The organism is Flavobacterium potami, from assembly GCF_020026915.1.
Classification (GTDB): domain Bacteria; phylum Bacteroidota; class Bacteroidia; order Flavobacteriales; family Flavobacteriaceae; genus Flavobacterium; species Flavobacterium potami.
Window position 1 is genome coordinate 403,700 of sequence record NZ_JAINUY010000001.1, and the last position, 230,686, is coordinate 634,385.

205 protein-coding genes, 3 tRNA genes and 1 other RNA gene (2 of these 209 cut by a window edge) are annotated in these 230,686 nt (G+C 33.6%); 100 read left to right on the plus strand and 109 right to left on the minus strand.

Annotated elements, in window-relative coordinates:
* The 3 genes from K6T82_RS01770 to K6T82_RS01780 form a co-directional block, all read left to right on the plus strand.
* Nucleotides 1-643: the 3' portion of a WG repeat-containing protein gene (locus K6T82_RS01770; protein WP_223704296.1), read on the plus strand. The gene continues 332 nt to the left of window position 1, outside the view; only the last 643 of its 975 coding nucleotides appear in the window; its start codon lies off the left edge, out of view; its stop codon occupies nt 641-643.
* Between the two features lie 82 nt (nt 644-725).
* Nucleotides 726-1,103: a hypothetical protein gene (locus tag K6T82_RS01775; protein ID WP_223704297.1), complete on the plus strand. Its 378-nt coding sequence runs from the start codon at nt 726-728 to the stop codon at nt 1,101-1,103.
* Between the two features lie 2 nt (nt 1,104-1,105).
* On the plus strand, nt 1,106-1,468 hold the full coding sequence (locus K6T82_RS01780; RefSeq protein WP_223704298.1) for a VOC family protein: 363 nt from the start codon (nt 1,106-1,108) through the stop codon (nt 1,466-1,468).
* A gap of 2 nt (nt 1,469-1,470) precedes the next feature.
* On the opposite strand, the gene K6T82_RS01785 is transcribed toward K6T82_RS01780, so the two are convergent.
* From K6T82_RS01785 to truA, 43 genes are all read right to left on the minus strand, one after another.
* On the minus strand, nt 1,471-2,154 hold the full coding sequence (locus K6T82_RS01785) for a 2'-5' RNA ligase family protein (RefSeq protein WP_223704299.1): 684 nt from the start codon (nt 2,152-2,154) through the stop codon (nt 1,471-1,473).
* A 6-nt stretch (nt 2,155-2,160) separates the two neighbouring features.
* Nucleotides 2,161-2,529, minus strand: coding sequence for an iron chaperone (locus K6T82_RS01790; protein WP_223704300.1), 369 nt, complete (start codon nt 2,527-2,529; stop codon nt 2,161-2,163).
* 264 nt (nt 2,530-2,793) lie between these two features.
* Nucleotides 2,794-3,261 carry an SRPBCC family protein gene (locus K6T82_RS01795; protein WP_223704301.1) on the minus strand — a complete coding sequence of 156 codons (468 nt, stop codon included), beginning with the start codon at nt 3,259-3,261 and terminating at the stop codon, nt 2,794-2,796.
* Between the two features lie 101 nt (nt 3,262-3,362).
* A complete protein-coding gene (locus K6T82_RS01800; protein ID WP_223704302.1) occupies nt 3,363-4,037 on the minus strand; it encodes a porin family protein in 675 nt (224 codons plus the stop codon).
* 56 nt (nt 4,038-4,093) lie between these two features.
* Nucleotides 4,094-4,675, minus strand: a complete 582-nt coding sequence (locus K6T82_RS01805) for an LOG family protein (RefSeq protein ID WP_223704303.1) — start codon at nt 4,673-4,675, stop codon at nt 4,094-4,096.
* A gap of 108 nt (nt 4,676-4,783) precedes the next feature.
* Nucleotides 4,784-5,305: a GNAT family N-acetyltransferase gene (locus K6T82_RS01810; protein ID WP_223704304.1), complete on the minus strand. Its 522-nt coding sequence runs from the start codon at nt 5,303-5,305 to the stop codon at nt 4,784-4,786.
* Nucleotides 5,306-5,398: 93 nt separating this feature from the next.
* The gene (locus K6T82_RS01815; protein ID WP_223704305.1) at nt 5,399-6,523 is read right to left on the minus strand and encodes a lactonase family protein; all 1,125 of its coding nucleotides are present in this window, start codon (nt 6,521-6,523) and stop codon (nt 5,399-5,401) included.
* Between the two features lie 75 nt (nt 6,524-6,598).
* Entirely contained in the window at nt 6,599-7,702 is a 1,104-nt protein-coding gene (locus K6T82_RS01820) for an MBL fold metallo-hydrolase (RefSeq protein ID WP_223704306.1), read from the minus strand.
* Nucleotides 7,703-7,706: 4 nt separating this feature from the next.
* On the minus strand, nt 7,707-8,126 hold the full coding sequence (locus K6T82_RS01825; protein WP_223704307.1) for a DUF1801 domain-containing protein: 420 nt from the start codon (nt 8,124-8,126) through the stop codon (nt 7,707-7,709).
* 6 nt (nt 8,127-8,132) lie between these two features.
* The gene (locus tag K6T82_RS01830; protein ID WP_223704308.1) at nt 8,133-9,173 is read right to left on the minus strand and encodes a serine hydrolase domain-containing protein; all 1,041 of its coding nucleotides are present in this window, start codon (nt 9,171-9,173) and stop codon (nt 8,133-8,135) included.
* A 143-nt stretch (nt 9,174-9,316) separates the two neighbouring features.
* A complete protein-coding gene (locus K6T82_RS01835) occupies nt 9,317-9,685 on the minus strand; it encodes a nuclear transport factor 2 family protein (RefSeq protein ID WP_223704309.1) in 369 nt (122 codons plus the stop codon).
* Between the two features lie 79 nt (nt 9,686-9,764).
* Complete coding sequence (locus tag K6T82_RS01840; protein WP_223704310.1) at nt 9,765-9,977, minus strand: ArsR family transcriptional regulator; 213 nt, start codon at nt 9,975-9,977, stop codon at nt 9,765-9,767.
* 1 nt (nt 9,978) lies between these two features.
* Nucleotides 9,979-10,395 carry a hypothetical protein gene (locus tag K6T82_RS01845; RefSeq protein ID WP_223704311.1) on the minus strand — a complete coding sequence of 139 codons (417 nt, stop codon included), beginning with the start codon at nt 10,393-10,395 and terminating at the stop codon, nt 9,979-9,981.
* Nucleotides 10,396-10,440: 45 nt separating this feature from the next.
* Nucleotides 10,441-11,355, minus strand: a complete 915-nt coding sequence (locus K6T82_RS01850; protein WP_223704312.1) for a helix-turn-helix domain-containing protein — start codon at nt 11,353-11,355, stop codon at nt 10,441-10,443.
* 12 nt (nt 11,356-11,367) lie between these two features.
* Nucleotides 11,368-12,264, minus strand: coding sequence for an NmrA family NAD(P)-binding protein (locus K6T82_RS01855; RefSeq protein WP_223704313.1), 897 nt, complete (start codon nt 12,262-12,264; stop codon nt 11,368-11,370).
* 103 nt (nt 12,265-12,367) lie between these two features.
* Entirely contained in the window at nt 12,368-12,853 is a 486-nt protein-coding gene (locus K6T82_RS01860; RefSeq protein ID WP_223704314.1) for an SRPBCC family protein, read from the minus strand.
* A gap of 134 nt (nt 12,854-12,987) precedes the next feature.
* Nucleotides 12,988-13,581 carry an NAD(P)H-dependent oxidoreductase gene (locus tag K6T82_RS01865; protein ID WP_223704315.1) on the minus strand — a complete coding sequence of 198 codons (594 nt, stop codon included), beginning with the start codon at nt 13,579-13,581 and terminating at the stop codon, nt 12,988-12,990.
* A gap of 57 nt (nt 13,582-13,638) precedes the next feature.
* Complete coding sequence (locus tag K6T82_RS01870; protein WP_057116634.1) at nt 13,639-13,845, minus strand: helix-turn-helix domain-containing protein; 207 nt, start codon at nt 13,843-13,845, stop codon at nt 13,639-13,641.
* A gap of 11 nt (nt 13,846-13,856) precedes the next feature.
* The gene (locus K6T82_RS01875) at nt 13,857-14,399 is read right to left on the minus strand and encodes a DUF2975 domain-containing protein (protein WP_223704316.1); all 543 of its coding nucleotides are present in this window, start codon (nt 14,397-14,399) and stop codon (nt 13,857-13,859) included.
* 140 nt (nt 14,400-14,539) lie between these two features.
* Nucleotides 14,540-15,532 (minus strand): ankyrin repeat domain-containing protein, encoded by a 993-nt coding sequence (locus K6T82_RS01880; RefSeq protein WP_223704317.1) that lies wholly within the window; start codon nt 15,530-15,532, stop codon nt 14,540-14,542.
* Between the two features lie 246 nt (nt 15,533-15,778).
* A complete protein-coding gene (locus K6T82_RS01885; protein ID WP_223704318.1) occupies nt 15,779-16,168 on the minus strand; it encodes a DUF1801 domain-containing protein in 390 nt (129 codons plus the stop codon).
* 11 nt (nt 16,169-16,179) lie between these two features.
* Nucleotides 16,180-16,809, minus strand: coding sequence for a hypothetical protein (locus K6T82_RS01890; protein ID WP_223704319.1), 630 nt, complete (start codon nt 16,807-16,809; stop codon nt 16,180-16,182).
* Nucleotides 16,810-16,828: 19 nt separating this feature from the next.
* Nucleotides 16,829-17,263 (minus strand): GNAT family N-acetyltransferase, encoded by a 435-nt coding sequence (locus tag K6T82_RS01895; protein WP_223704320.1) that lies wholly within the window; start codon nt 17,261-17,263, stop codon nt 16,829-16,831.
* 12 nt (nt 17,264-17,275) lie between these two features.
* On the minus strand, nt 17,276-17,719 hold the full coding sequence (locus tag K6T82_RS01900; protein WP_223704321.1) for a hypothetical protein: 444 nt from the start codon (nt 17,717-17,719) through the stop codon (nt 17,276-17,278).
* A 51-nt stretch (nt 17,720-17,770) separates the two neighbouring features.
* Nucleotides 17,771-18,418 carry a suppressor of fused domain protein gene (locus K6T82_RS01905; protein ID WP_223704322.1) on the minus strand — a complete coding sequence of 216 codons (648 nt, stop codon included), beginning with the start codon at nt 18,416-18,418 and terminating at the stop codon, nt 17,771-17,773.
* 112 nt (nt 18,419-18,530) lie between these two features.
* On the minus strand, nt 18,531-19,022 hold the full coding sequence (locus tag K6T82_RS01910) for a TPM domain-containing protein (protein WP_223704323.1): 492 nt from the start codon (nt 19,020-19,022) through the stop codon (nt 18,531-18,533).
* A gap of 143 nt (nt 19,023-19,165) precedes the next feature.
* Entirely contained in the window at nt 19,166-19,915 is a 750-nt protein-coding gene (locus tag K6T82_RS01915) for a DUF2314 domain-containing protein (protein ID WP_223704324.1), read from the minus strand.
* An 86-nt stretch (nt 19,916-20,001) separates the two neighbouring features.
* Nucleotides 20,002-20,964 carry a DUF6620 family protein gene (locus tag K6T82_RS01920; RefSeq protein WP_223704325.1) on the minus strand — a complete coding sequence of 321 codons (963 nt, stop codon included), beginning with the start codon at nt 20,962-20,964 and terminating at the stop codon, nt 20,002-20,004.
* Between the two features lie 24 nt (nt 20,965-20,988).
* A complete protein-coding gene (locus tag K6T82_RS01925) occupies nt 20,989-21,924 on the minus strand; it encodes a hypothetical protein (protein ID WP_223704326.1) in 936 nt (311 codons plus the stop codon).
* Nucleotides 21,925-21,934: 10 nt separating this feature from the next.
* Nucleotides 21,935-22,177, minus strand: a complete 243-nt coding sequence (locus K6T82_RS01930) for a hypothetical protein (RefSeq protein WP_223704327.1) — start codon at nt 22,175-22,177, stop codon at nt 21,935-21,937.
* On the minus strand, nt 22,177-23,130 hold the full coding sequence (locus tag K6T82_RS01935) for an SPFH domain-containing protein (protein WP_223704328.1): 954 nt from the start codon (nt 23,128-23,130) through the stop codon (nt 22,177-22,179). Before K6T82_RS01935 ends, K6T82_RS01930 begins: the two co-directional genes overlap by 1 nt.
* Nucleotides 23,131-23,342: 212 nt before the next feature.
* A complete protein-coding gene (locus K6T82_RS01940) occupies nt 23,343-23,726 on the minus strand; it encodes a DUF5367 family protein (RefSeq protein WP_223704329.1) in 384 nt (127 codons plus the stop codon).
* Entirely contained in the window at nt 23,723-24,565 is an 843-nt protein-coding gene (locus tag K6T82_RS01945) for a Rossmann-fold NAD(P)-binding domain-containing protein (RefSeq protein ID WP_223704330.1), read from the minus strand. The genes K6T82_RS01940 and K6T82_RS01945 overlap by 4 nt, the downstream gene beginning before the upstream one ends.
* Nucleotides 24,566-24,636: 71 nt before the next feature.
* A complete protein-coding gene (locus K6T82_RS01950) occupies nt 24,637-25,515 on the minus strand; it encodes a helix-turn-helix domain-containing protein (RefSeq protein WP_223704331.1) in 879 nt (292 codons plus the stop codon).
* A 362-nt stretch (nt 25,516-25,877) separates the two neighbouring features.
* Complete coding sequence (lpdA, locus tag K6T82_RS01955; protein WP_223704332.1) at nt 25,878-27,266, minus strand: dihydrolipoyl dehydrogenase; 1,389 nt, start codon at nt 27,264-27,266, stop codon at nt 25,878-25,880.
* A 556-nt stretch (nt 27,267-27,822) separates the two neighbouring features.
* Nucleotides 27,823-28,407, minus strand: a complete 585-nt coding sequence (locus K6T82_RS01960) for an NUMOD4 domain-containing protein (RefSeq protein ID WP_184161009.1) — start codon at nt 28,405-28,407, stop codon at nt 27,823-27,825.
* A gap of 225 nt (nt 28,408-28,632) precedes the next feature.
* Complete coding sequence (locus tag K6T82_RS01965; protein ID WP_223704333.1) at nt 28,633-29,397, minus strand: LytR/AlgR family response regulator transcription factor; 765 nt, start codon at nt 29,395-29,397, stop codon at nt 28,633-28,635.
* 149 nt (nt 29,398-29,546) lie between these two features.
* Complete coding sequence (locus K6T82_RS01970; protein ID WP_223704334.1) at nt 29,547-30,866, minus strand: RagB/SusD family nutrient uptake outer membrane protein; 1,320 nt, start codon at nt 30,864-30,866, stop codon at nt 29,547-29,549.
* 12 nt (nt 30,867-30,878) lie between these two features.
* The gene (locus tag K6T82_RS01975) at nt 30,879-34,220 is read right to left on the minus strand and encodes a SusC/RagA family TonB-linked outer membrane protein (protein WP_223704335.1); all 3,342 of its coding nucleotides are present in this window, start codon (nt 34,218-34,220) and stop codon (nt 30,879-30,881) included.
* A gap of 15 nt (nt 34,221-34,235) precedes the next feature.
* Nucleotides 34,236-36,833 carry a zinc-dependent metalloprotease gene (locus K6T82_RS01980; RefSeq protein ID WP_223704336.1) on the minus strand — a complete coding sequence of 866 codons (2,598 nt, stop codon included), beginning with the start codon at nt 36,831-36,833 and terminating at the stop codon, nt 34,236-34,238.
* 86 nt (nt 36,834-36,919) lie between these two features.
* Complete coding sequence (locus K6T82_RS01985; protein ID WP_223704337.1) at nt 36,920-38,491, minus strand: histidine kinase; 1,572 nt, start codon at nt 38,489-38,491, stop codon at nt 36,920-36,922.
* Between the two features lie 16 nt (nt 38,492-38,507).
* Entirely contained in the window at nt 38,508-40,262 is a 1,755-nt protein-coding gene (locus tag K6T82_RS01990; RefSeq protein ID WP_223704338.1) for an ABC transporter ATP-binding protein, read from the minus strand.
* 80 nt (nt 40,263-40,342) lie between these two features.
* On the minus strand, nt 40,343-41,077 hold the full coding sequence (truA, locus tag K6T82_RS01995) for a tRNA pseudouridine(38-40) synthase TruA (RefSeq protein ID WP_223704339.1): 735 nt from the start codon (nt 41,075-41,077) through the stop codon (nt 40,343-40,345).
* Between the two features lie 253 nt (nt 41,078-41,330).
* On the opposite strand from truA, the gene K6T82_RS02000 reads away from it, so the two are divergent.
* Nucleotides 41,331-41,825: a metallophosphoesterase family protein gene (locus K6T82_RS02000; protein WP_223704340.1), complete on the plus strand. Its 495-nt coding sequence runs from the start codon at nt 41,331-41,333 to the stop codon at nt 41,823-41,825.
* Between the two features lie 3 nt (nt 41,826-41,828).
* On the opposite strand, the gene K6T82_RS02005 is transcribed toward K6T82_RS02000, so the two are convergent.
* The 3 genes from K6T82_RS02005 to K6T82_RS02015 all read right to left on the minus strand — a co-directional run bounded on the left by K6T82_RS02005 (nt 41,829) and on the right by K6T82_RS02015 (nt 43,945).
* The gene (locus tag K6T82_RS02005) at nt 41,829-42,740 is read right to left on the minus strand and encodes a sensor histidine kinase (RefSeq protein WP_223704341.1); all 912 of its coding nucleotides are present in this window, start codon (nt 42,738-42,740) and stop codon (nt 41,829-41,831) included.
* Between the two features lie 10 nt (nt 42,741-42,750).
* Nucleotides 42,751-43,410: a response regulator gene (locus tag K6T82_RS02010; protein WP_223704342.1), complete on the minus strand. Its 660-nt coding sequence runs from the start codon at nt 43,408-43,410 to the stop codon at nt 42,751-42,753.
* A gap of 124 nt (nt 43,411-43,534) precedes the next feature.
* Nucleotides 43,535-43,945, minus strand: coding sequence for a DUF4293 domain-containing protein (locus K6T82_RS02015; RefSeq protein ID WP_223704343.1), 411 nt, complete (start codon nt 43,943-43,945; stop codon nt 43,535-43,537).
* 182 nt (nt 43,946-44,127) lie between these two features.
* Here K6T82_RS02015 and rho point away from each other — a divergent pair, with 182 nt between their 5' ends.
* Nucleotides 44,128-45,996 carry a transcription termination factor Rho gene (rho, locus tag K6T82_RS02020; protein ID WP_223704344.1) on the plus strand — a complete coding sequence of 623 codons (1,869 nt, stop codon included), beginning with the start codon at nt 44,128-44,130 and terminating at the stop codon, nt 45,994-45,996.
* A gap of 209 nt (nt 45,997-46,205) precedes the next feature.
* On the opposite strand, the gene K6T82_RS02025 is transcribed toward rho, so the two are convergent.
* The 4 genes from K6T82_RS02025 to K6T82_RS02040 form a co-directional block, all read right to left on the minus strand.
* Complete coding sequence (locus tag K6T82_RS02025; protein WP_223704345.1) at nt 46,206-47,222, minus strand: M28 family peptidase; 1,017 nt, start codon at nt 47,220-47,222, stop codon at nt 46,206-46,208.
* 7 nt (nt 47,223-47,229) lie between these two features.
* On the minus strand, nt 47,230-48,231 hold the full coding sequence (locus K6T82_RS02030; protein ID WP_223704346.1) for a DUF3667 domain-containing protein: 1,002 nt from the start codon (nt 48,229-48,231) through the stop codon (nt 47,230-47,232).
* A gap of 45 nt (nt 48,232-48,276) precedes the next feature.
* On the minus strand, nt 48,277-49,050 hold the full coding sequence (locus K6T82_RS02035) for a dienelactone hydrolase family protein (protein WP_223704347.1): 774 nt from the start codon (nt 49,048-49,050) through the stop codon (nt 48,277-48,279).
* 108 nt (nt 49,051-49,158) lie between these two features.
* Complete coding sequence (locus K6T82_RS02040; RefSeq protein ID WP_129745654.1) at nt 49,159-49,611, minus strand: Lrp/AsnC family transcriptional regulator; 453 nt, start codon at nt 49,609-49,611, stop codon at nt 49,159-49,161.
* Nucleotides 49,612-49,836: 225 nt separating this feature from the next.
* Between K6T82_RS02040 and rocD the strand changes: the two genes are divergently transcribed.
* The 6 genes from rocD (at nt 49,837) to K6T82_RS02070 (ending at nt 55,675) form a co-directional block, all read left to right on the plus strand.
* Nucleotides 49,837-51,090 carry an ornithine--oxo-acid transaminase gene (rocD, locus tag K6T82_RS02045; RefSeq protein WP_223704348.1) on the plus strand — a complete coding sequence of 418 codons (1,254 nt, stop codon included), beginning with the start codon at nt 49,837-49,839 and terminating at the stop codon, nt 51,088-51,090.
* A gap of 163 nt (nt 51,091-51,253) precedes the next feature.
* The gene (locus K6T82_RS02050; RefSeq protein ID WP_223704349.1) at nt 51,254-53,062 is read left to right on the plus strand and encodes a type VI secretion system Vgr family protein; all 1,809 of its coding nucleotides are present in this window, start codon (nt 51,254-51,256) and stop codon (nt 53,060-53,062) included.
* 4 nt (nt 53,063-53,066) lie between these two features.
* The gene (locus tag K6T82_RS02055) at nt 53,067-54,047 is read left to right on the plus strand and encodes a hypothetical protein (RefSeq protein ID WP_223704350.1); all 981 of its coding nucleotides are present in this window, start codon (nt 53,067-53,069) and stop codon (nt 54,045-54,047) included.
* Nucleotides 54,044-54,577, plus strand: a complete 534-nt coding sequence (locus tag K6T82_RS02060; protein WP_223704351.1) for a hypothetical protein — start codon at nt 54,044-54,046, stop codon at nt 54,575-54,577. Before K6T82_RS02055 ends, K6T82_RS02060 begins: the two co-directional genes overlap by 4 nt.
* Nucleotides 54,578-54,948: 371 nt before the next feature.
* The gene (locus K6T82_RS02065) at nt 54,949-55,293 is read left to right on the plus strand and encodes a hypothetical protein (protein WP_223704352.1); all 345 of its coding nucleotides are present in this window, start codon (nt 54,949-54,951) and stop codon (nt 55,291-55,293) included.
* 139 nt (nt 55,294-55,432) lie between these two features.
* The gene (locus K6T82_RS02070; RefSeq protein ID WP_223704353.1) at nt 55,433-55,675 is read left to right on the plus strand and encodes a hypothetical protein; all 243 of its coding nucleotides are present in this window, start codon (nt 55,433-55,435) and stop codon (nt 55,673-55,675) included.
* Between the two features lie 288 nt (nt 55,676-55,963).
* Here K6T82_RS02070 and K6T82_RS02075 read toward each other — a convergent pair whose 3' ends face one another.
* The 7 genes from K6T82_RS02075 to K6T82_RS02105 all read right to left on the minus strand — a co-directional run bounded on the left by K6T82_RS02075 (nt 55,964) and on the right by K6T82_RS02105 (nt 67,362).
* Nucleotides 55,964-57,580, minus strand: coding sequence for a sulfatase-like hydrolase/transferase (locus K6T82_RS02075; RefSeq protein WP_223704354.1), 1,617 nt, complete (start codon nt 57,578-57,580; stop codon nt 55,964-55,966).
* 64 nt (nt 57,581-57,644) lie between these two features.
* On the minus strand, nt 57,645-57,797 hold the full coding sequence (locus K6T82_RS02080; RefSeq protein ID WP_223704355.1) for a hypothetical protein: 153 nt from the start codon (nt 57,795-57,797) through the stop codon (nt 57,645-57,647).
* A gap of 10 nt (nt 57,798-57,807) precedes the next feature.
* A complete protein-coding gene (locus K6T82_RS02085) occupies nt 57,808-58,866 on the minus strand; it encodes a sterol desaturase family protein (protein ID WP_223704356.1) in 1,059 nt (352 codons plus the stop codon).
* A gap of 238 nt (nt 58,867-59,104) precedes the next feature.
* Nucleotides 59,105-61,021, minus strand: coding sequence for an arylsulfatase (locus K6T82_RS02090; protein WP_223704357.1), 1,917 nt, complete (start codon nt 61,019-61,021; stop codon nt 59,105-59,107).
* A 196-nt stretch (nt 61,022-61,217) separates the two neighbouring features.
* Complete coding sequence (locus tag K6T82_RS02095) at nt 61,218-62,690, minus strand: RagB/SusD family nutrient uptake outer membrane protein (protein ID WP_223704358.1); 1,473 nt, start codon at nt 62,688-62,690, stop codon at nt 61,218-61,220.
* Between the two features lie 18 nt (nt 62,691-62,708).
* Nucleotides 62,709-65,831, minus strand: a complete 3,123-nt coding sequence (locus K6T82_RS02100) for a SusC/RagA family TonB-linked outer membrane protein (protein ID WP_223704359.1) — start codon at nt 65,829-65,831, stop codon at nt 62,709-62,711.
* 883 nt (nt 65,832-66,714) lie between these two features.
* A complete protein-coding gene (locus K6T82_RS02105; protein ID WP_338083345.1) occupies nt 66,715-67,362 on the minus strand; it encodes a cytochrome c biogenesis protein in 648 nt (215 codons plus the stop codon).
* A gap of 387 nt (nt 67,363-67,749) precedes the next feature.
* On the opposite strand from K6T82_RS02105, the gene K6T82_RS02110 reads away from it, so the two are divergent.
* The 14 genes from K6T82_RS02110 (at nt 67,750) to moaA (ending at nt 80,939) form a co-directional block, all read left to right on the plus strand.
* Entirely contained in the window at nt 67,750-69,342 is a 1,593-nt protein-coding gene (locus K6T82_RS02110; RefSeq protein WP_223704360.1) for a magnesium transporter MgtE N-terminal domain-containing protein, read from the plus strand.
* Nucleotides 69,343-69,369: 27 nt separating this feature from the next.
* The gene (locus K6T82_RS02115; protein WP_223704361.1) at nt 69,370-70,419 is read left to right on the plus strand and encodes an MFS transporter; all 1,050 of its coding nucleotides are present in this window, start codon (nt 69,370-69,372) and stop codon (nt 70,417-70,419) included.
* Nucleotides 70,420-70,516: 97 nt separating this feature from the next.
* Nucleotides 70,517-72,733, plus strand: a complete 2,217-nt coding sequence (locus K6T82_RS02120; RefSeq protein WP_223704362.1) for a molybdopterin oxidoreductase family protein — start codon at nt 70,517-70,519, stop codon at nt 72,731-72,733.
* A gap of 18 nt (nt 72,734-72,751) precedes the next feature.
* Nucleotides 72,752-73,321 (plus strand): 4Fe-4S dicluster domain-containing protein, encoded by a 570-nt coding sequence (locus tag K6T82_RS02125; RefSeq protein ID WP_223704363.1) that lies wholly within the window; start codon nt 72,752-72,754, stop codon nt 73,319-73,321.
* A 10-nt stretch (nt 73,322-73,331) separates the two neighbouring features.
* Nucleotides 73,332-73,850 carry a QcrA and Rieske domain-containing protein gene (locus K6T82_RS02130; RefSeq protein ID WP_223704364.1) on the plus strand — a complete coding sequence of 173 codons (519 nt, stop codon included), beginning with the start codon at nt 73,332-73,334 and terminating at the stop codon, nt 73,848-73,850.
* Between the two features lie 15 nt (nt 73,851-73,865).
* A complete protein-coding gene (locus tag K6T82_RS02135; protein ID WP_223704365.1) occupies nt 73,866-74,114 on the plus strand; it encodes a DUF6755 family protein in 249 nt (82 codons plus the stop codon).
* 152 nt (nt 74,115-74,266) lie between these two features.
* A complete protein-coding gene (locus K6T82_RS02140) occupies nt 74,267-75,439 on the plus strand; it encodes a molybdopterin molybdotransferase MoeA (RefSeq protein WP_223704366.1) in 1,173 nt (390 codons plus the stop codon).
* Nucleotides 75,440-75,767: 328 nt separating this feature from the next.
* Nucleotides 75,768-76,337: a molybdenum cofactor guanylyltransferase gene (locus K6T82_RS02145; RefSeq protein WP_223704367.1), complete on the plus strand. Its 570-nt coding sequence runs from the start codon at nt 75,768-75,770 to the stop codon at nt 76,335-76,337.
* Nucleotides 76,338-76,343: 6 nt separating this feature from the next.
* Nucleotides 76,344-77,132: a uroporphyrinogen-III C-methyltransferase gene (cobA, locus tag K6T82_RS02150; protein WP_223704368.1), complete on the plus strand. Its 789-nt coding sequence runs from the start codon at nt 76,344-76,346 to the stop codon at nt 77,130-77,132.
* Between the two features lie 2 nt (nt 77,133-77,134).
* Entirely contained in the window at nt 77,135-77,374 is a 240-nt protein-coding gene (locus K6T82_RS02155) for a MoaD/ThiS family protein (RefSeq protein ID WP_223704369.1), read from the plus strand.
* A 9-nt stretch (nt 77,375-77,383) separates the two neighbouring features.
* Nucleotides 77,384-78,457, plus strand: coding sequence for a HesA/MoeB/ThiF family protein (locus tag K6T82_RS02160; RefSeq protein WP_223704370.1), 1,074 nt, complete (start codon nt 77,384-77,386; stop codon nt 78,455-78,457).
* A gap of 132 nt (nt 78,458-78,589) precedes the next feature.
* On the plus strand, nt 78,590-79,021 hold the full coding sequence (locus tag K6T82_RS02165) for a molybdenum cofactor biosynthesis protein MoaE (protein WP_223704371.1): 432 nt from the start codon (nt 78,590-78,592) through the stop codon (nt 79,019-79,021).
* A gap of 9 nt (nt 79,022-79,030) precedes the next feature.
* Nucleotides 79,031-79,945, plus strand: a complete 915-nt coding sequence (gene moaCB, locus K6T82_RS02170; RefSeq protein ID WP_223704372.1) for a bifunctional molybdenum cofactor biosynthesis protein MoaC/MoaB — start codon at nt 79,031-79,033, stop codon at nt 79,943-79,945.
* Nucleotides 79,932-80,939, plus strand: coding sequence for a GTP 3',8-cyclase MoaA (gene moaA / locus K6T82_RS02175; protein WP_223704373.1), 1,008 nt, complete (start codon nt 79,932-79,934; stop codon nt 80,937-80,939). The genes moaCB and moaA overlap by 14 nt, the downstream gene beginning before the upstream one ends.
* A 198-nt stretch (nt 80,940-81,137) precedes the next feature.
* Here moaA and K6T82_RS02180 read toward each other — a convergent pair whose 3' ends face one another.
* From K6T82_RS02180 to K6T82_RS02190, 3 genes are all read right to left on the minus strand, one after another.
* Nucleotides 81,138-81,815 carry a hypothetical protein gene (locus tag K6T82_RS02180; RefSeq protein ID WP_223704374.1) on the minus strand — a complete coding sequence of 226 codons (678 nt, stop codon included), beginning with the start codon at nt 81,813-81,815 and terminating at the stop codon, nt 81,138-81,140.
* 147 nt (nt 81,816-81,962) lie between these two features.
* A complete protein-coding gene (locus K6T82_RS02185; RefSeq protein ID WP_223704375.1) occupies nt 81,963-83,393 on the minus strand; it encodes a rubredoxin in 1,431 nt (476 codons plus the stop codon).
* Between the two features lie 215 nt (nt 83,394-83,608).
* Nucleotides 83,609-87,124, minus strand: a complete 3,516-nt coding sequence (locus K6T82_RS02190) for a nitrate reductase (RefSeq protein WP_223704376.1) — start codon at nt 87,122-87,124, stop codon at nt 83,609-83,611.
* Nucleotides 87,125-87,279: 155 nt separating this feature from the next.
* Between K6T82_RS02190 and K6T82_RS02195 the strand changes: the two genes are divergently transcribed.
* The gene (locus K6T82_RS02195) at nt 87,280-87,984 is read left to right on the plus strand and encodes a Crp/Fnr family transcriptional regulator (RefSeq protein WP_223704377.1); all 705 of its coding nucleotides are present in this window, start codon (nt 87,280-87,282) and stop codon (nt 87,982-87,984) included.
* A gap of 78 nt (nt 87,985-88,062) precedes the next feature.
* On the opposite strand, the gene K6T82_RS02200 is transcribed toward K6T82_RS02195, so the two are convergent.
* The 11 genes from K6T82_RS02200 to nirB form a co-directional block, all read right to left on the minus strand.
* Nucleotides 88,063-88,686 carry a class I SAM-dependent methyltransferase gene (locus K6T82_RS02200; RefSeq protein ID WP_223704378.1) on the minus strand — a complete coding sequence of 208 codons (624 nt, stop codon included), beginning with the start codon at nt 88,684-88,686 and terminating at the stop codon, nt 88,063-88,065.
* 5 nt (nt 88,687-88,691) lie between these two features.
* Nucleotides 88,692-89,405, minus strand: a complete 714-nt coding sequence (locus tag K6T82_RS02205; protein ID WP_223704379.1) for an exonuclease/endonuclease/phosphatase family protein — start codon at nt 89,403-89,405, stop codon at nt 88,692-88,694.
* A gap of 23 nt (nt 89,406-89,428) precedes the next feature.
* A complete protein-coding gene (locus tag K6T82_RS02210; protein ID WP_223704380.1) occupies nt 89,429-89,800 on the minus strand; it encodes a hypothetical protein in 372 nt (123 codons plus the stop codon).
* Between the two features lie 110 nt (nt 89,801-89,910).
* Nucleotides 89,911-90,276 carry a hypothetical protein gene (locus K6T82_RS02215; RefSeq protein ID WP_223704381.1) on the minus strand — a complete coding sequence of 122 codons (366 nt, stop codon included), beginning with the start codon at nt 90,274-90,276 and terminating at the stop codon, nt 89,911-89,913.
* Nucleotides 90,277-90,414: 138 nt separating this feature from the next.
* Nucleotides 90,415-91,692 (minus strand): alginate export family protein, encoded by a 1,278-nt coding sequence (locus K6T82_RS02220; RefSeq protein ID WP_223704382.1) that lies wholly within the window; start codon nt 91,690-91,692, stop codon nt 90,415-90,417.
* Between the two features lie 94 nt (nt 91,693-91,786).
* On the minus strand, nt 91,787-93,274 hold the full coding sequence (locus K6T82_RS02225; RefSeq protein WP_223704383.1) for an MFS transporter: 1,488 nt from the start codon (nt 93,272-93,274) through the stop codon (nt 91,787-91,789).
* Between the two features lie 96 nt (nt 93,275-93,370).
* Nucleotides 93,371-94,030: a response regulator transcription factor gene (locus tag K6T82_RS02230; RefSeq protein WP_223704384.1), complete on the minus strand. Its 660-nt coding sequence runs from the start codon at nt 94,028-94,030 to the stop codon at nt 93,371-93,373.
* A 603-nt stretch (nt 94,031-94,633) separates the two neighbouring features.
* Nucleotides 94,634-96,445: a PAS domain-containing sensor histidine kinase gene (locus tag K6T82_RS02235; protein WP_223704385.1), complete on the minus strand. Its 1,812-nt coding sequence runs from the start codon at nt 96,443-96,445 to the stop codon at nt 94,634-94,636.
* A 10-nt stretch (nt 96,446-96,455) separates the two neighbouring features.
* Entirely contained in the window at nt 96,456-97,040 is a 585-nt protein-coding gene (locus K6T82_RS02240; RefSeq protein WP_223704386.1) for a DUF4202 domain-containing protein, read from the minus strand.
* Between the two features lie 216 nt (nt 97,041-97,256).
* Entirely contained in the window at nt 97,257-97,634 is a 378-nt protein-coding gene (gene nirD / locus K6T82_RS02245) for a nitrite reductase small subunit NirD (protein WP_223704387.1), read from the minus strand.
* A 287-nt stretch (nt 97,635-97,921) separates the two neighbouring features.
* Complete coding sequence (gene nirB, locus K6T82_RS02250; protein WP_223704388.1) at nt 97,922-100,435, minus strand: nitrite reductase large subunit NirB; 2,514 nt, start codon at nt 100,433-100,435, stop codon at nt 97,922-97,924.
* A gap of 269 nt (nt 100,436-100,704) precedes the next feature.
* Here nirB and K6T82_RS02255 point away from each other — a divergent pair, with 269 nt between their 5' ends.
* Nucleotides 100,705-101,478 carry an META domain-containing protein gene (locus K6T82_RS02255; RefSeq protein ID WP_223704389.1) on the plus strand — a complete coding sequence of 258 codons (774 nt, stop codon included), beginning with the start codon at nt 100,705-100,707 and terminating at the stop codon, nt 101,476-101,478.
* A 167-nt stretch (nt 101,479-101,645) separates the two neighbouring features.
* Here the strand turns inward: K6T82_RS02255 and K6T82_RS02260 are convergent, their stop codons facing one another.
* Together K6T82_RS02260 and K6T82_RS02265 are read right to left on the minus strand one after the other, a co-directional pair.
* Entirely contained in the window at nt 101,646-102,938 is a 1,293-nt protein-coding gene (locus K6T82_RS02260; protein ID WP_223704390.1) for a DUF2130 domain-containing protein, read from the minus strand.
* Nucleotides 102,939-103,237: 299 nt separating this feature from the next.
* Nucleotides 103,238-104,119: a LysR family transcriptional regulator gene (locus K6T82_RS02265; protein WP_223704391.1), complete on the minus strand. Its 882-nt coding sequence runs from the start codon at nt 104,117-104,119 to the stop codon at nt 103,238-103,240.
* 361 nt (nt 104,120-104,480) lie between these two features.
* Between K6T82_RS02265 and K6T82_RS02270 the strand changes: the two genes are divergently transcribed.
* On the plus strand, nt 104,481-105,188 hold the full coding sequence (locus K6T82_RS02270; protein WP_223704392.1) for a class I SAM-dependent methyltransferase: 708 nt from the start codon (nt 104,481-104,483) through the stop codon (nt 105,186-105,188).
* 87 nt (nt 105,189-105,275) lie between these two features.
* Here K6T82_RS02270 and K6T82_RS02275 read toward each other — a convergent pair whose 3' ends face one another.
* From K6T82_RS02275 to K6T82_RS02290, 4 genes are all read right to left on the minus strand, one after another.
* Nucleotides 105,276-105,740 carry a DUF3291 domain-containing protein gene (locus K6T82_RS02275; RefSeq protein WP_223704393.1) on the minus strand — a complete coding sequence of 155 codons (465 nt, stop codon included), beginning with the start codon at nt 105,738-105,740 and terminating at the stop codon, nt 105,276-105,278.
* A gap of 121 nt (nt 105,741-105,861) precedes the next feature.
* Complete coding sequence (locus K6T82_RS02280) at nt 105,862-106,140, minus strand: putative quinol monooxygenase (protein WP_223704394.1); 279 nt, start codon at nt 106,138-106,140, stop codon at nt 105,862-105,864.
* Between the two features lie 2 nt (nt 106,141-106,142).
* Nucleotides 106,143-106,748, minus strand: a complete 606-nt coding sequence (locus K6T82_RS02285) for an NAD(P)H-dependent oxidoreductase (RefSeq protein WP_223704395.1) — start codon at nt 106,746-106,748, stop codon at nt 106,143-106,145.
* 297 nt (nt 106,749-107,045) lie between these two features.
* Complete coding sequence (locus K6T82_RS02290) at nt 107,046-108,032, minus strand: aldo/keto reductase (protein WP_223704396.1); 987 nt, start codon at nt 108,030-108,032, stop codon at nt 107,046-107,048.
* A 116-nt stretch (nt 108,033-108,148) separates the two neighbouring features.
* On the opposite strand from K6T82_RS02290, the gene K6T82_RS02295 reads away from it, so the two are divergent.
* Nucleotides 108,149-108,994, plus strand: coding sequence for an AraC family transcriptional regulator (locus K6T82_RS02295; protein WP_223704397.1), 846 nt, complete (start codon nt 108,149-108,151; stop codon nt 108,992-108,994).
* Nucleotides 108,995-109,218: 224 nt separating this feature from the next.
* Here K6T82_RS02295 and K6T82_RS02300 read toward each other — a convergent pair whose 3' ends face one another.
* The 3 genes from K6T82_RS02300 to K6T82_RS02310 all read right to left on the minus strand — a co-directional run bounded on the left by K6T82_RS02300 (nt 109,219) and on the right by K6T82_RS02310 (nt 112,308).
* Nucleotides 109,219-110,280: an SMI1/KNR4 family protein gene (locus K6T82_RS02300; RefSeq protein WP_223704398.1), complete on the minus strand. Its 1,062-nt coding sequence runs from the start codon at nt 110,278-110,280 to the stop codon at nt 109,219-109,221.
* Between the two features lie 17 nt (nt 110,281-110,297).
* On the minus strand, nt 110,298-111,059 hold the full coding sequence (locus tag K6T82_RS02305) for a C40 family peptidase (RefSeq protein WP_223704399.1): 762 nt from the start codon (nt 111,057-111,059) through the stop codon (nt 110,298-110,300).
* 70 nt (nt 111,060-111,129) lie between these two features.
* The gene (locus K6T82_RS02310) at nt 111,130-112,308 is read right to left on the minus strand and encodes an acetyl-CoA C-acyltransferase (RefSeq protein WP_223704400.1); all 1,179 of its coding nucleotides are present in this window, start codon (nt 112,306-112,308) and stop codon (nt 111,130-111,132) included.
* A gap of 240 nt (nt 112,309-112,548) precedes the next feature.
* On the opposite strand from K6T82_RS02310, the gene K6T82_RS02315 reads away from it, so the two are divergent.
* From K6T82_RS02315 to K6T82_RS02325, 3 genes are all read left to right on the plus strand, one after another.
* Nucleotides 112,549-112,632: transfer RNA gene (locus K6T82_RS02315), tRNA-Ser, on the plus strand.
* Between the two features lie 14 nt (nt 112,633-112,646).
* A tRNA-Pro gene (locus K6T82_RS02320) sits at nt 112,647-112,721 on the plus strand.
* 30 nt (nt 112,722-112,751) lie between these two features.
* Nucleotides 112,752-112,825: transfer RNA gene (locus K6T82_RS02325), tRNA-Arg, on the plus strand.
* A 185-nt stretch (nt 112,826-113,010) separates the two neighbouring features.
* Here K6T82_RS02325 and K6T82_RS02330 read toward each other — a convergent pair.
* From K6T82_RS02330 to K6T82_RS02340, 3 genes are all read right to left on the minus strand, one after another.
* Nucleotides 113,011-113,793, minus strand: a complete 783-nt coding sequence (locus K6T82_RS02330; RefSeq protein WP_223704401.1) for a 4'-phosphopantetheinyl transferase family protein — start codon at nt 113,791-113,793, stop codon at nt 113,011-113,013.
* On the minus strand, nt 113,780-117,790 hold the full coding sequence (locus K6T82_RS02335; RefSeq protein WP_223704402.1) for a non-ribosomal peptide synthetase: 4,011 nt from the start codon (nt 117,788-117,790) through the stop codon (nt 113,780-113,782). Before K6T82_RS02335 ends, K6T82_RS02330 begins: the two co-directional genes overlap by 14 nt.
* Nucleotides 117,791-117,871: 81 nt before the next feature.
* Nucleotides 117,872-123,196: a polyketide synthase gene (locus K6T82_RS02340; RefSeq protein ID WP_223704403.1), complete on the minus strand. Its 5,325-nt coding sequence runs from the start codon at nt 123,194-123,196 to the stop codon at nt 117,872-117,874.
* A 917-nt stretch (nt 123,197-124,113) separates the two neighbouring features.
* On the opposite strand from K6T82_RS02340, the gene K6T82_RS24620 reads away from it, so the two are divergent.
* The 5 genes from K6T82_RS24620 to K6T82_RS02365 all read left to right on the plus strand — a co-directional run bounded on the left by K6T82_RS24620 (nt 124,114) and on the right by K6T82_RS02365 (nt 128,775).
* The gene (locus tag K6T82_RS24620) at nt 124,114-124,635 is read left to right on the plus strand and encodes a T9SS type A sorting domain-containing protein (protein ID WP_223704404.1); all 522 of its coding nucleotides are present in this window, start codon (nt 124,114-124,116) and stop codon (nt 124,633-124,635) included.
* Between the two features lie 13 nt (nt 124,636-124,648).
* On the plus strand, nt 124,649-125,377 hold the full coding sequence (locus K6T82_RS02350) for a hypothetical protein (protein WP_223704405.1): 729 nt from the start codon (nt 124,649-124,651) through the stop codon (nt 125,375-125,377).
* Nucleotides 125,374-127,563: a hypothetical protein gene (locus tag K6T82_RS02355; protein WP_223704406.1), complete on the plus strand. Its 2,190-nt coding sequence runs from the start codon at nt 125,374-125,376 to the stop codon at nt 127,561-127,563. The genes K6T82_RS02350 and K6T82_RS02355 overlap by 4 nt, the downstream gene beginning before the upstream one ends.
* Before the next feature lie 706 nt (nt 127,564-128,269).
* Nucleotides 128,270-128,500 carry a helix-turn-helix transcriptional regulator gene (locus K6T82_RS02360; protein ID WP_144219045.1) on the plus strand — a complete coding sequence of 77 codons (231 nt, stop codon included), beginning with the start codon at nt 128,270-128,272 and terminating at the stop codon, nt 128,498-128,500.
* A 71-nt stretch (nt 128,501-128,571) separates the two neighbouring features.
* Nucleotides 128,572-128,775 carry a helix-turn-helix domain-containing protein gene (locus tag K6T82_RS02365; RefSeq protein WP_184162524.1) on the plus strand — a complete coding sequence of 68 codons (204 nt, stop codon included), beginning with the start codon at nt 128,572-128,574 and terminating at the stop codon, nt 128,773-128,775.
* A gap of 92 nt (nt 128,776-128,867) precedes the next feature.
* Here K6T82_RS02365 and K6T82_RS02370 read toward each other — a convergent pair whose 3' ends face one another.
* Nucleotides 128,868-129,335, minus strand: a complete 468-nt coding sequence (locus tag K6T82_RS02370; protein WP_223704407.1) for a UpxY family transcription antiterminator — start codon at nt 129,333-129,335, stop codon at nt 128,868-128,870.
* 617 nt (nt 129,336-129,952) lie between these two features.
* Between K6T82_RS02370 and K6T82_RS02375 the strand changes: the two genes are divergently transcribed.
* The 24 genes from K6T82_RS02375 (at nt 129,953) to K6T82_RS02490 (ending at nt 155,172) form a co-directional block, all read left to right on the plus strand.
* Nucleotides 129,953-130,387 carry an adenylyltransferase/cytidyltransferase family protein gene (locus K6T82_RS02375; RefSeq protein ID WP_223704408.1) on the plus strand — a complete coding sequence of 145 codons (435 nt, stop codon included), beginning with the start codon at nt 129,953-129,955 and terminating at the stop codon, nt 130,385-130,387.
* Nucleotides 130,377-131,378, plus strand: a complete 1,002-nt coding sequence (locus tag K6T82_RS02380; protein ID WP_223704409.1) for a mannose-1-phosphate guanylyltransferase — start codon at nt 130,377-130,379, stop codon at nt 131,376-131,378. Before K6T82_RS02375 ends, K6T82_RS02380 begins: the two co-directional genes overlap by 11 nt.
* A 24-nt stretch (nt 131,379-131,402) precedes the next feature.
* Nucleotides 131,403-132,353 carry a GDP-L-fucose synthase family protein gene (locus K6T82_RS02385; RefSeq protein ID WP_223704989.1) on the plus strand — a complete coding sequence of 317 codons (951 nt, stop codon included), beginning with the start codon at nt 131,403-131,405 and terminating at the stop codon, nt 132,351-132,353.
* Between the two features lie 102 nt (nt 132,354-132,455).
* The gene (gene gmd, locus K6T82_RS02390) at nt 132,456-133,580 is read left to right on the plus strand and encodes a GDP-mannose 4,6-dehydratase (protein ID WP_223704410.1); all 1,125 of its coding nucleotides are present in this window, start codon (nt 132,456-132,458) and stop codon (nt 133,578-133,580) included.
* A gap of 60 nt (nt 133,581-133,640) precedes the next feature.
* Entirely contained in the window at nt 133,641-135,053 is a 1,413-nt protein-coding gene (locus K6T82_RS02395; protein ID WP_223704411.1) for a UDP-glucose 6-dehydrogenase, read from the plus strand.
* Nucleotides 135,054-135,083: 30 nt separating this feature from the next.
* Nucleotides 135,084-136,400: an MATE family efflux transporter gene (locus K6T82_RS02400; RefSeq protein ID WP_223704412.1), complete on the plus strand. Its 1,317-nt coding sequence runs from the start codon at nt 135,084-135,086 to the stop codon at nt 136,398-136,400.
* Nucleotides 136,401-136,446: 46 nt separating this feature from the next.
* A complete protein-coding gene (locus tag K6T82_RS02405; protein ID WP_223704413.1) occupies nt 136,447-137,427 on the plus strand; it encodes a glycosyltransferase family 2 protein in 981 nt (326 codons plus the stop codon).
* A gap of 97 nt (nt 137,428-137,524) precedes the next feature.
* Nucleotides 137,525-138,496 (plus strand): hypothetical protein, encoded by a 972-nt coding sequence (locus tag K6T82_RS02410; protein WP_223704414.1) that lies wholly within the window; start codon nt 137,525-137,527, stop codon nt 138,494-138,496.
* 21 nt (nt 138,497-138,517) lie between these two features.
* Nucleotides 138,518-139,597: a glycosyltransferase gene (locus tag K6T82_RS02415; RefSeq protein ID WP_223704415.1), complete on the plus strand. Its 1,080-nt coding sequence runs from the start codon at nt 138,518-138,520 to the stop codon at nt 139,595-139,597.
* Nucleotides 139,594-140,835 (plus strand): glycosyltransferase family 4 protein, encoded by a 1,242-nt coding sequence (locus K6T82_RS02420; protein WP_223704416.1) that lies wholly within the window; start codon nt 139,594-139,596, stop codon nt 140,833-140,835. Before K6T82_RS02415 ends, K6T82_RS02420 begins: the two co-directional genes overlap by 4 nt.
* Nucleotides 140,836-140,842: 7 nt before the next feature.
* A complete protein-coding gene (locus K6T82_RS02425; protein ID WP_223704417.1) occupies nt 140,843-142,138 on the plus strand; it encodes a hypothetical protein in 1,296 nt (431 codons plus the stop codon).
* Nucleotides 142,138-143,310 carry a glycosyltransferase gene (locus tag K6T82_RS02430; protein ID WP_223704418.1) on the plus strand — a complete coding sequence of 391 codons (1,173 nt, stop codon included), beginning with the start codon at nt 142,138-142,140 and terminating at the stop codon, nt 143,308-143,310. Before K6T82_RS02425 ends, K6T82_RS02430 begins: the two co-directional genes overlap by 1 nt.
* Nucleotides 143,307-144,380: a glycosyltransferase gene (locus K6T82_RS02435; protein WP_223704419.1), complete on the plus strand. Its 1,074-nt coding sequence runs from the start codon at nt 143,307-143,309 to the stop codon at nt 144,378-144,380. The genes K6T82_RS02430 and K6T82_RS02435 overlap by 4 nt, the downstream gene beginning before the upstream one ends.
* A 4-nt stretch (nt 144,381-144,384) precedes the next feature.
* Nucleotides 144,385-145,488 carry a glycosyltransferase family 4 protein gene (locus K6T82_RS02440; RefSeq protein WP_223704420.1) on the plus strand — a complete coding sequence of 368 codons (1,104 nt, stop codon included), beginning with the start codon at nt 144,385-144,387 and terminating at the stop codon, nt 145,486-145,488.
* Complete coding sequence (locus K6T82_RS02445) at nt 145,481-146,041, plus strand: DapH/DapD/GlmU-related protein (RefSeq protein ID WP_223704421.1); 561 nt, start codon at nt 145,481-145,483, stop codon at nt 146,039-146,041. The genes K6T82_RS02440 and K6T82_RS02445 overlap by 8 nt, the downstream gene beginning before the upstream one ends.
* Nucleotides 146,034-146,858 carry a glycosyltransferase family 2 protein gene (locus K6T82_RS02450; protein ID WP_223704422.1) on the plus strand — a complete coding sequence of 275 codons (825 nt, stop codon included), beginning with the start codon at nt 146,034-146,036 and terminating at the stop codon, nt 146,856-146,858. Before K6T82_RS02445 ends, K6T82_RS02450 begins: the two co-directional genes overlap by 8 nt.
* Nucleotides 146,859-146,860: 2 nt before the next feature.
* Nucleotides 146,861-147,805 carry a UDP-glucuronic acid decarboxylase family protein gene (locus K6T82_RS02455; RefSeq protein ID WP_223704423.1) on the plus strand — a complete coding sequence of 315 codons (945 nt, stop codon included), beginning with the start codon at nt 146,861-146,863 and terminating at the stop codon, nt 147,803-147,805.
* Nucleotides 147,806-148,002: 197 nt separating this feature from the next.
* Entirely contained in the window at nt 148,003-148,749 is a 747-nt protein-coding gene (locus tag K6T82_RS02460) for a glycosyltransferase family 2 protein (protein WP_223704424.1), read from the plus strand.
* A 42-nt stretch (nt 148,750-148,791) separates the two neighbouring features.
* Nucleotides 148,792-149,559, plus strand: coding sequence for a polysaccharide biosynthesis/export family protein (locus K6T82_RS02465; protein ID WP_223704425.1), 768 nt, complete (start codon nt 148,792-148,794; stop codon nt 149,557-149,559).
* A gap of 86 nt (nt 149,560-149,645) precedes the next feature.
* Nucleotides 149,646-151,985: a GumC family protein gene (locus tag K6T82_RS02470; RefSeq protein ID WP_223704426.1), complete on the plus strand. Its 2,340-nt coding sequence runs from the start codon at nt 149,646-149,648 to the stop codon at nt 151,983-151,985.
* Between the two features lie 59 nt (nt 151,986-152,044).
* On the plus strand, nt 152,045-152,461 hold the full coding sequence (locus K6T82_RS02475) for a VanZ family protein (protein WP_223704427.1): 417 nt from the start codon (nt 152,045-152,047) through the stop codon (nt 152,459-152,461).
* On the plus strand, nt 152,445-153,845 hold the full coding sequence (locus tag K6T82_RS02480; protein ID WP_223704428.1) for an exopolysaccharide biosynthesis polyprenyl glycosylphosphotransferase: 1,401 nt from the start codon (nt 152,445-152,447) through the stop codon (nt 153,843-153,845). Before K6T82_RS02475 ends, K6T82_RS02480 begins: the two co-directional genes overlap by 17 nt.
* A gap of 69 nt (nt 153,846-153,914) precedes the next feature.
* Nucleotides 153,915-154,118 (plus strand): hypothetical protein, encoded by a 204-nt coding sequence (locus tag K6T82_RS02485; protein ID WP_223704429.1) that lies wholly within the window; start codon nt 153,915-153,917, stop codon nt 154,116-154,118.
* Between the two features lie 658 nt (nt 154,119-154,776).
* Nucleotides 154,777-155,172: a hypothetical protein gene (locus K6T82_RS02490; RefSeq protein ID WP_223704430.1), complete on the plus strand. Its 396-nt coding sequence runs from the start codon at nt 154,777-154,779 to the stop codon at nt 155,170-155,172.
* Between the two features lies 1 nt (nt 155,173).
* Here K6T82_RS02490 and K6T82_RS02495 read toward each other — a convergent pair whose 3' ends face one another.
* Complete coding sequence (locus tag K6T82_RS02495) at nt 155,174-155,947, minus strand: ThuA domain-containing protein (RefSeq protein WP_223704431.1); 774 nt, start codon at nt 155,945-155,947, stop codon at nt 155,174-155,176.
* Between the two features lie 282 nt (nt 155,948-156,229).
* Here K6T82_RS02495 and K6T82_RS02500 point away from each other — a divergent pair, with 282 nt between their 5' ends.
* Nucleotides 156,230-157,051, plus strand: coding sequence for a phospholipase A (locus tag K6T82_RS02500; RefSeq protein WP_223704432.1), 822 nt, complete (start codon nt 156,230-156,232; stop codon nt 157,049-157,051).
* Between the two features lie 2 nt (nt 157,052-157,053).
* On the opposite strand, the gene K6T82_RS02505 is transcribed toward K6T82_RS02500, so the two are convergent.
* Both K6T82_RS02505 and K6T82_RS02510 read right to left on the minus strand, forming a co-directional pair.
* Nucleotides 157,054-157,251, minus strand: coding sequence for a hypothetical protein (locus tag K6T82_RS02505; RefSeq protein ID WP_223704433.1), 198 nt, complete (start codon nt 157,249-157,251; stop codon nt 157,054-157,056).
* Nucleotides 157,252-157,293: 42 nt separating this feature from the next.
* Nucleotides 157,294-157,563 carry a hypothetical protein gene (locus K6T82_RS02510; RefSeq protein ID WP_223704434.1) on the minus strand — a complete coding sequence of 90 codons (270 nt, stop codon included), beginning with the start codon at nt 157,561-157,563 and terminating at the stop codon, nt 157,294-157,296.
* Nucleotides 157,564-157,686: 123 nt separating this feature from the next.
* Between K6T82_RS02510 and K6T82_RS02515 the strand changes: the two genes are divergently transcribed.
* Together K6T82_RS02515 and K6T82_RS02520 are read left to right on the plus strand one after the other, a co-directional pair.
* Nucleotides 157,687-158,019, plus strand: a complete 333-nt coding sequence (locus tag K6T82_RS02515; protein WP_223704435.1) for a helix-turn-helix domain-containing protein — start codon at nt 157,687-157,689, stop codon at nt 158,017-158,019.
* 172 nt (nt 158,020-158,191) lie between these two features.
* Nucleotides 158,192-159,295 carry a fatty acid desaturase family protein gene (locus K6T82_RS02520; protein WP_223704436.1) on the plus strand — a complete coding sequence of 368 codons (1,104 nt, stop codon included), beginning with the start codon at nt 158,192-158,194 and terminating at the stop codon, nt 159,293-159,295.
* A 36-nt stretch (nt 159,296-159,331) separates the two neighbouring features.
* Here the strand turns inward: K6T82_RS02520 and K6T82_RS02525 are convergent, their stop codons facing one another.
* On the minus strand, nt 159,332-159,853 hold the full coding sequence (locus K6T82_RS02525) for a hypothetical protein (RefSeq protein WP_223704437.1): 522 nt from the start codon (nt 159,851-159,853) through the stop codon (nt 159,332-159,334).
* Between the two features lie 207 nt (nt 159,854-160,060).
* On the opposite strand from K6T82_RS02525, the gene K6T82_RS02530 reads away from it, so the two are divergent.
* On the plus strand, nt 160,061-160,708 hold the full coding sequence (locus K6T82_RS02530) for a M15 family metallopeptidase (RefSeq protein ID WP_223704438.1): 648 nt from the start codon (nt 160,061-160,063) through the stop codon (nt 160,706-160,708).
* Here the strand turns inward: K6T82_RS02530 and K6T82_RS02535 are convergent, their stop codons facing one another.
* From K6T82_RS02535 to tsaD, 8 genes are all read right to left on the minus strand, one after another.
* Nucleotides 160,709-161,281 carry a hypothetical protein gene (locus tag K6T82_RS02535; protein ID WP_223704439.1) on the minus strand — a complete coding sequence of 191 codons (573 nt, stop codon included), beginning with the start codon at nt 161,279-161,281 and terminating at the stop codon, nt 160,709-160,711.
* A 2-nt stretch (nt 161,282-161,283) separates the two neighbouring features.
* Nucleotides 161,284-162,462: a THUMP-like domain-containing protein gene (locus K6T82_RS02540; protein WP_223704440.1), complete on the minus strand. Its 1,179-nt coding sequence runs from the start codon at nt 162,460-162,462 to the stop codon at nt 161,284-161,286.
* A gap of 2 nt (nt 162,463-162,464) precedes the next feature.
* Entirely contained in the window at nt 162,465-163,556 is a 1,092-nt protein-coding gene (locus K6T82_RS02545; RefSeq protein WP_223704441.1) for an AI-2E family transporter, read from the minus strand.
* A gap of 107 nt (nt 163,557-163,663) precedes the next feature.
* Nucleotides 163,664-164,623: a zinc metalloprotease gene (locus tag K6T82_RS02550; protein WP_223704442.1), complete on the minus strand. Its 960-nt coding sequence runs from the start codon at nt 164,621-164,623 to the stop codon at nt 163,664-163,666.
* Between the two features lie 289 nt (nt 164,624-164,912).
* Nucleotides 164,913-165,410, minus strand: a complete 498-nt coding sequence (locus K6T82_RS02555; protein ID WP_223704443.1) for a TrmH family RNA methyltransferase — start codon at nt 165,408-165,410, stop codon at nt 164,913-164,915.
* Nucleotides 165,411-165,601: 191 nt separating this feature from the next.
* On the minus strand, nt 165,602-166,240 hold the full coding sequence (locus tag K6T82_RS02560; protein WP_223704444.1) for a DUF4159 domain-containing protein: 639 nt from the start codon (nt 166,238-166,240) through the stop codon (nt 165,602-165,604).
* Nucleotides 166,241-166,357: 117 nt separating this feature from the next.
* Entirely contained in the window at nt 166,358-167,062 is a 705-nt protein-coding gene (locus K6T82_RS02565; RefSeq protein ID WP_223704445.1) for a 16S rRNA (uracil(1498)-N(3))-methyltransferase, read from the minus strand.
* 2 nt (nt 167,063-167,064) lie between these two features.
* Nucleotides 167,065-168,087, minus strand: a complete 1,023-nt coding sequence (gene tsaD, locus K6T82_RS02570; RefSeq protein WP_223704446.1) for a tRNA (adenosine(37)-N6)-threonylcarbamoyltransferase complex transferase subunit TsaD — start codon at nt 168,085-168,087, stop codon at nt 167,065-167,067.
* A 193-nt stretch (nt 168,088-168,280) separates the two neighbouring features.
* Between tsaD and K6T82_RS02575 the strand changes: the two genes are divergently transcribed.
* From K6T82_RS02575 to K6T82_RS02595, 5 genes are all read left to right on the plus strand, one after another.
* Complete coding sequence (locus K6T82_RS02575) at nt 168,281-172,819, plus strand: translocation/assembly module TamB domain-containing protein (protein WP_223704447.1); 4,539 nt, start codon at nt 168,281-168,283, stop codon at nt 172,817-172,819.
* Nucleotides 172,820-173,128: 309 nt separating this feature from the next.
* Nucleotides 173,129-174,115 carry a 6-phosphofructokinase gene (gene pfkA / locus K6T82_RS02580; protein ID WP_223704448.1) on the plus strand — a complete coding sequence of 329 codons (987 nt, stop codon included), beginning with the start codon at nt 173,129-173,131 and terminating at the stop codon, nt 174,113-174,115.
* 93 nt (nt 174,116-174,208) lie between these two features.
* The gene (gene gap, locus K6T82_RS02585) at nt 174,209-175,213 is read left to right on the plus strand and encodes a type I glyceraldehyde-3-phosphate dehydrogenase (RefSeq protein ID WP_223704449.1); all 1,005 of its coding nucleotides are present in this window, start codon (nt 174,209-174,211) and stop codon (nt 175,211-175,213) included.
* Between the two features lie 128 nt (nt 175,214-175,341).
* A complete protein-coding gene (locus tag K6T82_RS02590) occupies nt 175,342-176,193 on the plus strand; it encodes an N-acetylglucosamine kinase (RefSeq protein WP_223704450.1) in 852 nt (283 codons plus the stop codon).
* Nucleotides 176,194-176,203: 10 nt separating this feature from the next.
* Nucleotides 176,204-176,578, plus strand: a complete 375-nt coding sequence (locus K6T82_RS02595) for a methylglyoxal synthase (protein ID WP_044048067.1) — start codon at nt 176,204-176,206, stop codon at nt 176,576-176,578.
* Here K6T82_RS02595 and K6T82_RS02600 read toward each other — a convergent pair.
* A complete protein-coding gene (locus K6T82_RS02600) occupies nt 176,559-176,939 on the minus strand; it encodes a RidA family protein (protein WP_109194182.1) in 381 nt (126 codons plus the stop codon). The genes K6T82_RS02595 and K6T82_RS02600 overlap by 20 nt on opposite strands.
* A 115-nt stretch (nt 176,940-177,054) precedes the next feature.
* Complete coding sequence (locus tag K6T82_RS02605) at nt 177,055-179,754, minus strand: putative LPS assembly protein LptD (RefSeq protein ID WP_223704451.1); 2,700 nt, start codon at nt 179,752-179,754, stop codon at nt 177,055-177,057.
* A gap of 82 nt (nt 179,755-179,836) precedes the next feature.
* On the opposite strand from K6T82_RS02605, the gene K6T82_RS02610 reads away from it, so the two are divergent.
* From K6T82_RS02610 to K6T82_RS02645, 8 genes are all read left to right on the plus strand, one after another.
* The gene (locus K6T82_RS02610) at nt 179,837-180,961 is read left to right on the plus strand and encodes an N-acetylmuramoyl-L-alanine amidase family protein (protein ID WP_223704452.1); all 1,125 of its coding nucleotides are present in this window, start codon (nt 179,837-179,839) and stop codon (nt 180,959-180,961) included.
* A gap of 50 nt (nt 180,962-181,011) precedes the next feature.
* Nucleotides 181,012-181,977, plus strand: coding sequence for an MlaD family protein (locus K6T82_RS02615; RefSeq protein ID WP_223704453.1), 966 nt, complete (start codon nt 181,012-181,014; stop codon nt 181,975-181,977).
* Between the two features lie 6 nt (nt 181,978-181,983).
* A complete protein-coding gene (locus K6T82_RS02620; RefSeq protein ID WP_223704454.1) occupies nt 181,984-183,318 on the plus strand; it encodes a 4Fe-4S dicluster domain-containing protein in 1,335 nt (444 codons plus the stop codon).
* A 121-nt stretch (nt 183,319-183,439) separates the two neighbouring features.
* Nucleotides 183,440-184,231, plus strand: coding sequence for a (Fe-S)-binding protein (locus K6T82_RS02625; protein ID WP_223704455.1), 792 nt, complete (start codon nt 183,440-183,442; stop codon nt 184,229-184,231).
* A gap of 109 nt (nt 184,232-184,340) precedes the next feature.
* Nucleotides 184,341-184,823, plus strand: a complete 483-nt coding sequence (locus K6T82_RS02630; RefSeq protein WP_057116491.1) for a hypothetical protein — start codon at nt 184,341-184,343, stop codon at nt 184,821-184,823.
* 124 nt (nt 184,824-184,947) lie between these two features.
* Nucleotides 184,948-185,595 (plus strand): hypothetical protein, encoded by a 648-nt coding sequence (locus K6T82_RS02635; protein ID WP_223704456.1) that lies wholly within the window; start codon nt 184,948-184,950, stop codon nt 185,593-185,595.
* Between the two features lie 242 nt (nt 185,596-185,837).
* Complete coding sequence (bshA, locus tag K6T82_RS02640; RefSeq protein WP_223704457.1) at nt 185,838-186,983, plus strand: N-acetyl-alpha-D-glucosaminyl L-malate synthase BshA; 1,146 nt, start codon at nt 185,838-185,840, stop codon at nt 186,981-186,983.
* A 15-nt stretch (nt 186,984-186,998) separates the two neighbouring features.
* On the plus strand, nt 186,999-187,421 hold the full coding sequence (locus K6T82_RS02645) for a protease complex subunit PrcB family protein (RefSeq protein ID WP_223704458.1): 423 nt from the start codon (nt 186,999-187,001) through the stop codon (nt 187,419-187,421).
* Nucleotides 187,422-187,596: 175 nt separating this feature from the next.
* On the opposite strand, the gene K6T82_RS02650 is transcribed toward K6T82_RS02645, so the two are convergent.
* Nucleotides 187,597-188,094 (minus strand): hypothetical protein, encoded by a 498-nt coding sequence (locus K6T82_RS02650; RefSeq protein WP_223704459.1) that lies wholly within the window; start codon nt 188,092-188,094, stop codon nt 187,597-187,599.
* Between the two features lie 122 nt (nt 188,095-188,216).
* Complete coding sequence (locus K6T82_RS02655; protein WP_223704460.1) at nt 188,217-189,038, minus strand: UDP-2,3-diacylglucosamine diphosphatase; 822 nt, start codon at nt 189,036-189,038, stop codon at nt 188,217-188,219.
* 188 nt (nt 189,039-189,226) lie between these two features.
* Here K6T82_RS02655 and aroC point away from each other — a divergent pair, with 188 nt between their 5' ends.
* The 3 genes from aroC (at nt 189,227) to K6T82_RS02670 (ending at nt 193,912) form a co-directional block, all read left to right on the plus strand.
* The gene (gene aroC / locus K6T82_RS02660) at nt 189,227-190,285 is read left to right on the plus strand and encodes a chorismate synthase (RefSeq protein ID WP_223704461.1); all 1,059 of its coding nucleotides are present in this window, start codon (nt 189,227-189,229) and stop codon (nt 190,283-190,285) included.
* Nucleotides 190,286-190,337: 52 nt separating this feature from the next.
* Nucleotides 190,338-191,600, plus strand: a complete 1,263-nt coding sequence (locus K6T82_RS02665) for a dicarboxylate/amino acid:cation symporter (protein ID WP_223704462.1) — start codon at nt 190,338-190,340, stop codon at nt 191,598-191,600.
* Between the two features lie 128 nt (nt 191,601-191,728).
* Nucleotides 191,729-193,912, plus strand: coding sequence for a response regulator (locus K6T82_RS02670; protein ID WP_223704463.1), 2,184 nt, complete (start codon nt 191,729-191,731; stop codon nt 193,910-193,912).
* Here K6T82_RS02670 and K6T82_RS02675 read toward each other — a convergent pair.
* Both K6T82_RS02675 and K6T82_RS02680 read right to left on the minus strand, forming a co-directional pair.
* Nucleotides 193,909-195,156: a DEAD/DEAH box helicase gene (locus K6T82_RS02675; RefSeq protein ID WP_223704464.1), complete on the minus strand. Its 1,248-nt coding sequence runs from the start codon at nt 195,154-195,156 to the stop codon at nt 193,909-193,911. The genes K6T82_RS02670 and K6T82_RS02675 overlap by 4 nt on opposite strands.
* Before the next feature lie 136 nt (nt 195,157-195,292).
* Nucleotides 195,293-196,330, minus strand: a complete 1,038-nt coding sequence (locus K6T82_RS02680) for a formimidoylglutamase (RefSeq protein ID WP_223704465.1) — start codon at nt 196,328-196,330, stop codon at nt 195,293-195,295.
* Nucleotides 196,331-196,428: 98 nt separating this feature from the next.
* On the opposite strand from K6T82_RS02680, the gene K6T82_RS02685 reads away from it, so the two are divergent.
* The gene (locus tag K6T82_RS02685; protein WP_223704466.1) at nt 196,429-197,307 is read left to right on the plus strand and encodes a hypothetical protein; all 879 of its coding nucleotides are present in this window, start codon (nt 196,429-196,431) and stop codon (nt 197,305-197,307) included.
* A 221-nt stretch (nt 197,308-197,528) separates the two neighbouring features.
* On the opposite strand, the gene hutI is transcribed toward K6T82_RS02685, so the two are convergent.
* Together hutI and K6T82_RS02695 are read right to left on the minus strand one after the other, a co-directional pair.
* Nucleotides 197,529-198,767 carry an imidazolonepropionase gene (gene hutI, locus K6T82_RS02690; RefSeq protein WP_223704467.1) on the minus strand — a complete coding sequence of 413 codons (1,239 nt, stop codon included), beginning with the start codon at nt 198,765-198,767 and terminating at the stop codon, nt 197,529-197,531.
* A gap of 92 nt (nt 198,768-198,859) precedes the next feature.
* Nucleotides 198,860-199,909 carry a glutaminyl-peptide cyclotransferase gene (locus tag K6T82_RS02695; protein WP_223704468.1) on the minus strand — a complete coding sequence of 350 codons (1,050 nt, stop codon included), beginning with the start codon at nt 199,907-199,909 and terminating at the stop codon, nt 198,860-198,862.
* An 88-nt stretch (nt 199,910-199,997) separates the two neighbouring features.
* Between K6T82_RS02695 and ffs the strand changes: the two genes are divergently transcribed.
* From ffs to K6T82_RS02715, 4 genes are all read left to right on the plus strand, one after another.
* An RNA gene (gene ffs / locus K6T82_RS02700) (signal recognition particle sRNA small type) lies at nt 199,998-200,095 on the plus strand.
* 164 nt (nt 200,096-200,259) lie between these two features.
* A complete protein-coding gene (locus K6T82_RS02705) occupies nt 200,260-201,063 on the plus strand; it encodes an SDR family oxidoreductase (protein WP_223704469.1) in 804 nt (267 codons plus the stop codon).
* A gap of 177 nt (nt 201,064-201,240) precedes the next feature.
* The gene (gene fsa, locus K6T82_RS02710; RefSeq protein WP_223704470.1) at nt 201,241-201,897 is read left to right on the plus strand and encodes a fructose-6-phosphate aldolase; all 657 of its coding nucleotides are present in this window, start codon (nt 201,241-201,243) and stop codon (nt 201,895-201,897) included.
* Nucleotides 201,898-201,987: 90 nt separating this feature from the next.
* Nucleotides 201,988-202,485: a hypothetical protein gene (locus tag K6T82_RS02715; RefSeq protein WP_223704471.1), complete on the plus strand. Its 498-nt coding sequence runs from the start codon at nt 201,988-201,990 to the stop codon at nt 202,483-202,485.
* Between the two features lie 119 nt (nt 202,486-202,604).
* Here the strand turns inward: K6T82_RS02715 and K6T82_RS02720 are convergent, their stop codons facing one another.
* From K6T82_RS02720 to K6T82_RS02730, 3 genes are all read right to left on the minus strand, one after another.
* Nucleotides 202,605-204,074, minus strand: coding sequence for an MFS transporter (locus K6T82_RS02720; protein ID WP_223704472.1), 1,470 nt, complete (start codon nt 204,072-204,074; stop codon nt 202,605-202,607).
* A 172-nt stretch (nt 204,075-204,246) separates the two neighbouring features.
* Nucleotides 204,247-204,948 carry a LytR/AlgR family response regulator transcription factor gene (locus tag K6T82_RS02725; protein ID WP_223704473.1) on the minus strand — a complete coding sequence of 234 codons (702 nt, stop codon included), beginning with the start codon at nt 204,946-204,948 and terminating at the stop codon, nt 204,247-204,249.
* A complete protein-coding gene (locus K6T82_RS02730) occupies nt 204,938-205,990 on the minus strand; it encodes a sensor histidine kinase (protein ID WP_223704474.1) in 1,053 nt (350 codons plus the stop codon). Before K6T82_RS02730 ends, K6T82_RS02725 begins: the two co-directional genes overlap by 11 nt.
* 275 nt (nt 205,991-206,265) lie before the next feature.
* Between K6T82_RS02730 and K6T82_RS02735 the strand changes: the two genes are divergently transcribed.
* The 8 genes from K6T82_RS02735 to K6T82_RS02770 all read left to right on the plus strand — a co-directional run bounded on the left by K6T82_RS02735 (nt 206,266) and on the right by K6T82_RS02770 (nt 224,374).
* Nucleotides 206,266-209,313, plus strand: coding sequence for a SusC/RagA family TonB-linked outer membrane protein (locus K6T82_RS02735; protein ID WP_223704475.1), 3,048 nt, complete (start codon nt 206,266-206,268; stop codon nt 209,311-209,313).
* A 10-nt stretch (nt 209,314-209,323) separates the two neighbouring features.
* Nucleotides 209,324-210,901, plus strand: a complete 1,578-nt coding sequence (locus K6T82_RS02740) for a RagB/SusD family nutrient uptake outer membrane protein (protein WP_223704476.1) — start codon at nt 209,324-209,326, stop codon at nt 210,899-210,901.
* A gap of 103 nt (nt 210,902-211,004) precedes the next feature.
* Nucleotides 211,005-212,942 carry a glucosamine-6-phosphate deaminase gene (nagB, locus tag K6T82_RS02745; RefSeq protein WP_223704477.1) on the plus strand — a complete coding sequence of 646 codons (1,938 nt, stop codon included), beginning with the start codon at nt 211,005-211,007 and terminating at the stop codon, nt 212,940-212,942.
* A 149-nt stretch (nt 212,943-213,091) separates the two neighbouring features.
* Nucleotides 213,092-215,158 carry a beta-N-acetylhexosaminidase gene (locus K6T82_RS02750; RefSeq protein WP_223704478.1) on the plus strand — a complete coding sequence of 689 codons (2,067 nt, stop codon included), beginning with the start codon at nt 213,092-213,094 and terminating at the stop codon, nt 215,156-215,158.
* A 468-nt stretch (nt 215,159-215,626) separates the two neighbouring features.
* A complete protein-coding gene (chiA, locus tag K6T82_RS02755) occupies nt 215,627-220,351 on the plus strand; it encodes a T9SS-translocated chitinase ChiA (protein WP_223704479.1) in 4,725 nt (1,574 codons plus the stop codon).
* A 545-nt stretch (nt 220,352-220,896) separates the two neighbouring features.
* A complete protein-coding gene (locus tag K6T82_RS02760; RefSeq protein ID WP_223704480.1) occupies nt 220,897-221,595 on the plus strand; it encodes a DUF3592 domain-containing protein in 699 nt (232 codons plus the stop codon).
* Between the two features lie 93 nt (nt 221,596-221,688).
* Complete coding sequence (locus K6T82_RS02765) at nt 221,689-222,462, plus strand: TlpA family protein disulfide reductase (RefSeq protein ID WP_223704481.1); 774 nt, start codon at nt 221,689-221,691, stop codon at nt 222,460-222,462.
* 292 nt (nt 222,463-222,754) lie between these two features.
* Complete coding sequence (locus K6T82_RS02770) at nt 222,755-224,374, plus strand: ABC-F family ATP-binding cassette domain-containing protein (protein WP_223704482.1); 1,620 nt, start codon at nt 222,755-222,757, stop codon at nt 224,372-224,374.
* Nucleotides 224,375-224,517: 143 nt separating this feature from the next.
* Here K6T82_RS02770 and K6T82_RS02775 read toward each other — a convergent pair whose 3' ends face one another.
* A complete protein-coding gene (locus K6T82_RS02775) occupies nt 224,518-224,691 on the minus strand; it encodes a hypothetical protein (protein WP_223704483.1) in 174 nt (57 codons plus the stop codon).
* Between the two features lie 511 nt (nt 224,692-225,202).
* On the minus strand, nt 225,203-225,919 hold the full coding sequence (locus K6T82_RS02780; protein ID WP_223704484.1) for a hypothetical protein: 717 nt from the start codon (nt 225,917-225,919) through the stop codon (nt 225,203-225,205).
* A gap of 165 nt (nt 225,920-226,084) precedes the next feature.
* Between K6T82_RS02780 and pyrR the strand changes: the two genes are divergently transcribed.
* The 6 genes from pyrR to K6T82_RS02810 all read left to right on the plus strand — a co-directional run.
* Nucleotides 226,085-226,624, plus strand: coding sequence for a bifunctional pyr operon transcriptional regulator/uracil phosphoribosyltransferase PyrR (gene pyrR / locus K6T82_RS02785; RefSeq protein WP_144219125.1), 540 nt, complete (start codon nt 226,085-226,087; stop codon nt 226,622-226,624).
* A gap of 156 nt (nt 226,625-226,780) precedes the next feature.
* Complete coding sequence (locus tag K6T82_RS02790) at nt 226,781-227,707, plus strand: aspartate carbamoyltransferase catalytic subunit (protein ID WP_029273654.1); 927 nt, start codon at nt 226,781-226,783, stop codon at nt 227,705-227,707.
* Between the two features lie 256 nt (nt 227,708-227,963).
* The gene (locus K6T82_RS02795) at nt 227,964-228,296 is read left to right on the plus strand and encodes a ribonuclease Z (RefSeq protein ID WP_223704485.1); all 333 of its coding nucleotides are present in this window, start codon (nt 227,964-227,966) and stop codon (nt 228,294-228,296) included.
* Between the two features lie 97 nt (nt 228,297-228,393).
* Complete coding sequence (locus tag K6T82_RS02800; protein WP_223704486.1) at nt 228,394-229,299, plus strand: ribonuclease Z; 906 nt, start codon at nt 228,394-228,396, stop codon at nt 229,297-229,299.
* 88 nt (nt 229,300-229,387) lie between these two features.
* Complete coding sequence (gene pdxH, locus K6T82_RS02805; protein ID WP_223704487.1) at nt 229,388-230,032, plus strand: pyridoxamine 5'-phosphate oxidase; 645 nt, start codon at nt 229,388-229,390, stop codon at nt 230,030-230,032.
* Between the two features lie 173 nt (nt 230,033-230,205).
* Nucleotides 230,206-230,686 carry the 5' portion of a CAP domain-containing protein gene (locus K6T82_RS02810; protein ID WP_223704488.1) on the plus strand. It continues 23 nt past the right edge of the window, so only the first 481 of its 504 coding nucleotides appear in the window; it begins with the start codon at nt 230,206-230,208; the stop codon falls past the right edge of the window.

A 230,686-nucleotide genomic window follows, 5' to 3' on the forward strand; every position in this document is an offset into this window, starting at 1 on the left:
AGGAATAGAGGTTATTCCTTTGATATATGAAAAAGCGAGTATGTTTTCTGAGAAATTAGCCGATGTTAAATTAGATGGCAAATGCGGATTTATAGACACGAAGGGAAAGATAATAATTGATCTACAATATGATGGAGTTTCTCCGTTTAGAGAAGGAATTGCAAGTGTTAGAAACGATTGGAAATATGCATACATAAACCTTCAGGGAAAAGAAATTACACCTTTTAAATATGATCAAGGCTTTTTTTGCGTGGATGGAATGATAAAGGTTAAAATAGATAATAAATTTGGGTTTATCAATAAAAATGGAGAGGAAGTAGTGCCTGTTAAATATGATGATGCCAATGGTTTTGAAGAAGGATTGGCAGTTGTAAGTCTAAACAAAAAATTTGGTTTTGTAGATAAGAAAGGTAATGAAGTAGTACCATTAATTTATGATCGTACCTATCCTTTTTCTTCTGGTCTTGCGCCTGTTCAAATTGATAAAAAGTATGGCTTTGTAGATAAAACAGGTAAAGTTGTTATTCCAATAAAATATGCTAGTGCAGCAGGATTTATAAACGGAAAAGCAATGGTGGGCCTTAATGGGAATTACTTTTTTATTGATCAAAAAGGGAATTGTTTAGATAATGATTGTAAATAAATCTAGTTAAGATTGAATTATGAGAATTAAGTTTTTGACGTTTATCTTATCTGTTTTCTTTTGCATTAGTTGTAAAAATAATGTGGATCATCCATTTGTTCCATCAAAAAAGATAGAACAAAAAATAGTCAAGAAAGTAGAAAGAGAAAACTTCGAAGAATTCAATAAAAAATTTCATTCGGATTCTCTTTTTCAGGTTTCAAGAGTTGATTTTCCAATTGAAGGAAAACATATTTATGGATTTGAACAATACAATTGGACAAGGAAGAATTGGCAATTTCAAGCTGTTCCTGTTGCTGAACAGGTAGAAATTGGAGAATATCAGCATTCTTTAGTAAAGACAGATACTTTAATCACAGAAAGATTCTGGATTCCTGACAGCGGTTTTGAAGTCGAAAGACAGTTTAAATTGATTGGAAATAAATGGTTTTTAATTTATTATAATGACATAAATTTATAGTTATGGAAAAGAGCATAAAATCAATCCGACCATTTATTGGTTCTCAAAATTTTGAAATTTCAAGAAGTTTTTATCGTGATTTAGGTTTTGAAGAAACCGTTTTAGACTCAAAAATGTCTGTTTTTAAAACGGATGAAATTGCTTTTTATCTACAGGATGCCTACGTAAAAGACTGGATTGACAATACTATGATTTTTGTAGAAGTTGATGATGTTGAATCTTATTATAGTAAACTTTCAGCTTTAAATCTTCCAGAAAAGTATGAAGGTTCAAAATTAAGTTCGATACAATATTTAGATTGGGGAAGCGAATGTTTCTTGCACGATCCGTCCGGAATTTTATGGCATTTTGGAAAGTTCAAATAAATTTACCTCAAACCAAAATCACCCAAAACTTTCGTTGTCTCTTTACGCTGATACCAATCATTGTAAACCAATTCTATGTTTTTAACGTCAAATTCGCCAAAATCGTAATCGCGAAATTTCTCTGCAACTTCGATTAATCTCTTCGGATCATGAAGTTTTTCCTGAAAACGCATTACTGTAGAATGTGCCGTAAATATAGAATAGCGACTATCCATACTTTGCTGCAATCCTGATTTTTTGAAGTTCTCGCGAAGTTTGTTTCTTAAATTATTCAAAGTTTCATCACTCGGAAATCCCTGGATAAGTAAAGCAGATGGAGAAGCTGTAATGCCTTTAAAATGAATTTTAATTTTCTCTACTTCAACAAGACTTCTACAAATAATTTCGATGTATTCTTTTGGTGCAATCTGATTTAGAGTAAATTGATCCGAGCAAGAAATAATCGACATGATGGTAATGTGAATGTCTGAATCGGGATAAAAATACTGTTCAGGTTCAATTTTTTTTAATTCGCTGATGAAAGCCTGGATATTGGCTTTTACTTCTTCATTTGGGCGAATTAGAAGCGTGATTCCGAAACGGGAATCAGATTCGTTTTTTAGTTCAGAATCTATCGAATATTTTCCTGCCGAAATTGCTTCAGCCGAAGTTTTATAAAGTTGGTTGTAATGTTCGGTTAGATTCATTTTTGTTTATTTCTTTTTTACTTTTTCAAGGTTTTCTTTTACTCTAAATTTTACGATCTCCGCAATTAAATCATACGGAATTTCATTTTTAAATGGAAACTGAATTGAGCCTTTTCCTGTTTTATATTTAGAAAGTTGCGGAGCAAAAGCTTCGTTTCCCGTTGGAAGTGCATATAGGCCAATATGATTTTTAAAAGCCGCAAAATAAACCACAATTCCATTTTGCTCAAAAGCGGGCATCGAATAACTGATTTTCTCTTTAGCATCTGGCGCAGCATTCTGAATCGTCATTCTGACTTTTTCTAAAATTTCCTGAACTTCATTTGGAAATCCACCAATGTATTCGTCTATATTTTCGGGTTTTTTAACTTCCATAGTTTTTTTTTGTTTCAGGTTTCAGGTTTCAAGTTTTCTTTCTTTGAGTTTTTTTTACCGCAAAGTGCGCAAAGTTTTTTTATTACAAGTCTCAGCAGAATCTATATTTTAAGTTCGCAAAGCTTTGTATTGATAAAACTTTATAAGACAAAACTTTGTGAACTTTTCATTTTTAATGAATCTCAAAAAAAACTTAGCGAACTTTGCGTAAACCTTTGCGACCTTTGCGGTTAAATAACCACAAAAAATGCGGTTAAATAACCATTAAGCTAGCCCTTTCGGAAAACGATCCAAAACCAAATTCAATAGTAAATTATGTTCTAAATACGCCTTTGCTCCAGCTAGAACCAAAGTAAAACCTTCGGTCGAGTTACGAACTTGATCTATTATTTTGTCTGTATCGCCCTGAAAACCAGAATTGGTAATGCTTACAAAAGTTTCATGCTCATTTAACGGACTAAAAACCCATTCTACCAAAGTAACCTCGTCAGGATTTCCCCATTCGATCACAATCTTTTTGTTTTCTTGTAAAACTAGCGTTTTAACAGAAAGAGAAAAACCATACATCTCCCAGGTCCATTCCGTTTTTTGGTTTTCTTCTAAATTTCCTGATCCTTTAGTAAACCAAAATTTACTTGTAATTTTAGGATCAATAAAAGCCTGAAAAACTTCTGAAACAGGTTTCCTAATCAGCATTTCGGCCTTTGCATATTTGTTGTTTTCTGTTTTCATATGTTTTTAGATTAGATGTGGTTTGTTAGAAGCAAGATGGTAAATTCTTTAATTTTCCAAGCCCTAATTTATGAAATTAGTATTTTACGGACTCCCAAAATTTAATTAAATGTATAACCAACCAAGACATTTAATGAATTAGTTTTTATCGCGCCACCATTCATTACTTCGGTTTTTGAGATATCAGATACTCCTAAGTTATCTCTGATCTCTACATACACTTGATGATTTTCATTTACCTTGAACTCTTTTCCAATTCCAGCAGTAAAGCCAAAATCCATTGATTTCTTATATTTTGTGTCTTCTTCATCATAATCGGTTTCGCCAGGAATATTTACATGTGTTTTTATGCCCGATTTTAGCAAATAGCCAAGATATGGTCCCGCATTTACATAAAAACTTTTATCCTTAGAGAAGTTGTATTTTAAAAGAACCGGAAGCACGAGATAATTTAAATATACAGTACTTTTTACAGAATAGGTTCCAGGTGAAATTGAACTTTCTGGGTCAAGAATTTCAATGTTGTTTTTGCTTTTTTGAGTTTTTCTTTCGTAGTTAAGATCTGTTTTTATAGATAAATTGTCTTGGATTTTATATTGAAACGAAACGCCAAAAACATAAGCTAAACCCGAATTAAGGTCAGCATAAGAGTCGAAACCCCAAAGCGTTGAGTAGTTTGCTCCTCCTTGTAATCCAAATTTAATTTTTGATTCTTGTGCAGTTGTTTTAAAACTAATTAAAGAAATGGTAAAAAGTAATACAGTAATTTTTTTCATGTAATGTTTAGGTTGTTTTTAGGGAATATATGTAATTCTTTTTTCTCGCAAATTAATTAAATCTCTTCCTTCTCAATCCATTTTCCTACGGTTGGAGCAACATAATTTTTCATTTGATGTAATAGATCTTCAATAGTATCGCTAACCAAAAGCATTTCTCTATTGACTTCTTTCAACAAACCTTTTTCGGTCATTGTTTTTAGTAATTCAATAAGCGAATCGTAAAAACCATTTACATTCAAAATTGCGATTGGTTTTTTATGAAGTCCTAATTGTGCCCAAGTCAGCATTTCGAAAAGTTCTTCGAGAGTTCCAAAACCTCCAGGAAGTGCAATTACACCATCACATAAATCGTTCATTTTAGTTTTTCTTTCGTGCATGCTTTCTACCAAAATTAATTCAGTCAAACCTAAGTGCGCAATTTCTTTCGATCTTAAAAAGTTCGGAAGTACTCCAATTACTTTTCCGCCGGCATTTAAAGCTCCGTCAGCAACAGCGCCCATTAAACCGACATTTGCACCGCCATAAACCACTTCTATATTTTGTTCCGCAAGAGTTTTTCCTAACGCTGCAGCTTGTTCTTCATAAATTTTTTCGGTGCCATAACTTGAAGCACAGAATACTGTTATTCTTTTCATTATTGTTGTAATGTTAAATGTTAAAAGTTAGATGTTAAAAGTTAGATGTAAAATGTGGTTTTACTGTGAACTGATACTGAGAACTGATACTGAAAACCGCGACTAACTTTATTTCTTCAATTCATATTCAAAATACGGCATTTCTGCGCCATTAACCGTAAATTTCAACTCATTAATTTTTTCTGCTCCGAGTTTTAAAACGGCTTTTTGCGAACGAAAATTTTCTGATCCAATATGAAAAAGTACCGAATCAACGTGCTGAAAAGCATAGTCAATCATTAATTTTTTGTTTGATTTATTGTAAGGACCGCCCCAATATTTTCGTGATATAAAAGTGTAACCAATTGCAACGCTTGATTGTTCAGGATTATAGTCATAAAAACTAGTTGTTCCCATAATTTCATTGGTTTGTTTGTCGAGGATTAAAAAAGGATTTTTTGTCATTATGATGTCAAAAAAAGTTTTAAAACCTTCTTTTTCATAACGATTTTTTACAGGATTCTGTTCCCAGATTAAAGGATCAGAAGCGGCCTGAAAAAGAGCTTCAAAATGTTTTTCTTCTAGCGGAATTAATTTTGTGAGTTCGTTTTCTAGAAAATCGGGTTTTAATTTGAAGTTTGATGTATTCATTTTTTTGGTTTTTTGATAATTGATACATTTTGTGCAGCTTCTTACGAAGATTCATCGTTCCTCAGAATGACAAAAATAAAAGTAATTTAGAGGTTAAATTCTTTTAATTTGAACACAAGAAACATTTTCCATTTTAATTTGCGTTCCTGTTTTCTTTAATAATCCGGTTTTAGAATCTCTTTTAAAAACCACGACATTTCCTGTTTGTACATTCGAAGCGACTAAAAATTTACCGCTTTCATCAATTGCAAAAATTCTAGGATGTTTTCCTAAAGTCGATTGATAGCCAATGTTTTTCAGTAGCCCATTTGCATCGATAGAGAAAATGGCAGTATTGTTTTCTTTTCCTCGATTTGTTGCATAAAGAAATTTTCCGTCGGGAGAAATGTGAATGTCGGAGCTTTCAAAACCGTCTTTTATTTTATCTGAATGTGTTGCGATACGTTGGATTTTATTTAAAACACCGTTTTCATATTGATAAACGCTTATTTGTCCTGCCATTTCTTCAATACAATAACCGAATTTTTGATTTGGATGAAAGGTAAAATGTCTTGGGCCAGCCTCTAAATCGGTTTTTGTAAATGGATTTCGAGTTTCCACTAAAGGCATTTTCTGATTTTCATCAAAAGCATAACATCTAATTTTATCTGCTCCTAAGTCGGGTAAAAACAAGTAATCGTTTTGTGGTGAAAATACCGCCGAATGCACGTGCGAGCGTGTTTGCCTCTCTTTATGAGTACTTCCGTCCATGTACTGAAAATTCTGCGCAATAGAATCGATTTTTCCATTTTCTAAAAGAGGAAAAACGGAGACACTTCCTTCAGTATAATTAGCATCAACCAGCCATTTGCCGTTTTTGTGAACAGCAACATAAACCGGATTTTCTCCACCACTTCTTTGACTATTCAAAAAAGTCAACGTTTTTGCTGTTGTATTAAATTCAAAACTGCTTACACTTCCGGCATTTGGCGTTTTGGTATCCGTACAAGAATAAACAAATTTTCCATTAGGAGAAACCGTTAAATAGGAAGGATTCACAACATTTTTGACCGAAGTAAATTTGATCAATTTTCCGTTTAAAGTATCCAGCTGATAAACCTGAATCGCCTCAGCCGTTTTATCACGATTATAAGATCCCAAAAAGACATAAGTGTTTTGAGAAAATAGGTTGATGGTTAATAGAAATGCAATTGCGAAATAATGAATTTTTTGTTTCACGGTTTTTTTGGGTTGTTTCAAGTTTCAGGTTTCAGGTTTCAGGTTTTCAGTCTCGGTTTCATTAACAATTAACAATTAACGAATTCCTTTCCACCACTGTTTAAATTCTTGGTTGTCATTTTTTAATTCGACCACTTCACCAATCATTGGCGTGATTAATGGAATCGGATTTTCAGACAAACTGTTTAGCTCTGTAACTTTATTCAGAGGCTCATCCCAGGAATGCAGAGATAAAGCAAATTTCGAAGAATGAACTGGAAAAACTCTTTTTGCTTTTAGGTCTTTCATTGCTTTGATCACATCTTCTGGCATATTATGAATGTATTTCCACTTCTGATTGTATTGTCCGTTGTCAATCAAAGCAATGTCAAATGGTCCGTATTTTTCTCCAATTTCAGCAAAATGCGAATCGTAACCGCTGTCTCCGCCCAAATACATTTTAAAATCTTTGGTTTCCAGAATAAATGAAGTCCAAAGTGTATTGCATCTTTTGAAACTTCTTCCAGAAAAATGCCTTGAAGGAGCGGTATGAAGTGTCAGATTTTCATCTAATTCAATTGTAGAAAACCAATCTTTTTCGATAATACTTTCAGAAGGAAAACCCCAAAATTCAAAATGAGAACCAACACCAAGTGCAGTAATAATTTTTTTGGTTTTTGGTTTTAATTTTAAAATCGTATCGTAGTCCAAATGATCGTAATGATCGTGAGTAATCAATAAATAATCAATTTCTGGAAGATCTTCAACCGTATAAATGTCAGATCCTTTAAATGATTTGGTGGTGCCCGGAATAGGTGAGGCGTTGCCGCTAAAAACGGGATCAATCAAAAAACGTTTTCCTTCCAATTGAATAAAATAAGAAGAATGTCCAAACCAAACTAAAACATCTTGATCAAGAGTAAGTTCTTTTAAATTGGTTTTTACAGACGGAATCAAATCAGTAGGCATTTTTCGATCTACTTTTTTAAAGAAGAATTCAAACAAAACACCCGCCATACTTTCTCCCTCGGCAAGATCTGGCGTAAAACTTTGATTTTCGAATTTTCCGTTTTTATATTGAGGCGAATTCTGGATTTGAGCTAGTCTTTGGCCAGAGGGCGCTTTTCCAAATTTTGGATGCTGTAGAAATCTGTAAATTGCTAGAGCTATTAAGAATAATAGAATTAAAAATAGTGCCATTTTATTATTGGGGATATAATTTTAGAGTGTATTCAATAGAAAGCAAGATTATCTTTTTTAAGATTTCTATATCAATATCAGCTAATTTTTTGATGTAAATACAAGCTTTAGAAGAAGTATGTTTTCCTAGTTTTGATAGTAATTCTTCTCTTTTTTCTTCTGGCAAGTAGAAATAAACGGTCATAGCAGTTTTTCTTGGCGAAAATCCAGCCAATGGCGCATCGCCTTCATGTCCGCTGTCATATTTATAATGATAACTTCCAAACCCAATAATGCTTGGTCCCCACATTTTAGGCTCAAAACCTGTGGTTTCTTGTATTACTTTAAGCAGTTCAAAAGCATCATTTCTTTTAGCATCATTTTCGACAGCGTTAATAAAATCAGTAACACTGTTTTCGGTTTCTGTGGTCTTATTGGTGGCCATTTTGGTTTATTTTTTATTTAATAAATCACTTTTGAAAAGGATGTTCTTTATTTTAAATTCAGTTGCATAAAACAAGTTCGAATCTTCGGGCATCTGATTTTCTAAAACAATCAAACTCACATCACTTTTAGGAAAGTATAAATTTACAGCAGAAAATCCGTTTCCAAGACCAGTATGTCCAAAATATTTTACGGGTTCTTTTTCAATAATTCTTAAACCGTAACCATATCCTTCTTTCTCTTTTCCGAAGAAGTTGTGTTGATTCTTAATAGTATAAGATATCATTAATTGGTATAATTCAGGTTTTAGAATTTTTCCTTTATGAAGATTATTGTTCCAGATTAAAAGATCATTTACAGTAGAAACAAGACCGCCAGAAGGTACTTTGTACGGACTTATTAAATTGTTCTCTGCTTTATCAAAATTATTATTCTTGCTCATGTATCCTGTAACTAAATTTTGATCAAGATCTTTTGAATAACAAAATGTATGATTCATTTTAAGCTTTTTAAACAGATTATTTGCTAGTTCTGAATAGCTTTTTTGAGAAACAGCTTCAAGAATCTGACCTAATATAGGATAACCTTCATTGCCGTACTTAAAATCGCTTCCGGGTTTAAAAAGTAAAGGTTTTTGTAGATCCGTGATTCCATGTGAATGATTCAACAACTGATGGACCGTTATCGTATCTGCCCATGGTTGTTTTAAATTTGGGAGGTATTTTTTAATGGGAGTATGGAGGTCAATTGTGCCTTTCTCTACTTCTTGTAAAACCAAAGAGGCAGTAATTTGTCGGGTAATTGACATGATTTCAAATTGACTATCTAAATTTAAAGGTTTTTTGGTTTCAAAATTGGCAAATCCTTTTGCTTTTGAATAGACTGTTTTTCCATTTTTTGCAATCAAAACTACACCGTTAAATTGCGGATTAGCATCTTGAATTATGCTATCAATACTTTTTTGATAATTGTTTTTTTTCTGCGCTGAAGAATTAGGAATTGTAAAGATGAAAAGAGATAGAAGGAAAAATTTAGAGATTAAGTTCATTTATGGTTATTTGGTAGTTTGTTTTTGGTTTCAGGTTTCAAGTTTCAAGTTTCAAGTTTCAAGTTTCAAGTTTCAAGTTTCAAGTTTCAGGTTTCAGGTTTCAGGTTTGCAGAGAACTTGAAACCTGAAACCTGAAACCAAACTTAAAACATCCCATTTTCATTAATATTATTTTTCGGTATAGGCTGGCCTAGATCCCAAAGTTCTACGATTTTTTCTGATTCAAATTTAAGGATATGAACGACAGCAAAACCGATATCAGATGGAGTTTGTTTAAGATGCGAATGCACGGCAACCAAATCTCCATCTCGCAAAATGTGATGAATTTTAAAAACCTTATTCGGATTTGTTCTGGCTGACTCTTCCATGGCAAGCATCAAAGTTTCGGCATCGCCTTTAAAATGCGCATTATGATGCTTGAAATTCTTTCCAACATACAATCGAAAAGCTTCGTGAGGATGCCCTTTAGCTGCCAGTTTCAGGAAGTTTTTAGCGATTTCTTTCTTAGTCATGATTCAAAATTTAAAAACGAACTAAGTTAAGAAATTAAGCGCTATGATATTTGTAGAAAAAGTAAAGAAATTTATAAAATTAAATAGTTTCAGATTTAATTTTTGTTAGGTCTAATCCCATTTTGGCAAACTCTTTTTCGCCCAGTTCGGTAATGTAGAAATGTTTATCTGAAGGAGCATTTTTAGCAATCCATTCTTTTTCGATAAAGGATTCTAAAAGAAGTTCACCAAGCTTTCCTCCAAGATGTTCGTAACATTTTTTTGCCGGTTTTACAGAAGGGGAATTGCTCATTTTAGATTTTGTTTTTTACGGCCAATCTAGATGCAAAATAAGCCGTAGGAATGTAGGCAAAAATCAGATCAACAAAGCCAAACCAAATTGGAGAAGGCAAAGTGAACATGGTTACGATACCGCCAAACAAGAAGAAAGCTCCGATTCCAAAAGCTAATTTTGTTTTGTGTTTAATCGCGATTAAAGCTGTAGTGAGTGCACCGGCAAAAGTTCCGATGGCGTGTGCTAAAAAAGGGAAAAGAAAATGCTTTGGCTCAAATAAATGCATCGTTGCTTTTAAACCTTCTGTAGTGCTTACATCTGCACCATTTGGAGCAGGAATTATAGAGTCGCTTATTAAAATAATACTCATATTGACAACGCTTCCGATAACAAGACCCGCAATAACGGCCAAAGTGTTTCTTAAAAATGGATTCATAATCTTTCGCTTTTTGTTATAACGAATTTATGAAAAATAAAATAATTAGCTGAAAGACTGCCTAAATTCCAAAGGAGAACTATTTGTCTTGGTTTTGAACAGTTTACTAAACGATTGCTGATGCTCAAAACCGAGTTCAAAAGCGATTTCACTAATGGATAATGTAGTGGTCGAAAGTTTTTCTTTTGCCTTTTCAATTAGTTTATTATGAATATGCTGTTGGGTGCTTTGACCTGTGTGAGTCTTTAATAATCCGCTTAGATAATTAGGAGAGACGTTTAAGTTTTCGGCAATAAACTGAACCGTAGGAAGCCCTTTATGTTTTAAGGAATCATCGGTAAAATAATCTTCCAATAATTTTTCTAAACGTGCTAAAATCTGGTGACTACTTATTTTTCGGGTAATAAATTGTCTGTTGTAAAATCGTTCAGCGTAGGTAAGAAACAATTCGATTTGTGCAATAATAACATCTTGGCTGAATTTATCAATATTGGATTGGTATTCCTGTTTAATATTTTTAATAATATCAATCAACATATTTTCTTCTTTATCAGAAAGATGAAGTGCTTCGTTGACAGCATAACCAAAGTAATCGTATTGCTTGATTTTTTGCGAAAGAGGCGTATTCCAAAGAAAATCAGGATGGATCAATAAAGACCATCCTGTATGCTGCATTTCGGCATTTCCTTCTATAGAAAAAACTTGTCCCGGCGAGAGAAATATCAAAACCCCTTCTTTGAAATCATATTCCTGTTGGCCATAACGCATTTTGGCATTGGCATTTCTTTTTAATGCAATCGAATAGAAGTCAAGCATTAAACTTTTTGGTTCTTCGCTATTCAGATATTTGAGATCTTCAAAATTGTAAACGCTTACCAAAGGATGTTCGGGTTTTGGCAAATCTCGAAAATCATGAAATTCGCTAATACTTTTAAATCGAAGAGGTTGTTGATTTGCCATATTACAAAGTACTTAATTTTGATTGAAAATAGCAGCAAATTCTTTGGCATAATCGGCCAGTTTGGTTTTTCCTAAAACTGCTGGACGGTTTTTATAGTAATCTTCTCCAAGTAAACCGCTGTAAAGTCCAGCATACATTTCCACCAAACCTTGCGCAATTTTGGGTTGTATTCCAACAGAAATCAAGCCATCCAAAGTTTCCTTATCGGTGATTAATTTCCATTCTAAATCTGGAATTCCGATTGCTTCGCCCAGAATTTTTGCCGTTTGATGTCCTGAAAGTTCTTCACTTGCCACATAACGGATTTTTTTTCCGTCAAGCGGATGGGTAAGTTCTTCGGCAATTGCTGCTGCAATGTCGTTTGGAGAAACCCAGGGAATTAATTCGTCAGCACCATAATTTGCCGCTATAAAACCTTGATTTTTGATCATCGGAATATAAGCCAGTAAATTGTAATAAAAAGAAGTCGGACGCATGAATGTAATGGAAACCTCTGAAAGTTGGTTCAAAACAGCTTCAATTTCATTATATCGCTGAATAATTCCTGAATTCTTTTCCAAATGTGCGCCAATACTGCTCAAAAACACCACACGTTCTACGCCAGATTTTGTGATCGCTTCTGCGTAATTATTTCCGATTGTGCGAGTAAAAGCATCTAAATCAAGATTTGGATCGAAATAATTCGCACGTGGAATCATGCAATATACCGCATCTGCTCCTGTGAAAGTCTGCGTTAAAAATGAAACGTTGTTTACAGAACCAATCGCAGCCGAAGCTCCAAGATTTTCAATATCCGATTTTCTGTCGTTACTGCTTGCAATTACGGTAATTTGATGTCCTTCTGCGATTAGCGTTTTCGCTAAAGGTTTGCTGATGTTCCCTAAAGAACCTGTAATGATAATTTTCATAATACTATTTTTTTGATGGTACAAAGTTGCACAGCATCAGTCAAATAGATGTAGCCAAATCTATGATTGATGTAGTCTAAAATAGTAATATGAAAATGAGATTTTATTTTTCGGATAGTTTTCTTTCTGTTTCGGTTTGCGGTTTTCCGGTTGCATTAGGTTCGCCTTTTCCCGTTTCAATCAGTTTTTTTAAGCTGTTTTGGATGTAGTTGGTCCAACCTGATTTACAAACTTCAAAACATTCGTATTCTGGAACAAGACCAACATGTGTAAAAGTAAGTTTCGTTTTATTGTTTTCTTTAGAAATATCAAAAACAGCAGTTGTATTCGTCCATTCAGTATCGTCTTTGGTAAAACTGAAATAATTTTCCTCAATCAGCCATACGATTTTCTGATTCGGAATTACTTCAATCAGCTTTATTTTGCAGCGATGAACGTCTTCATAATGGTATTTAAATTCGTCTCCTTCGTTTGCTGTTTTTCCCTCAATTTCTTCCGACCACCAGCCTCGAACATTTTGTATGGCTTTAAAAACTTCTTCGGGTGATTGATCAACCAGTATCGTTGTGTTAAAATCTTGCGCGCTCATTTTTTTGATTCTTTAGAAATTAGTAAAGTAAAATTACAATCTAAAAATCAATTGTTTAAGGTGCTTAGGAGACAATTTTGAGGTGTGTTTCGGACAAAATCTGTTCTGATTTTATTTTGATGGAAGAGATATATTTATTGTAGTTGTTTAATTTTTTCGGGAATTTTACTGAGGACTTCAAAATGCCTTGCCATTACATTTTCAAGTTGCAGTGTGCCTCCCAAAATAATCATTTCTTTTTCCAAGAAACGCTTTCCAAGTCTATCTTCCAGCATTACTTTTTCCATGCTTTGAGCAATTCCAATTTCATTCAAAAAATCATTTGGATGTCCGGCAGTACAAATTACAAGTCCAAACGGAATGGTTTTCATTTTTCTCGAAGTCTCATTTTGCCCGTAAGCATATCCAACCGAATAAACACGATCAAACCAACCTTTTAATTTTGCGGGACAATCGCTCCACCAAACGGGATAAAGAAAAATAATACAGTCGGCTTTTTCTATTTTTTCCTGTTCCTTTAAAACATCTTCAGGAATTGGTAGGTGTGTTTTGCCAAAACCTTCACGCTCATATTCTTCTTCAGAAATATCGCTGGCAAAATTTGAAACATACAAATCAGAGATTTCAATATTCCATTTCTCAATAGCCAAAACCGATTTCAATTTTTCTAAAACCTGAAAAGTATACGACTTTTTGCTAGGATGTGCATAAACGATTAAAATGTTCATTTTGAAGTTTTTAAGTTGTACTCTTTGTACGAAGATATAAATTAAATCTAATGGAAATTATTCTTCTGAGAATTCTAAAATATCTCCAGGTTGACAATCTAAAACTTTGCAAATGGCTTCTAAAGTACTAAAACGAATAGCTTTTGCTTTGCCTGTTTTTAAAATCGAAAGATTAGACAGCGTTAAATCGACCTTTTCTGAAAGTTCATTTAATGACATTTTTCGCTTTGCCATCATGACGTCTAAGTTTACTATTATGGGCATAATTTTTTTGTTTAAATAGTTAAATCCATTTCAGATTGAATTTCGATTCCTCTCTTAAAAATCTGTCCGACAACAAAAAGGATAATTGCCATGAATATCCAGACACTATGACCTTCAAGATTCAGTAATTCTAAACTTGGTAGTTGTACTCCATTTGAAATCAGCCAAGTATTAAATTTAAAAGCCCAAAAAGAAAATAAACCAATTCCGAAAGCAAGGTAAGAGATATAAGAGATAAATCTTCCCATTTCAGCAGTGAAAGGCTGAACGATGTCTAATTTTTTCTCATGAAGCATTTTAACAATCAAATAAAACATAATCGCTTTTAAAATTGCCACAATGCTGATAAAACTTATTTCCTGAATATAAAAACTCGTGCTGTAATTATATAAATCAAGTAAATCGAGAAAACGGGCATTGTACGAATTTATAGTTATTGTATAAACTCCGTTAAAAATATACATACCAGCTTCTACACATAATCCAATAAAAATGATCCAGGATAAAATATTTAATACTTTAAGGATCTGCGGTGTTTCAATTTTAATTTTCATTGTAATTAAGATTAAAGTTATACCGCTAAAATAATAAAAATTTATTGATAAACGATAAATAAATATTTTTAATCAAAAAAAACTCTAATATTTAAACTATTAGTGTTGTCTATTTATATTTTAAAGATTCGGGGATTTGTTTATTTTCCAATTTGCCACCATTTCTTCTTTGCATTTTCTTTTTTATTCTGATGATTGTAATACACACAAATTTTGTCTGTCAGATAATCATAAACGTCATCATCCAGATATGGTTTTTTGGCACTCATTAATTTTTTTACGTTGCTGCTAATGGTTTTAATTTCTTTATCATCAAAAACAGTTGAGGTTGTTAAGGTTAGTAATATAAATTGAGCGAAATCTTTATGTTGCTGATTGTAATTGATATTTCCGTTTCTGTACGCTTCGTCTTGAAGAATATCTAATCCCCGCAGCATTTCTGCTTCGATTGTTTTTGCGCTTCCGGTAGGCGGAATAAGTGCGCGAAGCTGTTCTACAATTTCTGGAAATTTATAATTGGTTGGAAATTTTGGAACAATGGTATGACTTGGTTTGTAAACAGGATTTCTTTTTTCGCATTTTGCAACCAGTTCTTTTACATCTTCAGAAGTGTGTTCGAGCCATTTTCTCGGATCGACACCAAACTTATTTTTACGATCAAGATCGGCTCCCAGCATCATTATTTTTTCGATAGTATTTAAATGATTTTCGCGTTCTTGACCTTCTGTTCTCCACGGAAACCCCTGAATTGCCCAGTAAGCAACGGTTCCGCCATTAGGATCGGCTAAATTTACATCGCCTCCATAATCAAGAAGTAAATTCATGCATTTAACCAGCTTATCTTGCTGTACGGCTATATGTAATGCATTATATCCGTTTTTGCAATACGTATTCGGATTTGCACCTTTTTCTAACAAATAGCGTAACATTTCGGCTCTTTCCTCTTCGTCTTTACAGCCATACGTTGTAAGGACTTCTATTATTAAGGTACTATAGTCTTCAGAATCTATATACGCATTAATATCAATAGCATTTTGGTCTACTATCTTTTGAGCAGAATCAAATTCACCTTTTGCAATATGAGAAGATAAAAGTGAAGCATATTGTTGCGGAATAAAAGTAAATGCACTCATTGAAATTGTTTTTTTAATTTTAAAAGAAAGCTGTTTTACTATTTGTACGAAAATACAAATTAAATCGCGAAAATAAACTATACGTAAAAGACTTTCGAACTTGTTTTTAGAAGTAAATGTTCTTGCTAAAACGGTTGCGTGAGGGATTGAGGCGATATCCTTTTGTGAAGTGAAACGGAGCAAAAGATAAAGCCGAAAGCCCGACCCGGAGGGGCACGCCATTACTTAAATTGTACTTATGAGCGATTATTTCAAACGGATTAAAACACCTTTACGTTTTACAAGATTTTTATAATCCCATTGAATTTCTTTGGCTTTTTCAATCCAGCGATTTACGTCCTGATTATTGATCTGATCGCTATTTGTATAACGAATTTCGGCAGCTTTAAACGAACCTTCATTTTGCAGTTTTTCTTCGTCAAAAGATTGTCCGCTCCAGAAAAGCAATCTTACAGAATCTTTGAGTTTGCTGTAACCTACAATCGGATTTCCGTCTAAAAACCAAACCGGATGTGCGTGCCAGATTTTGTTTTCGGCTTCGGCCAAATTTTTATTTATAATAGAATAGAGAAGATCACAGATTTTTTTGTCTTCTAAACTTTGCGCGTCATTGTAATTTTGGACTTCCTGATTCATATTATTTTCTTTTAATATTCAACAACAGCAGGAGTAGGATCGTTTTCTTTGATTCTGATTCTGCATTTTCTCTCAATTTCGTAAACATTTACGATTCCTAAAATGTATATAACATCAGGAACAAATTTGTCTGGTTGATTTTTTCTTCCTTTTATTTTTCCGGTTCTCAATTCGTATTCAAGATTGCCATAATTATTTTTAGCATTGATTTTGACATTTCCAGTAAATTGTTCCCAATCTGTACTGATTGTTTTTCCGTTTTGAAATTGAATTAGTCTGCTTTCCGTTCCAACAAAATATCCGCCACTTTGAAAAATGGAATAAATGGCTCTTATAACCACGTAAATTCCCGACAGCGACAATAAAATGATAATTATGCCAGGAAAGATTAATTCATCTAAATTATCTAGACTTGCAGTTACGGGTTGGCCATTAGACTCGAAATGAACTACTTCATTTGTAAACAAAGGTCCCATAAAAGCATGAACAAAAAGGCTCATAAAAATGCACATGCATAATCCGATAAGCAAATTGGTTAACGATTTGTTGAGCGGATATTTTCGTGTTGATTTTAGTGAGAAATCTATTTTTTCATTTTCAATTTGTTTTTTAAGATCAATAGGTAATTCGGTTAGATTCATTTGGGAGGTTAGGGTTTTGTTAGTTGATATTTTCTAGTAATTCGAAGACAATGTAAGTTCCGTGTTCTGAATTTCCTTTTTGTTTTTCCACAAAGCCTTTTTTTATATAAAAATCAACTGCTTTGGTATTTTTTTCAAGACACTTTAAAGTAATCGGAAATTTCGTTTTTTTAACGGCGGCTTTTAATAATTCAGTTCCGATGTTTTGTCCTTGATAACTATGATCGACATAAAGATGGTGAATGAAATTATTAGGCATCCACATGGAGACAAATCCAACAGGAACATCATCTAAACAAGCTGTTAGAATGTATTCTCCCTGAGTTTGTTTCTCGAAATCTTCCAATTTGAATTCAGAAATGTCATTCCACGAAAAAGTTCTTTTTCTTTCTTCTAAGAAAATTTCTCGTAAAGATGGTAAATCGATATTCCTAAATTCTCTAATACTTAACATGTGTTTTTTTGGTTAATCTCTTTTTAACAAGATTGTATTTGATCCGTTAGATTCATTAAATTCAGAAGCTCTTGTTCCGCTTAAACTGATATTGATTTTTATTTCGTCGTTGCTTTTAAAATCTAAAATGGCTAAAATTCTGCCTTTTTCGATTTGTTTGTTTTTTTCTAAAGAATAAGCGATAATATCCATCGCAATTGGAGTTTTAGACTCGTCGATTTCATATTTCAACAGACCTATTTTTCCATCGTTTTTTCCTCCTTTGACCACAAAATTTTTCCCATCGATGAATTCACCATTCACAGTCATTGAAATGAAATTATCTGAAGTAAAAATCATTTTATTTTTTACTCCATTAGAATCGGTTCCTTGCCAGTTGCCAACCAATATTTCTTTTTTAGTTTGTGCGTATGATAAACTAGTGAAAATAAAAAAGAGTAAGAGATATTTTTTCATTTGATAAACTGTTTCTGTTTTAGTATTGAAATTGTAAACTTTAAAAAAAAATCAATCTTTTCGATTTAAATCGGTAATCAACAACGGATTGTTTTCTTTTAATTTATTAACCAAAGCTTCAACTTTTTCCGGATTTTCCTTAATGTCTTCATACTCTTTAGAAGTTATTCCAACAATTTGTAAAAAAGAAACTTCGCCGTGAGGAGTTTGCTTTTTCTTGACTTCAGGATCATTTACAAAAACTAAAGCGGTAATGTCGGTTTCGGTATTCAGGCGAATTGGACCATTTGCTGGCATATAATGAAATTCTTCAAACCAATTTCCGCTGTCAAAGACATATTTGGCAATGTTTTGTAAAAGTGCCACAGCCCAACTAGGATTTCCGTTATCAGCTTCAAAAGGTTTTAATCTAAAAGTAAGTTCAAATCCCCATTTACTGAATTCTCCGTTTACTTTTTCTTCATTATAATACAATTCAGAAAATCCATAGGTAATAAAATGAAAATGATCTTCCTGATTTTTACTTTCATAATGGCTTACGCCGTCAAGCGGATGTTCTCCTCCCAACATATAACTAATTGCAGGAGCAAAGTGTTTAGGTTCCTGACCAGGGTACAAACGATCAAATTCTTTGTCAATTTCTAACCAGCCGACAGCATCGTCTTCTGAAAATTCTTTTTTATATTCTTCTAAATTCATTTTTGTAGTTTTCTGGTTAAAGCGTAGACAAGATATTGTTTTTATGTGAAAAAACGGAATTTGAAATGTAAAAAAAATCCGATTTGATTTAACAAACCGGATCTTGTTTTTATTATTCTATTTTTTTAACTAACTGATGTGTGCCTTCTTGCAGACCTTTGTAATAATCGCCTTTTTTTAATTCTGGAATTACATAGTTTGCAATAATGTCTTTTAGTTCCTGATCGGTAATTTTAGCACCAATCTTTGCAACTCCTTGAAACTGAATTTGTCTCAATTGTTTGCTTATTACAATTAATATAGAAGTGTCAATTTTAAGTTTGGAAAACAAATAGTTGTCCAAATACAAAGAATATTCATTTAAGTCTTTGTACGGACTTACAGATGCAGCACTAACAATTAGAATTTTGGATTTTGTTTTGGCTTCACTCGATTTTAGAAAATCATTTAAATCTTTAGCTTGTTTTGGTGTTAGAATATTTTCGAAATCATTTACGTAATCATAAGATTTGGCAAAAATATTTTGGTTCTCTGTACTTGTTTGTGCAGAAGAATAATGCGGTAAAAAAAGAACAAATAGTAGAATAAGAACTAATTTTTTCATGGCAGATAGGTTTTGGGCGCTGCAAAACTACTGCTTTATTATTAAAAATTAGTCTTGAAATTGTTATGAAAAATCAATATTTATTTTCATAGAATCAAATAAAAAAATCCGATTTAGTTTGTAAATCGGATTTCTTTAAAATTTTATTGCAATAACGGAAGTAGATGATCCCATTTAAGTTCTTTAGCATAATCTAAAGCTGTTTTGCCATGCTCGTTTTTCGCATTTACATCAGCACCAGATTCTATAATAATTTCAACAGAAGTACTATTTCCGGCAATGGTTTCACGATGTAGGAAAGTGTAACCTAATTCATCCTGTCCATTAATTTCTTCGGGATTACTTTTTAGAAATTCAATAAGACTTTCTTTCATGTTTTTACTCATTGGGTGTTCTATCAGATTCTCCGGTTTTTCTTTTTGCTCGTTAACGATTAAAATGTCATTAAAATCTCCGAAATCCAATCCCCAGGCTTCGTCATGAGATTCCCTTTCTTCTTCGCTCATTTCAGAACGCATGGCCTGAATGGTAAAGGCTCCGTAAGTTTGTCCGTTAATTGCAAATAACCAATCGCTGATTTGATTGACTGGTATTGCTATTTCGTCTCCATTGTTTACGTTTGTCAACTCATCTGGATCGTTTACTAAAATGCCGTAAATATTTTCTCCATCAAAATTTACATCGTTAATCCACATATGTTCTACAACGGTTTCTCCGTCGATTTCCTGAGTAAAAGCCAGTTTGACGCACGCAACATCCAATCCTGGAATTATTCTTCTGTATTCCCAAGATAGTTCTCTCCAGAAATATTTAAAGGTTTCTTGGGCTTTTTGGTAAGCTTCAATCATTTTTGGACTTTCTCCGTCGGCGTAGAATATTTTTGTATCAGACATAATTTTTGATTTTTATTATTGATAAGATAAAAAATCCGATCTGGGTTTACAAATCGGATTTGAATTTAAAGTTTGAAAAGTTCAATTTAGAAATTTACATCGTCTGCAATATTTCCTCCTTGTTCTGCAGCAAATTTTGCCGCATATTCTTTTTGTTTTTCTTGTTGATAATCTGAGAAAGCGATGATGTCAGCAGAATTCCAGTTTTGGTTTTGCTCGGTCATCCATTGCATGGCTACAGATTGGAAATCGGCTAAATTGATTCCGAAATTATCCAAAATCCATTGTGCACCGTCAATTCCGTATTCGTATGCCGCTTGTCTTGCTCCAGCTAATTCTTCGTAGAAATAACGATCGGTTTTAATTCTATCTAGATTCGCTTGTCCTTCAGCAGAAATCTCAGCATTAAGATTTTCTAATTGAGGAACCGTAACATTTTCAGCATAATATTGTCCGAATAAAGTTGTAACAGTAAACGAAGTATCTTCGCCCATACGCTGCGGCCAGATTGTGTTTAGTTCTTCCCAGACAATTGGTTCAAACCCCATTGCTTTACAAACTTCAAGATAATCAACTCCTGCACTAATTTTAAGACACATTGCGGTGTAAGTTCTTAAATCTACACCGTGAACTGGCTCTAAAAACGGATTGTTGTCATCTACTTTTACAAAACCAGAAGTCTGAATTCCAGTATATTTTAATGAATTGGCGTGTTCAAAACGAATCATTTGATCAGAATCGCAATTGTTCCATTCCGTATAAACTTCTCTTCTGTAATTGAAGTATATATTTTGAATGTCTTTTTCTTCAACGTTTTCTCCGCTTGCGCGTTCGTCTTCAATCCAAGCTTCGGCTCTTCTTGCAACTTCTGCATCAAAATCTTCGACAGAATAATGTGTTCCGTGCAAAGTTTCTGGATCGTATTCTACTTCCTGATATTCATTATCATAATCATTTTCGTAATTGTCGTTTGATGTTTGCGCTTGCTCGTAATTTTGGTTTTCTTGCTTGTTGTCTCCAGTTAGAGATCCAAAAAGTTTTTTAAACATTTGTCGATTTTTAGAGTTAATAATTTAATATTTCAATTGATTTAGATACATTTTTTCGTTGTGTTCTTTCAAATCTGGTGTGATTTTATTCCATTCGTCATACATTGCTCTCAAATAAATCTGACGCAGTTTTGGAGCGTTTTGAATTGCAAATTGTCTTTGCTTTTCTAAATCTTCCATTTTGATTTGAATTTCGTTCAAGACACTTTTATTAGATTCATGAATGGTGCTTAAACTTAGTGTATGATGCTCATGATATAAATCTCTTTCTTTATCTACTTCATTTTCAAATTCTTCTTTTAAATGAGCTGTTCTTTGTTCTGCCAATTCTCTGGCGATATTTTGTAAATTTCTCCCGATTGTACTAGGTGTAAAAGTGTTTTGAGTCTGACAAAATGGACAAGAAACATAAGTTTCGATTAAAAATATTTTATCAATCGTCAGATTTCCACCGCATTGTGTACACTTGAATTTGTCTTTTATGGTTTCAAATTCAGATAAGATTTTCTGGTATTCAATTTCCAGATCTCGTTCTTTCGTTTTATCAATCTGCTTTCTCCAATAATCGTATTTATTTTCAAATGCGTTGTGTCGATCGGAGCAGTTGTTTCTAAAATCAGAAACCAAGTTATGGTGTTTGCTCAAAACCGAAATCTTAGAATTGTAATGGTAATACACCGAAATAATTTTTTCTTCGTAAGTATCTCTGGCTTTTTCTCGAATGTTGTTTAATTGACCATTAACACCCGAATATACTTTATGAAAAGTTCTTTTATAAAGATCGTCATCTTCTTCTAAAAGCTGTTTTAATTCTGGAATTGCCGCCGTTGCAAATTCTTCCATTTTAGCTTCTAGTTTTTCTAAAAAAGAAAACCATCTTTCTTGAGATTCCTGAAGTTCAGCATACCATTCAGGAACAACTTCTTCGCTTTGTTTTGATTTATTGAATAATCCGAACACGTTATCTGATTTAAAGTGAATTATCTTCTTTTTTAATGTACATTCCGTCAGTAAGTTTTACGCTTAAAAACTCGAATCCGCAATACGCGCAATGCGTCACGCCGTCTTGTTTGGCTCTTCCGGCTCCGCAGTTTGGACAGTCTTTTAGCTTCATTTGAGCATCAGTGTTTTCTGTTTCTCCGCCATAATTAGACTGCTTTTGAGCATTTTCTTTTAATCGATTTAAAAACGAATTGACTTTTTTCTCTTCCATTACAACTGACTTAATAATTCTGATTTCTTGGTTTTGAATTCGTCTTCATCAATTAATCCCGCATCAAACAACGATTTCAGTTTTTGAAGTTTAGAAGTTAAATCATCTGCAGTTTCCGATTTCGGAGTTTCTTTGTTTTGCTGTAATTGATTTAAAAGAATTCCCATTCCCAAGGCATTTTGAGTGGCATCATGAAGTGTATTTCCTTTATCGCCAATGGCAGTTGCAGTATTGAATTTGGTAAATTTATCCATATCGGTTACCATATTCATGTTGGTGATTTTATCGTAATGTGCCGTAACTTCTTCCGGAAGAGTAACGCTGGTAATTACAAATTGAGTTAATTCTATACCGAATTGAAGGAAATACGGTTTTAAATACGGTTCTATTTTCTGTCCTAATTGTGTAATGTTTCCAGCAATATCGGTAACGGTGATGTTTTCATTTGCTAAAACTTCTCCGAATTTAGGAGCTACAAAATCTCTTAATTGATTCTGTAATTCGAAAATGGTAAGCTGTTTATAAGTTCCTGCATATTGACGGAAGAATTTTGCAACATCAATAATTTTGATATCAAAACTTCCAAAAGCGCGAACTCTTATTTGTCCGAATTGAGGATCATTTAGTAAAATAGGAGCAGGAGTTCCCCATTTATTATTAATGAATTGGTGTGTATTAAAGAAGTAAACATCTGCCTTAAACGGACTTTCGAATCCGAACTTCCAACCTTTTAATTGGCTTAAAATTGGAATATTCTCTGTTGATAAAGTATGAAGTCCTGGAGAAAATACATCTGCAAGTTGACCTTCATTTAAAAACATAACCTGTTGACTTTCGCGAACGGTCAATTTGGCTCCGTTTTTTATTTCTTTATCTTCATCAAAATATTTCCACATTAATAAATTAGGATCGCTTGTCGTGGCTTCGATTATTTCTATAAAAGGTAACTTCATCGGATTTTCTTATTTATAAACAATAAAAATAAGAATTTTACGACGATGGCAATGCTTTTTTATGTCAAGTTTTAAACAACTTTTTATTTGGTAATTTCTTTTGTGTAAAATGTAAAAAGCGATTTGTAAGTTGATGTTAGAAAAAAAACTTCCTTTTTGATACAGAAATGGTATAAAAAATCCGGATCGCTAGTACAATCCGGATGCTTTTTTTAATTGATTTTTAATCTTGTTTTTGAATAAAAATAGACCGTTGCTATATTTAGAATCGCAAGAATCCATAATAATGGATTGCTGAAAAAATCCTGATACGTGTTGCCTTTCGGAATTTCTACTAGAGGAACAAATAACAAAGCGTCTAATACAATTGCTGTCAAAGACATCATAACACCCACTTGAAACCCAGATCTAGAAATTGCTTTTTTATAATAAAATGAAGCTCCAATTGTCGAATAGAAAATAATAAAGAGACAGATTATTGCAGTTTGCACATTTAGTGAATCTTTTATAATTGGAATATGTTCTAAGATAAAAAAGGTTACAGCGACACAAATCCAGAGAATGATTCCCGATAAAATGGCTCTCCAATAATTCATGATAACTGATTTATTTCATTCCAAACACCAGTTTTTGCCGTGTTCTCAACATAGACTGAAAAATCGGTTGCTTTTCGTCCTAAAACTTTTTCAACATCATTTGTAATGCTCGAATTTCTTCCATCCAAAACCTCTTCGAATAAATAATTGATCAACCAGATTTCATCTTCTGGAGTTTGGTATTCGCGAAGCATATTTAGATATTCGTCTAATTCTAAAGATTGAAAAATGATTTCTTTCTCGGTAATTTTTGCTATTTCGGCAATAGCACTTTTAAAAGTAAGCAAACGCGGACCTGTTAATTCATAAGTTTGTCCGTTATGTTTTTCGTTTAAAAGTGCTTCTGTAACTACTTCTGCAATGTCGTCAGCATCTATAAAAGGTTCTAAGACATCTGCTCTTGGAAGCGCCACGAATCCGGCTAAAATAGGCTCTAAAAAGAAGCTTTCGCTAAAGTTCTGATCAAACCAAGAAGCTCTAACAATAGTCCATTTCTGAGCTGTAGCTTTTACGATTTCTTCGCAGACTTGTGCTTCTTTTTCGCCTCTTCCAGAAAGTAAGACCATTTTTTCTACACCAAGTTTTGTTGCTAAAAGTGTAAATTTTTGAATCGTTTCTGGCGCAGACGGAATAGCTAAATCGGGATAAAAAGTAATATAAACGCTGTTTTTGTCTTTTAAAGCAAGTGACCAAGTTTCTGGATTTTCCCAATCAAATGGAATTTCTGCAGTTCTTGAACCAATGCTGATTTTGACATTTTCTTTTTTCGCTAATAATGCAGCAACACGTCGACCTGTTTTTCCGTTACCGCCAATTACTAAAATGTTGTTTGTTTTCATGATGAATGTTTTTTAATTAATGATGATACAAAGTTGCGCACATCATTATCAAAACATTTGTCTGAAAGGAATTAAGATTTGTTTGAAAAGAATTGTTTTCTGACTTCGTTTGGTCTCGATCCGAATTTTTTCTGAAAGGCGTTTGAGAACGAACTCAAACTTTCGTAGCCAACATCCCAAGCGGTTTCTTGTACTGTTTTTTCGCTGTTGCAAAGTAATTCGTAAGCTTTATTGAGACGTTCTTCATGAATGAATTTGTAAACCGGAATTCCGAACAGATCTTTGAAATTCTTTTTTAATTTGTTGCTGTTCAATCCAATCAGTTTGGATAATTCGGTTATTGTTGGTGGTTTAGAATAATTAGTGCTGACAATATCTTTTGCCTGAAAAAGTTTTTCTTTGTCTTTTTCGGTTAAATCTGTTTTCTTTTCGCTGGAAAGAAGAGCAAAATAATGCGCCAATAATTCATTAATCTGACTCTTCAGAAATAGAAGTCTAGTGTTGCCTGTATAAGTTGTATTGAATACTTTTTGAACAGCCAATTGCATTTCTAAAGTCATAAATAGAGTTGGGCCTTTTACAAAATGAGAATTTGGATTAACCAATTCGGGCAATTGTTTCTCGAAAATCTCTTTTTCTGTTTGAGGTAAATTCTGAATAGTTTTCAGTTTAGCAAAAATACTAATAGATTGTAAAGGTTTTTCAGGTGTAATTTTATGGGCAAAACCAACTTTTTGATTTCCGAAAAAGGAAATTGCCAAACCTGTTGTGTTCATTAAATATTTGGTTTGGTCGTTGTGTTTAATTTCTAATTCGACATTTCCGGAACCATAAAAAGCAAAACCAACTGCATCGCCGTCAATTTCGCAACGTTGCACAAACTCTTTGTCAGAATTGGACTGCTCGATCAAGACAATGAAATTATTTACTTCTATGATATCGGTGGTCATTTTTTTTGAATTAGAAAATTAGTCAATTTGATAATTAGATAATTTTTTAAAAGGCTGTAATGTAGTCAAATATACAAAAGTAATTTTAGGACTATTTGTAGGGAGGAGAAATCTGCATTTATTCGTAACTATATTTTGCGATTCTCTTTGTCAAAGTTTTAAACTTTGACAAAGAGTCGTAATTTACTTTTTGGAGTTTCTTGTGTGATTTACTTCTTCTGTTCGCTGTCGCTCGGGTCTCCCTTCGGTCGAAATGACAAAAAGGGAGAATAAAAAAATCCGATTCACTTTCGCAAATCGGATTTTTATAAATTGAAAATTATATATAACTCCGTAAAGATGAATCTTTACATTGTATATTTTTACAAGTGAATTACTTCGCCGTAAGCATCAGCTACAGCTTCCATAACAGCCTCGCTCATTGTTGGGTGAGGGTGGATTGCTTTTAAGATTTCGTGACCAGTAGTTTCTAGTTTACGAGCTACAACTGCCTCAGCAATCATATCTGTAACACCAGCACCAATCATGTGGCATCCTAACCATTCTCCGTATTTAGCATCGAAGATTACTTTTACGAATCCGTCAGCAGCTCCAGCAGCTTTTGCTTTTCCAGAAGCTGAGAATGGGAATTTACCAATTTTTAATTCGTAACCTTTTTCTTTAGCTTGTTTTTCAGTCAAACCAACAGAAGCAATTTCTGGAGTTGCATAAGTACAACCAGGAACGTTTCCGTAATCAATTGGGTCAACGTGCATACCAGCGATTTTCTCCACACAGTTGATTCCTTCAGCAGAAGCAACGTGAGCTAAAGCTTGACCTGGAGTAACGTCTCCAATTGCGTAGTATCCTGGAATATTAGTTGCGTTGTAAGCGTTTACTAAGATTTTATCTCTGTCAACAGCAATACCAACTTCTTCTAATCCGATGTTTTCGATGTTTGTTTTGATTCCAACTGCAGAAAGTACGATGTCAGCTTCAAGAATTTCTTCTCCTTTAGCTGTTTTTACAGTTGCTTTTACTCCGTTTCCAGAAGTATCAATTTTTTCTACAGAAGAGTTTGTCATGATTTTTACACCCGCTTTCTTCATAGAACGCTCCATTTGTTTAGAAACGTCTTCGTCTTCTACAGGAACGATGTTTGGCATAAATTCTACGATAGTAACATCAGTTCCCATTGAGTTGTAGAAGTGAGCGAACTCCACTCCAATTGCTCCAGAACCAACAATAATCATAGATTTTGGTTGTGTTGGCAAAGTCATTGCCTGACGGTATCCAATTACTTTTACACCATCTTGAGGTAAATTTGGTAACTCACGAGAACGAGCACCAGTTGCGATGATAATGTGATCAGCGCTATATTCTGTAACTTTATTGTCTTTATCCGTAACGTCAAGTTTTTTTCCTGGTTTTAATTTACCAAAACCTTCGATAACGTCAATTTTGTTTTTTTTCATTAAGAATTGAACTCCTTTGCTCATTCCTTCCGCAACACCACGGCTACGTTGAACAACAGCTGGGAAATCTTTATCGAATTCAGAAACTTTCAATCCGTAGTCAGAAGCATGTTTTAAATAATCAAAAACCTGAGCAGATTTTAAAAGTGCTTTTGTTGGAATACATCCCCAGTTAAGGCAAACTCCACCAAGATTTTCTTTTTCTACTACAGCTACTTTAAAGCCTAATTGAGAAGCTCTAATCGCTGTTACATATCCTCCAGGACCACTTCCTAAAACAATAACGTCGTATTTCATTTTTTTTGTTTTTAGTATTAACTATCGAAAAATGAATTCTACAATTCCGAAACTCATCTTTCGATTTATTCTTTTGTTATTTGTGATTGCGAATTTAAGGATTTATTTTAAACGAACACCTGAAAATTTGTTTTTAAAGTCACAGATTTTGGTCTTTTCACAGAAACTGAAGTAATTGTGAATTGTAAATTGTGAATTATGAAGTGATTTTTGGAATTTTGGAAATAAATCTGAAAAAATAGTTGAAGTCACTTTAGAGTATTTACGCATTCGATGTCACTCTGAGCGAAGTCGAAGTGCTTTGTGTGGACTTCGACTTCGCTCAGTCTGACAGACGTTCAGGTTAGTTGTAAAATGCAAATTTCTTTTCAGATAAAAAAAATAAGCCACAGATTATTAGGATTAAAATGATTTTTAAAAATCAGTGTTAATCTGTGTAATCTGTGGCTTTTATAATTTTATTTTATTGCTTGTAGAATAACTTTGCGTGGGCTTCGACTCCGCTCAGCCTGACAATTCACGTTTCAATTAACCATCAACCATTAACAACTAACAATTAAATCTTAACGTGTCCCCAGTTTTCTCCGCTGGCGATTCTTCTGATCTGCATTTCGCTTACGCCGAATTGTTTCGCAATCATTTTTAGACGCGTTTTTTGTTCCGGTCTGGCTAGGATTTTTTTGATCAACATCACTTTTGTGGTGGTTAATTTTCTTCCGTCGGCTTTTAGATTGTGTTCGATAAGATTCTTTTTTGCCTGAATAACACGTGGGCTTTTTCGGCTGTGTGCCATCATTTCCTGTTTGGTTGCCCAGCGTAAATTGCTGATGTCATCATTACTTCTGTTGTAATCCAAATGAAGAACGTAAGTTTGATCTTCGGAATCTTTCGGGATAAAATATTGGGCAACTAATTTGTATAAGAAGAGATATTTATTTACGATTTTATCGTCTTTTTTAACCTTAAAACGGAAAGTTGGGTATCCGTCGCTTAATCCACCTTTTAGTATTCGGCCGTTTTCAATTTCGTCAGTAAAACTTATTAATCTTCCTCTGTTCGAAATGGCATATTTTAATTGTAATGAGGCGTTTATTTCTATTTCTTTAAATTGTTCGTTTGGATAAAATCGATTTTGTGGCATATTCTTTTACATTTGATTTCTATACTCTCAAAGATAAATAATAAACCAAAAAAGTCGGCTATCTACTTGATACTGAAATATCAATTTTATGATTTCTATAACGCTATTTTAACGTTTTGAAATCATTTTGACAGTTTTTAGTCGGATTTTAAATCACAAATTGTCAAATATGCAGTTTTTCTATTTTCCGCGAAAGCGTAAATTTTAGATTAAATTACGATTATTTTATTGGTCAAGCCAATTTTTAAAGTTGTTTATTTCTTTTTTACTGATAAAAATAGCGTCATTTTCGACGGAAGGAACAGTTAAAATTAATTCGACTTTTTGGTGTGAATGTCTTATGACTTCTTTTATAATGTCTCGACTGACAATATACTTTCTATTAATTTTAAAAAAATGAAACGGATCAAGGCTGTTTATGATCTCTGTTAAAGTGTTATTGTACAAATAACTGGTTCCAGATTTTACATGAATAAAAAGGTGTTTTCCTGTTGCCGCAAAATAGGTAATTTCAGATTCATTGATAGAAATCAGTTTGTAACCGTGATTAACTAAGAAATGATGCTGTATTTTATTGTTTTCAGGATTTTCTATTGCAACTAAAGATTGAAGCGTTGAATTGCTATTAAAACTGTCTTTAATTTTTTTGAATTTGAAAAGTGCTTCTAATAATTCTGATTCTTCAAAAGGTTTTAAAAGATAATCAATGGTAAAATGTTTGAAGACCGAAATGGCATAAGAATCGTAAGCTGTAATAAAGATGACAGGGCAGGAGATGATTGTTTTCTCGAAAATTTCAAGACTTTTTCCGTCACCTAAATGAATGTCCATAAAAGCTAAATCTACTCGATTTTCACTAAAGAAAATTACTGCTTCTTTGACCGATTTTATAACATTGATTTCTGCTACCGGCAAAATATCCTGCTGTTCTAAAATGGATTTTAGATAGCTTGAAGCCAGATATTCGTCTTCGACAATAGCAATTCTCATTTTATAAATTTTGGGTCACGGAATTATTTGCAAAGATAATTGACTAATTATTATTCGCAAAAAAGAAGACCTTTTGTTGCTCAATTTTTTTGTATAAAAAAAAGCTCAATTGTAAAAACTGAGCCTTTTAAAAAAACAATTAGGTAAAATTATAGATTGGGATTATTCAATCTCGCGTCTGCTGGGTAAATAATGGTATAACGCGGATCATTTTGTATCAATGTGTATGCGTCTCCGTCTACAGTATGAATAATTTGTTTTTGAGAAGTTCTTCTCAAGTCAAACCAACGGTGACCTTCGGCAGCAAATTCGCGACGTCTTTCATCACCAATAAAGGTTGCTAAATCTGTTGCGTTCATTGCATTAACTGAAGTTGCTAGTTGAGATAATCCCGCTTGTGTGTAACGTTTTGCAGCAAAATCTAATACAGTTGTTTTTGCATCTGCCAAATTGTTTAATGCTAACAATGTTTCTGCTTTTGTCAAATACAATTCAGAAGTTCTAAAAGAACATTTCTGTGCATCTTCACCACCTTTTTGGATTCTGAAACGGCTTCCGCTTGCTAAAAAGTAAAGCGAATAACGTAAATCTGTCGTTTTGTTATAAGTCGCAATTAAGTCTGGAGAAGCATATGATGCTGCTTTTAAAATATTAATAAAGGTATTTTCAAGTGCTAAAATAGATTCTACACCGTCAAATCTGTTGGCTAAAACTTTAGTAGTATTTAAATCGACTAAATTATTTTTGATTGCCAATGCTTTGTTTGCTGCATCAAGCGATTTTTGCCATTGTTTTTGGTACAAATAAATACGGCTTTCTAAACTATACAATGAAGCTTTAGAAAAACGGTAATTTAATCCTTTTGGCTGAGATGTTACATTTAGTAATTTCTCTGCTTCGTTAGTATCAGAAATAATCTGGTTGTAAATTACTTCTACACTTTCAGGAATAAAAGCTTGCTCTAAATCTATTTCTAAAGCTAATGGAACTGCTTTGTCGCTTGCTGCAGTTGCCGCATTATAAGGTTTTGCAAAAAGGTTAGCCAAATCAAAATAAGCCATTGCTCTTAAGGCGTAAGCTTCTCCGATTAATTGGTCTCTTTCTGCAGAAGTTTCGATTTTTTTAGAAGCTTCGTTGATTAAAACATTGGTGTAAAAAATTACATTATATAAACTCGCATATTGAAAAGAGGTTGTAATCCTGTCTGGATTAGCGTCTTTCCAAATGTAGATGTCTCTATAGTAGATAAAATCATCGCTAAATTCATTCAACGTAAGCTCGTCTGCGCGAACTTCAGTCAATGATTTATGTTGTGGATAAGTAGAATATGCTGTTGTTAAAACGGCACGAAATTGTGGTAATGTTTCCGGAATTACTTTACCTACAGGCGTTACATCCAGATAATCATCACAGCTGCTTACAGTAAGCGCTGCGATAAAAAACAATATATATTTTGAGTATTTTTTCATCTTTTGATAGTATTAAAAAGTAACATTACATCCTATAGTAAATGACTTAGGAACTGGCTGTGCATAAATATTTCCGTAAGTTTCAGGATCAAAGTAACCTTTGAAATCAGAACTAATTACAAATAAGTTTCTTGCTTCAACATTAAGTCTAATACTTGAAATATTAATTTGATCTGTAAATGCCTTTGGTAATGTATAACCTAAACGCATACTGTTCAATCTCATATAACTCATTTTATTTACCCAGGTATCCAGATAATTCATGGTTTTAATTTGATTTCCTCCAGAATACCATTGGTAAGCCATCCATGAATCTCCTGTTCCAGAAGTCTGGCTTGTAATACCAGGCAGGTTTGAAGATGTATTTGTTGGTGACCAAGCATTCAGAATTCTAGTAGAATAATTTAATCCTCTGTCTACTTCTGCTCCGTAATAAGGTGGAGTTTCAACCATAGTTTGGTCTAAAGTAAAAGAAGCCACAATTGCTAGATCAAAATTACCCACTTTGAAAGTATTGGTAATACCTCCGGTATATTTAGGGTCTCTATCTCCTAAATAAGTAAATAAATCTCTAAATTCTGCCGCAGATAAGTTAGATTGAGAAAACGCTCCTGGGAATACGTCTGCTAAAACATCATACAATCCGAAGAAAGTCTGACTGTTTACTGTTTCTCCTTTTTTGTTTACGAATAATGGATTTCCGTTTTCATCAATTCCGTTTGTTTTAAATCCGAAAATTGCATTTACAGGACGTCCTTCTTTGTTTGGCATATAATCAGTATCACGAACTTCTATACGGTCAACATTACTCTTGTTTTGTGCAAGGTTAAAGTTGGTAGTCCATTTAAAGTTTGGACGATCAATATTTTTTGTTGCGATAGAAAGTTCGAAACCTTTATTGGTTACCTGAGCCCAGTTCATGTTTGTAAATTCAAAACCATTTTCTAATGGTAATGATCTATTACCTAATAAATCGGCACTTTTTCTTCCGTAAACATCGGCAATAATACTAATACGGTTGTGAAACAATCCAAGGTCTGCACCAATGTTTGTGCTCGTCGTTTTTTCCCAACGTAATTTTTCGTTAGGCGGATTAATTACTACAATTGTAGGTTCTATCTGCCCCGGAAGAATTGTTGTTGTTTTGTTTTCTCCTACAACAAATGGAGAAGTGTTTTTGTCGACATTTCCTTGTAAACCATAAGAACCTCTCAGTCTTAAGTTAGAAATAACATTGCTGTCTTTTAAGAAGTTTTCCTGAGAAACCAACCAAGCTGCAGAAGTAGACCAAAGTGGCAAATATTTGTATTTTGGATCTACACCAAATAAATTAGAACCATCATATCTTGCACTTCCAAAGAAAGTATATTTTCTGTTGTAGGTATAAGAAGCCGTTGCAAAGAAAGAAGCGTATGCATTTTCATTTTGCTCTTTGCGATAGGTTTTGTATTCAGAGTTGTTTGCCATGTCAGCATTCGGGAAAACGATTTGCTGTGTGGTTAAAGTGTTTTCATCAAAACCGAATCCTTTTGTGAAAATAGCAGTTTGATAATTTCTTCTTAGTTCATTACCAACCATAATTTCAACCTCATGTTTATCTGCAAAAACATTAGAGTAATTAAGGGTTGTTTTTAAATTGTATTGAAAAAAGTCATTATTAGAATTTTCAATTACACCACCATTTGGAAGGAAATAATTAAAATTACCATTAGAAAAGTAACGTGATTTTTCTCTATATCTTCTTGTGTAATAACTGTTTTGACCAGCATATTTCTCTGTACCACTATGGTCTAACTGAAGACCAAGTTGACTATTCGCTTTTAAATGATCTGTAATTTTGTATTCTGCATCTAAAATCGCTTTTATGGCTCTTGTTTTTATATCGTAAGAAGTGTTTGCCCTTTCTTCTACAATATTAAATGGAATGTAACGATCAGAATATCCAGTGATATCTTGGTCATAATTATAACTTCCGTCAGCATTAAAAGGTGTCAGGTACGGATTTACATTTCTTACATAATTAGAAGGATTTGTATTGGCACTTACATCGGTAACGTAAGATTTTGTTATAGATTCTGACCCAAAAAGGCCAACGCCAACTTTAAATCTATCCGATACTTCGTAGTTGTTTTTTAAAGTTAAATTGTAACGTTTGAAACCTGTTCCGATAGTTGTTCCTTGCTCATCATAAAAACCTGTAGAGAAATAGTAGTCTGATTTTTCGCCTCCACCAGACATACTTAAACCATGCTGTGTATTGATAGCGTTTTGGTAAATTAAGTTCCCCCAGTTAAAATTGTTGTTTCTTAAAGCGTTAATAGAATTTTGAGTAGCTGGACTTAAAGCAGAAAATCCGCCATTTCTAAAAGTGTCCAATTCATTTGCTCCGTTTAAGATACGCGCTACTTGACCATTTGTATCTCTGTACGTTAAATCGGAACGACTTGCCAAACCAAGTTCAAAATCAACTTTTTGGTTGGCATTCATTAAATTCAATTTATCAAAATCTGGTTTAAGTGTAACAAAAGTATTAGTGTTAACGTTAATTGTCATTTTACCACTTTTACCTTTTTTAGTGGTAATTACGATAACTCCATTGGCAGCACGCGCACCATAAATAGAAGTTGCCGCAGCATCTTTTAAGATGGTAATGTCTTTAATATCATCAGGATTTAATCCAGCAATAGAATAATTGGTCAATAAATCGATGTTGTCTTTATCGTAGTTTTTAGGTACATCCTGACTTTCTAATGGTAATCCGTCAAGAACCCAAAGAGGATCTTGAGATCCGTTAAGAGAAGCAGTTCCTCTAATTCTGATTTTAGCTGGTGCTCCCGGCGCTCCAGATGGTGTCGTTACAGCAACTCCCGCAACTTGTCCCAATAACATTTGGTCCACACTTGCAACTCCCGCTTGTTGAATATCAGCCATGTCTACTTTTGCTATTGCAGAAGTCAACTTTCTTTTCTCAATTTTTTGATAACCGGTAACCACAACTTCCTGAAGTTTTCCAATATCAGATTTTAAGCTGATTGTATATTCTTTTTGAGAAGAAGATAAATCTAAAGTATACGCTTTGTAACCCATAAATGTTATTCTTAATGCGGTAACATTTTTAGGTACTTTTAATTGAAATTTACCATCAAAATCTGAAGTAGTTCCGATGCTTTCACTTTGAATAATTCCAGCCATGGCTGTTTTGCTAGATATAGAATTGTTTTCTACGAAAATTGACGCCCCTGGTACTGGCGATTTGTCGGTTTCGTCTAAAACAATACCCGAAATAGTTCGGGATTCCTGCGAATATCCTGCGATGGCCAGGAATAGCAGTAAGGCTTGTAAAATTTTTGTCATGTTTTTGGTTGTGTATTAAAAGGTTGTATTATTTAGGGCTTTTTCGATTCGTTGGATCAAATCGCGGTAATGGTTTTGGGTAGATTGGTCTCCTGTATTCTTTTTAGTTTTTAATAATTGAAGGATTTTATTTAATTCTCCTTTTTTATCTGAAGTTACTTCTGTAACTCTTTTTAAAGATGACTGATTGATATTTCGTACCATATGAGCATCATCTAAATAACTGCAAAGATGAGGCATATTTAAAGTCTGTTGAATATCCAGTAGTTTTTTTGCATCTGTTTTTTCAAACAATTTGTTTGTTGAAACAATTAAAACATCTACATAATTTTTTTGCGTCATACGCTCTAAAATCGATAATGATTTATTTGCAATTGTTCCTGCAAATACGTTCTGATGCATTTTTTTAAACAAGTCATTTACGGTAAAAACAGGGTCTTTGGATTTATTTCGCTGATACAATTCGTTTTCCGTCATTCGAAGCAAACGATCATCGCTGAATAAATCGTACAGAATACTGTATTGCAATTCTCTCGAAAGTGTATATGGCGTATATTCGTAAGGGCCAAGTGGAGAATCTTTCAACGGATTTGTTTTGTCTAAAATGTCATTGAAAAACAACCATTGCGGAATCGTAAGTACATTTTTAGCTAAATAATCAGCAGCTCTTTTTTGCATTGTTGCCGGAACCGGAATATAACTTTGTTTGTTGTCTCCATGAACGGTTTGATTCAAATAAACTCCACCAATATTATTCATTACATGACGGTTGTATAACTGCCATTGACCGATTGTTCCGATGTATAATTTTCCAGTTTCATAATAAGACTGATCTTTATCGTAAGTCCAATTGATGATATTGTCTACAACACGTTTTAAGTTTTTTAAACCGTATTCGCTGGCTTTAACTGCATCATTTCCTAAATCTTCAGACTGTGAACGCGGATCAACAATGCTTTCTTGCTGTTCTCCGTAGAAATAAATTGGATCGTTTTGGTGTTTTGCAATTAAAGTATTTAGGTTTAAAGTCTCATTATCATTTGGACCAAACCATCTGTAACCCCATTCGATAGCATATTTGTCATATTCCCCAATTTTTGGAGTAATCACCGTTACATTATCTTCTGGTTGAGCTACATAATTGTAACGAGCATAATCCATAATTGATGGAGCAGTTCCGCCCATTTTTGCTGTGAATTCTTTAGAACGAAGAGATTCAACATCATAAGCAAAAGAAGAACCCATATTGTGTTTTAGACCAAAAGTGTGCCCAACCTCATGAGAAGAGACAAAACGGATCGCTTCTCCCATATGTTCGTCGCTGAATTTATTTCCTCTGGCTTTAGGATCAATTGGACCTGTTTGAATACGCATCCAACTTTGAAGCGAAGTCATAACATTATGCCACCAGATAATATCGGCTTCTATAATTTCACCACTTCTTGGGTCAACGACAGAAGGACCCATCGCATTCGATTTTGGAGATGCTGCGTATGTAATTACAGAATAACGAACGTCATCAATATCAAAATCTAAATCTTTTTCAGTAGGTTCTTTTGCAATAACAGCATTTTTAAATCCTGCTTTTTCAAAAGCTGCCTGCCAATCGTGTACGCCATCAATAATATACTTTCTCCACTGGATTGGAGTAGAAGGATCGATGTAATAAACGATTGGTTTTTTCGGCTCCACTAATTCACCTTTTAAATATCGTTCTTCATCTTCTTTTTTGGGTTCTAGGCGCCAACGGGTAATCAATTCTTTTTCAAGCATTGCCTGCTGTGCATCGGCAAAATACCAATGCTTTTCGCTAAAAAAGCCAATTCGTTTATCAGAAAAACGAGGTTCCATTGGAGTTTTATCCAATAAAATAATATTACTTGTTACGCCAAGCGTTACAGACAAAGCTGGACCGCCTTCGCTTACAGAAGTTGTGAGTTGTGACTTCACCACAATATTTTGAGGAAAAGATTTTAAACCTTCAATATAAGAAAGCTCAGATTTAACAGAACCGCCAAAACCAATGTTGCTCAAAACATCATTGAAGCTTTTTTGTTTTCCGTCAAAAATCTTATTTACTTTAATAACAACAGAAGTCGAATCATTATTTTTAGTTTCAATATCAAAAACTTCAATAATAGATTCTGCAAAATTATTTTTAACCGATGTTGTAATCGCATCTTCTTTTGGCGAAGAAACTTTAGGAACATACGATTTTACCCAGACTTTCTTTGCAATTGTATCTTTATAAAAACTAATAATCTTGTTTTCATAATTCATTCCTTTGTTTAAACCTGCTTCGTTTACCTGAAAAGGAACTTGAGATAATTTGTTGACAACCAGAAATTCTCTTTTAAATAAACTATCCTGGATTTCAAAATAAACATCGGTTTTGACTTGAATAATATTAAAAAGACCTTTTTTAACGGTGCCTTTTTTAACAAGGTCATCGTATTTTTTACCTTTTTTAGAATCGGTAGAATCTTTTTTAATTTCAGTGGTCTCTTCTTTTTTGTCTTTCTTTTTCTTTTGAGAATGAACAGTAAGAGGTGATAATAATAATAGAAGTATGCAAAATGTTATCAAATTATGCAGGAATGCCTTTTCATTCATCAGATGTTAAGTTTAGGTTAATTTTTGAGCCGAAACTATTTGATTTTAGTTCAGAAAAAAAACAAAAGGGAGTGAATGGCTTTTTTTTAGGAGTGAATGGATAGTAATGGAAGGATACAGACAAAAGTGCCATCTTTTTCTGATGTCTTAAATTCGCTTTTAGAGTAATAATTATAAATACTCTTCAGATAGTTTAATCCAAATTTTGTACTTGTTTCTGCATTCAGTTTCTTTTGGAGATTGTTGCTGATGATGACTTGATCGCTTTTGATCAGGATTTTTGTAGTTAATGGACTTTCCTGTGTTGCTGAATTGTGTTTAATAGCATTTTCAACCACAATCTGAAGAGCAAGATATGGGATGTATTTGTTTAACGCAGTTTCGTTTTCTATTTCAATAGAAAAGAATAATTCTTCCTTAAAACGGGTCTGCTGCAAAAAGATATATTTTTCTATAAATAAAAGTTCATCCTTTAAAGGAACAATGTTCTTTTCTGGCGGATCAATTAAATAACGATAAATACGAGATAAATTCAATGTGAATTTCTGTGCCACTTTAATATCGCTTCCAATAAGCATATAAAGTGAATTCAACGAATTAAACAAAAAATGCGGATTAATTTGCTCCTTTAATTGCTGCAGCTGGATCAATGCTTTTTCTTTAATTATCTTTTCGTTTTCTACCAAAAGTTTGTTTTTCTCTTCAATAACAATTCCCTTTTCTCTGTAAGCGCGTCTGTTGGCATAAGAGAAAAGATAGAAAATCAACAGTAACATTACCGTTGTAATAGAATAAATTAAAGTAGAATATTTTTTAATCTGCGCGACATTTTCATCCACAAAAATTTTAGGGAAGTTAACGCAGACAAACCAATTTGAATTTTTTACATCTAATTTCTTAGTAAAGCGAATAACATCCAATTTTAAAAACTCAGACATTGTAATTCTCTTTGCAAAATCCTGTTTTTTGGTGAATATCGTATCAGAAGCCTGAAAAGAAGAAACCCTAAAAATGTTTTTTCCAATAAAAGCCGCTTCAGGATGGTAAACACAGGTGCCTTTTTTATCAAAAACAAAAGCATAATTAGAAGCCGTTTTGTCTATTTTTGAAATATAAGTATGAAGCAAACCCAAATCAATATCATAACCATATCGAACGGTTGTTTTATTTGCGGAGACAAGTTTGAAATAAATGCGCCAAATCCAATCCTTTCCATGAGGAATAACAATACTAATATGTTGTTTGATTTTATTTTGAAAAAGAAAATTTTTTATGTCTTTTTTGGTTTCGTCTGAGATTTCATTATTTCCATAATGAATACTGTTTTCATTAATCTGAAACCAATTATGTACAATCAGTTTATTATTCGCTTGAAGCGAAGAAAGTAATTGTAAATTATTATCAAGATTCGAAACGTTGCTTATTTGTAAAACATGCTGGATCTTTTTTTCCTGTTCCAGAAATTTTGATAATTCTTGAGATAAAAATTCCTGTTTTTTAATGAAGTTACGCTGCGCCATATCTTCGTTCGATTTTTCGGTCAAATCAGTAATCAAATTACTTAAAATGTAAACCGAAGAAACCGTAATAAGAATTGAAACAATGACGTAAATTACGAACGCTCTTCTTGAAGTAATATTTTTTAGTCTAAATTTCAAAGAATACCATTATGACTTAATTCGCAACAGCAAATTGCGAGTCATATAAATTTTTATAGTACCCATCAGTTTTTTGTAATAATTCCTGATGCGTTCCTTGTTCAACAATCAATCCTTTATCCATCACCACAATCTTGTCTGCATTTACAATTGTTGCTAGTCTGTGCGCTATAATAATAGAAGTTCTTCCTTTTGTAATCGTTTCAGTTGCGCGCTGAATCATTTCTTCAGAATAGGTGTCAATAGAAGAAGTCGCTTCATCCAAAATCAAAATACTCGGATTACTTACGTAAGAACGTAAAAAAGCAATCAACTGGCGTTGACCAGAAGAAAGCATAACGCCTCGTTCTTTTACATCAAAATCATAATTATTCGGAAGGTTCATAATAAAATCATGAACACCAATTTTCTTTGCTGCATCAATTACTTTTTCGCGGGTAATTTCAGGATTATGCAAAGTGATGTTGTTGTAAATCGTATCAGCAAACAAAAACACATCTTGTAAAACCACAGCGATTTGTTTTCTTAAGGAAGCCAAAGTATAGTTTTCGATATTTTCTCCATCAATGGAAATGGTTCCACCGTTGATTTCGTAAAAACGATTCAATAAATTAATAATAGTCGATTTTCCTGCTCCGGTAGATCCAACAATTGCAATCGTTTGTCCGGCAGAAACAGATAGATTAATTCCTTTTATGACTTCTTCTTCCGGAATATAACTAAAACGAACTTCATTAAATTCGATACTTCCGTTAAAAACAGGAGCTTCAATTTTTCCAGTATCCTGAATATGATCTTGTGTGTCAATAATATCAAAAACACGATTGGCAGCAATCATTCCTAATTGCATCTCATTAAATTTATCCGCAATTTGACGAAGCGGATTGAAAAGCATTCCGATAAACATCGTATACGAAAATAAATCTCCAAAGGTCGTAAAATGATCTCCGTTTAAAATTCTGAATCCACCATAAACCACAACTAAACCTAACGTAATAGAAGAAATGATATCGGCAATCGGGAAGAATATCGAGTTGTATAAAATTGTTTTAATCCAAGCAACTCGGTGTTTGTTATTGATTTCTTTAAAGTTTTCGGCTTCTATTTTTTCACGGTTGAAAAGCTGAACGATTTTCATTCCCGTAACACGTTCCTGCACAAAAGAGTTCATGTTAGCAATTTGTGTACGAACTTCCTCGAAAGCAATCTGCATTTTACGTTGAAAGATTCTTGTAATATAAACCAAGATCGGCATGGCAACAACCACAATCCAGGTTAGTTTCCAATTCATATAAAACATAAAAATCAGCACGACTAGCATTTTCATCAAATCACTGATAATCATGAATAAACCCTGACTGAAGATACGGGCAATTGACTCAATATCAGAAACTGCACGCGTAACAAGCTGACCAACGGGCACCAAATCAAAATACTTCATTCTGAAACTCAAAATGTGTTTGAAAAGTTTTGTTCTGATATCTTTTACAATGTCTTGTCCTAGCCAGTTTGCCCAATAAACAAAGTAAAATTGAGAGAAAACCTCCATGAGCAAAACTGCACCCATTAAAATAATGTACAACAATAAACCCATTTTGTCATGAGTCTTAATATAGCCGTCGACCGTTTCTTTTAGTAAATAAGGGCGAAGTGCTGCAAAAATAGAAAGCGAAATGGCAAAAATAATTACGCCGTAATAACGCCATTTATAAGGCTTTGTATATTTTAAAATTCTTTTAAATAATCCAGTATCAAATGCTTTTGCTTTCATTTATTTTTAAGCTTTAAGCTTTAGGCTTTAAGCTTTAGGCAAAAGTTTGGAGCTTATTGCCTACAGCTTATAGCTTATTGCTATAAATAATCGTAATCTATTTTGGTCAAATATAGACCATGTGCAGGAACCGAAAATCCTGCTTTTTCTCTGCTTTTGCTGGCAATAATGTTTTCAAAATCGGCCAAAGTAATTTTCTTCAAACCAATATTAATCAAAGTGCCAACAATAGCGCGAACCATATTTCTTAAAAAACGATTTGCCGAAATGGTAAAAATCAGTTTTCCGCCTTCTTGTTTCCAATAGGCCTCAAAAATCGTGCAATCAAAAGTATTGACATCGGTATTAACTTTTGAAAAGCACTGAAAATCGGTATGTTTCAATAATAATTGTGCCGCTTGATTCATTAATTCTACATCAAGTTTCTGCGTAACATACCAGCTCAGTTCTTGCAAAAATGGATTTTTGATGGTGTTGATATGGTATTCGTAAGTTCGTTTTTTAGCATCAAATCTGCAATGCGCATCATCATGAACTGAAATGATGTCAAAAATCACTATATCTTTTGGTAAATAAGAATTAAGCTTATGAACCAAAGCAGGAATGTCCAAAATCTTTTCTGTATCAAAATGTCCGTACATTTCACTCGCATGAACACCAGTATCGGTTCTTCCGGCTCCCATAATACTGATCGTTTCGTTTAACAAAATCGAAAAAGCTTTATTTAAGGTTTCTTGAACAGAAGAAGCGTTTGGCTGTATTTGCCAGCCGTGATAATGGGTTCCGTTGTAAGCGAATTGAATAAAATATCTCATTTTTAGGGACAGAGGTTCTGAGGCGCAAAGTTATGAAAAAAGGTTCTAAGATGCTAAGATGCCAAGGTTCTAAGTTTTTTCTTTTGCTAATAAATCGACTAAGCCGTAGAAGCGTATTTGCTTAGCGTTATAGTTGGTAATGTATTGTGTGTATAGAAAAACTTTGTATCTCTGTAACTTTGTCCCTTTGTTTCTAAAAACAAAAAAACCTTTGTAACTTTGTCACTTTGTACCTTTGTCCCTTAAAAAAAAAATGACTAAAATCCTCCTTCTTTCCGATACGCACAGTCACATTGATGATACTATTTTGAAATATGTAGCTCAAGCCGATGAAGTTTGGCATGCCGGAGATATTGGAGATTTGAATGTTACAGATACCATCAAAAAGTTAAAACCCTTAAAAGCGGTTTACGGAAATATAGACGATGCAAAAGCTAGATTGGAATTTCCATTAAACAATCGATTTATGTGCGAAAATGTTTCTGTTTGGATTACACATATCGGAGGTTATCCTGGGAAATACAATCCGAATGTGAGAGAAGAAATGGCTCAGAATCCGCCTAAATTATTTATTTGTGGACATTCGCATATTTTGAAAGTGATGTTTGATAAAAAAAATAATCTACTTCATATGAATCCAGGTGCGGCAGGAAAAAGCGGTTTTCATCAAATGCGCACGATGTTGCGATTTGTAATTGATGATGATAAAATCAAAGATTTGGAAATTATCGAAATAGGAGCGAAGTAAATTTTATTGAGGCAGCGGAATGTGAATTTTTATTTTGGTTCCCATATTGACTTTTGAAGTTATTGATAAAGTACCTTTGTATTTTTGGATTCTTGCCCTAATTCTATTTAAACCAAAACCTTCGACATCTTTTAATTTTTGGGTTTTAAAACCAATTCCATCATCATGAATATTTAAAATAAGCTGATTGTTTTTTTCAGCTAGAGAAAGTGTAGCTTTTTGGGCAGCACTATGTTTGATGATATTGTTGAATAATTCACTGACGATAAAATAAACCTTCATTTCAAATTTTTCAACGTATCTTTTGCTGATAGGAACAGAACTTGAGAATTCAAATTGAATAGCCGAATTGGAGTTTTTTTCGCATAAATCTTCCAAAGCATAAATCAAACCAAAACGAACTAAAAGTGACGGAACCAGATCGTGCGACATATCGCGTAAAAGTTCATGAGCTTCAGAAAGAATAGTTTTTGTTTTTTCAATTTCATCCGATTTTACATTATGCTGTGCTGTAAATGTATTCAAATGTAATCCAGCAGAAGAAAGCAGTGAGTTGATGTTGTCATGCAAAAAAGAAGCTAATTTTTTGCGTTCTATTTCCTGCGAATCAATTCCCGAATTTATAATGTTAAGAAGGATCTTTTGTTTGGTGTCTTTTCGCTTTATTTTTTGTTTTAATTTATTGTTTTGATAGAGAAGATAGAAGAGGAGAAAAACAATAATGATAAGGATGATTGACAAGCTGACTATTTTTTTGTTTCGGAGCTGTTCTGTTGTGTTTATAATTGTTTTTTTGTCTGTTGGACTGGTTAAAGAAACTTCGATCTTTTGTTTTTTTATAACTTCTGGATTGAGGAAATTTTCTTTAGCATTAAAAGAAAAAAGCAAAGACAAGAAAAAATACAAGCCAAACATACAAGAAGTTTTATGGATTAATCAAATTGTTCTTAAGTGCATATTTCACTAAACCAATGGTACTTTTAATGTTTAGTTTTTTCATGATGTTTTTTCGATGCGTTTCGACAGTATGCGAACTGATGAAAAGTTTTTCACTAATTTCTTTTCCACTATATTCCAATGCAATTAAAGTTATAATTTCTGTTTCACGCGGACTCAAAATAGGGTTTTCAATAACTACATTTTGATTCAGTTTTGGGTTGTCTTTAAAAGTATTGAAGATCTTTTCTCTTACAGCATCACTAAAATATTCCTGACCATTGTAAACGGCCTCAACAGCTTCAATTATATTTTCTCCTGCACAATTTTTGGTCAGATAGCCTTTTGCACCTAATTTCATTACTTCTTTAATGATTTTTAAGTCATCATAACTGGATAATATAATGACCTTGCAAAATGATTCTTTTTCTTTAAATTCTTTTAAAGTTTCAATTCCATCTTTTTTAGGCATACTGATATCTAGGATTAAAACATCAGCTTTGTCTTCGCAAACATCATTGTAAACGGTTGTGCCATCTAGTGAGCTTCCTGCGATTTCAAAATTAGGAACCGTTTTTAATAAGTTTGAAAGTCCATCAATCAAAACCTGATGATCATCTGCAAGATGGATTTTTATTTTGGGAGTCATTTTGTGAAAATAATTAAAATGCAAAATTATAAAATTTTACCTACAATTAGTTGATTTTAATCACAAAAAAACCCGAATAATTAAATTCGGGTCTTCTTCGCACAAATAAATTAAGTTTATAGGTTTACCTCAAACGATCTACAGATTTTACAAGATCTTCATCCTTTTTGATGGCCTTATTAGCTAAAACTAATAACACGATAGCAACAATCGGCATAAACATCCCAATACCTTTCTCAGAGACTTCAGTCTCTCCAGATAAATTTAGTGATCGATATACAAATAATCCTAATAAAATTAAGTTTAATATTATGTTCAGTCTGTTTAACACAAACTGATTTTGTCTCTTTTTAAATGAAATTATACTAATGAAAGTTAACATGGTTGTTAAGCCTAACAAAAAAGTATAAACCATATCCTGCATAAAAAAGAAAGGCTTTCCTGCACTAGTTGTCCATAGCGGAACAAAAAGCATTAAGATGCCCGTTGCAACAAAAGCTAGAAATAAATATACAGTCTGAATTCTTTGTATCATGATCGAAAAATGTTTTACAAAAATATATTTTCTTTTTTTAAAATACTATTGTATGATAAAATTTTATTCGTATTATTGCATCATAATACCGTAAGCACTTCATACTGCGGTCAATTCAAATTAATTATCTACCATTCTTTTTACAGTATTTCCTTTAAAATAATTAAATTCATAGAACATTCATGTTTGATATTTCTGCATTAAAAGAAATGAAGCTTGCTGAGCTTCAAGAAATAGCTAAGTTAGCTAAAACAATAAAGATTACCGGTGTCAAAAAAGAGACTTTAATTAGTCAAATTTTAGCACACCAAGAGAGCACTACTGCACCTACTCAGGCTCCTCAAACTGAAGCTGTTTCTGATGCTAAAGAAGACAAACCGAAACGCGCCAGAATTGCACCAGCAAAAACAAAAGCAGCAAATACCAAGAATACACCCGTTTTAGAATTTGATAAAGTAGAGGAACCTGTTCAAAAAAACGATATTGCAGAAACAGTTGAACCAATTGCAGAAACAGCAACTGTAGAAGCTAGGGTAAATAAAGCACCAGCAGCAAAAAAAGAGCCTAAAATTGTAAAATTTAATAAGTCGGCATACGAGAAAAAAGTAGCGCTGAAAAAAGAAAAGGAAGCTGTAAAAGAAGTTGCTCCTGAAGAAGTTTCAGAGGCAGCTCCATCAGAAGTAGTTGTTGAGCCGGCAGCTGAAATAGCCGAGAAAACTCCACCAATTGCTCCTGCAAAAAAGATTAATCCTAATCAGAACAAAAATCAGAATCCGAACCAAAACCAGAACCAAAACCAGAATCAAAACCAAAATCAAAACCCGAATCAGAATCAAAATCAAAACGGGAACGGTAACGGAAACGGAAATCACAATAATCAAAATCCTAATCATAAAAATAAAAAAAGCAATAATTTCAGAGATTCAGATTTCGAATTTGACGGAATTATCGAAAGTGAAGGTGTTCTTGAAATGATGCCTGACGGTTACGGATTTTTACGTTCATCAGATTATAATTATTTAGCTTCTCCGGATGATATTTATTTGTCTACTTCACAAATCAGATTATTCGGTCTTAAAACCGGAGATACTGTAAAAGGAGTGGTTCGTCCTCCAAAAGAGGGAGAGAAGTTTTTTCCTTTGGTTCGTGTATTGAAAATCAATGGACACGATCCGCAAGTGGTTCGAGATAGAGTTTCTTTTGAACACTTGACACCAGTTTTTCCTTCAGAAAAATTCAAACTTGCTGAAAAAGGCAGTTCAGTTTCAACCCGAATTATAGATTTGTTTTCGCCAATTGGAAAAGGACAACGTGGAATGATCGTTGCTCAGCCAAAAACGGGTAAAACAATGCTTCTTAAAGATATTGCAAATGCAATTGCAGCCAACCATCCTGAAGTATATTTGATTGTTCTTCTTATCGACGAGCGTCCAGAGGAGGTTACAGATATGCAAAGAAGTGTTCGTGGCGAGGTTATCGCTTCAACTTTTGATAGAGAACCTCAAGAACACGTAAAAATTGCTAATATCGTTCTTGAAAAAGCAAAACGTTTAGTAGAATGTGGTCACGATGTGGTGATTTTATTAGATTCGATCACTCGTTTGGCAAGAGCTTACAATACAGTTCAACCAGCATCTGGAAAAGTATTAAGTGGAGGTGTTGATGCTAATGCATTGCAAAAACCAAAACGTTTCTTTGGAGCTGCCAGAAATGTTGAAAATGGAGGTTCGTTAAGTATCATTGCAACTGCGTTAACAGAAACTGGTTCTAAAATGGACGAAGTGATCTTCGAAGAGTTTAAAGGAACAGGTAATATGGAATTACAATTAGATCGTAAGATAGCTAATAAACGTATTTTCCCTGCAATCGATCTTACTTCATCTAGTACACGTCGCGACGATTTATTATTAGACGAAAAAACTTTACAAAGAATGTGGATTATGCGTAAATATCTTTCAGATATGAATCCAGTAGAATCTATGGATTTTGTAAACGACCGCTTCAAGAAAACCAAAAACAACGAAGAGTTTTTGATTTCGATGAATGATTAGTTAGAGGGGCAAAGGGGCAAAGGGGCAAAGGGACAAAGCTTCAAAGGTTTTCTCTTTGAGTTTTTTAGAAAGAGACAAAGTAACAAAGTAACAAAGTTTTTTCCCTTTGATAAAATATAAAATGCAAAAAAAGGATGAGTTTTACTCATCCTTTTTTTATTGGCAAAGATTAGAAGTCTTTGTCCCTTTGAACCTTTGTCCCTTTGTAACTATTTTTTATCAACTACCGGTCTGTTTTCTCTATTTGCCAATTCCCAGGCAATTGAAAAAGCCAATTTGGTTCTTTTGGTTAAAGCATCGTATTCGATTTTTTCTGCTGTATCATCTTTTCCGTGGTAATCTTCGTGAACTCCGTTAAAGAAGAAAACAGACGGAATACCGTGTTTTGCAAAGTTATAGTGGTCAGAACGCTCGTAAAAATGATTTGGGTCTTTTGGGTCATTGAATTTAAAATCTAAATCCATTTTGATGTATTTCTCATTTTGCGCCACAACAGCATTATGTAAATCAGATGATAATCTGTCAGCACCAATTACATATACATAATTGTTGGTGTTTGAATGCTCAACATCGCGACGACCGATCATATCGATATTGATGTCTGCAATTGTGTTTGCAATTGGAAATAATGGATTTTCAGAATAGAAACGAGAACCATGCAAACCGTGCTCTTCACCAGTTACATGAAGAAACAAAATAGAACGTTTTGGACCGTGACCTTGTTTTTTAGCTTTAGCAAAAGCTTTAGCCATTTCAATAACCGCTACAGTTCCCGAACCGTCATCATCAGCTCCGTTGTAAACTTCACCATTTTTGATTCCGACGTGGTCGTAATGTGCAGAAATTACCAAAATTTCATCTGGTTTTTCAGAGCCTTCAATAAAAGCCCAAATATTTTCAGAATCTGCCAGATTTTCGTTACGTCTTGCATTTAAGTAAGATGCAGGAATATGTTGGTAATAATCTGAAGCACCTTTAGGAAAAGATATCCCGCTTTTTTTGTATTGCTCAATCATATAAAGACCTGCTTTTTTCTGTCCTGGAGAACCTGTTTCGCGTCCTTCCATTTCGTCAGAAGCAATCGTGTAAAGCATTTTCTTTAAATCTTTCTCAGAAATAGAATTAATGTATTTGGTTGGGTTCGAATTGTCTTTAGATGCTGTAGACTGCGCAGTTTTACAAGAGTACGCAGAAACAACTAATAATAGTAGGAATAATTTTTTCATCCTGTAGTTAGTGTAAATTAATAAATGTATAAAGAACGTAAAGTGTCAGTAAAAATATAATAAAAAGCGAGTTTATGATGAATAGTAAAAAACTTTTAACAAAAGATACAATTCTCGATTCGCCATAAAAACGATGATGTGCAGGATAAAAATAATAACACATCCAAATGCTTCCCGCAAAAGTGGTAAGTCCCGAAATGTAAGACATTGGACTATCTTCTCCAAATAAACCAATCAATCTGTCGATAATAAACATTATTAGAAAAATCAGTAAGAGAAAAGAGAAATAGTGAAGAGTGAAAATTCCATGATCAAAATAATACCATCTTTTTTTATTGTGAAACAACCACAAGAAAAAGGCAAAAAACGGCATAATAATGAATAAAATTTTCGGAAGATTGTGAAAGAAAGCTTCTATGAATTTTACAATTATCTCTTTTTTGGTGTATTTTTCGGTAACATGAGTGGCTTTTTCATAAAACCAGTACGATGTTGCATTTAACTTTTCACTTTCCTTTCCATATTTCTGAATAGAATCAATTTCTTTCATGCTTTTCAATTGAAAATAGGATTTGTCAAGTGTTTTCGCCTTTAAATATGATTTTTCGTCCCAGCTTTTCTTTTCTTCCTTAACTGCTTTTTCAAAATTAGACGTGATTTCTTTGTCATTTTTCGTTAGTTCTTCACCAATATTGCTTGGAAACAATGCAATTAAAAGAAAAGTAATAAAACTGATAAAAATATAAAGACGTACTGGAGCCAGATAAGATAATCTTTTTCCTGAAAGATATTCTTTAGTTAAGTTGGAGGGTTTAAAAAGAAGATTTTTGATGGTTTTCCAAAAAGCATTTTCGTAATGCGTTAAATCTTCAAAGAAATGTATAAATAAATGATGAAAAGTTTTTCTACTGTCGCTATTTTCCTGTCCGCAGTTTGGACAGAATTTTTGCTCTACAACGTGCCTGCAGTTTAAGCAGGTTTTGTCTTCTCTAATTTTACTATGTGACATTTGGTTAATTGGGTTGATTTGTTTTTGGTTGGAGTTATAGTGGTATTATTTTTTCAAAACTTCGTTTAAAAATAATTGTAAATGATCAAAAGATCTTTTTGCAGCGACAGGATTGTAAGCAGCACCTTTAGAATTGTCGCTTCCTGCTTCAGGATTCGTAAAAGAGTGAACAGAATTTGCATAATAAATCATTTGCCAATCTGCTTTTGAATCACGCATTTCTTGTTGAAAAGAAGTGATTTCATCTTTTGGAACAAACGGATCATCAGCTCCATGACATATTAAAACTTTTGTCTGGATTGCATCTGTTTTTCTGCTAGCATCTTTTCCTAAACCACCGTGAAATGAAGCTATGCCTTTTAGATTCAAATGACCACGGGCAGCTTCTAAAACTCCTGTTCCGCCAAAGCAATATCCAATTGCTACAATATTATCTGCGTTGGCTCCAGATTTTACCAATTCTTTTAAAGCGGCATCTATTCTTTTTTGATAGGCTTCATAATTTGTCTTATAAAAACCAGCTTGTTTTCCTGCTTCACCAGTATTTTTTGGGTAGTTTCCTTCTCCATAAATATCTGCGATAAAAACATGATAGCCTAGTTTTGATAATTCCTCGGCAATTCCTTTAGAAGCATTGTCGATTCCAAGCCAAGCGGGTAAAAGCAAAATTCCGGGATTGTTACTGCTTTTTTTAGCTGATTTAATAAATAAGCCATTCAATTGCTGACTTCCTTCACTATATTTTACTGGTTTTAATTGCGCATTCATAAGGTTGGAAAATAAGATTGCACTGAATAAAATTAGTACTTGATTTTTCATAATTTGGTAATTTTTAACAAATATCAGAAATAATATGTTACAAAAAAACCTCACAAGTAAATTATTGTGAGGTTTGTAACTGTTAAATATGAAAAAAAATAAGCGTACTTATAAAGATATATTTCTTTTAAAAGCGCATCCTAATTCTACAATAGAATCGGTTTTATCGATACCAGGAATTCCGTCAATTTTTTCGTAAAGAATGCGGCGCATATGCTCATGATTTTTGGCAATAATTTTAATGTAAAGCGTAAAAGAACCTGTAACATAATAACATTCGGTAATCTCAGGAATTTCTTTAAGTGCTTCAATAATTCTTTCAGAATCAGAATCTTTGTTTAATGTGAGTCCAGTAAAAGAAGCCCAATCATAACCAATTTTCTTTTCCTGAATTATCGGTTTTATTCCCCCAATTACACCTTGTTCAATCATTCTATTGATACGCTGATGCACCATTGTATTTGATATTTTCAAATTAGTAGCGATGGCTGAAAAAGCCATTCGTCCGTCTTTTTCTAATTCTTTTAAAATACTAATATCAAATTCGTCTAATAATTCCATGCAGTAAAAATCGTTTAAAAATTCAGTCTGTTGCGATTTATAAAAGTAATTCTTTTTTTTAATAATTGGTTGTGAAATTAAATTTCAATCCAAAATAAATTTGTCTTTTTTTGGGTTTTAAAAACTGTGTTTTGACTTTTATTTAGTTATTTTGAAGTCAATATTTTAATTTTTAAATTGATTTTAATTTAAATTTGATATTTTTGTAAAAATAAAAAGCATATTATGATAAGTACAGAAAAGACACTTTCGTCAAAATCTGAGGTTTTGATTGAAAAAGAAAATAAATATGGAGCTCATAATTATCATCCGCTTCCGGTTGTTTTAGAACGTGGTGAAGGAGTATATGTTTGGGATGTTGACGGAAAGAAATACTTCGATTTTTTATCTGCCTATTCTGCAGTAAATCAAGGGCATTGTCATCCGAAAATTGTAAACGCAATGGTAGAACAGGCTCAAAAACTGACTTTGACTTCTCGTGCTTTTTACAATGATAAATTAGGAAATTACGAAGAATACGTTACAAAATATTTTGGTTTCGATAAAGTGCTGCCGATGAATACGGGTGCTGAAGCTGTAGAAACGGCTTTAAAAATTTCTAGAAAATGGGCTTATGAAGTAAAAGGAATTCCAGAAAATCAAGCGCAAATTATTGTTTGTGAAAATAATTTCCACGGAAGAACAACTACAATTATCTCATTTTCAAATGATGAAACAGCACGTAAAAACTTCGGACCTTTTACAGATGGTTTTATTAAAATTGAATATGATAATTTGGAAGCATTGGAAAACGCTTTAAATTCATCAAAAAATATTGCCGGATTCTTGGTCGAACCAATTCAAGGTGAAGCAGGAGTTTACGTTCCTTCTGAAGGTTATCTAGCGAAAGCAAAAGCGCTTTGCGAAGAGCACAATGTACTTTTTATTGCAGATGAGGTTCAAACGGGAATTGCAAGAACTGGAAAATTATTGGCTGTTCATCACGAAAATGTGCAGCCAGATGTTTTGATTTTAGGAAAAGCAATTTCAGGTGGAGTTTATCCGGTTTCAGCTGTTTTATGTAATGACGAAATCATGAACGTAATCAAACCAGGACAACATGGATCTACTTTTGGAGGAAATCCTGTTGCGGCAGCCGTTGCTATTGCTGCTTTGGATGTTGTTAAGGACGAAAAATTGGCTGAAAATGCTGAACGTCTTGGAATAATTTTAAGAGACGGATTGAATAAAATTGCAGAAAAAAACAACTTAATTACGCTTGTTCGCGGAAAAGGTTTATTAAATGCGATCGTAATCAATACCGATGAAGAATCTGATTTGGCTTGGGAAATCTGCCTAAAATTCAGAGATAACGGATTATTGGCTAAACCAACCCACGGAAATAAAATCAGATTGGCACCGCCTTTGGTTATGACCGAAGAGCAAATTCAGGAATGTTTGGAGATTATAGAGAAATCTCTGAACGAGTTTAAAAATTAAATCTTTAAAATCAATAAATGAAAGCGCCTCATTGAGGCGCTTTTTATTTAGACTTATTTTTAAAAATAAATCCTATTATGATATAAAAATGCCTTTTAGTGGCTTAATTAATGTTTTTTGTAGTATTAATTTACTTAAATTAACTAAAAAGCTTAAACTAATTATGTCAAAATTCTCAGAACAAGTTCATATTTCGATCAGTTCTTTCGAAAAAAATATCATTTATTACGATTTTCAGCTTTCGCAGAAAATGGCCGACCACCATTATTTTTCGTTTACTTGGCAGTACACTGGAAAAGCTATTATTGACCCCGAAGATCAGGAAAAAGCAATCAGCAAATATATTGGAAGTGAAGTTATTTTTACATTCAAAGTCGGCAGCATCAGACTGATGTCAAAAGGAATCATTGAAGGATTAAAATCGGTTGATCTTCATGGAAGTCCAGCGGGACTTCATGTTTACGGAATAAGTCATACCGTTCTGTTGGATGATAATGAAAAATCCAGAATTTTTCTTAAGCGAAACCTCCAGCAGATAGTGCTGGAAATCTTTGCAGAAACCAATTCTGGCGAATTCTATCAACGAGAAGCAATTGTTCCCACTTATAAAAAAGAGTTTTCGAACAAGCCGCAGTATAACGAAACGAGTTTTAATTTCTTAAAAAGGCTTGCCACACGATACGGACAATGGTATTATTTTGACGGAATGCGGATGCAGTTTGGCCAGACAAAAGCCAGCAACGTAAAATTGATCAATGGATCTTCGCTTCATAAATTTACGATTGAGACCAAATTGGCTTCACACAAAAGCTCTTTTGGAGGTTATGATTATACAAATGCATCAAGCATCCGCAGTTCATCTGAGAAAACCACAACAGGAAGCCGTGATAGGTTTGCCGTTTCAATGGGATTCAATCAAGGACAAATAGCCAGAAGAGAATTAAAAGTTGGGGCATATACCAATAACGCCAATAATAAGGACGAAATTGAAGAAATGGTAAAACTCCAGACCTCTGCACGCGATGCAAACTGTGTTTTCTACAGCGGAATTTCCTATTATCCAATAGGTTTGGGGCAGGTTTTTACCATTCAGAATAAAACGGTTGAACACGAATTGATAGCCGTAGAAGTTATCCATCATTCAGAAATAAACGGAAATTACAGTTGTGAGTTCAAGGCTATTCCAGCCGATGTTGCTGTACCTCATTATACAAATCCAAAAATTTTTGCACTTGCAGACAGCCAGCCCGCAAAAGTGATAGACAACAACGACCCGGAAAAAATGGGACGCGTAAAAGTAGAATATTATTGGAATGGCTGGGGAAATGAGAGTGACTGGATGCGAGTAGAACAGCTTTATGCAGGAAAAGAAAGAGGAATATATTTTAGACCCGAAATAGGCGATGAAGTCCGTGTAGTTTTTGAAGGCGGCAATGCAGAACGCCCATATGTTTCGTGTTCCAATTACAACGGACAAGCGATGCCCGAGTTTTTTGATTCCGAAAACAGCATCAAAGGCTGGAAGCTTCGCTTTGGAATGTTATTCAAGTTTATAGAAAAAATAGGCATCTGGCTTTCTGACCCGAGCGGGAATGAACTACATATGGATGAAAAGTCTAAGAGTACAACTTTGACTGTACCAGAAACTTTTACAATTAACTGTAAAAATTTTGTTATAAATGTTGAAGAAAATATGACAACTAATGTTGTAGTGAGCAAAAATGATACAATCGGATTAAATCATACTGAAAATATAGGAGGAATCAAACAAATAGGAGTTACAGGAGATTTTAATGCAATTATTGATGGAAAATATTCTGAGCATATAAAAGGGAATTTAGAATCAACAACTGAAAAAGATCGACATGACCATAGTAAAGAAAGTCTAAATACTTATACAGATGGTAATTTAAGTAAAAACTCTCAAAAAAACATACAAAATAATAGCGGAGAACAAACAAGACAAAACTAAAGTTATGACCAGAATGAGAATTGTAGAAGGAACAAGTACAATTATTACCAAAGGAGATCATTATATGTACTCTGAAGGAAATATTACTTTTAATGCTGGTGGATTCATAGAAGAAAATGCCAGTCAACATACTTATGGAAGGCCTATAGATGCTCCGGTTTTCGAAATTTTCCCTAGAATTTTATATTTAAACGGACATTTTTATAACGAAGATGGCACATTTGAAGGAAAAGTAAATGAAGTCGAAAATGAAGGAAGTGTTGAGGATGTTTATACTTGCAAAGGAAAATCTATACAGAAAGATAAAAGCGGAAATGATTTTATGACCTATAATGGCATTGAAGCTTTGAAGATTAAAAATGAGCTCTTTTTAAGAATTGCTGGATTAGCATATTCTGAATCAGGATTTTCATTAGATGTAATAAAAAGTATTCCTTTTATTGTTATGAATCATCATAGGCAGTTAACAACTTCTAATGTTAAAATATATAAGAATGATTGGTTTTTAGATAACACTCTATTTAAAATGCGGAATAGATGGAGCGATTATAGATATGCTCATGAATTTCATTATGGAGCACAAGGAAATGCTGCATTTAGGGAATTTCTAGATATTGAATTAAATGAGAATATTGATTTTGACAAAAACTCTCAAGGAAGAAACAATAATTCGAAAATAAAAACAGCAATAGAATACACTATTAATGCAGTTCAATATCTAAATAAAGAATATGTTGGGGAAGACATTTCCAATGGAGGTATTGGGTGGCAAGGAGCAGATATTTTAAATAATAAAAACTGGAAAAACTGGCTTTACATTCACCCGGAACACAAAAAAAATGCATTCAAAAACTGGACTAATTCTTATATTTTAGAGAAATCAATTTTTGAATCCATTTCCGTTTTTAAAGGAAGTTTTGGAACAACAATAATTTATAAATCAACTGAATTTAGTTTTAAAAATAGCTCAATAGGAAATATATGAAAAAAATCATTTTCTTCTTTTTCTTTCTATCTACCTTATGTCACTCTCAAAAAAATGCAGATAAGATTTTTCTAAAAAAAGAAATACAAACATGTAGAATACCAATTAATGATACACTTAGTGTATATTATTTAAAATACAAATTAAATAATTATGATATTAAAATATTCCTTAAAACTGCTAGCACAATAACAGACTCGTGTTTTAAAAGTAATATTTCTAAAGATATTATAGATAAAGTAGGTATTAATCATAACCCAATTATTCAGATAAATAATTATTCCATTAAAGACTTGAATATTCCAAGTTTTTACAATTTAATTCCTGAAAAAATTATTCTATTCAAGAATAAAAATTATTCTATTATAGCTTTAGAGTTATATAGTTATTCTCATTCGACTGTAGGAAATGGTTATATTAATTTATGTTTCAAAATAGATTCAAAAGGAAATATTATTGACAAAAAAATGATTGAATCAAAACTACCACTTGAAGCAAGAAAATATCGAAAAATTTTTAATACCCGATAGCGCGGATTTACAATTCGTGCCCCTAAAGATTGGTCTATTTACTGTAATTATAAAAGTTAAATATTTGGTATTGAGTCTGTATTTGAAAATTGTATTTTGCCTTACTGGTGCGGGCACAGATTGCAAATCCGCGCTATCGGGTTGTGCAACTCAATATCACTGGATTGCATATGAAGGAAATCTAATTATTGATCCAATAAAAAATGAATATAGCTTTTCATATTATTGTTGGCAAAAATTATACACGAGTTTGACTATACGAAAATCTGTTTTTAATAGTAATTTTTATGGATACATTAAGTTTAAAAAATAAGTTCAAAATATTTATTTTCTGCTTCTTATTTATTAGCTGCAAAAACAAAGATAATCAGATGTATGTACTTAAAAATGACCTTCCTATTATTTCGGTTAGAAATAGCTCTGAAAAAGACATTCTCGATTCAAAATTAAGTCTTAAGAGAAACAATACTATTGCTGACGTTGGTAATTTGTTAGTTTACTCAAAATCTAATAATACAATTGACATTTCGCTATTATTAAAAAAGACAGATACGGTTTATAAAACGGATACTATTTTAGTATATATAAAAGATAAATGTTTTACACTTTCTGATATTGAAAAAAAAGGAGTTGTAAGTTCTGGAAGACCTTTTATAATTAGTTATAAAATTAATAATAAAGATTTTATCGATCGAAATGGATTTTATGAATTGTGATTTGATTAGTTTAATTTTAATCAAAAATTAATTAGACCGAATATCGTCCTGCTGGCTCAAGTGTCTCGCTCGTGCACAATTGGATTTGTTTGAATATGAAATGCCCAATGACTCTGTGTTAAAAGATTATTTAACCAAAATGCTAGAAGCAAGCAAAGAAGAGGACGGTAAAGATTATGCAATACCTACAGACATGTACCGTCATATCTGCAACAAATATGTGCACCTCTCAGCACATTACGGCGGTCTTGATGCTTTGTATTCTAAAACTGGCGACCATTATCTATTAGGCGATTATGGCTTTGTTAATTATCCAGTACCCTATACAATAGATGAAAAAGGAAATGTTACTTACCAAAGAAAAATTTATGCGAATCGTTAAATTATATATATTCTTTTTTGTTCTGCTGGCAAGCTGCCAGTCTCCTAATTCGAAAGATAAATTTCAATGGAATGCAGGAATTTCTGCGCCTAAAAACTATCTGGCTACCCCTGCTGTAGCAAGTGTCCCGCTCGTGAACACATAAAAATTATAGTCTTCTTTTTAACCTTTATAAAGAAGACGGTTTCAATTGTTAAACTTTGGAAAAAAAGAGGCGATTGTATTTTGTACAATCGCCTTCTGTTTATAATTACTTAAAATATCAAAAAAAGTAACTATTTCTTTTTGTCATAAATCGACAAAATATTTCTGTTTTCCAAAATTGAATTCATAATAAGTCAAATTTGGCCAAAGTGGTTTGATTAATCCTTTTTCCCAATTTTGTAAAGCTGTTTGTAATTCCTTCACTTTTGATGGATTTTTTGCAGCTAAATCTATGTTTTCCGATTTGTCTTTCGCCAAATTATAAAGCCAGGTTTCATGTGTTTTTCCGCTAACAATTAGTTTCCAATCGCCGCTTCGGATGGCTTTTGCATCGCCCGAACGCCAGTATAAATTTTGGTGTGCTTCTTTGTTATTATTTACCACATCAACTAAGTTTACGCCATCGTAAACCCGATCTTTTGGTAATCCAGAATGTGTAACTGCCGCAATCGTGCTGAAAATATCCAAAGTACTTACAGGCCTTTTATAAACCGTATTCGGTTTGATTTTACCTTTCCACGAAAGTGCAAAAGGAATATTGATTCCGCCTTCGAAATGAGAAAATTTGCCGCCTTTTAAAGGAGCATTTGTGGTTGCAAAAGTGTAATCTGCTCCTCCGTTATCGCTTGCGAAAAAGATTAAAGTATTATCTTCCAAACCTTCTTTTTTGACCTTTGCACGAATTCTTCCAATCGCATCGTCAAGCGCGCTGATCATGGCAAAATAGACACGTTTGTTTTCGTCTTTTACATTCGGAAAACGATCGTAATATTTTTTACGAACCTGAAATGGCGTATGTGGTGCATTAAACGGAACATATAATAAAAACGGTTTTGTTTTATTTTTATCGATAAAAGCTTCTGCTTCTTCTGCAAATTTTTCAGTCAAATATTTCTTTTCATCAATAATGGTAGAATCTCTGCGAATTTGTCCAATTCCGACACGGCCTTTGCCCCAAATCATTTTGTCGGTAAAATCTTTGTGATGATGATTGATAATATCCGGATTATTATCCTCGGGAGCAAAAAGCGAAAACGCCTGATAAAATCCGTAATGATAATCGAAACCGCGATCTAAAGGAAAAAATCCTTTGTTGTGTCCCAAATGCCATTTTCCGATAATTGCGGTGCTGTAGCCCTGCTTTTTGGCTAAATCAGCAAAAGTGATTTCAGATTGTGGTAAACCTTGCGTCTTAATCGATTCATCATTTGGATAATTGATTTTATCATTCAATCGCCAATTGTTGGTATTCATCACATATTTGAAAGCATAATATTCGAGATTGTTTTTCGGATAACGATCTCCCGGCTGATATTCGTGTCCGAAACGTTCCTGATATCTTCCGGTAATCAATCCTGCTCTAGAAGGCGAGCAAATAGAAGAAGAAGCATAACCTTCCGTAAAAGAAACTCCTGAAGCTGCCAAAGAATCAATTTGTGGAGTTGGTGTCGATTTTCCGCCGTAGAGCGAAATATCATATTTTCCTAAATCGTCGGCAAGGAGAATAATGATATTTGGTTTCTTTGCTGAAGTTGAAGTATCTTTTTGTGCAAGAAATGCTGTTTTTCCTTCCAGTAATTTTTCATTCGGTTTTATTAAAGTTCCGTCGGTATTGATGGGCCAAAATAGAAATGCTGCCACAAGGAGAAGCACTATTAAAATGGAAACAACAATTTTGGTTATTTTTTTATAGGTTGCCATATTTTGGTTTTGGTTTGTTTAATGAAAAGTTTTGCCAAAATTTTAAACTTTGCCAAAGCTGAATCTAATCGTTAATCTGCGGATTTTTTTGACTTTTTATTTTCGAATAAAACGCGTCTAACGTCAACGAACTGTGATTTTCATTCTGAGAAAAAACAACAATTGCCCATAAAAAGGCAATTGCTGTCAAACTGGTTTTTAAGATTTGATTTTTCATCCTGTTTCGATTAAACTTGTTCTAAAACTGGAGCAGGAGTTTCTTCCACAATAACTTCTTTTGGTTTTGATGGAAAAGACAATACACCTTCGGCCAGAGAACTTCCTTCTTTCTTAGATTTGAATATCGGCCAAAGAAACTGCGCGTACCATTCTTCTTGTTTGTATGATTTTGTTCCGTAAGATTCTGGGAATTTACGTGTGATCAATCCCGTTCCGAAAATAACATCCCAGATAAAAAACATATTTCCGAAGTTTCCTTTAAAGTGTCCAACACCATCTCCGCTTGTATCTGCGTGATGCGCATGATGTGTGGCAGGAGTAGAAATCAGTCTTTCTAAAACCCAAGCAATTGGATGCAACACTTTGTATTTGTAAAACGGTTTGTCCCAGGCAATACTAGAATGTGCACCCAAAGTGATGAAACTTTTAATAACCAAAACAAATAGGGCAGGTAATCCTAATCCCAAATAAGTCAAAGTTGCAGTCAAATATATTTGAGAAAAGAAAACCGTATAAATAAAGTTTTGTCTCGAAGCCATCGCCATTCCCATATAGGGAGCAGAATGATGCGTTCTATGAAAACGCCATAAAAACGGAACCTGATGGTGCAATCTGTGGTACCAATATTGCGTTAAATCGTCGGCAATTGCAATTAAGAAAAAGCCTCCCCAAAACGGAACCCATGATAATGCATTAGCGGCATTTGGCAATAAATAAGGTAAAGCTGTTAAGCTAAAAAAAGCAATGATTGGAGGTAAAATTAATTTTGGAGCTAAGAAAGAAACGATATCAATTTTGCGTTCTTCACCGGTCCATTCGTCATCGTATAAACCTGCTGCGAATTCGATTATTCCTAAAACAATCATAAATACGATTAATCCCCAAGATCTGATGTTTGCGAAAACGGGTTGTGCAAATTGTAAAAATGATGGTACTGTTAAATGTGATTCGCTTACGGAACTTCCTCCAAGTTGAAAATAAAGGTATATTGCCAATACTGGCAGCGAATAAATGAAGAAACTTATCGTTAAGTCTCTCACTAATTTTTCTTTTTGAACTATTGCCATGATTTCTTATTTTAAAAATTGATTAATAATGGTTAAACCTCCAGCTAAAATGGCCAGCGGAACTAAAAACAGGATTATCCCAACGACAATCTTTTTTCCTATAATTTCATAGTCTACTCGTTTCATAATGTTCGTTTTATTTCCTGCAAGGTTTTCAAAACCTTGTAGTTACGTTTTTTTAGTTGTTGTGAATTGAAACCTACAAGGTTTTGAAAACCTTGCAGGAATCGAAAGATTATTAATTAGAACTTCCGCCAGGTTTTGTAGCCTGTTTGATTAAATCAGAAACTGTTTTTCCTTTGTCGGCTCCCGTATTGTGAATTCTTCTGTTGTAAACATCCTGCCAGTAAATCAACGGATAAACATTATTTTCTTTTGCTTGTTCATCAAATAATTTTTGAAGTTCGGCCAGTTTTTCAGGATATTTTTTAGCTAGATTATTTCTCTCGTTGAAGTCTTCGTTCAAATTGTACAATTCCCAAACATCGGTGTCGAAATTGCTTGGAGCTGGTTTTTCGTTGTTTCCGATAGATTTTTTTACAGCAAATGAATCAGGAAGATGTGCTGCAGAAGCTTTCCATCCGTCTTTGTAAATCGCTCTGTTTCCGAAAATGTAGTAATACTGTATTTTATGTAAAGATTCTGCTTTCGGATTATCGATTGAAGCTTTGAAAGTTGAACCCTGAATAATATCTTGTTTAATATTTTTGATGTATTCTGGAGCTTTAATTCCGGCAATATCCAAAGTGGTTGGCAAAATATCGGTTACGTGGCTGTATTGATTTCTAATGCCGCCTTTGTCTTTAATTCCGTTTGGATAAAATACAATCAACGGATTACGAGTTCCGCCTTCAGAATGTGCGTCTTGTTTCCAGTTTTTGAAAGGAGCATTCGTCGCTTGTGCCCAACCCAAAGGATAATTGGTATTTAAACCTTTAGCCGTTCCGATTTCTCCAATATTATTCAAATTGCTTTGAAAGTTTTCTTCATCCGTTTTTCCCTGAGAAAACAAACTTTGATTGATTGTTCCTTGCAAAGTTCCTTCTTTACTTGCTCCATTATCGCCAATGGCAACAAAAATCAAAGTATTGTCAAGTTGTCCGCTTTGTTTTAAATAATCGACCACTCTTCCAATTTCATAATCTGTATAAGTTAGGAATCCAGCGTAAACTTCCATGAATCTTGCGTATACTTTCTTTTGATCTGGAGATAATTTTTTCCATTCTGTAATTAAAGCATTGCGTTCTGGTAAAACAGCATTTGCAGGAATAACACCTAATTTCTTTTGGTTGGCCAATACTTTTTCGCGGTAAACATCCCAACCTTCATCAAATTTACCTTTGTAAGGTTCGACCCATTTTTCAGCAACTTGATGAGGTGCGTGAACCGCTCCTGGCGCATAATACAAGAAGAATGGTTTTCCGGGCGCTGCTTTTTGTTGTTTCTGAATATAACTGATTGCTTTGTCTGTAATCAATTCATTCAAATGACGTCCGTCGGGTTTAATGTGAACTTGATCTTCCACCAAATCAGGATTGTATTGATCGGTTTGTGAACCTAAGAATCCATAGAAATGATCGAAACCTTTTCCGGTTGGCCATCTATCAAACGGCCCCGCATCTGTGGCGTCTTCATCTGGCGTAACACCGTATTTTCCAACGGCGAAAGTATTATAACCGTTTTCGCGTAAAATTTCTGCAATTGTTCCTTTATCAGAAGGAATTCTTCCGTCCCAACCAGGAAAACCAGCGGATAAAATAGTGTGAGAAAATCCGCTGACATGCACTCTTCCTGAATTCCTACCTGTCAATAAAGCCGCGCGAGTAGGGGCGCAAATTGCTGTTGTATGAAAGTTGGTATAACGTAAACCATTGTTTGCCAGATTATCAAAAGTTGGCGTATTGATTAATCCACCAAAAGCAGTTGCCGCTCCAAAACCAACATCATCTAATAAAATCCAAACTACATTCGGAGCGCCTTTTGGAGCTTTTACTGGATCTGGCCAATATTCTTTTGAATCTGCTAATGTTTTACCGATTGTTCCTTTAAATTCTGTTTTTTCCTGTGCTATTCCCAATTGAGCAACTAAGAAAGCGGTAATCAAAAGCCCTTTTTTTGGACTTTTGACTGCAATGCTATTTTTAAAATTTTTCATCGTTTTATAGTTTTTTTAGTAATATGATTTTAAATAATGGTTCTTATTTTTAAACACATAGAATCATAGATTATAGAAGTGGTAAAAAGGCGTTTCACTTATTTAATTCACATAGCAACTATGTGTTGAGAAACTAGTTTCTCTTTTATTTTCTTCATCAATAATTTTAAATCTATGTTTCTATGTGTTTAAATTTTTAATATCCAGGATTCTGTGGTAATCCATCAGGGTTAATATTTCTTTCGCTTTGCGGAATTGGATACAGATTATTTCTTTCTGAAACAGAGTTCTTAGCTGTTACTTTTTTCACTTCAGTGACCAACGTTCCCCATCTCACCAAGTCAAACCATCTTTGTCCTTCCTGAACAAATTCTTTTTTGCGTTCTTCCTGAATTGCCGCTCTGAAACTTGCCTGATTCAATGCCACTAAATCAACCGTTACATCTGGCGTTGTAATTGCTTTTCCAAAAGCTCTTCTTCTAACTTGATTAATTAATTCGTAAGCCTCGGCAGTTGGACCACTTTGTTCATTGATCGCTTCCGCTAAAGTCAAAAGGATATCTGCATAACGAATCACAGGAAAATTAATCGCTACGTTTGATGGAGTTGCCAGATTCGTCAAATCCAAATATTTCTTGAAAATCGGTTTTGGAAAAGTATAAAGCGTTCCCGTTGTCGGATTAAGCAATTGTTTCGCATAACTTACATCTCTTCTTTTATCTCCTGCTGCATAAATATCATAGAATAAAGCAACATCTGAGATAATATCGGCCGGTTCAGTAGCTGTAAATCCGGTGAAAGATGTAGCTTGGAAAGTACTTCCACTAGAACCATTTCCAGCTTGATTGGGTTCAAATTGAACAGAAAAAATATGCTCTTTTCCGTTCTTTTTTGTTTTAGTGAAAATGTCTTGAAAATCTTCAAACAAAGCATATCCGTAACCACCATTGATTACTTCTCGAGCTTTTAAAATGGTATTTGGCCAATCTTTTCTAGTAATGTAGACTTTTGCTAAAATCGCTTTTGCAGCTCCAGAAGTTGCACGTCCGGCGTCTGCAGCAGAATAAGTGGCTGGTAAGCTTTCCGCATCGGTTAAATCTTTAATAATCTGCGCGTAAACTTCATCAGCGGTGGAACGGTTGGTTTTTAAATCACCTAAATTGATAGAAGTCGCTTCGTGCAAAACAATTGGAACTCCACCCCATAGACGAACGGCTTGAAAATATAATAGACCTCTAATGAATTTCGCTTCGTTTATTAATCTTGTTTTAATAACTTCAGAACCAGAGACTTTAGGAATATTATCAATAGAAACGTTGGCCCTGTTGATTCCTGCATAAATTTGTCTCCAAGCTACCTGAACACGATCTGAAGTCGCGTCATGAGTCAAACTACTCAAAGCTCGAACTTGCGGATTCGTAGCAGAAACTCCCGCTGCAGCATAATCTGATGCCATATCAGTTAAGAAATAAAGGTTTCTTCCAAACAAACTTTGTTCACCCGGATCAAGACTTAAAGAGGCATAAACAGCAGTAACACTTGCCACAGCATCGTCTTGTGTATTAAAATAATTGTCTTCGGTTACAAAAGACTCTGGAGTTACCTCAAGCTCCGTGCACGATACCAATAAACCGGCACTTAATAGGAATGTTATAATGATCTTTTTCATTTTGATATATTTTTTTACTTAGAAAGTTACGTTCAGACCCGAAATGAATGTTTTAGAGTTTGGATAAGAACCAAAATCAATTCCCGGATATAAGTTGTTTTGTTCGTATGAACTTACCTCTGGATCATAACCAGTGTATTTTGTCCATGTAATTAAGTTTTCTGCAGAGACATAAACTTTTACGCTTTTTGTTCCCAATTTTTTAGAAACGCTTTTAGGTAAAGTGTAACCTAATGTGATTAATTTCAATCGTAAGAAAGAGGCGTCTTCTACATATCTTTCCGATACAATTCCTAACGGAGAACTTGTCGCTCTCGGAATTTCATTACTTGGATTTGTTGGTGTCCAACGGTCATTTAAAGTCGCAGCTGCGTTAGTTCCAAGCGTAGAAATTTCTAATTGCTGATTTAAAGCGTTGAAGATTTTAGCGCCGTAAGATCCTTGAAACGAGAAATTCAAATCGAAATCACCATAAGAAACAGTGTTGCTGAAACTTCCAACAAATTTTGGCTGAGAAGTTCCTAGATTTCCTTTGTCTAGAGCAGTAATTACACCATCTCCGTTGGTATCAACATATCTTCGGTCTCCTACTTTTGTATTGGCTAAACTGTTGATTTTTGGTTGGGTATTAACTTCTTCCTGAGTCTGGAAAATTCCGTTGGTTTTGTATCCCCAGAAAGTTCCCAAAGGCAAACCTACTTTTACGATAACGGGCTGTTGTTGTAATAAAGATCCGTTTGGAACTACAGGAAAAAACTCATTTACACCATTTCCAATTTCGGTCACTTTATTTCTGTTTAAAGAAAATACGATGTTAGAATTCCATGCAAAATTTTCTGTTTTAAGGTTTTCTGTTGTTAAACCAACTTCAAAACCTTTATTTTCAACGCCACCAATATTTTGAAGAACCGTCGCATAACCAGAACTCAACGGAACGGGAACACTGATTAATAAATCGTTTGTTTTTTTGTAATACACATCAAAAACAAAATTGATTTTTCGGTCTAATAATGATAAATCCAATCCAACGTTATATTGGGTTGTTTTTTCCCATTTCAAATCCGGATTTGCCAATCGGGTAGGAGCGATTCCAGTGTATAAAGTCCCTCCAAAAGAATAATTTACCGAACCCATTGAAGCTAGAGAAAGATAGTTTCCAATTTCTTGGTTTCCTGTCGTTCCAGCTGTAATTCTAAGTTTTGCTTCCGTCACACCTTTTATGTTATTGGCGAATTCTTCATCGGTAATATTCCAAGAGAATCCTGCAGAAGGAAAATAACCCCAAAGCGATTCAGCACCAAATCTTGAAGAACCGTCAGCACGTCCTGAAAGTGTAAAATTGTATTTCCCTTTATAAGAATAATTTACTCTTGCTAACCAAGATTTTAAAACGCTCTCGTAAGCTTCGCTATATGGTTTTACAGCAACACCATCCTGAAGTGCGTTGTACGTATTCGCATCATTTACAAAAGTATTGGCTCCTGCATTTACGACTTCACCTTTCGTATATTGAAGCGTATAACCTCCTAAAGCAGAAAACTTGTGACTTTCTCCGAAATTCGTATTATAGTTTACTGTGTTTTCATTTAAAACAGAACCGACCAAACGATCACCAACAGATGCTAAACCTTTTGTTCCAGCTCCTGTAGTGGTGTTAGACGGTGCATAATAATTTTGTTTTGTATTTAAAACATCACCACTTACGGCCACTTTTGCAGTCAATTTTTTTGTGATTTTATATTCGCCAAATAAACTCGTTAGAATTCTGTTTAAGTTGGTTTCGTTAGTAGTATTTTCTAAATCATTAATCGGATTTGGAACATAACCATTTACAGAAGTAGCGTATGGATTATTAGTTACATTATAACTTCCATCTTCATTTTTGATTGGAACAACTGGCGCAGTCAATACAGCAGCTACAAGAGGATTTGGAGTTCTTCCACTTCCTGCAGTTCCCACACCATTTGCTAGAGAATAGGTATAATTGGCATTTACACCAAATTTGAAATTCTGAGAATAGTTTCGTTCGTAATTTGCACGAAGAGAAATACGTTTGAAATCTGAACCCAAAACAATTCCTTCCTGATCAAAATAACCCGCAGAAACCGAATATCTGGATCTTTCGTCTCCACCAGAAAAAGACAAATTATGACTTTGAACTGGTGCCGCAGTTCTAAAGGCTGCAGACTGCCAATCGTAATTTCCTGAAGTTTTGAAAGCTTCGATTTGAGCATCTGTAAAAGAAGGCGCCTGACCAATACTTGCCTGAACATCGTTTCTCAAACTTGCCCATTCGCTGGCATTCATTAATTTCAGTTTTTTCGAAATATTCTGAAATCCGAAATAGCCTTGATAGGAAATATTATCTTGTCCTTTTGTACCTTTTTTAGTGGTAATAATCACAACTCCATTTGCTCCTCGAGAACCGTAAATTGCAGTTGCCGAAGCATCTTTCAAAACTTCAATAGATTCAATATCAGCCGGATTTATAGTAGACAAAACGTTGACACTTGCTCCTGCATAAGTAACTCCAGCAGAACTGTTGGCATTATCATTATAGATTAAGATTCCGTCTACAACATAAAGCGGTTCATTACCCGCAGTAATAGAATTTCCTCCACGAATACGAACACTCGAAGAAGCACCCGGACGCCCCGAACTTTGTGTAACTACAACCCCAGCAACGGCACCTCTTAGAAGATTATCTGCCGAAGAAGTTACCTGAGATAAGTTAGCTTTTGGTACAGAAGCTACGGATCCGGTAATGTCTTTTCTTTTTTGAGTTCCGTAACCTACAACAACCAGTTCATCAAGTTCTTGGCGCTCTTCTCTCAGATTGATGATAACTGGATTTTTTTCAACGATAAATTCTGTTTTTTTATACCCAATGTAACTTACAATTAAGGTGTAAGGAAATTTTTGTCCCGTTTGAAAATAGAACTTTCCTTCTGCGTCGGTAATAACGCCGTGAGTCGTTCCTTTGATTGTAACAGAAGCACCGATAATAGGTTGATTTGTAATATCATCAACCACAGTTCCATCCAATTTTGACTGAATAAGCGGGGTTGTATTTTGGGCTTGTATTCCTGTCGTCAGCAGCAGGAGAAATAACAATATGTATATGTTTGAAATTTTTTTCATTTCTTTGTATTGGTTTTAAGTAATTAACAAGACGCCCTGAGCACTGTTGATACAGCACTCTAAAAGTGTTCTTGATTTAGTGATAAATGTTCTTTAAGCCTTGCCATTTCTGTTGCCGCAGAAATGGCTTTTTTTATTTAGAACAACAGCTTTGCATTGTTTTCATTTTAGTTTTTTTAATTGTTAGTTATTTAATTTATTGAATAATAGATATAGTTTCAAGAATCTACTCCAATACAAACAAATGCATCGAAAAAGACCTTTGGTTAAATTCAGTAAAATATTTTTGATGGTGTTTTAAAAGATTTGCTTCGATATGAAATCTAAAGACAAACAAAACCAGTAGATTATTAACAACAGATACACATATAACAAATAGTGCTATAAGTGTATTTTTTAGGAAGAATGTAACGTGATGTGCTTTCTGTTGTTTTCACAATAATAGTTTTTATGGTTTGAAATATTATTTTAAACTCTATTAATCCTATAGACAAAGTTAAATTTTATATAATAAAAACCAAAAGTTTGAAGATCTTTTTTTGAAAAATATCACTTTATATAAGCTGTGTAGAAGAGTAATGGTTAGCTGTAGCCTTATTTTAAGGGACTTTAGAAGATATTTAAACTTGAAGTAAATGTTAAAACAAAATTGAAAACATAGTTTTAATTGTAGTATTTATACTTCTTTTTGTTGTTTTTTAAATACTTAATTCGCTAAAATTGAGGCTGAAATTAACTTGTTTTTTCTTTTTTTAGATTTCGATGAATGTTTTCTACAAAAAGAAAGAACTTTTTTGAAGTAATTTATTGAATAGCTATAAAGCACAAAATGGACTGCAATTTTTAAAATTACAATCCACTTTGAGGTGAAAAAAGGTGTTTTTTAAGTATTAGAATAGGTATGTACACTTTGTGCCGCCGATGGCATATAATTTACTCCAAACCAACAAAGGAGCAGTATAATAAATGCAGCAGCCAAAGTAATTAATATAGCTTTTGTTTTATTAGGATAGCGATAACGAAGGTGTATGTACATTAAATATCCAAGCCATGTAAGCATTGCCCAAGTTTCTTTAGGATCCCAAGTCCAGTAATGTCCCCAAGCTTCTTTTGCCCACAAAGCACCGAAAAGTAAACCTAATGACAGAAATCCGAACCCAACATATACCAGATTATTGGCAAGGTCTAATATATCATTTGTGTAAGTTCTATTATAATATTTATACAATCCGTAATAGGCTACGATTGATGATGCCGCCAATAAGGCATACGAAAAAATATAAACCAAAACGTGTGGTACAAACCAAACACTTTGTAAGGCTGGCATTAAAGCTTTGTTATAAGTGTCTGGATTAAAATAATTTATTAAAAGAAAAATCGCTGCCATTATGAGACTATAATTAAGCAGCCATTTGTATTTCCATCTTATATAGGTGATTACGCCAATAACAGGCAGAAAAACGGCGTACCAGAGTCTTGCAGCTGTAATAATTATGATTTTGTTTGGCCTTTCTTTTTGTTTTTTTGAAATAGATTGATCTTACATCAATCTTCAAAATAGAAATACTTCTGAAGTAATAGATTTTTTGTCTAAAAATTAGTGAGAAGGGACAAAAGCTAACTAATAATTCTCATAAATACTTATTGTGATTCTTACAAAAAATGACAATTCATAATAAAAGATATTTTTTGTATTAGTGTCTTATTATCAATGTTTTAATGTGTTTTTTAAAATGAAATATCTTTTTGTCTCTTAATATGATATTTGTCATTATTTGTAAGATTTTAAGCGTCTAATTTTGCTTTTAATTTGAGGGGAGATTTTAAATGTAATTAAAAGTAATTTGGATTTTTATGAGCAATTTATCGCAGTCTCACACCCAAGAAATAGAAGATAATTAATTAAATTAAAATAGAGATGAAAACTTGGTTAGATAAATGGAACCCCGATGATGAAGCGTATTGGAATGCTGGCGGAAGTAAGATTGCTTGGAGAACTTTAACAATAACAACTATTACATTAGTTTTATCATTTGCCTCTTGGTTCATGATGAGTGTTATTGCGGTAAAATTACCTGGATTAGGATTTAATTTCTCCAAAGATCAACTTTTTTGGCTAACAGCAATTCCTGGTTTAGCAGCTGGATTTTTGAGAATTATTCACACATTCTTGCTTCCAATATTTGGAACACGTCATATTGTGTCTTTTGCTACAGCAATTAAATTAATTCCCGTAATCGGAATTGGTTTTGCCATAATGAATGTAAATACACCTTTTTGGGTTTTTGCAGTTTTAGCTTTTACAACTGGTTTTGGTGGAGGAGATTTTTCTTCTTATATGCCAAGTACAAGTTTATTTTTTCCGCAAAGATTAAAAGGTACTGCTTTAGGAATTCAGGCAGGAATTGGAAATTTTGGAGTTTCTCTGGCACAATTTGTTACGCCAATGGTGATCAGTATTGGAATTTTTGGAGCATCGACAGTTTTTACAAGTATTGATCCGAAAGAAACTATAACTGTTTTGCAAAATTCATCAATTGAAAAACAAAAGGATGTTTTCGCGGCATTAGATGCTGACGTTCAAACCAAAATACTTTCGAATGTCAAGAAAAATGTTGTCGATTCTGTTAGCACAGCGGTAAATTCTACCGATAATGTAATTGTTTTTACTTCTCTACCAGTCAAAGTAAAAGCAAAAGCGATTGCAAATGCAAATCCAAAATTGGCAGAAAAAATATTGAACAATATAAGTGCTGAAAACCCTGCTGTTAAAAACAAACCAATATACTTACAGTCTGCGGCATTTTGGTATGCACCTTTTTTAATTATTATGGCAATTGTAAGTTGGCTCTATTTAAGAAGTATTCCGATGAAAGCTTCTGTAAAAGAACAATTGGATATTTTTTCAAATAAGCACACTTGGTATTGTACGGTTACTTATGTAATGACTTTTGGAACTTTTGCAGGTTTATCAGCAGCGTTTCCTTTAATGATTAAATTCCTTTATGGAGATTTTCCAAACGCGCCAGATCCATTAGTATATGCATTTTATGGTCCATTAATTGGTTCAGCTAGCCGTATTGCTTTTGGTTTTGTTGCCGATAAAGTTGGAGGTGCAATTCTAACAACAATAACAGGTTTAGGTATTTTGGCAGGAGCTATAATTTTAGTAACCCAAGGATTAGTGGCACCAACTAGTATGGATCAGTTTCCTCTATTTGTAGCCGTTATTTTAGCAATGTTCTTTTTTACAGGTGTTGGTAATGCTGGAACATTTAGACAGTATCCAATTATTTTTAAAGAAAATCAGCGTCAGGCTGCAGGAGTAATAGGATGGACAGCTGCTATAGCCGCTTTTGGACCATTTATTTTTTCTAAACTAATAGGAAATAATATCTCTTCTAATGGTACTGTAAATCAGTTTTTTATAGGTGTTGCTGTTTTCGCATTATTGGCTACAGCTATCAATTGGTGGTTCTACAATCGTAAAAATTGTGAAAAGCCAAGTTAAATAAAGTAATCATTTGAATTTATTAAAATGAAAGATAAAACATTTAATAGCAAAGCATTATTGGTTGCAAGTTTAGTTTCTATATTAACAATAGTGCTTGTTTTTTATGGTTCTAGAGAATTGCAAAATTTTGATGCCGCATTAGTTACCTATTTATTTGGAACCGTATTTGCTTTTTTTGGAATAGTATATCGATACACCGTCTGGCTGCAAAGACCTCCAACTTGGATGTATTTTAAAAGAAGTTTAAAATTTCTGTTTACTGGAAAAATCTTCTCGCATTTATGGTTTTTAGGAAAAGAATCAGTGCAGAATATTCTAGTTCAAAAGTTTATTTATCCAAGAGGTAAATGGCGCTGGTTTGCACATTTTTGTATTGCAATTGGTTGTTTGTCGGCATTTGCAATTACTATTCCGCTTACATTTGGATGGATTCATTTTACTTTGGCGCCCAATTCTATTTCGATTTATGAGGCTCATTTCTTCGGATTCAAAATGATGGATTTTCAAATTAATTCCTTTTTGGCATTTTTAATATTTCATGCCTTAAACTGGTCTTCATGGTTAGTAATTATTGGTTCAGTTTATTATTTAAGAAGAAGATTAACCAATCCTGGCTTAATTGCTACACAAACATTTGAAGGTGATTTGCTGCCTCTTATTTTATTAATCGCAATTTCAGTTACAGGATTATGCCTGACCTATTCTTACCAATTTATGAAAGGTTTTGCGTATGATTTTCTTGCTGTAATTCATGCCGTTACCGTAATTATGTTTTTGATTTGGATTCCGTTTGGGAAATTCTTTCATATCATTCAGCGTCCAGCCCAAATTGGAGCACACATATACAAACAGGAAGGAATTAAAAAAGGAATGGCTGTTTGTCCGCATACGGGAGAAGAGTTTGCAACAAAACTTCATATAAGCGATTTAAAAATTGTAACCAAAGAATTAGGTTTCGATTTTAGTCACGAAGACGGAACTTCTCATCTTGATTTAAGTCCTGAAGGAAAAAGATCGCGTCTAGCACAAGCACATTTAAAAGCCCGACAAGAAGGCGGAAATTTATTTGGATAATATTTTAAGTTAAAAAGTTTCAAGTTTCAGGTTTCAAGTTGTCAATAGGAATTTGAAACTTGAAACCTGAAGCCTGAAACAAAAACAAACAAAAAAAATGGCAAAACTACCAATAGATATAGAACAAATTATAGACGTTTTTGGACCACATAAAAATTATGCGCCTGTTGACGGTTATGAAGGTCGAGACGAGCCAGATGAGGTTGTAAAAACACACTGTTGTTTCTGTGGAATGCAATGTGGAATTCAACTATTAGTTAAAGAAAATAAAGTTGTAGGTTTTGAACCTTGGATGGAATTTCCTTTCAATGAAGGCCGTTTGTGTCCAAAAGGAGTACAGCGTTATTTGCAAAATAATCACCCCGACAGACTTCTTCATCCTGTGCAAAGAGTAGAAGGAAAAGGGTTTGAAAAAATTTCTTGGGATGATGCAATGGATAAAACGGTTTCTGAAATAAAAAGAATTCAGGAAAAATACGGAAAACATGCTTTCTCAATGTTATCAGGCGTTTCATTAACCAATGAAAAAAGTTATTTGGTTGGAAAATTTGCCCGCGTTGCTTTAAAAACAAGAAATTTAGATTACAACGGAAGACTTTGTATGGTAAGCGCTGGAGCTGGAAATAAAAAAGCGTTTGGTCTGGATCGAGCTTCAAACAATTATTCTGATTTAGAATATGCTGAAGTAATTATAGTAACTGGAGCCAATATTAGCGAGACTTTTCCAACTCTGACTCATTGGATTTGGAAAGCCAGAGATCGCGGTGCTAAGTTAATTGTAGTTGATCCAAGAATGATTCCTCTTGCTAGAACGGCTGATATTCACTTAGACGTTAGACCAGGAACCGATTCTGCTTTGTATGGTGCAATGTTGAAGTATTTGGTAGATCATGATTTGTTAGATCACGATTTTATAGATAATCATACATCAGGATTTCAAGAAACAATAGATGCCGTAAAAGATTATACTTTAGAGTGGGCAGAAGAAGTTACAGGAATTGATAAGAATAAAATTAAAGAGGCTGCCGAATTATGGGGAAAAGCCAAGACAAGTTTTTTACTTCACGCACGTGGAATAGAGCATCATTCAAAAGGTGTTGATAATGTTGTAGGCTGTATTAATTTGGTTCTTGCAACAGGAAGAATCGGAAAACCATATTGCGGTTACGGAACAATTACTGGACAAGGGAATGGTCAGGGTGGTAGAGAACATGGACACAAATGCGATCAATTGCCAGGAAATAGAGATATTGAAAATCCGGAACACCGTAAATATGTTTCTGAAGTCTGGGGTATCGATGAAAAAGATTTACCTCGAACAGGACTTACTGCCTATGAAATTATCGAAGCCATTCATCGAGATGAAATCAAAGGATTAATCTCGCTTTGTTTCAATCCGTTGGTTTCGCTGCCAAACAATAATTATGTACGTTCAGCTTTAGAAAAGTTAGAATTTTATGTTTGTATAGATTTCTTTTTAAATGAAACCGCAAGACATGCCGATATTGTTTTGGCAGGATCTTTACAGGAAGAAGAAGAAGGAACAACAACCTCTGCAGAGGGAAGAGTTATTCGTATTAGACAAGCGGTCACGCCTCCAGGTGAGGCAAGAACAGATACTTCGATTTTATTAGAAATTGCTAAGAGACTAGGTGAAGAGGATAAATTCACATACCATAATAGTGAAGAAATCTTTAATGAATTGAGGGTAGCGTCTAAAGGAGGAACTGCAGATTATTTCGGAATTACCTATAAAAAAGTCGAAGACAACATGGGCGTTTTCTGGCCATGTCCAACAGAAGATCATCCTGGAACTCCAAGATTATGGGAAGACAGAAAGTTTAAAACTCCAGATGGAAAAGCACATTTTAATCCAGCGCCATATAAACTTCCTGGTGAAGTAACAGATGAAAAATATCCAGTTATATTGACAACTGGACGTGTAGTTTCGCAATATTTGAGCGGTACGCAAACTCGAAGAATTGGAAAACTAGTTGATCAGTTTCCAGAACCAATGGTAGAAATTCATCCAGAAATGGCAATGAAATATAATATCAAACAACGCGAAATGGTTAAGGTTGTAACCAGAAGAGGTGAAGGAGTTTTTCCTGCCAATATTGTAGAAACAATTAGAAAAGACACTGTTTTTATTCCGTATCACTGGCCAGGTACAAAGTCAGCCAATCAATTGACACCTGGAACTTTAGATCCAATTTCAAAAATTCCGGAGTTTAAAGTTTGTGCCTGCCAATTATTTCCGATGGGAACAATTGCGCCGCCAGCAAAAGAATCTAAAGCTTATGCAAGTGTTTAATCTATATAAAAGCAATTTATGAACTTAACAAATTTTAATACAAGCGAAGAGTTTTTTGTAGATATGCAACGCTGTATAGGTTGTAAAGCCTGTGAAATGGCTTGCGCCGAATGTGAAACAAATGGACAGCAGACTTTAATTAGTGTTAATTATGTAGATAGAGCTTCGACAATTCAAACAACCGTTCAGGTTTGTATGCATTGCGAAGATCCTGTGTGCGCCAATGTTTGTCCAGCAGATGCAATTTCGCAAGATGAATTTGGCGTTGTACATTCTGCAAGCACAGAAAGATGTATTGGCTGTTCAAACTGCGTTATGGCTTGTCCATTTGGAGTTCCGAAAAAAGTCGAAGAATATGATTTGATGATGAAATGTACCATGTGTTATGACAGAACCAGTATTGGTAAAAAACCAATGTGTGCTACAGTTTGTCCAAGTGGTGCTTTATTTTACGGAACAAGAGAGCAAATTGAAGAAATGAGACCAAATACTACACCTATAAATAATTTTATTTTTGGTAAAGAAAAAGTAAAAACAAAGGTCAATATTATGATGCCAAAAGGCAGTACAGAATTACGAATTTATTAATTTTCGAGTCATGTCTAAAGAAGATAATCTAAATCAAAATTGGAAGAAAGATTTTCCAATAAAAAAACAAGAATCAACTCAAGTCAGTCGACGCGATTTTGCTAAATTTCTGACCTTTGTTTCTGGCGGATTGATGGTTGGTAGCGGTTTTGTTACTGCAAAAGCCTTTTTATTGCCGAAAGAAGAAGTTCAGGGAGAACATTTTATTTGTAATAAAGAAGATGTTCCCGTTGGCGGAACGAGAGGGTTTGTTTTAGAGGGCAGCACAATTCCTTATATTTTAATACATCTTGAAAGCGGAGAATTTAGAGCTTACGAGCAAAAATGTACGCATCTTTCGTGCTCTGTATTTTACAAACCAGGCACAGGAATTATACATTGTCCATGTCATGAAGGCTCATTTGATGCTTTTACAGGAGATGTAATTGCTGGTCCACCGCCAAGAGCTTTGCCACAGTTGGAAGTGGTTTTTAAAGAAAATGCGGTTTATGTTAAAGCATTGATTGAAAATGAAAAGAAAGAAAGCTAATTTAAATTTTGAATTATGAGTACATTTAGAAGAAGCCAAAACCGAGCAAATCCAAATAAGCTAAACAATATACTTTCGACACTTATTTTTATTTTGATCTTAAATGTAAGCATTCAGATTTGGCTTTTATATGCCTCTTTAAATAATGCTTTAGATAATAATAAAGAAATTTTAATACCTGCATTTATTGCATCTGTAATCCTTTTTCTTATCGGATTTTCGTGGCTATATTATCTTCCAAAAGGAAATTTTAAAAAGAAATAACTATTTCTTTTTAGGTTTAGCAGTTTTTTATAAAGCTATTTGAAGGAATTAGGTTAAATTTATATTTTAAAAAAATAATATACAGAGATTGTAACTAAGTAAAAATACTTATATTTGTAATAAGTATTTTTCGCTTTTAATATATATTAGTAATGATTGAAGTACAAGAAGCCTTAGAAATTGTAGCGGCTAACAGCTCTAATTTGTCAACGCAAAAGCTTGCAGTTAAAAAAGCACTTGGATATGTTTTAGCAGAAACAATTTATTCGCCAATTGCAATGCCTCCTTTTAGACAATCTGCAATGGATGGTTACGCTTTTATTCATTCAGAAAGACATCAGTTTGATATTGTTGGAATTTCGCAGGCTGGAGATCATGCTAATATCAAACTAAAAGAAAACGAAGCCATTCGAATTTTTACAGGAGCTTATGTTCCGGATAGTGCTGATACAGTAATCATGCAGGAACATGTAATGGCAAATGAAAATTCAATTTTAATTGCAAAAAAGCCAGAACCTTTTGCTAATATCAGAAACAAAGGCGAACAAATTAATATTGAAGAGGTCGTTTTTGAAGCTAATACAGTAATAACGCCGGCAGCCATCGGATTTTTAGCTTGTTTAGGTATTACAGAAATTACAGTTTATAAAAAACCTAAAGTAGCCATTTTAGTGACAGGAAACGAATTGGTGAAACCAGGTAAAAAACTTTCAAAAGGAAAAATTTATGAAAGTAATTCAGTAATGTTGGAGGCGGCACTTCAAACAATTGGGATTAATAAGATTAAAATTCATAGAGTTAAAGACAATTTAAAAGCTACAAAGAATGCTTTAAAATCAATTTTGGAAGAAAATGATGTTGTTTTAATTTCTGGCGGAATTTCAGTTGGAGATTACGATTTTGTTAAAGAAGCATTATTGAAAAATGGAGTTAAAGAGCTTTTTTATAAAATAAATCAAAAACCAGGAAAACCAATGTTTTTTGGGGCAAAAAAAGATACTTTGGTCTTTGCACTTCCGGGAAATCCGGCATCGTCGCTGACTAATTTTTACATCTACGTATTTCCTGCAATCCGAAACAGAATGGGATTTTCGAATACACATTTACCGAAAATTGTACGTAAATTAAATAGTTCAATAGAGAACAAAACGGGTAAAACACTTTTTCTAAAAGCCTTATACGACGAAAAGAATGTAACCATTCTAGAAGGACAAAGTTCAGCAATGCTTAATTCTTTTGCCATCGCTAATGGTTTGGTAATTGTGCCACAAGAGGTTGAAAATATAAAAAAAGGACAATTGGTTACAGTATTGCCGATTGATTAGACTTTTTTTGAAGATAGAGAATAGAGAATAGAGAATAGAGAATAGAGAATAGAGAATAGAGAATAGAGAATAGAGAATAGAGAATAGAGAATAGAGAATAGAGAATAGAGAATAGAGAATAGAGAATAGAATATAGAGGAAAGAGGAAAGAGGAAAGAGGAAAGAGGAAGGATTTTTTGGAAAACTATTGAAAGCACTGTGTAAATAAAAACATAACCATTATTTTCTAACATTAGAACACAAGCCAGAAACTTGAAACTTGAAACCTGAAACTTGAAACCTGAAACTTGAAACCAGAAACAAAATCAACCTGAAACAAAAAGAAACCATGGAAATATCAGTATTTATTCTTTGCGGAGGAAAAAGCACCAGAATGCAGTCAGAAAAAGGATTGGTTTTGTTTCAAAATAAGCCATTCATTGAGCATATTATTCAGGCAATTTTGCCAATAACAGATAACATCAAACTGATTACAGCATCAAAAGAATATGATTATCTGGAATATGAAAAAATTCCAGATTTGGTTTTAGATAAAGGTCCGATTGGCGGAATTTACACTGCCTTGTCACATTCTGAAACTGAATTTAATTTGATTTTAAGCTGTGATATTCCGTTAATTTCAACCGAATTATTACAGGAATTAATTTCAAAACATACCAAAGAAGCTTGTATTACGATTTTTGCTTCAGAAAGTAAAACACATCCGTTAATTGGTATTTATTCCAAAACTATTGTTCCGACAATCAAAGAAGCAATCGAATCTAACGAATTAAAAATGATGGATTTGCTGGCTAAATTACCACATCAAATCATCAATATAGAAGAAAGTGAAAACTTTCATTTAACCAATATTAATTCGGCTGACGAATTAAACGACCTGAATATCAATTTAACTTAAAAGACTATGCGAAATGTAAAAACACCAAAATTGACGATTGTAGGCGCAGGTCCAGGCGACGTTGAATTGATTACGCTAAAAGCAATTAAAGCTTTAGAAAGTGCCGATGTAGTTTTGTATGATGCTTTGGTAAACGAAGAATTATTGGAATATGCATCAAATGCTGAAATTGTTTTCGTAGGGAAACGTTTGGGTTGTCACGCGTATACACAAGATCAGATTAACGATTTGATTGTATCAATGGCGAATCTTCACGGTCATGTAGTGCGTTTAAAAGGAGGTGATTCTTTTGTTTTTGGTAGAGGAAGCGAAGAAATTGATTATGCGGTAAAATATGGTTTAGAAACGGCTGTTGTTCCTGGAATTTCGTCTGCTTTAGGCGTTCCAGCTACGGCAGGAATCAGTTTGACACAACGTAAAATTGCTGAAAGTTTTTGGGTTATTACAGGAACAACTTCCAATCATGAATTATCAAAAGATGTTCATTTGGCATCAAAATCTGCTGCTACGGTGGTTATTTTGATGGGAATGCATAAATTAGAGGAAATCATTTCAATCTATCAGGAAAACAGAAATGACGATCTTCCAATTGCCATTATTCAAAACGGTACTAAAAATTCAGAGCAAAAAGTGATTGGAACTATAAACACAATTACTAAATTGGTATCTGAAAAGAAAATTTCATCACCAGCGATTATTGTAATTGGTGAAGTGGTGAAAAATACATCAAAACTGACCGAATATTTTCAGGAACATTTTGATGATGAATTCATTTTTCAAAATTTAAATTTATAAAAATGATCGAGGTTAAATATTTTGGAGCCGTTGCTGAAAAAACAAAATGTGAATTCGAAAAACTATCTTTTTCAGAAGAATTATCATTGCAAAAACTATTGCAGAATTTAAACGAAAAATACGAGTTCGAATCACTGACTTTCAGCGTTGCGGTAAATCAGAAAATAATTTCAAAATCGGCAGATTATACTTTACAAACCAGCGATATTGTAGCTTTATTGCCGCCATTTGCGGGAGGTTAAAAAAAAATTATGAGCGGAACTTCACGATATAATAGACAAATCATACTTCCAGAAATTGGAGATGTTGGTCAGTACAAATTGCTGAAATCTAAAGTTTTGGTAATTGGCGCTGGAGGTTTGGCCGCTTCAATTCTGCCTTATTTAGCTGCTGCTGGAATCGGTGAAATCGGAATTGTTGATGATGATCTTATCGAAGTTTCAAATTTGCACAGACAAGTAATTTATAAAACTTCGGCTGTTGGAAAAGGAAAAGCAGCTGAAGCAAAAGCAATGATTTCAGAACTGAACCCGCAAATCAAAGTGAATGTTTTTGCAGAGAAATTATCTGGAAAAAATGCCATTTCGTTATTTGAAAAATATGATATTATTGTCGACGCAACAGATAATATTTCGATTAAATATTTGATAAATGATGCTTGTTTAGTGACAAATAAGCCAATGGTTTACGGATCTATTTTTAGATTTCAAGGACAAGTTTCGGTTTTCAATTATCAAAACGGACCAACTTACAGATGTTTATATCCTGATGAAAATTCGAATGCTGCAAGCTGTGAAGATGCGGGTGTAATTGGAGTTTCGGTTGGAATTATTGGAATGCTTCAAGCTAATGAAGTCATAAAAATGATTCTCGAAATTGGAGAAGTTCTAAGCGGAAAAATATTGGTGTATAATATTCTGAAAAACGAACAGCAGAAATATGATTTTGAAAGAGCTTCAAATGTTGAAATGATTAAAGAGGATTTCGAGAAGAAATACAAATTAATTGAAAATCAAATAGAAGAAATAAAATTTGAACATCTTTTGAATGAAATAGAAAACGATGCAGTTCTTTTTTTAGACGTTCGAAATGAAGATGAATTGCCAAAAATCAAATTGAAAAACAGTATTCAGATTCCGTTGATGAATTTGGATAATGAAATGAAAAAACTAGATTCTAATCAAAAGATTTATGTTTTCTGTCAATCAGGAATTAGAAGTAAAATAGCTGCTGAATTGCTCCAGAAAAATCAATTTAAAAATGTAAAAAGTATTGTTGGCGGTGCTTTAGCAATGAAACGATTATTAAAAGAAGAAAAGATATAGCCATAGCCACGAATTCACGAATTTTATTTTTTATAATCTATACGCAAAGTATTTGGATTAATTCGTGAAATGTTGAATTACACAAATGATTAAGTGATAATTCGTGAATTCGTGGCGGAAAAAAATATAAAAATGAGTAAAAATGTATTTGTAAAAGGACCGATTTCTCCAGAATTTATTGCAGAATCAATTGCTAAACACCAGTCCAAACACACAATTGGTGCGCACAATATTTTTCTAGGGCAAGTTCGCGCCGATGTCATTCACGATAATACCGTCGTAGCAATCGATTACTCGGCATATAAAGACATGGCGAATGAAGCTTTGTATGCAATTCGTGAAAAAGCCTTCGCTAAATTTGATTTAACCTGTATGCACATTTACCACAGTTTGGGCGTTGTAAAAGCAGGCGAAATCTGTTTGTTTGTATTTGTTTCGGCAACACGCCGCAAACAAGTTTATGAAGCGACAGAAGCCATCGTAAATTGGATCAAAACCGATGTGCCGATTTTTGGAAAAGAAATGTTTGAAAACGATACATTCACTTGGAAACAAAATACCTAAGAAATTAAAATGGTAGATATTACGCATAAAATAAGCACTTTAAGAGTCGCAACCGCAACCGCAATTGTAAAAGTCAGCAAACAAGAAACAATTGATGCGATTGTGAACAATTTAGTGCCAAAAGGAAACGTATTCGAAATGGCAAAAACAGCTGGATTGTTTGCGGTAAAAAACACGCATTTATCCATTCCAGATTGTCACCCACTTCCAATTGAATTTACTTTTGTAGAATACAATATTGAGGGTTTAGACATTCATGTTATTTTCAAAGTAAAAACAGTTTACAAAACAGGAGTTGAGGTCGAAGCTATGCACGGTGCATCAATTGTAGCATTGACAATGTACGATATGCTAAAACCAATTGATAAAGAAATCGAAATTTCGACTATTAAATTGATCAATAAAGAAGGCGGAAAATCGTCTTTCAAAAATAAATTCCCGAGTGTAATCAAAGCGGCAGTTTTCGTTTGTTCCGATTCTATTTTTGCAGGAGATAAAGAAGATCGTTCCGGAAAAACAATTGTAGAAAAATTGGATAATTATGGAGTTGAAACTTCTCATTATGAAATTATTCCGGACGAATTTGATATTATTCAGGAAAAAACGAAAACTTTTGCTCAAGAAAATCAGCTCGTAATTTTTACGGGAGGAACGGGTTTATCTCCGAGAGATGTTACGCCCGAAGCTTTAGAACCAATTTTAGAAAGCAGAATTCCAGGAATCGAAGAAGCCATTCGCAGTTACGGGCAGCAAAGAATGCCTTATGCAATGCTTTCTCGAAGCGTAGCAGGAACTCTAGGAAAAACGTTGGTTTTAGCGCTTCCAGGTTCAACAAACGGAGTAAGAGAATCGATGGACGCTGTATTTCCGCATGTAATGCACGTTTTTCATATTTTAAAAGGTAAAAATCATGACAGCCTCTAACACTATTTTGACGGATGGTTTTGGGCGCAAGCACAATTATTTGCGCATTTCGCTGCTGGAAAAATGCAACCTGCGTTGTACGTATTGCATGCCAGCGGATGGAATCGCTTTATCTCCAAAAGCCAATTTAATGACGGCCGAAGAGATTTTTGCTATTGCCGAGACTTTCGTAAAAAATGGTGTTGACAAAATACGATTAACAGGAGGCGAACCTTTATTGAGGAAAGATTTTCCAGAAATCGTTTCTAAATTATCACATCTCAATATTTCACTTTCTATAACAACAAATGGAATTTTAATTGATCGTCATATTGAGGTTTTAAAACAATTTAAGGTTAAAAAGATCAATCTGAGTTTAGATACTTTAGTTTCATCAAAATTTCATACTATAACGCTCAGAAATCAGTTTGAAAAAGTGGTTGATAATCTACATTTGCTTTTAAACAATGATTTTCAAGTAAAAGTAAACGTTGTTTTGATGAAAGGTTTTAATGATAACGAAATTATAGATTTTGTAAAACTGACGCAGTTTCTGCCAATTTCTGTTCGTTTCATCGAATTTATGCCCTTTGCAGGAAACGAGTGGGACAGAAGTAAAATGGTTTCGCAAAAAGAGATTTTAGATTTGGTAGAAAATAATTTTTCATCAGACGACATTTTAAAACTAGAAGACGAAAAAAACTTTACTTCAAGAAATTATAAAATAAAAGATTTTCAAGGCGATTTCGGAATCATCAGTTCGATAACCAATCCGTTTTGTGACAGCTGCAACCGCATCCGCTTGACGGCTGACGGAAAAATAAAAAATTGCCTTTTCTCCAATTCAGAAACCGATTTGCTAACTGCTTTTAGAAATGGCGAATCTATCACAGGTTTAATTTCAGAATCTATTCAGAGTAAAAAGAAAGTTAGAGCAGGAATGGCTAGCGTTTCAGAAATGGATGATCCTGCTAAACATTTTGATAATCGTAGTATGATTGCGATTGGAGGGTAGATTCTGTCTATAAAAGCCCTTCGACTTCGCTCAGGGTGACATAACGTTTGTCTGGCTGAGCGAAGTCGAAGCCTTTTCATGCAGTTTGTCATTGCGAGGAACGAAGCAACCTCACTAGCAATATCATAGCAAATGTGATTGCTTCGTTCCTCGCAATGACAAAAAAAGGTTCAACATTTACGTCAAACCTTTCGTTAATTATTTTTTCTTTTTAGCTTTTGCTTTCGCTTTCGCTTTTTTCAAAGCCTGAGCTTTCTTTTCAGCAGCTTTTTTAGCTTGAGCTTTCGCTTTTTCCTTTTTCGCTTTTTCTTTTTTCTTTTCGGCAGCTTTAAGTTTAGCGTTTTTAGCTTTTTCTAATTTTTTGATAACAGCTTTAATTGCTTTTTCTCTCTTCTTTTCTTTTTCTTTTTTGGCTTTCAGTTTAGCTTTAAGCTTTGATTTTATATCGTTTTTTTCTTTGCCAATTTTCTCAACAGTTACAACAGGTTTGTTTTCTGAAGCATCATCAGTTTTAATCTCCACAATTTCAGAAACAATAGGCTCTTTTTTTGCAGGTGTTGTGGTTGCTTTTTTTACAGTTGCTCGTGGTGTTGATTTTGATGCCGCTCTTACCGGAGTTTTTGCGGCAGTTTTTACAGTTGCGGCCGGAGCTTTTACTGGTGTTGATTTTGCTGTTGTTGTTCTCGCAGCTGTTGTTTTTGTTGGAGCAGCTTTTGTAGTAGTCGCTTTTGCAGCTGGAGCTTTTGTAGCGGTTCTAGTTGTTCTTTTTATTGTTGCTTTTGCTTCTGGCTGCACTTCTGTAGTGGTTTCTACGGCTGTTTCTGCTGGAACGTCAGTGTTGTTTACAGCAGGAGTACTTGGATTTCGTTTTATCATAACTGTATTTTTTTGTTGAGTAAAATAGCTTGAAACTAAGAAAGTTAATTAACATTAAAGTTGTAATGTTTTAGTGTTTATTCTTAGCTAAGCTAAATATACACATTTTTTTTTGAAATACATGAATGTTAGGCTTTTACCAAATACTTATTGTTTTACAAGTTCTAAAATCATAAAATTGCTTTTTGGCGCCTCGCATAAAGAACAGCAATAATCTTCTGGTAAGTTTTCAAATAAAACTCCCTTGGGAATTCCTTGTGTTTCGTCTCCGTATTCCGAATTATAAAGCGTTAGACATTCCTGACATTGGTAAATATCCAACTGTGGTTTTTCTTTTTTCTGCAGATTTTCAGTGGTTTCTGAAGCTGTGTTTCCAAGTTCCTCAAAATACTTTCGACTTAGTTCAATTAAAATTGTTGGAAGCTCCAGTTTGTCAATATCCTGCGAATGCACAATATATTCACGTGTATTCGGATCGAAATTTTTTGCAAACAATACATTATAAGTATCTCTGATTTTGATAGATTCTAAAGCTGCGGGCATTTCATTTTTTTCGATGACAATCGAAGTAAAATAGTGACCGTCACGGTTGTATTCTGAAATCCCGAAGTTTAATCCGTACGTACTAATGTCGAATTGGTCTAATGTTCGAACTAAAAACGTTTTTAGGTTCAAAGCCCATTCCATTGCAACGGGTAAATGCCAGTTTAACTCTAATAAAGAATGACGAACGTTGATGCCTCTTTTGCCTAGAAATTTTTCCCATTCCAGTTTTCGGTCTTTTGGAATTCCTTTTATAATGAAAGATTTCCAAGGCGTGATACAGATTTTTCCGATTTTGCATTCAAAACACAAATCGCACATTTCTTTCAAGAAATCCAAATCGTAAAGATTATTTCTCCAATATAATCCCAACCAATATTGATCGATTCCCATTCTGTTCATTCCTTCATAATATGGAAATGGATAAAACGGAATATTTAATGGTTTGTCGATTGTTCGGTTATTCGTATCCAAAGCTTCACTTACCAAGCTGAAAAGCAATTCGATATCTACAACATCTTCTTCCGCTATTTTTTCAATTTCATAATAAATTTTAGCCAAATCCCAAGTGTAAAGCAGAACAGGATATACTTCAATTTTTTCCCATTTTGGAAGACGAATGTATAAATACCAATAATCTTCATGCTCTGAAGCAATGAAATTTAAATGTCCTGTAAACAAAGGAACCAATTGTTGCTTCGGATCGGTTATGTTGACTTTTAGTTTTGGCTGTTCTTTAAACTCTTCTAAAACATATAAAAAACGGTTTCCGGTTAGCCAGTTGGTATTTCTGAAAATATCGGTCGAAACATAAGACGAAACGATATTATTACCGCTTTTTTGGTCTGGATAAACAAAATGATGTTTTCCTAAAGTGGTTTTATCCAAAGATTTAAACCCTTTCGGGAAAATGATATCCTGTCTGGAGCCAAAGGAAATAGAGTCCAGACCTTCGTCTAAAGCGATATTTACAACTTCTTGTAATTCTCCTGGCGAAATAACGCCTCCTTTTACTATTAATCTTGTTAACTCCATAGTTTTTATTTTGTTTCAAGTTTCAGGTTTCAGGTTTCTTTTGTTTCAAGTTTCAAGTTTCAGGTTTCAGGTTTCAGGTTTGTCAGGCTGAGCGGAGTCGAAGCCCGATTCCAATTGGGACGCCCTTCGACTTCGCTCAGGGTGACATTATGTTGTTTCAAGTTTCAGGTTTTACGTTCCAGCAACCTGAAACCTGAAACCTGAAACAAAAGAACCTATTTACACTTCGCCAATATCTCTTTTACTTCTGTTTTACAGCTTCCGCAGCCTAAACCTGCGCCTGTATTTTTACACAATTCAGTAAAATCGTTTACACCGCCTTTAATTGTTTCTTCGATGTTTCCGGCGCCTACTTGACTGCAGGAACAGACTAGTTTTCCTAATACCGGTTTTGCGTTTGAGCTCCCTCTTAAAAGCGTATTTCGTTTGTCTGATAATTCAATTTTGCTTTCGATCATGGTTTTGAATTCCGCAAATTCGTTTTTATCGCCCATTAAAATTGCACCAACTAAAAGATCATCTTTTACAATGCATTTTTTATAATAGCGTTTCTTCAAATCGGTAAAAACAATTTCTTCGTATGAATCGTCATTTTCTGGAATAGTTAAATCGCCAATACTGCAAAGGTTGATATCTTCCAATTTTAGGATATTCATTAAAATCGAACCTTTGTAATAACTGCTGATATCGCCTGCAAGGAAATTTGCTAGAATGTTTGCTTGTTCTTCGGCGGCAGAGGTGATTCCAAAAAGTTTACCGTTGAATTCAGCTATTTCTCCAATCGCAAAAATGTCCGGATTTGACGTCTGTAAATACTGATTTACTTTAACGCCGCGTCCGCATGCTAATCCGCTTTCGCGAGCAATTTCGATATTCGGAATGGTTCCAATAGTATAGACGATCGCATTTGCCGTAATGATTTTACCGCTTTTTAAAGCAATTTCAATTTCATTTGGATTATCAGTTTCAAAAACGGTACTGACTTCATTATCAAAATAAATCTGAATATCACGAAGCTGTACTTCTTCAGCCAATAACTTGCTTGAAATTCGGTCTAACTGGCGTTCCATCAAGCGAGAAGCGCGCTGAATAATTGTAGTTTTTACTTTTTTATGTTTTAAAGCGGCAGCCAATTCTAACCCGAGTAAACCACCGCCGATAATGACAACATGTTGTTCTTCTGGCGGAAGATTGGTGCTGTCTAAATGTTTCTTTAAACGATCGGCATCTTCTTTTCTTCTAACTGTAAAACGTCCAGGAAGATGAAGTTGCGCATTTTCTGGTACAAAAGGACGGCTTCCGGTTGCCATAATTAGCGAATCGAACGTATGCGTTTCGCCTTGACTATCGGTAATCGTTTTTAGTTTAGTATCTATTTTATCAATAGAAACTCCAGCTTTCATGGTAATTTTTAGCTTATTGAAAGTTTCGCCGTCTTTGACTTTTAAAAGCTGTTCCCAAGTGAATTCTCCAGTCATATATTCTGGAAGCAAAACGCGGTTGTAAAACGGATTTACTTCATTAGAAAAAACAATAATTTCATCGGTTGAATTGAATTCGCGATAGTTCTGAATAAATCGGAACGAAGCTGCACCCGCGCCAACAATTGCGATTTTTTGAAATGGCTTTACATATTTTTTAATCGAAACGGTTGTAAACTTAAAATCAGGTTCTTTTGAAACTGGATCGACAACGGTATTCGTTAAATTATTGGTTCTGTTTAAATCGTTTTCAAGCTGTTTTCCCCAATGCATTGGTAAGAAAAGCACTTTTTCTTTGATCGAATCGGTCACTTTTGCTTTTACGCGAACTTCTCCGTTTTTGCTTGAAACGACAACAATATCACCGTTTTTAATATCGTTTTTAAAAGCATCAATCGGATTTATTTCTAAAACCGGACTCGGAATATGCGTCAATAATCTTGAAACTTTACCAGTCTTGGTCATCGTATGCCATTGATCACGAATTCTTCCTGTGGTTAAAATAAAAGGAAACTCGTCATTGGGTTGAACCGATGTGTTTTCTATAGAAACAGGAAGATTAAAAATCGCTTTTCCAGATGGTGTATAGAATTTTTTATCTGTAAACAATCTTGGAGTTCCCGGATGATTATAATCTGGAACAGGCCATTGAAAAGTGCCTTCACTTTTTAAACGGTTATAATTTAAAAATGAAATATCAATATTAGTGTTTTTGGTAAGCGCACAATGTTCTTTGTAAACTTCTTCGGCACTGTTGAAATTGAATCCGTTGAAATTCATTTTTTTAGCAAAACGAATCAAAATTTCAATGTCTGGAAGTGCTTCTCCCGGCGGATTAATTCCTTTTGGAAGATAGGAAATACGACGTTCTGAATTGGTCATCGTTCCTTCTTTTTCCAGCCAGCCCGCTGCAGGCAATAATAAATCGGCAAATTTGGCTGTATCGGCATTATGCGAAATATCCTGAACTACGACGAATTTGGCATTTTGAAGTGCTTTTTCGGCTCTTCTGGAATCGGGCAAACTCACTAACGGATTGGTGCAGATAATCCAAACAGCTTTCATTTTTCCAGATTCTAAAGCTTCGAACATTTCTGTTGCGGTTAAACCCGGTTTATCTGAAATTTCGTCAACGCCCCAAAAGTCGGCAACTTCTTTACGATGTGTTGGGTTGGCAATGTCTTTGTGCGCGGCCAAAAGTGTCGCCATTCCTCCAACTTCGCGTCCGCCCATTGCGTTGGGTTGACCCGTTAATGAAAATGGCCCGGAACCTGGTTTTCCGACTTGTCCAGTCAATAAAGATAAATTCAGTAAAGCTGTATTTTTATCAACGCCAACGGCACTTTGGTTTAATCCCATTGCCCAAAGCGAAATAAAACCTTTGGCTTTTCCGATAATATCGGCAGCCAATTTAATATCGTTTACGGGAATTCCGCAAAGTTTTGAAGCTTTTTCAAGTGAAGTTCCTAAAACTAAATCTTTATATTGTTTGAAATTTTCTGCGTTGTTTTTGACGAAATCATGATCAACATAACCTTTTTCGATAATGCGTTTGGCGATTGCATGATATAAAATAATGTCTGAACCCGGAATAATCTGTAAATGTAAATCGGCGAAAGCAGCGGTATCTGTTCTTCTCGGATCGATGCAGATGATTTTAGTTTTCGGATTTTTTTCTTTGTGTTTTTCTAATCTTCTAAAAAGAATAGGGTGGCACCAAGCCGGATTTGCGCCTGTAATTAAAAAGGTGTCTGCCAATTCGATATCATCGTAAGCAATGGGTACAGAATCTTCTCCGAAAGTCTTTTTGTAACCCACAACCGCAGAACTCATGCAAAGTCTGGAATTGGTGTCGATATTATTGGTTTTCAAGAAGCCTTTTACGAGTTTGTTAACTAAGTAATATTCCTCTGTTAAACATTGTCCAGAAATGTAAAATCCAACACTGTCTGGTCCGTGTTTTTTTATGATAGAAGAAAAAACAGCAGCAGCGCGATCCAAAGCGGTATCCCAACTTACGCGTTCCAACGGATAATTTTTGCTTCCGCGCATTTCCGGATATAAAATTCTGTCTGAAGTATCGTTAACTACGTAGTGCAGGTTCATTCCTTTAGAGCAAAGCATTCCTTTGTTTACAGGATGATCTTTGTCGCCTTCGACCATTACACCATTTTTAGCATCGTTGGTCACGATTATACCACAGCCAACACCGCAGTAGGAACAGGTAGTTTTGATCTTAGTACTTTGCATCACATCTTAGTTTTAAATAAATCACTTACTTAACTTGAAACAAAAATAAGTATTTTTTAAGTATTAATACTTAATTTTTAATTTATTTTTTTACTTTTGATGAAAAGAAATGAGTAACAACAAATTAGTTTTTAATGTGCTAAAACTTAGAACTCATGAAAGAAGAACAAACTGTATGTTATTCCTGTACAAATGAAAATTGCTTTATCAAGAAACATTTGCATTTAGAACAAATGATAACTTATATTTCTAAAAAACAGAATATAACCTGCAAAAAATCGGATCCGTTTATTACCGAAGGGGCACCTTTGCAAGGACTTTATTTTATTTGTAAAGGAAAAGCCAAAACGGTTAAAACGGGAATTAATGGTCGTGAGCAAATTGTACGTTTAACTACAAATGGCGATATCATTGGTTTTCGCGGATTTGGAACGAGCAAGCGTTATTTAATTGGAGCTTATGCGCTTGAAGATACGGTTTTGTGTAATTTTAGTAACGAAACAATGCAGGAAATTTTACATCATATTCCTGAATTTACCTACGCTTTAATGTTGTTTTATGCCGAAGAATTGAACAAAAGCGAAAATAATATTCGAAAGATTGCTCACATGAATGTACGCGAACGTGTAATTGATTTGTTGCTTTATATTCATCGCAAATTCGGTCAAAGAAATGGTTTAATTGATATTGAGCTTTCGCGAAAGGAAATCGCAGACTTTGCTGGAACTACAGAAGAGCAGGCGATACGTATTTTATCAAGTTTGAAAAAAGAAGCTTTGATTAAAACGGAAGGAAAACGTGTTGGGATTTTAGAAGTTTCAGAATTACGATCTGAAATTATGGAGCATAAGTATTTTTGATTTGAGTTACAAAGTGACAAAGAGACAAAGTTACAAAGGCTTGTAGAGACGCACCGTAGTGCATCTCTGCGTTGTATTTTATTTTTTTCTTCCCACAAATCGAATTACAGAACCAGTTCCGTTGTGAAATAAACCTTCGTTGAGTTCGATTTCTTTTTCTTCTAATTTGATGATTTCATAATTATGAAAATCGGCTTTTATTTCTTCTATTGAAAATAAAGATTCAATGTCTTTTGGTCCGCCAACTTTTTCATTTTTGGTAACATATTCCAAATGCTTTTTACTGAAAGCTTCAAAAATTATAATTCCGCCTTTTCTTAAAAGTTGATTCAGCTGTTTGTGGATTTCAGATTTTATGACAGCTGGAAAATGTGCATAAATTAAAGCGATTGCATCAAATTGGTTTTCGTGAAAATCTAAAGTTTCCAATTCTCCAACTTGATAATCGATTGAAACATTATTGTTTTTTGCTAAAAGAAGCGCTTTGTTTCTACCTTCTTCACTAATATCAAAAGCGGAAACTTCCCAACCTAATGTCGAGGCAAAAACGGCATTTCTTCCTTCGCCTTCAGCAGGGAAAAGAATAGTTCCAGGTTTTAGTTTTTCTATTTGTTCTTTTAAATAATTGTTGGGTTCTTCGCCGTATGCAAATTCTTCGGTTTTGTAGCGGTCGTCCCATCTTTGAGTCCAGGTGTTGTTCATTTGGTTTATATATTGAATTTAATAATTAAAGGTTTATGATCACTATGCATTGTCCAATCTTGATAACTTCCAATTTCGACACTTTCTAAAGCCTCAATAAAATCATTTGAAGCAAAACAATAATCAAGATGATAAGGTTTGTTTTCATGGCGATATAGATACCAAGTTGGATGTTCTTCCTTGCCTTGAATTTGATCGAAGTATTTATGATATGCGCTGAAAATATTCTTTTCGGCCAATTTATTTACAACTGTAGTATGATTTCCTTCTCTTCGTGGTTTGTCCCAAATCGTGTTGCTGTTAAAATCTCCAATTAAGATGGTTTTGGTTTCTTGGATCAAATCTTCATAATAATTAATCGCTTTCCAGATTTGAGTTACATAAGCTCCGTCTTTGTCTGCGGGATTATTCGCCCATATCGCGAACATGGTAAAATCAACTTCTCCGCCAGTTACAACAATTGGAAGGATATTTTTGAAATCTGGATTATGGCATTCCAAAAGTTGAAATCGATATTCTCCAAAAGAAAAAACGCCAATTCCTTTATTCGGATTTGTGCCGTACCAAAGAATGTCTGAAGGTAATTTTGTGCCGTCAGAAAATTTGAGTTTTTCAGGACTTTCGCACTCAGAAATTACAACAATATCCGGATTAAAAGCTTGAAGATATTGAGCTTTTTTTCTGAATGCCATGTTGCAATTCCAAGCAATGATTTTCATTATTAATGATATTTTGTGATTTCTTAATCTGCACCTAAAAAAAATGTTTTTCCATCAATTACATTAACTTCAGCATAATTATGTTTTCCCATAACGACAAGCAATTTTTTAGACTTATAGCTAAAATATCTGATTTTTGGTTCGCCAACTTCTGGTTTTCCACAAATAGCTATAACATTAGTTTGCCATTGCAATTTCTTGTTTTTATATGCAGAAATGGTTTGGAGATCTTTTTCAACGTAGTAAATAATATTATTTTTTTCAATTCCTCTTTTTGGTGTTTCAGAAATATTTATTTCCAAATCTTTTGAAACTAATTTAGGGTCAAATGTTTGAGCAAAATTTATATGAGTTGAAAATAATGCTAAAATTATAAATTTGATGATTGGTTTCATATTAGAAGTAATTGAAATGCTATATCAAATATATCGATTTAAAACAAAAAAATACCTTTTCCCAAATATGAAAAAAGGTATCTATTATATATGATTTTAAATGTAGAATCTTAACCAACAAGTCTTGTTGTACCGCAATTGATATCAATTTCTGCAAAATGATGTTTTCCCATCACGATAAGCAATTTATCTGTATTGTAACCGATGTATCTTATTTCAGGATTTCCTTTTTGGGGATTTCCGCAAATAGAAATTACATTGGTTTGCCATTTCAGTTTCTTCCTTTTGTAGGCAGATATGGTTTGTAAATCATTTTCAACATAGTAGACAATGTTGTTTTTTTTGATTCCTCTTTTTTCTGTTTTTGCAAAATTTATTTCTGAGCCTTTAGAAATTAAAGCATCATTTAATTTTTGGGCAATACCAGATTGTGTCACCATGAAGGTTAACATGGATAATTTTAGAAATGGTTTCATTAGGATAGAATTTGGGGTTCATAATCGATTCAAATATAGACAATTAAATGATATGACAAACCTTTGTATGTTAAAAAAAAATTACCCTTTTCTAAAATCAGAAAAGGGTAATTTTAACAACTTAATTTTATAAAAAATTTATTTTTTCCAACTGAAAATTTTCGGATCAACAGAAATCATTAACCAAGCCCAGTTATTGGTATGGCTCGTATCACCACCTTTTACAAATTCCATTGTTTTAGATCCAAACATTTGAGAATAACCTCCCGTTACAGTTATGTTTTTCTTGAAATTATAACCAAAAGTGGCATCAATCTCAGTTCCTAAATACGAATCTAATTTTTTGTTTAGAGGAACATTGACTACATCAGCAGCAGTTAAAAATACATGCGGAATCAAAGCAAACTGCCATTTGTTTACATTGTAGTTTAATTTAATAAAAGCATCTTGCAAGCCATAGCTGTTGTTATAGTTTCCAACATAAAAATAGTCCATATAACCGTTAAATCCGTGGTTGGTTCCAAAAAGCGGATTGAAAGATTTGATTACCGTACTTCCATCATTTGAAGATTTTCCAGATAAAAATTCGTAACCTAAATCTATTTTAAAAGCGTTTGTTACGTTGTAGCCTAAATTGGCAGCGGCATTCCAAGCGCTTACTTGCTTGTCATTACTTTTTCCAGTTTGTCCGTAAAGCCAAAAACTAGTGTCTAATTTGTCTTTTTTGTAAGTAACATAAGGTCCAAAAGTTTGTTTGTAATTCACCAGAATTTTATTCTCTGGAGTATTTGGATTACGAGTAAATTCATAACCTGTATTCATTACTAAAAAGCTTGCACCTAAATTTTCGCTAAAATTTTTATGATACCACGCATATTGCATATTTTTATACATATTAGGTACCGTATAAGCAGTTTGAACAAGATTTTCGGCATCTGAGTTGTATGCGCCTCCAAAATCTAATTTTTGAGTTTCATCATGATAAGACACCGTTAATGCATCGTGGCTTTGTCCTTGCTGTGCCCAATCCAATCCTCCAAGAATACGTTGATTGTCATAAGAAAGCACTTGACGCCCCATTCTTGTGCTCCATTTTTCTGTAAAATTATATTGTGCCCAAGCTTCGAAAACTGCTACTCCGTTTTTATCGGCAGGAGCTATAGTTGATACGTCGCCCCAAGTTCTTGTGTTTTGTAAAGTCAGTTTTACAATAAAATCCTCTTGTTTGTAATTAATACTTAAACGGGAACGTTGTGAAATCTGCGATGTTCCTTCTTGACCATAATTCAGCGGTTGTTTGAATCCGTTTCTATATTCAAAACGAGGCCTGATTTGTAGATTTACATCTAATTCTTGGGCTTGGATTTCGAAACTTAATCCTAGAATAAGTATTAAAATTAGTTTAAGTTTTTTCATAAAATTATTTGATTTATTTTAGGGTAAATTTATAGGAAAAAGCCGTCATTTATTATGATTTAAATCATGTTTCTAATTTTTTTTTAATATAGTATTAATATGCTGGTTCCAATTTTGCTTTGCTAACTTTAATTTGTTTTTCTTTAGAAAACTGTGTTATAGTGTAATGCATCCAAACTAAGCAAACAATAGAGAAGATTAAAATAAAAATCCACGAACTTGACCAAATTCCGGTTGCTGTTAATAAATATCCGAAGATAATTGGCCCAAAGAAACCGCCTAAACCGCCAATCATTCCGACCATTCCGCCTACAACACCAACTTCTGTTGGGAAATATTCTGGAATGTGTTTGTAAACAGCTGCTTTTCCGATTCCCCAAGAAATTCCGATTAAAATTACTAAAATTAGAAATACATACATATTGGCATCAAATTTAATTACAGTAACACCTTTAGCGATAAGTTCTTTTTTAGCAACGTTTTGATTGTGTGCTACCACGACATCTTGCCAGCTTGAAGTTGTTGGAAAGATCGCATTTTCAGCTGTAGCTGTATTTGTTTTTTGTGCAATAGCATATTCTTTATCACCCACTTTTACAGTTTTATCACTGATTTCATTTACGACACCTTTTTTAGCAGCCAAAATTCCAGGGCCAGAAGTAGTAATTTCCATTTTAGGAATTGATAATAAAGCACTCAAAATTACAGATGATCCTAAAACCCAGTACATCACTTTTCTAGCGCCGAATTTATCAGACAAATAGCCTCCAAAAGCTCTGATTACACCAGAAGGCAAACTAAACATTGTGGCAAATAAACCTCCCATAACCAAACTGGTTTGATACACATTCATGAAGTTTGGCAATAACCATTGAGAATAGGCTACAAAACATCCGAATACTAAGAAATAGTAAGCTCCAAATCGCCAAACTCTTTGTGATTTTAAAGGTGTAAGCATTTGTGAAATAGTTTTTCCGCTGCTTTCTATTTTTTTGTTTTGAGCGAAAACTAAAAAGGCGACACCAATTACCACTAATGAAATAGCATAAATAACTGGTAGCACTTTCCAGCCGTTTTGCGGATCATCAATTGAAAAATGATTTAACAGAGAAGGTGCAAGGAAAGTTGTAATTGCTGCGCCAGCATTACCCATTCCGAAGATTCCCAGCGCACGCCCTTGCCATTCTTTTGGATACCAGATTGAAGTATAACCAATACCAACGGCAAAACTAGTTCCGACCATTCCGAATAAAAAGCTTAGTAAAGCAAACATTCCGAAACTGTCAGCGTAGGGAAGGAGAAATAAAGGAATCGAACAGAGGAGTAATAAAAGAGAAAAAACATATTTTCCGCCAAATTTATCAGTCAAGATTCCGATTGGCAAACGCATGATGGATCCTGTTAAAATTGGAATACCTAAAAGCCATCCAACTTGAATAACATCCCAATGGAAAATTCCGTTATCGACTAAAAAGGTTACGAGAACCCCGTTTAATGTCCAGCAGGCAAAACACACTGTAAAGGCCAATGTGTTCAAAAATAAAATTTTGTGTGATTGCGATAGTGAGTTTGTATTTTTCATAGCACTTATATTTTTATGTAAAAATAAGTACTATAACTTAGTTAAAACCTGCTAAAACGCAGTTTTTGAAAAATAATTACGTATTTATACGTATTTTTAAATTAAAGAATACTCAGCGGCTTTATTAGAAAGTTCCATTAGGTTTTTCACTTTCAGCTTTTTCATTAAGTTGAAGCGGTGTACTTCGGCAGTTCGCTTGCTAATGTCTAAAGCTTCGGCGATTTCTTTGTTTCCTTTTCCTGATAATAAAAGAGTAAGTATTTCTTTTTCTCTTTTGGTAATCATCATTTCTTCGCCCAATGTTTGTTTAGGTTCTAATGATGTAGAAGAATTTGTCAATTGACTTATTAAGATGGAAGAAATATCACCGCTGAAATATTTTCCTCCAGCAGAAACACTATGCAATGCTTTTAAGAATTCTTCTTTTGAAGAACCTTTTAGCAAATAACCATCAGCTCCAGCTTTTATAGATTTCAATACATATTCTTCCGATTCGTGCATCGAAAGCATGATGATTTTTACGTTATTATTCTCGCTTCTAAGTTTTTCTACTACCTCAATACCAGTTAAATTAGGCATACGAATATCTACTATAAGTAAGTCTGGTTTTGTTGACGCTACAACTTCAAGTGCATCTGCACCATCAATTGCTTCACCCACAACCTCAATGTTTGCTTCGTTTTCCAGTAAAGATTTGATTCCGTCTCTAACAAAAACATGGTCATCTGCCAATACTACACGAATGATATTGCTCATAGTTTACTTAATTTAGATTCTAGATTTTTACGTATATTCATCTATAAAGAAGACGCTAATATACGTACTTTTTTAAAAATAAATTCCATTTTTTTTAAATTACAAAGACCAAGATTAAAAAATCATTAGAATTTTAGACGATAAATTCCAAAAAGGAAATTGCTTCGCCAGTTCGCTGACGCTCGTGTCCGAATTCCAAAGTGTTGTTGCGTTTAACTTTGACAAAGTTTTTACCGTTTAGTTTGTCATCTCGACGAAGGAGAGATCTCCACGAGTAGCTCTACAAAGATCATCGATTTAGATTGCGGAGTTTCTTGCCAAGATTCTTCGTTCCTCAGAATGACAAGATTGAGGTGAGTTGTGTGTTTAACTTTGTCAAAGTTTTTACAGTCTAGTTTGTCATCTCGACGAAGGAGAGATCGCACACGGGATTCTACAAAGATTGTCGATTTAGATTGCGGAGTTTCTTGCGGAGATCTCTCCTTCGTCGAGATGACAAAAATGAGGTAAATGCTGAGATGTAATTAGATAATTAGTTGATGTGTCAATTAGAAAATTATTTCGTTGACGAAAATTATCTAATTATCAAATTGGCACATTCTCTCATTTAAGTATCGGAATATTAAATGTAATCCTAGTTCCCTCGCCAGGAATAGAATTCATGAAAACGCGACCATTAATGTATTGGATTCTCTCTTTCATGAATAAAAGTCCCATTCCAGATTCGCTGTTGCGTTTTTTATCGACAGAATTAACGTCGAAACCTTTTCCGTTGTCATCTACGATGATGCTTAGAAGTGTTTCACTGTGTGAAAGTTGCACAATAATATGTGAGGATTCGGCGTATTTTATGGCGTTATTAATCGCTTCTTGCGTAAGACGATAAATATTGATTTCGATTAGCGAATCTAAACGTCGATCAAAATCGGTTTTGTTGTAGAATAGGATTTCTTTTCCGGTTAATTTGGAAAGTTCTTGAGTTAGTTTTGAAAGTGATGAAACGATTCCGTGATCGCTTAATTCTGGTGGCATTAGGTTGAAAGTTGCCGTACGAACGCCTTTGATAATATCCAAAGAAAGTTTCTTTAAATACTCAATTTTTTGTTCTGATTTTTCTCTGTCATCGAGATTGATACTTTCTAAACTGAATTTTAAACCCGTAAGCATTTGACCGATTCCGTCGTGGATTTCTTTGGCGATTCGGTTTTGTTCGTTTTCCTGATTTTCGACAATTTTACTTGAAATAATCTTTTGCTGATTGATTTTTTCGGTTGTGTTTTCAAGGTTCAAGCGTTCGACTTCACGTTGCGCTTTTTTACGTTCCGTGATGTTGAAACAAACGATCAAAAGTTCGAGTTCATCTTTTTTAATCATTACAGGAACCATCGACAAATCGAGCCAAATTTCTTTTTCGTCTTTGTTTACGATTTTGATTTCGCCTTGCCAGCCACTGCGTTGTTTTTCGAAGATTAAACGATCAAAATTGACTTGTTCTTTTTCGTCTTGGGTTAAAACTTCGGAGAATTTTTTGTTGGATGAAAATTTGGTGTAATTAAGAAGTTTGGCGAATTTTTCTCCGATATGAATAATCGAACCGTCTGGTGAAATTCGGCAATACAATAAAGTATTTTCCATCGCATAATTGAGCGATTTTAATTCTTTAACTGAGTTTTCTTTGATTTCTGAGATAATTTCAGTGTCGTATGCCAGTTTTAAAGCTTTCTTTTCAGAAGATAAAAGCTGTGCAATTAACCTTTCGATTTTCTTGTTGGTTGGTTTGAAAATGAAGAAGAATTCTAAAAGCAGAACAAGCAAAGTGAAACCAAAAATCCAATATTCGATTCGGCGTTGTTCGGTTACTTTTTCGTGCGCTTCAAGATCATATTGCGTTACAATCTGATTCATTTTCGAAAGGAAAAGGCCTTCGTTTTCTAAGATAGTTTGAACCAGTTTTTGATTTTCTGAAACGGTTTTTTTCTGTTGTAAATTCAGTAAAAAAGAATCGGTTGTCTCTGCAATTTTATTGAAAATTGGGTTGATTTCCAGATATAATTTGTTTAGTGTTTCGCTTTTTTCTTTTGGAAAAGCTAAACTGTCGTTTCCGTTTTCTAATGCATCTTGGTTTTTCTTCCAAAGTTTTAAAACCTCTTTTAAGTGCGAAGTTTTTTTGGCTGTAGCCGAATCAGAAACGTAATGTAAAATCAGTACTTCTTTGACAATTTTCTGGCTCAGCATTCTCTGTTTTCCAGAAAAATTGATAATCTTAGAATCGCTTAACTGCTGATTCAGATTGTATTGAACGAGAAACTGACTAATAATTATAGTTAATGCAATAGTAAGAAGCGCAAAAAAATACAGTCGTCGTAAATTTTTGAAAGTGATTTTTTCTGCAGCTTCCTGATTGCTTTTCTTCATTTAAGTCTTTTTACAATCCTAAAGAAGCTTTTATTAGATTTAAGTTTTCTTCAGAATAGTTGATTTTTAAAGCTTCCTGATGTCCTTTTTCAGACATTTTATCCCAAGTTTTCTTGATGATGTTTTTCAGCTTTTCTTCATCATGTTTTTCAACGAAAGGTTCTAAGTAATATTCTAAAAACACCAGACAAATTACGTCTTCTAGCAATTGTGTTTCGGTGTCTTTTTTAAGCAGTTTTTTTTCAATTAGGAAAGAAACACGATCAATGAAAGTTTCGTCGTAGCCAGCTTTTTCAAGAATTCCTGCAGTAGTTTTTGCGTGGAATTTTTTCAGCTCTTCTCTCCATTTTAAGTAACCCACACGATCCATCGGATAGGATTCGCGGGCTACTTTCCAACGGCAGATGTGCTGTGCTTTTGAAGCGATTTGAACTTCTTCTGAAGCGTTTGGTTCAAACTGCATCAGTTTTTCATACATCCTGTTTGAATACAATAATTCTTTTGGGTATTCGGTGTTTTGGTCTAATTCGATATTCGGATCCTGAGCGTTTTCAGCATCAATCCATTCACTTGCTTTTTGAAAAGGTGTAGTCATTTTTTGGTTGGATAATAGATTTCAAAGATACGGAATTAAAGTTTTTTTCGCCACGAATTCACGAATCATTGTTTAGTTTTTGTCGCAGATTAAAGTTTTTTTGCCACGAATTGCTTCGCCTATTCGCTATCGCTCGGATCACGAATTTTATTTTTAAAATCTATGTGCAAAGTTTTTAAATTAATTCGTGAATTCGTGGCGAAAAAAAATATTCATTTAATCTACAAACCCAACAAAAACTTCGTCTTCTACAATCTTAATCGGATAAGTGGCAATGCTATACTCTTCACCATTTAAATTTGAGCCATCAACAAGAGAAAAAGTTTTTTTATGCATCGGACAAGCGATTTTCGGAATATCATCGGCAGAACCTGTCATTCCTCTTGAAAGTACCATTTCCATTTTATGCGGACAGGCGTTTTGGCAAGCGTACCATGCGTTACGACGCGCAAAATTGAAAATCGCGATTTGTTTGTTTTTGTATTTGATGCATCCGCCTCGATTGGTTGGAAAATCTTCTACTTTACCAGCTTTGAACCAAATTGTTGCGTCGCTTGCGTGAACTGTTTCGTATTGATTTAAGATTTCTTCCATTTTGATTGAGTTTTGTGGTTCCTGTTTCTTAGCCCTCTTTTACAATCATGAGAGTTATGATGGCGCAGTAAAAAGAGGGTAAGAAGGACAGCAAACGTTTAATTATTTTTTTTTCTTTTTTTGGAGCTTAATTTTTTAAACACATAGAAACATAGGTTTTTTGTTTTTGTTTGAGAAATAGAAAATTAAAAGAAACTAGTTTCTAACACATAGCTATGTGAATTGATGCAAGTGAAACGCCTTTTTTAAATTCAGTTAATTCTATGATTCTATGTGTTTAAATTATTTTACGACCAAGCTTTTGGCATTTTTTGATCTCTTAATGGAACAAAAGCGATATTATCGTCTTTCTCGTCAGAGTTTACAAAATGGTTGAAACGCTTCATTAATCTTGGTTTTTCAAGAACTTGTTTCCATTCGCATTCGAAAGTGTTTACCATACTTTGCATTTCTGCTTCAAGCGTTTCGCAGATTCCTAAACTGTCTTCGATGATTACTTGTTTTAGATACTCTAAACCACCGTCTAGTTTTTCTAACCAAGTTGATGTTCTAATTAGCGGACCAGCAGTTCTGATGTAATACATTAAGAATCGATCCATGTATTTGATTATGGTTTCTTTGTCGATTTTCTCGGCCAAAAGAACTGCGTGTTTTGGATTCGCTCCACCATTTCCGCAGATGTATAAATTCCATCCGCCTTCTACAGCGATTAATCCGAAATCTTTTCCGCGTGCTTCCGCGCATTCGCGAATGCAGGCAGAAACACCGCCTTTTAATTTATGAGGAGAACGAATTCCTTTATATCTATTTTCTAGTTCGATGGCAAATCCGGCGCTGTCGTCCATTCCGTAACGACACCATGCATTTCCAACACAACTTTTTACGGCACGAAGCGATTTTCCGTAAGCATGACCACTTTCAAAACCATTTTCAATTAAGATTTTCCAGATTTTCGGTAAGTCACTTAAATGTGCTCCAAATAAATCAACTCTTTGTGCTCCCGTAATTTTAGTGTACAAATCGAATTGTTTTGCTACTTCGCCAATAACGATTAGTTTCTCTGCAGTTATTTCACCTCCAGCAACTCTCGGAACAACAGAATAGGTTCCGTTTCGTTGAATGTTCGCCAAAAATCTATCATTGGTATCTTGTGTAGTTACGTGTTTGTTTGCTGTATCATTGTAAATACTAGAGAAAATTGAAGCTACAACTGGTTTGCAAACCTCGCATCCGTCGCCTTTACCGTGATGATCTAAAACATCATAGAAATTTTCATATTTATTGATTTTTACCAAATCAAATAATTCTTGACGATTATAACTGAAGTGCTCGCAGATTACTTCTTTTACTTCTTTTCCTAAAGATTTTTGAGTTGCTTTTACTAAATCAGAAACCATTGGTTTACAGCCTCCACATCCAGAAGTTGCTTTTGTTGCTTTTACAACGTCTGAAAATGTAGCGCAAGATTCATCCAAGATTTTACAGCAGATAGAACCTTTAGTAACATTTTCGCAAGAACAGATTACGGCTGTGTCTGGCAAATCCATCACGCTTCCTAAAGAAGAACCTTCAGAACCATCGCGAGAACCTAAAATTAAATCTTCTGGATTTTTAGGCAATGCCATTTCGTTAATGTAAATCTGAAAAAGTGAATTGTAATCGCTAGAATCTCCAACGAGAATTCCGCCTAAAAGCGTTTTAGAATCCTTTGTAACGTTGATTCTTTTATAAATACCGCTTAATTTATTTTCGTAAACAATAGCAGTTACATGCTCATTTTCTATAAAAGGATCACCAAAACTTGCCACTTCAACACCAATTAATTTCAATTGTGTTGACATATCGATGGTTTCTCTCATGGTTTTGTCGCCATTTAAGATTTGCTCTGCGGCAACATCGGCCATTTCGTAACCTGGAGCAACAAGTCCGTAAATGTTTTGGTTGTAAAGCGCCGCTTCCCCAATCGCAAAAATAAAAGGATCTGATGTCTGCATTTGATTGTTTACTACAATTCCGCCTCTTACGCCGACTTCGAGTCCCGAAACTCTAGCCAGTTCGTCACGAGGTTTAATTCCAGCAGATATAACCAACATGTCTACCTTTAACAATTCGTCGTTTGCAAACATCATTCCCGTTATACTTTCTTTTCCGTCAATATATTGCGTTGCTTTATTAAGATGAATTCCGATGTTTAATTCTTCTATTTTTGACTGAAGCATGTCGCTTGCGCCCTGATCCAATTGTCTTGGCATCAAACGCGGTGCAAATTCCACCACATGCGGATTCAATCCTAAATCGCGAACCGCTTTCGCCGCTTCAAGACCTAATAAACCGCCGCCTAAAACTGCCGCTTCAGTTGCGCCTTTTTGTTTTATTTTTTTGGCATAAGCCATAATCGCATCTAGATCTTCGATGGTTCTGTAAACAAAAACACCTTCTTTTTCTACACCTTCAATTGGAGGTACAAATGCAGAAGAACCTGTAGCCAGAACTAAGTAGTCGTACGTATGTGTTTTGCCTAAGTGCGTATGTATGGTTTTTACATCACGATTAATATCTGTAATTAACTCAGATGTGTTTAGAATAATATTGTTTTGCTCGTACCATTCGGTAGTTGATAATGACAAATCATCAGCTGTCTTTCCTCCAAAGTACTCGCTTAGATGAACGCGGTCGTAAGCGCGTCTTGGCTCTTCTCCAAATACTGTGATTTGATACTTTTCTTGTCCTGATTTTGCAACAAACTTTTCGCAAAATTTATAACCAACCATGCCGTTTCCAACTACTATTACTCTAATCATGATTTCTTTAATTAAGTATTACTACGCAAATATAAGTATTTATACTTATAAAAATACGTATTACGGATATTTTTTAAGTAATAAAGATGTTTTGTTAACTACGTATTTTGTCTTAATCTTATACGTAGTAAGGGTTTTGAATGATTTTCTGCTTACTTAGTTTTTTTAAATTTGAAAAGATTCTAAATAAGCGTTTCAAAAAAATGTCGTAAATTCATAAGAATTTTATAGGTGTTTTAGAAAAAGGAACATTTTTAAACTGAAATCTCATGAAAAAAGTACTTTCAATAGTGTTGTTTTTATTCTTATTAGTAGGATGCAAAACGACAGCAAACAAAGATGCTGCAGGAACGACTTCAACAAGTTCTACAGAAGAAGATTTAAAATATTATTTTAAAGGAACAGGAAACGAACCGTTTTGGGGAATCAAAATAGGGAATGAGGAAATTGTTTTTACATCATTAATTCCAGGAAAAGAAAAAATAACTTTTCCTGCAGTTGAAGCAATTAGGGCAATGGATGCTAATGTAAAAATGTATAAAGTAAGTAATGAAAATACTTCGGCAACCATTACAATTCAGCAATTGGATTGTCAGGATTCGATGTCTGGAGCAATTTCGCCTTATAGCGTAAAAGTCGAAATCAAAAATAATTCAGAATTAGAAGCGAAAAAGTTAAGCGGTTGCGGAAAATATCTAACCGATTATCGTCTTCATGATATTTGGGTTTTGGAAGAATTAAACGGCTATAAAGTTTTTGCTACCGATTTTCAAAAGGAGTTTCCAAGACTTGAAATTAATTCTACAGAAAATAGATTTTCTGGTTTTGGAGGTTGTAATTCCATAACAGGGCAAATCTTTTTTGAGAAAGATCTCCTTCGTTTTACTAAAGTTGTTTCCACTTTAATGGCTTGTCCACAGGGAAATAAAGAAGGTGAATTTTTGAAAGCTTTACAAAGTACAACAACCTATTCTATAGGAAATAATCAATTAACATTGTCGAATCCTTCTGGGAAATTGATTGTATTTAAGAAGGTGGATTAAAGGTTTATGTTTTATTTGTTTCAGGTTTAAAGTTTCAAGTTGCTGTTGTCATTTCGACTGAAAGGAGAAATCGCACAAGAAATTCTACAAAGAAAATCGCCAATGTAGAGTATAATTAATAGAAACATAGCCCACGGTTTCAACCGTGGGAAACTTGTTGATGCGATTTATTCAAACAATTCTTTAGGTTCATCATTTTCTGATTCTTCTTCTCCTTCAATAAAATCCAATTCTAAAGCTCGCACGCTTTGAACCGCATTTCCGGCAATACCACGAATCGAACCGTACATTCCTAAAGTGTTATGAACCACTTTTTCAATTTGTTTTTCACGTTGTTTCCAGATTCTCTGCATCGCTCTTTTTTCAGAATCCAAATCGCTTTGCATTTGAGTAAAACCTTCTACAATTCCTTCAATCTGCAAACGGAATTCGTTGCTTGTAAGGAAATCATACAACATCGACATTTTGTCGCCTTTGTTTTCTTGCGCTTGAACGGCTTGATTAATTTGAATTAGAGACTGACGCAAAACCGCACTCAACCCTTTAAATTCTTCATACGTACAAATCCAGATTCCGTCGCGCATTCCCATTCGGTCCATTCCCGATGGCATAACTTCGGTTACTAAAACTCCAATGTTGGCTCTTTTGGTTCTAATATCGTTTTTGAATTTCTCGATCCAAGAAGGTTGAAACGCTTTGGTTCTCTTGCTTTCGTAATATATAGAACCGCAATTTTGATGTTCTCTTGTGTTTACCACTTGAAGACAATCGGCGCCATTGGCACCTTTTTTAATTTCGTCAATACTGTCAAGTGGGAAGTTGTTGGCAAGCCATTCTTCAATTGCTAATTCCATTACTTCGCCTTGCAATTGCATCGAACCTTGTTCTTGCTTGCGTTTCATTTCTTCAGTCAGCTTTTTTTGTTCTTCCAGCTGTTTCTGAAGTTCTTTGAATTTTAATTCGTTTTTATCGTCTTCCTGTTTTCTGATTTTTTCACGTTCCAAATTCAATTGCACATTTAACTGCTTTTCGGCTTCGGCTTGAATCGCTTCTTTCATTTCCAGTTTCTCGCGTTGTAATTTTGCGATTTCACCTTCCATTTTATTTAATTCTCTGATTTTTTCCGATTTTTCAGAGAGTTCTTTTTCCATTAACAACAAACGATCTTTGTTTTCTTCTTCCAATTTCGCTTTTAGTTTTTCTGAAATTTCTTTCTCGGCTGCTTTTTTCTCGCGCTCCAAACGCTCAGCAAAAAGTTCGTTTTCCTGTTTTTTCTTGGCTTCAAATTCGGATTTGGCTTTTTCTAATTGCTCATTTTTAAGCTCTAATTCACGATTTTGAACGTTTGCTTTTTGTTGAAATTCTTTACGGATGCTATCTTCCAATTGATGTTTTAAAACATCATTGACATCGATAGGAGTTCCGCAGTTTGGACACTGAATTGAAGATTGTTCAGCCATTTTGTATTGATTTTTTATGGAATGGAATTATAGTTCGCTAAGGTATTTAAAAGTTCTCTTTTTCTAATGCGGATTTCTGTACTAAATTGTAACGATTTTTTTTTATGGCCACGAAGACGCTAAGGCACAAAGTTTTTCGTCAAAGTACTCATAAAGTATGTCATCCTGAGCGGAGTCGAAGGACACGCACTGTATGGATTTAGCATGCGGTCCTTCGACTCCGCTCAGGATGACATAAAATGATAATAAAACTTTGCGTCTCAGCGACTTTGCGAGATTAAATAATAAAACTTCGAGCCTTAGCGACTTTGTGGCAATAAAAATTCAACAGCGGATTGTGTGATTCCAGAGTGATCGTCTTTTGAGGTAATCAAGGAAACATTCGTATATAAATTGACTTTTTTCAATTCGACAAAACCAATTTCTTGATCATGATTGTTTTTTGCAATATTTGAAGGAACAATCGAAATTCCTAATCCGTTTTTGACTAATTGAACGATTGAATTGATATTATTGGCTTCGTGAATGATTTTCGGCGTAAAGCCATAAAAAGCACAAAGTTGCAATAATACTTCATGGTAATGTGGTGCGTAATCTTTGTTGAAAAACACAAACGCTTCATCTTTCAGTTTTAAAATATCATTTTCTGATTTTATCTCGAAAGCATTTTTATTGTAAACCAGTGAAAATCCGTCTTTAAACCATAAATGTGATTTTATTTTTGGCGAATGAATGGGTGATCGGATAATTCCCATTTCTATTTTTCCTTGTTCTAAAGCATCGATTTGTTTGGTGGTTGAAATTTCGAAAAGTTTAAAATTTACATATGGAAATTGCGCTTTCAAATGTTTTATTAAATCAGAAATAACAGAAGAATAAATCGAACTGATGTAAGCAATTCTAAATTCGCCGGAAACGTTCTCAGCAATTTTCTTTGTCTTGACAGAAATACGTTCCAAATCCTGAAAAATTGCCGTAACTTCTTCTTTAAAATATTTCCCCGCTTCGGTAAGTTCTACTTTTTTATTGTTTCTGATGAAAAGCTTCGCCTGAAGTTCTTCTTCCAATTCCGCTATTTGTCGGCTTAATGGAGGTTGCGAAATAAAGAGTTTTTCTGAGGCTTTGGTGAAGTTCAGTTCTTCGGCTACAGCCAGAAAATATTTTAAGTGACGTAATTCCATGATACTTTAAAAGTATTATTAATTGATAAAAATAGTATTTTTAAAGTATTTATGAAAGAAGTAGTTTTGAAAAAAATAAAATATTTCTCTCGCAGATTTAAACAGATTTAGCAGATTATTAATTTTAGATAAATCATTTAATCATAATAATAGCCAGATCATATAATAGCAAAAAGATCCGCTCAATCTGCCTGATCTGCGAGAGATTAAAAAGAAAAAAAATTTTCACGCAGATTTAGCAGATTTAAGCTGATCAAAACAGATTTTTTTATTGAATCGTAAAGAATAAAAAAAGAAAATCATTTTTAAATCTGCTTTAATCTCTTTTAAATCTGCGTGAAAAATCAAAAAAACAAAGGCCATGAAAAAATCAACAATTGAAGAAATAAAAGAACGATTTGATAATGATGTAGAACGATTTTCGAACTTAGAAACCGGACAAGTAGCCACAATCGACGCTACGATTTCTTTAGAATTAATAACCGAAGCTTCAAAACGAATTGTTCCGAATGCCAAAAACGTTTTGGATGTGGGTTGTGGCGCAGGAAATTATACTTTAATGATGTTGTCTAAAGTGCCAAATTTAAATTGCACTTTGGTCGATTTGAGTTTACCGATGTTGGATCGCGCTTTTGAGAGAGTTTCGGCGGTAACAAATGGCAAAGTCGAAATAAAGCAAGGTGATATTCGCGAAGTAGTTTTAGAAGATGAAAGTTTTGATATTATTTTGGCTGGTGCAGTTTTGCATCATTTGCGTGATGATAACGATTGGGAAACAGCTTTCACTAAATTATTTAAATTATTAAAACCAGGCGGTTGCTTGATGATTTCTGACTTAATTACGCAGGATACAGAATTGTTGAACGAATATACTTGGCAACGTTACGGCGAATATTTGGAAGGAATAGGAGGGGCAGAGTACCGTCAGAAAGTTTTGGATTATATAGAAAAAGAAGATTCTCCAAGATCGATGAATTACCAATTGGATTTGATGAAAAAAGTAGGTTTTTCAAAAGTCGAAATTTTACACAAAAACATGTGTTTCGGAGCTTTTGGAGGAATTAAGTAGTTTTTATAGCCACGAATTCACGAATTTATTTTTTTACAATCTTTGCGTAAAGATTTTAGATTAATTCGTGAATTCGTGGCGAATAAACTATGCTTCAACAGGCATTGGATATTTGTTTCGAAGATCGAAAACTAATTCTGATGGACCGTTTTTTTGTAGGTAATCTAATTTTTCAACTGCTTCTTCCATGGTTGGAATTTGGCCTTTTGGAATCCACCACATTGCGGTATGTGCTTTTCCGAATTTATGAAACCATTCTTTTCGTCGTCTTAAAAATTCGCTGTGAAACGTTTTGTACATATAATGTTCCAAAGTTTCGATACTTTCCCAAACCGATACATTGATAATAATTTGTTCGTCGTTATACGGATTTAAACTTGTTGCATTATAATTATTGTCGTCGTCTTTTAATCTCCAGACAAAACCTTCGCTTTCTTCAGCTAAAGTGTTTACAGTGTCTAAGTTGTCTACAAATTCTTTCATGATCGGGTCGTTGATGTCGACGCCTTTCATTTTGGCAATATTAATTTCAGCAAGATGATAATGACTCATAGTTTATGTTTCTGAATGAGAGGTAATTTAGCTTTTTATAGCCACGAATTCACGAATTAATTTGAAAATCTTTGCGTACAGATTAAAAAATAAAATTCGTGAATTCGTGGCTGAAAAAAAATTATAAAATTTGAGCTGTTTTGTAAACCTGAATCGGTGTTGAAACTAAGCTTTCTGTTTTTTTGATGAAATCTTGAAGGTAAGACTGGCTGTTGTGTAAATCTAAACCAACTTGATCTTTCCATTCTTCCCAGAGAATAAACACATTTTCTGAAGTATGCAAATCGTAACGAATACAAGCGGTTTCTTTTCTAGTTTCGGTTACTAAATGCGTCAGCATGTTTTGAACTTCAATTAAATGCTCCGGTTTACTTTTTAAAATTGCTGTAATCGAAATCATAATTATAAGTTTTTAAAGGTTTTTTCTAAATGTTTGGTATAATTCTCTTTAAAGATAACGATATTTTCTGGTGTAGCACCTTTTTCTACGTCATGGAAATGGAATCCGTTTATGCGTTCCATTCCTGTGAATTTGTTCATTTTGTGGAAACCAAACATTGGTCCATCATCAACAGAAGTTTCTTCGAAGAATTCGCCTGGAAGTGTAAAAGCGGTTGCAGGAGCATTCCAGCTTGTGGTTAGCATGTATTTGCGTCCGTGTAAAAGTCCGCCGGTTCCGTAATTGATGTCTGGATTTACGCGGCTTCTTCCGTCGCTTTTGTAAATTCCGTTGTTATGTCCTTGCGTGAAAACGTCATCGATGTATTTTTTGAAAAGATTTGGCAATTGAAACCACCAAACTGGTGTGTGGTAGATAATTAAATCTGCCCAAACGAATTTTTCTACTTCTTTTTGAAGATCGATTTCTTCTTCAATATGAGTTGTTTTGATTTCGTAATCGTTGTTTTTAGAAAGAAATTCAACAGTCCAATCTTGAACGGTTTTATTGAATTGTCCTCCTGAATGTGCGAATTTTTGTCCGCCGTTTATTATAAATATCTTTTTCATTTTAATTGTTGAGATTTGTTTTTAACACATAGAAGCATAGATTTTTCTTTCAGGGAAAGGGAGTAGAAAGAAACTAGTTTCTAACACATAGATTCTCAAGATTTGTCATTTCGACGAAGGAGAAATCACACTAGTAATTCTACAAAGATTGGCGACAAACGTTATGGAAACCCTCGTGTGATTTCTCCTTCGTCGAAATGACAAGATTGTGTAGACTATGTGTATTAATGCAAGTGTAACGCCTTTGTAGACAAAGCAAATCTATGTTTCTATGTGTTTAAAATTTTAAAAAGTGAATTATTTTATTTTAGCAATCGCCTGATTGATAAATTCCAATTCTGAAGCTGATAAATCGAAATCCATTGTTTTGGCGTTTGAAATGGCTTGTTCTGCGTTTCTTGCTCCTGCTAAAACAATTGAAATTCCTTTTTGTAAAGAAGTCCAACGCAAAACTAATTGTGATAAACTTGCTTCTTTTGCGTGTGCTAATGAAGTCAATTCTTCAACCAATGTTTTTACTTTTTGAAGATCAAACTGATTGAAATAACCATTTCTGTGATCGTTTTCTTTTAATTTGCTGTCTGTGAAGTATTTTCCAGTCAATAAACCTCTTTCCATGGGACTGTAAGCAATGATTCCGATGTTTTCTGCAACTGTAAACGGAATTAATTCGTTTTCAATTTTGCGGTTCAACATGCTGTAAGCTACTTGATTTGAAGCGATTTGAACTGTTTTTTGCGCTTCCTGAATTTGTGCAACATCATAATTACTTACTCCAAAAGCTCTGATTTTTCCTTGCTGAATTAGGCTTTCTGCAGCTTCCATTGTTTCAGAAATTGGAGTAGTGGAGTCTGGCCAGTGAATTTGCAGTAAATCAATATAATCAGTTTGAAGACGTTTTAAGCTTTCTTCAACTTCTTTAATTACGTTTGCTTTTGATGAATATTTGTAAACTGGAACTTTTTTACCGTTATCATCTGCGTCGAAAAAGAAATCGCCTTTTCCGTTGTTACTTCCGTCCCAAACCATTCCAAATTTGGTAAGTAATTGAATTTTAGAACGGTCGTGAGTTTTAATGGCTTCCCCGATCATTTCTTCGCTTAAACCGAATCCGTAAAAAGGAGCGGTGTCAATTGTGGTTACACCATTGTCAATTGATGCGTGAATCGAGTCGATAGAATCTTTCTTTTCTGTTCCGCCCCACATGGTTCCGCCAATCGCAAAAGCACCGTAAGTGATGGTTGATAATTCCAATTCTGAGTTGCCTAATTTTCTATATTCCATGATAGTGATTTTTTTCGTTTAAAATTGATGAGGCAAAATTATACTGTTTTTATGATTATTATTTGGTATATATTTGTCTTTTTTAGGTATATTTGCATCTTCAAATAAATGAAATTATGAAAAAAGAAAACTTATATGAGCCTTTTACGGTTTCTTTTGAAACGCTGAATGAATATCCAGATGTGGGAGATCGTCATAATTTTTTCGAATTGGTTTATATTCTGGAAGGAACAGGAAGACAATGTATTAATAAGAATATTTTTGAGTACGATCCTGGTCATTTGTTTTTATTGACGCCTGAGGATTGCCATAATTTTACGATTGAAACCGAAACGAAATTTTTCTTTTTACGATTCAATGATATTTATCTGAAAAATTCGAGTCTGCAGAATGAAAATATTCAACGATTGGAATATATTCTTCAAAATGCCAATCACCAGCCGGGTTGTATTCTTAAAAATGATCCGGACAAATGTCTGGTGAAAGTAATGATTGAAGCGATTTGCCGTGAACATCAGGATAAAGATGTTTACAATCAGGAATTGATTCAGCAGTTGGTGAATACGCTGATTATTATTGTAGCGAGAAATATCGCGAAATATCTGCCAGAGCAAGTTTCAATAAGTACGGAAGCTAAAGCGATGGATATTCTACAATATATTCAGAACAATATTTACTATCCTGAAAAAATTAAAGCGGAATCAATTAGTGATTATTTTGGAATTTCGAATACGTATTTAGGGCGTTATTTTAAGAAACATGCTAGCGAAACGATGCAACAATATATCAGTAATTATAAAACGAAACTGATTGAACATCGCTTGCAATTTAGCGATAAGCGGATCAATGAAATTGCGTATGAATTTGGTTTTACGGATGAAAGCCACTTTAATAAATTCTTTAAAAAACAAAAAGGAAATAGTCCGTCTGAGTTTAGAAAGACGATTCGTCTTAGCGCTTAGTTTTTTAGCTACAAATTGCACAAATTTCCGCTAATTTTTTTGCCATAGATTAAGAAGATTATAAAGGATTTCCTTTTGAAGCTTATTGAATTTTCTCCCGCAGATTTGGCAGATTTAAACAGATAAAAAAATCTGCTTGATCTGCCAAATCTGCGGGAGAAAAACAAAAAAATCCGTATAAATCCGCGTTTTCACAAAGCGAATCCGTTTTATCCGCGTTCTATTTAATTCTCTTTTTCTATTATAAAACTAAAATGCTCGGTTTTACCTTCTCTTAAATTATTTATTTCATTTTGAACTAATTCTTCTAAAGAATTGGCAACAATGTTTCTATCCCAAGATTCATTTTGAAGTTCGATAATCTGTCCAAATTTTCCTTTTGAAGCAGGATCTGTATCGTAAAGCAAATAATCGCCATTTCGTCCTGTTGCAAACGGAATCCATTTTGGGTTCGCGTAATTATTTGTGTTGATTTTTTCGAAATCAATTTCCTGTTCTGGTAAATCGTCTTCATCAAATTGTAAATCCTGAATTGACTCCCATTCTTCTTTGATGTCTTCAAACGGAATAAGTTCGTAACTCCAATTGTTTACACCAAATTGAAAAGTGGAAGTAACTGCATCGTAATCTACATTTTGAACTTTATAGAAATTTACTAATGCTGGCGGGATTTTTATATCGTCTTCTAAAACAGAATGTTGTTCGATTTCTTCTGTAGAAATACCTTCGGTAAGATTGTAATAATCATTATTTTCGGAAACAATTTTATTGATTTCAGAAATCCATTCTTGCCATAAAGGTTCAAAAGTTTTGAATTCCGGATCAAGTGTTGCGCTGACTTTTTTGGGTTTTATTTCTTGTTCGTAAGCAGAAATACTTAAACCAGTAATTTTGCCATCTTCTTTATCGAACCAAACACTTGTTCCACTAAGAATCAAGGCGCCGCTTCTGTCTCCTTTAAAAAGTTTTACAAGCTGGTCTTTATTGTTTTCGTAGTATTGGAATAATTCCTGTCCGTCAAAAATGAATTCTTCGTTAAAAATACTTTTTGGGCTAAAATCATATTTAGGAAGTTCGAGTTCAATTCCGATACTTTCTACTTTATTTCCTTCTTTAGAAAAAGCCATAATACCTAGGTCATCCCAAGTGTAAATATGGTTGTATTTTTTTTCAACGTATCTGTAATCATTTCCTAAAGCTTCTTTTAAAACTTTGATATCAATTGGGAATTCGATGTTTACATTGTTAATCTGAAAGCCTGTTTTGGATAATTCAAGTTTTGTCATTTTTGCTTTTTTAGGAGTTATATAATTTTCTTGATTACACGAAGTTTGTGTGTGTGTTTATTTAATTCGGGATTGTAAATTCCAGTATGGTCCAAACGGTCAATACGAACTTTTCCACTTGCGTGAATGATGTAATTATTGTCCATTATGATGCCTACGTGGGTTATGTTTCCTTCTTCATTATCAAAGAAAGCCAGATCTCCCGGTTCGCATTCTTCTATAAAACTTAGAGGATCTCCTTCAAGCGCTTGCTGAGAGGCATCTCGATGGATTTTATAGCCGTTTAATTTGTAAACCATTTGCGTGAAGCCAGAACAGTCAATTCCAAAAGGTGTTTTTCCGCCCCATAAATAAGGCGCATTCAAATACATGAAAGCAGTTTTGATTAAAGCGCTTTTAGGTTTGATGCCACTGATTTTGGTTCCTTCAAAATCAAAGTTAGCAGTATTGATTTCATTATTGTTTAAAAAAGACAATGAAGCCCCAAGTGGAATTGGAAGTAATAGGTTGTTGGGAGCAGTGATATAATCAATTAAATCGGCATTTAAGATGATTGCCTCTTTACTCAAAAGGTCAAATTGCTCTTTGGTAATTTCCTGATATTGCTTAGAATCGACCCAGCCTTCATAGTCATCAAACTGGATCCTAATTCGCGCCCACTGATTTTTGCGTTCTAAAATTTCGATATGCTCGCCAAACAAAAGTTGCGTAACGATTTCGCTTCTGTCGCTGGCTTCAGCTCGAACGGGCACTATGGCTAAATTGCAAATTCCAAACATTTAAGGAAAATTATAAGTTTAAAATTAGGAGTTATAAAGATTATAACTCCTAATTTTTTGTGATATTGTTTTAAGCTCTTTCGATAACAATTGCCGATGCGCCACCACCACCGTTGCAAATTGCAGCAGCTCCGGTTTTAGCATTGTTTTGTTCTAAAACATTAAGCAAAGTTACAATGATACGTGCTCCAGAAGCTCCAAGAGGATGTCCTAAAGAAACTGCGCCACCATTTACGTTTACTTTATCGTTATCAAGGTTTAATATTTTTGCATTAGCTAATCCAACTACAGAAAAAGCTTCGTTAAATTCGAAGAAATCTACATCTGAAATCGAAATTCCTGCTTTGTCTAAAGCTTTTGGTAAAGCTTTTGCTGGACTTGTTGTAAACCATTTTGGTTCTTGTGCAGCATCTGCGTATCCTTTTATGTAAGCCAGAGGTTTTAAACCTAATGCATTTGCTTTTTCTTCAGACATTAAAACTAAGGCAGCAGCTCCGTCATTAATTGTTGAAGCGTTTGCAGCAGTTACTGTTCCGTCTTTAGTGAAAACGGCACTAAGAGAAGGAATTTTATCTAATTTGACATTAGTATATTCTTCATCTTTAGAAAATATAATTGGTTCGCCACGTCTTTGTGGTACTTCAACAGGAACTACTTCATTGTCGAATTTTCCAGCATCCCAAGCTTTGGCACTTCTTTCATAAGATTGAATTGCGAATGCGTCTTGTTCTTCACGGCTGATTTTGTATTCAGATGCACATAAATCAGCGCAAACTCCCATTGCGTTGTTATCGTAAGCATCTGTTAAACCATCTTTTTGCATTCCGTCTAACATAGTTGCAGGACCAAATTTGTTTCCAGCGCGCATTTGCACGTAATGCGGAATCAAACTCATGCTTTCCATTCCACCTGCTACTACAATTTCAGCGTCTCCACAGGCGATTGCTTGAGCAGCAAACATTACAGCTTTCATTCCAGAGGCGCAAACTTTGTTTACTGTTGTAGCAGCAACTTCTTCAGACAAACCGGCAAAAAGTGCTGCCTGGCGAGCTGGTGCTTGTCCAACTCCTGCCTGAATTACATTCCCCATGAAAACTTCATCAACTAATTTTGGGTCAAGGTTAATTTTTGAAAGGGCTCCCTTTATAGCGGCAGCGCCTAGTTTTGGTGCAGGTACGGTAGATAACCCTCCCATGAAACTTCCGATAGGTGTTCTAACGGCAGAAACGATAACAACTCTTTTGTTCATGTTCTGTTTAATATTAGTTAATAAAGCAAATTTAATGTTTATTTGAATAAATTCAAATTTTGTAGCAAAGAGGTCGGATTTTAAAATTAAGATGAAATTTTTGTTAATTCTATTTATTTGATTGTGAAGTGTTTTTGAAAAAAGATAAAAAAAAATAGAAAAAAACCTCAAAAAAGCTTGTGAGAAATGGAATGTTGTTATACATTTGCACTCGCAAAACAGAACGCGTTTCTTGAGCTTGGAGAGGTGCCAGAGCGGTAATGGAGCAGATTGCTAATCTGTCGACGGGTAACCGTCGCCAGGGTTCGAGTCCCTGTCTCTCCGCTTAAATTTTGCCTCGGGGTGTAGCGTAGCCCGGTTATCGCGCCTGCTTTGGGAGCAGGAGGCCGCAGGTTCGAATCCTGCCACCCCGACAGAACTTTGCCATAAGTTTAAAAAAAAATGGTTCCATAGCTCAGCTGGATAGAGCAACGCACTTCTAATGCGTAGGTCGAAGGTTCGAATCCTTCTGGGATCACAACAAGCCACTCAATTTGAGTGGCTTTTTTGTTTTCAGTTACTGACATTGGTATTCTGAAACCGTTCAAGATTATTGTTTGGATGAATTCTTTAAAAGGTTTTATAGGTTATCGCTAAAAATAGTAAAGCCGCTCAATTTTGAGCGGCTTTTGTTTTAATATTTTCTAATTGAAGTATTTGCTTTTATTTTACCATCTCCAATAAATCAAATATGGTATGAGAGACATTGTACAAATGTATATTTACAGGAGTTGTCGGTAAGCCTTCAAATGCTATTGCAGCCAAATAATCATCAGCAAGGTCAAAACTTCTAACTTGCCAATTTTGAGAGTTTTTTATTAAAGAAAAATCTAAATTATGCTCTCCGTCTAAACATTGAATGAATTTAAAATCTTCGTCGATTCCTTTTCCTAATGCTTTAACAAAGGCTTCTTTTCGTGTCCATAAAGTGTAGAAAGTATTTTTTTTATCAATGGCGTTCTGGATTATTTCGGTTTCGTTATCATTAAAAACATCAGGAAGGAGGCTTGTAAAGTTGAAATCTTTACTCATATATTCAATATCGAGCCCTACTTTTTTTCTGGAGACTGCGATTGCTGCAAAATCTTCAGAATGTGAAATATTAAAATGAAGCCACGGATGTGAGGCTAGGTAAGGCTTTTTATTGAAATCATAATCCAAATAGATGTTTTTGATGTTCAGTTTCGTGTAAGCTGCCAAAATGAGCTTTAAAATGGATCTGTAGATGATGAATCTGTCTTTGTCAATTTCTTTATAAAACCGTTTGACTCTTTTTAGTTCTATGGAATTAAGAAATTGGACTAATTCAGATTTTATATCGCTGAAATTGGGCAAATAGATAGTGTAGATGATAATATCATCACTATCTAAAGAGTACCCTTTTTCAGGATTAAAATCAACACCTTTTAAATCTAGAAACGAAATAGAGAGCTTAGAGGTTTTCATGGTTTTCATCTAAAATATCTTGAAGTAATCGCGCTAATACTTTGTCATTTGGCGGAGCTACAATATTTAAGTGATTTCCAGAAATGTTGTGAATATTAACACCTCCTAATGCTGCTTTTTTCCATCCCAAATGTGTTGGATCTAGTTTGTAATTATCATCATCTTTTGATCGAAACAAATCGACTTTGAATTTTTGGGGTTTAAGGTGATAGAGATCAACAATTTTTTTCACCATAGCGTCTGCTACGATGAATTCTTTTAGGGCTAATTCTTCCTGTTCGGTCATTTCGACTTTTTTGCCAAAATGTCTTTGCAGGATATATTCTTTTTTTCCGTTAATACGCATTTTGAAAGCCTTCCAGCTTAAAAGCATTTCTTTTAAAAAGTCTAATCTTCGGTGTGTTTTGTCTAAATATCTAACGAGTTGTTTTCTTCGGAATGTTCCGTAGTAATAAGAAGAATCTACGTAAGAATCGAGTAGACCGGTAAAGCTGACTTCTTTTCCTAATTCTTTTAATTGACGTGTCATTTCAAAAGCGACAACTCCACCAAAAGAAAAACCTGCCAAAGCATACGGCCCTTTTGGATTTACTTTGATAATGGCATCGATGTAGTACGCTGCCATGGCTTCAATTGATTCATACCATCCGTCAAAACCTTTTGGTTTGGTTCCTTGAATACCATAAATAGGCTGATCATCATCGAAATGTTTGCTAAGATTTATGAAATTTAAAACATTCAATCCTGCTCCGTGAACAATGAAAAGAGGAACTTTGTTTCCTTCTGGTTTTATCGGAACTAAGCAATCGGAATAAATTTCTGTGCCTGTATTTAATAGTTTTGCAAATTTTTCTACTGTTGAATATTTGAATAAAGCTGACAGAGGAATTCGTATTCCGGTATGTTTTTCAATTTCAATCATCACTTTCACACCTTTGATTGAATGACCTCCCATTTCGAAGAAATCACTAAAAATATCAATATTTTCTAGATTTAAACTGTCTTTCCAAATCGTTGCTACGATATTTTCTTCTTCAGTTCGTGGTGCTGTATAAGTAATTTTTTTGTTGGCTTTGTATTTTGCTAATTCTTTACGATCAATTTTACCGTTTAATGTCGTGGGTACTTTTTCGATTAAATTAAAATCATGCGGAATTAATTGCGCAGGTAATCGTGCGCTTAAAGTTTCTCTCCAAGTAGGAATTAGTGCTTCAGCTTCTTCAATACTTGACTCCGGTACGATATGGGCCACCAAGAAATTTTCGTCGGCTAATACTACCGCAGATTTTATTCCGTCAAGTGATAATAAAACTTGTTCAACTTCGCCCGGTTCGATACGATGACCTCTAATTTTAACTTGTTGATCTAGACGTCCTAAGCATTCTATTTCATTATTCGGAAGCAGTTTTCCTAAATCGCCAGTACGGTACATTATATCTTCTTTGTTTGCTGAAAATTTGTTTAGAATGAATTTTTCAGCAGAAAGTTCAGGTCTGTTCCAGTAGCCTTTTGCAACGCCATCACCACCAATAACAATTTCTCCTATATTTCCAGGTGCGACAAGTTGTCCTTCATTATCGATTAAATAAATTTGAGTGTTTCCAATCGGTTTTCCAATTGTAATCAGTTTATCTTCGGCTTTGATTTCTTTTACAGATGACCATACGGTGGTTTCTGTTGGGCCGTAAACGTTCCAAAGCGTATCACATTTAGATAAAAGCTGTTTAGCAAGATCAATAGGCATGGCTTCGCCACCGCATAATGCTTTAATGGGCAGTTTTTCTGACCATCCAGAATCTAAAAGCATCGACCATGTTGTCGGGGTTGCTTGCAAGAAATTGATGTTTTCGTTTTTTACCAAATCGATTAAAAGTCTTCCGTCTCTCGCTGTTTCATGATCGGCCAATATTAATGTTGCTCCTTTTATGAGTGGTAAATACAGCTCTAGCCCTGCAATGTCAAAAGATATTGTGGTAATAGAAAGCAATCTGTCATTTTCCTCAATTCCAGGTTCCAATGCCATGCTGCAAAGAAAGTTTACTAAATTTTTATGGGTAATTGGTACTCCTTTAGGGTTTCCTGTTGATCCTGATGTATAGAGTATGTATGCGTTATGGTCTGAATTAACCAAAAATGGAAGTGGCAGGTGAGAATATTGATCTAACGCTTCTATAGCATCTTCAATAAAAAGTGTTTGCGGCCATGATGGTAACGATGCAAATAATGTTTTGCTGGTTAATAAAACTCTCGCATTAGAATCGTTTAGCATAAATTCTAATCGTTCTTTTGGATATTCAGGGTCTAGAGGTAAGTATGCCGCGCCACATTGCATTATAGCTAATAATGAATAAAGTAATTCTGGACTTCTTGGAAAAGATACAGCGATAAAATCGCCAGGTTGAACTCCCTGCGCTTTTAGATAATGCGCCATCTGATTTACCTTTTCGTGTAATTCTGTATAAGTAGTTTTTATATCATGGTATTCGACTGCTATTTTAGTTGGTGTAATTTCAGATTGTTTTCTTAATAACTCGGTTAATGTTATGTCCGGATATGCCATTTCGGTAGTATTCAAATCTGCATAATCTGCAAGATAATTACCGCCTATTATATCTGATAAAGGATTTGTCGGGTTGGCAATAAGTTCTTTGATTATTTCTTCAAAAGAAGTCATCATTTTGTTTATCGTCTCCGGTTTGAATAAGGTTGTATTATATGTCCATTGAAATGAAGGCCCGCTTTTAGCTCTAAAAATATGAAGCTGGATTTCAAATGTTCCAAATTCTCTCGGATTTGGATTGAAACTATGAGAAAGACCTGTGAATGAAAAATCATCTTCAATCGTTCTGCTCAAGTCTACTGTCAATATAACTGGTACTAACGGAATTCGGGATGGATCTCTTGTTATTGGAAAACTTTTTATAAGATGTCCAAAAGTAACTTGCTGATGTTCGTAAGCATCAAATAGCTGTGTGTTTCTTTGTTTTAAATAATCTAAAAAGCTGTTGTCGGAAACAATTTTGCTACGCAAAGGAAGTAGGTTTACACAATCTCCAATCAATTGTTTCATGCCGTACAAGGTGTTTCCTGAAGAAGGAAATCCTACGACTAAATCATTTTGACCTGTCAATTTGCATAAGAAAATTTCAAAAGAAGCAAGTAAAGTTGTTACTAAACTACTGTTTGTTTTTATTCCGATATTTTTTAATTCAGTAATAATGGCATCATCCAAAGGGAAATCAAGGCGATCGCTATTGTAGGTTCTCAATGAAGGCCTCACAAAATCTAAAGGCAATTCAGTTGTTGGCACTGATTCTTTGTAAATATCAATCCAAAAATCGGCTAAAGGTTGATAGTCACTGCTTTCCATAAAAGAATTTATCCTTTCGGCAAATTCACTAAATTTTTCAGGAGCAGGTAGGTTGTGTACTTTGTTTTCAACAGCAGCAGAATAAAGTGCGCCAAGTTCTTCTAAAATGATATCGATACTTAGTCCATCACCCACAATATGATGAATTGTTAAAGTTGCAATTGTTTCAAAATCATCAATTTTAGCTAAGTTAACTCTAAATAGAGGGCCTTTCACAAGATCAAAAAGTTCGCTGACTTGCTCTTTAATATGTTTGTTTATAGTGGATTCTTTTTCAATTGCAGCTACATCAGAAAAATCATTATGAGAAATTTCGATATTATAATCACTGTAAATACACATAAAACGCCCATCGGGACTAAATCCGGCTCTAAGAGCTTCATGTCGATCGATTAAAGTTTTTACAGCTTGTTCGAAAACCTCTGTTATTAAGTTTCCTTTAAATTTAATAGATACAGACAAGTTGTAAGCTTTGTTTGCATCGCTTCCACCAAAAATGCAATCAGTCCATATTTCCTGCTGCGAATTTGTGGTTTGAATTACTCTTTCGATTTCAGGCGAAAATGGATTAAATTGAATTTCTGTTTCAGCTTCCATTTCTATTTGTATTTGTGGTTGATTTTTCATTTTGCTCCTATTTTAAATATAATTGCACCTTTTTTTAAAAATTGACAATTTGAAATAATAATTTATCTGTTTATCTTCTCCTTAAAGTTTGATCTTTACAAAACTTCCGTTCTGATTGGGATCTTCTATAAACCATGCAGGACTTCCGTTTTCGTCTCTTCCGAGTTTACTTCCTTGTACAGGAGGTTCATTTGCTTTTATGGTGTATTTCTTTTCATGATTATTGTTTACAAAACGTTGTTGGTCATGAATTGTGGAGAGGTCAAAAGCCTTCTCTTTTTTAGAGTTACCATTCGTTTTGGCAGAACCATTTGTTTCAATCCTAAGTTCGTTGTTGAAATTAGAAGCATTAAAATTTTCTGCTTTTAAATTCACAAATGAACCATTTCCGTTTACAGGATTGCTTTGTAAGTTCTGCAATTGATCCACTTTTTGGCTTAAAAGATGAATTTGCTGTACAATTTGCTCTAATGAAATCTGACTTTGATTTGAAGATAATTGTATGTCATTTTGTGATGAGTTAGTGGTAACTGCAACGGCTTGATTAACTATCACGACTTCTTTTTCCTGATCAACTAAAACTTCTTCTGGAAGATTCTCTTCGATATAATCTGCCAAAAGCGATGGTGTTGAATAGGCTTCGTTCAGCTGTCTGAAAGTAATCGGTAAATTGAATTCTTTTTTTAGTTTTCCTGATAATTGAGTAAGCGATAATGAATCTAATCCTAATTCTAAAAATGTATTAGAAGAAGTTTCGGAATCATATACTATTCCGGATGCATTTTTTATAATGTCTGAAATCTTAAGCAGAATTTCGTCTTTTCTCGAATGTTTGGTTTCTTGAATGTTAATTTCAGTTTGTACTGTAATTGCTGGCATTTCAGAAATGACTGTTTTTTGAGGAATAATGGTTTCTACAACCCCTAATGGTTCAATCCAGCATGATTTACGATCAAAAATATAATTTGGTAATTCTATTTTTTGTCTTTGTTGTTGACTGTAAAATGATTTCCAATCTGGATTTATGCCACGGATCCATAATTCTCCTAATGCAGTTACTAAGGTAGCGTATTCATTGTCATTTTCTTCTTTAGGAAAATTTATACTTGGAAACGCAGGAATGATTTTCCCAACTGCCTGTTGACGGGCCAAAGTAATCAACGTCTGTCCCGGACCAACTTCTAACAAAATGAAATTTTCCAGTTCGAATGCGGTATTCATAGCATCTGCAAAATGTACTGTGTTTTTTAATTGGTTTACCCAATACGTAGGGTCTGTGGCTTCTGTGTCTGTAAGCCAAGTTCCTGTTGCAGTTGAAATAATTGGTAATCTCGGAATATTAAGTTTAATTTTGTTTAACTCATTTCTAAAGTCCTCCAACATAGGCTCCATCATGAAAGAGTGAAAGGCATGGCTGGTGTTTAATAATCTATTTGGAATTTCCTTAGTGTCGAGTTCCTGATTAAAAAGTGCGATGTCTTCTTTTTGCCCCGAAACCACACAGAATTGATTTGAATTTATAGCGGCAATAGAAAGTGTTTCAGGTATTAATTCTTTCAATTTTTCTACAGGTACACGGACAATCAGCATCGATCCGCCTGGTAATTGACTGATTAATCTTCCTCTTACAGCAACTATATGTAAAGCGTCTTTTAAATTTAAAATTCCTGCTAAATGTGCAGCTGCAAATTCACCAATGCTATGGCCGCAAAGAAAAGTTGGTTTTATACCCCAGCTTAACCATAATTGAGCCAATGCGTATTCTGTTACAAATAACGAAGGCTGAGTTAGTCGTGTGTTTCTTAGAAGTTCTTCAGCATCTGCAAAATGATCTTTCGGATAAAGAATTTCACGAATGTCCAGTTCTAATTCTTCCATTAATAAAGCGGCACATTTGTCTACGGCTTCACGATATACTTTTTCGTTATCGTAAAGTGTTTTACCCATTTGTAGATATTGAGATCCTTGTCCAGGGAAAAGAAATCCTAATTCGCCTGGAACACTTTTTAAAACAGCAGATTTAGTGTTTTTGGCTTTTAATGAAATTAATTTTTCAGCCGCGTCAGATGTCGAGTTTGCTATTAGAAAACTTCTGTGATTGAAATCGTCTCGTGTAACATTCAAAGAATAAGCAATATCTGCTAATGGAGTTTCTTTTGAGTTGTCAATAAAATGACCTAATGTGTTTTCGTAACCCAATAAACTGTTTTGGCTTTTCGCGGACCACATTAAAATATCCATTGGCCTTCCTGCTGAAGATGGTTCAGGTTGTTTGTCGTATTCTTCAACAATAACATGAACATTGGTACTACCAATTCCAAAAGAACTTATACCGGCTCTTCTTGGACCGTCGGCTTTCCAGTCGATTAATTTATTATTGACATAAAACGGACTGTTGTCAAAATCAATATTTGGATTCGGTTTTTCAAAATTAACCATTGGCGGAATCTGTTTATGACGCATGGCTAATAATACTTTTATTAGTCCTGCAACACCAGCTGCGGCAGTAGTATGCCCCATATTGCTTTTTATAGAACCTAATGCGCAATAGTTGTTTTTTTCTTGTTTGCCATAAGCAATTTTAAGTCCTTCAATTTCTATCGGATCTCCAATTGGAGTTGCAGTCCCGTGTGCTTCCATGTAGCTAATGGTAGAAGGAGATATCTGTGCATCATTAAAAGCGTTGATGATGGCACCAGCCTGACCTTTTGGACTTGGAGCCATAAAACTTCCTTTGTCGCCTCCGTCATTATTTACACCAACACCTTTAATTACGCCATAAATGATATCGCCATCTTTTTCGGCTTCTTCTAATCGTTTAAGCAAAACAACTCCTGCGCCATCGCTAAAAACAGTTCCTTTTCCAGAAGCTTCAAAAGAACGTGTAGATCCGTCGGGACTTTTAATAAAACCTTCGTCATAAAGATGGCCGCTATTTATAGGACACGTTACGCTAGATCCTCCTGCAAGCGCAACATCACACATTCCGGTTCTGATTGCTTTTACCGCTTCGGCAACTGCCAATAAGGAAGTTGAACAGGCAGAATGTACACTAACAGAAGGTCCTTTTAAGTTTAAATGATAAGATGTTCGAGGAGCAATAAAGTCTTTTCCGTTTACAGTATAGATTTGCAATTCTCCAATGGAACTTTTAAGTTCTTTATTCGGGAAAATATTGTTTTCATAATAGGTGTTGATTTCGCTTCCTGAATATACTCCAATGCTTCCTTTATAATGTTTAGGAAGATGTCCGGCTTGTTCCAATGCTTCGAACGAAATTTCCATAAATACTCTTATTTGTGGATCCATTGCAGCGGCAAGTTGCGGATTCAAACCAAAGAAAGCAGGATCAAATGTTTTGGCAGATGGCAAAACTCCTCTTGCGCCAATATAAAGCGGATCTTTGCGAAGACTTTCTGGTAAACTACTGTCTAATTCTTCTTTTGTAAATAATGAAATAGTTTCTTTTCCGTCTCTAAGATTTTCCCATAACTCTTCTATAGTGTCAGAACCAGGAAATCTTCCCGCCATACCAATCACTGCGATATCTGCTGAGGTAGAGTGTTCGTTTGTTTTTTTAAATTCAAAAGATTCTTCCACAGTATTCTGATCTTCCAAAATAGAAGAAAGTTCTTTTATGGTAGGATGAATATAAATTTTAGAAACAGGAACATCTATTGCTAAACGTTGTTTGATCGAAGTGGTTACTTTTTGCGCAAGAATTGAACTTCCGCCAATGTCAAAGAAATCGTCATCAATACCTATTTCTGCTATTTTTAATTCTTCACTCCAGATTTTGGTAATATCTTTTTCTAATTGCGTTGTTGGTTTTTTGTAAAGAGGAGCAGAATCAGATCTCGTGTTTTCAGGAAGAGGAAGATTCTTTTTGTCAATTTTTCCATTTGGCGTTATCGGAAATTCATCCACCCAAATATATTTTGAAGGAATCAAGATATCTGGCAGAACTTTAGAAAGCGCTTCCTGAACTGCTTTTTCATCTTGAGAAGCTTCGCTAGATTTTAAGTAAGCTACAAGTTTGTCTTCGTTTCCAAAATTATTGCTCACAATTACAGCAGATTGTTTGATGCCAGATAAAGTGTTTAGAGTTGCTTCTATTTCGCCCAATTCAATACGATGGCCTCTTAATTTCACCTGATGGTCAATACGTCCTAAACATTGTAATTCTCCATTTGGCAACAATTTGCCTAAATCACCCGTACGATAAAGAATAGAATGGTCTTCATTTGAAAGCGGATTTGAAATGAATTTTTCAGCAGTAAGTTCAGGACGTTTCCAGTAACCTTCTGCGACTCCATCTCCGCCAATAATAATTTCTCCTATTTCTCCAGCCTCGACAGCCTTACGATTTTCGTCTAATAAATAAATTTGTGTATTGGCAATTGGCAGTCCAATCGTGATTAATTCGTCGTCGGCCTTAACTTGCTTCACAGCAGACCAAATGGTAGTTTCTGTTGGACCGTACATATTCCAAAGAGAGTCACATCTCGATGTTAACGCTTTTGCAAGATTTAATGGCATTGCTTCGCCACCACAAAGGGCTTTTAGGTTTAGCGGCGTATTCCATCCTGAATCTAGTAATAATTGCCAGGTGGTTGGAGTAGCTTGTAATATTGTAATTTCTTTTTTCTGTAAAAGATTAAATAAAAGCTGACCATCACGTGTTGTTTCATAATCGGCAAAAACTACTGTCGCTCCTTTTATTATAGGTAGAAATAATTCTAATCCTGCAATATCAAAAGAAATGGTAGTTATGGATAGTAATTTGTCTGTAGCCTTTATACCAGGTTCAATTGCCATGCTATAAAGAAAGTTTACAAGATTCTTATGTGTTACAGTTACTCCTTTTGGTTTTCCGGTAGATCCAGAAGTATACATTATATAAGCCACTTTTTCAGGAGCAACAGAAAGAGAGACAGGTGTTGAAGGATATTGTTCTAACGAAGACAGTACTTCTTCTATCAATATGGTTTTTGAATTTTTTGGTAATATAGCCGAAAGGGATGTGGTAGTAAGTAGAAAACTAGCTTCAGAATCTTCAAGCATAAATGCTAAACGTTCTGTTGGGAATTTTGGATCTAGTGGTAAATACGCCGCTCCACATTGCAAAATGGCCAAAAGAGAAGCGATTAAATCCGGACTACGATCCATAGAAACGGCAATAAACTGTCCGGGAGCTAAACCCTGTGCCAGAAAATAATTGGCAATTTGATTTACCTTTTTTGATAGATCGCTATAAGTAATCTTTAGGTCATCAAACTCAAGTGCAATTGCATTTGGTGATGTTTCCGCCTGTTGTGCAAAAAGTTCATGAAGCGCGTTTTTTGGATACACCATTTCAGCTCCATTTAACTTCTTATCTGAATTATCATTGTTAGATCTTTTCATTTTAATTGTATTAAAATTAAAGTTGAGTAAAGTAATATGGTAATATTGGCGTTTGACTAACAAAATAAACACGGTTTCAAAACTTGTTTATTTTTGATTATTTAGCGGAATAAGATTACATTTTTTAATAAAACGTGATTGCCTGTTTTATGAAAGGATGTAAGAATTTAATTAGTTTTGGCCTTTATCTTATTTCTACGTTTAAATAGAAATAGTCACTTATTATTCAATAAGATGATCAAAAAAAGGAAAAATATTTCAGTAAAACTCGCATTTTCTATATAAAGCTATTATTCTCGATGAATGGCATAATTTCAATTGAATAAGACAAATTTTTATTAAAAATAGGAGAGAAGGCTTTCTGAGTTTATTTCTTTTTAAAGGACCTTTTTTGGGTCTTCTTTTGTGGTTTGATGTAAAATAGACAAGAGGTTTTTGACTACAAATATTTTAAATAATTCTTTCTAAATTGTTAGATTTTATGTTTTACGGGTAAATGTTTGTTTTTTAGATACTTATGAATTTGTAAATCGATTACATAAATCGATTTTGAATGCGTATTTTGCTTTTTAACCTATCAATAATTGTGAATTTGAAATAATATAGGTGTGTGTATTAAAAATTAAATAAAAAGAAAGGGAGAGTATAATTAAACGAATAAATCGTCGTTATTTTGTAAATCTTCCTACTAAGATTAAAAGCCAAAAATATTCATCGTTATTACCTTTCTCCATCAGGTCATAATTTTTAAAACGGCTAATCGAAATATTACAGGCTTTTTTTAACTTTTTCAATGTAAGTAAATAGTCACTAAAATACTACATTTAATGCAGGTTATCGGAAAAAAGTTTTATTATATCGATTATTTTTTGAAAATAAATATTTTTGCAGTATAAAATAATCTAAGAAAGTAAACTGTGAAGCATTCGCGCCTGAAACATATAAACCTACTCATTATAATGATGTTTTTTGTTCCTTTTGTAGGAATTAGTCAGAGTAATGATAATTTAATGGAAACTATAATTACGTCTGGTAATAATGCAACGGGGACTTCTGGTACGGTAGCGTATTCAATTGGACAAGTATTTTACACTTATATGGGAGTAGATGCTGTTTACAATGTCGCTCAAGGAATTCAACAACAGGTTAAAGACGAAACATTAGATACTCCAGATGTAGAAGAACCTACTAAAGCTGAGATGTTTGTATACCCAAATCCAACCGCAGACTTTGTAAATATAAGTATGAATGGAATGGAACTGGAAAGTGGGCAAAGATCGTATAGACTTTATGATATACAAGCAAGGCTTTTAAAACAAAACACAATTAATCAAACTGATACCCAAATCAGCCTTAGTAATCTTAGTCCGTCTATTTATGTACTGGTAGTATATGTAGACAATAAGATTTTAAAATCATTTAAAATAATTAAAAATTAAAAACGGAAGATAAATGAAACTTGCACATACCCTTTTATTATTATTTGTGACTGTTACGCTTAAGGTATTTGCACAATCACCTGAAAAAATGAGCTATCAGGCCATCATTCGTGCACAAGATAATAGTCTGGTTGTTAATTCGAAGATTAGTCTTAAAGTGATTGTCCACCAGAGTACAGCAACAGGAACTACGGTTTACCAAGAAACACATTCTCCAACTACAAACAGTAACGGTTTGGTTTCTTTAGAAATTGGAACCGGAACAATTGTTACAGGAGATTTTAGTAAAATTGCCTGGGATAAAGGTCCTTATTATATAGAAACACAGGTAGACGTAAAAGGGGGATCTAATTTTAATATTACGGGAGTTACACAGCTTTTAAGCGTGCCTTACGCCTTGTATGCTAAAACAGCGGGAGGAACATCAAGTACTCCTTTTAGATCTGCAATTGTTTCATTTTCAACCTCAAGAAATATTGCGGCTACTGATGTAAACAATACGATAGAATGTACCACAACCTCTACATTAACACTAACGTCAGATTTTGGAAGCATGGCAGTTGGTGAAACTATTAATTTGGAAGCACATAACGGTGCCGTGTTGACAGTTCAAGCCGCTGCTGGGGTAACACTTAATTATACTGCAGCAGGAAGTGCAAAATTTACCAGCACTGCCGGAAACGTGAGATTTGGATTTCTTAGAAAAACAGGAACAAACTCCTATATTATATCAGGACAATGATGAAGCATTTAATTTATTTTATACTCCTTTCGACAAGTGTTTTTTCTCAGAACTACCATTATGCAATTGATGAAGCTCCGGTTAAAACAACTCCGGAAAATCCAGTTGTAAACAATCAATTGGAAGAAACAGAGTATTTTAAAGCCTATTTATTACCACTTACACAAAAGGCTACTATTCAGCAAGCTTTGGATAAGTATGGTTCTGTTCGTTTAGAAAAAGGAGATTATTCGGGGACAAATATAGTCATGAAAAGTAATCAGAAACTATACGGACATCCGACACAAAGCAGGATATCTGCCGTTACGATAGCTGCAGGAAGTACAGGCGTGGTTTTAGAATCTGTTGCACCTGTAGATCAGACTATAACCTTACAATCAGGAGGTGTTATTTCTAATATTACTTTTAAATCGATTAAATGGGCGACTCTGGTAGGTACAAATGTAATGCTGGAGAATAATACATTTATAAATATGAGTGGGCCCATCAGAATTGATTGCAGCCAATCGGGTTATATTAGAAATACAAAAATTATTAAACATCAGTCTCAAGGTGGTTTGAATATGTTGGTTCTGAAAGGAAATAGCAGTACGCCGAGTTATGGAAATGTTAGTTTACATACCAACTTCTTGACTCCGCACGGAAATACTACTGATATCGCTGGTCTAAGTTCACTAACTTTTGTAGGTTTAGATGCTGAAGGATGGAATCTTGCTGGTGAAGGAACAAAAGCAATGATCAGTGCAACTAATATAGGTAATGTCAAAATAACGGCCTTTAATGGTGCGAATAGTTACTCTGCCGTAAAAACCCCATCTTTTGATATTGACGCTGCAAATGTTTTCTTTTTAGATAAAGCAATGAATTATCCAACAGATGTATTGTCTACAAGAGCCAATATGTTTGTTGTAAATGGAGCAGGAACTTATACCAGAAAATCGGGCACTGTAACAGGTTTTGATGTTCAGGCCAATTTAAATGGAAGTAATACCGTAAAATATAATGGTACGGAACAGGTTACAGCTATAACCAACTCAACAATACTGGCAAATCTTAGTAGTTCTATTTTAGGAACTAAATATACGCCGTGGGCAAGACCAACATGGGAAACATTACCGGATCCTTTAGGTGCAAATTGGAGAACAAATAGAGTAGGTAAACCAGATCAGACTAGTTATCTTCAAAATTTAATTAATACCAAAGGAGTTGCAGACTTACCAGAAGGAATCTTCTATATTGGTTCTACCTTAAAACTTCCTGTAGATTCTAACCATGGAATTGTAGGACAGGGAACTGGTAAAACGGTTATTGTAGGATTGACGGATGATTTTCCTCTGATATCGCTTACCGGCGGTCAGGATGCGAACTTTATATTAAGCTATTTAACTTTGCAGGGAGGAAGTGTCGGTATATATGCATCGCAAGATTACGGATCGCAACATATGTCGTATGAGAACATGAAGTTTGTGGTTTTTAGAGATCAGAATTATGGTATTCAATTAAAACAAATCAAAGGATTTGATAATAACTTCCTAGATAATTTAGGCTTTGTTAATTGTAATATTGGATTTTTCCAAAATCCTTTAACTCCTTATGCCAACGATATTGATACTTCTAGTTTTGTTGACAAAACGATGTTTTATAAAAATCAATTTATAAACTGTAGTACAGCAGTTTCGATGATGGCAACAAGGGCAGATAATTTGGATGCTTGGGTAGATTGCAAATTTGATGGAGGTAAAACGGCACTTGCTTTAAACGCACAAAATGCTCCTTTGGCAGCAAACTGCGATTTTACCAACTATACTGGTGCCAATGTGATAACAAGTAATGTATTTTGTATATACAACTCTAATGTATACAATAACAGGGTTACGAGTTCTACCTTTAATTCTATTAGTACTAACATTGAAGGATGCAGATTTTTAGACAATTCACCAATGTTTACGCCAGTTGTTTATAACACATTAAACAATCATATTGCAAACTCTACGGTTACAGGAAATGTAGTAACGACTATTCCGGCAAATAAAGGTTTCGGATTAGAATCTGCTGTATATGTAAATAGTACCTTCCTGTCGAATCCATCATTGAGTAAATTGCTGGTAAATGTTAAAGCGGGAGTTCCTACAGTAATAATCAATTCGACATCAGATTCGTATCCTCAATTTTTGGTTACGCAGTAAATTGGTGACAATATAAAATTTCACATTCTTAAAAAATAAAGATTGTGATTCAAAACAAAAGGTTCATTTTAAGCAAGCTTAATTTGAACCTTTTTTTTATCCGCTGATTTTGGTTCTTCAAATATTAATTTTTCCCTTACAAGACTCTTTTGTGCCTGCTGCGGTCATCAATAATATTGTATAATCGAACTTTTACCAGATGTTTTTTCAAAATCATCATTTGAATGAGAATTCTCTTATGAGTCATTTGTCGATATAAATTTTCATTGGAGTTTAAATAAGTATCGTTTTTTGATAATTTAAGTTTATTCTCAAATTTTCTCTTCTTTTTTTGGACTAATGCATTGTGACAGGGCTTTTACCCCCGTAAAACTACGTGGTTTTTATCTTATAAAATATATTTTTTAGTCATTTTTGACCCAATCTAGAAGCCGTAAAACCCAACATGGTGTATTTTATCGGATTTTAAAATCCGTTGAACAGATTTATTATTTTATGCTCAAAACATTCTATATTTTTGATCGAAAATTAAAATGAATGATAAAGAATAACTGTCATTTAGCTTTAATCGTTGTTAATAATTGAATGGTTGCTGTTAAAAGTTGATTTTTTTTACAATAAGAACACATGAAATTAAAATCTTGCGTGAATTTAATTAATCGGGACAGTAACTTAAAATATGAATTATTTATACTTTTTATTTTTTATGAAATATAGTGTATACGAAAATATTAGAAAAATAAGAGAATTAAAAAATTTCACCAGAGAATACGTGGCTGCAGAATTAAAAATGAGCACTAGTGGTTACGGTAAAATCGAAAGAGGTGATGTTGATCTAACTGTTTCTAAATTGATAGAAATTTCAAAGGTTTTAGAGGTCTCAATCGAGTTCATATTTAAATTCGACGTTTCCATTTTTTTCAGTGAAACCAGATAAAATTTCTTGTTACAATTTATTGAATATTATAGTAATAAAACTAATAGATTAAAATAGAAAAAAATAAGATCATGGAAAATTACTACTTAAAGATTAAAGAGTATCGATTACAGAACAATCATACTCCTGAATATGTAGCTATTCAAATGGAAATGAGTGTTAAAACATACGAGAAAATTGAAAACGGAATGGTTGATCTTAAATTGTCAAAATTAGATCGCTTAGTTAAAATTCTTGGCATCAAAAAAAGCCAGATCTTTCAATTAGAAAATTAAATTTTCCGAAATTGATTGCTCTGGTTTTTCTATAAAAAAGAAGAGTTACAAAGAATTGTACCTCTTATAAAAACTCTTTCTTTTTTGATTTATTATTTATGTTTTACTTTCAAAACATATCCTAAAGATTCTAAAATTAATACATAATGCGTTTTGGTAATGTCTTTTACCACAGCGTTTTGATCGCAAAAAGGTCCAGAATTTAAATGTACCTTATCTCCAATTTGATATTGCATCACCGAAATTTCCTGAGCAGTATCTCCACTGTCAAGCCACTCTTTTATAGTTGCAATTTCATGATCTTTTACAACGGCATGTTTTCCTAACCAAAATAAATATCGAACAACCCCAGGAGAATCAAATATTAGATTTCTGTCTTTTTCTTGTAATTGAACAAATATGTAGTTGTTAAACAACGGAACTTCAACTTTTACTTTTCTGTCTGATCTTTGCTGTGTTTTTGTAATTACGGGACAGTAGCTGTTTATGTTAAACTTAGATAATTGTTCAGCCGCTCTCTTTTCCCATTTAGGTTTTGTGTACACTACATACCATTTCATAATCTGTAAAATTTATTTATTGTAATTTTTAAAATAGTTGTTTTTTAAAATAGAAAATGTCATTTTTTTCGGTCTTAAATATTCTCGAAAAACTAAATTCTTTTATGTAGTTAATATTTCAAAAAGCAAACATTTATAAAAGAAATCTTTCGCAATCGATAGAAATAAGAGTTTTTTAGAAAGTGCTAGTATATACTGGACTTTCGGTTGTAAAACTAAGTGGTAAATTTAATTCTGAGACTCGAAAATTACCGATGTATTTTATAGTAAAATTTCCTTATTCAGGACATTTAGCAACAAAAATGAGATTTCGTATCAGCCTTATTACTATAATTTTATCTTAAATTATTATTAGGATTTAATCCGAAATAACGGTTTGAATTTCTTGTTTTTTTCAGGAAGTTTTAATCTCTTTTTCAGCAAATAAATTCAATAATTTTTTGATTTTTTTTACCATTTTAAAATTCATTTTTGAGCAGTTACAATGTAACTATTCACGGGGAACCCTTTTTTAAAATTTAAAAAAAAGCTTTGAAACCCCAGTAAAATGGTTAATTGAATTTTACGAATCATACTACATTAACGAACATATTTTTTTAATTTAAAACATTAAGCATATGAGAACTGGAATTACATTTAGTGCTTTTGATTTGTTACATGCAGGGCACGTTAAAATGCTTGAAGAAGCAAAACAACATTGTGATTATTTAATTGTTGGTTTACAAACAGACCCAACGTTAGATCGCCCAACCAAAAACAAACCGACTCAAACGGTTGTTGAAAGATACATACAATTGAAGGCATGCAAATTTGTGGATGAAATTGTTCCGTATGCAACAGAGCAAGATTTGGAAGACATCTTAAAAGCTTTTGCAATCGACGTACGAATTTTAGGAGACGAATATAAAGAAAGAGATTTTACAGGAAGATCATACTGCGAGGAAAAAGGAATTGAATTGTATTTTAATACCAGAGACCACCGTTTTTCTAGTACTAATTTACGTCACGAAGTTTATCAAAGAGAGGTTTTAGTACATTCGAATGGGAATTAACAAAGTTACACACGTTGTTTTAACTGGAGGTGTAGGAAGCAGATTGTGGCCTCTTTCCAGAAAAACTTTACCAAAGCAATACCTTGATCTTTTTGATGGACAGTCACTTTTTGAAAAAACAGTGGCTCGAAATCTGGAGATTTCCGATAAAACGATTGTAGTTGGAAACATCGAGAATTACAAAATGAGTAATGCCATTATGTCTAAATTCGATAGACCTTTTATTCATATTATCGAAGCTCTTCCTCGTAATACTGCTGCTGCGATTGCATTTGCGGCATTTGCATCGGAGTCAGATGATGTTTTATTGATTACTCCATCAGATCATATAATAGATGGCGATGATTTGTATAATGATGCTTTACAGAAAGCGATTCTATTGGCAAATCAAGATTATTTGGTGACATTCGGTATCAAACCGACAAAACCAGAAACGGGCTACGGCTATATAGAATTTGAAAATGAGAACGTAATTGCATTTCATGAAAAACCAAATTTAGAAACGGCAACAACTTATCTTCAAAACGGAAATTATTTTTGGAACAGTGGACTTTTTTGTTTCAAGGCGGGCAAGTTTTTAGCGGAGCTTGAAAGCCAAGAACCTGAAGTTTATTGGGCATCAAAAACTGCCTGGGAAGAAAATAAAGAAGGTTTTTTAGATTATGAGTTGTCTCTTAATATTCCGTCCATAAGCATTGATTATGCGGTTATGGAAAGAAGCGGTGATATCAAAGTTGTTCCGGCTCATTTTGAATGGTCAGATCTGGGTTCTTTCGAATCGGTTTATGATTATTTAGTTCAAAAAGGCCATCCGATCGATACCAATAGAAATATTGTAATAGGAACTTCAATGCATACAACATTTATTGGCGTTAAAAATTGTATCTTGATTTATACTACCGATGCTTTGATGGTTTTGCAAAAAGAAAATTCTCAAGAAGTAAAACAAGTTTACCAGCAATTAGAATCGATTGCTTCTCCATTATTATAATTGTAAATAAATAAACTCACAATGATTAATAAAAATTCTGTAATATATATTGCTGGACACAAAGGAATGGTCGGAAGTGCTATTTGGAGAAGCTTAACTGCAAAAGGTTATACTAATCTTGTTGGGGCATCTAGTCAGGAACTGGATCTGAGAGATCAAAATTTAGTTCGCGATTTTATTCAAAAAGTAAAACCAGATGTTATTATAGATGCTGCGGCAAAGGTTGGAGGAATTTTGGCAAACAATGATTTTCCGTACGAGTTTTTGATGGAAAACATGCAGATTCAAAATAATCTTATTAGTGAAGCTCATAATGCTGACATAGACAAATTCATCTTTTTAGGAAGTTCTTGTATTTATCCAAAGTTGGCTCCACAACCCTTAAAAGAAGAGTATCTATTAACAGCTTCTTTAGAAAAAACAAATGAATGGTACGCCATTGCAAAAATTACCGGTGTAAAATTGTGCGAGGCAATTCGTAAGCAATACAACAAAGATTTCGTGAGTTTAATGCCGACAAATTTATACGGTATTCATGACAATTTTGATCTGACCAGTTCTCACGTCTTACCTGCCATGATCCGCAAATTTCACGAAGCCAAAGAAAGTAACAATACGCCAGTAATTCTTTGGGGAAGCGGAACTCCAATGAGAGAATTCCTTTTTGTTGATGATATGGCAGAAGCAGTGGTTTTTGCTTTAGAAAACAAACTTCCCGAGCATTTATATAATATCGGAACAGGTGAAGATTTAACCATTAAGGATTTAGCGATTACGATACAAAAGATTGTAGGTCATACCGGAGAGATTATCTGGGATGATAGCAAACCTGATGGAACACCGAGAAAATTAATGGATGTTTCTAAAATGCACAGCATTGGATGGAAACACCAGGTGAATTTAGAAGAGGGAATTCAAAAAACCTACAACTGGTTTCTGGAAAACATCGAAACTTTAAAAGAAAAAAGCTACTAAGACTTATTTCTATTTCCGGAAACTTCCACAACAACTTTACAATTAAGATTTTATCAATTTGCAACATTGCAACACAATGCCTTTGTGCCTTATAATAACATTATGAATCCATTAAGAAAAACAGCGTTTATCACAGGAGTGACAGGACAAGATGGAGCCTATTTAAGTGAATTTCTATTAGAAAAAGGATATATAGTTCACGGATTAAAAAGACGTAGTTCTTTATTCAATACGGATAGAATTGACCATTTGTATCAAGATCCACACACGGAGGATAGAAATTTTATATTGCATTATGGTGAAATGACAGATAGTACGAATATAACTCGTTTGATTAAAGAGATTCAACCGGATGAAATCTACAATTTGGCTGCGATGAGCCATGTAGCAGTTTCGTTTGAAACTCCAGAATATACGGGAAATGTAGATGCCTTGGGAACTTTGAGAATTTTAGATTCAGTTCGTTTATTAGGGTTAGAAAAAAAGACTAGAATTTATCAGGCATCGACTTCAGAATTATATGGTAAAGTACAAGAGGTTCCGCAATCAGAAACTACTCCTTTTTATCCTAGATCTCCCTATGCAGTAGCAAAAATTTATGCTTTTTGGATGACTGTAAATTATAGGGAAGCTTATGGAATGTTTGCTTGTAATGGTATTTTATTTAATCATGAATCACCAATTCGAGGAGAAACTTTTGTAACAAGAAAAATTACTAGAGCAACTTCAAGAATTGCTTTAGGATTGCAAGATAAATTACACTTAGGAAACCTAGATGCACAACGTGATTGGGGACATGCTAAAGATTATGTTCGAATGATGTGGATGATCTTACAAGCTGATGAACCAGAAGATTTTGTAATTGCAACAGGAAAAACGACTCCAGTTCGTGAATTTGTTAAAATGAGTTTTGCAGAAGTAGGTATCGAACTAGAATTTAGAGGCACTGGAGTAGATGAAAAAGGATACGTATTGTCTTGTAGTAATCCTGATTATCAGCTTGAAATAGGAAAAGAAGTATTGGCTGTAGATCCACACTATTTTAGACCTACGGAAGTAGATTTATTAATTGGTGATCCAACTAAAGCCAAAACCAAATTAGGTTGGGAGTGCGAATACGAATTGTCCGAATTGGTTCATGAAATGATGCAATCTGATTTGAAGCTGATGAGAAAAGAACAGCTTTTGAAAGACTCTGGTTTTACAGTTCTGAATTATTTTGAATAAAAATCTAAGTACTTAATAAAAAAAATAAAAGATTTTTTGCTTCCCAAAAAAGATATTTAAATGAAAATCAAAAATATTTGCTGTTTAGGCGCTGGTTATGTTGGCGGTCCTACAATGTCGGTAATCGCGCTAAAATGCCCAGAAATTAAAGTAACAGTTGTCGATTTAAATGAAAGCAGAATTGCAGCCTGGAACGACGAAGATTTAGATAAATTACCTGTTTATGAACCTGGACTTGCCGATGTTATTCGCGAAGCTAGAGGACGTAACTTGTTTTTTTCTACAGATGTAGACAGTGCAATCGAAGCAGCCGATATGATTTTTATTGCTGTAAATACACCAACAAAAAATTACGGAGAAGGAAAAGGAATGGCCGCTGACTTAAAATTTGTCGAGTTATGTGCTAGACAAATTGCCAGAATAGCAAAAAATGATAAAATTATTGTCGAAAAATCAACTCTTCCGGTAAGAACGGCCGAGACCTTACAAACTATTTTAGATCATACCGGAAACGGTGTTAAGTTTGAAGTACTTTCAAATCCGGAATTTTTAGCAGAAGGAACAGCAATCGACGATTTATTAAATGCAGATCGTGTTCTAATTGGAGGAAATCAGACAGAAAGCGGACAAAAGGCAATTCAGGCTTTGGTCGATGTTTATGCACATTGGTTGTCGCCTAAACAAATTTTGACTACAAACGTTTGGTCTTCAGAATTATCAAAATTAACGGCGAATGCTTTTTTGGCACAGCGAATTTCTTCTATAAATGCCTTATCTGCTTTATGTGAAGTTACAGAAGCCGATGTTGATGAGGTTGCGGCAGCGATTGGAACTGATAGCAGAATTGGACCAAAGTTTCTTAAATCTTCAGTTGGTTTTGGAGGATCTTGCTTTCAAAAAGATATTCTGAATTTAGTGTATTTGTGTCGCTATTTTAATTTACCTGAAGTGGCTAATTATTGGGAACAGATTATTATTCTGAATGATTACCAAAAATATCGTTTCGCAAAGAAAATTATTACTTCTCTTTTTAATACCGTAAGCGGAAAAAAAATCACCTTTTTAGGATGGGCTTTTAAAAAAGATACTAATGATACGAGAGAATCGGCAGCAATTTATGTAGCAGAACATTTAATTGAAGATGGCGCCGAAATTCATGTATACGATCCTAAAGTTTCAGAAGAAAAAATAAAAGCAGATATGCGCTATTTATGGGAATTAAAAGGACTTACAGAGCAAAAAATCGAATCAAAATTGAAACAGATTTTTGTATATGAATCTTCTTCCGAAGCTTTACATCAGGCACATGCCATTGCCGTTTTAACAGAATGGGATGAATTTAAAACCTACAACTGGAACGAGATTTATATCAGTATGTACAAACCGGCTTTTGTATTTGATGGACGTAATATTCTGGATGCAGAAAAATTAACCTCAATTGGTTTTCAGATAAAAGGAATTGGAAAAGGTTAGACTTATCAATCCTTAAAAGCAATAATTTTTTTGAACGTTATTAAACCTACTTTCTTGAAAGATACTTTGATAAAATTAAAACAACATCCTAAGTATGAGACTGTCATAAACTGGGGTAAATTAATTTCGGTAACCGGAAGCGCACAGATTCTCATTCAAGCTTTAGGGTTTGCTTCGGGGATATTAGTAATCCGTTTACTTCCGGTAGAAGAATACGCACTTTATACTTTGGCAAATACAATGTTAGGAACGATGACTATTTTAGCGGATGGCGGAATTTCTACTGGTATAATGTCACAAGGGGCAAAAGTGTGGCAGGACAAAGAAAAATTGGGTGCTGTTTTAGCAACTGGACTTAGATTACGTCGCAAGTTTGCTGTAGGAAGTTTATTGGTGGCTACTCCTGTTTTAATGTATTTGTTGCTTCATAATAATGCTTCTTGGTTGAGTACAATACTTATTGTTGGAGCTTTAATTCCTGCTTTTTTTGCTGCTTTATCAGATTCTTTATTAGAGATTGTTCCTAAACTTCATCAGGATATTGTACCGTTACAAAAAAATCAGGTTTCGGTTGGAATCGTAAGGTTCTTACTTCTCGGATTGACAATGTTTATTTTTCCGTGGGCATTTATCGCATTGTTGGCCAATGGTATACCTCGTGTTATTGGTAACATTAAACTGCGAAAGATAGCTGAGGTGTTTGCAGACAAAACACAAAAATCGGATCCAGAGGTTGAGAAAGAAGTAATGCAGATTGTAAAAAGAATTCTTCCGGGTGCTATTTATTTTTGTATTTCGGGACAAATTACAATTTGGTTAATTTCTGTTTTTGGAAACACAACTGCAGTCGCACAACTCGGAGCTTTAGGAAGATTGGCTGTTTTATTAAATATAATCAATGTTTTAATTAATACTTTAATTGTTCCGCGATTTGCTCGATTAGAACCGAAAAGAAACGACTTATTAAAGAAAGTTTTTTATACCGTTTGTTTAATTGTTCTTCTTAGTGGGGTTTTACTTTTATTGGTTGCTTTATTTCCTGATCAGATACTTATGGTTTTAGGAAATGCATATAAAGGTTTGTCGTATGAGATGATTTTAAGTGTTTTAATTGGCTGTATTAATTTAGGAATTAGCATTTTTATCTCGCTTTCCTCTTCAAGAGGATGGGTCATTAATCCTTTTTTAACGATGGGGTTCAATATTTTCGGTACCATTTTTCCACTATTTTTTGTTGATGTTTCAACAATCACCGGCGTGCTTATGTTGAGTTTGTTTAGTGCAGTTTGGGGACTTTTGATCTATGGAACATTTACATTTTTGCAAATATTTAAGCTTGATAAGTAAGGTTGATTTATGATTCTTCTTTAATAATAAAATAAAAATTACTGTTATGAATATTCCAACGTATACAATTGCTATTCCGGTTTACATGAGAGTTCTTGGTTTTAAAAATGCTTTAGAATCTGCATTATTAGTAGAGGGGGTTACAGAAATATTGATTGTTGATGATAATTCTAATCATAATGAGTTTGAGGAAATCTGTAATTCATTTGAAGACAAAAGAATCAAATATTTTAAAAATACAGAAAATGTAGGTTTGTTTGCCAATTGGAACAACAGCATTGAAAAAGCAAGCAGTGAGTTTGTTTCTATTTTGTGCAGTGATGATTTAATTGAACCTAATGCATTTAAGTTATTTGAGGAAGCCTATGCGAAGGATAAAGATATTGATGTCTTTTTTGGGTCTTTTGCAACTTTTTCAAATGATAGAAAGGATGCGATTTATTACCGTCATTACAAACCAGGCCCAATGAAAGCTCAGGAATTATTAGAAGATGCCATTTTGAATGGACCTCGTTTTCCGGTTTTGACCATCACACGCAGAACGACTCTTTTAAAATATCCTTTTGTGTCGAATCCTCATAGTGGTAATGATTGGCTTTGGATTTATTCTAATGCAACTAATTTCAATCTACACGCTACAAAAGAAACCATAAATTACTGGAGAAGGCATCCAGATCAGGACGCTGCTAAAAGGCAATCTATTACAACTGATTGTTGGCCTTTAATGTTCCAGTTGGCTAAAGAGCAATTAATCCCAATAGATAAAGCGCTTTCAGTTAAAGCTTTTAAGAGGTCTAAAGGTATTATTTTAAACTGGCTAATAAATGATTTTAAAGATAGAGAAGGATACTTTAAACGTCTTTTGGGAGATGAGGCAAAATCTAATTTATTTCTTGAAGAATCAATGAAAATCATTAATGATGACTGGCTGCTCAAAAAAATGTTGTTCTCAAAAAGTCCTTCTTCATTATATTATAACGTAGGAAGACTGGCTCGAAAAGTTGGTTATTATCCTACTTCAATGTAAAGAATTAGAACTCCAAAAAATAAATTATAGCCTCAATTACTGCAGCGGGTTCAGTATAGGGGAATCCCGCAAGTTTCATAAAAAAAGAACATAAAATATGATTTCATCTGTTTGCACATTATTTGAAGGACATTACCATTACGGAGTGGCGGCACTTTCAAATTCACTATATAACAAAGGATTTCGCGGTACTATTTATGTCGGTTATCGAGGATCATTGCCAGGATGGGCATTAGAGGGCAAAAAAGAAACCGTTGATAAATGGAATGATGCAATTATTTTAAGCCCTGTTGACGGTATTCAGCTTGTTTTTTTAAAATTAACAACAGGATACAGTTTAACCAATTACAAGCCAGACTTTATGCTGGAATTGTGGGAAGGTCCTGCAAAAGATGCCGAAGCACTTTTTTATTTTGACCCTGATATCGTTGTAGTTGATTCTTGGGCTTGTTTTGAACAATGGGCCAATTGCGGTGTAGCCGTTTGTGAAGATATTAATTCACCATTGCAGGAATTTCACCCAAGAAGACAAGGCTGGAGAAATTACTTTAAAAACTACAATATCGACTTGACGTACAAAAATCAAATTTATGTAAATGGAGGTTTTGTCGGACTTGTCAAAAAAAATATAGCATTCTTGCACTTATGGGTTAAACTGCAGGAAAGCATGGGAGACGCGATAGGCGGACTTGATAAATCTATTTTCTTAAATCAGATGCATAATTCAACCATCGCAAAAATGGAAGGATTCCAGTTTTTTGATAAATCAGATCAAGATGCATTAAATGCGACTATAGAAGCGTATAATCGTCCGGTAAGTTATGTTGGAAAAGACGGAATGGGATTCGTTTCTGGAGAAGCGATCATGTTTCACGCATTAGGAAGTTTAAAACCCTGGAAAGTAAATCATTTTGCCAGACTTTGCAACGGAAGAATTCCAAGAAAAGAAGATGTGGCATATTGGAGAAATAGTAAAAGCCCAATTTCAGCACATTCTAAAGGCAAAATAAGAAAAAAGCAGTTGGCGATCAACATGAGTAAATTTTTAGGAAGATTTTATAAAGTATAACTTTTTTACGGACAAAATAATATGGACATTCTCTTCATTTGTGGCTCGGCCGAAATTGGAAATGATGGCGTAGGCGATTATACGCGTCGTCTATGCGGTAAACTTATAAAATCGGGTCATAAAGCACAGATTTTAGCTTTATGTGATCAGATAATCTATTATTGTACCGAAAGTCAGGTAGTAGAAGATACTCCAGTAACTGTGCACAGAATACCTTCATCGACACCTAATAAACAACGCTTAGTTTGGTTACAGGCAATTTTAAAAGATTTTGAACCGGACTGGATCTCATTGCAATATGTTCCTTACAGCTTCAACCCGAAAGGATTACCATTTTGGCTGCCTTCTTACCTAAAAAAAATTCGAGGAAACCATAAATGGCACGTTATGTTTCATGAATTATGGCTTGGAATAGATACTGAATCTTCTATAAAACATAAATGTATTGGCAGGTTACAACAGCTAATAGCCAGAAAGATAATTGAAAACACGAAGACTCATTTTATTAATACACAAAACAAATTATATCAGTTCTTTTTGCAATCTCAGAATATCAATGCAGAGATTTTGCCAATTTGTGGAAATATTCCTCTAACGGCAATCAAAAAAGACACTAGAGAATTTGAACAATTTGTTTTATTTGGAACAATTCATAACGGAGCTCCTTTTGAAGATTTTATTGAAGATTTGATGAATAATTCAAATCAATTCAATAAACCTATAAAGTTTGTTTTTATTGGAAAAAATGGACCAGAGTTGGCTCATTATACCATGGTTTTAGAAAGTTATAACATTCGATATGAAGTTTTAGGTGTTCAGTCTGAATATGTTATATCGCAAGTTTTAAGTAACAGCGATTTCGGAATTTCTACAACTCCATATTATCAAAGTGAAAAAAGCGGCGTTTTTGCAGCCTACAAAGAACATCAGATTAATGCTATTTGTGTGTCGAGAGAATGGACACCTACAAAAGGGCAGTATAATATTCCAAATATTATTAAATACGAGAAAAATAATCTGAAATTAAATCCAGTAGCTGTTCAAGGTTTTGATTTGAACAGTGTTGCCAATCAATTTATTAAATCAATATCTGTATCATGAAAATTCTTATTTCCCATCCTTCAGGAAATAGTAATGTACGTGCTATCGCAAAAGGATTTTTAACGCAGGGGTTATTGTATCAATTTCATACTTCAATAGCTGTATTTCCAAACAATTTTTGGCATAAAATAGCGCAGTTAAAAGGTTTAGGAGATATCAAAAGACGTTCTTACGATTCTGGATTAGAAAGTTATACTGAAGTTTATCCAACAAAAGAACTAGGAAGAATGATCGCTTCAAAACTAAGTTTACATTCTTTAACAAAATCAGAAACCGGTTTGTTTTGTGTTGACAAAGTTTATCAAAATTTAGATAAAAAAATTTCAAGAAAACTTCAAACAGCAAAAAAGAAAGGTCTAACAGCTGTTTATGCCTACGAAGACGGTGCTCTTGAAACTTTTACAGCAGCAAAGAAATTAGGTTTAGAATGTATTTACGATTTGCCAATTGCTTATCATACGCTTCTGCAAGAGTTACTGCATGAAGAAGCACTTAGAAAACCACATTGGGCCTTTACGCTTGGCGGAGGAATTAATGATAGCGCTCAAAAATTAGAAAGAAAAAGAAAAGAACTAGAATTAGCAGATACCATAGTTGTTGCAAGTGATTTTGTTAGAGAATCATTGCCAAAATGGGCAAGCGAAAAAAAGATTATTCAATCTCCTTTTGGTACCCCTTTTTCTTCAAATCAATTTGATTTGGAGGAAAAGAATACCAACCAAAAACTAAGAATCTTATTTGTAGGTTCCATGACACAGCGCAAAGGATTAAGTGATTTGTTTGAAGCGGTAAAGTTGGTTGATTCTTCAAAAGTAGAATTGGTTGTTTTAGGTTCTTTGGCCGCACCAATTTCTTTTTATAATAATCAGGTAAAATTTACTTACGAACCTACAAGATCTCATGATAAAGTATTGGAATTGATGAGAAGCTGCGATGTTTTTTGTCTTCCGTCTATTGTTGAAGGCAGGGCTTTGGTTATTCAAGAAGCTATGAGTCAGGGATTGCCAATAATTATTACTGCCAATACAGGAGCAGAAGATTTAGTAGTTACAGAAGAAACTGGATTTTTGGTTCCAATTAGAAATCCGGAAGCTATAGCAGAAAAAATTAATTGGTTTTTAGACAATAGAAACAAAATTTTCCAAATGGGAAAAAAAGCCAAACAACTTGCCGATACCTACAGTTGGGATAGCTATGCCGATAAAATTTGTAATGTATTGAATTCTAAAAGTAACTAAATTTTAAATGAAAGATACTATCACTGATAATGAAAAATTTCACTCGATAAAAATAGCAATCTGGCTGTATTTTTTCTTGTGGATTTTTGAAGGTGCTTTGCGTAAATGGGTGTTGCCAAGTTTAGCAACTCCGTTACTTATTGTACGTGATCCTATCGCAATATATATCATCATTAAAGCAATAACGCTGAATGTAAAATTCTTTAACGGATACGTAGTTTTCGCTTACATTATTACACTTTTAGCCCTCATTGTAACGCTTACTTTTGGTCACGGCAATCTGTTTGTAGGCATATATGGGGCACGTATCATGTTGATTCATTTTCCATTAATTTTTGTTATCGGATCGGTCTTTACCAAAGAAGATATTCTCAAAATGGGTTACGCATTGTTGGCTGCAAACATTGTGATGACATTAATTGTTTATCTGCAATTTATTAGTCCGCAAACGGCTTTTATAAATAGAGGATTGGGTGGAGAAGGAAGCGCTGGTTTTTCTGGTGCAATGGGATATTTCAGACCGCCCGGAACTTTTTCATTCATTACCGGATTAGCTTCTTTTTACATCATGGTTTCCGTTTATGTCTTTTATTTCTGGTTGTCAAAAGAGCGTGTTTCTAAAGTTTTATTGTATGCAAGCACACTGGCATTAATATTCAGTTTGCCATTAACAGTAAGTAGAACAGCTGTTGGAGGAGTTGCCTTGGTAGGAGTTTTTGCTTTTATAGGTTCTGCTACGAGTTTTAAAAAGCTGATGAAAGTAGCTTTCACAATCGTAATATTGTTTTTACTGTTTTTCATTTTACAAAATACAACAACCATTTTTAATCTAGGAACAGAGGTTTTTATGAGCAGGGTAGATACTGCCAGCGGACAAAGTGGTGGTTTTGAAGAATCTTTCTTCTCCAGAGTTGTCGGCGATTTTGTAAGGCCGATAGTCAACTTGTTAAAAATGCCCTTTTTCGTCGGTAAACTCGGAATGGGAACCAATGCAGGTGCACAAATGTTGTCTGGCAGTAACTCTTTCTTAATTGCAGAAGATGAATTAGGAAGAGTTGGAGGTGAACAAGGCCTTATTTTAGGTGGTGGACTTATTTTCTTGCGATTGGTTCTTGCGATTAGTTTGTTTATCAAATCAATACGATTGACTCAGGAAGATAAATTATTACCTATGACATTTTGCGGTACCGCTTTATACTTAATTGTTCTAGGACAATGGGCTCAGCCAAGTATGTTAGGTTGTGCTGTGCTTACAGTAGGACTTTTAGTAGCAAGTTTAAATATGAATTTGAAACAAGAGTGATGAAAATAGTACTATTTACCCATCCTTCTTTTCTTGGACATAAAAGTATGCCTCGATTTGCTCAGATGATAATATCGGGGATGAAAGAAAAAGGACATAACTTAACGGTATGGAGCCCGAAAGCAGTTTTTTTTAAACTTTCGTTTAAGAAACCGTTTTTAGAAAAATGGCTTGGTTATGTAGATCAATATATCGTTTTTCCAATTCAGGTCAAATTCAGATTGCTTGCTACGGGCAAAGAAACACTTTTTGTTTTTTCTGATAATGCGCTCGGACCTTGGGTACCATTGGTAAAAAAAAGATTTCATGTAGTGCATTGTCATGATTTTTTAGCGCAGCAATCTGCTTTTGGTTTATTGCAGGAAAACAAAACAGGATTAAGCGGAAAGTATTATCAGAAGTTTATTTTTTTAGGATATAGTAAAGCTAGAAACTTTATCTGCATTTCTAAAAAAACGCAGTTTGATTTACACGCTTTATTAAGTCAAAAACCAGCATTATCCCGAGTAGTTTACAATGGAATGAATCAAAATTTTGAACCTGCAAAAGATAGTGATGCAATAAGAGAAAAATTATCAAAAGCATTTAATATTGATTTGTCTAACGGATATGTTTTGCATGTTGGAGGAAATGCTTTTTATAAAAATAAATTAGGAGTGCTACAGATTTATGATCAATGGGCAAACGATTTTAAAATAAAAGTACCCTTGATTTTAGCTGGCGAAAAACCTACAGAAGAAATGATTGCTTTTAAGGAAAATTCAATCGCTTCAGAATCAATTCATTTTGTGAATGATATTGACGATAAACAATTGCAGGAATTTTATCAAGGAGCTTCCGTAATGCTTTTTCCATCATTATACGAAGGTTTTGGATGGCCAATTGTAGAGGCAATGGCTTCTGGTAGTTTGGTCATTACGACAAACGAAGATCCGATGAAAGAAGTTGCGGCAGACGCAGGTTTTTATATTCCAAAAAAACCTGGCGAAACAGAAAAATTATTAGACTGGAAAATTGTTACAGCTAAAGAATTAGAAAGAATAATTCAATTGAATTGTGAAGAACGTAAAGAGGCCGTTTCAAAGTCAATTTTGCGTTCAAAACAATTTTCAGCTCAAGGTTTTGTTGATTCCATCGAAACCATTTACAAAGAAATTTTAGAAAATAGATGAGAGTAATTCACTACATAGCCAGTATCGACAAAAGTGGTGGCGGAACGACAGAGTATATGCGTTTGTTGGGCAAAACATTAAAAGAGGATACAACCTTTAGTATCGCTACAGGAATTTCTAAAGAACCAATTTCGATAGAAGGTGTTCCGGTAAAGTTTTTTAATAGTAAGATAACACGCTGGTTTTCTTTAATGAAAGAGTATCGTACTTTTCTTTTAAAGGAAGATCCGGATATTGTACATATTAACGGAATCTGGAGTCCGCAAAACTGGGGATTTCAGAATGAGGCACAAAAACTTGGAATAAAAGTAATTGTGTCTCCTCACGGAATGTTAGAACCTTGGATTCTGGCTCACAATCCGTGGAAGAAAAAAGCAGCCTTGTTTTTATATCAAAAAACGGCTATCAAGAAATCGATTTGCCTTCATGCGACTGCAAAAATGGAAGCCGAAAACATTAAGGCTTTAGGTTTTAAAAATCCAATTCATATTATTCCAAACGGAATTCATTTAAAAGATGTCAAAAAAATAAAAGAGAATTACGGAACAAAGAAAATGATCTTTATGTCTCGAATTCATCCTAAAAAAGGAATCGAATTACTTATTGATGCCTGGAGAACAAGCAATACAGAAGACTGGACTTTAGAAATTGCCGGAAGCGGAGAAGAACAATATGTGGATAGTCTGATTCAAAGTACCGAAGATTTAAAAAATGTTCATTTCGTGGGCGCCAAATACGGCGAAGATAAATGGGATTTTCTAAGATCGGCAGATGTAATGGTTTTGCCAACGCATAGTGAAAATTTTGGAATTGTAGTTGCCGAAGCCCTTGCCGTAGCAGTTCCGGTAATTACAACTCACGGAACACCATGGGAAGATTTAGAAATACACAAATGCGGTTGGTGGATCGATTTGTCGGTATCGAATTTAGAGAAAGCATTGTTTAAAGTGTTCAATGCGCCAACGATGCTGTTAGAAATGATGGGAAAACATGGTAGAGAATTAGTGGTAGACAAATACGATATAGATACAGTCGGAAAAAAAATGCTCGAATTGTATAAAACTGTTTAAAAAGATGAAGATAACAATAGTTCAAGGGGCTTTTATTCCGGTTCCTCCAATCTTAGGAGGTGCAGTCGAAAAAATATACTTCAAATTAGGGCAGGAGTTTGTTAGTTTAGGCCATGAAGTTACACATATTAGCAGAACGTATCCTTCTTTAGAAAATAAAGAAACCATAAACGGTGTTTCGCATATTCGTGTAAAAGGATACGCTACACCTAAAAGTTTACTTGTCTTAAAATTTTACGATTTAATCTATACTTTAAGAACATTAAAGCATATTGACAGTGATATTGTGGTATCGAATACTTTTTGGCTTCCTATTTTTTTTAGAAGTAAAACAAAAGGAAAGATTTATGTGAGTGTGGAGAGAAGACCAAAATGGCAAATGAAACTGTACTCTAATGCCAGCAGATTCAGAGCTTGTTCTCCAATGATTTTTGATTTGGTCAAAGAAAAACTGAAACCTAAAGACCACGATAAAATCTCCTATATTCCGAATCCTGTTCCTTTTCAGCTAAAAGATTTTAAAACAGAAAAAAACAACAGCATTTTGTTTGTCGGACGCCTGGATAAAGAAAAAGGAGTTCATGTTTTAATTGATGCTTTTAATAGTATTCCGGAAGAAATAGCTAAAAATTGGACATTGAATATTGTTGGTCCGTGGGAGTCAGCAGAAGGTGGTGGCGGAGAAGCTTATTATGAAAGTTTAAAAAGCAAAAAAGGAAATGTGAATTTCGTAGGTTCTGTTTACGATCAGGATGCTTTGTCTAAATTCTATTATGAATCTAAAATTTTTTGCTACCCCATACAAGACGGAACCGGAGATGCCGGTCCTGTAGCCCCTAGAGAAGCAATGTCTTACGGATGCGCAACGGTTCTTTCGAATCATGATTGTTTTAATGAATATGCAGTTGAAGATGTAAACTGTTTGAGATTTAATCAAAGCAGTGAAAATCAGGTTGAGGAACTTTCTCAGCAACTTACAAAGCTGATGACCGATACCCAACTTCGTGAAAAAATTTCTTTAAATGGAAGAAAAGTCTTTGATGATTTTTCTACTTCAAAAATAGCCAAAATGTTTATTGAGGATTTTCAATCAGTATTAAATGAATAGCACTACTATAGAATACAGTCAGAATTCGCCTTACGATTCGCCCTGGACAATATCAAAGCGAGTAAAAATGCTGCTTTGGGAGTATGTTTGGTTACTATTCTGTGTTTGGACGCCCAAACCTGCCAATGCCTGGAGATTGTTCTGGTTGAGATTGTTTGGATGCAAAATTTACGGAAAACCATTCGTTCATCAAAGAGCTCGAATTCAAATTCCTTGGAACTTAATATTGCACGATCGTGCTTGTCTCGGAGACAGAACCAATGCTTATACTTTAGGAATTATAGAAATATTTGAAGGTGCTACAGTAGCGCAGGAAGTTTATCTGTGTTCAGGAACTCACGCGTTTGAAAATCCTTCAATGAATTTGATAACCAAAAAAATCACTATCGGAAAAGGAGTTTTTATTGGAGTAAGAGCCATCGTGATGCCTGGCGTAACAATAGAGGAAAATGCTATTGTTGGAGCAGGAAGTTTGGTTACAAAAAATGTGGAAAAAAATAATGTAGTAGCAGGAAACCCTGCCAAATTTATAAAAACTAGAAGCTTTGAATAAAATTCCAATTACCGTAGTCGTTTCTGTAAAAAACGAAGCGCTTAATTTACCGTCTTGTCTCGATAAATTAAAAAGATTTGATCAAATTGTAGTGGTAGATTCTGGCAGTACTGATGATACTACAACTATTGCTGCCGAAATGGGAGCTGAAGTTCTTCAATTTCAATGGAATGGAAAGTTTCCTAAAAAAAGAAATTGGACGCTTCAGAATGGAGATCTTCGTCATGAATGGATTTTGTTTTTAGACGCAGACGAATTTGTTACCGAAGAATTTGTTAATGAAGTGGCGATTAAAACCCTAGATCCAAATTATAATGGTTTTACCATACAGTTCGAAAACTATTTTATGGGTAGAAAACTAAAGTATGGTTACGGTTTTCAAAAGTCGGCTCTTTTTAAAAAATCTAAAGGAGCTTATGAAAAAATTGAAGAAGATTTGTGGAGTCATTTGGATATGGAAGTTCACGAACATCCTATCATTGAAGGAAAAGTTGGTGTGATTAAATCTAAAGTGGTTCATAAAGACTTTAAAAACTTAGAACATTATATCGCCAAACACAATGCCTATTCTTCTTGGGAAGCGCAGAGGTATCTTCAATTAAAAAAATCTAAAAACGAACTATTATCGTTTAATCAAAAAATTAAATACGGTCTTTTAAATACAGGTTTACTTCCTGCCGTTTATTTTATCGGAGCTTATTTTCTGAAATTAGGTTTTTTAGATGGTAAAGAAGGATTTTATCTGGCACGTTTCAAATCGCATTACTTTTTTCAAATTCAAACCAAAGTAAATTCAATCAAAAACAACATAAACTAACTATGAAAAAAATATTGATAACCGGTGGAGCTGGATTCGTAGGTTCACATTTGTGCAAAAGATTACTAAATGAAGGAAACGAAGTAATTTGTCTGGATAATTATTTTACAGGAGCCAAATCCAACATTATTGAACTACTGGATAATCCTTATTTTGAGATGGTCCGACACGATATTACAGAACCTTATTATGCTGAGGTAGATGAGATTTACAATCTTGCATGTCCGGCATCTCCAGTACATTACCAATATAATCCAATTAAAACAATAAAGACTTCGGTAATGGGAGCCATTAATGTTTTAGGATTAGCAAAACGTGTTAATGCAAAAGTTTTACAAGCCAGTACTAGCGAAGTTTATGGAGATCCTCTGGTGCATCCTCAGCCGGAGCATTATTGGGGTCATGTAAATCCGATCGGGATTCGTTCTTGTTATGATGAAGGTAAACGTTGTGCAGAAACTTTATTTATGGATTATCACAATCAGAATAAAGTAGCGATTAAAATCATCAGGATTTTTAATACATACGGACCTAATATGAATCCAGCAGACGGAAGAGTGGTTTCTAACTTTATTGTACAGGCTTTAGAAGGAAAAGATATTACCATTTTTGGTGATGGACTTCAAACGCGTTCTTTTCAATACGTTGATGATTTAGTTGAAGGTATGATTAGAATGATGAATTCAGATCCTAATTTCCTTGGACCTGTAAATTTGGGTAATCCAAATGAGTTTACCATGTTAGAACTGGCTCAGGCGGTTATCGAATTGACTAATTCTAAATCTAAAATCATTCACTTAGACCTTCCTAAAGACGATCCGAAACAAAGACAACCAGACATCACGCTGGCTAAGAGTAAATTAGAAGGTTGGGAACCTAAAATCCAGTTGAAAGAAGGTTTGGCTACCACCATTAACTATTTCGACAAGTTATTGTTAAATCAATAGGTTTCTTTTTATAGAAATTCAGAATCTGTTTATACTACTTTCTTTTTTCACAATTTCCTTATTAAGGACATCGATTACTTAAAATTAGGGTTTTAACGAGGATTGTGGCGCTTCGTCGAGAAGTTTTTCTAGTAGCATTCTTTTATTTTAGTTTTACTTAAAATTATGAAAAATATTTACTTTAAAATGTAATTATCATGAGAATTAGCATCATTACAGTGTGTTACAATAGAAAAGCTACAATCGGAAAAGCGATTCAAAGTGTATTGTCTCAAAACTATCACGACATCGAATATATCATCATTGACGGCAATTCTAAAGATGGAACACAAGACGTTATTGAATCTTATAAAGATAGAATAAGCCAATATATTTCTGAACCTGACAAAGGAATGTACGATGCCATAAACAAAGGACTAAAATTGGCAACTGGAGATGTAATTGGTCTTATGCATTCGGATGACGAATTCTACGATACAAAAGCTATTTCGAGAATTGCAGCTCGATTTAATACAGATTCTAGTATAGAAGGTATTTATGGTGATGGTGTTTATGTGACAAATGATCAAGATGAGCGTTTGGTTCGTGATCGAATTGGTGGTGTTTTTAGTCTTAAAAAAGTAAAAGGAGGATGGTTGCCTTTGCACCCAACTGTTTACTTAAAGAAAAGTGTAATTGATAAACATGGTCTTTATAATCTTGATTTTAAAATAGCTTCAGATACAGAATTCTTACTTCGTTATTTGTACAAGTATAAAATTAAGATGAGTTACATCGACAAGTATATCGTTAAAATGAGAATGGGAGGTATGAGTACAAGTTTTAAAACGGCTTTAGAAGTTTTAAACGAAGACTACAAAATTTACAAGTACCACGGATTAACGGCGGTACAAGCGGTATTTCTGAAGAAAAGTATTGCTTTAAAGCAGTACATAGTTCATTAAATCTAGAGTGATTACAGAATACTAATATATATGACCCTTAACATGAAGAAACTTTTCTTTCCTATAATTTTAATGCTTTTACTACTGTTGGAGTCTTGCACGACCAAAAAACAAATGTTGTATTTACAAGATTTGGATAGTTATGCAAATTCGACTTTAACATATACTTCGCCTAAAATACAGCCTAATGATATCTTAAAAATTGATATAGGTGATCTGAATCCTGTGGTTGCTGCACCTTTCAATATGAATAACGGAGTTGCAAATGGACAAAATTCAGTAGATATGATGAAATTATCTGGTTATCTAGTGAATCCACAAGGAACTATTATGATGCCTATTTTGAATGAAATGAAAGTAGGAGGTCTAACACCGGCTAACGCCGAAGTAAAAATAAAAGAACGTTTAATAAACGAAAATTACTTGGTAAATCCGACCGTACAGGTTCGTGTACTAAACAATAAGTTTACCATTTTAGGAGAAGTAAATGCTCCTGGTGTAATTACGTTCAGCGAAGAATCGATCAGTGTTCTTGACGCAATTGGATTAGCCAGAGATTTAACATATTCTGCAATCAGAAAAGACATTAAACTGATTAGAGAAGTAGATGGAAAACGTTTAGTATATCATATTGACCTGACTACGGCTGCCTGGATGTCGAATCCAAATTTTAGAATCAGACAAAATGATGTGATTATTGTAACTCCAAATAAACTAAAAGCAAATAGTGGAGGTCTGATTAAAGATCCATTACAATTGCTTGGTATTGTAGCATCGCTTTCGGCTTTGATTATTGTAATTGCCAAGTAAAGGAATAAAGTTTAAAAAGAGAAATAAGTATTTGAGATTAAAATTTACTTATTGTTATTAATGTGACTGTACTTAATTAAATAATTATGGATTTCAAAAAAGAACTTTTAAAGTATTTAAGATATTGGCCTTGGTTTGTTCTGAGTTTGATTGTATTTGTTGGTGCTGCTTTTATTTTTCTAAAAATAACACCTTCAACTTACGAAACTTCGGCTACGATCTTATTCGACAAAAAGCAAGAAGATAAAACAAAAATAATTACGATTAGTACAGCTGAAAAAAGCAGTGAAGATAATTTAGAAGATGAAATCAGACTGATTACTTCAAATGAGTTTTTATTGGATGTGGTAAAAAAACTAAACCTGAACTTTACTTATTTTGAAAAAGTTTATACGGTACAAAACAATATGGTTAATGAAGTTCCTTTTGCTTTAATACCTACAGTTGCTAAAGATTCTCTTCCGGAAGTTACTTATGAAATCAAAGTAAACAGAGATGGATTTACTGTAACTAATCCAGAAACAGAACAGACTTACAATGTGAAAGGATATGCTTCAAATGAAAAAGTGAATGGCTTACCTTTTAAGATTCAATTATCAGCAAAAGCTAAAAAGAATCCTGCTCTGTATTTTGAAAGTGAATATAAAGTGGTGCTTCAGCCAACTGCAACAGCATTAAAAAACTTAAAAGAGTCACTTTTTGTTTTAGCCGATGAAAAAGCAAAAGGTGTAATAGAACTCAATCATGTAAGTTCAAGTCCAGATCGTTCGAGAAAAATTTTAAATGAAATTATCGTTTTGCTGGACAGAAGCATTGTTCTGAACAAACAAAAAGTATTTAGAAATACGGTTTCTTATTTAAATCAAAGAATTAAAAACTTCTCTAAAGAAAAAGATTCTATTGAAAGTGTAAAAGAAAAATACCTGCAAAACAATGATATCGGCGTAATGGACAATTATATTGTAGAACAAACTGCCGATAGAAGTCAAAAAAAGGAAAGTTCTTCAAATAATGAAAAACAAATCTCATTGGCGAGTATTGCACTAAATGATATTAGACAAGCAGGACCAACGCAAACTTTGGGAACAGGTTATAATTTAGATTCTCCTTCTGTTAATCAGATGCTTGTGAATTACAACGCAAGAATTTTAGACAGCCAATTGATTTTAGAAAGAGCGCAAAAAAATAATCCTGCGTACATCAGTTTAATGACTCAACTTAAAGTTCAAAAACAAGAATTATTAAATACGCTGGAAGGTTATTTGAACTTTTTAAATCAAAACAGTAGAGCCAACAGAGCGGAACAAAGTATCGTTGACGCTAAAGTAAAAAGTATTCCGACAAAAGATAAAGTTTTGGGGAATATCAATAGCAATCTTAGTCTTAAAGAAGAGACCTATGTAGCCTTGTTGCAAAAGAGAGAAGAAGCGGTTTTAAACGGAGCAATTTTAGAATCAAACCTAAAAACCTTAAATGCGCCTGAAACAAATTATTCCGCCATTTTTCCTCAGCCTAAAGTATTTATGCTAGGTTCGTTTCTGTTTGCATTGCTTGTACCATTTGGAATCACCTATTTACGTCTGTATTTTGATACCAAAGTGCATAATGAAGAAGATATTGAAAAAGTACTTAGCAACATTCCAATTTTAGGACATATTCCTCAAATTAAAACGAATGATAAATTAGATAACACAGCAACTTCACGTTCTATGATTGCAGAGGCTTCACGTGCTTTAGTATCAAATGTGTCGTATTTGCTGCCTAGAAAAAAAGAAAGCAAAGGAAACGTAATTTTATATACCTCTTCTATTCAGGGTGAAGGAAAATCATTTTGTGCTTTTCATAACGCAATTACCATTAGTAACTTAAATAAAAAAGTATTACTGATCGGTGTCGATTTAAGAAACCCTCAATTGCACGATTATTTTAGTATTGACAGAAGAGCTGCTGGACTTTCAGATTTCTTGGCAAACAAAACAGACAATTGGAAAGAATTTTTACAAAAAGACACTAATTTCTCAGATAGCTTAGATGTACTTTTTGCGGGAGAAACACCTCCGAATCCTTCTCAATTGATAACCAATTCTAATTTTGAAACATTAATTGAAGAGGCAAGAGAACTTTATGATTATATCATTTTAGATACGGCTCCCGTACAAATTGTGTCAGATACACTCAATTTTAGTCATCTGGCAGATGTAACCGTTTTTGTGGTAAAATACGATTACACAGATAAGAGCAACTTGGTACAAGCCAATAATTTTATTAAAAAAGAACAATTAAAAAATGTTGGGATACTTATCAACGGAGTAAACATGAAAACGGCATACGGATACGGTTATGGCGCAAGTTACGGTTACAAGTATCAGGAAATGCAAGCAAAGAAGCCTTGGTATAAAAAAGGTCTTAAAATAAAAGAAGCCTAAAAAGCTGCTTTTTGTTTGAGCAATTTCAAAGCTTATTTACTAAAATTTAAAAATAAAAAATGTTTAATAAAATAGTTCTGGCACTATTGCTAACAGTCATCTGTATTGTTTTTTACTTTTCCTGGATTTCAGATCCTAGTTTGTCAAGTGAAACTTATTTACCAAGATGGCTTTTGAACTGGAGTAACCATTATTACAATTTGCGTACTGCGGTTCCTTTTTTAGCTGTAGGCTTTTTACTGGAAATATATACGGACCATATTGGGTCGACAGATGTAAATTATAACAAAAGTTTAAATTTTATACAGAATATAGTTATTGCTGCAATAATAGTGTGTGTAGCCGAAGGTGGACAATTTGTAATTCAAAGAAGAAGTCCAGATTTAATGGATGTCTTTTACGGAGTTTTAGGAAGTTTGACAGGAGCGCTAAGTTATAATTTATTGAAAAAAATAAAAAATGCGAAACAGACATAAATTTACTTTCATAATGTGTTGTGCCTTTGCCGATATGATTGCAATGGTTTTAGGGACAATGGTATTTTTGAATTTTGCAATTGAAGAGAAGGTTGGCTGGAATACTTTATTCCTGAATAAAATGATTCCAATAACAATTCTTAGCTGGTTGTTTTCAGTAACCTATTTTCAATTATACAGAGTAGACGTTCTTTTTAGTTTAGATGAATTTTTTCGTAATAGCTGGCGTGCATTTTTTACACAAAGGATTTTATGGCACGGTTATATTTTCATTTTTCAGGATGATGTCTTGTATTTCTTCGGAACCAAGGCCAATTTAATTCAGTTAAGTTTCTTACTGTCTTACTTTCTATTATCTCGAATCTTGTTTACACTGGTCATAGGAAAAATCAAAGGATGGGTTTTTAAGCAGTATACCGTTGCCATTTGGGGATTCAATAAGACAAGTATCGAATTGGCCTCGCATTTAGAAAGCAATTCATTCTTTATCAATTTTGTGGGTATTTTAAATGAAAATTCATCTGAAGAATATACCAACAATGAAGATTTTTCTCTGGCGCTTTGTGCCGGAATCGATAAGGCTTCGAGAGATAATATCAACGAATTGTACATTGTTTCTAAACCTGATTTTATTTCAGATCTGAATGATTTTTTTGAGCTTGGAGATAAGCATTGTATGCGTTTGAAATTTGTACCGGATTTTTCGTCAATTTCAAAAAAGCATTTTAACTCAAGCCATTTAAATAATTTTCATGTTATAAAACCTCGTTTTGAACCTTTGCAAAATGCGTATAACAGATTGGCAAAGAGAATATTTGATCTTGGTTTTAGCATCTTGGTTATTATTTTCATCTTGTCTTGGTTGTATCCATTATTGGCAATCATTATAAAGAGACAAAGTCCGGGACCAGTTTTGTTCAAACAAATGAGAACCGGAAAAAAGAATCAGAGCTTCTGGTGTTATAAATTCCGAAGCATGTACATCACCAATAACGATGAAACGCAGCAAGCGCAAAAAGGAGACAGCCGTGTTACGCCAATCGGAAAATTTATTCGACGTACCAGCTTAGATGAAATGCCGCAGTTCTTTAATGTTTTGATTGGAAATATGAGTGTTGTAGGCCCACGCCCTCACATGATTAAACATACGTCAGACTATAATGACCATATCAATAATTTCATGGTTCGTCATTTTGTGAAACCAGGAATTACAGGTTTGGCTCAGGTTTCTGGTCTGCGAGGAGAAACGAAAAAAGTATCGGATATGAAACGACGCGTTACAACAGACATCGAATATGTGCAGCGCTGGAGCTTGATAAAAGATATTAAAATTTGCTTTCTAACTGTAATTGTAACTTTAAAAGGAGATAAAAATGCCTTTTAAAAAAGATGAAATTTAAAAAAAAATTAAACTCAAAATAACTTAAAAAATAAACTAATAACTAATAGAATCATGGACATAACTAATTACTTAATCGGATTACTTACAGGGGTTTCTGTTACAACCTTTTTTATCGGAAAAGAATGGTATAAATATTATACTAAGTACACTATCCAACAAAAACAATTGGATCGAATTTTAAAATTGAATGACAAAATCAAAAAAATAAAAACTTTGAGTCCATCAGAAACTCAAAATTATAATGTTGGAGTTTAAGACTGTTTATATTTAGATTTTTCCTTGAACACTTATAGATTTCTCGTAAATCTGACACGTGTACTATTTTAGTGAAGTGAAATAAAAAAATATATACTTTTTGAATTTCTATTTGATTCTTAAATCAGGTAGAAATAAACTACAGCCAAAAGTTTAGACGATTTGATGATTAAATCTAAAAGGAATTAGCTCGAACAATATCGGGCTTATCCCTTTTAGATTTGTCGTAGTTTTCAAGTCGTCGCATAATGCTATATACTCTCCTAAATCTTCCATTTTTGTCCTTTTTTGATTGCATGTAATCAAAATATTATTTGGACTCTTTTCCCCGTTATACGTTGCCTAATGGCTATTATTTGATTTTAATAATAAAGCCCTCTTTGCGATAAATAATATCCCCTTTTGTTTTTGGTGTTTTTGTAATAGTTGTCTCGTTTGATGTTTTTCATTCTTTAAATGTAAAATTTCAGACCAAGATTGCTATAGATTTTTGCTTTGATTAAGAGCAAAATCTGCAATTTATTTCTGGTAAAATTTCGAGAGGAAAAATATATCGGAATTTAAAAACGGGGTGTTTATATCATTAAAATGTAATTTATTTTAAGAGATGGTTAAAGAAAGAGTTCTGGTTCGCGATAATAAGGGAATATTTTTAAAAATGTTCAAGAGAAAATTCAAAGATGAGTTTGAGTTTTCTGAAGATTCTTTTTTGTTGAAAAATGAGAAAAAATCAAATTCTTATGATCATTCTGTATTCGTAGTTTACGAATACTCCGAACTATTGGATTTCTTTGAATTAGAAGGAATAAACAACAATTTTATGGTATGTTTATTCAGTAAACATTTATACAACAGCTTGTCTATGATAGAAGAAATCAAAGATTTAATTCTTATAGACGCTTCAAAAAGCAAGACCGAAATTTTCCAGGATTTGAGAACTTATTTTAAATCCTCAAGTTTAATTCCGAAGCTGTCAAAGAAAACTTTTGGAAAATCGCAAATGAAACAAAAACAGCTGGAAGTATTACAGAGAGCATTGTTTTTTATGATGTAAGTTATTTTGCATTGGCAGCCCAAAGAATGGCATTTTTTAGGAGTTTTGTATACGTTTCGTTTTCAAATAATTCAGGAGAATGCCCCATGAAAATGTATATATTTCTGGATTTAAAATGATAATTAGTCCAAATTACGGGGTGATCACCCATTTTGATATTTGAATCCGGTTCGAAAGTCGACTCGTCTACAGAAGCCAACACATGAACATTCTGGCGAGGACTTTTGTCATAAATATACCATTCTTCCTTTTTTATCAAAAAATCTACCTGAAGTCCTTTAGTTACAGGATGAAACCGATCTTCAATCTTGACTTTTGCATTGGCAAAATCAGCAATATAATCCTCAAATTTAATTTTTCCCATAAAATCCGAGAACCATTTCCACATCGGATATCCGTCAAATTCTCCAAGTAAAGTTGCATGATGTAAACCCACCCATCCGCCTTTGCCATTTTTCATGTATTTCTCAAATGCTTTCATAGCTTCTTCGTTCCAAGTATATGGAGGATAATCCAATTGAATAAAAACCTTGTATTGGTTTAAAAACGCCTCATTTATTGTTTTTGTGTTTTCTATATAATCAATTGTAAAATCGTTTTCTACAGCGAGTTGATTCAACCAAGGTTTTGCAGCTTTAGTAAACGCCAAATGATGACCGCCATTTTCGTATAAAACTAAAGTTTTAAATGTTCTTTTTTTTGGCTTTTGAGCAAAACAACCTACTTGAGAAAAACATAGGAAGAATAAGCTAATTATTATAATTGAATTTTTCATGTAAGGACCAATTTTATGTTTTTTGCAAAAAATAAAATTACAAAAAGTAAAAACGTAAGGTTGTTTTCTGTTTTCAAAGATCAGCTTTAAAGTTTTACAAAGAATAAAAAGCCCTTATTTATATGCGATTTGGAAGAATAGCAAAAAGAATTGATGTGTATTTGATTGGATTTTTAACAGCCAAAAAAGAATTTTATCTGCATCTAAATATTTTTTATTGATAGATAAATACTTAACTTAGAGTAAATGGCATACAATAAAACTCTAAAATCATAATTACGCATGCGTTTCAAATCCATATTAATTTTTATTATTTTATATTCAATTCAATCCAATTCTCAAATTGTAGAAGAGAAAAAAAACTTCAGAGCAGCAGATTCATTATTAAAAGAAAATAGTTTTTCTGTTCATAGAGACAATTACTTTTTAACCGGAATTCCGTTAAATGAGCCCATTACACGTAATTCTGCCGATGTTAAATATCAGGTAAGTTTCAAACTTAGATTAAATTCAAAACCTTTATGGGGCGGATTTTTTCCGTATTTGATGTATACACAAAAAGCTTTCTGGGATATTTATGCAAGTTCCAAACCTTTTTCTGAAATCAATTTTAATCCGGGAGTTGCAATTGTGCGGCCATTTTATTTGAAAGGAGGAAGACTTACTTACGGAACAATTTCATTAGAACACGAATCTAATGGAAGGGATTCTATTTACTCGAGAACATGGAATATGTTGGCATTTTCATTGAAATCTCAGGTTTCTCCAAGATGGACAGTCGGAATAAGAGGATGGATTCCTATAGTAGACAAAGAAGATAATCCAGGTTTAACCAAATATGTTGGTTATGGCGAAGCGAGTGCAACCTATCAAATTCAGCCAGGACGATGGAGCGCTGATGTCCTTTTTAGAAAAGGCAGCGGACTTATTAATTACGGTTCTCTCCAAACACAAATCAATTGGAGACCATACAAAAACGAAAACTATTACCTCACACTTCAATGGTTTGTTGGTTATACCGAGAGTTTAATAGATTATCAGGAACATAAGAGTATGTTGCGTTTAGGATTTACAATTAAACCAGAAGGCATGGGAATTTTCTAAAGTCAACTAGCAGCAGGAGTTTGACAGATTAGTTGTAAGGTCAGTTTTTCTACGGGTTCAAAACATTTCGTGTGAATTTCAAGTCCTTCTCTGTACTGTTCTTGAGTCATTCCATAAAGTAAATGCTTTTTATTCATCGATTTAACTTTTTTGTGGTTTGAAACTAATTCATCTTGCTTTTTAGAACTGTTATCTGTCATTTTATTTGGTTTTATTTCGGATATTTTTTTAATTTTTTTCAGTTAAGAAGTCAAAAGTTTAATTCTTTCGACAGCTAATTTATTTTCATGAGCAACTTCGACTAAAGCAAGCAAAATGTCGTTTCTAAAAATTGTTCTGTTTCTTACATTTCTAATAAGGGCTTTAGGTGGTGCCATGTGCCCTTTTTTAAGAATACAGCTAATAGTCAGATCAACATACGTAGATGGTAAATGCTTGTTAATAAATTCATAAGCTTTTTGATTGTGAGAATTATCTTCTTTAAAATTGCTATTATTGATTAATTTTGACATATATTTGCAGTTTATAACTTAATGTTTCCATATTTTATGTAAATGTAAGAATAATATTATATTTTATATCTTTTTTAATGTTAAAAAATATATTATAACTACATTTTGTGTTGAATTTAAATGATGATGTACAACGAAAAACTAAGCAAATTCTTTAAAGCTAAAGGATTAAAGCAAAAAGAGGTAGGGGAAATTTTAGGATTTAGCCCCGCAATGATTGGAAGATATTTACATGGTACAGCTAATATTGGTTCTGAATTTATTATTAGTTTAAGTAAAAATTTTCCCGATGTAGATTTAAATGATCTTTTTGCACCCGAAAAAGGGCAGAACATGGTCAATGAGACTGGTGCGCTTTATGAAAAAAGAAATATTCTAAACGATTTAGAAGAAATTGAAGGAAGAATTCATAACATTCGATTGCGCCTGGCAGAACAGAAATTTGAGGATAATTAAAAAAGAATTTTCCAAAAAGAAATCAAACAAACTCACCAATTTAATGAATCACGAAAACCGCTTTTAATGAGCGGTTTTTTGTTTAATAACGTTTGGTGTTAAATTGTTGAATTTTAATTATTTAATATTTTTTTTATTAAATTTGGGTTAAACAATTTCTAGCAATAACCATATGGAAAAATTAAAACGACCGGTTTATGTCAAAGTCGGAACTGATGATTTTTTTAAAAAGATGCGTTTAGAAGTGAATGAAACGGTCTTAAAAAACTCGTCATTATACGTCTTGAATGTTGTGAAGTCTTTAGGGCTTTTGGCTGCTTTCTTTTTGTTTTACGCCTGTATTTTAATTTTTGGTAACAAGACGCCTTTACTTTTTCTTTTTTACATCTTGTCCGGAATTACGATGATCGTGCTTTTCATCAATGCCTTTCATGATGCCGCGCACGGAGCTTTGTTTAAAAAACCAAAGCACAACGAGTGGTTTCTGTATGTTTTAGAACTTTTTGGCAGCAATCATTGGCTTTGGATGCGACGCCATATTGGTCTGCATCATGCCTATCCAAATGTTCCAGATTGGGATGTAGATATCAAACAAAGTAAAATTATTAGAATTTTTCCCAATAGTCCCTTATTTAACTACCACAAATATCAGCATATTTATATGTGGTTTATATATCCGCTTTATAGCCTAAATTGGATTTACATTCGTGATTTTAAAGACATCTTTGGTAAGAAAGATAATTATGTCAAAAAAATAGTAGAGAAAATTCCAAGGCAAGAAATCTATAGATTATTTGCTGCAAAAATTATAAACCTGATTTATTTGCTGTTTATTCCGATGATGCTTTTAAACCAACCTTGGTATACTGTACTTTTGGCTTGGCTTTGTCTTCATATGTCGGGCAGTGCGTTAGGAGTTGTGGCTTTGGTTTCTACACATGTTGACGAAGATGCTAATTTTCCAGGAACCGATGAAGAAGGAAATCTTTCGGCAACTTGGGCAATGCATCAAATGATTGTAACTAAAGATTTTAGTACAGAAAGTAAATTAGCCAATTTTTTATACGGCGGATTTACACATCATGTTGCGCATCATCTTTTTCCGGGAGTCGGTCACACTTATTATCCTTACATAACGCCAATTATTAGACGCTATGCAGAAGAATACAATTTGCCTTACACATCTTATCCGTTTTATCACGCTGTTCGCTCGCATTTTAGAATGCTGAAAAATAAAGGTGTTAAAGAAAATATTTTAATGACAGGAGAAATATAGTCAAACAAAAAAGCGATTTAATAATCGCTTTTTTTGTTACTCTTTTATATCCGCATTTTTCTTTTTAATATTCAAATCTTTCAGAAGATTATCTTTTATTTCAATAGTAAAATTATCTTCTTTAAAAATAGTCAATTTAGATTTCGCAAATTTATAAACATTGATCTTGTTGTTTTTTACATCTATAAAAAGATCATAAGAGTACGAATTGCAGTCGTGTTGTTTGCAGCCCCATGCATGCAGTATATTTTCTTGTTTTTCAAAAGGGGTTTCTGTATTCCAATTTTTAACCATCTCATCGTAATCTGCAGCTAATAAAGTTTTTAATCTTGGTGTCAAACTGCTTTTGGTTAAAAACTGCGTTCCAATAACGCTTTTATCGACTAAAGTATATAGCGAATCAGTTGGATTCAAAACGGTACTGTCAGTCTGTAAAGCTTCTGTTTTTATAGAAGTAGAATCTGTTGTTGGGACACTTTTGATAATTTCTTTTTTGCAGGAAAAAAAGAGAAGACTGCTTAAAATTACAAATGAAATATATTTTATTTTGAAATTCATAACGATTGATTTTTGGAATTAATAAATGAAATTATAAAGTCTTAATGATCTAATCCTCATAAAGATATTAAAATATTGTTTGTTTTGAAAGGAATTTAGGACGTTATAATCTGAAAATGGAAACTTTTAAAAGAAAAGAACAAATTATAAAAACAGGTAGGTTTGCATTTTTTTAATTAACTTCAATTTTTTAAATCATACATCACAATGAATAGTTTTTCAAAATTTCTACTGTTTTTTCTTTTATGTATTTCTTCAGTAAATGCTCAAAATGAAGTTTATACGAGTGAATCTTCTAAACAGATTTCTGATACCACTTTTGTAAAACTGAGAGATTACAGCAATGATTTTATCTATGATATGAAATATGCTACCGAAGATAATTTTCTTAAAGCAAAGGTGTACGATTGTGCAGAATGTATGCTTCGATTAAAGACAGTAAAAGCCTTAATTGCAGCTAACAAAGATTTTTTGAAAAAAGGCTACAGAATTAAATTATACGATTGCTACAGACCTTTGGATATTCAGAAAAAGATGTGGGAGATTGTTTCGAATCCAGAATATGTGGCAGATCCAAAAAAAGGCTCCATCCATAATAGAGGAGGAGCCGTAGATATTTCTTTGGTTGATATAACTGGAAAAGAAGTAGATATGGGAACTTCTTTTGATTTTTTCGGAATTCAGGCGAGTCATAATTTCAAACAGCTTTCAAAAGAAATTCTATCAAAAAGAGCTTATTTGAAAAACACCATGATTAAAAATGGCTTTAATTCATTTGATTCGGAATGGTGGCATTATAATTTAAAAACAGGTTTAAAAGATAAAGTTGCCAACGAAAAATGGAAATGCGATTGATTATTCAACGCATCTTATATTGTCCATGAAATAAGTATTTGGATTTGTAACCTTGCCAGTTAACTCTGATTTAAGTTCGCGTTTGATGATATAATCTTCAATGTTGGTCAAGTACTTAATTCGCATAATCGAAATTGGAGATTTTTTCAATTCTTCATAGTTGTCTTTCATAAACATGAAAATTCCGGTATTCACGCGATTATCAAATCCTTTGTCGTCACGCACCAATGTTCCGCAGCTTTCCTGATTGATATGGATTAAAGTAACAATTTTTCCATTTTCCAACTGAAGGAATATTTTTGAATTTTTATCAAAACAATTCGCTTTAATAAAATCTTTACTTTTTTGAATCGATTGAAGATTCAGTGTTGGCAAACCATCCGTCTGAGCCAGAGAAAAGAAAATATAATCGAAGTTTCCTCCAAAGTATTTTTCACTCATTAAATATTCGTTGGTTACTTTATAAGAACCGATAGAGTCGTTTACATTTACACTATATTCACATGGTTTTTGTTTTTGGGCAAATGTGGTAATGGTTAATAAAAAAAGTGTTAGGGTAATTAGTTGTTTCATGTTTAGATTATTTTCGTGCAAATTAAAACTATTTTGTTATCTTTTACATCTGTTGTAAAAAAACAATACAAATTACCTCCATTTTTTATTTTCCACTTTTTTCTAATGTTTTCAACTGTTTCCGGAAAGTTTCGGGTTGTAATATTCGCCTGCTGATTAGCGAGTTCATTTTTCATGTCGTTTTTGCCGTATGAAATCACTTTTTTTACTTCAAATTTTCTACCCGGAAAATCGATTAAAGCTTCAGAAGTGTACAAGTGCGAATGCTTGTGTAATTTATCAATTTTAAAGGCCGAACTAATCTCGTCAAAACCTCCCGATTTCATAATTGCCGAATTTGGTTCATACAGATATTGCTTAGGAAGATCATAAATAGCGAATGATTCTTCTCCTAAAATAAATTCGAAAGTTTCTGTTTTTTCTTTTAATATATTGATTGTTTTTAAAGTGATCTCGCCAGAATAATTTTTATGAATTTCAAAAAGCAATTCTTTAACTTCATTTTCAAGTGCAATAACGTGAATGTTTTTTACGTTTTTTAATTCTGATAATCCAGCTGAAATGTCTAATAAGGGAGCCGTTTTAATTAGAACAGAATCTGCTTTTTCAAAATAAAAATCCAGTAATTCAGGAACATTAGGAAGACAGTCTTTCAGCATAAAAACTTTTCCCTTTGCATCATTTCTTCTCGAAGGATCAATGTAAATCCAATCAAATTTCTGAGTGGTTTCTTCTAAAAAATGAATGGAATCTCCTGAAAAAAAAGTACAATTCTCAACTTCTAATTGTTTGAAATTATGCGAAACAATTGAAGATAATTCTTCATTAATCTCACAATGTGTAATCGATTTGAATTTTTTCGAAAAATAATAATCATCTACACCAAAACCGCCAGTTAAATCAATTAAAGTTTCACCAGAAATCAGACCAGCTTTATAAGCCGCAGTTTTTTCTGATGAAGTTTGTTCAACAGAAATCTTACTGGGATAGATAATATTCTGAGCGTTAAACCAGGTAGGAAGTTTTTCTTTTGCTTTTGAACGTGCTTCAATTTGATTTAAAATAAAAACCCATTCCACTTCTGGAAAAGGATTTTTCTGAAGCGCCAGTTTTGTAATGTCTGCGCCCGTATTCTGAATAATAAATTGCTGAATATCTGGATGCAAAATGGATGTGTTCAATGCTAAATTCTTTCGGTTAATACGGAGACAATTTTGTTGTCAGGAAAAAATTCTTTTAAAATTACTTTAATCATTGTAAAAGCCGGAACAGCGATAATCATACCTACTATTCCAAATGTGATACCACTGATTAAGATAATCAAGAAGATTTCTAACGGATGCGAATTTACACTTTTTGATGAAATTATCGGCTGACTGATGTTGTTGTCAATTGCCTGAACCAACAAAAATCCTATAACTACGTAAATGGTCTTTGGAAGAATTTCAGATTGAAAATCCATTCCAATCATGCTGATCATGGTTAAAATAGCAGCCAAAGTCGTTCCGATAATTGGTCCTAAATAAGGTATAATGTTTAGAATGGCACATAAAAAAGCAATTACAAAAGCATTTTTATTTCCAAAAATCAATAAAACGATAAGATAAAGAACAAACACCACGATTAATTGTAATAATAAACCAACGAAATATCGGGTCAATAAATGGTTGATTTTAGTAATCGAATTCAATATTTTATCTTCATTAGAATCAGGAAGAATTCTTCTTGCCTGATCTTTAAAAATGGCCTGATCTTTAATAAAAAAGAAAGTAATAAAAAATACAGATACCAATCCCATTCCCATATCGGCCATGAAATTGATGATCGAATTAATAAATCCCGTAAAATAACTAAAATCCAATACTGAAGTTAGTTTAGAATCTTTTATGACTTTATTTAAATCAATATGCTGAATGTTGAAATATTCTTCCAGATGTTTTTCTGTTTCCATGAATTTAGACTGCAGATGAGCTGTATCTAACAAGGCTAAATTATTTGCTTGTGAAATAATTAAAGGAACAAAAAGCAGAATAAAACCTACGATTAGAAAAATAAAAAAGATAATGGTAGTTGAGGCCGCCATTGAATTGCTGAATTTTAGTTTGTTCTTTAAAAATAAAATTAGCGGATTTGCAAGCAGGCATAAAAGCAGAGAAACACATAAGTAAACAATTACGGTTTGTATGCTATATAAAAAATATAAAACGATGCCAATTATTAAGATAGTTGCTAAAGCTCTTAAAATTCCGTTAGAAATAGTTTTTGACGTGATCATGTTTAAAATTTAGAATATAAATATAGGAAAAAGCATTTTAAAATCCAGACTTAAACAAAAAAAGCGAGATGAATTTCATCTCGCTTTCTATACTATTTTGTTAGCAATTATTGTGCAAATGCAGCTCTAGCACCTCCAGATGTAAAAATTGCTGCAATTCTGTTTTTTTGTCCAGTTGAAAACATGTACATCGCTGCATCATCAACATAGTCCATGTAGTTCATAGTCATTTCTACAGGGTTTCCAGAACATGTACTGTAATGAGGATATGCAGGTACACCATAGTTTTCTTCATTGTGAGTTGGGGTATCGGCAACTAAGTCGCTTCCGCAAGTTGCATCTCCCCAAATGTGGCGTAAGTTCATCCAGTGACCAACTTCGTGAGTTCCTGTTCTTCCTAAGTTGAATGGAGCATTTGCAGCACCAGACAATCCGAAATAACGAGAATCGATAACAACCCCGTCTGTAGAAGAAGCTCCGCCAGGAAATTGTGCATAACCTAATATTCCTCCACCAATACTACAAGACCAAAGGTTTAGTTTTGTTGTTGGAGATGTTGGTGCAATACCGCCCTGAGCAGTTTTTTTCATCGCATCATTAGTTCCCCAAGAAGTTTTGGTAGTCGATTTTCTAATGATTTGATCTAGCTTAAAGGTAATTCCAACGTTAGCTTTAACTCCTGAAAATAATGCTGGTACATTATTGTAATCAGAGTTTAAAGCATTGAAATCTTTGTTTAATACATCGATTTGAGATTGAATTTGAGCGTCTGAAATATTTTGTGCAGCCGTTCTGTCAAGAACATTCACTACAATTGGAATTTCAATTTTGCCATTTACCAAACGACCTGTAAAATTTGAGCCACCGTGTTTTGCAGTAAAAGTTTCAATTTCATTCATTCTAATAGCCAGCATCGGATCAGCTTTAAGTTGTGCTTCTAAAACTTCTTGTGTTGCGCATCCGCGTCGAGAAGCAATTGCTGTTTCTGGATTTGTAGATTCAGATTGTTCGTTTTGACAAGCAAACAGCATTAAAGCCGCAAATGTGGTAATAATAACTTTTTTCATAATAATTTGGGTTTTTTGTTATAAAAATATTATTTGGTTGAATAATTACGCAATTTTATAACAAAACGTTTTGTCAGCAAAATATTATGATATATTTTTTGTGAGAATTTTAACCAACCCTTACAGTTGTTGATTCTTACAAAAACACACTTAAAAATATTAATAAGTTATTTCTTTCTTTTTGTTTTTATTGGTGCATTTTGTCTTGATTTTTTGCACTTTATCGATTTTTGTTTGGATTTATAATTTTGAATTCCAGCTAAAAATTAACAAAAAAGGCAAAAATATTCTACAAAGAAGTAATTTCATATAGTGCAATACTGGCAGCCTGAACCACATTCATACTGCTATTTTTGCCAAACATATTGATGTGTACAATTTGGTGGGAAAGTTTAAGAAGTTCATCGGAAATCCCATTTATTTCGCTGCCGATTAAAAGCGCGATTTTTTTATTTTGCGGAATGTTAACTTCTTTCAAAGGTTTGCTGTTGGATGCGATTTCCAAGGAGATAATTTCGAAATCATTATCTAAAAGAAAAGATTGAAGTTCATTGAAATCTTCAATTACAGAATGAGCAACATGAAGATGTGTGCTTCGGGAAGTTTTATTGATTTTACGTGGTGTCAGTGGAATATCTTTTCCAAAAAAGATGATATTTTCAACTCCGAAAGCTTCAGAAATTCTAAATAAAGAACCAATATTTTGCTGAAAGTAAATGTGGTCACAAACCAAAGTAATGGGAAATGTTTTTCTTTCAAATTGATTTTCTTCGTGAGTAAGCTGCATTTTTTGTTAGTGAGTTGTAATTAGTGAGTAGTAATTAGTGAATAGTAATTAGTGAATAGTAATTAGTGAATAGTAATTAGTGAATAGTGAATAGTATTGAGAGTTGTTTTTACTTTTTTTAATAGATGAATAGCTAATTACTAATAACTAGTTACTAATCACTAGTAAATAGTTACTAATCATTTATACGACTAATTAGTAAAAATATAATTGATAATGTTAGCACCCATTTTTAGGGCTTTGTCTCTTACGTTTGCCGGATCATTATGTACTTCGGCGTCTTCCCAGCCGTCGCCTAAATCACATTCGTAAGTGTAGAGTAAAACCAATTTGTTATCGATGAAAATTCCAAATGCCTGCGGACGAGTTCCGTCATGTTCGTGAATTTTTGGTAATCCGTTTGGAAAGGGAAATGGTTTCTGAAAAATGGCATGATTTGCCGGAATTTCAACTAAACTATTATTTGGAAATATCTTTTTAATCTCTTTTCGAATAAATTGATCCATTCCGTAATTATCATCAATATGAAGAAAACCACCTCCGGTTAAATAATTTCTCAAATTAGTAACATCTGCATCACTGAAAACTACATTTCCATGACCTGTCATGTGCACAAACGGATAGGAAAGTAAATCTGGATTGCTAGGCTCGACAGTTGACGGTTTATTATTGATGCGCGTACTGATATTAGCATTACAAAAACTAATTAGATTCGGCAAAGAAGTCGGGTTGGCATACCAATCGCCGCCGCCGCTGTATTTAAGCAAAGCGATTTCCTGAGAATAGGAAGAAACAGAAATAAATAATAAGAAGTAAAATAATTTTTTCATTTATTGTTTGTTTTGTCATTTCGACGAAGGAGAAATCACACTAGAAACTCCTCATAGTTTGTCGCCAATCTTTGTCAAATCGAGTGTGATTTCTCCTTCAGCGAAATGACAAATTATTTATTCATTAAAGAAAACAACACTATGACAAGCCACAACAGCGGCTGTTTCTGTTCTTAAACGTGTATTTCCTAAAGTTACAGGCTTGTAATTGTTTTCTAAAGCCAATGCAATTTCTTTTTCAGAAAAATCGCCTTCTGGACCAATTAAAATTGTTACGTCTTCATTTGGTTTTAAAACCTCTTTTAATGATTTTTTATCGGTTTCTTCGCAATGTGCAATTAATTGCAAACCTTTATTTTGTTGTTTAATAAATTCTTTAAACGAAATTGCCTCGTTTAATTTGGGTAGAAAAGTTTCATTGCATTGTTTCATTGCTGAAAGAATGATTTTTTCAAAACGATCGCGGTTTATTACTTTTCGTTCAGAACGATCGCAGAAAATAGGAGTTATTTCTTGAATACCGATTTCAGTTGCTTTTTCTAGAAACCACTCAAAACGATCATTCATTTTGGTTGGCGCAACGGCTAAATGTAAATGAAATTTAGGTTTTTCTGCATTGGTTATCGAAATCACTTCAACCGTACATTTATTGTCGGAAGCTAGCGTAATTTGTGTTTCAAACAATAATCCCGAACCGTTTGTAACGTGAAGGATGTCTGAATCTTTTTTTCGCAAAACTTTTATAATGTGACGACTTTCCTCTTTGTCAAAAGAAAAACTTTGTGTTGTTTCGTCTATATTCGGATTAAAAAATAACTGCATGATTAAAATTGAATTCTTGCTTTAGAAACCACTGCAGAAGTTTCAAAACGATTTGATAAGTACTTTTGATAGCCTACAATTCCGATCATTGCAGCATTATCTGTTGTATATTCGAATTTAGGAATGAAAGTTTTCCAGCCGTATTTGCTTTCTGTTTCTTTCAATGTATTTCTAATTCCAGAATTTGCAGAAACTCCGCCACCAATAGCGATTTGAGTGATTCCGGTCTCTTTAACCGCTAGTTTTATTTTATCCATTAAGATTTCGATAATAGTATGCTGGATAGAAGCACAAATATCATTCAGGTTTTCTTCAATAAAATTCGGATTTTCCTGTTTGTTTTTTTGAATGAAATACAAAATGGCCGTTTTTAATCCAGAGAAACTAAAATCAAGTCCAGGAACTTTTGGTTTTGTAAAAGCAAAAGCTTTCGGATTTCCTTCTTTTGCATATTTATCAATCAAAGGCCCGCCCGGATAAGGAAGTCCGAGAATTTTGGCGCTTTTGTCAAATGCTTCACCTACAGCATCATCGGTTGTTTCTCCAATTATTTCCATATCAAAAAAGCTATTCACTTTTACGATTTGAGTATGTCCGCCGCTTATTGTTAAGGCTAAAAATGGAAATTCTGGTTTGTCGTATCCTTCTTCATCAATAAAATGAGCCAAAATGTGCGCATGCATATGATTTACAGCGATTAAAGGCACTTTTAAAGCCAATGATAATGATTTGCTGAAAGAAGTTCCAACCAATAGAGAACCCATTAAACCTGGACCTTGCGTAAATGCGATTGCGCTTAACTGTTCTTTTTGTACATTTGCTTTGCGAAGTGCAGCGTCTATAACGGGTACAATATTCTGCTGATGTGCTCGAGAAGCCAATTCAGGAACAACACCGCCGTATTGATTATGAATTAATTGATTGGCTACAACATTTGACAATACTTTGTCGTTATGTAAAACCGCGGCAGCAGTATCATCGCATGAACTTTCGATGGCTAGAATAAAAACCTCTGGATTTTGCATATAAAGGCACAAATTTTGAATTATATTTGACAAACCAAATGATAGTATCGTTTGGTTTAAGCAGTGTCCAAAATTAAAGAATTTTTATCAAAAACAGTTGTTCTTTATCTGTCCAAAATAAATTTAAAAGAAAACTAAAATTAAAACAGCTATAAAAACAGTAAAGAAAATAATATCAAGAACCCTATTTGGGTTGATTTTACTTGTATTAGCACTTGCTATCATACTTTCTTTACCTGTTGTTCAGACTCAGATTGCCAATTATGTCACCAATTCTTTAAATGAGGATTATAAAGTAAACATTAGTGTTGAAAAAACAGCAATCAATATTTTTGGTGGCGTAAAACTTAAAAATGTGATGATTTTGGATCATCACAAACAAACGCTTATTTATTCGGATATCATTACAACCGATATCGCCAGTTTCAGTAGGTTATTAGATGGAGATTTGATTTTTGGAGATTTACGTCTCAACGGTCTGATTTTTAATTTGAAAACGTACAAAGGCGAAGACGAAAACAATATTAATAAGTTTATCAAAGCATTTGAAGTTGAAAATACACCTAAGAAAAAATCAACGAAACACTTTCTTTTAACGGCAAAAAACGCATATATCGAAAAAGGAAGATTTTCTGTCGTCGATGAAAACAAAACGACTCCTAAGTTTTTAGATTTCACTAAGTTAAATGCCTATATCAGCGACTTCAAATTATATGGTCCAAATGTAAATACGACAATTCACAGATTTTCATTTATGGATCATCGTGGTTTGTACGTGTCCAATTTTGCTGGGAAATTCAGTTATACCAAAAAACAGATTAAAGTCGAAAATCTTGCTGTTAAAACCAAGCGATCTTCACTTTATGGAATTGCGATTTTAAATTATAAACCTTCTGATTTTATTGATTTTACAGATAAAGTGAAATTTAATGTGGTTTTAGATTCTGCTTCAATTGCTACAAATGACATTCGCCATTTTTATGATGGTTTGGGTAAAAATCAGCATTTTAAAATCAAAACAAAATTAAATGGTCCGTTAAACGATTTAACGCTTTCTAAATTGAGATTAAGCGACACCAACGGATCAAAAATTAATGGAACAATCAATTTTAAAAATCTTTTAGGCAGCAAAACCCAAAAGTTTTTTATGGATGCAAAGTTTGATAAACTGCTTTCTAGTTATGATGATCTGGCAATTTTACTTCCTGAAGTTTTAGGTAAAAAACTTCCAAAAGAACTTAAAAGAATTGGGAAATTTAATATAGTAGGAAAGGCTAAAGTTTCTACAACAGCTTTAGAAACCAATTTCAAAATGGCAACCGATCTCGGAAACGGAAAAGTCGATCTTCATATGAATAATATGGATTTTATTGACAAGGCGTCGTATTCGGGAAATATTGTACTGGATAATTTTGATGTGGGAGCGGTTTTAGGAAGGGAAGATCTTGGGAAAACGAGTCTGAATTTAGATGTTGACGGTGTTGGTTTTACAGAAAAATATCTGAATACTATTGTAAAAGGAGATATTTCAAAATTAGATTATAATAAATATACCTATAATAATATTGTTGTAAACGGAAATTTTAAACTTCCTTATTATAAAGGACAAATTGCGATAAATGATCCAAATCTGAATTTAAGTTTTGATGGTTTATTGGATTTAAGTAAAAGAGAAAATCGTTATGATTTTCATATCAATGTTGAAAATTCCGATTTAAGAAAACTGAAATTTATTGGCGATTCAATTTCTCATTTCAAAGGAGATGTGGTCGTTCAGTTAACTGGAAATTCTATCGAGAATCTTCAGGGAGATATTTTTATAAATGATGCAGAATACCAAAACCCAAAAGCGACTTACGTTTTTGATCAGGTAAATTTAAATTCAAGCTTCGATGCCGATCGATTGAGAACCATTACCATAAGTTCAAATGATGTTGTAGATGGAAAAATTGTGGGTAAATTTAGATTTGATCAATTGGATAAATTGGTTATGAATTCCATTGGTAGTTTGTACACCAATTATAAGCCTTATAAAGTTAAAAAAGGACAGTTTCTGCGTTTCAATTTCCGCGTTTATGATAAAGTCGTTGAGATGCTTTATCCGGAAATTAATATAGATTCTTCAACAGTTGTAAGAGGAAAGATTGATTCGGATTTGCAGGAGTTTAAATTTCGTTTTCGATCTAAAAAAATTACTGCGGCCAAAAATACATTCGATAATATCCGTGTAAATATTGATAATAAGAACCCGCTTTATAATGCTTATGTCGAATTAGATAGCATAAAGACTCCATATTATAAAGTTCGTGACTTTAATTTAATCAATGTTACTTCTAAAGACACGCTTTTTGTTCGTTCTGAATTTAAAGGTGGAAACGAAGGAGAAGATTACTTTAATCTCGACTTGTATCATACTATCGATAAAAACAAGAATAATATAGTCGGAATTAAGAAATCTGAAATGAAGTTTAAAGACTATATATGGTATTTAAACGAAGAATCGGGCGAGGATAATCAGATTGTTTTTGATCAGTATTTTAAAAATTTCACCTTTGATAATATCGTTTTGTCACATGAAAATCAGAAAATTGATTTGAATGGTGTCATTAAAGGAACCGAGTATAAAGATCTCGAACTGAATTTTGAAGATGTTGATATTAATAAAATTACACCTTTGAATTCTAAGTTTGTTTTTAATGGTAATTTGAATGGAAAGGTTAATTATAAGCAGAATAAAAATGTTTATCAGCCCACGGCATCCATAAAGATTGATCATTTAGTATTGAATAAAACGGAATTGGGTACGCTTAATTTTGATATTTCGGGAGATGAAACTTTTAGAAAATTCACAGTCAATTCGTCTATACAAAATGGTTTTACAGAGTCGTTTAGGGCAGGCGGAACTTTTGCAATAGAAAATAAAGAAACCATTATGGATATGAGTCTGAAACTAGAAGGATTCAATCTGGCTACTTTAGGAACTATTGGCGGTGATGTTCTTTCAAATATTAGAGGTTCGGTTTCTGGAAATGCGGCTGTTGTAGGAAATTTGAAAAAACCAGAAATAAACGGAAGATTGTATGTTGAAAAAGCAGGAATGACAATTCCTTACTTAAATACGGATTACGAATTAAGTGACCGAACGGTAATTGATTTGACAAACGAGAAATTTCTGTTTAGAAATAATCAGTTAACCGATACCAAATACGGAACAAAAGGTTTGCTGAATGGAAGTATTGAGCATAAAAATTTTGGAGACTGGAAATTGGATTTAAATATCACTTCAAAACGTTTATTAGCACTTGATACAAAAGACAGCGATGATGCGGCTTATTTTGGAACAGCTTTTATTAATGGGTCAGCGAGTATTAGAGGTCCTGTTGATGGTTTGTTTATAAAGGTAGATGCCAAATCTGAAAAAGGTACAGAGGTTAAGATCCCGATTAATAATGTTCAAAGTGTAGGAGAGAGCAGCTGGATTCATTTTGTTACGCCAAAAGAAAAGTACAATCTGGCTAATGGAATTGTAGAAAAAACAAAAAACTACAACGGACTAGAGCTTGAATTTGATTTTGATATCACGCCAGACGCCGAGGTGGAAGTTATTTTGGATCGAAATTCCGGTCACGGTATGAAAGGGAAAGGATATGGATCGCTTTTATTTAAAATTAATACATTGGGTAAATTTAATATGTGGGGAGATTTCCAGGCATACGAAGGAACCTATAATTTTAAATACGGTGGACTTATCGATAAAAAATTTGCGGTTAAAAAAGGAGGATCAATTATTTGGGAAGGAAACCCAATGCGTGCTCAGCTGAATTTAGAAGCAGTTTATAAAACCCAGGCCAATCCGGCAGTGCTTTTGGATAATACTTCGTCGTTCAATAAAAAAGTGCCAGTAGAAGTTGTGATTGGATTAAGAGGAGATTTAGCAAGTCCTGAACCAAATTTTGATATTCAGTTTCCATCTGTAAGTAATGTATTGAAATCTGAAATTCAATACAAATTAGATGATAAAGATATTCGTCAGACACAAGCATTGTATTTGTTGTCAACAGGTTCGTTTATGAGTACTGATGGATTCAGTCAGGGAGATCTTTCAGGAACATTGACAGAAACGGCTTCGAGTTTGTTGGGTGGTATTATAAAATCGGATAATGATAAAGTCAATATCGACCTGAATTATATCGCAGCAGACCGAAGAATGGGACAGGAAGTAGATGGTCAGTTTGTGGCTAATATTTCTTCTCAGGTTAATGAGCGAATTACCATCAATGGTAAATTAGGAGTTCCGGTTGGAGGTGTAAACGAATCGGCTATTGTTGGAGATATTGAAATTTTGTATCGTGTAAATGAAGATGGTACGATGAATCTTAGATTATTCAACAAAGAAAATGATATTAACTATATAGGACAAGGAATTGGATATACACAAGGGGTCGGTATTTCGTATGAAGTAGATTTTGATACTTTTAGTGAATTGGTCAATAAATTGTTTAAAAGCCAAAAAATACAAAAAGCTCCAAAAGGAATTTCTGATGACCTTCAGGATTCTTATTTAAATCCTGATTATATGAATTTCACCAGCAAGAAAGAGTCGGAGAAAAACAAAAAGAAGGCTAAAGAGGAAGAGGAAAAGCGGAAAAAAGAAGAAGAGAAAAAGAAAAAAGAGCAAAAACAACCACAGCAAGACAATAATCAAGGGTTAATTCCGGATAACGATTATTAACACTTTGTTAAAAATAGACATTTATAAAACCATTATTCTCATAATGGTTTTTTTTGTGGTAAATTTAGCCACTTTATTGAGATTTTTCAGGTGAGCGAGAAATTCCGATTTTTATAACACTTCATTTGGGTATTGTTATTTTTGATGATTTAATTAAAAAAATAGCGTTTTATTATTTTTAATGAAATTTTTTCATAGAAAAAACTTATTAACGAAAACGTTTGAATTTAACATATTTTATTAATTTATGATAATTGTAGCCTGAGAAGTGCTTAATGTTTGCTAATTTTACACTTTAATACTTAAATAATGCCAAAAACAATAAAAAAAGTAGGTGTTCTTACCTCAGGGGGAGATTCACCTGGAATGAATGCTGCAATTCGAGCGGTTGTTCGTACTTGTGCATATCATAATATAGAATGCATCGGAATTTATCGCGGGTATCAAGGAATGATTGAAGGAGACTTCAAAGAGATGGGACCTCGAAGTGTAAATAATATTGTAAACAAAGGTGGAACGATCCTGAAATCGGCTCGTTCAGTTGAGTTTAGAACCCCAGAAGGTAGAAAAAAAGCGCACGAGAACCTATTAAAAGCAGGTATTGATGCTCTTGTTGTAATTGGTGGAGACGGAAGTTTTACCGGAGGTTTGATTTTTAATTCAGAATACGGTTTTCCTGTAATGGGAATTCCGGGAACAATTGATAACGATATTTATGGTACAAGTTTTACTCTTGGGTATGACACAGCTTTAAATACAGTAGTAGATTGTATCGATAAAATTAGAGATACTGCAAGTTCGCACAACCGTCTTTTCTTTGTAGAGGTTATGGGAAGAGATGCAGGACATATTGCTCTTAATGCAGGTATTGGAGCAGGAGCAGAAGAGATTCTTATTCCTGAAGAAGATTTAGGTTTGGATCGTTTGTTAGACTCGCTTCAAAAAAGTAAAGCGTCAGGAAAATCATCTAGTATTGTAGTGATTGCCGAAGGAGATAAAATTGGTAAAAACGTATTCGAATTAAAAGATTATGTTGAAGCAAATCTTCCAGAATATGATGTAAGAGTTTCTGTTCTAGGACATATGCAACGTGGTGGTTCTCCATCTTGTTTTGACCGTGTTTTAGCTAGTCGCTTAGGAATGAAAGCTGTTGAATCTTTATTGGAAGGAAAATCAAATTATATGGTTGGTCTAAAAGAAGATAAAGTAGTTTTAACACCACTTGAGCAGGCTATTAAAGGAAAATCAGAAATTGATAGAGAATTATTAAGAGTGTCAGACATTATGTCTACATAATCTATATAAAGTTTAAAAAAGAAGAGAAGTTTATTGTGAGGAAATTAGACTTTGAAAATAGTGTAATAAAAACAAAAGCAAAAATTTAGTAAAATGTCAAAAGTAAAATTAGGAATAAACGGATTTGGACGTATCGGAAGAATCGTTTTTAGAGAGTCTTTCAACAGAGATAACGTAGAAGTTGTTGCAATCAATGACTTATTAGATGTAGATCACTTAGCTTATTTATTGAAATATGATTCAGTTCACGGTCGTTTCGACGGAACTGTAGAAGTTAAAGAAGGAAAACTTTACGTAAACGGAAGAAATATCCGTATCACTGCAGAAAGAAATCCTGCTGACTTAAAATGGAACGAAGTTGATGTTGATGTGGTAGCAGAATGTACTGGAATCTTCACAACTATCGAAACTGCAAGTGAGCACTTAAAAGGTGGTGCTAAAAAAGTAATCATTTCTGCTCCTTCTGCTGATGCTCCAATGTTTGTAATGGGAGTTAACCACGAATCTGCAAAAGCTTCTGATTTAGTAGTTTCTAACGCTTCTTGTACTACAAACTGTTTAGCTCCTTTAGCTAAAGTAATCAACGATAACTTCGGAATTGTTGAAGGTTTAATGACAACTGTTCACGCTACAACTTCAACTCAAATGACAGCTGACGGACCTTCTAGAAAAGACTGGAGAGGTGGACGTGCTGCTGCAATCAATATCATTCCTTCTTCAACAGGTACTGCTAAAGCGGTTGGAAAAGTTATTCCAGAATTAAATGGAAAATTAACAGGTATGGCTTTCCGTGTTCCTACTGCTGACGTTTCTACAGTAGATTTAACGGTAAAAGTTGCTAAAGAAACTTCTTACGAAGAAATTATGGCAGTTTTGAAAAAAGCTTCTGAAAATGAATTAAAAGGTGTTTTAGGATACACTGAAGATGCAGTTGTTTCTCAAGATTTCATTTCTGATAAAAGAACTTCTATCATCGATGCTGGTGCAGGAATTGGATTAAATTCAACTTTCTTCAAATTAGTTTCTTGGTATGATAATGAATATGGGTACTCAAGCAAATTGATTGATTTATCTGTACATATTGCAGGTTTAAAATAATAATATACATTTGCAAAATCCCGTTCGACGCGTCGAACGGGATTTTCTTATTTTGTTACCTCTATAATTAATGTGAAAAACACACTTTTAAATTAAATATAGAAAACCTAATTCCAAAAACTAAACAAATGAAATTAATAGTTGACAGTGGATCTACTAAAGCCGATTGGATTGCAATAGATGATAATGGAAAAGTATTATTCACAACACAAACTTTAGGGTTAAATCCTGAGATTCTAGACGAGCCAGAAATTATAGAAAGATTAAATGATCGTTTCGATATCTTACAAAACAAAAAAAATGCTACACATTTATTCTTTTATGGTGCTGGTTGTGGTACAGATAGAATGAAAGAGTGGTTGAAAAGAATTTTTCAAGAATATTTTTCTAACGCAATTGTAGACGTTCAGGAAGATACTTATGCAGCAGTTTATGCAACAACTCCAAAAGGAGAAGAAGCAATTGTTTCTATTTTAGGAACTGGCTCTAACTGCAGCTACTTTGATGGAAAAGTATTGCACCAAAAAGTACAATCATTAGGTTATATCGTAATGGATGATTGTAGTGGAAATGTTTTCGGAAAAGAATTAATTAGAAAATACTATTTTAATAAAATGCCTAAAGAATTGGCTGTTGAACTTGAAAAAGAGTACGACGTTGATCCTGATTTTATTAAAAATAAATTATATAAAGAAGCAAACCCAAATGCTTATTTAGCAACTTATGCTAAGTTTTTAATTAAACATAAAGACACAGAGTTCTGCAGAAAAATTATCTTTAAAGGAATGAAATCTTTCGTTAAGAATTATATTAAACAATTCGATAACTGTAAAGAAGTTCCAGTTCATTTTGTAGGTTCTATTGCATTTTATCTGAAAGATGAATTACAAGAAACTTTTGATAAATATGAGCTTCAATTAGGGAATGTTTTAAGAAGACCTATTGACGGATTAATTGCGTACCATGTCGCTAATCAATAGTTCTGGTTTTATGGAAATTGCCATTATTGCTCATGATGGAAAAAAAGCGGATTTAATTGATTTTTTAATCAAAAATGAAGCTGTTTTACACAATGAAAAAATAAGATTGATTGGTACAGGGACTACTGGAGGAAAAGCTGAAGCTGCTGGGTTCAAAACTCAAAGAATGCTTTCAGGGCCTCTAGGAGGAGATGCGCAGATAGCGGGTAGAGTAGCGGAAGGAATTACGCAAATGGTTTTCTTTTTCAAAGATCCTCTGTCGAGTCATCCGCACGAAGCTGATATTAATATGCTGATTCGTGTTTGCGATGTGCATAATGTGCCGCTGGCAACAAATGAAGCAACGGCACAATTATTATTAGATGCTATTGCACAGCAATTATAGAGATTTCTACATTTACATTTTTTGGCAAACATGCCACTTGAACCGTTTCACGAGCTGGAGCGGTTTTTTCGTTAAAATAAGAGCCATAAACGGTATTTATTGCCCCAAAGTTGTTCATGTCCATAATGAAGATTGTAGACTTAACAACGTTTTCAAAAGTCATTCCTGCTGCTTCCAGAATTGCAGCAATGTTTTTCATAACCTGATTGGTTTCGTCATTGATGTTTTCTGTAATCAATTCTCCCGATTCAGGATTGATTGCAATTTGTCCAGAAGCATAAAGTGTATTTCCAGATAATACAGCTTGATTATAAGGTCCGATTGGAGCCGGAGCTTTCTCTGTGAAAATGATCTTTTTCATAATATAATTTTATTAGAAATAAATATAAGTTTGATTTTTTAGTAGCCATAGCGTTTCTGTGTAATATAAAAGAAGAATCTTCGACTTTCGTACTTTCGACTTTATGACTCAAAAATTATCTATTTGAAACGCTTCGTTTGTTCCATTTAATGTCACTAAGCATACCAGACTTGATTCCGATAAAGAAGTTCCAGTTAGAATTTGTTCCCATTGGTTGCCAGTTAAAGGCCATTCGCCAGCTTAACAAATCTCGTTCAAAACGGAATTGAGTAAAGGTAACTCCTTTTTGCACAAAGTCATAACCAGTAGAAACCCCACCTTTCCATTTAGGAGTAATGTCGGTATTGATCGAAATCATTAGGGAATTGTTGGATATCCTGTTTTCTCTATTTATGTTCGAGTAGGTTAACGAATAGGCCAGAGTCATGTCCCACGGTATTTTAGAATTAAAAAATTCTGTAATTACATCATCTTTTTCGGGTTCGTTGGCAAACTGACTGTTACGACTGTCGTTTAAGTCGGTATTGGTACCAAATAAGTCATCACTTCGTCCACCATTCCGCTGACTTTGATTGTTTTTGTCTTTTTCGCCGGTTCCTTTATTTGAGAATGAATAGTTTACAGTTACGTTCGCACTGGTCATTCTAAATAAACTTCCTCCATTATCGATGTTGAATTTGTCTATTTTATTACCTCCATTGTCAATGGCATAAGGATCTAACGTGGCGCCAAAGTTCATGTTCATTTTGTTGTCAAAAAACTGTGTTCCTCCACTAACTAATACAGGCTGCCATCCAAATGTTGATTTACCGTCAGCATTGAAATTATAGCTAGTGCTGAAATTTAAATTGTTTAACAGCATTATTTTTTTAGGTTCTGTTTTTGTGCTGTCCTTGTCTCTTACTTTTGCTTCAAAAGTATTGCTCAACGCAAAACCAACGATGTTTGAATTGTCTTTTCCTGGCGCTCCAAACAAACCGTTTTCAAATCTGGTGTATTCATTGGTGATTCTTCCCGTTGCGTCAACTGCATAAGTGTCGTAATAACGTTCAAAACTTGGAGTGTAAGAATAAGTTACACTTGGACGCATAACGTGTCTGATGGACTGGATTTTTTTGTCTTCTCCGAAATTAAAAGTTCCGTAGATAGTTGTTCCTAAATTGGTGCTAAAATTATAAGTCCTAAAAGAATCAAAACCGTTTACAGGTGTTGGTTCTGCTTTTCCAGTAGAAGCATCGTAACTTTTACTTATTGTTTTATTTACCCAAGTTTCTTGATAAGTGGTCGAAGCACTCGCACTAAAGTATTTGAAAAGTTTAAAGTTTGTACTAAGCGGAATAGTATGTTGCATTCCTATTTGAGCATCTCGAAACATTTGTGGCTTAAAAAACAAAGAATCTTTTGTCTTAAACTCGTTTTTCCCGCTTACATTATATTGTAAGTTGATGTTTTTAATCAATCCTTTTTTTATACCATTTTTTCCAGCAAAAGGGTAAACACGATCGATACTTCCTTGAAACGACGGAAGTGTCATAACGATATCTTCTGTTTGCGTATTTTGCATATGTGTTGCAGATAACGAAATACGAGAACCTGGAATGGTGTTAAAAGTTTTGTTGTATGAAATAGAAGAACTTAAGGTGTTATTTAAATTTGATCCAATATTTGCCTGGTTGATAGATTGTTTGAAATATTTACTACTACCCATGTTAACAGAAGCTTGGAAAGTAGAGTTAGGATTTGATTTTGTGTCTTTTGAGTGAGCCCACTGAATGTTGTAGATACCTTGCTTACTGTAATCAGGATAACCTCGTTCACTGTTGATCAAATTTTCAAATCGGATGTTTATGTTGCCTCGATATTTATATCTTGTAGCATACGAAGATTCAAAACGCATAGCGTAACTTCCATTGGTATAATAATCTCCAAGTACAGCTAAATCATAGTGGTCGCTTAAAGCAAAATAGTATCCACCATTTTGCAGAGAAAAACCTCTCGTGTTAGAATCGTTGTAACTTGGAACAATAATTCCAGACACACTTCTTTCTTTACTTAAAGGAAAAAAAGCGTAGGGAAATGCAATTGGAGTAGGAACATCTGCGATAACCATTTGTGTTAAACCCGCAACAATTTTTTTACCAGGTACAAATTTTATTTTGCTTGTTCGAAAGTAATATTCTGGGTGATCGATATCTTGAGATGTGGTGATACGTGCACCTTTTAAATAATAAACAGAATCATTTTCTTTTTTTGTAACTCCTGCTTTAATGTTTAATTCACCTTGTTTGGTTCTTGAATTGTAAATTAAGGCTCTTTTTGTTTTGAAGTTAAAACGAATCGAGTCAGGTTGTACTTCGTTTGATCCTTGTTTAAAGTTTGGATATTGTATTAAAACGCCAGCAGAATCTTTGATCCTTCCTGCATAAACTTCATCTTTTTCGTAATTAAGTACAATTATACCCGATTTTAGCTCGACATCTTTATAGTATAATTCAGCTTCATTATATAAGGTAATCAGTTTTCTCTTCTGATCAATTTTAGCATAATCTTTTGCTCTGTATTTTACTTTACCATCCAAAAAAGTCTTTTTAGGGCGAACGGTATCTAACTTTACGGTATCAATTATTGGTTTAGCTTCTTTATCTGTTTGTTTTACAGCAGGTAAAGGCTTTTTCTTGTTTTTTATTTCTTGCGAATATATATTACCACAACCTATTGTTAGGAAAAATGATATTAAAACGATATTAAATAAGTTTGTATGCAAAGGTTTAAATGCTATTTTTGTAAAATTATGGCTTGTTTTTTGACATGTCAAACTTACATATAATTTTTTGGCAAAAATAATCTATTCTGAAAATTATAACAGCTGCTTTTTATTAAAATTAACTTTTAGATTTATGAATAAAATTAACAAATTTAAGGTAATATCTACTTTATTTCTAACAATACTGTCTATTTGTACTTATAGTCAGTCTAATGTATTCAAGGTAACTCTTGATGCTGGACATGGTGATCATGACTTTGGGGCTGTTTACAGTGGCAGGATTGAAAAAAATATTGCTTTAGCGATTGTGTTAAAAGTTGGGAAGATTTTAGAACTTAATCCGAATGTTAATGTAATTTATACACGTAAAACAGATGTTTTTATTGATTTGGTTGAAAGAGCTAATATTGCTAACCGAGCAAATTCAAATATTTTCGTTTCAATTCACTGTAATGCAAATAAAAATACAGCAGCAGATGGAACCGAAACTTATGTAATGGGTTTAAGTAAAGTAGCCTCTAATCTTGAAGCTGCGAAAAAAGAGAACTCCGTAATTACGTTAGAGAAAGATTATAAACGTAAATACGAAGGATACGACCCAAATTCTCCAGAATCTATGATTGGAATGACTTTGATGCAAGAAGAGTACTTGGATAACAGTATCACGCTGGCAACAAAAATTGAAGATAATTTTGAAAAACTTGGAAAAAAGCTAAGACAAGGCGGTGTAAAGCAGGCTCCTTTTATGGTACTTCATAAAGCTTATATGCCGAGGGTTTTGGTTGAAACAGGTTTCGTTTCAAATCCAACAGAAGGAAATATTTTAAATTCTGAAGAAGGTCAGGATGATATTGCAAAAGCAATTGCAGAAGCAATCTTAAGTTATAAACGAGAGTATTTCGGTTCAGGAGCTCCAGAAGCTGCTGAGAGTCGGCCCATAAGAGATACTACACCAGCAAAGCCAAAAGCTGCCACTCCGGTCGCAGTAGCTAAAAGTGCACCAAAAGGAACATTTTTTAAAGTTCAGCTTATTGCAAGTATTAAGAAAACACCTTTGGAGCCTAAAAATTTTAAAGGCTTGAAAAATGTGAGTATGTTATTTGAAAACAATATATATAAGTATTTCTACGAAGAAACTTCAAGTTACGAAACAGCGCAAAAATATTTGCAAGAAGCTAAAAGTAAAGGGTATGGCGCAGCATTTTTAGTAGCAACCAGAGATGGGGAAAAAATCAGTATTCAGGACGCGATTAAATAATAAGCCTAAGTTCGAATATTTATATTAATTTTGTACAAACACTTAGAATTTTGAAACTAACAAGAGAAATTAAAACGGCTATATTAGTCATCGCATCGATTTTATTATTTATTTGGGGTTATAGTTTTTTAAAGGGTAGAGATCTTTTTACAAATTATAAAACCTTATATGTTCAATATGACAATGTTGAAGATTTATCACCATCGGCACCTGTTACACTAAACGGATTGGCAATTGGTAAAGTAAATAAAATCACAATAGACGAAGTAACAGGTAAATTACTAGTTGAACTTCAATTAAAAACAGATTTTCCAATTTCTAAAACAAGTACGGCATTTTTGTATTCTCCAAGTTTAATTGGTGGAAAACAAATCAAAATTGTTCCTAATTTAGCTGATAAAGAACTAGCAGAAGACGGACAGACTTTAGCGTCTAATGTTGAGCTGGGATTAACAGAATCTTTAGGAGGTAAAATTGAACCAATTCAGCAAAAATTGGATAAAATGCTTGTGAATATTGATGTTCTGGTTACAGGATTAAACAATACTTTAGATAAACAGACACAAGAAAATCTTAAGAAAACAATCGCTGAGTTGAGTCAGACAATGGAACAATTTCACAGAGCTTCGGGTAGTCTTAACACTATTTTGGATACTAATAAAGGACAGATTAATAGTGTTGTAACAAACTTGAATAAAATGTCAGGTAATTTCAATAAAATATCTGATTCTTTAAACAAAGCTGATTTAGGAAAAACGGTTCGTAATTTAAATCAAGCCTTAGCAAAAGTTGATGGTTTAATGGCTAACTTAAATTCTGGAAAAGGTACGGCAGGAAAATTATTAAATGACGATGCTCTTTATAATAATTTAGCTAAGACTTCAAAAGAACTTGAGTTGTTGTTGCAAGATGTTCGTTTATATCCAACACGTTATGTAAATGTTTCTCTGTTTGGAAAGAAAAACAAGCCTTATAAAGCACCAGAAGAAGAAACAAATTCAACTGATAAAAAATAATTGTAAATGAGTTATTTAGATAATATTTTATTTGCCATACTTCTTGTAATTGGTTTCGGTTTTTTTGCAGCGAGCGTAAAAAAAATCATCCGAAACATTAATTTGGGAGTAGATGTAGATCGAAAAGATAATCCTAAAGCTCGTTGGAAAAACATGGCATTGATTGCTCTTGGGCAGTCAAAAATGGTGAGACGACCTGTTGCCGGAATCCTTCATATCTTTGTATATGTAGGTTTTATAATTATTAATATAGAATTACTGGAAATCATTATTGATGGACTTTTTGGTACACATAGAATTTTTGCGCCGTATTTAGGTGTGGTTTATGATGTATTAATTGCTTCATTTGAAATACTGGCTATTTTGGTAATAGTTGCGGTTACTGTTTTCTGGATCAGAAGAAATGTAGTCAGATTAAAACGTTTTATAAATTCTGATTTGAATGGGTTTCCAAAAAGCGATGCCAATTACATTTTGTATTTCGAAACAGTTCTGATGATTTTGTTTTTATTGATGAATGCTTCAGATTATCATTTGCAAAATGTTCCTGGAGGTGTTTTTCATAAAGCAGGAAGTTTTCCGATAAGTCAATTTATAGCGCCGATTTTTAATGGAATTTCAAATGAATCGGTTGTGCTTTTATTTGAAGTTTTCTGGTGGTTGCATATTGCTGGTATTTTAGTTTTTATGAACTACTTGTATTTTTCAAAGCACTTGCATATTCTATTGGCTTTCCCAAATACATATTTTGCAAATTTGCAGCCTGAAGGGCAATTTGATAATTTAGAATCTGTTACAAAAGAGGTAAAATTAATGATGGATCCAAATGCAGATCCGTTTGCTGCAGCACCACCTGCAGATGAAAATGCCGCACCTGCTAAATTTGGAGCAAGTGATGTTCATGATTTAAATTGGGTTCAGTTATTAAACGCTTATACTTGTACAGAATGCGGTCGTTGTACTTCATCTTGTCCAGCGAATCAAACGGGCAAAAAACTGTCTCCACGTAAAATTATGATGGACACGAGAGATCGTTTGACTGAGGTTGGAAAGAATATTGATGCTAATAAAGGTGTTTTTGTTCCAGACAACAAATCACTTTTAAACGATTATATCACTCCAGAAGAATTATGGGCTTGTACGTCTTGTAATGCTTGTGTGGAAGAATGTCCAGTAAATATTAGTCCGTTATCCATTATTATGGATATGCGTCGTTATTTGGTAATGGAGCAAAGTGCTGCGCCAATGTCATTAAATGCCATGATGACTAATATTGAAAATAACGGTGCTCCTTGGCAGTACAGTCAGCAAGACCGTTTGAATTGGAAAAACGAGAATTAAAATTTATCGTTTAATCGGTTAGTTCTTTAACCGTTTAATCGATTTAAGTAATATTTCGGTTTTTTAGAATTGTCAATTAGTTTTAATAATTCAACGATTACCGATTAAACAAGTGAGAGAAATGTCAGAAAGTTTAGTAGTGCCAACAATGGCAGAAATGCTTGCCGAAGGGAAACAACCAGAAGTTTTGTTTTGGGTAGGTTGTGCAGGAAGTTTTGATGATAGAGCAAAAAAAATTACTAAAGCGTTTGTACGAATCTTAAATCGTACCAATGTTTCTTTTGCGGTTTTAGGTACAGAAGAGAGTTGTACTGGTGATCCTGCGAAAAGAGCTGGAAATGAATTTTTGTTTCAAATGCAAGCCATGATGAATATCGAGGTTTTGAATGCCTATGAAGCAAAAAAGATTGTTACTGCTTGTCCGCATTGTTTTAATACCTTAAAAAATGAATACCCAGAATTAGGAGGTAATTATGAGGTAATTCATCATACAGAATTTTTGAAGTCATTAATTGATGATGGAAGATTAACTGTTGAAGGTGGACAATTTAAAGGAAAAAAAATTACTTTCCATGATCCTTGTTATTTAGGAAGAGCAAATAAGGTTTACGAAGCGCCAAGAGATTTAATTGAAAAATTAGATGTTGAATTGGTAGAAATGAAGCGTTCTAAAGCAAATGGATTGTGTTGTGGAGCAGGTGGGGCGCAAATGTTTAAAGATGCCGAACCAGGAAACAAAGAAGTAAATGTACTTCGTACAGAAGATGCTTTGGAGGTAAAACCAGATATAATTGCAGCAGGTTGTCCGTTCTGTAATACCATGTTGACAGATGGAATTAAACATGCACACAAAGAAGGAGAAGTTAAAGTGATGGATGTTGCGGAGTTGATAGCTAATGCGCAAGATTTGTAATCTGTGGTTCTAAGGTACTAAGGTTCTGAGATGCTAAGTTTTTGAACTTGAAACCTGAAACCTTAAACCATAAACCTGAAACAAAAAAAATAAAAAACAAAATTTAAAAATGTATATACCTTTTGAAAATTTACCAGGTGAATCTCGAGTTTGGATTTACCAATCGAACAGAAAGTTTTCTGAGGAAGAGTTTTCTGAAATAGAAACTGATTTAAAAGCTTTTGTAGAACAATGGGCAGCTCACGGAACAAGTTTGGAAGCTTCTTTTTTGTTGAAATACAATAGATTTATAATATTGGCTGTAAATCAAGATGTACAGGCAGCAACAGGATGTTCTATAGATAGTTCTGTAGAATTTATTCAAAGTCTTGAGAAAAAGTATAATGTTGATTTATTGGACAAAATGAATGTCACTTTTAAATTGGGTGAACATATAGCACACAAACCATTAATTGATTTCAAAAAGATGGTTAAAGACAAATCGGTTTCAGAGAATACGATTGTGTTTAATAATCTTGTAAACAATATTGAGGAATTTAATGAATCTTGGGAAGTTCCTGCCGCAGACAGCTGGCATAGCAGATTTTTCTAATAGATTTTGATATATAAAAAAGAAAGGCGTAAAATTTAGATTTTACGCCTTTCTTTTTGGTAGGATTTTGAATGTTAATTCAGTATTATTGTTCTTTGAAATCTAAAAGTGTAATTCAGAATTTATGAAAGAAGAAATTAAGATTGTTACGGCTATTTCTGCTAAGTCAAGTTTGAAGTGGTTGGTTATTATGATTATTGGAAATATATTTACGTTAATCTGTTTTTTAATTATTCTTTTCCAAAATGGCAGTTTTGCTGGAGGAGGTCATGGAAATATCTACGCATTTTTGTCGGGTTTGTTTTTGAATAATATTTGTGGATTCATCTTAATTGCTGGAGCTCCAATTTTTGCTATCCTGTATTTTTTGATTGCCAATAAAGCTGCTATTCAGCAAATGATATATTTGACTTGGAAAAATAAAGGATTTGCAGATTTTGTTAATTCTAAAGTTGTTGTATTGGTTGATAAATTGGCTAGTTCGAAAAATTGGACAGGAACAATTTCTAATGCAGCGATGTTGAAACTGCAGCTTTTAGAAGCGAATAGAAATGATAAAGAAAGTTCAAAAATTAAAAAGAAGGTAATTGGGTATTTATTCAGAAAAATTAATCTAGATGACATTGATTTTTCGAATAAGGAATTGAAATTGTCAGAAGTGATCTCGATAAAATTGAATCAGTTTATTTCTGAAGCAGTAGAACCTTCATTGTTGTTTTTCTGGCTTTTGTTATTGTTTCAGGTTGTTTTGTTTATTGCTGCACAGTTTTAGGGTTTTGATTTTTTGAAAACGAAAACGTCTAATCTAGCCCCGATTGGAGTGATATCCTTTTGTGCCGGTGTTCGGCATAAAAGATATAACGGAAAGCGGGACAACTCGTCTTTTGTGTGATTAATTGTGTGCTTCTTAAAATATTTATCAACCGGAATTAATCTAATTTTGTCAAAAATCTAACAATTTAAAAGCAGGATTAAACGTGATTTTGAGTATTTTCGTAGAATTAAATTTAATCCATGAAAATAGCAATTGTTTGTTATCCTACTTTTGGAGGTAGTGGTGTGGTAGCCACAGAGTTAGGTCTCGAGTTAGCCAGAAGAGGACACGAAATACATTTTATTACATACAGTCAGCCGGTGAGGTTGGCACTTTTAAATCCGAATGTTCATTATCACGAAGTAAATGTTCCGGAATATCCATTGTTTCATTATCAGCCTTATGAATTAGCTTTGTCGAGCAAGTTGGTCGATATGGTTAAGTTGTACAAAATAGAGCTTCTTCACGTACATTATGCTATTCCACACGCTTATGCAGGATATATGGCAAAGCAGATGTTGAAAAACGAAGGAATTAATCTTCCAATGATTACGACACTTCACGGTACCGATATTACACTTGTTGGAAATCATCCGTTTTATAAGCCGGCGGTAACATTTAGTATCAATAAATCTGATTATGTGACTTCGGTTTCACAAAGTTTGAAAGATGATACCTTGAAATTATTCAAAATAAAAAATAAAATTAAGGTCATTCCTAATTTTATCGAATTGGATAAAGTGAAAAAAGATCCTACTGCGCCTTGCCATCGTTATGTGATGGCGAATGAAAATGAGCGAATTATTACGCATATTAGTAACTTTAGAAAAGTAAAACGTATTCCGGATATTATTAAGATTTTCTATAATATTCAGAAAGAGATTCCAGCCAAATTAATGATGGTTGGTGATGGACCTGAGAAAGAAAAAGCAGAAATTTTATGCCAGGAATTAGGGATTTTAGACAAAGTTATTTTCTTTGGAAACAGCCATGAGATTGATAAAATCTTATGCATGACCGATTTATTTTTACTGCCTTCTGAAACGGAAAGTTTTGGTTTGGCGGCATTAGAAGCAATGGCTTTAGGGGTTCCGGTTATATCGAGTAATTCAGGAGGTTTACCTGAAGTTAATTTTGATGGATTCTCTGGTTATTTAAGTAATGTTGGAAATGTTGAAGAAATGGCCGAAAATGCGTTGAAAATTTTAAAAGATGATGCCGTCTTGAGTCAGTTTAAGGCAAATGCTTTAGAAGTGGCAAGAAAGTTTGATATTAAAAACATTCTTCCAAAATATGAAGCATTATATCAAAAAGCGGTTGATGACTATAAATATGAAAAGCATTAATTAAAAATACAATAGATGAAAAAAGTAATTTCTGTTTTAGCTGTTTTTGTTATGGTATCGTGCGGAGTGAAAAAGGTAGAAAGTTCAAATGCATTATATGAAGTTTTGACCAAACAATCTGATGGTGGTGGGAATATCAAATTTTTCGAGATTTTAACAGAACCAAATGAGATTAAAATGCTGGAAAATGATCCGCTTTTAGCTGATAAAATGAAAGTTCCTAATGTTCACGATTATAATTATGTGATCCTGAATATGGGAGAGAAAAATACCAGCGGTTATTCTATTGATGTTGAAAATGTAGAAGAAACGGATAAGAATATTATCATTACGGTAAAAGAAAATAGTCCTGCAAAAGACGCTATGACAATGCAGGTAATTTCATATCCTTACACGGTGGTGAAGATTCATTCTAAAAAAGAAATTATTATAAAATAGAAGTTGGGCTTCGACTCCGCTTAGTCTGACATTGGTAGTGTCTTATTAAAAGATCTCAAAGTTTGTCTGGCTGAGCGAAGTTGAAGCCTTTTTTTTACTGCTAAAATTTAATCATAAAAAAAACCTGTCGCTTTTAAACGACAGGTTTCTTCTTACAATTATTTTTTATTTTTATTTAGAATCTAAATTTAACGCCTAAACCAACGTCAAATCCGAAATTGTCATCATCGTAATATCCTGAACCAATTTCTGGTCTTGCATCCAATGATAATGTTAATGGTACTTCTTTAAATCTATATTCGATACCAACATCTCCAGCTGCAAAAACGTAAGTTCCACTATCTTTGTATCTGTTATTGTTGAAACGGTAATCGTAATCCCAAGCGGCTAAACCTCCACCGACACCAGCGTACCAGTTAAAACCTCCATCAATATTCCAAACCCATTGGTAAAGAGCAACTCCTTTTACAGCATCTACATCTCTACTGTTTCTCCAACCTAAATCAAATTCAAGTCTGTTTTTTTGGTTTAATCCTAATTGGTAAGATACTTCTCCTCCAAATCCGTTATTATCTCCTAGACGTAATCCTAAGGCGTGTTTTGAAATTTCTTGTGATTGAGCTGAAAATGCCAAACCAAAAAGCATAATGGCAGATAATATTATTTTCTTCATAAAATGGTTAAATTATTTTTTTTCAAATTTATGTTCGTTCTCCAATCAAGAACGTATAACATTATTAGAAATTGTTATATAATTCACATTTTTTGAATTTTTGAAATCTAAATGTTAAAATATTACTTTAAGATTATAGACGAAATCAGTTGTGAAGTCAAGATGTCTTCCATTTCAAAAAGATTTTCTTCTTCAACAAAATTGCTGGCTTTATAAGAAAATAATTTCCAACGTTTTTTGTGATATTCTAATGCTGTTAGATTTTCTACCCAATCTCCTGAGTTTAAATATAAGGTTGATCCGTATTTGTTTTCTTTGGTCATGATTTTTGGTTCATGAATGTGTCCGCAGATTACGTAATCGTAATTTTTTTCGATTGCTAGATCGGTTGCAGTTGTTTCGAAATCAGAAATAAATTTAACTGCTTTTTTAACGCTCGCCTTGATTTTTTTAGAAAATGAATAAGGTTCACGACCTAATTTTGCTAGACACCAATTTGCAAATCGGTTGATTAAAATAAGATAATCATAACCTAATCCGCCTAATTTAGCAATCCATTTTGAGTGCTGAACTGAGGCGTCAAATACGTCTCCATGAAAAATCCACGCTTTTTTGTCGTCTAATTCTAAAACTAATTTATCAACCAAAGCAAAATTTCCCATATTCATATCGCTGAATTTACGAAGTATTTCATCGTGATTTCCAGTAATATAATACACTTTTGTTCCTTTGGAAGCCATTCCGATGATACGCTGAATAACTCGTAAATGTGCTTTTGGAAAGTACGATTTACGAAACTGCCAAGCATCAATTATATCACCATTTAAGACTAAGATTTTTGGTTTAATGCTTGAAAGATAGTTATTTAATTCTTTGGCGTGACTACCGTAAGTTCCCAAATGGACATCAGAAAGAATGACCAATTCGACGTTTCTCTTTTTCAATTTTTCTTGATTTGAAGTTTTACAAATTAATGAAAATCTTGAGAATTTTATTTTATCAAAAGGTTACGAAAAAGAGGATAATTTTACCAAATTGTGATTTTTATTCCGTTTAATGTTTCGTTAATAATACCAGTTTTAAATTTTTTAATTTAATTCATAAAACTTACATTTGCTCAAAACAAAACACAATGGCAGGAAACAGCTTCGGCACACTATATAAAGTAACTACATTTGGAGAATCTCACGGTGAAGCATTAGGCGGAATTATCGATGGATGTCCTTCGGGAATAGAATTGGATTTTGAGGCAATTGAATTGGATATGGCTCGTAGAAAGCCAGGACAATCAGCAATTGTTACACAAAGAAAAGAACCAGATGCAGTTCAGTTTTTATCTGGAATTTTTGAAGGAAAAACAACAGGAACTCCAATCGGATTTATTATTCCAAATACCAATCAGAAGTCAGATGATTACTCTCATATAAAAGACAATTACAGACCAAGTCATGCTGATTATGTTTACGATCAGAAATATGGTTTTCGTGATTATCGCGGTGGCGGAAGAAGTTCTGCAAGAGAAACTGCAAGTAGAGTAGTAGCGGGGGCGATTGCAAAGCAAATGTTGCCAGAGATTAAAATCAATGCTTATGTTTCTTCTGTTGGTCCAATTCATTTAGATACACCTTATCAAGAATTGGATTTTTCTAAAATTGAAAGTAATCCTGTTCGTTGTCCGGATGAAAAATCGGCTGCGATCATGGAAGAATATATTCGTGATATACGCAAACAAGGAGATACTGTTGGAGGTGTTGTAACCTGCGTAATTCAAAATGTTCCAGTTGGTTTGGGAGAACCTGTTTTTGATAAACTTCATGCTGAATTAGGAAAAGCAATGCTTTCTATTAATGCAGTAAAAGGCTTTGAGTACGGAAGTGGTTTTTCTGGATCAGAAATGAAAGGAAGCGAGCACAACGATTTATACAATACTGACGGAACTACAAAAACAAATCTTTCTGGAGGAATTCAAGGTGGAATAAGCAACGGAATGGACATTTATTTCAGAGTAGCTTTTAAACCGGTTGCAACTATCATGCAGACTCAGGATTCACTAGATAATAAAGGAAACATTACACCAATGACAGGAAAAGGACGTCATGATCCGTGTGTAGTGCCTCGCGCAGTGCCAATCGTAGAAGCGATGGCGGCAATTGTTTTGGCTGATTTTTATTTGATCAACAAAACATATTAATAAAAGGTAAGACAGTGAGGGTCTTATATTTTAATAATTAAAAAATAATTTAATGCAAGAAGTTACAGAAACTAAAAAACAATCATTTCTTTCGGGATTAACAGGGCAAATCATAATTGCGATGGTTCTTGGAGCCATTTTAGGAATTATATTGCACAATACCATTTCTCCAGAAGCTGCGCAAGCATTTAGTAGTAAAATCAAAATGCTGGCAACGATTTTTATTCGTTTGGTGCAAATGATTATTTCTCCATTAGTTTTTACCACTTTGGTAGTAGGAATTGCAAAATTAGGAGATATTAAAACCGTTGGAAGAATTGGAGGAAAAGCTATTGGGTGGTTTTTTACAGCTTCATTTATTTCTCTTTTAATCGGATTGTTTTACGTAAATGTTCTGCAGCCAGGTGTTGGTTTAAAACTAGAACATGTTGATATGGCGGCAGCTTCTGAAGTAACTGGTAAAACGCAAAATCTATCTTTTGACAATTTTGTTGAGCATATCGTGCCAAAAAGTATTGTTGAAGCAATGGCTACGAATGAAATCCTTCAGATTGTAGTTTTTTCTATTTTCTTTGGTTTAGCAGCAGCTTCTTTGGGAGATACAGTAAAACCAATTGTAGGTGCTTTTGATAAACTATCGCATATTGTTTTAAAGATGGTAAACTATGTAATGAAGTTCGCTCCAATTGGGGTTTTCGGAGCTATTGCAGGTGTGTTTGCTATACGAGATGCAGAAGAATTAGTTATTACGTACTTTAAATTTTTCGGTTCGTTTTTAATTGGTATTAGTACATTGTGGGCAATTTTAATCTTAGTCGGATATATTTTCCTAAAAGGAAGAATGACAGAATTGTTAAGACGTATTACAGGGCCTTTGGCAATTGCATTTGGTACAACAAGTAGTGAGGCTGTATTTCCGAAATTGACAGAAGAATTGGAAGCATTTGGAGTAAAAGATAAAATAGTATCATTTATGTTGCCTCTTGGTTATTCGTTTAACCTTGATGGAAGTATGATGTATATGACTTTTGCCAGTATTTTTATTGCACAGTTCTACAACGTGCACTTGGATTTAGGAACCCAAATGGCAATGCTTTTAGTTTTAATGTTAACCAGTAAAGGTATTGCAGGTGTGCCTAGAGCAAGTTTGGTTGTAGTTGCCGCAACTTGCGGAATGTTTGATATTCCGATTGAAGGTATCGCTTTGATTTTGCCAATTGATCATTTTTGTGATATGTTCAGAAGTGCTACCAATGTTTTAGGAAATGCATTGGCGACATCTGTGGTAGGGCAATGGGAAGATAGCAAAGAATAAGAAAAAGTAGTGCTGAGATTACAATTTTAATCTTAGTTGTCTAAATAACAATAGAAAAGCTGTATTTTTTTTAGAAATACAGCTTTTTTTTATTTTAAAGTGTATATTTGATCAAATTAGACCGATTGATGCCCCAAAAACGGATTCTTTTATTGCTGCTTTTGTTTCTGAATTGCTTTGCTAATTCGGCTATTGTCGCACAATCTAATTGCAACTCAGATCCCAAGACTGCTAAACTTGTTAAACAGGCACTCCTTTATTTCAGGGAATCTAATTTTGAAAAATCATTAATACTTTCAAGAGCCAGTCTAAATGAGGCTACAATACAAAAAGACAATTGTCTTATTGCACGATCTTATAATATAATTGCAGCTAATTATAATGCAGTTTCAGAATTTGACAAGTCTATTTTTTTCTATGAAAAAAGTTTAGGCTATGCAAATAAAACCACTAATGATTCTCTAAAAGCTAATATCTACAACAATTTAGGGAATATGCATTGCTTTGATAGAGGCGAATTTGATATAGGAATTCGATATTATAAAAAAGCGATTGCTTATTGTCTTAAAACAAACAATTTAAAAGAAGTTTTTTTTACTAATGTAAATATAGCTTGGGCATATTTTGATGTCAAGAATTACGATGAAGGATATCTTTTCTTAAAATATGTAAACAGTAATAGAAAATACGGAGACGAGTCAACCGAAGTTATTGTAGATATGCTTAATGGAATTTACCTTGCTCATAAAGGACGAAATGACGAGGCAAATACCTACTTCTTGAGCGCTATAGAATCAGGGAAAAAGTGTGATGAAAAAACAGATTTGTCCAATGTATATTCAGAATATGCCACTTTTCTAGATAAAATAGGAAAGCATAAAGAAGCTTATCAAGCTTTGAAAAATTATAATGAAATTTCTGCTGAGATTTACAATGAAGGCAAACTTAAAAAGGCTTCTAGTGCTGGTATTAGTTTGGAATTAGACGAATATAAAAGAGAAATTGATAAAATTGAAAACGAGAAAGTTGTACAATCTCAAAGTCTTAAAAAATCGCGAATTATTGTAATTCTTTTTATTCTGATTTCTTTGATTCTCCTTTTCTTAATTGTGACTTTAGTTAAGAATATCAGATATAAGAAAAAACATAATTTAGAGCTTTTAAAAGCTAAAGAAATAGCAGAAGAAGCCTCTTTGCTTAAAACTCAATTTATTTCGACAATTAGCCATGAATTGCGTACTCCCTTGTATGGTGTTGTTGGTATTACGAATATGCTTTTAGAAGAGCATAAGGAAATTTCGAAAAGTCAGCATTTAAGTTCCCTGAAATTTTCGGCGAGATATTTGCTTTCTTTGGTAAATGATATTCTTCAAATTAATAAAATTGAGGAAAATAAAATTGTACTCGAAAATTTTACATTTAATATTCTGGATGAAATTACTGTAATAAAGAATTCGTTGTCTTTTCTTTCGCAGAAAAATAATAATAAAATCTCTGTTGATGTTGATCCGGAAATTCCAGAATACTTAATTGGTGACAAACTTCGGCTAGCTCAAATTTTGATGAACTTGGTTAGTAATGCATTGAAATTTACTAAAGATGGAGAAGTTGAAATAAAAGTGGATTTAGTAAATGTTGAAGGAAAGCTGAATTATTTGAATTTCATGATCAAAGATAATGGAGTTGGTATTGCAGCAGTAGATCAGAGCAAGATTTTTGAGAAATTTGTTCAGGTAGGAAGAAAAGAGGAAGATTATCAAGGAACTGGGTTAGGACTCAGTATTGTTAAGCGATTACTGGGATTATTTGGAAGCACCATTACATTGGATAGTGATCTCGGAAAAGGTACTTCGTTTTCATTTGTAATTGCATTTGAACATGATTTAGCTAAGACCAAAAGCATAATTGACGAAATTGAAGTAGATTTAACTCCAAATGAAGTCTATAAAATTTTAGTTGTCGAGGATAATCTGATAAATCAACTTGTTACTAAGAAAATCATTGAAAAAAACAATTATGTCTGCAAAGTGGTGGATGACGGTTTCGGTGCTCTGAAAATTTTAGAAAACGAAGTGTTTGATTTGATTTTGATGGATATTAATATGCCACTTATGAATGGATTTGAAACTACAAAAAGAATTCGTCTTCTTGGTGTTGAAACTCCAATTGTTGCATTGACTGCTTTCGATAAAGATGAAATTACTGATGAAGCTATTTCGTCTGGTATGAATGATATTATAATTAAACCTTTTGAACCGGTAAAATTATTTAAGATAATTAATTTCCTTATAAACGAAAAAAACGCTGTTTAGTACCAGCGTTTTTTGTTTTTCTTAGAAGAATTTGACTTTCTCGATTTGTGAGCTCCACCGCTTCTATTTGAATTTTTAGGCTTTTCTCCAGCTTCTGGACTTCCAGAATGCCATTGATACGGATGGTCTGCAATCGTTTTTACGTCGACTTTTATCAGTTTCTGAATGTCTTTCCAATAAGGAAGTTCATCTTTTCCGCAAAAAGAAATTGCAATTCCGCCATTTCCTGCTCGACCTGTACGACCAATTCGGTGTACATAAGTTTCGGGAATATTGGGTAAATCAAAATTGATTACATAAGGCAATTGTTCAATATCAATTCCTCGTGCTGCAATATCTGTTGCAACTAAAACACCAACTTCTTTGTTTTTGAATGCATCTAAAACACGTTGTCTCGCATTTTGAGATTTGTCTCCGTGAATGGCTTCAGCAGGAATGTCTTTTTTGCGAAGTGCTTTTACAACATTGTCAGCGCCATGTTTTGTTCTCGAAAAAACAAGTACGTTTGATAAATTTTGTTCTTTAATTAAAGTGTATAATAAATTTCTCTTTTCAGTTTTGTCAACAAAATAAATGCGTTGTTCTACATTTTCAGCTGTTGAAGAAACAGGAGAAACTTCTACTTTTTCTGGATCTTGAAGAAACATTTCTGCAAGTTCGCGAATTGCAATTGGCATTGTTGCTGAGAAAAGTAGTGTCTGTCTGTTTTTGGGAGTCAGTTTTACGATTTTTTTGACATCGTTTATAAAACCCATGTCCAGCATTTGATCGGCCTCATCCAATACTAAAGTGTGCAGATGATTTAAATCAAGAAAACCTTGTTTATGAAGGTCAAGCAAACGTCCTGGAGTCGCAACTAGAATATCAACGCCATTTTTTAAAGCATCAACCTGAGGATTCTGAGAAACACCTCCAAAAATAGTCAGTTGGGTTAAATTGGTGTATTTTGCATAAGTATCAAAACTTTGCCCAATTTGTACAGCAAGTTCACGAGTAGGAGTAACTACAAGTGCACGAATTACTTTTGCTTTTTTTGATGAGCCCACAATTCGGTGTAATTGATGTATAATTGGAATAGCAAATGCCGCTGTTTTTCCTGTTCCTGTCTGCGCGCAGCCAATCAAATCACGACCTTCTAAGACGACAGGAATTGATTTTTCCTGAATAGGGGTCGGATTCAAATAGCCTTCTTCAAATACGGCTTTTTGTATACTTTTTGAAAGTGATAAATCTTCGAATAACATATCTTATTTGTTAAGTATTTCAGTTTAATGTACTAAAATGCTGTGCAAAGATAGGTTTATTCAGCCAATCGTTTGTTTGAATTTGCTTTTATTTGGCAAACGCGCTTCGTATTAGGATACAAAAAGAGATGTAAATCTAATCTGGTTCTATGTTTGCTTTTATAAAATCGGTTACCAAATATCCGATTAATTTACCAATTAAATTGTTGTTTGGAGCATTGTCTAAATCAGGAGCGCCTTCGCAAATATGTAGATACGTTGCATTTTTGTGCTCTCCAAAGAAAGAAACAAATTGTCTGAGTTCTTCGACAGAAAAACCGCTTATTGTCATAGCACTGCTGGCGATATTTGGAATAGCATCTAAATCAATTTCAATTCCGAACGCGTCATTTTTTATAAAATCCAAAGCTGTAATCATTTCACGATTAAAGTCTTTTTCTCTTCTGATGTTAACGCTGTCGTATGTGTTATATCGAACTCGGTCTTCCAGTTTTTTTATAATATCTAAAACACTTTTTGAGGTATAGTTTTCGTGAAGTCCAAAAATGAAATATTTTTTCAAAAATCCTTCTTCATAGGCGTATGAAAATCCGTTTCCGCTATGACGTCCTTCGAGAATCCTAAAATCAGAGTGAGCATCAAAATTAATAGCATTTACTGGTTTTCCTTTCGCTAAAGCGGCACCTTTAATATTGCCGTATGCGTTATTATGACCTCCACCAATAATAATTGGTGTTTTTCCCGCTTTAATAATGGTAAATATAATATGAGATACCTCTTTGTCTATTTTTTCAACAAGCTGACTTAATTTAGAACGATCATCAATGTCGTTAAAATCTAAATTTTCAACCTGACGCATTTCATCAGCAACATTAATATGTCCTAAAATAATAATATTACTTCCTTTAGAAAATCTATTATGCTGAATGTTTGCAATGCTTTTAATGGCAGATTGCCACGCAGAAGCAGCACCTGGTCTTCCGTAGTTGGCGCGTATACCAATATCTTCAGGAATTCCTAAAAGTACATATTTAGCTTCACTTTGTTTTAGAAAATCAACCTTGTCAGCTCCAGGTGGAATGACAATCATTTTTTCTCCGAACTTTATTTCACCACTTCGATGATTTGTGATTTTTGCTAAATCATTTATAGTGAATGGGGTTAATTTCTCCATGAAAAAAATTTATTTTCCAAAAATAATATAATTGTACTAACTTACGTTATTACCTTATATTAATTCTTAAATTTGTTATTAAAGAAAATTTTTTAAATATGGAAAACCCAAAGAACAACAATTCAAGTCTAAAAGCGATAATCGCAGTTTTAGCAGTCCTACTGATTGGTAGCTTAGTGTATATTTTTAAATTATCTTCTGATTCAGAAGTAGTTAAAACAGAACTTACAACATCAATGACAGAAAAAGAGTCTGTTATGAAAGATTTACAGGAATTAAAAGCAACTTATGATGCTGCAATTGCTGAAAATACTTCAATGTCTGATGAGTTAATCCAAGAGAGGGATAAAGTAGTTGCTTTAATGGATGATTTAAACAAATCTAAAGGAGATGTTTCTAAATACAAATCTCAAGTTCAGGCTATGCAAAGTAAAATGAAAACTTTGGTTGCTGAAAACGATGAGTTGAAAAAACAAAATGGTGTTTTAACAACTCAAAGAGATAGTACAATCGTAGTTCTAGGAGAATCTAAAAAGTTTAATGAAGTTCTTGTTGGTCAAAACGAAGAATTATCTAAAACTGTAGAAAGAGGTTCTAAATTATCTATCTTAAATACAAAAACTGCAGCTTACAAATTGAGAAGCTCAGGAAAACAAATTGAAACAGATAAAGCAAGTCGTGCTGATATCTTAAAAATTAGTTTTACAATCGCTGAAAACCAAATTGCAAAATCTGGTGATAAAACATATTATGTTCAGGTAATTGATGCTAAAAACAATGTTTTAGGTGAAAAGAAAACAGAAAGCTTTGGAGATAACTCTTTAACGTACAGTTTCAAAACTACTGTGAAATATGAGAACAAAAGCGTAAACGTTACTGAAGATCTTCCAGGAAAAGATTTCGCAAAAGGAACATACTTTATCAATGTTTTTGATAATGATGAATTGGTTTCTAAAACTAGTTTCAGCTTAAGATAATTTAGCCTAAAGGATAAAATACCACTTTGATATTAAAGGTCTGTGCATTTTCACAGACCTTTTTTTATGGAGTAAAGTTTGGTGAAATTTTTATTTTAATCTGTTTAAATCTGTATGAAACAGTTGTATATAGATTTTTCACGCAGATTTAAACAGATTTGAGCAGGTTAAATTTGATTTTAATTATTTGAATCGAATTATTTTTTATTTCGACAACCGATTTATTTTAGAATTTTGCCTTCTATAAAAACAGATTCGATAAGATTGCTTCCAAAAGCATAAGGAATTTGATAATAAGAAGAAATGGGTTTTGTAAGGATTAAATTGGCTTTTTTACCTTTTGTAATACTTCCATGTGTTTCTGAAAGTCCCATTGCGTATGCGCCGTTTATTGTGGCGGCATTAATAGCTTCTTCGGGTGTCATTTTCATTTTGATACAAGCCGTTGCTACAACAAAATTCATATTTCCAGATGGAGTAGAGCCAGGATTGAAATCTGTTGCTAATGCTAATGGTAATCCTGCTTTTATCATTTCGCGCGCTGGTGTGTACGGAATACTTAGAAAATATGAACAAGAGGGTAAAGCAACTGGCATTGTTTCTGTTTCTTTTAAAGCTTGAATATCTTCTGGATTCATAACTTCAAGATGATCTACAGAAAGTGCCTTAAATTTAACTCCAGCCTGAATTCCTCCAATAGAATTAAATTGATTCACGTGGATTTTTGGCTTTAAGCCGAATTCAATTCCAGTCTGCATTATCTTTTCAGTTTCTTCTACAGAAAAATAACCACTTTCACAGAAAACATCTATATAATCGGCTAGTTTATTTTTAGCTATTTCCGGAATCATCTTAGTGATGATTTCATCAATATAGCCATCTTTGTTTTCTTTATAATGAGTTGGGAAAGCATGAGCGCCCAAAAAAGTAGCCTTGATAGAAATTGGATAGTTTTCTGCTAGTTTTTTAATCACTCGGAGCATTTTTAGTTCACCTTCAATCGTTAATCCGTAACCCGATTTTATTTCGACGGCGCCTGTTCCTAAATGCATTACTTCTTCTAAACGAATTTTCGACTGATTGTAAAGTTCTTCTTCAGAAGTTTCATTTAGTTTTTTAGCCGAATTTAAAATTCCACCACCACGATTTGCAATTTCTTCATAAGAAAGTCCGTTGATTCGGTCTACAAATTCCTGTTCACGATTACCTGCATACACAATATGGGTGTGGCTGTCACACCAAGATGGAAGAACAACTTTTCCTTTCGCGTCAATAACGGTGTCGGCATTTATTTTTGGAAGGTTTTCCATTGAGCCGAAATCTTCAATTAAATTGTCTTTTAATATTAAAAAAGCATTTTTAATTGTTGGAAGATTGGCCATTTCGGAACCTGAAACTTTATTGATGGGAGTTTCTCGAACTTGTAATAACTCTTGTATGTTTGTGATTAAAGTGATCATTTTAACGAATTGTTATAAAACACAAATTTCACAAATTATCACTAATAATTAGTGTAATCTGTGAAATTGTGTTTTGATTTTTTCTATTCTAATTATTCTGTAATGCTTATTTCAAACATTTTTTCCCAGTACTTCCCAGTAACGAAAATGGTTTTAGTTTGTGGATTATAAGCTATTCCGTTTAAAACTTCCGCATTTTTAGCTTTAACGAATTTGCGTAAGCCGGAAAGATTTATAATTCCTTCAACTGCACCAGAAGTTGGATTAACAACTGCAATTGCATCTTTTTGCCAAACATTTGCGTAGAATTTTCCGTTGATTAATTCTAATTCGTTGATAGCTTTAATTTTTGAAGTTCCAGAATAAACATTGATGTAGTCAATTAATTTCTGAGTAGATGGGTCCATCTTCCAGATTTTTTCTGTTCCGTCAGAGTGGTAGATGTATTTGTCATCGTGTGTCATTCCCCAACCCTCGATGTCTTTGTCGTATTTAAACGTTTTTTCAAGCTTGAAAGTTTTGGCATCATAGATAAAGCCAGTTTTTTCCTGCCATGATAATTGGTATATTTTATCATTGAAGAAGGTAATTCCTTCACCAAAATATTCTTTCGGAAGATCAACTTGTTTGATTACTTTTCCTGTCTTGTAATCTACTTCTCTAAAATAAGAATCTTCTTTTTGTCCTGTACTTTCAAAAAGTCTTCCTTGATAGAATTCTAGGCCTTCAGTAAAAGCAGTAGAATCATGTGCAAAAGTATTTACGATTTTATAATTTAATAATTTAGGTTCAACATCAGAAACAACCTCAATTCTTTTAGTCGCATCAGAAGAATCTCCTCCAAAATAAACAGTAGCTTTCAGGTATTGATAGCCTAATTTTTGATCTATTAATTCAAATCTAAATTCTTCAGCACCTTTTTTACTTCCCACTCTTTTATCGTTGATGAAGTAAGCAACGCTGTCGATTTCTTTCGATTTTGGGTTTAAAATTCCGATAGTAAGCGCTTCTTTTTGGGTAAAATGAGCCGGAAAAGCAGATTCATCGATAGTAAATAAAGAATTTTCAGCTTTATTTTTTTCTCCACATCCAACAAATGCGATTCCTAATAAAATGACAGCTAGGAAGTTATATTTTTTCATAGTTTAAAATTTGAATAAGGCAATATACGACGATATTTTTATAGCAACAAAGGTCTTGCAAAAATATAAAAAGGTTGTATATTTGCACCGGCAAGTCCTACACGACCAGCTCCTGCAGACTCCCCCAGGATGGGAACATAGCAAGGGTACGTGGTTGAGCGGTGCGATGTAGGTCGCTTGCCATTTTTTTTAGAATTTAATTAGTTTTGTAATCTTCCTTTCAGGAGGATTTTTTTATTTTTGGACCTTTCAGAGTTTGAAGCAATAGGTTGTAGGTTAAACTTGCAACGTCAAATTCTGCTCAATAGATAATCGCATTTAACTTATAACATTTAATATCTAACTTAGAAATGAGCAAAGTCGTTTTAATTACCGGAGGATCATCAGGAATCGGAAAATCTATTGGTGAATTCCTGCATCAGAAAGGTTTCGTGGTTTACGGAACAAGCAGAAATCCTGAGAAAGTGTTAAATTCAGTTTTTCCTTTGGTTGCTTTAGATGTCCGCAGTTCTGAATCTATTAAAACAGCGGTAAACAAAATTATTGCGACTTCGGGAAGATTAGATATCGTAATTAATAACGCTGGAGTTGGAATTACAGGACCTTTGGAAGAAATTCCAACAGAAGAAATCAGAAACAATTTTGAAACGAATTTTTTTGGTCCAATTGAAGTTATGAAGGCGGCGTTGCCACAAATGCGTAAACAGAATTCTGGACTTATTATTAATATCACATCGATTGCTGGTTATATGGGGCTTCCATACAGAAGTGTTTATTCTGCCTCGAAAGGAGCTTTAGAATTAATTACTGAAGCTTTGAGAATGGAAGTTAAAGCTTTTGGTGTCGAAATTACGAATGTTGCGCCTGGAGATTTTGCAACTAATATTGCAGCTGGACGTTATCATGCGCCAGTAATTAAAGATTCTGCTTATGAAAAGGTTTATGGAGAAGTTTTGGCAACCATGAATGATCATGTTGATGCTGGAAGTAATCCGAATGAAATGGCAGAAGCAGTTTATAAAATCATTCAGACTAAAAAACCAAACGTACATTATAAAGTTGGTGCTTTTATGCAGAAGTTTTCAATTGTCTTGAAACGTGCCCTTCCGGATAAAATGTATGAGAAAATGTTGATGAATCACTACAAGTTGTAGAAAAATGTAAAAAACACACTTATTTATAACATATAATTTCAAATTGGTTTTGATTTTGAAAACGTTATTGATATTGATTTTGTAATTTTGCAGCTGGATTTTCTTCAAATGTTTTATTTAAAGAAAATTTACAAAAATATAAATACGAACAAACCATTTTTAATTAAACAAATAATTATGAAATTTTTTATAGACACAGCTAATTTAGCTCAAATTAAAGAAGCACAAGCTTTAGGTGTTTTAGACGGTGTAACAACAAATCCATCTTTGATGGCAAAAGAAGGAATCACTGGAAAAGATAACATTTTGAAGCATTATGTTGACATTTGCAATCTTGTTGAAGGTGATGTAAGTGCTGAAGTTAATGCATTAGACTTTGACGGAATGGTTAAAGAAGGTGAGGAGTTGGCTGAATTACACGATCAAATTGTTGTAAAACTTCCGATGACTAAAGAAGGTGTTATGGCAGCAAAATATTTTTCTGACAAAGGAATTAAAACGAACGTAACTCTTGTTTTTTCTGTAGGACAAGCGATTTTGGCTGCTAAAGCTGGCGCAACTTATGTTTCTCCATTTGTTGGTCGTTTAGATGATGTTTCTACTGACGGATTAAACTTGATCCAGGAAATTAGAGAGGTTTATGATAACTATGGTTACGAAACTCAAATTTTAGCAGCTTCAGTACGCCATACAATGCACATTGTTAATTGTGCTAAAATTGGTGCTGATGTTATGACTGGACCACTTTCTGCAATTTATGGATTATTGAAACACCCATTAACTGATATCGGTTTAGCTCAATTCGTTGCTGACTTCGAGAAAGGAAACAAGTAATATTTAGATACTTATAAATTAAAATCGTCTTTTTTCTAACGAGCAAGGACGATTTTTTTTACTTTTATATTGAATCTTAAATAGTTGAATATGAAAGTTATACTAATGCTATTGTCTTTTTTTGTAACAAGTTTTTCTGTAAATGCACAGGCTGCTAAAATTATTACTTCGGTAAATGATGCGGGAGATGTTGCAACTTATGAATTGGATTGTTCGGTTAAATTTCAAACTCTTGCCAAAGGTCTTCGTTATAATATCACAAGGCATGAATTTAAAGGTCCGGAGTTGAAAAATTCTTATCGATTGATGTTGGTAATGGATGGTTTTTATTCTAAAACTCAAAATAAAGAGATGACTATTTCTGCTGTGTTAAGTGACGGAACTGTTCTTGAAGCAAGAAAGATTATTGAAGACGATGGTTTTTTTGACGGAGCATGTACGTTGAAAATTAAAGACCCACAAGGTCTTTTAAAAGAAGATATTGATAAAGTGATTGTTCATGCTGATAAAGATGTCGTTTACTCTATAACAGCTCAAAACAAGGCAGTTTTCAAAAAGAATTTAAGTAATATTATTAATGCGAAATAAAGGGCTCAAAGGCCGAGAGTTACAAAGGTTCAAAGTTTATTCCCTTCTGAAATAAAAAAAATCCAAATTCCTATTGTAGATTGGAATTTGGAATTTTTTATATTGTTATTTTTTAAATTTTAGTGTCCGCCGCCTTCGCTTTCAACGTGGCTGATTCCTTGTTTTTTAAGGATTTTAGGGCAGTAGAATCCGTAGAATCCTAAGTATGCAAAACCTAAAAGTGGTATGATATAAGAGAAGTGTGTCCATGTAATTCCGAAGATTCCTCCAGGATGAGAAATGTCAAAGTCACAAATACTTCCCTGAACCAATGGAATAACTCCACCACCAAGAATCATCATGATTAAGAAGGAAGATGCTTTTCCTGTGTTCTTTCCTAAACCAGCGATAGCTAAATCGAAGATTGAAGGCCACATGATAGATAAGAATAAACCTCCAGAGATGAAAAAGAATTTAGCAATTTCTGGATCTGGCCAAGCCAATCCTAATACCATCATTGTTAATCCTGAAGCTCCGAAAAGCGTTAAAGTTTTTCCTGCGTTTTTACCACCAACAAAACTTACTGCAATAAATAGTAAGATCCAAATTGGGTAGATGTAGAATGAAGATACATCATGAGCAGCAAATTTATTAGCTCCGATAATTACTCCAAATGCAGCAGCTGGTACGATGAATTTTAAAGCGGTATTTACTAAGTTTGAAGTATTAAATACGTTTACACCACCATTCCAGCGACCAATCATTAAACTTCCCCAATATAGTGCGATAAATGGAGCGATTGCGTCTTCTAATACATTACCAAACTCGTTAGTGTGCAATAAAGCTGGTAAATTACTGATGATTGTTACTTCTGTCCCAACGTAAATAAAGATTCCAAGCATTCCAAGGTACAATTGTGGGTAATCAAGGATGTTGAATTTACTGTGACCGTCTTTAATAATTGCTTCTTCCTCTTTTTCAGGATCTTCGATTTTAGAAAAGTTCATAAAAACCGCTACAACGATAAAAGCAAGACCTAGAATAATAAAAGGTAACTTAATATCTTCTAATGAAAGAGCTGTTTTTTTGTTATCTCCCATTCCGAATAAAGCGATACCTAATAAAATCGCTCCAATTGTTGTTCCGAAAGAGTTGATACCTCCTGCAAGTGTCAAACGGTGTGCCCCAGTGTTCGGACTTCCCATTTTAATTGCTAATGGATTTGCTACAATTTGCTGAATAGAGAAACCTAAACCAACAGTAAACAAAGCAGTTAAGAAGAAAGGAAAACTTTCCATTGTGGCAGCTGGAATAAATAAGAATGATCCAACAGCAGAAAGAAGTAAACCAGCTGAAAGTGTTCTTTTATAGCCGAACTTTTGGAGTACGTCAAGCTTTAAAGAAACTAAAAAGAAGATTATCGATCCTACAAAATACGCGGCGTAAAATGCCCACGCTACTAATTGTGATTGTACTTGCGATAAAGTAAAAACTTTTTTGAATACTGGAATCAGGATGTCATTGGCAGAACCAACAAAACCCCAAAAGAAAAAGACGATTATCAACGAGATAAACTGCCCCCATTTGGTTTGCACATTTTCTGAACTCATAATAATAGGTTAATTTTTTATTTATTGTTTTTTGAAGACCGTAAATATATTTGTTAGGATTATCAAAAAAAAATAAAAAGGTATAAATAATGTTAAATTTATACCAACGACCATATTATTTCAACAAAGTGTTAATTTTTACCTACTTAGAAAATGTAATTCGCAATTATATTTACTCTAATATTTTATTTTTGACCTCTTTACTGTAGTTTCTACCTATCGGAATGTTGTAAGATTGTATTTGAACACGGTTTCCTTCAATAGATTTTACCTTATTAAGCGCAATTACGTAAGATTTATGTATCCTCAAAAACTTATCTGCAGGTAATTCTTCTGATAAAGATGTAAGAGATTTATGTGTAATATAAGTTTTATCTGGCGTGACAACTTTTATATACTCTTTCATGCCTTCTACGAATAAGATTTCTTCAATATTAATCTTCATCATCTTTTTGTCTACTTTGATGAAAATATGCGAATCGCCCTTTGAGGTTTCAACTTTAATATTGTTTTTAAGATTATATTCAGTCGTAATTTTATTGATACATTTTATAAATCTAGGTAGTGGAATGGGCTTGACCAAATAATCTAGTACATCAAGATCATAACTTTCAGCGGCAAATTCCCTAAAAGCGGTCGTAATAATGACTTTGGTTTTATTTTCAATCAGACTAATAAGTTCAAAACCAGTCATCATAGGCATGTTAATGTCTAAAAAAACGGCATCAACTGGTGTACTGTTGATAAAATCAAGCGCCTCCAAAGAATTGTTGAATGTTGCCATTATTTCAAAATCTGTAAAATTAGTAAAATAATTTTCCAGGACTTTGATTGCTAATGGCTCATCATCAATTAACACGCATTTAATCTTCATTCTGAGTAGGTATTTGTAGTCTGATTATGTAGAAATTTAGTTTGGTTTTTTGCTTTAGACTAAAATTGTTTTTGTAAATCAGCTTTAATCTCTTTTTTGTGTTCACTAAACCAATTCCTTTTTTTGAATTATGATTTTGTGAAATTACAAAATTATTTAAGATTTCAAAATCGAGTGTTTTATTATCGATTACCTTAATGTTGATTTTTATTTTTAGATTTTTATTGTTTAAACCCCCATGTTTAAAAGCATTTTCAACAAGAGAGATGAAAATGAGAGGAGGAACAACAACGTCTTCAATGCTTGATTCCAAATTGATGGTTACTTCAACATTTGCGAAACGAAGTTTTTCGATTTCGATATAATTTTGAATGTAATCAATCTCTTTGATTAACGGGACAAATTTGGTTCCTTTTACATCATAAAGAACATACTCCATTAAATTGGAAAGTTTGATAATTACATCAGGTACTTTCTTAGATGATTCTAATGATAGGGCGTATAAATTGTTTAATGTATTAAAGAAAAAGTGTGGCTGAATTTGATTTTCCAGATATTTCAATTTAATCTTAAACTGGTTTTCTCTTAAAGATCGGTTTCTTTCTCTTTCTTTTAGCCAAGTTAAAGTTAGATAAACCGATGAAGCCATTGCTAAAACATACAATTCTCCAATACAAACAGCTACAATGTGATTAATTTCGAAAGGATGATATTCTCTATTGGCTTCCGGCCATATATTTTCTGATATGATATAATAGGTAAGAGCGGTTTTAGCTAAATAAATTGCAAATAAACTCAGAAGCAATAAAAATGTATAAGTAATATATTTTTGTTTCAATACATACTTCGGAACCAAGACGAATAAATTGAGATATACTAAAGGTATAACTAATGAAAACTCAATTAAATTTGACTTAAACGCATAAGGATAATCATTAAAATAAGCTCCCCATCTTAAAAAGTTTAATGTAAAGTAAACTCCCCAAAACCAAATATGGTTTTGCAGTTTAATATCAAATTTAACTTTTCGAATTTCTTTCAATTGATTTTAAGCTATTAACGAATTTTGGTTTTTCTTAACAATGTATAAATATTGTGCAACTTTAAACAATTAACTGCAAAATGACAATTTTTTTGAATAAAATTTCGCAAAAAAAGGATATTGGTGCTTAAATTTTTAAATAGAACGTTTTCGTAAAACGTATTATTGAATGATTTATGTCGTTCGTTTAAATTTTATTGTCGTTGGTTTAATTTATTTTTTTTAACAATGTCTTAAGAATAATTTTACTTCATAACTAACAAAATAAAATAAACATGAAAAAAATTTTCTTAATCTTTATGATTGTTTTTACGGCGCAAGTTACTCTTGCACAGGTAAAAAGTGTCAAAGGTGTGATTACAGATTCTGAAGGTATGCCATTGCCAGGTGCTTCTGTTGCTGTACAAGGAGGTCAAAAGGGAACAACTACCGATTTTGACGGATTGTATACAATTGAAGCTCAAAAAGGACAAACCTTAGTTTTTACTTATGTAGGACTAGAAACTCAGTCAATTGTTGTAGGTGATGCTGCTACAATTAATGTGAAAATGGTTCAGGGAGCTTCAAATGCCTTAAATGAAGTTGTTGTAACTTCATTAGGTGTTAAGAAAACAAGAAAATCTTTGACTTACGCGGCTCAGGAACTTAAAGGTGATGAGTTGGTTCGTGTAAAAGATGCCAACGTAATCAATACAATTGCTGGTAAAATTGCAGGTGTTGCTGTAACAAAAAGTTCAGGAGGTACTGGTGGATCTACAAAAGTGGTTATTCGTGGTAACTCATCTATCATGAACAGTCAGCCGCTGTATGTTATTGACGGTATTCCGTTGTATAACGGAAGTTCTAATCAGCCGAATGATTCATTTGGTAGTACTGCTGGAGGTAATCGTGATGGAGGAGATACAGTTTCTTTAATTAATCCTGATGATTATGAAGGAATGACAGTTCTTAAAGGTGCTGCTGCTTCTGTATTATACGGATCTCAAGGAGCAAATGGTGTTATTTTATTGTCTTCTAAAAAAGTTAAAGAAAACACTGGAAATTTAACTGTTTCTTCTGTTACAACTGTAGAGTCTGTTCATTCATTACCAAAATTCCAAAATGAATATGGAACTGTTGATGCACAAAAATCTTGGGGAGGAAAAGTAGCTTCGAAAGATTTTGTTGAGGATTTCTTTAACACTGGTATTACACAAATTACTTCTGCTGCCTTTACTACAGGTACAGACATTTCTACTACAAGCATATCTTATGCAAATACTACTGCTTCAGGAGTTGTTGAAGGTAACGGATTGAAGAAAAATAACTTTGGAATTCGTCAAACTGCAAAGTTTTTTGATAACAAATTGACTGTCTCTGCAGATGCGAAATATACTAGCCAAACTATTAATAACAGACCTGTAAACGGACTTTATTCAAATCCTTTAACGGGAGTATATTTATTCCAAAGAGCAAATGATTTCAATTTTTACAAAGATAATTACGAAACATTTATTCCATCTAGAAACTTATACGGACAAAATTTTTATACAGAGCCAAATTCTGATATCTATGTTCAAAACCCATATTGGTTAATCAATAGAAATAAATCTGTTGATAAAGATAATTTCTTTAACGGTAACCTTGCTGTAGAATATAAAGCAAACAATTGGTTGAGTATTGGAGCAAGATATAGCTACAACAGAATTGAGAATGATTTTGATAAAAGAATCTATGCTACTACAAATACTTCATTGTCTCACACAAATGGTAGATACATTAACGTTGCTACGTTAAGTACTCAGCGTTACGGAGATTTGATCGCTAAAATCAATACTAATTTTAATGAAGATTTTAGTTTTAATGCTATCGTTGGAGCAAGTATCAATAATACTTTGGCCAATCATGCTACTACTTTAGATTCTGGTATTGTTGGTGGACTTGTTAATGCTAACTTATTTACATTAGGAAATTTTGCAGGTGCAAGTGGAGTTGATAACTTAAGTCTTCAAGCAACTGGTTCTTCTAGAGAAGTTCAATCAATCTTTGGTTCTGCTACTTTTGGATACAAAAACATGTTATACTTAGATGTTACTGGACGTAATGACTGGTCTTCTACTTTAGTAAACACAGGTACTCCATCTTATTTTTACCCATCTGTAGGGGTTACAGCTCTTATCAGTGAAATGACAACTTTGCCAGAGTGGATTAACTTCGGAAAAGTAAGAGGAACTTATGCTCAAGTAGGTAACGATATTAGTGCTTTTGTAACTTCTCCAAAATCAACAGTTCAAGGTGGTTTAATTATTCCTCCTACTGTAGGTCCAAGACCTGGAGATGTGTTAAAACCAGAATTAAAATCAGAATTTGAATTTGGTACTGAGTGGAGAATGTTCAACAACAGATTAGGTTTTGAAATTTCTTACTACAACTCTGAAACTAAAAATCAATATGTTCAGGTTCCTGCTCCAGCAACAAACCCTTATGGTTATACAAACTACGGAATCAATGCTGGTAGTATTGCTAACCAAGGTATCGAGCTTGTTGTAAGTGGTAAAGTTATCGAAGGAGACAAATTTTCATGGGAAACTATGGTAAACTATTCTCACAACAGAAATAAAGTTAAGTCAATTCCAGAAGAATTAGGAGGTACTATTCCTTTGACTCCAGTAAATAACATTAACTACAGATATGCTTTGACTGAAGGAAGACCATTTGGTGTTATCGAAGGAAAAGGTATTGTGAAAAACGATAAAGGAGAAATTGTTTTAGATCAAGATGGAAACTTAGCAGTTGAAGCTGATTTCCGCGAAGTTGGTAATGCAAACCCTGATTTCATGTTGGGTTGGTCAAACACATTCAAATTTGGTTCTTTTACAGCTAACTTCTTAATCGACGGACGTTTTGGTGGAGATGTAATGAGTATTACAGAATCTATGAATGATTGGTACGGAGTTTCAAAAAGATCTGGAGATGCTAGAAATGCTGGTGGTGTTGCCGTAAACGCAGTTATGCCTGATGGTACAAAAGTATCTAAAATAGATGCTCAAAAATACTATGAAACTGTAGGAGGTCTTAACGGTGCTACAGCTGAGTATGTATACGATGCTACAAACGTAAGTTTAAGAGAGGTTTCAATTGGTTATACTTTCAACAAAAAAACTATTCCATTTGTGAATACAGCAACTTTATCATTAATCGCAAGAAATTTATTCTTCTTTTACAAAGATGCACCATTTGATCCAAACATTGCTTTAAGTACAGGTCAAGGTTTACAAGGAGTTGATATTTATGGTTTGCCATCAACAAGAAGTATTGGTCTTAATTTAAATGTAACTTTCTAATTAAAACATCATGAAAACAAATAATATAAAAAAATCACTAATCTGTTTAGGTCTTTTGGCCTTAGTTGGTTGTACAGATAACTTTGATGAGGTTAACAGTAATCCTGATGGTTTTACTTTTGAAGAAACAACACAGGACTTTAATCATATCAAAGGACCTTTCAAAAATATGTTTGAAAATGTAATGGTAAATACTCCAGGTTGGAAGTATCAAGTTGCCATTGATTTATCCGGAAATACTTGGGGAGGTTATACTACAGCACCTGGTTTTGATGGTTCAAACAACCTTTCGTATGCGCTTTCGGATAACTGGAACCTTTGGGGATGGGAAGCAATTTATGCACAAGTTATGTCTAACTTCTTAAAAGTTGAAAGAGAAGCAAAAGGTAAATACGATCAGTTTTATGCTTTGGCAACTATTATCAAAGTGCAAACTTTACATAAAGCAGCAGATTCTTGGGGACCAATTGTATACTCAAAATTAGGAACTACAGATGCTGCGATTGGTTATGATTCTCAAGAAGAAGCATACGGATTAATGTTTAAAGATTTAGATTTTGCCGTTACAGAATTAACTAAAAGAATTGATGCTGGCGAGGCAAGTGCATTTGCAACTACAGACCGTTCTACTTACAAAGGAGACTACACAAGATGGGTAAAATATGCAAACTCTCTACGTTTAAGATTGGCAATGCGTATTGTAAAAATAAATCCAACATTGGCTAAATCAGAAGCAGAAAAAGCAATTAGCCAAAAATTTGGAGTTATGACTGTTGCATCTGATAGTTTTATTGTAAACAAAGATGTAGCACAGCATCCGCTAAGAGTTCCGGCTTATGATTATAATGATAGCCGTATGTCTGCAGATATGGAATCTATCATGGGAGGTTATAATGATCCTAGAATGAATGTTTACTTTAAAACATCTACTCAGTTTCCTGGAGAGTACAAAGGAATTCGTACTGGTGGAATTCTTGGAGACAAATCTAAACACTTGAATTTTTCAAATTTTGGTAAGATCATCGATGAAGACAAACAAGTTGTTTGGATGAACACAGCCGAAGTGTACTTTTTAAGAGCAGAAGGAGCTTTAAGAGGCTGGAGTATGGGCGGTGACGCTGCAACATTCTACAAAGCTGGTATTAACGCATCTTTCGATCAGCTTTCTACAGGTGGAGCTGCTGATTATATTGCTGATAATGCGAAAATGGCAAAAGATTACGTAGATCCAGTTGCTCCATTCAATAGTGGTTTGGCTGTAAACAAAGTAACTGTTGCTTGGGATGAAGCAGCAAGTAATGAAGTGAAATTACAAAAAATTATTACCCAAAAATGGATTGCAAACTTCCCTGACGGTATGGAAGCTTGGGCTGAACACCGTAGAACAGGTTATCCTAAATTATTGCCAATTCTTAATAACCAAAGTGGTGGTGCAATTAGTACAGAATTTGGAGTAAGAAGAATAAACTTTGTTTCTACTGAAAAAGATGGAAACCCAGAAGGTCTTAAAACAGGTATTGCAAAACTTAACGGTCCTGATAACGGAGGAACTAGAACTTGGTGGGATGTAAATGCTCCTAACTTCTAAAAAAAATATTGAGTTTGGTTAGTAGTAATGGTATAGACTGTGAAAACGGTCTATACCATTCTTAAAAAGCCAAAAATGATAATTACTACAAAAAAGAAAAGAAATGAAAAGTGCTTTAGAAATAAAACCTGATATCAGTTATAAAAGCGCAGGAAAATTTGAAGAAACCCGATTTGAAAAAATCCACAATGAAATCTTCAAAAATTCGATTGAAGCTTCTGTAATTGTAGCACAAGAAATTGCGCAGCTAATTAGATCGAAACAAGAGAAAAATAAATCTTGTGTTTTGGGGTTGGCAACAGGTTCTTCTCCTATAAAAGTGTATGAAGAGTTAGTGAGAATGCACAGGGAAGAAGGACTGAGTTTTAGCAATGTTATCACCTTTAATCTGGATGAATATTATCCGATGACTAAAGAGAATAATCAGAGCTATCACTATTTCATGCATGAGCATCTTTTTAATCATATTGACATCAAACCTGAAAATATTAATATTCCGGATGGTACAATAGCTATTGATGAAATTAATCAATATTGTATCGACTATGAAATGAATATTAAAAATGCAGGTGGTCTTGATTTTCAATTGCTTGGAATTGGGCGTACCGGACACGTCGGTTTTAATGAACCGGGCTCGCACATTAACTCAGGAACAAGAATTATTACACTAGATCATATCACAAGAGTCGATGCATCATCAGCTTTTAATGGTATTGATAATGTGCCGAAACGCGCCATAACTATGGGAGTTTCGACAATTATGAGATCAAAGCGTATTGTTCTAATGGCTTGGGGACAAAACAAAGCAGAAATTATAAAAAGAACGATACAGGGTGATATCAGTTCTGAAGTTCCAGCAACATTTTTACAAAATCATCCAAATGCAACTTTTGTTTTAGATCAGTCTGCTGCAACTGAATTAACCCGTTTTAAAACGCCTTGGTTGGTTGGTGAATGTCTTTGGACGCCTGAATTGAAAAGCAAAGCTATCGTTTGGTTGTGTCAAAAAACAAAACAATCTATTTTAAAATTAACAGACCGAGATTATAATAATAACGGAATGTCTGATTTATTGGCGCAAGAAGGTTCTGCGTATGATATGAATATTAATATGTTTAATATTTTGCAGCATACCATTACTGGATGGCCTGGAGGAAAACCTAATACAGATGATTCGCATCGTCCTGAAAGAGCAAATCCAGCAAAAAAGAGAGTAATTCTTTTCAGCCCGCATCCAGATGATGATGTTATTTCTATGGGAGGAACTTTCTCTAAGTTAATTAAACAAGGTCATGATGTTCATGTTGTTTATCAAACCTCTGGAAATATTGCCGTTACAGACGATGAAGCATTGAAGTTTGCTGAAGTTGCGAGTGATTTTATAGGTCCTAATAATTCCGAAATTAATTTTAAAGAAGTTATAGAATTTTTAAACAGCAAATCTGAAAATCAAATTGATTCTTTAGAGGTTAGAAAATTAAAAGGATTAATTAGAAGAAGAGAATCTTACGCTGCGACCCGATATATTGGTTTGAAAGATTCAAATACACACTTTTTAGATCTTCCTTTTTATGAAACTGGACAAGTAAAGAAAAATCCGTTAGGACCAGAAGATATTGCTATTGTAAAAGATATTATTGCTCAAATTAAACCACATCAGGTTTTTGCGGCCGGAGATCTTGCAGATCCGCATGGAACGCATGAAGTTTGTCTGAATGCCATATTTGCTGCTTTAAAAGAATTGAAACCAGAACCTTACATGAAAGATTGTTGGTTATGGCTTTATAGAGGAGCTTGGCATGAATGGGATATTCATGAAATTGATATGGCAGTTCCGTTAAGCCCGTCAGAGGTTTTATTGAAGCGTCATGCTATTTTATATCATCAATCTCAAAAAGACAGAGTGATGTTTCAAGGAAATGATTCTCGAGAATTCTGGGTTAGGGCAGAAGATCGAAACAAGAATACAGCCATTCTATATGATGAATTAGGTTTGGCGGAGTATGAAGCAATTGAAGCCTTTAAACGTTTTGATTATTAAAGTTTTATGATACGTTTTTGAACGAATCAAATGACAAAATTCAGATGATTGCTGGAAAAAGTGAGGTAATGCAGAAGTCATTCTGAATTTTGTCTTTTTTTTATATAAATTTCGGATACTTATTAATTATCCAACCAAAAAAAAGAAAAATGAAATACTTATTTGTACTATTATTTGCAGGTATAACTGCGGGCGCTCAGGTCCAGAAAGAGCAGCTTAATCTTATGCCGTGGCCTCAGAATGTTGTTGTTAACGAAGGTAATTTTACTTTGACCAAAAATTTTAAAGTTAATATTACAGGAAATCCGAATCCAAGAATTTTTGGTGGAGTAACTCGTTTTTTGCGCCGTTTAGATGGTAGGACAGGTATGTTTTTTGAACAAGGTTTTATAACAAAATTAAACGAAGTTCCAAATGCAGAATTACAAATCAATTGTACAAAAAGCGGTAAAATTGGTTTGTACGAAGACGAAAGTTATCATCTGGATATTACTTCAAACAAAATTACTTTAAACGCATCAAGTGATTTAGGAGCTTTACACGGTTTGGAAACTTTGTTGCAGATGCTTCAGAATAATTCGACTTCTTTTTATTTTCCTACATCAAAGATTTCAGATTTCCCAAGATTCACTTGGAGAGGTTTAATGATTGATGCTTCAAGACACTTTCAACCAATTGATGTAATCAAAAGAAATATTGATGCATTGGCTGCTATGAAAATGAATGTTTTTCACTGGCATTTGGTGGACGATCAAGGTTGGAGAATTGAAATGAAAAAACATCCAAAGTTTACAGAATTGGCTTCGGATGGAATGTATTACACACAAGAGGAAATTAAAAATATCGTAAAATATGCTGATGAGCGTGGTATTTTAATTGTTCCCGAAATAGATGTTCCAGGTCACGGATCTGCGATTTTAACGGCTTATCCGGAAATTGGCAGTAAAGTAATTACGTTGACGGGAGGAACATCCGAAAAAAATATTCAAGGTACAGCAATCGCTACCTATGGAATTGAAAGAAATGCTGGAATTTTCACACCAACATTAGATCCTTCAAATCCTAAAACATATCAATTATTAAGTGAAGTTTTTGATGAGGTTTGTCCGTTATTTCCAGGTGCTTATTTCCATATTGGAGGAGATGAAAACGAAGGAAAAGATTGGGATGCAAATCCAAAAATTCAGGAATTCAAAAAGAAACATAATTTAAAGACCAACCACGAATTACAAACCTATTTCACGATGCAATTGGCACCGATGTTGAAAAAACATGGAAAACAGTTAATGGGTTGGGAAGAAATTCTAACAAAAGATTTGTCTAAAGAAGCTATCGTTCACTCTTGGCGAGGACCAAACGAAGGAATGGCAGCAGGACAATCTTTGGTGGATGCTGTAAAAAAAGGATATAAAACAGTTTTATCAAATGGTTATTATATTGATTTGATGTATCCAATTGCTAGCCATTATTTAAATGATCCAATGCCAAAAGGGGCTACTTTGACTGCAGAAGAAAAGGCGAGAATTTTAGGTGGAGAAGCAACTATGTGGACAGAATTGGTAACTCCAACAACAATAGATTCAAGACTTTGGCCAAGAACAGCTGCAATTGCAGAAAGACTTTGGTCTGCTGAAGATGTTGTTGATGTTGAAAATATGAGAAAGCGTTTGGAAACCGTTTCTTTTAGATTAGAAGAATTAGGTTTAACTCATATTCGAAATAAAGATGTGATTTTACGAAACATTGCAAACAATCAAGACATTAAAGCATTAGAAGAGTTTTCAAAAGTGAGTGAGCCGTTAAAAGGATATACTCGTAATAAAGGAGGAACAGAGTACCAAATGTATTCTCCTTTTACACTTTTTGCCGATGCCTGCGGTCCAGATGCAAAAGATGCTCTAGCGTTTAATGTTGCAGTCAATCAATATTTAGCAAATAAATCGGCTGATAATAAAGCAAAAGTTGCAGGATTTTTTAATAAATGGATTGCTGTGCACAAAGATTTAACCGCTTTGAGTACAAATGCGCCTTTGGTACAGCCAATTTTGCCTTTGTCTAAAAAATTGAATGATGCATCTCAGGAATTATTGTTGGTTTTGGATAACAAATCGACTTTGAAATCTGACAATTTGAAAAAGTTAGTGGAAGACTGTAATACAAAAGATCATGCAGATGTCGAATTGTCTGTTTATGAGAGTTTGAAAAAATTACTTTAAGTCTTAATTGAATTAGTATTTGTTTAGGTTACTAATGTTTTTTTAAGTGATAATCATCTCTTCCATAGTTATTTGGTAGAGATGATTATAAAAAGAATTTCAGGAATCTATTTACAGTTTGTATATAAATTAAATAAAAAAATAACCAATAACGGAGTATTAACCTTTAAACAACCAAATAGAAAGATTACAAAACATGACAAAAAAGAGTATAGATTGATGAGTAGTCCCAAATTTATCATTTGTATTTGAAATTAATTTTTTTGAAAAATTATAAATAAATATCAATCACTACTATTGGCTAATGATTATGTATGAATCAGTAATAGTAATATTTATCTATAGAATTTAATTTGAGTTTATTTCCACTCGACAGCGGGCTTCCAATCTGCAGTTGAGCGAAACCCAGCAATATTTATGCTGCTGTGGCCCAATTACTTATTTTCTATTAACTAATATTTATTAATTATGAAACATTATTACAGATTGCTCTTTTTGTTATTGTTTCCCTTACTTGCGTTGGCACAACCTGCCCACGGTAAAAAAGTAGTAGGGTATTATGCGCAATGGTCTATTTATGCCCGGGATTTCAATGTTCCGAAAATAGATGGAAGTAAAATTACGCACTTGAATTATTCTTTTTATGGGACAACTTATGATCCCGCACATCCAGAGAATACAAAATTAAAATGTTTGGACACTTATGCTGATTTTGAGCATATGGAAGGAGGTATTCCGTGGGATGCTCCGGTAAAAGGAAACTTTTATGATTTAATGAAGCTAAAAGAAAAGTATCCGCATTTAAAAATTCTAATTTCTGTTGGAGGCTGGACAAAAGGACAGGATCTTTCTCCAATTGCTGCAAGTCCTGTGGCAAGAGCAGCTTTAGCAGCAGATATGGCAAACTTTATTACTACATATCCTTTTATAGATGGTTTTGATATCGATTGGGAATACCCTCTTTCGGGTGGAACTGACGGTACAGAAATAGTAAATGGTGCGCCTGTTCCTCCACAAAAATACAGTCCTGATGACAACAAAAATTTGGTTTATTTATTAAAAGCCATGCGTCAGGCAATGCCAAATAAATTGGTTACGATTGCTGCTGGAAACAATGTTAGAAACGTTTCTAAACAGTATTTAGGGCCAAACAACAGATCACAATATGGTATGAGCGAAGATATTTCGACGTATTGTGATTATATTACCTATTTCGGATATGATTTCGGAGGGAATTGGTATGACAAAACTTGTTACAATGCACCATTATACGCAAGTGGAAATCCAAACGATCCGTTATATGGAGCGACACAATCAGAATCATTAGACGAATTAACCAATCAGTATTTGAATGTTGTTGGTTTTCCTGCGAATAAATTAATCATGGGATTGCCTTTTTACGGAAAAAAATTCGATAACGTTGCCACAAATTCAACAAACGGATTATTTGTTTCAGCGCCAAGATATGTAGTTCCAGGATGTACAAATCCGCAAAATCCAACTGGAACTTGGGATGGTTCTGGAGCTTGTGAAAAATCAGGAAGTATCGAAATATGCGATTTAGTCGGAAATCCAGTTACAAATTCGCATGCTTATTTAGATCCAAATACCATGATGGTAACGCCGTCTGCAGCTTCGGCAGGATGGGTTCGTTATTTTGACAATACAACAAAAGTTCCTTACTTATATAATGCTACAACAAAAGAGTTTATCTCTTATGAAGATAAACAATCAATGGATTTAAAAGTACAATACATTAAATCTAAAAACTTAGCTGGAGGTATGATTTGGGAATTATCTCAAGATACTAGAGGTTCAATTCCGAATTCATTATTAAATCAGGTCGATACTTCTTTTGGAAGCGTAGTTCCAGGAACAGTAAGCATTGCAGGTTCTGTAAAAAACGGATCAGTTTTGGTTACAGATGTTACGGTAGAATTACGTAATGCAAGCAATGCAGTAATTCAAACTGTAGTTTCTCAAACAGGAAACTTTACATTCAATAGTTTAACTTCTGGGCAAAACTATTCTGTGACAGCTCTAAAAGCGAGTTATACATTTGTTCCAGTTTCGTTGACAAACGTTACAACAAATCAAACTGGAGTTATAATAAATGGTACCCAACCAACTTATACCGTAAGCGGAACAGTTCTGAACGGATCAACGCCAGTTTCTGGTGTGACGGTTTCAGCAGTTTCAGGAAGTACGACTTTAACAGCAACTTCAAATGCAAGCGGAGTTTACAGCGTTGCAGGTTTAACAGCGGGATTAAACTTTACAGTTACAGCTTCAAAATCTGGATTTTCGTATACACCAGCTTCAACAGTTTACAATGCAATTGATGCTAACAAAACATTGAATTTTACTCAAGGTACGGCAGTTGTAAATTATACGGTAAGCGGAACAGTTCTTAACGGAAGTACTCCAGTTTCTGGGGTAACAATTACAGCGTCTTCTACAAGTGGAAATATAACGGCAATTACCAATTCTAACGGAACATATTCTCTTTCGTTGGTTTCTGGTGGAAATTATAATGTAACAGCAGCCTTGACAGGACAAACTTTTACTCCGGCTTCAACTGTTTATTCTAATTTGAATGCCAATAAAACATTAAACCTTACTCAAGATGTTGTAACAACAACAAGTAAAATTAGCGGAACGGTTAAAAACGGAGCAACTCCAGTTGTAGGAGCAAAAGTCGAATTGGTTTTACCTTGGACGGATAACACACATAACTGGAAAAGTGTTATCGCAACCACAGACGCACAGGGGAAATACAGTTTTGATAATTCTGTTACAGACGGTTATACGCAAATTACAAGTTTAAAATTGAATACATGGTCAAACGGAGAAGTGAATTATTACCCAAATAATTTGGCAAATTTCCCTGTTCCTTCAAGTCCGACAGTTTATAATTTTAATACCAATTCAACTGCGAAATCCGCATTAGCTGCAGCGACAAACTTAATCAGCGGAACGGTTAAAAATGGTTCTGCACCTGTGGCAAATGCAAAAGTAGAAATTGTTTTGCCTTGGACAGACAATACACACAACTGGAAAAGTGTTTTGGCAACAACAGATGCATCAGGAAATTACACTTTCGATAACTCAGTTGTGGCAGGTTATACACAGATTTTGAGTTTGAAATTAAACTCATGGCAAAATGGGGAAGTAGCTTATTACCCAAATAATCTAGCAAACTTTGCTGTACCAACAACATCAACACTTTATAATTTCAATACCAACCAATCTACACCCCCGCAGATAAGTATTACGAGTCCGTCAACAGCAACTGTTGCTATTGCTCCAGGAACTGCAATTCAGCTTAAAGCGACGGCGAGTGTAGATGCTAGTTTGACAATTTCATCAGTTGTATTCAATATCAATTCACAAAATATTACGGCAACACTTTCTGGATCAGAATATGTAGCGAGTTGGACACCCGTTGCAGCAGATTTCAATAAAAATTATACGTTGAAAGCAACGGCAACAGCTTCAAGTGGAGCAACGGCAGTAAGCACAAAAGATTTTTCTCTGCAATGCTCAGGAACAACATGTCCGAATGCATTGCCTGTAATTACTTGGAATTCACCGTCAAATACTACGGTATATCAAAATACTTTCCAAGTTGTGCCAATTTCAGTTACAGCTGTTGATAGCGACGGTTCTGTTTCTGGTGTCACAATTACAATAAATGGAGGTACATTTAATATGACGGCAGGTACAAATAATACTTATTCGTATAATTTTACGCCATCTGCTTATCAGGATTATCCAATTGTAATTAAGGCAACCGATAATAAATCAGGTGTAACTACATTAAATAATACCATTAAAATTGCTACAGTAGGGACTAACAGATTTATTCCGCTTCCATCTAAAATTATTTTAGGATACGCACATTCTTGGGAAAATACTTCAGCACCATTTTTATACTTTTCTCAAATGGTCGGAAGCAAGTTTAATGTAGTAGATTATTCTTTCGTAGAAACCGTTAATCGTGATGGTTATACGCCAATATTGACTACAAATGATGCTAGATATTTGACCAATGGAGTTTTCGATAAGCAATTATTGAAAAACGATATAAAATCTTTAAGAGATAGTGGAGTTCCTGTTATTGTTTCTATCGGAGGTCAAAATGGTCATGTTGTTTTAGACAATGTAACACAGAAAAATATTTTTGTTAATGGTCTAAAGGCAATTATTGACGAGTATCAATTTGATGGAGTTGATATTGATTTTGAAGGAGGATCGATGAATTTTAGTGCAGGAAATCTAAGAGATATCTCTTATGCTGGTATTTCTGCTTATCCAAGATTGAAAAACGTAGTCGATGCTTTCAAAGAATTAAAAGCGTATTACGGACCAGGATTCTTATTGACTGCAGCTCCAGAAACACAATATGTACAAGGAGGATATACAACTTATACAGATACTTTTGGTTCGTTCCTACCAATTATTCAAAACTTGCGTAACGAGTTAGACTTGCTGGCGGTACAATTGTATAACACAGGTGGTGAAAACGGATTAGACGGCCAATATTACGGTACGGCTAAGAAATCAAATATGGTAACAGCCTTAACTGATATGGTGATTAAAGGGTATAACATTGCTTCAACAGGAATGCATTTTGACGGTTTACCAGCTTCAAAAGTTCTTATTGCATTACCGGCTTGTCCAAGTGCAGCGGGAAGCGGTTATCTAACACCGACAGAGGGAATTAATGCTATGAATTATTTAAGAACTGGAACCACTTTTTCTGGAAGAACATATACGATGCAACCAGGTGGTCCATATCCTTCTTTAAGAGGTTTAATGACTTGGTCTGTAAACTGGGATGCTTCTTCTTGCGGAAATTCATCTGAATTATCTAAAGCTTATGCAGCCTATTTTGCATCACAAGCCGCAGCAAAAACATTGGCGACCGATAAGATTTCAGCTGAAAATAACACAACGCTGGCGTATTTTAAAGATAATGCTTTGACTGTGTCTAATGACAATGAAGATATCGCTCAGGTAGATGTATTCAACACAATCGGACAAACAATTATGAGTCACAGAAATCTTCAAAGTAACAAAGAGATCGTGCTTCATAATCACAGTTTTGCAAGCAAACAGATATTTGTTGTAATCGTAACAGATAAATCTGGAAACAGAAAATCATTAAAAGTGATGAACTTTTTAAATTAAAGTAATAATGAAAAATTAGAAATAAAAAGATGGGAGGATTAAAATTGAGTTTGGTTATTTATGTTTTAGTCTATTTTTATTTCGATTAAATGTGGTTATCAGGGCAATTTTGTTATTTGGTTTTTGCCTTGAGAACTGCATCAAGAACCTGGCAATTTTGATTGCTGGGTTCTTTATAAAAAATTAAATGTTGCAATCTTTTTTAAAATGAAAGTTTGAATTTAGGAAAGACATTAAAAGGAATTTTACTGTTCTTAAAAGAACAAAAAATATATTTTCAAGAGTTAATAACAAAAATCCTGAAAATTATGTGAAATAAAATGTTTGGTGGGTTAAAATTGAGTTTGGTTATTTATTTTTTAATCTAATTTTATTTCAAAAAAATGTGCTGAATTTGGATAATTGTTATTTGGTTTTTATCCAAAGGAGGACGTTTATAGAGCCTGACAATTCGTTGTCAGGCTTTTTTGTTTAAAAAATATTCAAATTATTAGGAGATACCGCTTTTAAGATTATTTTTACAACAACTAATCAAACCCAAAATAATGAAAGCATTCTCAATTTTCAATTATGTATTCGCAATTATCGGCGCTGGTCTCATGGCTGGAGCAATTTATCTTTATGTAGACAAACAGGCTTTTCTGGAAAAAGCAGAAACGGTTCAGGGAACAGTTGTAGAAATGATTCCAAAGCGATCTAAAGAATCAACAACGTATAGCCCGGTGGTTTCTTTTAAAACCAAGACCGGGCAAACCATTACCTATACATCTTCCACAAGTAGTAATCCGCCTAGTTATAATGTTGGCGAAAGCGTGACTATTTTTTATGATCCAGCAGATCCAAATGATGCAGAAATCAACGGATTTTTTTCGTTATGGCTGGGTGTTTTAATCTTAGGTTTTATAGGAACAGTTTTCTTTTTAATTGGATTTTTAGGCATTTTATTTCGTTGGTTAAAAAATAAAAAAGCACAAAATCTACGAGAAACCGGAAAACCTATTGCTGCAAAATTTACACAAGTTCAATTAAATACCAATCAATCATTAAACGGTCGAAACCCTTTTCAGATTTTGAGTCAATGGCAAGATCCTCAAACGAATGAGTTATATGTTTTTAAAAGTGAAAGCATTTGGTATGACCCTACAGAATTTATAAATACTGAAACGGTAAGAGTATTCATTGATCCGCAGAATCCTAAAAATTATGTGATGGATACTTCTTTTTTACCTGTTTTAAAAAATTAGAAATATAAATTGCTTAACCGTTTAGATATCTTTACGGTTAAGCAAACTCTTTTTTTGCTTATTTTTGAAATCAAATACAATGTTTCAGAATCCATGCAGAAATTCTACAGTCTACTTTTTTTTCTTTTAATCTTTTCTATAAGTCCGGCTCAAAATAAATTTGGAAATCCAGAAGTCGATCCTTTACAAATTCAGAAAACTTACGAACAATGGTCTGTCTATCAGAATAAAAAAATCATGCTTTCGAGAGATTTTACAGCATTGGATGTTGCATCAAAAGAAATCTCAAAAGAAGTTTTTCTGGATCAGCTAGCAAATGGAAATTTTATTCCAATTCGACTAAAATCTGATGAAGGAGTCTACTATTATAAACTTTACAAAATCCAACCCAAAACAGATACGAGTATAAAAGCAACAATCAATCAAATTGGATTTGATGCTTATAAGAATTTCAAAATGGAAGGAACTGCTTTTCCGCAATTTTCATTCAAAGATTTAAACGGAAATTTAGTTACCAATGAATCCATGAAAGGAAAAATCATCGTAATAAAATGCTGGTACATTCACTGCACGCCTTGCATTAGAGAATTTCCTCAAGTCAATAAATTGGTTGAAAATTACAAAGACCGAAAAGATATTGTTTTTATGAGTTTAGCCGAAGATTCTCCTGAACAATTAAAAACATTTTTAGCGAGAAAACCTTTGTCCTATTCTGTAATTCCAGATATGAAAGAATACATGAATAATGCCTTACAGCTGAATTCTTTTCCAACACATTTTATCATCAACAAAGAAGGAATAATTTCAAAAGTGCTTCCAAATTTTGAGAGTTTAGAAGTCGCTTTAGCGAAAGAAAGTAAGCTTTAGTTGAATCTCGCAAAGTCGCAGAGGCGCAAAGTTTTTTAAGCAAAGTAACCTCATTTTTTGTCATCCTGAGCGAAGTCGAAGGACCGCATGCTAAATCCGTACTGATTAGCTCAAAGTGCGTGTCCTTCGACTTCTCTCAGGATGACATACTTTAGGTTATAAACAAAACTTTGCGTCTTCGCGACTTTGCGAGAAAATACTCATTCAAAGAAAAAAACCTTAGCACCTTAGCATCTTTGCAACTTAGAACCTTTTTCACTACTTTTGCACCAAATTAATTAAAAAGACATTCATGTTAACAGTCAATAATTTATCAGTTCAATTTGGTAAAAGGATTTTATTTGATGAAGTAAATACAACTTTCACTCACGGAAATATTTACGGAGTTATTGGAGCCAATGGTGCTGGAAAATCTACTTTCTTAAAAGTTATTTCGGGCGATATCGACCCAACTTCTGGTCACATTCATTTGGAGCCAGGAAAACGTATGTCGGTTTTAAACCAGAACCACAACATGTTCGACGAACATACTGTTTTAGAAACCGTATTAATGGGAAATAAAGTTCTGTACGCTGTTAAAAAAGAAATGGATGAACTTTATTTAGATTATAATGACGCCAATGCAGACCGAATTGGAGAGCTTCAGGTTCAGTTTGAAGAAATGAACGGATGGAACGCCGATTCTGACGCTGCAGCAATGTTATCTAACTTAGGAATCACAGAAGCAGATCATTATACTTTAATGGCTGATATGGAAGGAAAAATGAAAGTACGTGTGCTTTTGGCACAGGCGCTTTTCGGAAATCCTGACTTGCTGATTATGGATGAGCCTACCAACGATTTGGATTTTGAAACAATCGCTTGGTTAGAAAACTTCTTAGCAAACTACGAAAACACTGTAATCGTTGTATCGCACGACCGTCACTTTTTAGATGCGGTTTGTACACATATTTCTGATATTGATTTCGGAAAAATCAATCACTACTCAGGAAACTATACATTCTGGTACGAGTCTAGCCAATTAGCGGCAAAACAACGTGCGCAGCAAAACAAAAAAGCAGAAGAGAAGAAACAAGAATTGGAAGAATTTATTCGTCGTTTTAGTGCAAACGTGGCGAAATCGAAACAAGCTACTTCTCGTAAAAAAATGATTTCTAAATTAAATATTTCTGAAATCAAACCTTCTAGCCGTCGTTACCCTGCGATTATTTTCGATCAAGATCGTGAAGCTGGAGATCAAATCTTAAATGTAGAAAACCTTTCTGCTTCTGTTGATGGAGAAATCTTATTCAAAGATGTTGATTTGAATATGGCGAAAGGCGATAAAATCGTTCTTTTCTCTAAAGATTCACGTGCTACAACAGCTTTCTACGAAATCTTAAACGGTGAGCAAAAAGCAGATTCTGGAACTTTCGATTGGGGAATTACAACAAACCAAGCGTATTTACCAGCTGAAAACCACAAATACTTCGAAAATGATTTAACTTTAGTTGACTGGTTACGTCAGTACGCTAAAACAGAAGAAGAGCGTGATGAGGTTTTCATTAGAGGTTTCTTAGGAAAAATGATTTTCTCTGGAGAAGAAGCTTTAAAAACTTCTAGAGTTTTATCTGGAGGAGAAAAAGTACGTTGTATGCTTTCTAGAATGATGATGGAACGTGCTAACGTTTTAATGTTAGACGAACCAACAAACCACTTAGATTTGGAGTCTATTACAGCTTTCAACAACTCATTGAAAAACTTTAAAGGTTCTGTAATTTTTACAACGCATGACCACGAGTTTGCACAAACTGTTGGTAACCGAATTGTAGAATTAACGCCAAACGGAGTTATCGATCGTTACATGACATTTGATGAATATCTTGATGATGAAAAGATTCAGGAACAAAGAAAGAAGATGTACAATCTTTAATTTTTGAAATTCCAAATTCCAAACTTTGAGCTTACAACTTTGTCAAAGTTTTAAACTTTGACAAAGTTCAACAACCATAAAAAAAATCCCAAATTCCATTTAAACTTGGAATTTGGGATTTTTTAATTTTTAGATTTTACTATTTATTTCTTGCCGAACATTTTAGCAAAGATCCAGATAATAATCGCAATGATAAAGATTACGATAAAGATTCCAAATCCCATTCCGGCTTTAAAAATGTCTCCAACTAATTCACAGCTTGAAAATGAAAATAGTATTACGAATACCATTAACAATCTAAGTATTTTATTTTGCATGATTTTGAGTTTTTAAATTGCTTTAATAAAATTACTTCAGGAATAAGGGAAATGTGTTATATAATTTTTGTGAAATGTTTTAGGATTTAGATTTGATAGTTTTTATTTCCAAAAATACGAGCCCGATAATAACTAAGATTTCAGCTAAAAAATAAATAATGCCAAAAATCGAAATACTTTGATAATAACAAACGATAATCCCAATTGTCAAAAGACAATAAAGAATATTAGCCGTACAGATTATTTTTAAAAATGATTTCCAATTTCGCTTGACGAAAAAATAGCAACTGATTGAATAAACGAAAAAAGTGAAGGCAATAATTGAAAGGTATTCAAAAACATTTTTTGATAAACCGAAAAAATCATTGAAATTTCTAAGGATAAAATAGAGTAAAAAAGCAGTTAGAAAAGCTCCAAGGCTGTCTAATAAAAAAATGTTTCGACGTTTTACAAGACTTTTTTGGAGTGATTTTTTCATTTGTAATTCTTTTCAATTTGATTTCTACAAGTATTACTGATTTAAAAAATCTAAAGCTTTCTGAGTCAGATTGCATTTTTTTTCCTGAAAGAATGCTAAACATTTTTTTAGTTCCAGATTGTTATTTGTATTTCCAATAAAAGTAAATATGGAATTTATTTTAGTGATTTCGATGTTAGTGGTTTTGTAAGCCAAGTAAATGTCAATTTTTTCAATATTCTCATAGTAATCAGTTTTACCCCAAAAACTGCCTCTGTGTTCAAAAGATTCTTCTTTTAAGATTAATTTCGGATTGTAATTGTTGAGTGCCAAGACAAAAGGCAGAGGAATCTTTTTTATGCCTACAAAACCAGCGATTAATTTTACGTCAATATCTTTTCTGTTGATATATATAATAATGGGATTTTGACCATCTAAGTCTCTTTTTGAACGTCCGAATAAACCTATTTCACTTTCATTAGGATTTGTTGTGTTTATTTCTGCAGGATGAACATAAGTGTACATACCGTAATAATGCCCTGATATCGACCATCCTTTTGCCTTTTTAAGTGTGGTAACTCCGAAATCACCGGCTGGAGATCCTATATGAACAGGGCCATATTCAGCCATAATCTTAACAGCTTCTGTTCTTATGTCTTCAATCGTATCAGTATTATTAAAAACAATGTAACTGCCATTTTCAAATAAAACCCAATCTTGAAATTTAGGATTAATAGCAAGTCTTACATTGTCAATTAAAGTTTGGTCCATTTTTTATTTTGTATTGAAACTTATGAAATAAATATATTTAGAATACTAAAATATATCATAAAAGGATAAGTAAAATATAAAAGGCAAAAAATATTTCCTTTCTTAAGACCCCAACAAATAAAATCAGATTCCGTATATTTGCCCGATCAATCATTACAATTAATTATGAGCCAGAAAGTATTACTTAATTCAAAAGAAGTTACTATTATACTTCACCGTTTGGCTTGTCAGTTAATCGAAAAACATCTTGATTTTTCAAATACTATTTTAGTGGGAATTCAGCCAAGAGGCGTTTTTTTAGCTGAACGTTTAAAACAAATTTTAGAAAACGAATACCAGGTTCCAGAAATTTCTTTGGGTTATTTGGATATCACTTTTTTTAGAGATGATTTTCGTCGTACAGAAAAACCACTTGAAGCCAATAAAACTCAAATCAATTTTATAGTCGAAGACAAAAAAGTCATTTTTATAGATGATGTTTTGTTTACAGGCCGAAGCATTCGTTCTGCGTTAACTGCCATTCAATCTTTCGGAAGACCTTCAGAGATCGAATTGTTAGTTTTAATCGACAGACGTTTCAGCCGTCATTTACCAATTCAGCCCGATTACCGTGGTCGTCAGGTAGATGCTATCAATGGCGAAAAAGTGATTGTAAGCTGGAAAGAAAATGATGGTGAAGATGTTGTTCACTTAGTGACAAATTAAATTTGGTTAATCGTTTAATCGGTTAATTGTTTAATCGATTTATTTCGATTACTCAATTAAAAATTATAAAAATAGGTTAACCGTTAAATCGTTTAACTGTTTAATCGCAAAGCAAACGATTAAACGATTCAACAAATAAACAATTAAACAAAAAAGATGAAAGAATTAAGCGTAAATCATTTATTAGGAATAAAATATATCAACGAAAATGATATTAACCTGATTTTTGAAACGGCAGATCATTTTAAAGAAGTCATTAACCGACCAATTAAAAAAGTTCCTTCATTACGAGATATTACCATTGCCAATATTTTCTTCGAAAACAGTACCAGAACAAAACTCTCTTTCGAATTAGCGCAGAAACGTTTATCTGCTGATGTCATCAGTTTTTCTGCAGCTCAATCGTCGGTTAAAAAAGGAGAGACCTTGATTGATACTGTAAATAATATCCTTTCGATGAAAGTAGATATGGTTGTAATGCGCCACTCCAATCCCGGAGCGGCTTATTTTTTATCTAAAAATGTCAAAGCCAGTATCGTAAACGCAGGAGACGGCGCACACGAACACCCAACTCAGGCTTTATTGGACAGTTATTCTATAAGAGAAAAATTGGGCGATGTAGCTGGTAAAAAAGTGGTGATTGTAGGTGATATTCTGCATTCGAGAGTAGCTTTATCCAACATATATGCTTTGCAAATGCAAGGTGCAGAAGTAAAAGTTTGCGGACCAAAAACTTTGATTCCAAGATATATCGAATCTTTGGGAGTTACGGTTGAACCAAATTTACGCAAAGCCTTAGAATGGTGCGACGTTGCGAACATGCTTCGTGTACAAAACGAACGTATGGATGTGAATTTCTTCCCATCAACACGTGAATACGCACAACAATATGGAGTAGACAAACCACTTTTGGATTCGCTAGGAAAAGAAATCGTAATCATGCACCCAGGACCAATCAACAGAGGAGTAGAGATTACTTCTGAAGTTGCCGATTCTGATCATTCTGTAATTTTAAATCAGGTTGAGAATGGTGTAGCGATTAGAATGGCGGTTATTTATCTTTTGGCGTCTAAGATTCAGTAGATTTTTGTTTCATGTTTCAAGTTGTTGAAATGTAGATGTAGCATGTTACCCTGAGCGAAGTCGAAGGGCTTTTCATCATGCACGTCTTTTGTAAACGAGGGCTTCGACTTCGCTCAGCCTGACAAACGGTGCATACACAAAACCTGAAACCTGAAACTTGAAACCTGAAACAAAAAAACGAAAAACAACAAATAAAAAAACTTCGTACCTTAGCTCTCAGAAAATCAATTTTTATATAAGCCCCATAAATTAAAAAATGAAAGTAGATCAAAAAGGACATACCGTTACAATTAAAGATACACAAGGAGATGTAAATGCTTTCTTGGAAAAAGTAACGCAACAGTTTAAAACCTTTGAAAAACAAAATATTATCATCGATTTATCATCAGATGCTGCTGTAACAGAAAAAGATTTGAAAGCTTTTTTACCGCTTTCTAAGCTTCATAAAAAAGCAAAAAAATCATTTGTAATTGTTGCTACAGATCTTGATTTTAATGCTATTTCAGATAAATTGGCTGTAGTTCCTTCTCTTTTGGAAGCTCACGATATTATCGAAATGGAAGAAATCGAAAGAGATTTAGGATTTTAAATATGGGTTTAATTGTTTATTCGTTTGAGCGTTTAATCGATTTGATTTAATTTTATACGATTAAACGATTTACCAGATAAACGAATAAACAATAAAATTGAAATTAACTATACTTGGCTGTTATGCCGCAACTCCTAGAACACTAACTAATCCGACTTCGCAGGTTTTAGAAATTAAAAATCGATTGTTTTTAATTGACTGTGGAGAAGGAACTCAGGTTCAGCTTCGAAAAAATAAGATTAAATTCTCTAAGATTAATCACATTTTTATTTCGCATCTACACGGCGATCATTTGTATGGATTAATTGGAACTATTTCGACTTTTTCTCTTTTGGGAAGAACAACCGATTTACATATTTATGGTCCAAAGGGAATTAAAGAACTGATTCTGCTTCAATTGAAATTGACGGAATCATGGACTACTTATTCTTTGTTTTTCCATGAATTGGAATCGAAAGAAAGTGAAGTTATCTTTGAAGACAAACGTGTTATCGTAAAAACAATTCCGTTAAAACATCGTGTGTATACGAATGGATATCACTTTCAGGAAAAACCAGATGAAAGGAAACTGAATGTAGAAGCTGTTCAAAAATACGATATCCATGTTGCTTATTATCAGAAAATAAAAAACGGTGGAGATATCAAGCTTGATGACGGAACGATAATTGAAAATGAAAAACTGACTTTCGATCCGCCGCCAACAAAAAGTTATGCTTTCTGTTCTGATACGGTTTACAATGAGGATATAATTCCAATTATAGAAAATACTGATATTTTGTATCACGAATCTACGTTTTTAGAATCTGAAGCAAGATTGGCAGAGAAAACGCTGCATTCGACAGCAAAAGAAGCAGCAAGAATTGCTTTGAAAGCCAATGTAAAACAATTAATTTTAGGACATTATTCTACACGTTATGACGGAATTGAGTGTTTTAAAAAAGAAGCAGAAACTATTTTTCCGAATGTACTTTTGGGAGATGATGGGGTTTCATTTGATTTTTAAATAGATACTAAGGTGCTAAGTTTCTAAGATTCTAAGTTTTTGAAACCTGAAACTTGAAACCTGAAACCTGAAACAAAAAAACAAAACTATGAGTGATTTAAGTAATTATAGAAAATCTTACGAGAAAAGCGAATTATTGGAAGATAATATTCCGGAAGATCCAATTAATCTTTTTAACAGATGGTTTCATGAGGTTGAAGATTTTGGTGGAAGTGGAGAGGTAAATGCCATGACGGTTTCTACGATTGGTTTGGATGGTTTTCCGAAATCGCGTGTGGTTTTATTGAAGAAATTCTCCGAAGAAGGGTTTATATTCTATACCAATTATCATTCGGAAAAAGGAAAAGCTATCGAAGCCAATCCAAATGTTTGTCTGTCTTTTTTCTGGCAGGAAATGGAACGCCAGGTTATTATAAAAGGAATTGCTCAAAAGACTTCTGAAATTATTTCTGATAATTATTTCGATTCTCGTCCAGATGGAAGTAAACTTGGAGCTATTGTTTCTAATCAAAGTGAAGTAATTCCGTCGAGGACTTTTTTAGAAGAAAACCTGAAAAAAATAGAAGCAGATTTTGAAGGAAAATCGATTCCAAGACCTCAAAATTGGGGAGGATATATTGTCACACCGTTACAAGTCGAATTTTGGCAAGGTAGAGCTAACAGACTGCACGATAGAATACGTTACACCAGTCAATCTGATTTTTCATGGAAGATTGAACGCTTATCTTCTTGATTTGTAAGAAAATTATATTTCATTAAAAAATATAGGTGTATTTCATCGATTAATTTTGTAGTTTAGCGACAAATTGAATATGTTTGGTCTAGAAAAATAGAGAACATTTATTCAAAAATAAATTTAAAGGATTTGCCCCACATCTACTTTAAACTGCTAATATGCTGTTGATTATGAAAAAGATTAAGCGCATCATGTTGTTCATTGCGATTGTAATCGCAATGAACTCATGTACTGCAGACACTGTCGAAGGAAGCGTGGATAAAAGTCCGACCGAAGCGCTCGTTACCAATTATTCTTATAACGACTCAGAACTTCAAACCATGAAGCTAATAAACGACTATCGATTAAGTGTCGGTTTAAATGCTCTGGAAAAAGTCAATCATATTTCTTATAAATGCGAAGAACATAATGTGTATATGATTGATAATAATGTCGTAAATCATAACGATTTTGTTGAACGATCTCAAAATATTACTAGCGTTTTAGGGGCTAAGAAAGTTGGAGAAAATGTTGCCTATAACTATAAAACTCCTGAAGCGGCTTTGAGAGCATGGCTTGAAAGTCCAGGTCATAAACAAAATATAGAAGGTGATTATACACACTTCGGAATATCTGTAACTACAGATGCTGCGACAGGTAAAAAATATTACA

Bases quoted from the DNA above. Each gene is read 5' to 3' on its own strand.
- K6T82_RS02725 (WP_223704473.1), bottom strand. From the start codon at position 204,948: ATGAAGATTAAATGCGTGTTAATTGATGATGAGCCATTAGCAATCAAA.
- K6T82_RS02015 (WP_223704343.1), bottom strand. From the start codon at position 43,945: ATGATACAAAGAATTCAGACTGTATATTTATTTCTAGCTTTTGTTGCA.
- K6T82_RS02635 (WP_223704456.1), top strand. From the start codon at position 184,948: ATGAAAGAAGAAATTAAGATTGTTACGGCTATTTCTGCTAAGTCAAGT.
- K6T82_RS02260 (WP_223704390.1), bottom strand. From the start codon at position 102,938: ATGGCTGAACAATCTTCAATTCAGTGTCCAAACTGCGGAACTCCTATC.
- K6T82_RS01935 (WP_223704328.1), bottom strand. From the start codon at position 23,130: ATGAAGTTACCTTTTATAGAAATAATCGAAGCCACGACAAGCGATCCT.
- K6T82_RS01910 (WP_223704323.1), bottom strand. From the start codon at position 19,022: ATGAAAAAATTAGTTCTTATTCTACTATTTGTTCTTTTTTTACCGCAT.
- K6T82_RS01850 (WP_223704312.1), bottom strand. From the start codon at position 11,355: ATGGCAAATCAACAACCTCTTCGATTTAAAAGTATTAGCGAATTTCAT.
- K6T82_RS02050 (WP_223704349.1), top strand. From the start codon at position 51,254: ATGTCAAAATTCTCAGAACAAGTTCATATTTCGATCAGTTCTTTCGAA.
- K6T82_RS02120 (WP_223704362.1), top strand. From the start codon at position 70,517: ATGGCAAAACTACCAATAGATATAGAACAAATTATAGACGTTTTTGGA.
- K6T82_RS01940 (WP_223704329.1), bottom strand. From the start codon at position 23,726: ATGAATTATTGGAGAGCCATTTTATCGGGAATCATTCTCTGGATTTGT.
- K6T82_RS02210 (WP_223704380.1), bottom strand. From the start codon at position 89,800: ATGAAACCAATCATCAAATTTATAATTTTAGCATTATTTTCAACTCAT.
- pyrR (WP_144219125.1), top strand. From the start codon at position 226,085: ATGAGCCAGAAAGTATTACTTAATTCAAAAGAAGTTACTATTATACTT.
- K6T82_RS02595 (WP_044048067.1), top strand. From the start codon at position 176,204: ATGGAAATTGCCATTATTGCTCATGATGGAAAAAAAGCGGATTTAATT.
- K6T82_RS02270 (WP_223704392.1), top strand. From the start codon at position 104,481: ATGAAAAAATCAACAATTGAAGAAATAAAAGAACGATTTGATAATGAT.
- K6T82_RS02185 (WP_223704375.1), bottom strand. From the start codon at position 83,393: ATGGAGTTAACAAGATTAATAGTAAAAGGAGGCGTTATTTCGCCAGGA.
- K6T82_RS02435 (WP_223704419.1), top strand. From the start codon at position 143,307: ATGAGAGTAATTCACTACATAGCCAGTATCGACAAAAGTGGTGGCGGA.
- K6T82_RS02265 (WP_223704391.1), bottom strand. From the start codon at position 104,119: ATGGAATTACGTCACTTAAAATATTTTCTGGCTGTAGCCGAAGAACTG.
- rocD (WP_223704348.1), top strand. From the start codon at position 49,837: ATGATAAGTACAGAAAAGACACTTTCGTCAAAATCTGAGGTTTTGATT.
- K6T82_RS02165 (WP_223704371.1), top strand. From the start codon at position 78,590: ATGAGTAAAAATGTATTTGTAAAAGGACCGATTTCTCCAGAATTTATT.
- K6T82_RS02255 (WP_223704389.1), top strand. From the start codon at position 100,705: ATGAAAAAAGTACTTTCAATAGTGTTGTTTTTATTCTTATTAGTAGGA.
- K6T82_RS01790 (WP_223704300.1), bottom strand. From the start codon at position 2,529: ATGGAAGTTAAAAAACCCGAAAATATAGACGAATACATTGGTGGATTT.
- K6T82_RS02110 (WP_223704360.1), top strand. From the start codon at position 67,750: ATGAAAACTTGGTTAGATAAATGGAACCCCGATGATGAAGCGTATTGG.
- K6T82_RS01825 (WP_223704307.1), bottom strand. From the start codon at position 8,126: ATGGCCACCAATAAGACCACAGAAACCGAAAACAGTGTTACTGATTTT.
- K6T82_RS02505 (WP_223704433.1), bottom strand. From the start codon at position 157,251: ATGACAGATAACAGTTCTAAAAAGCAAGATGAATTAGTTTCAAACCAC.
- K6T82_RS02040 (WP_129745654.1), bottom strand. From the start codon at position 49,611: ATGGAATTATTAGACGAATTTGATATTAGTATTTTAAAAGAATTAGAA.
- K6T82_RS01860 (WP_223704314.1), bottom strand. From the start codon at position 12,853: ATGAGCGCGCAAGATTTTAACACAACGATACTGGTTGATCAATCACCC.
- K6T82_RS02455 (WP_223704423.1), top strand. From the start codon at position 146,861: ATGAAAAAAATATTGATAACCGGTGGAGCTGGATTCGTAGGTTCACAT.
- K6T82_RS01840 (WP_223704310.1), bottom strand. From the start codon at position 9,977: ATGAGCAATTCCCCTTCTGTAAAACCGGCAAAAAAATGTTACGAACAT.
- K6T82_RS01830 (WP_223704308.1), bottom strand. From the start codon at position 9,173: ATGAACTTAATCTCTAAATTTTTCCTTCTATCTCTTTTCATCTTTACA.
- K6T82_RS02035 (WP_223704347.1), bottom strand. From the start codon at position 49,050: ATGAAAAATCAAGTACTAATTTTATTCAGTGCAATCTTATTTTCCAAC.
- K6T82_RS02125 (WP_223704363.1), top strand. From the start codon at position 72,752: ATGAACTTAACAAATTTTAATACAAGCGAAGAGTTTTTTGTAGATATG.
- K6T82_RS01915 (WP_223704324.1), bottom strand. From the start codon at position 19,915: ATGTCTGATACAAAAATATTCTACGCCGACGGAGAAAGTCCAAAAATG.
- K6T82_RS02085 (WP_223704356.1), bottom strand. From the start codon at position 58,866: ATGGCAATAGTTCAAAAAGAAAAATTAGTGAGAGACTTAACGATAAGT.
- K6T82_RS02025 (WP_223704345.1), bottom strand. From the start codon at position 47,222: ATGAAAAAATTATTCCTACTATTATTAGTTGTTTCTGCGTACTCTTGT.
- K6T82_RS01820 (WP_223704306.1), bottom strand. From the start codon at position 7,702: ATGGCACTATTTTTAATTCTATTATTCTTAATAGCTCTAGCAATTTAC.
- K6T82_RS01970 (WP_223704334.1), bottom strand. From the start codon at position 30,866: ATGAAAAAATACTCAAAATATATATTGTTTTTTATCGCAGCGCTTACT.
- K6T82_RS02005 (WP_223704341.1), bottom strand. From the start codon at position 42,740: ATGTTTGGCTTGTATTTTTTCTTGTCTTTGCTTTTTTCTTTTAATGCT.
- K6T82_RS02525 (WP_223704437.1), bottom strand. From the start codon at position 159,853: ATGAATTTCAAAATAAAATATATTTCATTTGTAATTTTAAGCAGTCTT.
- K6T82_RS02760 (WP_223704480.1), top strand. From the start codon at position 220,897: ATGAAAGCATTCTCAATTTTCAATTATGTATTCGCAATTATCGGCGCT.
- K6T82_RS02740 (WP_223704476.1), top strand. From the start codon at position 209,324: ATGAAAACAAATAATATAAAAAAATCACTAATCTGTTTAGGTCTTTTG.
- K6T82_RS02195 (WP_223704377.1), top strand. From the start codon at position 87,280: ATGAAAGAAGAACAAACTGTATGTTATTCCTGTACAAATGAAAATTGC.
- K6T82_RS02495 (WP_223704431.1), bottom strand. From the start codon at position 155,947: ATGAAAAATTCAATTATAATAATTAGCTTATTCTTCCTATGTTTTTCT.
- K6T82_RS02145 (WP_223704367.1), top strand. From the start codon at position 75,768: ATGGAAATATCAGTATTTATTCTTTGCGGAGGAAAAAGCACCAGAATG.
- K6T82_RS02485 (WP_223704429.1), top strand. From the start codon at position 153,915: ATGGACATAACTAATTACTTAATCGGATTACTTACAGGGGTTTCTGTT.
- K6T82_RS02650 (WP_223704459.1), bottom strand. From the start codon at position 188,094: ATGAAGAAAATAATATTATCTGCCATTATGCTTTTTGGTTTGGCATTT.
- K6T82_RS02090 (WP_223704357.1), bottom strand. From the start codon at position 61,021: ATGAAAAATTTTAAAAATAGCATTGCAGTCAAAAGTCCAAAAAAAGGG.
- K6T82_RS02240 (WP_223704386.1), bottom strand. From the start codon at position 97,040: ATGACTACACCTTTTCAAAAAGCAAGTGAATGGATTGATGCTGAAAAC.
- K6T82_RS02330 (WP_223704401.1), bottom strand. From the start codon at position 113,793: ATGAAAACCTCTAAGCTCTCTATTTCGTTTCTAGATTTAAAAGGTGTT.
- K6T82_RS02715 (WP_223704471.1), top strand. From the start codon at position 201,988: ATGAAAGTTATACTAATGCTATTGTCTTTTTTTGTAACAAGTTTTTCT.
- K6T82_RS01905 (WP_223704322.1), bottom strand. From the start codon at position 18,418: ATGAATTTAGAAGAATATAAAAAAGAATTTTCAGAAGACGATGCTGTC.
- K6T82_RS02695 (WP_223704468.1), bottom strand. From the start codon at position 199,909: ATGAAAAAATATAACTTCCTAGCTGTCATTTTATTAGGAATCGCATTT.
- K6T82_RS02155 (WP_223704369.1), top strand. From the start codon at position 77,135: ATGATCGAGGTTAAATATTTTGGAGCCGTTGCTGAAAAAACAAAATGT.
- K6T82_RS02670 (WP_223704463.1), top strand. From the start codon at position 191,729: ATGCCCCAAAAACGGATTCTTTTATTGCTGCTTTTGTTTCTGAATTGC.
- cobA (WP_223704368.1), top strand. From the start codon at position 76,344: ATGCGAAATGTAAAAACACCAAAATTGACGATTGTAGGCGCAGGTCCA.
- K6T82_RS02235 (WP_223704385.1), bottom strand. From the start codon at position 96,445: ATGAAGAAAAGCAATCAGGAAGCTGCAGAAAAAATCACTTTCAAAAAT.
- K6T82_RS02010 (WP_223704342.1), bottom strand. From the start codon at position 43,410: ATGACTCCCAAAATAAAAATCCATCTTGCAGATGATCATCAGGTTTTG.
- tsaD (WP_223704446.1), bottom strand. From the start codon at position 168,087: ATGCAAAATCCAGAGGTTTTTATTCTAGCCATCGAAAGTTCATGCGAT.
- K6T82_RS02290 (WP_223704396.1), bottom strand. From the start codon at position 108,032: ATGGAATATAGAAAATTAGGCAACTCAGAATTGGAATTATCAACCATC.
- K6T82_RS01785 (WP_223704299.1), bottom strand. From the start codon at position 2,154: ATGAATCTAACCGAACATTACAACCAACTTTATAAAACTTCGGCTGAA.
- K6T82_RS02565 (WP_223704445.1), bottom strand. From the start codon at position 167,062: ATGCAGTTATTTTTTAATCCGAATATAGACGAAACAACACAAAGTTTT.
- K6T82_RS02675 (WP_223704464.1), bottom strand. From the start codon at position 195,156: ATGTTATTCGAAGATTTATCACTTTCAAAAAGTATACAAAAAGCCGTA.
- K6T82_RS02765 (WP_223704481.1), top strand. From the start codon at position 221,689: ATGCAGAAATTCTACAGTCTACTTTTTTTTCTTTTAATCTTTTCTATA.
- K6T82_RS02140 (WP_223704366.1), top strand. From the start codon at position 74,267: ATGATTGAAGTACAAGAAGCCTTAGAAATTGTAGCGGCTAACAGCTCT.
- K6T82_RS02395 (WP_223704411.1), top strand. From the start codon at position 133,641: ATGAAAATCAAAAATATTTGCTGTTTAGGCGCTGGTTATGTTGGCGGT.
- K6T82_RS02370 (WP_223704407.1), bottom strand. From the start codon at position 129,335: ATGAAATGGTATGTAGTGTACACAAAACCTAAATGGGAAAAGAGAGCG.
- K6T82_RS01810 (WP_223704304.1), bottom strand. From the start codon at position 5,305: ATGAATACATCAAACTTCAAATTAAAACCCGATTTTCTAGAAAACGAA.
- K6T82_RS01980 (WP_223704336.1), bottom strand. From the start codon at position 36,833: ATGAATGAAAAGGCATTCCTGCATAATTTGATAACATTTTGCATACTT.
- K6T82_RS02705 (WP_223704469.1), top strand. From the start codon at position 200,260: ATGAGCAAAGTCGTTTTAATTACCGGAGGATCATCAGGAATCGGAAAA.
- K6T82_RS02405 (WP_223704413.1), top strand. From the start codon at position 136,447: ATGAATATTCCAACGTATACAATTGCTATTCCGGTTTACATGAGAGTT.
- K6T82_RS02620 (WP_223704454.1), top strand. From the start codon at position 181,984: ATGAGTTATTTAGATAATATTTTATTTGCCATACTTCTTGTAATTGGT.
- moaA (WP_223704373.1), top strand. From the start codon at position 79,932: ATGACAGCCTCTAACACTATTTTGACGGATGGTTTTGGGCGCAAGCAC.
- K6T82_RS02335 (WP_223704402.1), bottom strand. From the start codon at position 117,790: ATGAAAAATCAACCACAAATACAAATAGAAATGGAAGCTGAAACAGAA.
- K6T82_RS02420 (WP_223704416.1), top strand. From the start codon at position 139,594: ATGAAAATTCTTATTTCCCATCCTTCAGGAAATAGTAATGTACGTGCT.
- K6T82_RS01945 (WP_223704330.1), bottom strand. From the start codon at position 24,565: ATGAAAACAAACAACATTTTAGTAATTGGCGGTAACGGAAAAACAGGT.
- K6T82_RS02340 (WP_223704403.1), bottom strand. From the start codon at position 123,196: ATGAAAAGATCTAACAATGATAATTCAGATAAGAAGTTAAATGGAGCT.
- K6T82_RS02430 (WP_223704418.1), top strand. From the start codon at position 142,138: ATGAAAATAGTACTATTTACCCATCCTTCTTTTCTTGGACATAAAAGT.
- K6T82_RS02475 (WP_223704427.1), top strand. From the start codon at position 152,045: ATGTTTAATAAAATAGTTCTGGCACTATTGCTAACAGTCATCTGTATT.
- nirB (WP_223704388.1), bottom strand. From the start codon at position 100,435: ATGATTAGAGTAATAGTAGTTGGAAACGGCATGGTTGGTTATAAATTT.
- K6T82_RS01990 (WP_223704338.1), bottom strand. From the start codon at position 40,262: ATGAAAGCAAAAGCATTTGATACTGGATTATTTAAAAGAATTTTAAAA.
- K6T82_RS02100 (WP_223704359.1), bottom strand. From the start codon at position 65,831: ATGAAAAAAATTTCAAACATATACATATTGTTATTTCTCCTGCTGCTG.
- K6T82_RS02295 (WP_223704397.1), top strand. From the start codon at position 108,149: ATGAAAAAAGAAAACTTATATGAGCCTTTTACGGTTTCTTTTGAAACG.
- K6T82_RS02750 (WP_223704478.1), top strand. From the start codon at position 213,092: ATGAAATACTTATTTGTACTATTATTTGCAGGTATAACTGCGGGCGCT.
- K6T82_RS02215 (WP_223704381.1), bottom strand. From the start codon at position 90,276: ATGAAACCATTTCTAAAATTATCCATGTTAACCTTCATGGTGACACAA.
- K6T82_RS01950 (WP_223704331.1), bottom strand. From the start codon at position 25,515: ATGACCACCGATATCATAGAAGTAAATAATTTCATTGTCTTGATCGAG.
- K6T82_RS02300 (WP_223704398.1), bottom strand. From the start codon at position 110,280: ATGACAAAACTTGAATTATCCAAAACAGGCTTTCAGATTAACAATGTA.
- fsa (WP_223704470.1), top strand. From the start codon at position 201,241: ATGAAATTTTTTATAGACACAGCTAATTTAGCTCAAATTAAAGAAGCA.
- K6T82_RS02770 (WP_223704482.1), top strand. From the start codon at position 222,755: ATGTTAACAGTCAATAATTTATCAGTTCAATTTGGTAAAAGGATTTTA.
- bshA (WP_223704457.1), top strand. From the start codon at position 185,838: ATGAAAATAGCAATTGTTTGTTATCCTACTTTTGGAGGTAGTGGTGTG.
- K6T82_RS02720 (WP_223704472.1), bottom strand. From the start codon at position 204,074: ATGAGTTCAGAAAATGTGCAAACCAAATGGGGGCAGTTTATCTCGTTG.
- K6T82_RS02790 (WP_029273654.1), top strand. From the start codon at position 226,781: ATGAAAGAATTAAGCGTAAATCATTTATTAGGAATAAAATATATCAAC.
- K6T82_RS02225 (WP_223704383.1), bottom strand. From the start codon at position 93,274: ATGAAAAATACAAACTCACTATCGCAATCACACAAAATTTTATTTTTG.
- pdxH (WP_223704487.1), top strand. From the start codon at position 229,388: ATGAGTGATTTAAGTAATTATAGAAAATCTTACGAGAAAAGCGAATTA.
- K6T82_RS02735 (WP_223704475.1), top strand. From the start codon at position 206,266: ATGAAAAAAATTTTCTTAATCTTTATGATTGTTTTTACGGCGCAAGTT.
- K6T82_RS01865 (WP_223704315.1), bottom strand. From the start codon at position 13,581: ATGAACATTTTAATCGTTTATGCACATCCTAGCAAAAAGTCGTATACT.
- K6T82_RS02160 (WP_223704370.1), top strand. From the start codon at position 77,384: ATGAGCGGAACTTCACGATATAATAGACAAATCATACTTCCAGAAATT.
- K6T82_RS01835 (WP_223704309.1), bottom strand. From the start codon at position 9,685: ATGACTAAGAAAGAAATCGCTAAAAACTTCCTGAAACTGGCAGCTAAA.
- K6T82_RS02530 (WP_223704438.1), top strand. From the start codon at position 160,061: ATGAATAGTTTTTCAAAATTTCTACTGTTTTTTCTTTTATGTATTTCT.
- K6T82_RS02030 (WP_223704346.1), bottom strand. From the start codon at position 48,231: ATGTCACATAGTAAAATTAGAGAAGACAAAACCTGCTTAAACTGCAGG.
- K6T82_RS01965 (WP_223704333.1), bottom strand. From the start codon at position 29,397: ATGAGAATTGCTATTGTCGAAGACGAATATCTGGCTTCAAGCTATCTA.
- K6T82_RS02365 (WP_184162524.1), top strand. From the start codon at position 128,572: ATGGAAAATTACTACTTAAAGATTAAAGAGTATCGATTACAGAACAAT.
- K6T82_RS02200 (WP_223704378.1), bottom strand. From the start codon at position 88,686: ATGAACAACACCTGGACTCAAAGATGGGACGACCGCTACAAAACCGAA.
- K6T82_RS02630 (WP_057116491.1), top strand. From the start codon at position 184,341: ATGTATATACCTTTTGAAAATTTACCAGGTGAATCTCGAGTTTGGATT.
- K6T82_RS02350 (WP_223704405.1), top strand. From the start codon at position 124,649: ATGAAACTTGCACATACCCTTTTATTATTATTTGTGACTGTTACGCTT.
- K6T82_RS02055 (WP_223704350.1), top strand. From the start codon at position 53,067: ATGACCAGAATGAGAATTGTAGAAGGAACAAGTACAATTATTACCAAA.
- K6T82_RS02205 (WP_223704379.1), bottom strand. From the start codon at position 89,405: ATGAAAATCATTGCTTGGAATTGCAACATGGCATTCAGAAAAAAAGCT.
- K6T82_RS02500 (WP_223704432.1), top strand. From the start codon at position 156,230: ATGCGTTTCAAATCCATATTAATTTTTATTATTTTATATTCAATTCAA.
- gmd (WP_223704410.1), top strand. From the start codon at position 132,456: ATGAATCCATTAAGAAAAACAGCGTTTATCACAGGAGTGACAGGACAA.
- K6T82_RS02665 (WP_223704462.1), top strand. From the start codon at position 190,338: ATGCAAGAAGTTACAGAAACTAAAAAACAATCATTTCTTTCGGGATTA.
- K6T82_RS01845 (WP_223704311.1), bottom strand. From the start codon at position 10,395: ATGAATCCATTTTTAAGAAACACTTTGGCCGTTATTGCGGGTCTTGTT.
- K6T82_RS02795 (WP_223704485.1), top strand. From the start codon at position 227,964: ATGAAAGTAGATCAAAAAGGACATACCGTTACAATTAAAGATACACAA.
- K6T82_RS01960 (WP_184161009.1), bottom strand. From the start codon at position 28,407: ATGCCACAAAATCGATTTTATCCAAACGAACAATTTAAAGAAATAGAA.
- K6T82_RS01795 (WP_223704301.1), bottom strand. From the start codon at position 3,261: ATGAAAACAGAAAACAACAAATATGCAAAGGCCGAAATGCTGATTAGG.
- K6T82_RS02075 (WP_223704354.1), bottom strand. From the start codon at position 57,580: ATGGCAACCTATAAAAAAATAACCAAAATTGTTGTTTCCATTTTAATA.
- nirD (WP_223704387.1), bottom strand. From the start codon at position 97,634: ATGGAAGAAATCTTAAATCAATACGAAACAGTTCACGCAAGCGACGCA.
- K6T82_RS01890 (WP_223704319.1), bottom strand. From the start codon at position 16,809: ATGAATCTAACCGAATTACCTATTGATCTTAAAAAACAAATTGAAAAT.
- K6T82_RS02070 (WP_223704353.1), top strand. From the start codon at position 55,433: ATGCTAGAAGCAAGCAAAGAAGAGGACGGTAAAGATTATGCAATACCT.
- K6T82_RS02285 (WP_223704395.1), bottom strand. From the start codon at position 106,748: ATGAAAAAGATATTTATAATAAACGGCGGACAAAAATTCGCACATTCA.
- K6T82_RS02180 (WP_223704374.1), bottom strand. From the start codon at position 81,815: ATGATAAAACGAAATCCAAGTACTCCTGCTGTAAACAACACTGACGTT.
- K6T82_RS02480 (WP_223704428.1), top strand. From the start codon at position 152,445: ATGCGAAACAGACATAAATTTACTTTCATAATGTGTTGTGCCTTTGCC.
- K6T82_RS02275 (WP_223704393.1), bottom strand. From the start codon at position 105,740: ATGAGTCATTATCATCTTGCTGAAATTAATATTGCCAAAATGAAAGGC.
- K6T82_RS02310 (WP_223704400.1), bottom strand. From the start codon at position 112,308: ATGAACAAAAGAGTTGTTATCGTTTCTGCCGTTAGAACACCTATCGGA.
- aroC (WP_223704461.1), top strand. From the start codon at position 189,227: ATGGCAGGAAACAGCTTCGGCACACTATATAAAGTAACTACATTTGGA.
- K6T82_RS01855 (WP_223704313.1), bottom strand. From the start codon at position 12,264: ATGAAAATTATCATTACAGGTTCTTTAGGGAACATCAGCAAACCTTTA.
- K6T82_RS02680 (WP_223704465.1), bottom strand. From the start codon at position 196,330: ATGGAGAAATTAACCCCATTCACTATAAATGATTTAGCAAAAATCACA.
- K6T82_RS02465 (WP_223704425.1), top strand. From the start codon at position 148,792: ATGAAGAAACTTTTCTTTCCTATAATTTTAATGCTTTTACTACTGTTG.
- moaCB (WP_223704372.1), top strand. From the start codon at position 79,031: ATGGTAGATATTACGCATAAAATAAGCACTTTAAGAGTCGCAACCGCA.
- K6T82_RS01975 (WP_223704335.1), bottom strand. From the start codon at position 34,220: ATGACAAAAATTTTACAAGCCTTACTGCTATTCCTGGCCATCGCAGGA.
- K6T82_RS01920 (WP_223704325.1), bottom strand. From the start codon at position 20,964: ATGTTTAAAAAACTTTTTGGATCTCTAACTGGAGACAACAAGCAAGAA.
- K6T82_RS02360 (WP_144219045.1), top strand. From the start codon at position 128,270: ATGAAATATAGTGTATACGAAAATATTAGAAAAATAAGAGAATTAAAA.
- K6T82_RS02590 (WP_223704450.1), top strand. From the start codon at position 175,342: ATGAAATTAATAGTTGACAGTGGATCTACTAAAGCCGATTGGATTGCA.
- K6T82_RS02115 (WP_223704361.1), top strand. From the start codon at position 69,370: ATGAAAGATAAAACATTTAATAGCAAAGCATTATTGGTTGCAAGTTTA.
- K6T82_RS02230 (WP_223704384.1), bottom strand. From the start codon at position 94,030: ATGAGCAATATCATTCGTGTAGTATTGGCAGATGACCATGTTTTTGTT.
- K6T82_RS02515 (WP_223704435.1), top strand. From the start codon at position 157,687: ATGATGTACAACGAAAAACTAAGCAAATTCTTTAAAGCTAAAGGATTA.
- K6T82_RS02305 (WP_223704399.1), bottom strand. From the start codon at position 111,059: ATGTTTGGAATTTGCAATTTAGCCATAGTGCCCGTTCGAGCTGAAGCC.
- K6T82_RS02545 (WP_223704441.1), bottom strand. From the start codon at position 163,556: ATGATCACGTCAAAAACTATTTCTAACGGAATTTTAAGAGCTTTAGCA.
- K6T82_RS02375 (WP_223704408.1), top strand. From the start codon at position 129,953: ATGAGAACTGGAATTACATTTAGTGCTTTTGATTTGTTACATGCAGGG.
- K6T82_RS02460 (WP_223704424.1), top strand. From the start codon at position 148,003: ATGAGAATTAGCATCATTACAGTGTGTTACAATAGAAAAGCTACAATC.
- K6T82_RS02410 (WP_223704414.1), top strand. From the start codon at position 137,525: ATGATTTCATCTGTTTGCACATTATTTGAAGGACATTACCATTACGGA.
- K6T82_RS02520 (WP_223704436.1), top strand. From the start codon at position 158,192: ATGGAAAAATTAAAACGACCGGTTTATGTCAAAGTCGGAACTGATGAT.
- K6T82_RS02380 (WP_223704409.1), top strand. From the start codon at position 130,377: ATGGGAATTAACAAAGTTACACACGTTGTTTTAACTGGAGGTGTAGGA.
- K6T82_RS02625 (WP_223704455.1), top strand. From the start codon at position 183,440: ATGTCAGAAAGTTTAGTAGTGCCAACAATGGCAGAAATGCTTGCCGAA.
- truA (WP_223704339.1), bottom strand. From the start codon at position 41,077: ATGAGATATTTTATTCAATTCGCTTACAACGGAACCCATTATCACGGC.
- K6T82_RS02440 (WP_223704420.1), top strand. From the start codon at position 144,385: ATGAAGATAACAATAGTTCAAGGGGCTTTTATTCCGGTTCCTCCAATC.
- K6T82_RS02490 (WP_223704430.1), top strand. From the start codon at position 154,777: ATGTTCAAGAGAAAATTCAAAGATGAGTTTGAGTTTTCTGAAGATTCT.
- K6T82_RS02060 (WP_223704351.1), top strand. From the start codon at position 54,044: ATGAAAAAAATCATTTTCTTCTTTTTCTTTCTATCTACCTTATGTCAC.
- K6T82_RS02190 (WP_223704376.1), bottom strand. From the start codon at position 87,124: ATGCAAAGTACTAAGATCAAAACTACCTGTTCCTACTGCGGTGTTGGC.
- K6T82_RS02780 (WP_223704484.1), bottom strand. From the start codon at position 225,919: ATGGACCAAACTTTAATTGACAATGTAAGACTTGCTATTAATCCTAAA.
- K6T82_RS02280 (WP_223704394.1), bottom strand. From the start codon at position 106,140: ATGATTTCGATTACAGCAATTTTAAAAAGTAAACCGGAGCATTTAATT.
- nagB (WP_223704477.1), top strand. From the start codon at position 211,005: ATGAAAAGTGCTTTAGAAATAAAACCTGATATCAGTTATAAAAGCGCA.
- hutI (WP_223704467.1), bottom strand. From the start codon at position 198,767: ATGATCACTTTAATCACAAACATACAAGAGTTATTACAAGTTCGAGAA.
- K6T82_RS02220 (WP_223704382.1), bottom strand. From the start codon at position 91,692: ATGAAAAAACTTAAACTAATTTTAATACTTATTCTAGGATTAAGTTTC.
- K6T82_RS02425 (WP_223704417.1), top strand. From the start codon at position 140,843: ATGAAAGATACTATCACTGATAATGAAAAATTTCACTCGATAAAAATA.
- chiA (WP_223704479.1), top strand. From the start codon at position 215,627: ATGAAACATTATTACAGATTGCTCTTTTTGTTATTGTTTCCCTTACTT.
- K6T82_RS02560 (WP_223704444.1), bottom strand. From the start codon at position 166,240: ATGAAAAAATTATTTTACTTCTTATTATTTATTTCTGTTTCTTCCTAT.
- K6T82_RS01900 (WP_223704321.1), bottom strand. From the start codon at position 17,719: ATGAAAAAATATCTCTTACTCTTTTTTATTTTCACTAGTTTATCATAC.
- K6T82_RS01780 (WP_223704298.1), top strand. From the start codon at position 1,106: ATGGAAAAGAGCATAAAATCAATCCGACCATTTATTGGTTCTCAAAAT.
- K6T82_RS02470 (WP_223704426.1), top strand. From the start codon at position 149,646: ATGGATTTCAAAAAAGAACTTTTAAAGTATTTAAGATATTGGCCTTGG.
- K6T82_RS02550 (WP_223704442.1), bottom strand. From the start codon at position 164,623: ATGAAAAAAGTTATTATTACCACATTTGCGGCTTTAATGCTGTTTGCT.
- K6T82_RS02445 (WP_223704421.1), top strand. From the start codon at position 145,481: ATGAATAGCACTACTATAGAATACAGTCAGAATTCGCCTTACGATTCG.
- K6T82_RS02000 (WP_223704340.1), top strand. From the start codon at position 41,331: ATGACTAAAATCCTCCTTCTTTCCGATACGCACAGTCACATTGATGAT.
- K6T82_RS02135 (WP_223704365.1), top strand. From the start codon at position 73,866: ATGAGTACATTTAGAAGAAGCCAAAACCGAGCAAATCCAAATAAGCTA.
- K6T82_RS01880 (WP_223704317.1), bottom strand. From the start codon at position 15,532: ATGAGTGCATTTACTTTTATTCCGCAACAATATGCTTCACTTTTATCT.
- pfkA (WP_223704448.1), top strand. From the start codon at position 173,129: ATGCCAAAAACAATAAAAAAAGTAGGTGTTCTTACCTCAGGGGGAGAT.
- K6T82_RS01875 (WP_223704316.1), bottom strand. From the start codon at position 14,399: ATGAAAATTAAAATTGAAACACCGCAGATCCTTAAAGTATTAAATATT.
- lpdA (WP_223704332.1), bottom strand. From the start codon at position 27,266: ATGAAATACGACGTTATTGTTTTAGGAAGTGGTCCTGGAGGATATGTA.
- rho (WP_223704344.1), top strand. From the start codon at position 44,128: ATGTTTGATATTTCTGCATTAAAAGAAATGAAGCTTGCTGAGCTTCAA.
- K6T82_RS02510 (WP_223704434.1), bottom strand. From the start codon at position 157,563: ATGTCAAAATTAATCAATAATAGCAATTTTAAAGAAGATAATTCTCAC.
- K6T82_RS02600 (WP_109194182.1), bottom strand. From the start codon at position 176,939: ATGAAAAAGATCATTTTCACAGAGAAAGCTCCGGCTCCAATCGGACCT.
- K6T82_RS02095 (WP_223704358.1), bottom strand. From the start codon at position 62,690: ATGAAAAAGATCATTATAACATTCCTATTAAGTGCCGGTTTATTGGTA.
- K6T82_RS02645 (WP_223704458.1), top strand. From the start codon at position 186,999: ATGAAAAAAGTAATTTCTGTTTTAGCTGTTTTTGTTATGGTATCGTGC.
- K6T82_RS02535 (WP_223704439.1), bottom strand. From the start codon at position 161,281: ATGAAACAACTAATTACCCTAACACTTTTTTTATTAACCATTACCACA.
- K6T82_RS01930 (WP_223704327.1), bottom strand. From the start codon at position 22,177: ATGGAAGAGAAAAAAGTCAATTCGTTTTTAAATCGATTAAAAGAAAAT.
- K6T82_RS02065 (WP_223704352.1), top strand. From the start codon at position 54,949: ATGTATGTACTTAAAAATGACCTTCCTATTATTTCGGTTAGAAATAGC.
- K6T82_RS02080 (WP_223704355.1), bottom strand. From the start codon at position 57,797: ATGAAAAATCAAATCTTAAAAACCAGTTTGACAGCAATTGCCTTTTTA.
- K6T82_RS02610 (WP_223704452.1), top strand. From the start codon at position 179,837: ATGAATAAAATTAACAAATTTAAGGTAATATCTACTTTATTTCTAACA.
- K6T82_RS02355 (WP_223704406.1), top strand. From the start codon at position 125,374: ATGATGAAGCATTTAATTTATTTTATACTCCTTTCGACAAGTGTTTTT.
- K6T82_RS02130 (WP_223704364.1), top strand. From the start codon at position 73,332: ATGTCTAAAGAAGATAATCTAAATCAAAATTGGAAGAAAGATTTTCCA.
- K6T82_RS02415 (WP_223704415.1), top strand. From the start codon at position 138,518: ATGGACATTCTCTTCATTTGTGGCTCGGCCGAAATTGGAAATGATGGC.
- K6T82_RS01805 (WP_223704303.1), bottom strand. From the start codon at position 4,675: ATGAAAAGAATAACAGTATTCTGTGCTTCAAGTTATGGCACCGAAAAA.
- K6T82_RS02685 (WP_223704466.1), top strand. From the start codon at position 196,429: ATGGAAAACCCAAAGAACAACAATTCAAGTCTAAAAGCGATAATCGCA.
- K6T82_RS01895 (WP_223704320.1), bottom strand. From the start codon at position 17,263: ATGTTAAGTATTAGAGAATTTAGGAATATCGATTTACCATCTTTACGA.
- K6T82_RS02775 (WP_223704483.1), bottom strand. From the start codon at position 224,691: ATGCAAAATAAAATACTTAGATTGTTAATGGTATTCGTAATACTATTT.
- K6T82_RS01885 (WP_223704318.1), bottom strand. From the start codon at position 16,168: ATGAATCAGGAAGTCCAAAATTACAATGACGCGCAAAGTTTAGAAGAC.
- K6T82_RS01870 (WP_057116634.1), bottom strand. From the start codon at position 13,845: ATGCCCATAATAGTAAACTTAGACGTCATGATGGCAAAGCGAAAAATG.
- gap (WP_223704449.1), top strand. From the start codon at position 174,209: ATGTCAAAAGTAAAATTAGGAATAAACGGATTTGGACGTATCGGAAGA.
- K6T82_RS02555 (WP_223704443.1), bottom strand. From the start codon at position 165,410: ATGCAGCTTACTCACGAAGAAAATCAATTTGAAAGAAAAACATTTCCC.
- K6T82_RS01800 (WP_223704302.1), bottom strand. From the start codon at position 4,037: ATGAAAAAAATTACTGTATTACTTTTTACCATTTCTTTAATTAGTTTT.